Consider the following 230,686-nt stretch of genomic DNA (forward strand, 5'->3'; position numbering starts at 1 on the left):
AGATACCCACGCTAAAGGCAGTTTGGAAGCCGCCGCTGGCGCCAATATGAGCATCATTGGCGATTGGGTCGACACGTATAACGGTTCCAAGGCTGAAACGTCTATCCAAATGGTACATGCACGGGAAGCGCTTGAATATGAAGTAACCCAACTCCAAGCGGGTCAAAAAATATTCAACTTATCTGCCCAAGCCGCCATGGTTAAAGGAATTGAACATAGGCCCACATCCAATATCCAACTATCCGGTCCCTTGGAGAAAAGCACAGTTATCACCAAACTGACTCAACCACCGCCAAGGAAAGAGCGTATCCAAAAAATTTCGGATGCCAAAATTCAACTGAACAAAGCATACGAGTCGCTTAAGTCAATACATGATGCCAGTGTCGAAGCGCTTAAAATCAACACTGTCCTCAAAACAACAAAATCAAGCCACAGTGATGCTTACTATCGTTCGTTATTAGGACGGATAGACAAAATTGAACAGCAGCTGTCTGAGCGTTATTCATCAATGTATCAATTTATTAAGTTTTTCGGCTATGCCGAATTTACTCAGTTCCTTACGCCGACTGACAGTAGCGAGTGGCAGCGAAAGGACCTCTTTTTTATGTCGGACGCATACTACAGAGCTGTACGTTCCAGCGCTGAACAGTTGATACAACTCATTTCCCAGGCTCAGGAAAAAGTCAGCTTACGCTTGGAGGAATTATCCCCTAACGCAAACTCTGGTGTGTTGTTCAGAAAATGGGCTGAGTATCAGGAATTTGGTCGTGCCATGATATGGCAAAAAGCCAATATGGGCATACTCTCCGGGCTGCAGCTAGGGCAAATTCAAGCATTGAATGAAAAGTTTAATGAACTGATTCATCAAAAATCGAATTACTCAAAGCGAATTGAAAAAAGCCATTCGAAGCTGGACCAAGTAGAAAGAAAGCTTCTGCTGCTGCAAAGCACACACAATGGCTTTGGCCTGTCGCAACTGGCGGCAATTCTGAAAAGTAGAGCCGCGACAGATAAAGAAGCGGGAAGATTATACAGGCTGGCAGACTGTTTTTATCATCAGTTGAAGGGAGAGCATTCACTCGCGCTGGGCACGCTCCTCAAGTTAGATGAGTCACAGCTCACAGAGCGGGAATTCAAGGAAATGGCCTCCCTTGGCCTCAAGGTGCAAAAACCTGAAATCTCCTTGCTGGCGCTGGACAAATTGATTGAATACAGCGACGAGTATTATCCCCTCTACGCCAGTGTGCTTAAATTGACTGGTCAGTATCAACACGCCGCCGAAACCTATCTTGAGTACCTGAATAAGTACCCGGGTGATGTGGTGACCTGGATTAAGTTTGGCCAGTTTATGGTGGAAGCGGGTGAGCGGGACATGGCTATCAGCGCCTTCCATCAGGCAGAACAGGCGGATCCCGGTAATGCCGTTGCCAAGCAATATTTAAGCGAACTCTATCACCAATAAGGGACGCACCTTTGCCTGTGGGCGGCATCTGGCTATAATGCCGCCCAGCCGTACTGCTTTCCCACGCAGCTTTTCCACTCAACCAGGAGCCTCTTTTGCAAACCAGTCACATCCCCCTTGAGCAGTACCGTCGCAAGTGGATTTTCAACAACAAAGACCTGCCGGTAAGCGAAGATGACAAGGCCTGTATTTATCCTCTGGATGATAAAAGTGCCATGGCGGTGTGGAAACAATTGGTGAGTGATAAGGCCAGTGCGTCAGAGCATTTCTCCAAGGCCGATTGGGGCGGCCGCCCTAAAAGCTGGGTGAAAAGCGACATCTGGCAAGACGCCTGGGACAGTGAAGACCCTGCCCTGCCTGCCGTTGTGGCGGCTCATTTTGAGTGGCCAGACGATACCCGGGTGTTCTTTTGCTACGACAAATATCAGGCCATCGAAACCCGCTGGGATGTGTTTGTACGTAACTGGAAATGCTTTCTGTTTTTTGATGATGGCCCACTGCTGATGTCAGACAGCCAGCCTCAGGTTGCGCTCTTTACCCAGGATGGCAATGTGCAATTGGGCGTTCGCAGCTAATATCTACCCAGGTCGGTTTCCTCCCGCCCTGCCCCTCTTTTTTCCCGGAGCCGTTATGAAGTCACTCCTTTCCCTGCTGTTACTCTGCCTTTCTTTTCAGGGTGTTGCCAAAGAGGTTGCGGGTATAGCCCTGCCCGATAGCCTGTTGCAGGATAATCACGCCTATGTGCTCAATGGCGCCGGGGTACGCAGTAAATTTTTTATGGACCTATACGTCGGCAGCCTCTATCTAACCACCACAGCCGACACAGCCGATAAGGTGATGGCACAGGATAAAGCCATCATCCGGCTGGATATTCTGTCTGACCTTATCACCAGCGAGAAAATGCGTAACGCAATTAACGAAGGCTTTGAAGCCGCAACCGATGGCAAACAGGATGACGCCATGAAGGCCAGCATCGCCACCTTTATGACGCTGTTTGAAGCCGATATCAAACCAGGCGACAACTTCGTGCTGATTGCTGGCCGGGATGGCGTGGAAGCCATCAAAAATGATGTCCCCCTACCTAAAGTAGGTGATGCAACCTTTGCTGCGGCCCTTCTGAAAATCTGGCTCGGCGAGCATCCGGCCCAGAAAAGCCTTAAGCAGGAAATGCTCGGACGTTGATGCATCATCCCTAAGACCAAAAAGGACCCTGTGGGTCCTTTTTGGGTTTCTGCATTGTTCAGCGCTAACGGTTTTACCGCCGTGTATTCTGGAGCTGCAATGGATTAAAACTCGACTTTAAACGCCAGTGCCAAAGCCGCCTCGTTGGAGAGTTTTTCCCGCTCCCCGCTGCCCAACTCCATTTCACCGTTAAACATCATGCCAGCATAGGTATTGAGGCTTACTTTCTGGCCAATCTGCCAGCCAAGGCGTAAAAATCCAACCCATTCGTCAAATTCTACGGTTTGTCCGTTGTCATCCAGCAACACCCGCTGGCTTCGGCGTGAACTGCCAAGCCCCAATTGCCATGCTGGCGACATTTCATAGATAATTTCAAGCCCAGCAGGACCACTGAAACCCGCGTCAAAGGGGTTGGTCAGCACAAAAGCGTCCGACAAACGCCAGTTAACAGCCACAAACGGGAAGACTCGGCTTTTACCTATGTCATCCAGGTAAATAGCTCCGAGGCCCAGCAAATTACCATTCTCATACCTGTGCATGGCGGTGGCGACGAGGCCCCAGCTCTGAGCATCGGACGAAGACGCAGTATCGGCCCAGGTATACTGCAGCATTGGACTCAGACTATAAAACCAATTGTCATCTCGATAACCAACCGACATCGACAGGTTGTATCTATTGATGGAGCTCCAGGGCGTAACCCGGCCCGCAAAAAGTGCCTCATCGCCGGATTGCCAACGGTAGTCAAGCACGTCATAACCCAGTGACCATCCCAGCGACCAGTTCTTATTGAGTCCATGGTTGCCTTTCAAATCGAACATATAGAGATCGCGCCCCAGGGTCGCCTGCCCCACTTCGGCATCCTGGGTACTGGCATAGGCAGCCTGAAAAGACAACGAAGGTGGACGCCCCTGCGCCATGGCGTTGGGGGTAAAGCATCCCATCAACAAGGCAAAACTGCACAGAGTGGTCAACAAGGTTGGATTACCTTTAAGGGTGCTGTTAAACGCTTTGGGGCTTTTGCTGGCAACAACCGCTGATGTAACTGATGTGGTTGACGTGATTGATATTTGCAGCGACTGGTTCGGCATCTTCATGGGGATCATCCGTGGTAAAAATATTGGGTCCAATACGCAGCAGCCGCACCTGGGATCAGCTTTTTGCGGCAGCCAAAAACATTTTCACTGTGTCTGCAAGATAGCGGGCCCGTTCACCTTCTGTTTCCTGGAGTGGTAATCCCAACTCCAACATCAGACGCCTTTCTCCGTAAAGCATCAGGCATAAACGGATTGCCGCATGGCGCACATCACCGAACCGAAATGCACCTGTCGCTTCCACCCTGGAAAAGTAGTCGCTGAGCATAGTGAGGATCCGGCTTGGCCCGCCCGCAAAATACAAACGGGAGACTTCCGGATGCGTCTCAGACTGTGACACGCAAGCCCGGTAAACCGTCAAGGCTTCTTCGCTGACAATCATGTCGCCAAAGCGACTGGCAAACTGTAACAGCACCTGTTCGGGATGCGCCACATCCGCCAGCATCTCAGGTGCTATTTCATGCACGTCGCATTTGCACTCGATAGAGGCTACAAACAAATCGTCCTTATTACCAAAGTGGGCATACACCGTTTGCTTGGACACTCCGGCTTTTTTGGCCACCTCATCCATACTGGTATTGGGAAAACCCTGGGCACAAAAAAGTGCGATTGCCGCCTCCAAAATGGCGCTGCGCTTTTGTTCACTGCGACTGGGGCTGGAAGATTGCATGGATGTCATTCATAACACTCGGTCAGGTTAAGCAAAAAAATCAGTCTAAATTTAAGCATGAAATAGACTAGACAGTCCAGTTTTACCAAAATAGACTAGACAGTCCAGTTTAACCATTTTTTAACCGGCACCCTACCGGAGCGATACCAACAGGAAACACACATGAACGCGATGAATTGCCACAGGTGGATAAAACACCTGCCCCTGCTTCTGGGGCTGGGTGTATTGTCTGCCTGTCAGGAAAAGGATGCCGGGCCATTCAATGACAGCACTCCGCCCACCGTAATCACCCAGAGCCTGAGTCTGAGTGACGGCTATCAAAGGCCGCTGGAATTCAGTGGCACCATCCGCGCTGCCAACACCACTGGTGTGGGCTTTGAATTGGCAGGCAAGCTCAGTGGCCTCTATGCCGACAGTGGTGACAGGGTACGAAAAGGCCAGCAGCTTGCGGCACTTGATACCAGTTTACTTAAAGCCGAGCAGCAGGAGCTTCAGGCTGCATTGAGCCAAAACAGCGCCGATCTCAGTCTGGCCCAATCTACGCTGAAGCGAAGCCTGGAACTCAAAAAACAAGGATATGTGTCCAGCCAACAACTGGATGAACTCGAAGGGCGACTGGGTAGCCTAGAAGGAGCCCGGGAGCGCCTTAAAGCCAGTCTGTATGCCAATACCCTCAAACTGGAAAAATCCCGGCTATTGGCCCCGTTCGATGGCAGTATCGGTAGCCGCAGTTTCAACCTGGGCGAAGTCGTTCCCCTGGGGCAACCGGTGTTCGTATTGGTTGAAGACAAAGCCGCTCAGGCCCACGTCGGGGTACCGGCGGACATCGCCAAAAGCCTCACCCAGGGGCAACTGATGGACTTACGTGTTGGCCGTGAGCACTACCGCGCCGTGCTTGCGGGGATCAACCCCTCCATCGACCCTGTTACACGCACCGTTGGGCTAAGACTGTCACTCCCCTCCGATGCCGGCGTCCTTAACGGTGAGATTGCCTACCTTCATTATCAGCAGCAGGTAAATACGCCCGGCTACTGGGTGCCAGTCTCGGCACTCACCGATGGCCTTCGGGGCCTTTGGAACCTTTATGTGGTTGAACCCCGTGGAGAAAACGAATTTGTGGTCGAGCGCCGGGACGTGGAAATCCTCTTTACCGATAGAGACAGGGCCTACCTCATTGGCGCCCTGAATGCGGGGGATCAAATCGTCACTCAGGGATTGCATAAATTGGTGGTGGGCGAGCATGTCCAGCCCATGACAGCCCTTGCCACGAGGTAAACCATGATTAAAGCCTTTGTGGAAAACGGCCGGCTGGCGGCACTTTTTATTGCGCTCTTGCTGGTCGCCGGGCTTGGCGCCATGAGTGCCCTGCCCCGGCTCGAAGACCCTCATATCACCAACCGATATGCCTCGGTGATCACCCATTATCCGGGCGCATCGGCAGAGCGGGTCGAAGCTCTGGTCACTGAAGTGTTGGAAAATCAGTTAAGGCGACTGGAAGAATTAAAGCTTATCCAGTCCACTTCCAGACCCGGCATATCGGTTATCCAACTGGAGCTGAAAGACGATATTACCGAAACCGATCCTGTTTGGTCCCGGGCCAGGGACTTAATGGCTGACAGTCGGACCAAGCTGCCGGAGGGTGCGGCTAATCCCACACTGGACGATCAGATTGGCTACGCCAACACGGTTATCCTAGGCCTTGCGTGGCGCGGTGGTGGCGAGCCAAGAGTCGATATTCTGGGGCGTTACGCCAAAGAAATGCAGAGTCGCCTGCGGCTGCTCCCCGGAACTGACTTTGCCCACCTCTATGGAGCCCCCAGCGAAGAAATACTGGTGGAGCTCGATGGCAACAAGGTCAATCAGCTGGCATTGACCCCGGGTGCCATCGCGCAAATCCTGTCTGCTGCCGACAGTAAAATTGCTGCGGGTGAAATCCACAACAGCCATTTCCGCGCTCTGGTCGAGGTGTCGGGAGAACTGGACTCCCAAACCCGTATCCGTCAGGTTCCCCTGAAGGTAGATGCCTCTGGTCAGATAATACGCCTGGGTGACGTTGCCCGCGTCAGTCGCCAATATAAGACTCCGCCGGATACTCTGGCACTCTTGTCCGGTGAGCGCGGCATCATGGTCAGTGCCCGTATGCTCAATAACACCCGGGTAGACAAATGGCTGGCTCAGGTTCGCGGCGCTGTCGCCGAGCTCGAAGCCGGTATGCCGGCCAATATCGAGGTGCAGTGGCTGTTTGAACAGGAGAGCTACACGGTTACCCGTCTCGGTGAACTGGCAATGAACCTGCTGCAGGGCTTTATCATTATCCTGCTGGTGTTAATGCTTACCCTGGGGCTTCGCAATGCCTTTGTAGTGTCACTGTCCTTGCCCCTGACCGCACTCTTTACCCTGGCGTGCATGCGCGCAGTGGATTTGCCCATTCATCAGATGTCGGTCACAGGTTTGGTGGTTGCCCTTGGGATCATGGTGGATAATGCCATCGTGATAGTGGATGCCATTTCACAGCGGCGCCAGGAAGGACAGGGAAGACTGGAAGCTGTCAGCAACACCTTAAAACACCTGTGGCTGCCGCTCGCGGGCTCCACCATTACCACCATTCTCGCCTTCGCGCCCATAGTGCTGATGCCCGGTGCCGCAGGGGAGTTTGTGGGAGGCATTGCCATTTCAGTGATGTTTGCCCTTGCCGGCTCCTACCTTATCTCCCATACCCTGATTGCTGGATTAGCCGGACGTTTCAGCCCCGCAAGTGAAGGCCACGACTGGCGTGCCCACGGTATTCGGATGCCCAAACTGGCTGCCGCCTACGAAGGGCTGCTTGGCAAGGTATTAAAACGCCCGCTGGCCAGCGCACTTCTGATAGGTCTGTTGCCGCTGCTGGGCTTTATGGCCGCAGGCCGTATGACTGAACAATTCTTCCCCCCTTCCGATCGGGATATGTTTCAGATTGAGGTGTACCTCGCTCCCCAGGTCAGTCTTGAGCGCTGCCACATCACAGTGGCCGCGATGGACAAACTGCTGGAGCAAACCGATGGCATAGAGCGCATTGATTGGGTCGTGGGTGGCAACATTCCCTCGTTTTACTACAACATCACCCAGCGCCAGCAGGGCGCGGCCAACTATGCCCAGGCCATGGTTAAGGTACGGGATTTCGACACAGCCAATGCCCTGATCCCAACACTGCAACGTACCCTCGACAAAGAGTTCCCCGAGGCGCAGGTGCTGGTGCGTAAACTCGAACAAGGCCCGCCCTTCAATGCCCCTGTGGAGATGATGGTTTACGGTCCGTCGCTGGAAGAACTCAGACGCCTTGGGGATGAAATCCGCGCCATTCTCGCTTCACACGACAAGGTGATCCATACCCGTGCCACCCTGAGCCCGGGGGCGCCCAAGGTGCAGCTCGCTGTAGACGAAGATGCCTCTCTGATGAGCGGCCTGACGCTTACCGATATTGCCAATCAGGTACAGATGGCTACCACGGGCAGAAGCGGTGGCAGCATTCTGGAGCAAACCGAGTCCCTGCCGGTGCGGGTACGCCTCGATGACAGCATGCGCGAGCAGCAGGGACGGCTTGCCGCCATTGAGCTGGTGTCCCGCGCAGGCAGTGGTATCCCGCTGTCGGCCCTGTCTCACACGCAGATCACAGTGAGCCGCGGAGCCATTCCAAGGCGCAACGGTCAGCGGGTCAACACCCTTGAGGCTTATATTCAAACCGATGTGTTGCCGGCCCGGGTCCTCGGCGACGTCCGCGAGCGCATTGATGCCCTGCCTCTGCCGCCGGGATACCACATCGAAGTGGGCGGAGAGAGTGCCAAACGCAATGAAGCTGTGGGTAATCTGCTGTCGTCGGTGGCATTGGTCATCACCCTGTTGCTGGCCACTGTGGTACTCAGTTTCAACTCCTTCCGCCTAACCGGCATCATACTGCTCAGCGCCGCACAGTCGGCGGGACTTGGACTGCTGGCTGTGTATCTGTTTGATTATCCTTTTGGTTTTACGGTAATCATCGGCTTACTGGGGCTAATGGGGCTTGCTATTAATGCTGCCATTGTGATTTTGGCTGAGCTGGAGGATGTGGCTGATGCGAGACAAATGACTCTGCAAACACTGGTTAAAACTGTCGCCAGCTGCACCCGTCACATCACATCGACGACCATCACCACGGTTGGGGGATTTTTACCGCTGATTATTGCCGGGGGCGGGTTTTGGCCACCTTTTGCGGTGGCCATTGCCGGAGGAACCGTGCTGACAACCCTGTTGTCGTTGGTTTGGGTACCTGTGATGTATCGCCTGCTGATGCAAAGAAGCGCGCAGGCTCAACTCGCGACTCAGCCTGTGTGAGCCTTGAGGGTATGATAAATTTTATCTTTCAACTCGGCGCGCTCGAGCTTGAGGGCTGAGAAGTGTTCATCTGTGGTGGGCACTTTATTGACCTCCAGACCACGGATCTTATGGTCCAGCTCGTGATAGCGTCTGGCCTTGGCACTGAATTCGCTGTCACTGGACTTAAGACTTTGGATAAGCTCACTGTAATCGGGGAACTCATTGGAAAGAAGGTGGTTTTCTCCCAGCATGATGACCTCCATATGGGTGGATGAAAAGTGTGGTTCAATATGCTGTCCACTTGGTTTGGCCCTCCGGGCCCAAATGAGATAACAGCACAAAAATCGTACAGCCTATTCACCATAAGCCGCACCTCTGACTTGTGCAAATTTGAACCAGTAAAAAGGCGCCCCTATGGGCGCCTTTTATCTCTTTCAGATTCAGTTTAAAACGTGCAGCAAAATGCTGCTCAGTAGCTAAGCCCCCAAATACCCCAGAGATTCGTGTCGTACGTTCCATCGCAGGCGCATACCTGTTAGTCATCCGTCAGGTGCGCCCCACAGATTCATTCTTGTACCATGGCAAGCTGTCACTGAGAATGTGGGCTCAGCAATGTCGAAATCACAGAGGTCTCAGGTGTCTTTGACATAGCCCAACTGGCGTAAATACCTAAACCTCCCGATGCGCTGAGTCCTCAGTGGCAATGTCCCTTTGCCCAGCTCCACGCTTTTTTTCCCTCTATTACCTTTACCGTAGCCAAGGATACAAAGCACCACTCAGCATTGCGTGCATCATCCCAAATCCATTGCATGTGATTAAATTAACAAAAGGTAAATTCAGAGTTGGAGCTTGGTCAATTTTTCGTACGCCGTGCCGATGTACATTAGTCACACCCTGCGAGTCTGTAAGGAAAAACAATGAACTATAAAGAATGGCCACTGGCCAAACAGATAGGCATTTTAGCAACTCTGCTTACCCTGGTGGTGTTTGCCCTGATGGGATTGATAGCCTACAAGTCGGCATCCAATGCTTTGCAGCAAAAAGGCACCCACGCCATGTCATCCAAGGCTGAAGCCGTTACCGACATGCTGGCACTGCAGTACCGAAGCCTTGCCACCCTCGCCCACCGCAATGCCGATGTTCTCAGAGAAATGTATCCCGGCAGCTTTTATAAATCCGGCAACACAGTCAAAGTACTGGGGCAAGACACACCGGCGCTGATGCACGACAAAGAACAAATCAACTCGACCAAGAGCAAGGTTGACCGCTATGCCAACCTCACCGGCGGCACCGCCACCGTGTTTGTGAAAGACGGCGACGACTTTTTACGGATTTCTACCTCACTCAAAAAGGCCGATGGCAGCCGGGCACTGGGGACTTATCTCGGTAAAACCCACCCGGCATACAATGTTTTGATGCAGGGTGGACAATATGAGGGCTACGCCAAACTCTTCGGTCACGACTATATGACTGTGTATCGGGCGGTTAAAAACCCGTCCGGAGAAGTGGTAGCCGTACTCTATATCGGCTTTGACATCGGCGACTCACTGACCCAGCTGAAAGCCGCAGTAAGCCGCCTGAAGGTTGAAAAAACCGGCCACTTTATGTTGTTAAACCAAAAGGATGAGGTGGTATACGCCCAGGAGAGTCAGGCAGGCGAGCCCTTGAATGCCAGTATGCTCGAGGGTCTGTCGCCTTCAGACCTGCCAGTAGGTAGCGGTGAAATGCAGTTTACCGACAATCAGGAACTGGAGAGATATCTAATCACCCGCGACATTCCCGGTTGGCACTGGCGCCTGATAGCATCGGTCCCCATGGCTGAGCTCCATGAGGAGAGTGTGGCCCTGCTCAAGGTCAACACCCTGCTGTCGATAGGCGCCATTCTGTTTATCACCCTGAGCCTGTCATGGGTGTTGCTGCGGGCACTTAAGCCCTTAACTGACTTGAAAACCCAGCTTGAAGGTCTGGGTCGGGGTGAATTGGATCAACATTGGCAAACCAGCCCTGCCGATACCCACAACGAAGTGGACCATATTCGCAACAGTGTTGCGACCATGGCGGGCAATCTGAAAACCCTGATTGAATCGCTGAAATCATCTGTCACCACACTGGGCACCATGGCCGAAGATGCCCGGCAAATCGCCGCGCAAAATGGCGATGAAGCCACAGCGCTGATGGCCCAAACCGACCAAATCGCCACCGCCATCGAAGAAATGTCTACCTCTATACGCGATGTGGCTGAGCATTCCAGTGACGGGGCGCAGCAGAGCCAGAGCGTGGACAGTGCCGCCAAAGAAGGTCAGAAACGGCTCGATGGTATGGTAGCGGACCTTGGCCGCCTCAGTGAGGTTTTGGCGGCAAGCCACGATGCGGTTGAACAGGTTTCCAAAGAGAGTGAAGCTATCAGCCAGGTCACCGAAGTCATTAACAGCATTGCCGAACAGACCAATTTGCTGGCGCTGAATGCCGCTATCGAAGCGGCCCGAGCCGGTGAGCAGGGCCGCGGCTTTGCGGTGGTTGCCGATGAAGTCCGAACCCTCGCCAGCCGTACCCAAAGCTCTATTCAGGAAATCAGTAAAACCATTGGCAATCTTCAGGATAAGGTGCGCAGCACCGCAGCCCAGATGAAAAAAGCCCATGAGCTTGGACAAAGCTGCGCCGAGCAGGGCAGTATCACGGGCGAGGAACTGGATACCATTACCGGCCGTATCGGAGATTTGGCCACAGTTTCTGCCAGCATTGCCAGCGCCACCCAGCAGCAGAGCACTGTCGCCGAAGACATTACCCGCAATCTGCACCTGATAAGTGACCTTGCCCGGGAAGGAGAGTTCCGGGCTGGCGCCACGGTGGACAGCGCCAATCAGCTCAGGGATTTGGCGCGGGATCTGACCGCGCGGATTGGGGTGTTCAGAACCTGATCCTCACCCGCAATAAAAAAGCCGCCAAAAGGCGGCTTTTTTATTTCTCGCTGAATACCCGGTACATTGCCACGTGAGCTATCAGTCATGAGTTTCATTTACCGTGCTGGAATTCAGAGCTCAATTTCAGAGCTGGATTTCAGAGCTGGATGTCAGAGCTTTTGCCTGATATCAAGGCTTAATGCAGCGTCCCACATCAGCACCAGCTCCGCTTTTAGCTCCCGCCTGACATCCTGCCAATGGCGCCCTTCCAAGGCACCTTCGAGGGCGTAGAGCAGATTAAGACTTACCGGAATTCCTGCTTGCTTGAGGCGCAACATCACTTCAATACTGCCAAGGCAATGCAAATCTTCAAGGCTGGTTATCCCTATCTCATTGAGCCAAGCCGCCGACTTGGGGCCAAGGTTGGCGGCTTTTAGAATTGGGGTCATGGGGTACTCCGAAACAAGCGGTTTGCCCCATCATAGCATCAGGATTGGAACCTCCGGAAAAAACAAACCCCGCACAGGGCGGGGTTTATCGTGTCTCAGGCGCTTATTCGTCGTCTGACTTGCGATCCATGTTTTCGGTGTTTTCAAGCCACAGGGCGTTGATAATCCCGAAGGAACAGGCCAAGAGTACGCCCAGAATCCAGGTGAAATACCACATAGCGACTCCTTATCAGTACAGTGAATGCTTGTTGTTGTCGATGAACTGACGGCTCAGACGACCATACATCTTGTAGTAAGTCCAGATGGTGTACGAGAGCACAATCGGAACAAAGATAATGGCAGCCCAGGTCATCACGGTCAGGGTCATTTCACTGGCGGTGGCATCCCACATGGTCAGGCTCACGCCCGGCTCCAGTGAAGATGGCATCACGAACGGGAACATGGCCGCGCCGCAGGTCAGGATCACACCGGCAACCGCCAGCGAGCTGAACAGGAAGGCAAAACCACTGCGGTTAAAACGGCTTGCAAGAATCACCAGCACCGGCATCGCCAGACCCAGTACAGGGAAAGCCATGGTGATGGGGTACGTCTGATAGTTCGCCATCCAGGCACCACTTACCAACTCAACGGTTTTACCCACTGGATTAGAGGCAGCGTGGGTGTCGATAGCCGAGGTAATCACATAACCATCGATGCCATTGGCGACCCAGAAACCAGCCGCGGCAAACAGTACGACCAGCAGAAGTGCCAGCAGCTGAGCGGCATTGGTGGCACGCACCCGCAGCTCGCCTTCAGTCTTCATCTGCAGCCAGGTTGCGCCCTGCATCATAAACATGCTCACGCTAACCAAGCCGGCCAACAGACCGAAGGGGTTAAGCAGACCAAACAGGCCACCGTGGTATTTGGCACGCAGGAACTCATCAAAATTGAAGGGTACGCCCTGCAGCAGGTTACCAAAGGCAACACCGATAATCAGCGGCGGCACGAAGGAGCCCACAAACAGCGCCCAGTCCCAGGACTTACGCCATTTTGGTGCTTCAATCTTGGAGCGATAGTCAAAGCCCACCGGACGCAAAAACAGCGCCAGCAGCACAATCACCATGGCCACATAGAAGCCCGAGAAAGACACGGCATAGACCATGGGCCAGGCGGCAAAGAGCGCGCCACCGGCGGTGATAAGCCATACCTGGTTACCGTCCCAGTGGGGGGCAACGGTGTTGATCATGACTCTTCTGTCGGTGTCATCCTTGCCGATAACTGGCAGCAAGGCACCCACACCCATGTCGAAACCGTCGGTGACAGCGAAGCCGATAAAGAGCACGCCGACCAGGGCCCACCAGATAAAACGCAATACTTCGTAATCAAACATAGTCTTATCCTTCCCTTAGGCTTCCAGCTTCTCGAAATGGTAGCGGCCGGTCTTGAGGCTGCTTGGGCCAAGACGGGCATACTTGAACATCAGGAAGAGCTCAATCACCAACAGCACTGAGTAGAACAGTGTGATAGAGGCGATACTGAACCAGAGATCGCTTGGGTTCAGGCTGGAGGCCGACATAAAGGTTGGCAGCACTTCAGAGATGGTCCATGGCTGGCGACCATACTCGGCCACAAACCAACCACACTCGATAGCAATCCAGGGCAGCGGCAGGCTGTAGAGCGCGGCCTTGAGTACCCATTTCTTTTCTTCGATGCGGTGACGTGTGCTCTGCCAGAAGGCCGCGGCAAACACGAACAGCATGATAACGCCCAGGCCCACCATGACACGGAACGACCAGAACAGCGGTGCCACGCTTGGGATAGAATCCTTGGCAGCGGCCTTGATTTGCTCTTCGGTGGCATCAACCACCTTGTCGGTGTAACGCTTGAGCAGCAGACCATAGCCCAGGTCTATCTTGGCTTCTTCAAAAGCCGCCTTAAGCTCAGGGTCCTTGTTTCCGGCACGCAGCTCTTCGAGCATGGCGTAAGCCTTCATACCGTTACGGATACGTACTTCGTGCTCATCCACCAGATCGCGCAGACCTGTTACTTCCTCGTCCAATGAACGGGTAGCGATAATACCCATGGCATAAGGGATCTTGATGGCGCCGTCGGTGTGCATGGTTTCCTGATTTGGAAAACCCACTACGGTAAAGGAGGCAGGAGCTGGCTCTGTGTGCCATTCGGCTTCAACGGCAGCCAGTTTCACACGCTGTACCTCACCCACCTTATAACCGGACTCATCGCCGAGCACGATAACAGACAGGATAGAGGCCATACCAAAGCTTGCGGCAATGGCGAAAGAGCGACGGGCAAACGGCAGGTCACGCTTTTTCAGGATGTAGTAAGCACTGATAGCCAGCACGAACATGGCACCAGCCACATAGCCGGAGGCCACTGTGTGAACAAACTTCACCTGAGCAACCGGGTTAAAGACCACTTCGGCAAAGCTGGTCATTTCCATGCGCATGGTTTCGTAATTGAACACAGATCCCACAGGGTTCTGCATCCAGCCATTGGCTACCAGAATCCACAATGCCGACATATTGGTACCGAGCGCCATCAGCCAGGTTACCGTGAGGTGCTGACGCTTGGAGAATCTATCCCAACCAAAGAAGAACATGCCCACAAAGGTTGATTCGAGGAAGAAGGCCATTAAGCCTTCAATGGCAAGGGGCGCACCGAAGATGTCGCCAACATAGTGAGAATAGTATGACCAGTTGGTTCCAAACTGGAATTCCATGGCCAGGCCCGTGGTCACGCCCAGGGCAAAGTTAATCCCGAACAGCTTACCCCAGAACTTGGTCATGTCCTTGTAGATCTGCTTGTTGGTCATCACGTAAAGCGATTCCATGATAGCCAGCAGAAAGGCCATGCCCAGGGTCAGGGGTACAAACAGGAAGTGATACATGGCCGTCAGCGCAAACTGCAAGCGCGATAGCTCAACAACCTCTTCAACAATCATCAGCGACTCCTTACTTGGTGCGTCCTGCTACCCTTATCCGATCCCCATCGATAAGCGCAGCAACCTTTGTAGGATAGTAAAATTTGAGTTATTGATGCCCCGGCATTCTGAATCGGTCCAGGGGCAGACATTTTGACGTCCTGGTCCATCTTCCCTGCCTGCGTGTTTTCGCCCCGATAATCCAGACTCAACTCACACTTTTGCAGCAGTTTGTGATGACCACCCGGCGTCACCGGGTGTGAAACACCCAAAAATTATTGCAATCAGGCAATTACACCTGGTTTTAAGGAGTTTCAGCAGCAATTTTATACCACCCTGAATTGACGTAAATCAATCAATGCGGGGGCTTTAAGTGGAATTTGCAACCGAGCACACATTTTGTGAGGCGGCGTGATTGACACCCCATATCCAATGGAATAGGAAAGCACCCTCACCCCACAAAAGATGCGTATTTTCGCACCCTGATCGTATAAAACTGAATAAACCCACCACAAACCAAGGAGAAATGCGATAAAACATAAATATATCTACAACAAAATAACGAAAACAAATCATATGCCATTGTTTTTAATTTATTTATTTACAATTTAATACGCAACACCATTTTAGTTGATAAGTTTTTTTAATGAATAATTTCAATTTTTCTCGTTTGAGACTAACGAGATGACTGGCTAATATACGCACAAGTCGAGGAGATGCCCCCAATTGACGTGTTCCGGGGCTCACTCCGCAACCCCTGAAACTGACTGTGGAGATGTGCCATGAAAAACTTCTTTGACCGTGTGATTAAGGCTTATAAGCGCGTTTTCGTTGAACTTTACAACGCTCGTCCGCTGTAAGCAGTAACCGATTTCCCTTGAAGTGAATTGATGTTTTGTTAGCGCAAAACGGCCCCTCCCTGAAAAGGTGCGGGGCATTTTTTTATGGGCGTGATTTGGGATATGGCGACTTCAGGGACAAATTGACGTTGAAGTTGCAAAAGTCTCAACCCCGAAAAACTCGCAAAAAAGTTCGAGAAATAAATATTAAAATTCAGATTGTTAACCAAATAAAAAAAGGAGCGATTCTCATCGCTCCTTTTTGTCAGCTTTATTGGCTGAACATCAGTACCGATTAACCCAGTTTCACCCGGGCGTTACGGAACATGCGCATCCATGGGCTGTCCTCGCCCCAGTTGTCCGGGTGCCAGGAGTTGGCCACAGTGCGGAATACCCGCTCAGGGTGCGGCATCATGATGGTCACGCGGCCATCCAGGGTGGTGATACCGGTCAGGCCGTTTGGCGAGCCATTGGGGTTCTGCGGGTACTGGGTGGCGATTTCGCCATGACCGTTCACGTAACGCAGCGCCACTGTGCCTGTGGCTTCGGCGCGGGCCAACGCTTCGGCGTTGGCGAACTCGGCAAAACCTTCACCGTGAGATACGGCGATTGGCATGCGTGAGCCTTCCATACCAGAGAAGAACAGCGATGGACTCGACTGCACTTCTACCAGACTGAAGCGGGCTTCAAAGCGCTCAGAGCGGTTACGCACGAAACGTGGCCAGTGCTCGGCACCGGGGATGATGTCTTTAAGGTTCGACATCATCTGACAACCGTTACATACACCGAGGGCGAAGCTGCTGTCGCGCTCGAAGAAGCGGCTGAACTCATCGCGGGCACGCTGGTTAAAGAGGATGGACTTGGCCCAGCCTTCACCTGCGCCGAGCACGTCACCGTAAGAGAAGCCGCCACAGGCTACCAGACCCTGGAATTCTTCCAGGCTGATACGGCCAGAGAGGATGTCAGACATGTGCACGTCGCGGCTCTCAAAACCGGCTCTATCAAACGCGGCCGCCATCTCCACATGGGAGTTTACGCCCTGCTCGCGCAGAATCGCCATCTTGGGCGCGGCGCCCTTGAGGATATAAGGCGCTGCCACGTCTTCGCTTGGGTCGAAGCCAAGCTTCACGGTCAGACCCGGCTCGTCGGCCTTCTGCTTAAGTTCAAACTCCTGGCGGGCACACTCAGGGTTATCACGCAGGGCCTGCATGCGGTAGGTAGTCTCGGACCACACAGTGCGCAGTGCTACGCGGCTGTCTTCAAACACCAGACGCTCGCCATCGTGGATACGCACCTGACCATCAGTGTTCAACTTGGCAACGGCGTGTACGGCAAGACCGGCGGCTTCGAAGGCGCTGCGTACAGCAGCTTCATCGGCTTTACTTACCTGAATAACACCGCCGAGCTCTTCGTTGAAGAGACGCTCAAGATCCGAGCCTGCGATTCCAGCCAGGTTGATGTCCAGACCCGTGTTACCGGCAAAGGCCATTTCCACGAGCGTAGTGAACAGACCACCGTCACTCTTGTCGTGGTATGCCATCACCTGCTTGGCGGCAACGAGCTTCTGCATGGTCTCGAAGAAACCGCGCAGACTGGCGGCGTTATCCAGATCCGGGGCCACATCACCCAGCTCACCAAACACCTGCGCCAGGCACGAACCACCGAGGCGGTTTTGACCATTGGCAAGGTCGATAAAGAGGATGCTGGTATCACCCTTGTCACAGCGAAGCTCCGGGGTCACGGTATTGCGCACATCATTCACTGCGCCGAAGGCAGAGATAATAAGGCTCATAGGCGCGGTCACGGCTTTCTTCTCGCCGTTCACTTCCCAGGCGGTCTTCATGGACATGGAGTCCTTGCCCACAGGGATGGTGAGTTCAAGCTCAGGACACAGCTCTTCGCCCACGGCTTTTACCGCTTCATAGAGACCTGCGTCTTCACCCGGGTGACCGGCAGCGGCCATCCAGTTGGCAGAGAGCTTAATGCGCTTGAACGAGCCAATGTCGGCACCGGCGATGTTCATAATGGACTCGGCCACCGCCATGCGGGCAGATGCGCCAAAGTCCAGCAGTGCCAGCGGCGTGCGCTCGCCCATGGACATGGCTTCACCGGCATAGGTGTCGAAGGTGGCGGCGGTTACGGCGCAGTCAGCCACAGGCACCTGCCATGGGCCAACCAGCTGGTCGCGGGCCACAAGGCCTGTCACGGTGCGGTCACCGATGGTAATAAGGAAGGTCTTGTCGGCCACAGTTGGCAGTGACAGTACGCGCTTGACGGCTTCACCTACGGCAATCTTGCTCTGATCCAGTGCAGGACTTACCGCCTTTTTGCTTTCCACCTGGCGGCTCATCTTGGGCGGCTTGCCCAAAAGCACTTCCAGTGGCAAATCGATTGGGGTGTTACCGAAATGCTCGTCATTGAGGCTTAAGTGCGGCTCGGCAGTGGCTTCACCCACTACGGCAAATGGCGCACGCTCACGCTCACAGATGGCGGCGAAGGTGTCGAGATCTTCGGCAGCCACAGACAGCACATAACGCTCCTGGGACTCGTTACACCAGATTTCCAGCGGGCTCATGCCGCGTTCGTCGCACAGCACCTTGCGCAGCTCGAAACGGCCACCGCGGTCGCCATCGTTCACCAGCTCAGGCAGGGCGTTGGACAAACCACCAGCACCCACGTCGTGGATAAACTGGATAGGGTTCTTGTCACCCATCTGCCAGCAGCGGTCGATGACTTCCTGACAGCGACGCTCCATCTCTGGGTTGTCGCGCTGTACAGAAGCAAAATCGAGATCTTCGCTGGACTGGCCCGAGGCCATGGAAGAAGCGGCGCCGCCGCCAAGGCCAATGTTCATCGCAGGGCCACCCAGCACTATCAGCTTGGCGCCAACGGTGATTTCACCTTTCTGCACATGGTCTTCGCGGATGTTACCAATACCACCGGCGAGCATGATGGGCTTGTGGTAACCACGCACTTCTACGCCGTTGTGGCTCGATACTTCCTGCTCGTAGGTACGGAAGTAACCCAAAAGCGCCGGACGGCCAAACTCGTTGTTAAAGGCAGCACCGCCCAGAGGGCCTTCGGTCATGATATCCAGCGCTGTTACTATGCGGTCTGGCTTGCCATAGTTGCCTTCCCAAGGCTGCACAAAGCCCGGGATCTTCAGGTTGGATACGCTGAAACCGGTCAAACCCGCCTTTGGCTTGGCGCCGCGGCCGGTTGCACCTTCGTCACGGATTTCACCACCGGAGCCGGTGGCAGCACCCGGGTAGGGGCTGATAGCAGTTGGGTGGTTGTGGGTTTCCACCTTCATCAGGATATGAACCGGCTCCTGATGGTAGTTGTAAACACCGTCGGCGTCCGGGAAGAAGCGGCCAGCCTCGGTACCCACCATCACGGCGGCGTTATCCTTATAGGCAGACAGCACATTGTCCGGGGTGGTTTCGAAGGTGTTTTTGATCATTTTGAACAGCGACTTGGGCTGCTCTGCGCCGTCGATGGTCCAATCGGCGTTGAAAATCTTGTGACGACAGTGCTCAGAGTTTGCCTGGGCAAACATCATCAGCTCGATGTCGTTGGGGTTACGACCCAGGCGGGTGAAGTTTTCCACCAGATAGTCGATTTCATCTTCCGCCAGTGCCAGACCCATGTTGCGGTTGGCCACTTCCAGCGCGGCGCGGCCTTCGCCGAGGATGTTGACGCTGGTAAAAGGCTTGGGCTCGGTGTGGGCAAACAGCACAGCGGCATCGTCAAAGCTCGCCAGCACCACTTCTACCATGCGGTCGTGGATCAGGGCTTTGAGCTCCTTGGTCTGAGCATCGCTCAGGGCATCCGACTCAACATAGTAAGCAACACCACGCTCCAGACGCTTGATCTTGTCAAGGCCACAATTGTGAGCGATGTCGGTAGCTTTGGAGGACCAGGGAGAGATGGTGCCGGGGCGGGGAGTGACAAACAGGAGGGTTCCTGTGGGGGCATGGGGCTCAATGGCGGGACCGTAGGTCAGGATCTTGCCGAGTCTTTCTTGCTCGGTAGCATTGAGCGCCTCGTTCAAGTCCGCCAAATGGATATATTCGGCATAGATTTGGCGTACAGGAAGTGCTGCATTTTCACAGGCTTCCATCAGCTTTTGCACTCTAAACGCCGAGAGTGCAGGAGCTCCACGGATGATCTCCATCACGTCAATTCACCTTACTTTTTATAATTACAGGGTCAGAGGTGGCGCTATTATAGGGAAATGCGCCCCGTAAATCACCTGCCATGCTTACTCAAAACAGTGTTTCCTGTAATATTGGGTTCCGGTTCTGGCACGGATTGCCGGACTGTTCAGCAAGGGCTCAGGATGCATCGGGTAGAATTGCGCCGTTTTCGACCAGTCTTGACTGAATTTCCTGGGGTTAATTTATTGATTAGATTAAGACGAGTCCTTTTTCTGCTGACGAGTGTACTGGTGCTGACAGCCTGTCAGCCACCAGGCCTTGTTGTGGACGCACCACAACCCAAAGCAGAAGCCGAGACACTTCGCGTGGGCACCCTGTACGGTGCACAGATCTACATGAGTTCGGGCCAGGGCCTGTCCGGCTTTGATTATGAGCTGGCCCAGAAGTTTGCCGACTATTTGGGTAAACCTTTGGAAATGCAGCCATACAGCAACAGAAGCGAGCTTTATGATGCGTTGGCCAAAGGCGAAATTGACCTGATTGCCGCCGGTATCACCGAAAGCCCCAACCGCCGCAATCGTTTTCGTATGGGACCGCCCCTTTACCGGGTGGACCAGGTAGTGGTGTACCGTCAGGGTAACAGGGCGCCGGAATCCATAGAACAGCTCAGCGGCAATCTCACTGTGGTGGCCGATTCGGCGTTTGTGGAAACCCTCACGAGGCTGCAGCAAACCCATACAAATCTGAGCTGGGAGCAAACCAGCGAAAAAGACAACGACGAGCTCATTGCCATGATTGCCAGTGGCGAGCTCAATTACACCCTGGCGCAATCAACCAGTCTGGACATTAACCGCCGCTATATGCCGGAGCTCAGAAGCGGCCTGGTGCTGGAGGAAAAGGTACCTGTGGTCTGGCTGTTGCCTGCTCAAAATAGCGATGCCCTGATGAGCAAGCTGCTGGCCTTCTGGCACCAGGAAAAACGTGCCGGCACCCTGGCCCATCTCAATGAAAAATACTTCGGCCACGTGAAGCGTTTCGATTATGTCGACACCCGCGCTTTTATCCGCGCCATCGATGCCAAACTGCCCCGTTACCGGCCTTTGTTTGAAGAATATGCCGGTGATTTGGACTGGCGAAAGCTGGCCGCAGCCAGTTATCAGGAGTCACACTGGAACCCCAATGCCCGCTCTCCTACCGGGGTACGTGGCATGATGATGCTGACCAATGCCACCGCCAGCCAGTTGGGGGTGACCAATCGCCTCGACCCGCGCCAAAGCATCCGTGGTGGCGCCGATTATCTGCGGGACTTGATAAATCGCCTGCCGGAATCCATCCCCGAAAATCAGCGGATGTGGTTTGCGCTGGCCGCCTACAACATAGGTTTGGGTCATTTGGAGGATGCACGCAGGCTGGCTGAAGCGCAGGGGCTAAATCCCAGCGCCTGGCGGGATGTGAAACAGGTATTGCCATTGCTGCAAAAAAGGAAGTTTTACAGCCAAACCCGTTATGGTTATGCCAGAGGCGGTGAAGCTGTGCACTATGTGGACTCCATCCGCCGCTATTACGACACTCTGGTTTGGGTCGACAATCAAAAACCCAAAGATGAGCCACAGCTTCCGGATGAAATTCAGGTAGAAGAAACCGCCGCCAGCAGTGGCGCAGAGCCACCAACCGCGGCTCCCCGCGAATAACCCCTTTACTGATGAACAGAATTTCACCACCGCGACTGTGGCTGTGATCCCCTGCTCTTGCCAGTATCACAGACCACTGCTAATGTGCGGTATAGAAAAAGAATTGGCCGTTAAGGACCAATGAGTTACAAGGGGCCTTACATGAAAAGAAAAATCATCAATAACCGTACAGCAGCAAGACGCCGCACTCTGGTCAAGTTCCGCCACAGTCGTTTACTGCGCAGACAAAAACTCTTCTTCAGTCTTATTCAAACCGAAGACTAATCGCACAGGGCCTGCGCCCACTTTCCACCCTATTTTTATTCCGAAGCAGACTGCGTGTCACGGGCAGCCTGCTTAAGGGCTTTTTGCTCTTTACGGCGACGACGGAAGAAATCGCTGAGCATGCCAGAGCATTCCTCGGCCAACACACCTTCCTCCACCTGTATTTGATGGTTAAAGGCTGGGTGCCTGACCAAATCCACCACACTGCCGGCGGCGCCGGTTTTCTCGTCTTTTGCGCCAAACACCAGGCGTTCAATACGACTGTGCACCATCACACCGGCACACATGGCGCAGGGCTCAAGGGTGACATAAAGAGTGGTATCCAGCAGACGATAATTGCCCAGCATACGCCCGGCTTCCCGCAGGCACTGCATCTCTGCATGGGCGCTGGGATCGTTAAGACCAATATTGTGGTTATAGCCGGTCGCAATGACCAGCCCTTCTCTTACCAGGACGGCCCCAACGGGGACTTCCCCCCTTGCCTCGGCCTCTTTGGCAGCCTCAAGTGCAAGCGACATAAAATGCTTGTCCAGCTCTGTTTGTTGCAATGTCATTTCCACCCCAATTTTAATGGGCACAGTATAACTGCCGCCTCCCTTACCTGGCAAAATCTGCGGCTGTGGCTAGACTTTAGTCAGACATTTCAAAGGCCGCTGCTAATGCATTTTCATAAGCAATCCGGACACTTATACATTCAATATCTTACTCTGATCCTCGGACTCCTTTATGCAGCCTTGTATCTTAAGTGGACAGAGCATCAGCCTCAGCTAAAGCACCTTGAATTACTCCTCGAGAGTGTGCCTGTGCTCTTCTGGTTGGTGATTATGTTCAGCTGCCACTACATACGCCACCTCACCTACAGCTATGTCCTGCTCCTTAGCGGTGCAATCATCTCCTTCTTTGCCAGCCTGATGGACTGGTTGGATGAAATCACAGTGCCAACAGAATTTGCCTTTGTAGAAGACGTATTGCAGTCAATCGGGCTTCTCCTCTCAGCCACCGGCTTATTGCTGCTCTTTCATCATCAGTTAGTGCAGCAAAGTTTGCTTAAAAAAATTGCCGCCACCGATCCCCTTACCGGCGCCCTGAACCGCCGCGCCTTCAAAGCACCCAAAACGCACAGCGGCAGCACCGTGTTTGCTCTTGTGGATGTGGACCACTTCAAGCGCATCAATGATACCTATGGCCACGATGCCGGTGACTTTGTGCTGGTTGAGCTTGCCAAACTTATCAGCAACCATATACGTGAAGATGACCAGTTTTTCCGTTGGGGAGGCGAGGAGTTTTTACTGGAGTTCAGGCAAGCCGAGTTGGCACAGGCAAGCAAAAGAATGGAAGCCTTGCGCCAACTGGTTGAGTCCAGCCATTTCAATCTCAATGGTCAGGCCATCAATATCACCATCAGTGCGGGGCTTACCTGTGTATCACCCAATCATGGAGGCCTCGAAAAGGCGCTTAAGGCCGCAGATGAAGCGCTTTACCGTGCAAAAGACAGCGGCCGTAACCGAATTGAAGTGGCAGTATAAACGCAGCGTTATTCTGCGCCGCGATTGGGATAGCGATATCAATTCAGCGCCAATGGAAGTGGGGCAATAAACGGCGAACCATAGCCATGACTCACATGAACACCTCTCAACCCCAAAAGTATCGGAGCGAACGGTACAGAGCAGGTCCTGGCTGGTTAGTGTAGAGGTAATCTCGGTCTGCCGTCGGCTAAGGCACTGTGCTGCACCTTCTGACGTTTCACGCTTCCAAAGGTCGCAGCCCTTTATAAGAAAATGATTTCATGATTGTTGTTGGTCGAACACGGGCACTGAGGAGAAAGCAGTACACCCACAGAGGTTAATCAACCACAGCCATCCCCGGTGGGTAATAGGTGACTTCGAAGCGCACCCCGTCAGGGTCTTTCATAAACAGGGCGACGGCACCACCGAGATTTTGCACCTCAGGCACCTCAAACCCCGCCTCCGCCATGGCGGCGCGCACCCCATAAACCTGCTCAGGCAATGAGGCGCCAAAGCCCAGGTGATTCATGCCGGCGCCGTAACGCTCATAGGCTGAGGTACCCGTTTTTGCCTGCAGGAATTGAAAGAAAAAGCCCTCACCATCCGTCCAGATGTGGTTTTTCTTTTTTGAAAAACCGAGCAAGGGCAGTAATTGCTCGTAGTAAGGCATGCTTATTTCCAGCGATGACACCAAAAGGGTGATGTGGTCAATCTTCATAAGCGAACTGTTCCCTGTTTCTAAATCCAGACATGAAAGTGAGTCATTTATTCAACGACTGCGCCACTGGCTTTGCAAGCCCACTACCCGCGTTTAATTCGTTCTGCCAATACATGGGCAAATAGAGTCACTGCTCATTCATTTCTGACGTTTGCTTAATATGTCTTCACTCAAACCGCTGTTCACGATCCTCATCAATTTGCTGTTCTCGCAACTTCTCGTATTTAATCCGCTCAATCAGCTTTGCTGACACTGATTTAGCAGCCTCAGCGATCTCCGGGCTTTTGTGCTCAACCAACGTGACAATCGCATCCGCTCTGACTTGCATCGCATCTGCTAGGCTACCTGAGCAAGATGAAGGCGTGACACGCTCGGCGAATACCTCTAGGATAGATGCTGGCTCAGGAGCAGCTTCCAGCAGCCTAGTGGCTGAAACCGACATAGTAACAATCCCCAGCTCTCCATCATTTGACCAAAGGCTGATACCCGCAGCGACAGAAGCCCACACGCTGCTATCGTCTCTGGCACGGCACCACTCAAGCAATACTTCCACATTAATTTTTGCGAGAGGAGAGCCATGCAGGCCTTCATGGCTAATAAAAAACTGTCGTCGATGTTGTTGTTCTTCTGTGCCCTCAAAGACGCGATTAAGGAACGCTTCTGGCATCAATGCAGCGGTGGTCTCAATTGCATTTTCAAAGGCATAAACGTAACCATAGCGTTCATCTACAACCGCAAAAATAGTATTCATCCACTCCAACTTTTCGGTTTCATTGCCATCAAAGCGCAAAGCTGCTCCGACTACACACTCCATGTGATGGTCTATAGATCCGCCGGAATCTTGCCCACCTCTTAGGATCCTTTGTATTGCAGCCCTTAGGCCTATCTGCCGAAAGTCAGAACCAAGCGTATCCACAGTTTTATCTTTGCCATGTTCCCTCATGCTTAGGGCATCCAAAACAACATTATCGCCGTTCGGTTTACTTAGCAGTCGCTGAGCAAGATTGAGAACACGCTCTCTGGGCAAATTTGCATACGACCCCCTCCATAAGATTGGTCCATACATGTGAGGATGAATGTCAGGGTCATCCAGAATCGCGATGCAGCGATCCAAATCGGTTTCTGTGAACTCCCGTTGGGGATGCAAGTCGACCAATACGTGTCTAAGTTCAGGATGCAGTGCGCATTCGTCAAGTAGCTCTTGTGCTAATAAAGAATCGACAGAATCAATTTCGTCAATGAAGCCGCAAAACACTGCAAAATTTCTGTTGGCCCCTGGCTGATGTTTCAATTGTTCAACTAGCAGAAGCCAACCAACTCTCCTATCTAAAGCCCCTTTTGCCAGTCCTCTCCCGAATACGGCTCGATAGGGCATCCAATTATTGGAGAACAAATTGGGACCCAACTCGTCAAGCGTATGGTCTGATGCAGCAAAGTCCTCACCCAATTTAAGTGCCTTGGCATCTAGTCTTTTCGAAACTTCACCGTATTTAATAGTGCTTTCATGATCAAAATCGGGATCAAGGGCCCAATAGTCATGCCCCTGACCCAGGACAAATGTCAGAATTGATGAAATCAAGTCCTGAGGCTCCAACTCCTTCTCCAGTGCGACAAGGTTTTCCGGTAGCACCTCAAAACCATCCTTGTCTTTACGCTTGGTGTAGTCGATATAAATCGTGGAACGAACAGCTTTCCAACCCTCGTTCCAAGGATGATGGGAATGAAGCTGGCGAGCAGCATCGACAAGCTTGTCCCTCATCCCTTTTTGGCGCCACATTATTCTAAATTTGTCCGCCAGGATCTGTCGTGCAGGGACTTCAAAATCAAGATTGCCAGCGATTCCCAACCGCACTGCAACTTCGATAAAGGCGTTGCGCCACTCCACCAGCTCATAGTGATTAGGGTAAAAGCCATAGTCTCTTGGGCGAGCACCAAATTCGTTCATACCAGACCCTGACCACGGCGGCCCATCTAGGGCAGTCGAGAGCATCTCAAAACCCAACGACCTTCGTCCCGCAACGTCTGATGAAAGACATTCATTCATGATCGCAATGCGCTGTTCCAAAGACGCATGCGTGCCAGACAGATATGGTTGGAAAAATCGCGTGATTCTATTGCGAGCTGCGTCGTAGTTGTTGCTCTCTTCTTCAAAATCCGCCACACGAATTAAAAGTCTAACGCAACGCTCAAAGGCATTTGGTTCGTACGCCAGTGATTGTAAAAGATTGAGAATGGTTGTCCGCCGTGAATTATAACTCGGCTTCATACCTTTAAAATCAGAGGCGGTAAGCTCGGCTTCGATCCTGTCGAGCAGTGCTTCAGGCGCAACCGGGCCGATATAGGCCAGCATTCGTGCTGACATTTCGTTCAACTCTGTCATCCGCCCCAGCAGCCCATCTGGCTGAAGCCAAGCCTCAACGATCTCTTTCGCCACTGAGTGATCGTGTAACAGCCCCAACCTGTGTGCGAACGACAGTAGCAAACGTTGTCGGCCAGCGGCTTCAAAGGTCAACCTGAGTTGTTCAATCGGGATACTATTAAGTGCAGATGCAGCCAGTTTATTCGCAATGGCATGGGGCAGTATTGCCCTCCAATACCCCCTCTTCTGTACGACATGACGGTCCAATAACTTGCTGACAGTTCGAAACAATTGGGTCTGGGAATATCCCGATAGCGAACTCAGCACTTCCAACTCGCAGTGAGCGTCTTTAGGAATTGATACCGAGAACGAATATACCAGAGACAGTATTTCAGCTTGTTCCCGAAGATTTTCGTCTGGATGGTTGCGCTGTTCAAACAAGCGGTTAAACAACTGGGTGTCAGAAAGTTGGGCCAAGCTCTCGCCTTCCTCTACCCTCTCGGCGATTGCCAGGGCCACCCTTGCATTCCCATCTGCAAACACAGCTATTCGGCGGGCGTTAATCTGACCGATGCCAGGGAAGCGGCGATTTACAAGCTGTTCGGCCACCTCCGGCCCGACCGCCTCTATGTGTATTACTTCAGTCGTCTGCGGCTTATCGTCTCTGATGTCATACTCAACCGTGATGAGGCTTACCTTACCACTTGTGGCTGATACTTTGCTGGCCAGTGAAGAGTGTAGTTCTGATGGGCAATTATCGAGGACCATAATTGCTCGTCGCCCCTCGGCAATTAGTCTATCTAGCATCGCCGTTGCAGATGGTTCAGGCTCGGCACCGGTATCAACGTAGACAGCTATGGTTCGGTCGAGAGCGCCCGTGCCAATCGTTTCATCAAAGAGCGCCTGCACGATTCTGGTTTTTCCTACGCCAGACAACCCTGTGATACGAACAGCCTTGTTAGTCGACCTGATTAGATCCCGCATGGGATTGATAGCATCCTCAATACTGAGATTTTGGCCCATTCCTGACGGCAGTTTAATCGTCACTCCAGGGGCAGAAATAAGAGTATCTATGACACCTTGTGGTGGATTGCTCCAAGCCCCGTATGGCTGCCAACCTGAGTATCCCTGACCGAGCTTTCCCTTGACCCACAGCATGACAAGGATGCTGGCGCAACCATTGAATCAGTTTCGAGCGATCGTAGAAATCAAGGTGAATATTGCTACCGCAGGTGTCATCCTTCACGGCATTTCGCATCGCTGCGAGGTGGTCTTTCATCATGGTAGGAGAACAATCATCATTTAAGCTGACGATGATGTAGCTTCCCCCCTTTGAAGCCTGCTCTGAGATCGTCGCTGTTAGCACCCCGTTGGTGGTCATTTCCTTGGTGATGGCACCATTCGGCATCGAGTGTTTTTTTGCCTGCAGGATCGTATCGGCCCTTTCAAGAAATCCAGTGTTCAGCTGAGCAACAGGTATTTGAACGTGGATATCAATGCCACCATCGGGAGCATTGATTGAACCTGACCAACTAACCCATGCGGGACTATGACCATTCGCAGCCACTTCAGCCTCAGCGAGGCGAGCGAGCAACTCTTCAAGCTGAGTATCAGATAGCCTGAGTAAGTCGTCTTTCTCCATGTCAAATATTGTCACTATTTCACCTTTTTAGAACAACTTAGCATTAGGGAGCCATCTCATTTAATAGCAGTTAGACGCAGAGGTAAAGCGGCCATCCTTCGTTTCCATCAGCATCGTGCAAATTGCACAGGGTGTAGTGACCACTTCCCCGTTCCGATGCTGCCGAGGGCGTTGGGAGAAAATGGCAGCAATCGAGACATTGATGCCGAGGTAACAACAGTCGAGCAGGACGCGAGTCTGTTGTGGTGGCCATTTTCCCCAAAAGGCCGAGGGGCTGTCAGCATCGGTGGGGTGTCCTTGGGGATGCAAGGGGTATTGGACAAGCAATACCCCTTGCCCGGAGGCGGGCTGGAAGGCCGCGACTTTTACCAAACGCAGTTTGGCCAAGTTATTGTCCAAGTGGCCTACAAAATCATCAACAAAACCCAAAGTAGGAAGCTTGATTAGAGTTCAAATAAAAAAGGCGCCGAAGCGCCTTTTTAGAGGGTTAGCCCAGATAAGCCTCAGGCTTATTCCCACTCGATGGTGGCAGGTGGCTTGCCGGAGATGTCATACACCACGCGGGAGATGCCGTCGACTTCGTTGATGATGCGGTTGGAAACGCGGCCAAGGAAATCATATGGCAGGTGCGCCCAGTGTGCAGTCATAAAGTCGATGGTTTCGACGGCGCGCAGCGACACAACCCAGTCGTACTTACGGCCATCGCCCATCACGCCCACACTGCGAACCGGCAGGAACACGGTGAACGCCTGGCTGACCTTGTTGTACAGATCGGCGCGGTGCAGCTCTTCGATGAAGATGGCATCAGCGCGGCGCAAAAGGTCGCAGTACTCTTTCTTCACTTCGCCCAGTACACGCACCCCAAGGCCCGGGCCTGGGAATGGGTGGCGATAGAGCATGTCGTAAGGCAGGCCGAGTTCCAGACCAATCTTACGTACTTCGTCTTTGAAGAGTTCCCGCAGTGGCTCAACCAAGCCCAGCTCCATGTCATCCGGCAGACCGCCCACGTTGTGATGTGACTTGATCACATGGGCCTTGCCGGTGGCGCTGCCTGCAGATTCAATCACGTCAGGGTAAATGGTGCCCTGAGCCAGCCACTTGGCGTTAACACACTTGGAGGCTTCTTCGTCGAAGATTTCCACGAATACGCGGCCAATGATCTTACGCTTGGCTTCTGGGTCGTTTTCGCCCTTGAGCGCTTCGAGGAAGCGGTTTTCGGCATCCACGTGGACGATGTTGAGACCAAAGTGGTCACCGAACATTTCCAGTACCTGCTTGGCTTCATTGAGACGCAAAAGGCCGTTGTCAACGAACACACAGGTCAGGCGCTCGCCGATGGCACGGTGCAGCAGCATGGCAGTCACGGATGAATCCACACCGCCTGAGAGGCCGAGGATCACTTCATCGTCACCCACCTGGGCTTTGATGCGCTCAACGGCGTCTTCGATGATGGAGGCTGGCTGCCATTTGTTGTCACAGCCACAGATGTCCATCACAAAGTGTTCGAGCATGCGCTTGCCCTGACGGGTGTGGGTCACTTCAGGGTGGAACTGTACGCCGTAAAACTTCTTGTCTTCGTTGGCCATCACGGCAAACGGACAGGTTTCAGTCTTGGCAACGGCCACAAAGCCTTCAGGAATGGCAGACACCTTGTCGCCGTGGCTCATCCATACGTCCAGCACTGGCTTGCCGGCATCAGAGATACCGTCTTCGATATGACGCAGCAGTGCGCTGTCGGTGAGTACTTCCACCTGGGCATAACCGAACTCACGCTCGCCAACACCCTGAATAACCTTACCGCCCAGCTGCTCGCTCATGGTCTGCATGCCGTAGCAAATCCCCAGCACAGGCACACCGGCGTCGAACACGTACTCGGGAGCGCGGGGAGAGTTATCTTCGGTTACCGACTCGGGACCACCGGCCAGAACAATACCGTTAGGGGCAAATTCACGGATTTGCGCTTCGGTCACATCCCAGGCCCAGAGTTCGCAGTACACGCCGATTTCACGAATACGGCGGGCGATCAGCTGAGTGTACTGAGAGCCGAAATCCAGAATAAGTATCTTGTGCTCATGAATGTTGCTCATGGAAAACCTTTATCTCATTTGGCATTTATCTTATTCCGGTGCAGAAGAGCACCGGACATCAGGTACAGCAAGGGCGACACGCAGCCGCCCTTTTCAATCAGCCGCCGGTACGGTAGTTCGGGGCTTCTTTGGTGATGGTCACATCGTGCACGTGGGACTCGCCCATACCGGCAGAGGTCACCTTCACGAACTGGGCCTTCTCACCCAATTCTTTGATGGTGGCGCAGCCGGTGAGGCCCATACAGGAGCGCAGGCCGCCCATGTGCTGGTGAATGATTTCCTTGAGCTTGCCCTTGTATGGCACACGACCTTCGATACCCTCGGGCACCAGCTTGTCGGCGGCGTTATCGCTCTGGAAGTAACGGTCGGATGAACCCTGGCTCATGGCGCCAAGGGAACCCATGCCGCGGTAAGACTTGTAAGCGCGGCCCTGATACAGCTCGGTTTCACCCGGGGCTTCGTCGGTACCGGCAAACATGGAGCCGGCCATAATGCACGATGCACCGGCAGCCAGCGCCTTGGCAAGGTCACCGGAGAAGCGGATACCGCCGTCGGCAATCACGGGTACATTCAGGTGCTTAACGGCAGCTGCGGCATCGGACACGGCTGTGATTTGTGGTACGCCCACACCGGTAACGATACGGGTGGTACAGATAGAGCCGGGGCCGATACCCACTTTCACTGCGTTTACACCGGCTTCAACCAGCGCCAGTGCGCCTTCAGCTGTGGCCACGTTACCACCGATAATTTGCAAGTCTGGATACTTGGCGCGGGTGTCGCGGATACGCTGCAACACGCCTTCGGAGTGACCATGGGATGAGTCGATAAGCAGTACGTCCACACCGGCTTTCACCAGGGCATCAACACGCTCTTCGTTGCCAGCACCGGCACCTACAGCGGCGCCCACACGCAGGCGACCCAGCTCGTCTTTACAGGCGTTTGGCTTACGTTCAGCTTTTTCGAAGTCTTTAACAGTGATAAGACCTTTAAGGCAGAAGCTGTCGTCTACTACCAGTACCTTTTCGATACGGTTGGTGTGCATCAGCTTTTGCACGTCTTCCAGCTTAGTGCCTTCAGGAACCGTCACCAGACGTTCTTTCGGGGTCATCACTTCCTGCACGGTTTTGGACCAGTCGGTCACAAAGCGTACGTCACGGCCAGTGATGATGCCTACCAGCTCGTTGGCTTCGTTCACCACGGGGTAACCGGCAAAGCCGTTACGCTCGGTGAGCTTACGCAGCTCAGCCAAGGTGGTGCCCGGAGTTACAGTCACAGGGTCCTGTACCACACCGGCTTCGTAGATTTTAACCTTGCGGACTTCTTCAGCCTGGGCCTCGATGCTCATGTTTTTATGAATAAAGCCCAAACCACCTTCCTGAGCCATGGCAATTGCCAAACGGGCTTCAGTGACGGTATCCATGGCGGCAGACACCAGAGGAATGTTGAGCTCGATTTTTTGAGTCAGTCGAGTCTTGAGGATTGCGGTATTAGGGAGGACGGTTGAGTGCGCAGGGACCAGTAACACATCGTCAAAAGTCAGCGCTTCTTTGATTAAACGTAGCATTGCAACATCTCCCCTTGGGTAGGATAAGTAGAGGTGAAATATTGCGGCGGCATTATACCTTGCAAGTGAGGGTCGGTAAATGCAAAATTGTGAAAAATTACCATTTGCCCGGAATTTTCAATGCAAGTCCCTAAAAATGATGTTTATACCGTGTCCCGCCTCAACGGCGAAGTACGGCAACTTCTGGAGGGACAGTTGGGGCGGATTTGGCTGACCGGCGAGATCTCCAATTTCTCTTCTCCTTCATCCGGCCACTGGTACCTCACCCTCAAAGACAGCCATTCGCAGCTGCGCTGTGCCATGTTCAAGGGGCGTAACACCACAGTGGCATTCAAGCCCATCAACGGCCAGCAGGTGTTGGTGCGTGGCAGTATCAGCGTGTATGAACCCAGAGGCGACTATCAGCTGCTGATTGAAGCCATGTTCCCCGCTGGGGATGGCTTGCTGGCGGCCCAGTTTGAAGCCCTGAAGATGAAACTTGCCGCCGAAGGTTTGTTTGCCCAGGACACCAAGCGGCCGCTGCCCGAGTCAATTCAGCGCATTGGGGTTATCACCTCCCCAACAGGCGCGGCCATCCGCGATGTGCTCCATGTGCTGAAAAGACGTGACCCAAGCGTGGAGGTAGTAATTTACCCCACGGCAGTTCAGGGCACCGGCGCCGACAAAGACATCATTCGTGCCATCGAGCTTGCCAACCAGAGGCTTGAAGTGGATGTGCTCCTGCTCACCCGGGGAGGCGGGAGCCTCGAAGACCTCTGGTGCTTCAACAGCGAAGCCCTTGCTCACGCCATCTACAACAGCACCCTGACCATAGTGAGCGCGGTGGGCCATGAGGTAGATACCAGCATTGCCGACTTTGTCGCCGATGTCAGAGCACCGACGCCTTCTGCGGGCGCCGAGCTGCTGTCGGGAGACCAAAGCCACAAGCAGCAAAAACTCGCCGGTGCCCTTGCCAGACTGACCCAGGGCTGGCGCCATTACGCCCTTAAACGTCATTCCGGTCTGATTTCACTGCAATCCCGGCTCGACCGGCAAGATCCTAAACGCCAGTTACAGCAGCAGTCCCAGCGCCTCGATGAGTTGGAACTGCGGCTGACATCCAGTATTCAGAGACGCCTATCGTCCCACACGCTTACCACAGAGCGGTTAAAGGCAAGGCTCGAACGCCACTCACCGGCCCAGCGCTTGATGATGGAACAGCAGCGGCTCACTTACCTCGATGAAAGACTCAAGGGCGCCATGGAAGACAGGCTGGAAGATGCGCAAACACACCTTGGGGGGCTCAGCCACTCACTCGCCAGCGTGTCTCCACTGGCGACCTTAAGCCGCGGCTACTCCATCACCCGAGACGCTGGTGGCAGGGTACTGACTCAGGCGAGCAGCATGAAAACCGGCGATACCATAGAGACTCAACTGGAACAGGGTTCACTTTTGGCCCGCGTCATTGAGATCAAGCCGGAGTAACACAATCCAAAGCCGGGGAGTAAAGATTTTCATGCCCGCGAAGAGCATAAAAAAGCCAGGCATATGCCCGGCTTTTTTATTGACGCTTCAGTCCGACTGGTTGCCAACAGGCAACATCAGGCTTTCTTGCTCTTGATATGGCTCATCATCCGCTTACGGCGACGCTCCTGGCTCAGAGTCAGTTTTTCCTTACGGCCTTCGAACGGGTTATCACCCTCATGGAAGCGCAGCTGGATTGGGGTACCCACAACCTTAAGCGCGCGACGATAGTAGTTCATCATGTAACGCTTGTAAGAATCCGGCAGTCGGCTTACCTGGTTGCCGTGTACTACCACGATAGGCGGATTGTAGCCTCCCACGTGGGCGTATTTGAGCTTCACGCGGCGACCATTCACCATCGGCGGTTGGTGATCGTCCTGCGCCATCTGCATGATACGGGTCAGCATGGAAGTGCTCACACGGCGGGTCGCACTGTCGTAGGCCTCTTCGATAGACTCAAACAAGTGACCAACGCCTGTACCATGGAGCGCAGAAATAAAGTGGATACGGGCAAAGTCGATAAAGCCCAGACGACGGTCGAGCTCGGTTTTCACCCTGTCTTTGACGTCTTGATCCAAACCATCCCACTTGTTGACTGCAAGTACCAGAGCGCGGCCTGAGTTGAGCACAAAGCCCAGGAGTCCCAGATCCTGCTCGGCAATGCCTTCATGGGCATCGATAACCAGCAGCACGACGTTGGAGTCTTCCACGGCCTTGAGTGTCTTGATAACAGAGAACTTTTCAATCACTTCATGCACGCGGGCACGACGACGCACACCGGCAGTATCGATAAGCACATAGTTACGGCCGTCACGCTCCATGGGGATGTATACCGAGTCACGGGTCGTGCCGGGCTGGTCGTATACCACAACCCGCTCTTCACCCAAAATACGGTTGGTCAGGGTGGACTTGCCCACATTGGGCTTACCGATAATGGCCAACTTAATGGGCTGCTCCGCCAGACGTTGCTGTTCGGCTTCGGCTTCTTCTTCGGTGTAGTTGCGCTCATCTGTCACCACTTCGCCGTCGTCGTCACGGACCAGTCCCATGGCTTCGGCAAAAGGCGCCAGAGCATATTCCACCAAGCCAGTTACACCACGGCCCTGTGCGGCGGCCATCTGGTACACCTCGCCCAGACCCAGCTGCCAAAATTCGCCACAGGCAGAGTCGGCATCGATGCCATCCACCTTGTTGGCCACTACGAAAGTGATTTTATCGCGGCTGCGCAGGTGCTGGGCAATGGCCAGGTCAGCGGCAGTCAGACCGGCGCGGGCGTCGGTCATAAACAGCACCACATCGGCTTCTTCGATGGCCGCCAATGACTGCTCGGCCATCTTGGTCTCGATGCCTTCTTCGGTGCCGTCGATACCGCCGGTATCCACCACGATAAATTCATAGCCAGACAGATGAGCCCGGCCGTATTTGCGGTCACGGGTCAGCCCCGGATAATCCGCCACCAAGGCATCCCGGGTTCTCGTGAGTCGGTTAAACAGGGTCGATTTGCCCACGTTGGGGCGACCCACCAGGGCCACTACAGGGATCATGCTTTTGCCTCTATAACAATCTTTTCAATAAAAAGCCCCCGGAACACACTTCCAGGGGCTTGGCAAGGTTAAACCTTGACTTAAGGAAGTGCGATGCGGGCCACTTTGCCGCTGCGGCCCTGCACGTATATCTTACCATCGACGACCAGCGGCTGGCTGTAAAGGCCGTCGCTGTCGACTTCGATGCGGCCGACGATGCTGCCATCGTTACGGTCGATAAAGTGCAGATAACCTTCGAAATCACCCACTACCAGGTAGTTATCAAACACCACGGGTGAAGTCAGTTCACGGTTGGCCAGCTCGGAATTGCTCCACAGCTCCAGACCGTTGCGACGGTCAAGTGCATAAATACGGCTACTGTCTGCAACCAGATACAACTGCACACCGCTGGCGGCCAGCTCGTTGAAGCTGGAATACTTACGGGTCCAGAGAACACGACCGGAGCGCATTTCCATGGAGACCAGATTACCGTTGTAGCTCACAGCGTACAGGTTGTCACCCACAGGCAGTGGCGTCATGTCAACGTCGGCCATACGGCTGAACTCATTACCACCCTTGGGGGTGTAAATGGGCTGCTCCCACGCAGGTTGACCATTATCTTTCACCACCACGGCAACCTTGCCATCGGCGGTACCCACAAAGAAACCACCGGCCATAAAGGCTGCGGCACCGGTACCACGCAGGGTCAGGTTGGGCAGTGCGTTTTCGTAGCTCCAACGTTTTTCGCCGGTATCTACGTCAAAGGCATCCAATGAACCTGAGCTGGCGTTTACCACCACGGTGTTTTCACCCACGGTCGGTGCAGACAGCAATTCGCCCGATGCCTGAACGCTCCATACCACGGCGCCGGTTTCGGCATCCAGAGCAGCCAACAGACCACTCTCACCACCCACAAACACCTTGCCGCGAGCCGCTGTCATGCCAGAAGCAAGACGGGCGCCTTTGTTTTTGCCCAGCAATCTGTCTTTGAACAAATCACTGAAATCGACTTCCCACAGCTTTTCACCACTGGTTTCATCGAACGCAACGACCAAACCGTCACGGTCGGCGGCAAATATCTTGCCGTATTCCACTGCAGGTCGCAGACGTGAGTAATAATCGCCTACACCGCTACCCACACTGGCGCTCCAGTTGATTTCCGGGAAAACGGTCGCGTTAAGCTCCTTGAGTTCGCTGACGGGGTCTTCTTCCACGTCATTGGAGGAGCAGGCTGACAGCACGGCCAAACTCAGGCCAGCAGCCAGCAAATTCTTGCACCAAGACTTCATCGGCGACTTCCTTATGCCTGATTCAGGTTATCCAGCTTCATTTTAAGAAGTGGGCTGGCAGAGATGCCGCCCTTGTCCAGCGCAGCCTGATAGGCAGCCTTGGCTTTGTCGGTTTCACCCTGACTGGTCAGGATATCGCCCTTGATTTCGTCGCGCTGAGCGTCGAAAGCGCTGTCGGTGATAGAGTCCAGTGTGGTAAGCGCCACAGCGCCCTGACCTTGCTCGGCCTGGATACGGGCCAGACGCAAAGTAGCAACGCTACCCAGGCTACCCGCGTCTTTGGCGGCAATCACCTTTTTCAAAGACTCTTCTGCCTTGGCGTAGTCTTTGGCTTCGACGGCACTCTTGGCCACCATCATCTCAACCAGCAGGCTGTAGCCTTGCTGGTCGTGCTCGGCCTTGAAACCGTCAGCGGCCTTCAGTATGGCAGCTTCGTCGCTTGTGTTGGCACTGAGCTGCTGGTAAGCCACTGAGGCGGCTTCTGCCTTGGCAACTTTCATATCGGAATAGGTGTTCCAGCCATACAGGCCACCCAAACCAACCACTGCACCCACCAGGATGGAGGTACCGTATTCTTTCCAGAAGCTCTTGATGGCCTCTACCTGTTGTTCTTCTGTGCTATAGATTTCCACGCGCACTTCCCCTTGTAATCAATTCCGATGTGGGAATTAAATCAATGCTTTAATTGTTTCTGCCAGCGCCTCACGAGCCACCAGCTGTTGTTCGTTGTCATTGCGAAGCGGCTTGATGGCCACCTTACCCTCGGCCAGCTCATTATCACCAATGATAAGGGCCAGGGCTGCGCCGCTCTTGTCGGCGCGTTTGATTTGTTTCTTGAAGTTACCACCACCGCAGTGGGTCATGATGCGCACCCCGGGCAGCGCCACGCGAAGCTCGTTGGCAATGGCAAAGGCCGCCGGTACACAGCTGTCGCCCATGGCAGTAACATACACATCCACTGCGGCCGGTACATCCTTGGCAAGCTCCAGGGTTTCCAGCAAGAGCACAATGCGCTCAAGCCCCATGGCAAAGCCCACGGCAGGGGTATCTTTACCGCCCAACTGGCCCACAAGACCATCGTAACGACCACCGGCGAGCACTGTACCCTGGGCACCCAGGCTATCGGTGACCCATTCAAACACAGTCCGGTTGTAATAATCCAGCCCGCGAACCAAACGGGGATTAACCCGGTATTGGATGCCAACAGCGTCCAAGAGTTCACGCAGGGTAGAAAAATGTGACTTTGACTCCTCACCGAGGTAGTCCATCAAAGCCGGCGCATCAGCGAGAATGGCCTGGATTTCGGGATTTTTGGTATCCAATACCCGCAGCGGATTGCTGTACATACGACGCTGACTGTCTTCGTCGAGCTTGTCTTTGTGTACTTCCAGGAAGGCTATCAAAGCGTCGCGATAGGCTGCACGCTCGTCACTGTCACCCAGGGTGTTGATTTCCAGTACCACATGCTCGGTCAGCCCCAGCTTTTGCCACAGCATATTGGACAGCATCAGTACTTCGGCATCGATATCGGCACTGGCAATGCCATACACCTCAACACCAAACTGGTGGAACTGGCGATAGCGTCCCTTCTGAGGACGCTCGTGACGGAACATGGGGCCTGTGTACCACAGACGTTGCTCCTGGTTGTAGAGCAAACCGTGCTCGTTACCGGCACGCACGGTTGAAGCCGTGCCTTCGGGGCGCAGGGTCAGGCTGTCGCCGTTTCTGTCCTCGAAGGTATACATTTCTTTCTCAACGATGTCAGTGACTTCGCCGATGGAGCGCTTAAAGAGATCGGTACTTTCCACGATGGGGGTGCGGATTTCGCTGTAACCGAAGGCGGCAACGGCATCGCGCAGCACTGCTTCGAGCTTTTGCCACACGGGAGACTGGTTTGGCAGAATGTCGTTCATTCCGCGAATCGCTTGGATCTGTTTTGCCACTGTAATCGACTCGTTGGATAGCTAATATTTCAGAAATTCAATATGTTGACCTAATGCCAACCGAGATGCCCTTCCCGTTCGAGCCGGGCAAAGCGGTTAGCATTATAGGGGGTTGGGGGCCAAAGGTAAAACCAGCGCCTCCTAGTCGGCATCACCCTCTTGCACGGGTATCCGGTTTGCCATCAGGCTGGCCTTGGCGCGAATTTTGGCTTCCAGTGCATCCACCAGGTTATCGTTATCAAAACGTTCCTTCTGGCGGATACCATCGTCATAGTAACCACTCTTCTTGTGGCCACCCGCCAGCCCCAAATGAGACACCAAAGCTTCACCGGGGCCATTAACCACACAGCCGATGATGGACACGTCCATTGCCGTGGTCACGTCCTCGAGACGTCTCTCAAGCTCGTTAACGGTAGAGATAACATCAAATTCCTGACGCGAGCAGGAAGGACAGGCGATAAAATTGATACCGCGGGAGCGGATACGCAGTGATTTGAGGATATCAAAACCCACTTTCACTTCTTCAACCGGATCGGCCGCCAGGGAAATACGCAGGGTGTCGCCAATGCCCTCGGCGAGCAACATACCCAGACCAACAGCGGATTTCACCGCACCGGCGCGGGCGCCACCGGCCTCAGTGATGCCAAGATGCAGCGGCTGTTTGATTTGTTTGGCCAGCAGTCGGTAAGACTCCACCGCCAGGAAAACGTCTGACGCCTTCACGCTCACCTTGAACTGGTCAAAGTTGAGGCGGTCAAGAATGTCCACATGGCGCATAGCGGACTCGAGCAGCGCCTCAGGCGTTGGCTCCTTGTACTTGTCCATCAGATCTTTTTCGAGACTGCCGCCATTCACTCCGATACGGATGGGAATGTTTTTGTCACGGGCACAGTCAACCACGGCACGAATGCGCTCTTCGTTACCAATATTACCCGGGTTGATACGCAGACAATCCACACCGTACTCAGCCACTTTAAGGGCGATACGGTAGTCAAAGTGGATATCGGCCACCAGAGGCACTTTTACCTGCTGCTTAATCTGCCTGAAGGCTTCGGCTGCATCCATGGTAGGCACTGAGACACGTACTATGTCGGCGCCAACATTTTCCAGTGCCCGAATTTGCGCCACTGTTGCAGCCACATCTGTGGTGCGGGTGTTGGTCATGGACTGGACAGCAATAGGCGCGCCGTCACCAATAGGCACATTACCGACGTAAATGCGGGTAGAGGGGCGACGCTTGATGGGATTTTCGTTGAACATGGTCAAATACTTCTCACGCTGTTGCGCTTAACCGTTTTTGGGCAGACTGAATCTGGCCACCCGGCCCTTGGGGAACTCGTCGAGACTCGCGGCCTCACCATTGATACTGAGCTTAACAGCCTGGGGGGCGCCGAGAATAAAGCTGAAAGGCGCCTTGCCACTGAGGTTGATGGTCTGACCGGCCTTACGCAGATCACTGACAAGTACCTTACCTGTGGCATCCTTTACCTGAACCCAGCAGTCGGCACTGAAGGACATGACCAGAGCAGACTGTCCTGGTGTGGCCGGAATACTGGCAGTAACCTCTGGTGTAGCTTCTGCGTTGCTTGCTCTGGTGTCAATTTCTCTCATATCAGAGGCGGTGGTGTCGACGGCAGAATTGTTGTCCTGCTGCGCCGAAGGCTCTTCAGCGCTGCCCACTGTGACCTCTTGCGCGGCAACCGGCATATCATCACTATTTACAGACTGCTCATAAGCCGCCTCAGTGTCTGGCTGCGGGGAGGTACCTGCTTGCGTGTGGGTCTCATTGCCCAGTCGCTGCATCAGGTCATCCTGAATAGAGGTTTGTCCGGCGGCCGCTACTTCTTCGGCTGTGGGCTTGGAGAAATCGACGGCAGCGGTATTAAAAAACTTACTGGTTTGTAGCCACCAGAATACCAATAAGGCAACCAGGATGAGGATCACCAGATAGGTGAGCATCAGGTAGCGCTTATCTCTGGCCTGACGCACGGTTTTTCTGGAAAAGCTTTGCATGGCCGGTTGGCTGACACCGGGTACCTGGCTTGCCAGACAGGCCTCCACCTTCTGCTTATCGGCTTCAACAATGCGGGCAAAGTTTTTGATGTATCCGCGGATATAAGTGGCTGATGAGATATTGCTGAAGTCGTCGGCTTCGAGATCTTTTACAACGGAGGGCCGCAAATGCAACGCAGTCGCCACATCGGCGACCGACATCCCCTTGGCTTCGCGGGCGGCCTTGAGGATTTGCCCCAACGATTCTGTCGCTGGCGCTTCCTGCTCTTCGGAAGAAGGCGTTAATTCTTCATTCATTGATTCAAACTGGCCCGATATTCTTTGGCTTCTGGTGAAGCGGGAAATTTCGCCAACAGCATAATGCCATATCGGCTGCTGGCATCTCGATTATTCAGTTGGCGTTCGATTTCTACACCCAGGGCGAGACTGGAAGCCGACTCAGGGATAACCGAATGCAAACGCTCCAGCATTCTTTTGGCTCCCTGGAAATCCTTGCTATCCATGGCAATTTCGGTCATTTCCAGCAGTGAGGTGGCTCGCCGAGGGTCATACTTTAGCGCCATATCAAAGTAGTGTCGCGCTTTTTCTATCTGTCCCGCATCGCGGCTGCAAAGGCCCAGATTTTCATAGCTGGATGCAGTGCGAGTGTACTTGGGTTGGTTAATGGCCTTTAAAAACATTTCTTCGGCTTCGCCGTAGCGCTTTTGCTGGCACAGAAACACCCCAAAGTTATTCATAGAGTCACCGCTGGCGTCATTGGAACGCACAGCATTGCGGTAGGCCTCTTCAGTGCGGGGAACGTCTCCTACTGTCTGATAGAAATAGGCCATGGCCACATGCACTTCTTCAAGGTGCGGTGCGTAGGCCATGGCTTTATCGAGGTTGAATTTGGCTTGTTCTGTATTGCCACGTTGTAAATAGGTCAGCCCCAACTGGGTACGCTCTTTTGCCGCCGCCACCTTATCGAAGGTGCGCTCGGACACAGGAATATCTGTACCTGAGTAGGTTTGTTCGGTAACGCAGCCCGTCACCAGTCCGGACAGGATGGCGATCAGGGTTAAAGAAGGCAATCCTTGCTTCATGTTCAGACCTATTAATCTGTGCAAACAATGGGTTAATTCATTGTGACTGAAATCTGGCTTTCTTGCATGCGTTTTTTTGCCAGACGCTTGGTGCGATCACGGATATCCCCGGCGAGCTGACCACAGGCCGCATCGATATCATCACCGCGGGTTTTACGCACTATTACGGTCAAGTCGTATTCCATCAACACCTTGGCAAAACGGTCAATACGGGAGTTGGACGAGCGCCCGTAAGGGGAACCTGGATAGGGGTTGAAGGGGATCAGGTTGATTTTACAGGGAGTATCCTTCATCAACTTGGCCAATTCATGGGCCTGGTCGGTGCTGTCATTGATATGGTCCAGCATCACGTACTCGAGAGTCACGCGACCACGATTGGCGTTGGACTTCTCGAGGTAACGACGGATGGCAGCCAAAAACTCCTGCAGCGGATACTTTTTATTGATGGGCACCAGCACATCCCTAAGCTCGTCATTGGGTGCATGGATACTGACAGCCAACGCCACATCAATTACGTCGCCAAGTTTATCCAGCGCAGGCACCACACCGGAGGTAGACAAAGTCACACGGCGCTTGGACAAACCAAAACCGTAGTCGTCCAGCATAATATTCATGGCAGGGACCACATTGGCGAGGTTAAGCAAAGGCTCACCCATACCCATCATCACCACGTTGGAAATGGGGCGCTCGCCGGTTTCTTTCTGGAAGCCCAAAAAGTGCGATACCCGCCAAATCTGGCCAACAATTTCAGATACGGTCAGGTTACGGTTAAACCCCTGCTGTGCGGTGGAGCAAAAGGTACACTCAAGGGCACAACCCACCTGAGATGATACACACAGGGTGGCGCGGTCATCCTCGGGAATGTACACCGTCTCAACTTCCTGCCCCTGCCCTACGTTAATGGCAAACTTAATAGTGCCATCAGAAGATTTTTGGTAACTGGTGATTTCAGGCGCAACAATTTCACAACGTGCGGCAAGCTTGGCACGCATGGCCTTATTAATGTTGGTCATCTGTTCGAAGTCACTGACACCGAAATGATAGATCCATTGCATTATCTGCTGGGCACGAAAGGGTTTTTCGCCCATTTCAGTCAGCAGCGCTTTCAGTCCCGGCAAATCCAGGTCCAGCAAATTGATCTTCTTTTCACTCATCAGACAAACCTCAAACCAGTTATTCCCACCACGGGGGCCGCGAATTATACCGATCCATCACGAAATTCGCCAGCAGCCAAACCAAGTCTATGCTACCATGGCCGCCGGTCGATTTTGGCCTATGCTATGGAGCTATTTTAGCCTTTTATGGTTACCCTCATTATTATCATACTCGTTGCCGTGGGCGTTTCCTTTCTGTGCAGCGTGTTCGAAGCCGTGCTTCTGTCTGTGACTCCCAGTTATATCGCCTCACTGGACGAAAATAATCCTGCCGCAGCCAGCCGCCTGCGCGCTCAAAAAGACAATGTTGAAGCACCGCTGGTTGCCATCCTGACGCTAAATACCATTTCCCATACCGTAGGTGCGGCCGTGGCTGGTGCTCAGGCCGCCCATGTATTTGGTGACCACATGCTCGGAGTATTTTCGGCAGTGCTTACCTTTATTATTCTGTTCTTCTCCGAGATCATCCCCAAAACCCTGGGTGCCAACTACTGGCGCACCCTGGCACCGTCAGTCAGCCTCGCACTGCTGTGGATGGAACGCGCCACCAAGCCGCTTATCTGGATGTCGCAGCAGGTCACCAAACTCTTGGGTAAGGGCGAAGAAGGCCAATACATTCGCCAGGAAATGAGTGCCATGGCGCGCATGGGACACGAGTCCGGTGAATTGGATGCCCAGGAATCCCGCATTCTGACGCAAATTCTGTCGGTAAAAGAAATGCCGGTCACCAGCATCATGACACCCAGAACCGTGATGTTCTCCGTGCCCATGTCCATGACATTGGAAGACTTTGCCGGCAAGCATATGGCCAAGCCCTTCAGTCGTCTGCCGGTATTTGGCGAAGATAACGATGACATTCAGGGTTTTGTAAACCGTACAGATATTTTGCTCGGGGTACGTGATAATCCCCAAAACACCATGGCCAGCCTCAAGCGCAATCTGCTGGCGGTGCCCGAAACGGCCAAAATTCTGCCATTGCTTGAGCTGATGATTAAGCGCAATACCCAGATTGCTGTGGTGGTGGATGAATATGGCTCGGCGCAGGGCCTGGTAACCCAGGAAGACATTATCGAGTCCATGCTCGGACTGGAGATTGTTGACCTGAACGACCCGGCCATCGATATGCAGCGTCTTGCAAGGCAATTATGGAAGAGACGCATCAAGGAGAAAGGCATTCGACTGTCAGATGACCAGGACGGAGACCTTCACTCATTCTGATTTCTGCCCGGCTCTTGCCGGGCATTGTTAATAAGGCGTTTTGTGCAGACTTCAGCTTATTACCTGCAACTGGCACACATCAACGATTGCCACAGTAATTTCGATCCCGTCGCCCTGAGCCTGTCGGTTGACCATCACGGCTCACAGATTCGCGTAGCTTGCCACAGCGGCGGATATGGCCGCATCGCAACCATACTGGAGCAAGCCCGCGATAAGGCCAAGCGCGATAACCAGGCCTTTTTATTTCTCCATGGTGGCGATACCTTTCAAGGGACCCTCTATTTCAACGAGTTTAAGGGCCGCGCCAACGCCAAACTACTGAACATGCTCAGGCCCGATGCCATGGTACTGGGCAACCATGAAATCGACAGTGGCAATGCCCCGCTCCACCGCTTTGTCGAGGCCATTGATTTTCCTATGCTGGCCGGCAACATGGACTTGAGCGGCGAAGATCCCACCAAAGCATTTCCGCTGGCCCGGTTGCCCAATCTCTATTACCTCGATCCAAGTACCGGCTGTGCCAGAGTCATAAAACATCCCCTCGGTGACAGAGAGCTCGCCATTGTCGGCATCACGCTGGATCAGATGAGTGTGATTGCCAGGCCCGACCCGGATACCCATTTCGCCAATACGCTGGAAACCTGTAAACGCACGGTGAAGGCCCTCAAGGCTGAAGGCATAGATCATATTCTGGTGCTCAGCCATCTTGGTCTCGATGGTGACCGCAAACTGGCCGCTTCCGTGGATGGCATAAGCCTTATCGTTGGTGGCCACAGCCATACCCTGATGGGAGATTTTGCCGAGTTGGGATTACCGGCCGTCCCCTGGGGCGAATGCGTCAATGGCACTGCCATATTGCATGCGGGCAAGTATGCCGAAACACTCGGGCTTGCAGACATCGGCTTTAACGAAAAGGGACTAGTCACCGCCCTTAATGGCGGCAATTATCTGATGCTGGATGAACATCTGGTTATCGATGGCGGCGATGAGATGACACGCAATGCCATCATCGCCAGGCTGAAGGCCCATCCAAATATTCTCTGGCCAGCGCAGCATCCCGACGTCCAGCAGGTGATAGATACTGAGTTCCGACCCGCTATCCGTGCCCTGGATCATCAGGTACTTGCCATGGTTCCCCGAGAACTGGTGCACACCCGTTTGCCCAGTAAGGCCTTGCCCCATGGCAGCGAAGTCGCCCCCTGGGTTAGCCGTGCCATGTACGAAGAGTCCCGCATTCTGGATGGTGCAGTCCAATTTGCGCTGCATAACGCTGGCGGTGTCAGGCAGTCTCTCAGCCGTGGCCAAATTACCCTTGCCGATGTGCTTGGCCGCTTGTTGCCATTTGAACTGCCGCTGGTGAAATATGCCATCGAAGGTCAGTATCTGTTTGAGGCGCTTGAATCTGCCATCAACAGTGCAACCAATAACAGTGTTGTTGGCACAGGTGCGGGGAGCTTTCCTTATACCTTTGGTCTTAAGTATCACTATGATGGCCGTCGCCCCATGGGGGAGAGGGTGCTGTCATTAACGGTCGCGCAAAATAACATTTGGGTACCAGTAAAGCGCCAGCAGGTGTATGTGGGGGTTTCATCGGCGTACACCGCATCGGGTAAGGAAGGTTATGATGCCCTGGCTTGCTGCCATTGGCAGGAGTCTATCGATGGCCTAACACTGCCCGGCGCCTTTATCCGCTTTATCCAACGCCACGGCGAAATTGCCGATGAGTTGGCGCCGCAGTTATCCTACGTCAGTCATCTTGGCTGACGGCAGGGCTCATCCGCCTTCCGGGCGGCTGAGCCACTTTTCCATACTGAAATTCACCAGGATTTGCCCGTGTCTTGGGTGTTCATTCCGGCTAAGCTCAGTGAATCCCCTGCTTTGAAAAAATGGCCTGGCAAAATAAGATGCTTCGACGCTTAACCGCCGCACGCCGTCACGCCGGGCCTGCTGCTCAAGCACCCAATAGAGGCTGGTTGCCACGCCGCAGCGCGTCAATACAGGGGAAGTAAATAAACAGTCAATTTCCGCTTCGCCAATACTTTTTGGCAGCAAATTGATAAAACCCATAATCCCGGAATCCTTCCGGGCAACCCATACCTTTGAAGGCGCCAACTTCCCCTGCCAGGTTGCTTCATCCCGAAGCGCAGCTGACCAGGCGTGCCGCTCCGCCTCACTGTAATACTCAGATGCTCCCTGTACCGCCTCGTGAAACAACCTGGCAATAGAAGCCAGATCCGAGCCCTGCATCCGGTCTATGTAAAATGGCAGAGGCAGTGTCATGGCAAATCCGGGCAGCACCTGGCCCGACTTTTGCTGAAAATAACGGCCCACATTACTAAAGCCTTTGGCGGCAAAAAGTGGCTCAGAGTGTAAGGAGGCATCTGTGGTGAGCGAGCCAATGCCAAGTGCGGGCGCCTGACGGATAAGTGCATCCAGAAGTTTACCGCCTATACCTCTGCCCTGATGTGTCGGTGCAACATAAAGATGACCTATGTACCCCTTGTCAGGATGTTCAAGCTCGCAGTCAATAAACCCCACTACCTCATCAACATTCAGGGCCACCAACACCAAACTGCGGCCAAGTCTTGAACGCCAGTAGCGTCTATCCCTGACACCGCGGCTCCAGGCTTCGCATTGCGCCTGGGTGTAACCTTTACCGGCAGCGGCCCGTACCGCCTGATGAAATACTGAAGCGATGTGTGGGTAATGGCTTGAATGGAGGGGAACTATCTGCATCTGGGTTTCTGAGGTCAAAGAGTGGATGTTCTATGTTAATTATGGTTTTTGGCACAGCCCGGATAAGGATGTCGATACGAAAGAGCATCTTTCACACATCATCAAGCAGTGGCCGCAGCATGCCCTCAAGCCCGTTGAGTTTGACTTCATAAATAAGGGCCAATTCTTCCCCCAAACGCCCTTCTGGAAACCCGTTGGACTTAAACCACACCAGATAGGGTTCTGGCAACTCCAGCAGCCGCCGTCCGGCATATTTGCCAAAGGGCATTTTGCGATTTATAGCCACTTTCAAAGACTTGGTGTCCATTAACTTTCCATTACTACCTCTGTTGGGGTCAAAGAGTACTTCAGCTCCTCCAGTTTCACCCTGCAACAATAAGAACATTTGGGAATATTATTTTTAATTTTAATAACCATTATTAATAACTAGTTGAAAGACGTAAGCTAATCATACTGATATCAATCAAATGCATGAGTTAACCCTGCTGAAAAACTACAGTTAACAGCTTGTTTGTTAACAACATTATCCATATGTTACCAACCAATTCGGTGCGTGACATATTTTTGACTCATGACGTAAAAATGCCAAAGTCATGACGCGGCGCCAAAAATAAAAAAGCGTCAAAAATCAGGTAATTGACCATATACACCCCAGGCACTAGATTGAGCTTACCGTAGGTTGTGCGTTAGCAGGGACCTCACTGTAAATCACAGGCCCAAAAGCAAATACAGGGGTAAAAAGATGATTATTCTGGTCGGCGGTGAAAAAGGTGGCAGCGGCAAGAGCTGTCTGGCACAAAACATAGCCGTGTTTCTTACCAAGGAATGCGGTGGGTCAGTGATCATGGTTGACTGTGATCCCCAGCGTACCACGTCAGATTGGATCCAGGCCCGCAACAATAATCCCAAGCTTCCTGCAATCAATTGCGTGCAGCTGTATGGCAAAATTCGTAACGACTTGCTGAGCCTCGAACAGCACTACGATTACGTCATCGTGGATTGTGGTGGTCAGGATAACCTGGCGCTGCGTGCCACCATGTCTGTTGCCTCCCACATCCTGATGCCCCTTCGTCCCAAACGCCGCGATCTCAAGACCGTGAGCCACATGGACGACGTGGTTGCCACCTGTATGATGATAAACCCCAAGATGAAGGCATCGTTTGTGATAACCCAGTGCCCGACGCTGCCAAATCAGTCCAACCGGATCCTGGAAGCCAAGGAAGTATGCCGCACATACGACATCAATGTGCTCGACGCCATTACTTACTCACGCAATATCTATGACGACAGTGAAGAGTCGGGTCTGTCTGTGATAGAAATTGATCACGAAGGCAAAGCCGCCGATGAAATTCGCGCCATCGCCTGTGAAATGCTGGGCGCTGCCAATGCTCAGGAAGTGCGTAATCAGTTGCAGCAGACTCAAATCAGTAAAATGAGAGGTCAATATGGGACTGGCAGATCTCAAGAAAAACTCTACGCCGTCTAATAACCGGCTGGCGTTGGCCGCTTCCATTGAAGACTTTATCGAAGGGGCCAACCTGTATGCCATGGGGCTGCCACAGCAGCGCGGTGCGGTGATATCACTGGATAACCACCGACTGCGTCAAGGCGCTGTAAAACCCCAGGCGAAGAAACGCAGGCCCAACTTCAGAAAAGCGACCTTTACCCTAAGCGAGCCCGCCATCGCCCATCTGGCCGAAATGGCCAGTGACTGTGATGTTGCCAAGTCAAAGCTGGTGCGCTTTTTAATCGAACACCACTACCAATTAACAACAGAGGAACGTCAGCACATAGAGCGCGCCCTCGCAGTAGATTGAAAGATTCAGCATCAACCTCCCGCCCCTTTTGCTGGCAGCATACAAGGTTTTTAACATTGAGCTGCCAGATTTTTTCATTTGCTTAACAAGCCATCTGGCATTTGACCTGAGTTACGTACATAATCCCTCCAAACACTCTCCACAGCCAAATCCACAACAGAAGCTACTGCAATTAATAGAAAAAATGGCGCTTTTACCCAGACTCAGTAGCGTGGGATTATTGCTTTTCCTGACCTCTACCTCTTTATGGGCAGAATTCTCTTTAAGTGAAATCCCACCTCTTGACAATAAAACCCCCATCACTCTGGTGGCCGAAACCGGCTTCTGGACCGACTACCTACAGACAAAAATGCTACCGGCATTCACCAGGCAAACCGGCATTGAAGTGAAAGTGGTCAGTACACAACTGGACGACATGTTCAATTTGCAACAGGCCTCACTCAGGATGGCCAAAGGGGAATTCGATTTACTGTCAATGGAAGCTGGCTGGGCCAAAGAGTGGGCGGCCAATGGTTACACTGTGCCTCTGGAAGAGCTGGCAGGTCTATATGACCCAGGCGGCACCAAAGCCATGTCGCGCTATCTCGAGCCCTATTATCCTTCGCTGCTGAGCATTCTGTCTTATCGGGGAGAAGTTCACGCCATCCCCTACAACAATTACGTGATGGGCAATCATTTTCGGCGCGATCTTTTTGAAAATGCTGACGAACAAAAACATTTCCTTGAACGCTACGGCTATCCCCTCAAGGCGCCAGACACACTCGTGCAGCTTAAGGATATTGCAGAGTTTTTTACCCGAAAACCAGGCGACGTGCTCGCCGGTAAATTGCTGAAACAGCCTTTCTATGGTGTTGCGCTGATGTCCGGTAACAAGCCCCACATCAACGATGAATTTTCAGCGATTTTGTGGAGCATGGGTGACCGTTGGTTTACCCCGGTTTATGAAGACAACGGGCGACTGAATCACTTCGAAGTCAGTCGTAATCTGGATAAAAAGCTGCAGGTCGCCAATTACTATCAGTCCATTAAGCCCTTTGCCATTCCGGCCGACGACGCCTTTGCCTTTAACGAAGCCGCCGACGCCCTCGCCAATGGCCGGGTGGCCATGTGGCCCTTTGCTTATAACAACTTATGGCTTAAATCCGCCGTCGTTGAGAAAAAAGTGGAAGGGGCACGTCTCGATGTGGCTCAGGTAGCGGGAGGTAAACCCTATGTTGGTGCCTATGCCTTTGCAGTAAGTTACGACAGCCGTAACCCCGAAGCCGCGTACTGGCTACTGAAGTACATGGGTTCGTTTCAGGCACAATATGATTACGCCATGGGCGGTGGTAATCCCTGTCGTATTGATGTGGCAACCCACACAGATTTTCAGGCTCCTGGCCTGAAAGCCATCGGCGGCGCATTTATGGCAAGCCACCAAGCGAATCTGGCTTGGGCCGGTGATATCCGCACCATGGGACACTTTACCAGTTCAGTCATGGGGCAAATTTACCCGGAGCTTGCAAAAACCTGCTTTGCCGTGAGCCGCCAACCCAGTCATGCCGGTCAATACTTCACCGAGCTCAATCAAACTATCCTGAGACTGCAAAATAGCCAGGGAGAAACCGCGGCAATGGAAAAATAGTCCGAATGCGACCGTTACAAAGCCTGAAGCGCAAACTCACTATCCTGTTTTACCTGATTTCTTTAATGACTGTCGGGATAGGGATTATTGCCGTTTCTCTTTCACAGTCGCTCAAATTACAGGTGGATGCCATGGTGGCCAACGACCTGGCCGAGGTTCGTTTGGCCATGTCCCAGGTGAGGCTTGCCGAGCAATTACAAACGACCGTCGCCAAGCTTAAAAATGTCGTCGATGATACGGAGCGAAGCGACCTGTTAAGAGAGCTTTCGGCCCAGTGGCAGCAATTATTGAATGGCACTCAAAAGCTTGGCAGCTTTCACCACAGTGACGACCAAACATCGGCACTTGGCGAGCAGGCGATAATGCAACAGCAGATGCTGAGCACACTGGCTCGACTCGATGAGTTCAGTAGCCAGGCGCTGCTATCCCGATTACAGGTAGCCAACCTTATTCAGAATCTCAATGACATGCAGGCTGGATTTGTCAGGGAGTACAGAGACAACCTCGGAAACCTGGATGAACGTGCCCGGGATGCCATGACGCAGGGTAATATTCCGGCCCTTAATTCGCTGCTTTCAGACCATCACATCAATTCAGAGTTTTTGCATCTGGGTGAGCGCCTGTTTGCCACCTTGCTGCGAACTACAGAGCATTTACCACCAGTGGAAATCAATTCCCTGCAGCGCCAAAGTCTGAGGCTTTTACGGGAAATGGAGCCCTTGGTAAGTCAGCTCAATGACAGGGAGTCGGCGGACAATTGGCTGGCACAGCTGAAACATCAAATGGTCGGCAGTGACAATCTGTTTGAGCTCAGTCGAAACCAGCAAAAACGCCGTGCGGTGGCAGGTACGCATTTTGACGAGCATGCCAACATGGCCCGCCAGAGTGCCGACTTCTTCCAGGAAGAGTTCCGTCAAAGGGATGAAAACATCCGCAATGCCAGCCTGGACCTCAAACGGGATGCCATGGCATTTTTGGTATTGATTGTCGTGGCAGGTATCGTCTATTGCGGTCTGATTTGGCTCACCAACTGGCACTTTATTGCCAAGGGGATCATCAACCCCGTCATTGCCACGCGCAATGCCATGAATGACATAGTCAATGAGAAGCTCGATACCGTCCTGCCCAAGGCCGACAATTTGGAGCTTCAGCAAATGGTCAGCTCCCTCGAAACGCTCAAGAGCTACGCCGCTCAAGTGAAAGCCATCTCAGAAATCGACGGTCTGACCGGCATTCACAACCGCCGCTACTTTGACCTGAAGCTCGACGCCGCGCTTGCCCGTCACCAAAAGGAACACATCCACCTCGGGCTTATCATGTTTGATCTGGATTATTTTAAACAATTCAATGACACCTATGGCCATCTGGCCGGGGATCAATGTCTCAAGGATGTGGTGAACCGGATAAAACAGCTGTTGCCCAATGGCAATGAGACCTTTGCCCGCTATGGCGGCGAGGAATTCGTCTTATTAGTGCAAGGCTACGACTGGCGTGCTTTACGACAGATTGCCGAAGACATTCGTGAGAGTATTGTCACCCTGGCAATTCCCCATCGCCAGACCCCTCAAGGTATAGCGACTCTGAGTTTGGGCATCGCACACCTGCCACAGGATCAACGGGCCACGGCACAGGAGCTGATTGCAACCGGCGATACCGCACTGTACCGGGCAAAACGCCGTGGCAAAAACTGTTGTGAATTCATGGTTGTCAGTACAAGCTACGAGCCCAAACCGGGCGATCCCTTGATTTAATTGTTGCTAAACCCCATTGAGATAAAAAGGAAGTCAACTGGGAGTCACATGGCGGCACTCATCATCGTCAGTTTTCTGGGGATACTCGGTATTTATTGGATAGCCTCGGGCCCTTCCCGTCGCCACAAACGACACCAGACCCTTGCCCAAGGCGTATTTCCAGCCAGCTGGCGCGCCATACTCAAGAAACAGGTAGCCCACTACCCTTTACTGCCGGATCACCTGCAACAGGAGCTAAGGCGAAAAATCCTGATTTTTCTCGGTGAGAAGCAATTTATTGGCTGCAATGGGTTTCAAATTACCGACGAAGTCAGGGTGACCATTGCCGCTCAGGCATGCCTGCTACTGCTTAACCGTGACAGCGATTTCTATCCGGGCCTCAGGCAAATTCTGGTGTATCCCAACGCCTTCTATGTCAATCGCAGCGAGCGGGACGCCGCCGGCGTGGTGTGGGAGCGCCATGCGTTGCTTTCCGGTGAGTCCTGGAGCCAGGGGCAGGTGTTGCTTTCATGGCACGACATCATTGAAGACTGCCAGCACCCCTTCGATGGGTTTAACGTCATCATCCACGAGTTTGCACACCAACTGGATCAGGAAGATGGTCATGCCGACGGCGCGCCGCCGCTGCCCAGCAGTGAACGTTACCAAAGCTGGTCGAGCATCATGCAGCGGGAATACGACCTCCTGTGCCGGAAGGCAGACGCGGGTCTGCCAAGCCTGTTCGATTATTACGGCGCCACCGCACCTGCCGAGTTCTTTGCCGTCGTCAGCGAAACTTTTTTCACCCGTCCCGGTCCCTTTGCAGCCCACCACCCAGAGCTCTATGCAGAATTTACGCGTTTTTACCGGTTGGATCCTGCCCAGTGGCGATGATATGGTGGCAAAAACACCATAAAAACGAGATGAATCAATGATAAGAAAAGCGTTGGTACTGGCGGCTCTGCTTGTCAGCAGCCAGAGTATGGCAGGAGAGCATGAACAACAGCAGGCCAATCAGGTGCTCGACGCCCTGCATCAGCACGCCGCAAACGCTAATTGGGATGCGTATTTTTCGCTGTACACTCAGGATGCCGTGTTTCTTGGCACCGATGCCAGCGAGCGCTGGGGCATGGGAGAGTTTCGTCAATATGCCAGCCCCACCCAAGGCTGGCGCTATGAACCTCGTCGCCGCGACCTTGTGGAACACGGCGATACCATCATGTTTGATGAGCTGTTATATAACGAAAAATACGGCATTACCCGGGGCAGCGGCGCCCTGGTTAAAACCGCTGACGGTTGGCGGATTTTGCAATACCACCTGAGTTTTGCAGTTCCCAACGATGTATCCAAAGACATCGCACGGCAAATCATGGCGTTTGAGGCCAAATCAAAGGCTCAGTGACGCACGGCCACCGAGAAACACACATTGGCGAGTTGGGTAAAGTGCGTAAAACTGCCGAACTCATCATCGCCAAAATTGCGGCCCGATACGCCCCTGTCGGCATAAAACAGCCCTATAACCTTGCCGTCCATTTCCAGTGGCGCCAGTAAAAAACCACTCTTGGCCAAACGTTTGCGTAGAGGCTCATCCAGACTGAGCCGCCAGCGTGGGGAGTCGGGGGAATCAATGTTTAAGGGCTGCTTTAAATCAATCACATGGCGAAACAGATGATCGGGCTCAGTAATATCGATTACAAAATCACGCTTGATGTTGTCAGCATTGTCGCCCAGCACGATACGGGGCTGCAGCATCTTGCGGCTGGGCGACAACAGCAGCACGGCGCAGCTATCCACCCCAACACCGTTTAATATCCCTTCCAACGTGGTTTGCATCACCTGATTGATATCGGCTTTGGCCACCGCGAAGCCAGTGAGCTCACGGAGCTTTTTCAGTTGTACATTCACATCGCCTTCGCGCCAGCGTCCTTCATTAAGACTTTCCTGGTTTTCCATCAAGCGATTGGGGTTTGGTAAAAACTCCACCAATACCTTGGCGCCATAGGCATCGGCCAGCTTGTGAGTCGCATTGGCACATTGAATGGCCCTGGCCTTAAAATCATCGGGTTTCAACCCCATCATTTCGGCCCCCTGACGCACCCGTTTTTCAAGCTCGGCGTGGTCGGGATAGGTTTCTGCCAGCTCCTGCACCAACTTGTTGGCCACAAAAATGGCGCGGATTTCCGGCATCCGCTCATCGGGGTTGTTGAGTGATTTGATGAGCACTTCACCAAGCCCCCAACTACGGGCCAACCCCTGGGTCAGCTGGCTGAAACTGGTCCCCAGATGTTCACGAACCTGAGTGAGTACTGCGGCAGGGTCTTCGACACCATCAAGGGCTCTGTCCAGTTCATTGGCAAGTGGGCCACCCATGCTCCAAAAGGCACTTTCACCGAGGTGGTATAACAGCGCGGCAATAAAGGCTTCTTCCTGCATTTCTTCATCGTGTGCAGCAAGCATCATCCTGGCCAACATCGCTGCCTGAAACGAGCGTGCCATGAGTTTCAGCAGCCTTTGATACACGCCGGGAGTCAGATTTTTATTTTCCAACAAGCTGGAGAGCAGTTTGGCGGTAATACAAATATTGCGAATGGTATCAAAACCCAACACCACGGCGGCGCGGCTCACCGTTGTGACCTGGCTGATGCCTTTGTTATAGGTCGCACTGTTTGCCACGCGCAGGATTCGGGATGTGAGGGCATTGTCGTGCATCACGCTACGGCCCAGTATCGCCATAGAGGAGACATCATCCTTTGCCAACTTTTCCAGGGTTTTTACCGTTGAGCACAGGGCAGGCATTTCCTGCTCACTGATCCTCTTGGTCCAATAATCCACACCCTTGGGTTCGCCAACGTTGTTTTTCAATGGAGTTTCGCATGTAAAGAGAATGTTTTCCGATTATAGACAGGGATTTGCCGGTAAGGCGACTGCCCGGTGTCAACTTTTAACTGGCAGGTCAAATTTACGGCACCAAAAGTGGATTATCAAAAAAAAGCGGCCCAAGGAAGGCCGCAAAACACAAGCAACGTGGTTGAAAACAACAGCATGGGAAGTCTCACCCAAAGGGAGAGAAAAGCCCCGCACGGCACGTAGGAAACCGTGCAGGGTAAAAGGGAGCAACGACTATCAGTGGAACTGTTCTTCCTCAGTGGAACCGGTCAGTGCAGTCACAGAAGAGGCACCGCCCTGAATGATATTGGTCATCTTGTCGAAGTAGCCGGTGCCCACTTCCTGCTGGTGCGCCACAAAGGTATATCCCTTACTGGCGGCAGCAAACTCGGCTTCCTGCACCTTCTCTACATAGTGCTTCATGCCTTCACCGCGGGCGTAGTCGTACGCCAGGTCGAACATGTTGAACCACATATTGTGGATACCGGCCAGGGTGATGAACTGATACTTGTAGCCCATGTCAGACAAGGCCTGCTGGAACTTGGCGATAGTGGCGTCGTCCAGATTCTTCTTCCAGTTGAAAGAAGGTGAGCAGTTATAGGCCAGCAGCTGATCCGGGTACTTGGCATGGATGGCCTCGGCGAAGCGGCGGGCTTCTTCCAGGTCCGGCTTGGCAGTTTCACACCAGATGAGGTCGGCGTATGGAGCGTAAGCCAAACCACGGGCGATGGCCTGGTCCAGACCGGCACGGACACGGTAGAAACCTTCGCTGGTACGCTCACCTGTGATGAAGTCGCTGTCGTATGGGTCGCAATCCGAGGTCAGCAGATCGGCAGCATTGGCGTCGGTACGGGCAATAACCAGAGTCTCTACGCCAGATACGTCAGCCGCCAAACGGGCCGCAACCAGTTTTTGTACCGCTTCCTGAGTGGGCACCAACACTTTGCCGCCCATGTGACCGCATTTCTTTACCGATGCCAGCTGATCTTCAAAGTGCACACCGGCGGCACCGGCATCAATCATAGACTTCATCAACTCGTAAGCATTGAGTACACCACCAAAGCCGGCTTCGGCATCCGCCACGATTGGCAGGAAGTAATCAACGAACTTGTCATCTTCCGGACCTACGCCGTTGCTCCATTGGATCTGGTCGGCGCGGCGGAATGAGTTATTGATACGACCAACCACAGCAGGCACAGAGTTGGCGGGGTACAGAGATTGGTCTGGGTACATGGTACCGGCCAGGTTGGCATCGGCGGCTACCTGCCAGCCAGACAAATAGATAGCTTCAATGCCGGCCTTGGCCTGCTGTACCGCCTGACCACCGGTCAGGGCACCGAGGGAGTTTACATAACCTTTTTTGGCACCACCGTTGACCAGGTCCCACAGTTTGGCTGCGCCGCGCTGGGCCACTGTATTCTCCGGTACAAAAGAGCCGCGCAGCGAAACCACTTCTTCGGCAGTATAAGGACGGCGCACACCTTTCCAGCGTGGGTTTTCGGCCCAGTCCTTTTTCAGTGCGTCAATTTGTTCCTGGCGGCTGATGTACTTGCTCATGGTGACTCTCCTTTGGGGTGTTAGGGTCTGCCCGTCACGCATGTGACGGGTAAGATGTTCTATGTTTTCAGGGATTAATCAGTGTTCTTGTTTGGTCAGCAGCTCGTAGCCCGGCAGTGTCAGGAAGTCGACCAGCTCGTCGGCGGTCGTGATCTCCTCCAGCAGCACAGCCGCTTGGGTAAATCTGCCGTGGGTAAAGCGCTCGCTGCCCACTTCTTCTTTGACGTTGGCAAGCTCCTCCACCAGCATTTCCTTCAGCAGTGCCTTGGTCACAAGTTTGCCGTTGGATAGGTGCTTCTGATGATGGATCCATTGCCAGATGGAGGCGCGGGAGATTTCCGCCGTGGCGGCATCTTCCATCAGACCATAAATGGGCACACAACCATTGCCACTGATCCAGGCCTCGATGTACTGCAGCGCAATGCGAATATTCAGTCGCATACCGTGCTCGGTGCGCTCACCCTCGCAGGGCGCCAGCAGCTCGCTGGCCAAAATCGGCGCATCCACATCACGGGTGATGTGCAGCTGATTGCAGTGGTCATCACCGATAAACTGGTTAAACACGGCCATCGCCGTTTGTGCCAGACCGGGATGGGCGACCCAGGTGCCGTCATGGCCGTTACGGGCTTCCAGCTCCTTGTCTTTGCAAACCCGTTCAAGCACCAGGCGGTTGGCTTCGGCATCTTTGGCTGGAATGAAAGCCGCCATACCGCCCATCGCAAGGGCTCCCCGCTTGTGACAAGTTTTGATCAGCAGACGCGAATAGGCGCTGAGGAACGGCTTATCCATGGTGACTTGTTGCCTGTCAGGCAGTACGCGATCACTGTGGTGTTTCAAGGTTTTGATATAGCTGAAGATGTAATCCCATCGACCACAGTTGAGCGCAACGATATTGGAGCGCAGCTCATAGAGGATTTCGTCCATTTCAAACACGGCCGGCAGGGTTTCTATCAAACAGGTACACTTGATTGTGCCCGGCTCGAGGCAGAAACGCTCTTCGGTAAAGGCAAAGACCTTGGCCCACCAACGCGCCTCGAGATGGCTCTCGAGCTTGGGGATATAAAAGTACGGCCCACTGCCTTTACTCAGTAACTGACGGTAGTTGTGATAAAAGTAGAAACAGAAATCAAACAGGGCTCCCGGGATCGATTGGCCGTTAAATTCCACGTGTTTTTCTTTGAGGTGTAAGCCGCGCACCCTGGCAATCAGCACCGCTGGATTATCGTTCAAGCGGTACTCTTTACCTGTATCGGGCGCTTTATATTCAATGGTGCCACGCACCGCATCACGCAGGTTGATTTGCCCCTGAATCACCTTTTCCCAGCTGGGTGCCAATGAATCCTCAAAGTCAGCCATAAAGACTTTCACATCGGCATTCAGGGCATTGATGATCATCTTGCGGTCCACGGGACCAGTGATTTCCACCCGGCGATCCTGCAAGTCGGTTGGTATGCCACGAATGGTCCACTTACCATCACGTATGGCGCGTGTCTCCGGCAGGAAATCCGGCAACTCACCTTTATCAATGCGAACCTGGCGTTCTTTACGTTTAGCCAGTAAGGCATCCACGTCGCCTGCAAACCTGGCACACAGGGACTCAAGCAGCGACATTGCGCCTTCAGTAAAGACTTCTTCCTGCCCCTGGATATGATGACCCGCCAGCTTGAGCCCGGTCAGTGTCTGTGGCTGCTCCATCATTTGCTCTGTCATGGTGTTATCCCCGATTGTCGGTTTCCCCGCGGCTTGCGGATTGTATATTGCGTATTCCCACGCCATTACAAGCCAGCAAAAACCGTCAAATGTTCGTTTCAGACCAAAAACTAACGACAAACATTTGTAATTGCAACAGTCGAAAAGTCGTACAAACGTAGAAATTGCGAGCAAGATCTCACGAAAAAAATTGGTCAGACCAAACGCAAAAAGCAATACTATATGTTTGTTTTAATTGAACTTGTTAATAGTTTACCTATTATCATTCAAAACATGTGTGAAATTTGTCTTACCAACATACCAGTACTCAAGCAAAGTAATTTATTAGGTAATTTAATTACACACTGTAAGATTTTTAATACACTAAATTTCACATTTGACTTTGGTCGTAACATCCAGAATTGTTTCGCACTGCCCTCTACGTAAGCCGATTTAATATTTAATTTACAACAACTTAATTAAAATCAGCACAAAACCATAATTAAACGCACGTTTTAATCTTACCTTTACGTAAACGCAATTAAACACATAAGAAAAGTGTCGGGTTTTAAGACTTGCGTCACCAGATCAACAAGCCGGCAACAATTGGTTTAATCATGAAAAAATTCAAAATTTTTAAATTTTTTTGCAAAAAATCATCTGGTGGGTACCACAAATGCCGTTTTACGCCCCGTTGAGGAGCCGAGCAAAGCCCAAGGGCGGGTATCTAGATGACTGGATTGAATGGCTTGATATGCATTAAGCGCATCGAAACAGCAACCTTACCCCCAGCGCGGCCCCATCTCAGGCTCATGATGTCAATTGCGCGGTTTGATGGGAGGGAGACGACGCAAACCCCGCACCACCGGAGTCCAGGTTTTGCACTTTACTGATGTCACCAGCACTAAAGGATAACCGTGGGCAGCACAGCTCTTTACTGGTGCGATTGTGTCGTAACGAGCCCATTAGAAGTGCTGTCCAACAAACGCAGTGTTGCGCCAGCCCAAACGGGGGCATGATGTAAGAGACGCGTGATGCAAGAAAGCTTGATGCAAGAAGGCTTGATGTAAGAAGGCTGGAAGTCAAAAAAAGCGTTGAGCAGCCGCAGATCGTGGCAGCACTTCGGCCGGTGGATTAATCAGTATGGGGGGGCAGGGATTTAAAAGCATCTGTATGCTGGCCCGGCGCTCTTGTCAGACGAGTACATTCGCGGCTGCAAAGGCGAAAAATATCAATACATCAGCCACCAGCGCGCTACTTTAAAGCTAGGCTGTAGAGTGAATGTAAAGTGCGCCAGATACTCAATACCCAAGAGGAACCTTGCCAATGAGTAGATAGCTGTTTTCTTGCGGTCATCTTAGGGTGTTGCGACCTTATCAGGCGACTCAGCGAGGACCTGGGATTGCTCCGGGGATACCGCATAAGCAGCGCTCACTTTCGAAGACTCTTCTTCGATTTTACCCTCTGACGCCGCAGGCGATTGGGCAGTGCTGATTGATGATGGTGTTTGATTTCTGGTTTGCGCTGACGAGTTTTCCTGGGTATCGGCAAAAGACTGATTATTGCCTCCCTCAAGCTCCGCAAAGCCATAGCTGACGACCCGGTTACGCCCCAGATGTTTGGCCCGGTATAAGGCCAAATCGGCGCGCTTGATCATGGGGTCAAGGCTTAAATCACCATGCTGCCACTCGGTCACCCCAAAACTGGCGGTCAGTTTAAAGCTGTGACCCGAATAATGGGTATTGACCCCGGCAATGGCCTCTCGGCAACGCTCAGCCACTTCCACCGCCTGTGCGCCCGAAAGCCCGGGCAGGATCAACATAAACTCCTCACCGCCAAAGCGGCACAGAATATGGTCATCGGCCAACTGTGGCCGAATCACTTCCACGACCTTTTTCAGGGTCCAGTCGCCGGTAGCATGGCCGAACTCATCATTGATCCGCTTGAAATTATCCAAATCGAGCAAGACAGCCGCCGTCGGCTCACCTCGCGCCATACAGCCAATCAGCGCATTTTCACCTTTTTCCTGCCCCGTGGCACGATTGTAGGTTCCGGTCAGGCCGTCGCGCTGTGCCAGGCGCATGTACTTGTTACGTTGAGACAAACCGGTTGCCAGAAACACAGATAAAAATAAGGTAATACCCGCCAGCACAGTTGAAATCATCAAAGACCCGGAATGCTCCCGGGAGATAGTTTCCTGCCTGACCAGATAGCTGTCCCTTTCACTGTTCAATAAAGCGATTTCCCGCTGCTGCTCAACAAAATTAAACTTGGCCGCCTGGTAGGCCATTTCACGGGCCTTGGTTTCGTTCAGCAGTTCATTGGCATAATGATTTTCATGCTTTTGGGCTTCATAGGCAGTCACAAAGTCGTTACTTCTCGCCTTCAGTGTGGCCATCACATACCAGGCGTCTTTCAGGGCCTTATTGTCGGCACCTTTGCTGTCGATAGCTTCGACAGCGGCAGCCTCCGCCTTCTCCCAATCGCCAATGTCGAGATAGGCCTTTGCCAATGCGCTTTGGGTACTGGCAATCTCCAGCTGAAAACCAAGGGTGCGGTACTCTGCCAGCGCCTGCTCCATCAGGGTGATGGCATCCTCAATCAGGTTTGACTCATGGCTGATAAGTCCACGTGACTTAATGGTCATCACGGTAATGAGCCGCCAGCCATGCTCCTGACAATAATCGCCCGTTCGCTGGAACGCCTCTGCAGCACGGGGCAGTTCTCCCGACTCATGAATATAAGCGGCAATATAGAGGTTGGCGTAACAGATATCCTTGGTATTGGCATCATCAGCTAGCTGAAGCGCCCTCTGGGCATAAAGCCCCACCTCTTCATAAAAGCCGAGCTGGTAGAAGAGACTCGCCGCCCGAATGTACGCGTTGCGCTGTACGTCTTTGTCTGAAACTGTTTTTACCAGTTCAAGCCCAAGTTTTAGGTAACGAAGGGAGGATTCGTAATCACCCAGCAGCTGATAACCTGTGGCAAGGTAGCCATAAACCAAATGCAAATGTCGGGATGAAAACAATTGTGACTCGGCCACCTTCAGATCATTCACACCCGCTTGATAGGCCCCCTCATATAATTGCTCTCTGCCGAGGATCATTTTCAACTGACCGAGTTCTTCCGCATCGAGCGCCTTTTCGGCTGTCTTTAAGGTATTAATGAGATCTGTTTTTCTTTCAGAAGGACCGTGCTGCATGTTTATAAGCTCATTCAGCATTGCGCGATAGTCTCCATTTGCCATGGCAAGCCACGGCAAAAGAAGCCAAAGCGCACACACGAGTGCAGCACGGTAACAGGTCATTTACGCATCATTCCCGTTATAAATCACAACCAGAGACTGGTACTGCTCTTCTCCACCAAGGGCCTTGAGTTTGGCTTTATCACCACTCATGATGGCTTGAATTTCATCTTCGCTCAGGCCGTGCTGGCGCATTACGCCTTCGGGATCCTTTTTATATGCCTCCAGCAGGGCAGCATCTTCCCCAAGCTGCTTTAAAAAATCTGTCAGTTTTGACACCTGGTTCTCCTTATTTTCCGCTGTCGTGGATTTGTCGAACAATCACTTACCCTGTCAGGCAAGATCCTCAGGGCTCAGCCCAAGTCGGGCCAATACCTCAAGATTGTATTCAAGCCGCCTGGCAGGCGGCACCAGCAGGGTTGTCGCAGGGCCCATGGGAGCGCCGGGTAACTCGTGAAGCTTTACCCGGTGCACACTGGGTTCATGCACCGGCAAAAATGCAGCCTCATACAGCACAACCTCATGCTCCGGCGGATACCACTGCATTAAATGCTCCACCAACACCTGCAATCTGTCTGAACTGGTATGGAACTTGGTCAGCGTGTGTTCTCCGGCAAGGGCTATTTGCCAGAGCAATAAGTGGCAACATGGATTAGGCACATGTTGGTAAAACAAAAACTGGCTGGCTTCCATACTTTGGTGACCACTTTGCCCCGGGTCGATACCCAGATCGGCCCAGAGGCAATCTTCAGCCGAAATACCGGGCTCCATCCAGGCATCAAACCCCTCACTGCGGGCACGGCTTATGGCCATATGTGGCACACAGGCAAACACCCCAGGATGCCCATAAAACGCCCCTACCACTTTTTTACCCGTTCTCACCGCTGCCAACATTGACTCTGTCATTTGCTCGTAAGTCAATCGCCGGCTCTTTACCTCATCACCTTGAGCATAAAATTGCTGGAGGTTAACCACATTGGGATTAAGTTCTTCAAGATAATGCTGGGCAAAACCATCGGGCAGCAAACTGAATACCAGTTCAGCGTGGATGATGTGACTCTTGGCCCGGACGCTGATCTGTCCAGCCAACCCTATCCCTGTGCCCACACAGACCAAACTACCCAAGACCTACTCCGAGTTCCTGCTCAAAAATCACATTTTTATAACTTTCCGGGCGTATTGCAATACACAGAGCGCTCTTTTTCACCCTAAACCATCGAGCTAACCCTATTGATAATCAATCATTTTTTAAGAATGCACTTAATTAGACAGACTTATCAACCCTAAGTATGAGTGATAACAACACAGAAACCAGCGAACCTTCCGGCGCAACCATGGTCAAATTCCGGCAAATGATGGGTTTTCGGCAGCCACCCTTGTCAGTTTGACCCTGCCTTGGGTATGATGGCCCGCAGTTTTTAAGGAATAAGCACTCACGATGTTGAACAAGAAGCAAAGTCTTACCCTGCTGGGGGCCGCAGCCCTCTCACTGTCTCTCTCTGGCTGCAGTGTTTTCGATTGGCTGGTGTACAAGCCTGATATTCCTCAGGGTAACTACATGGAGCCACAGCAGGTTGAAAAGCTCAGAATCGAGATGACCAAGGAGCAGGCCGAATATGTGCTGGGCCGTCCTGTGCTCAGAGACAGCTTCGCTGACGATACCTGGTACTACGTGTACCATTTCAAAAGCGGTCGTGACGCCAGTGTCATTCACAAGGAATTAGTGCTGTATTTTGAAAATAATCAACTAGTTAAAGTAACAGGTGATTATGAACTCTCCAGCGAGTTCAATACCCCACTGGAACAGAGTAAGCTGCCAAGTGTGAATGCAGCCGAAGTCGTGCCTCAGGTGCCTGAACAACGCGGTGATGACAAGCCGTTGGTGGAAGAAGGCAAGGAAAACGATCCCAAGGCCATTCGCAAGTTCTGATACGAAGATTAGCCCAATAAAAAAGCGCCACGCGGCGCTTTTTTATTGGCTGTTGCTCAGTAGTGAGCCGGCCATGGTATTTGAATCCGTTTTGTCCATATATCGGATTCAACACTTCAGGATTGGATTTTGCCACCTGTTACCTTGCTTGCACGCCCCTCGTCCTTGGCTTTTTCCGCCCGCTGGCGTCTGACGTCTTTAGGGTCGGCAATCAAGGGGCGATAGATCTCAACCCGGTTTCCCGGTTGCAATTGGTCGTCATGCTTTACCAAGCGGCTAAAACTGCCAAGTTTCACTGAGTCGAGCTCAATCTCCGGGAAAAAGCTGCAGATATTACTTTGACGAACAGCCTCAATAAAGGTGGTGCCCGGTGACACCATCACATGAATCACTTTTTGCTTGTGGGGTAAGGCATACACCACATCTACCCCGAATTTTTCGATATCACTGGCCATATATTACCTTGGCCCTGTTGGTAAAGGCCGTCACCATAGAAGATGCCAATTCTTTGAATACCTTGCCAAATGCAAAATCCGCAAGGCCACTGGAAAATTCAAAATCCAGCTCAAAATCCACCTTGCATGCATCTTCGGCAAGCTCGGTGAACCGCCACTCGCCAATCAGATGCCGAAACGGGCCGTTCTCCAGCTTCAGGGATATTTGCCTGGCCGGGATCACCTGGTTTCGGGTGGTAAAGGTTTTGGCGATGCCTGCCTTGGCCACATCCACAGAGGCCACCATGGTTTGTCCGTCAAATGAAATTACCTTGCCGCCAACGCAGCCGGGTAAAAACTCCTTGTAAGACTCAACATCATTAACCAGATCGTACATCTGCCGGGCACTGAATCTGACCAGTGCGCTTCGGGTAACCTTAGGCATTCGCGTGTATTCAAACTCTTGAAATTGGATAGCCGCCGATTGTAACACGGCTTGCCTAAAACGCTGCAACCGCTAAAACGACTAAAAACTCACCAATAAAAACATTCGCTTGGCAAAACATGTAAATATTCGCAGGTGGTCAATTCCAAATTACACACCCCACGCTATAATAGCCCGCCTATGGTAAAGAAAAACTCCAAAAAGGCCGCCCAGCCGGCCACGATCGCCCGCAATAAGCGCGCGACCTTCGAATACAAATTCGATGAAAAATTCGAGGCAGGCCTATCCCTGATGGGATGGGAAGTGAAGTCTATCCGCGCCGGAAAAATCAACATCTCTGAAAGCTACGTGATGCTGAAAAACGGTGAAGCCTTCCTGCACCACTGCCATATCACCCCACTGCACGCCGCCTCCACTCACGTGGTGTGTGACCCTACCCGCCCACGCAAGCTGCTGCTTAACCGCCGCGAGCTCGACCGCTTGGCAGGTCTCGTTGAGCGCCAGGGCTATGCCATCGTGCCTATCTCCATGTACTGGCGCAAAGGTGCCTGGGTTAAGGTCGAGATTGGTCTGGGTAAAGGTAAAAAAGCCCACGACAAACGCGATGACATCAAGCAGCGTGACTGGGACATTGAAAAAGCCCGGGTGATGAAGAACAAATAAACTGTCTGTTTTCGAGCGGAAAACAGACAGTTGGTTGTCACTGCCAAATAATGCCTTGGAATTCGGGGCAGCATGGGAGTACAATCAAACCATCTTGGGGGCGATTCTGGATTCGACGGGATTCGCGAAACTCCGGGAGCATGCCGAGGGGCGGTTGGCCTCGTAAAAAGCCGCAAAGTTATAGTTGCAAACGACGATAACTACGCTCTGGCTGCTTAATTAGCGCCAGCCATCTACCACAGGTCTCGCACATGGGCAGTGGATTTGATGGTCACCTTACATCGTGCTAGCGAGGGAACCTTGTCTGGGGGTGAACCGCGAAACAGTTCCAGGCTCACCGTTAGAAATCCTGTCTTTCGGAGTTCGAGCGGTTAAATAAAAGAGAGACTAAGCATGTAGCGCCTTGAGCGTAGGTTTTTCGGACGCGGGTTCAAGTCCCGCCGCCTCCACCAAACCTAAAATAAAAAAGACGTCTTCGGACGTCTTTTTTATTGGTGTTTTTCGCAAAAGGGTCATCCGCAAAGATGGCCCTTTTTCTTTGTTTGCTCCCCCTGTGTCGTGGTGCTTCACTGTCAGTTTTAGCACCGGGAATCCCGATACTCACGGCGTTCCCACGTCATAGCGCCAATTTGGGCTGAATGAAATCGATGAAAACCGAGATACGTTTGGCCACCGAGGATGACTTGTAAAATACCGCATTCACTTGCTCTCTTGCGGTATTCATCATCGTTTCAGTTTCCAGCAACACCATCAACCGCCCTTCTTCAATATCCTTATTGACCATAAAACCCGACAAACAGGCTATCCCGTTGCCCGACAGTGCCAACTGCCTCACCGTTTCGCCATTACTCGAGGTAAGCGCCGGCTCCAAGCCCACAAAACCTTTCAAAGGCCACTCATTTAATGACCGTGGCGCAGAAAACCCTATGGTGTCGTGGTGTTCAAGATCGGCAGTCTTGCGTGGGATCCCCCGCTGTGCCAGATACTCCGGGGCGGCAACAATATAAAGACGACTTCGTCCCAAAGGCCTGGCGTGAAGAGTGGAGTCGCTCATGGGGCCTATGCGGATGGCCACATCGGTTCGCTTCTCCAACAAGTCGACAAAACCTTCGTTGGAGGTCAGTTCAATCCGGATATCCGGGTACATCTGGTTGAACGGTTTAATTAAGGGCACCAGTTGGTGAAATACAAAGGGGCTGGCGGCATCCACCCTGAGACGGCCCGCCGGGACTTCACCCCGGGTGATAATATCTTCTTCGGCGCGCTGAATTTGCAGTAGCCCGCCCCTCACAGACTCCACAAACTGCCTGCCTTCATCAGTCAGCTCTATTCGCCTGGTTGTACGATTAAGAATGGAAACTCCCAGTTGGTTCTCCACCTTACTCACGGCTCTGGACACCCTGGCAACCTGGATATCGAGCAGTTCGGCCGCTGCGGAAAAGCCACCACAATCAACAACCGTCAGCAAAATTTCCAAATCATCCGATCGCGTACGCATCCTCACCTCTCATCCACAGCTCAAGCAATTATTGCAAATATAACAAATATAATTTGCCATAATCCGCATTTTTCACAACTAAAGTCCAACGCATAATCCCGCCATCCAAACAGAACATGCACCCGTCTGGTTTGAGCCGGGTGCATGTTTTACCCAACCACCCAAAGTGAGTATCACTATGCCCTTAGCTCTATTTGCATTGGCACTCAGTGCCTTTGCCATCGGCACCACTGAATTTGTTATCGTTGGGCTTATCCCAACCATGGCCGCCGACCTCAATATTTCATTACCATCGGCCGGACTTCTGGTCAGCCTCTACGCTCTTGGCGTGGCTGTCGGTGCGCCGGTGCTTACCGCACTCACCGGCAGCTGGAATCGCAAGCGCGTCCTGCTTGCGGTTATGGCGCTGTTTGTTCTGGGCAATCTGCTGGCGTGGCAAGCCCCGGGCTATGCCACTCTGGTGGTTGCCCGCGTGCTCACTGGCCTGGCCCACGGGGTGTTTTTCTCCATTGGTTCTACCATTGCTACTGGCCTCGTTGCCAAAGAGAAAGCCGCCAGTGCCATCGCCATTATGTTCACCGGTTTAACGGTTGCCCTGGTCACGGGTGTTCCTCTTGGTACCTACATAGGGCAATCCTTTGGCTGGCAGGCCACCTTCTTAATCGTGGCGATGCTCGGATTACTTGCCCTGATTGGCAGCGCTTTTTTGGTACCAGGCAATCTTAAGCAGCCACCTGCCACCAAGCTCTCGGCGCAGCTTAAGGTATTGACTCAACCCCGCCTGCTGCTGGTGTACGGGATTACTGCGCTGGGATATGGCGGCACCTTTACCGCTTTTACTTTCCTTGCTCCCATCTTGCAGACCGAAGCTGGATTCAGCGCCGGTGCCATAGGTCTCATCATGCTGGTGTATGGTGTGTCCGTGGCGGTCGGCAACATCTGGGGCGGTAAAATGGCCGATAAGATGGGGCCGATAAAAGCCCTGACTGTAATTTTTTCAGGTTTGGCTGCCATCTTGCTGGTGTTTAACTTTACCGCTTATGACCCGGTACTGGCGGTGGCTACCATTCTGGTGTGGGGTGCCTTTGCCTTTGGCAATGTGCCCGGCTTGCAGGTTTACGTGGTGACACTGGCTGAAAAGTATGCCCCGGATGCCGTTGATGTAGCCTCTGGACTCAACATTGCAGCCTTTAACGTTGGTATTGCATTGGGTTCATGGGGCGGCGGCGAAATTGTGGCGCGCTCAGGTCTGATGCACACGCCATGGGTTGGTGCTGCGGTAGTACTGCTGGCGCTTGGACTAACCCGCTTGAGTGGCAAACTCGATAGTCGAGACGAGTCCCCCAAACACCACTGCACACAGGTAGCATGATATGAACAAAGCCGCAGTCACAGACTGAACAAATAGAAAGGGAGCTATGCTCCCTTTTTACATTGGGGCAGTAACCCCTTTGCTCAGACTATCTCAAAGGTTCCCCGAACCAGTGGCAGGCCATTGGCAACCATGGCTTTGCCAAGGCACCACACAAATTCAGGCTCGAACTGGTCATTCAGCAGCACCAAATCGGCGTCTTTCCCCTCAGCGATGGCCCCTTTGGTATCAAGCCCCAATATTCGGGCTGCGTTGGAGGAGGTCATGGCAAGGGCATCGGCCACGGCAATACCTTCGCTGATAAGGTCACGAAATGCCTTTGCCAGACTGCCGACCCGACCCACTTCGAGGCCGGTTAAGCGACCATCGGCATCGAATACCGGCAAACTGGCATTGCCATCGGAGCTTAAGGTAATTTGTGATACCGCCACGCCAGCCGCCAGGGCATGCTTTACCGCATCTATCGCACTGATTTCGTCACTGTTTAAGGTGGCGCTGTTTTCAGAGGCCGTGAAATCAATCACGCCACCGGCCAGGGCAAAGGCAACGCCCTGCTCGAGCAATGCACGGGAACGATTAATGTGGGTAGGATAGAATTGCGACAGCGGAATATCGGTGGTGCCGGCAACCTCAGACAGGATATCCAGCCCGCCTTTACCATCCCCCACATGTACAAACACTATGCCGCCCTTTCCGCTTAACATGCCTCCCACCCGTGCCTGGCTGGCAACGCGGGCCAGTTCAGCGGCAGAAAGCTGCGAGCCACGATGATCGGCAATGGCGATTTCACCTACGCCAATTACCTTGTCAATCAGCATCATGTCCCGGGTAATGTCCCCTGTGAGGGTTTTGACCGGATACTCGTAAGAGCCGGTGTAGATATAGGTGGTTAAGCCTTCATTCGCCAAACCGCGCGCCTTGGCAAGCAAGTCTTCCAGGCTGCGACTGACGGCATCTGTCCCCAGTGCCCCCACCAGGGTTGTGACTCCTGCCAGTGTGGCCTCAGTCAATTGCATCTCAGGGGTGCGGGTATGAAAGCCGCCTTCTCCGCCGCCGCCACTGATGTGTACCAACGGATCAACGAGCCCAGGTACCAGTGCACTGCCTTTGGCATCGACTTCATGGCATGGCAAGGAACCGACATGCAGCGAGCCCGGCTCTGCGATGGTGATAACGCCACCAGTGCCAAAAAGCACATCCTGTAAACCAACCGCTGAAGGCGTAAAAAGGTTGGCATTTCTGATCAAAGTTAACATCAGCTATATCCTGTATAAACGGCAATACCCACAGCAGCACTGGCCAGAGTCATCAGCAGCACCTGTAATCGCCAAATCAATTTAAGCCACTGTCCAAAGGAGATTTTGACTACACCCAAACAGCCCATCAGAGAGGCTGAGGTTGGAATAATCAGGTTGGTCAGTCCGTCACCCAACTGAAAACACAGCACAGCCAGCTGTCTGCTGAGCCCGGCAAGCTCCGCCAGCGGTGACATCAATGGCATGGTCAGCGCAGCCTGGCCGGAACCAGACGACACAAACACATTAAATACCGACTGAAACACCAGCATCATTTGTGCCGAGAGCCAGTCAGGCAAGTGTCCGATACTGCCACCCGCTGAGTACAGCAAGGTATTGAGCACCGAAGGCGCCGACGGATTGTCACCGCCAAGCAGAATAACCAGCCCCTTGGCAAAGCCCACTATCAGCGCCGCAGGCAACAGCTCGGCGGCGCCGCGCTGAAAGGCGCCGGAGACCTGATTCAAAGTCATGGTGCCACTGAGCCACAGCAGCAAGCCAATCGCCATCGCCATGGCAAAGAACTGGCTGGCAATCTGGGCAATATAGTACCCCCCTGCCACCACTCCCCAAATCACCCAAACCAATGTCAGCAGTAAAATCAGCAAAATGGCGACATTGACCTTGCTAAGGCTCGTCTGCTTTGGTTTTGGCTCTGCCATCAGGGACTGAGTAACACTTGCATCCGCTGTCGGAGCCGCTGCCAGAGCCAAAGTCTGGCGGCGCGTGTGTTTGGCAAAACGCAGCGTATACACCAGGGCGCAGAGGGTAAAAATCCCCCAGCACAGGGCCCGAAGCCACGCCCCCGACATCAATGGCAAGCCAGCTATTCCCTGGGCAATGGCCACACTGAAGGGATTCATCCAGGAGGTGGCAAAGCCGACCTGGGTGGCCACGTAGGTTACCAGCACCACCACGGCAGGATGATACCCCAGGGCACTGAAAAGCGGCATCAGCAGCAGGCAAAAGGCAATCGCCTCCTCGCTCATGCCGTACACGGCGCCGCTCAGCGAAAACACCACAAACAGCACCGGCAGCAACAGGGCTTCTCGCTCTTTAAGGCGCGCTATCAGCAGCATCAGCGCCTGATGCACCGCGCCACTTGCCAGCAGCACACCAAAAGCGCCGCCCACAATCAGAATAAAGGCCACCACACCAACGGCAGAGCTGTCGCGCCCGCCGGAGGTGAGCCCATCAAATGCTGAATTGAGCAGCCCAGGGGTTCCGTTTGCACTGAAAAGCGCGCTGCCAAGCCCCTCGTTTGCCTGAAGGCTGAAATTTTCAAGCCGGATCCCCTGCTCGGTCACCCACATAAACTGGCCTGCCGGCACGATAAAGGTCAGGCCCCATGCCAGCAGCATCATCAACATCAGGATGATGAAGGCATCCGGCATTTCCCGTTTGGATAAAGACATAGGTCCTCCCACAATGAAAAATGGCCGGGCAAGCCCGGCCAGGGAGAACATCAGAAGCGCAGGCTATAACGCAGGTTCCAGCGCTGACCGAGCCAGTCATGGGCCGAGCTGGCGTAACCATTGGTGGGCGACGACGCGTATGGCGGCTCCTCATCGGTAAGGTTACGAACCGACAACATCAGCGAGTGATTCTCCATCAGGGTCACACCCACACTGGCACTGAAGGTAAGCCAGCTGTCCACCGTCTCGTTATCAAACCTGAAGTCACCATCGCCCATGCTGGAGACGTAATGAGCGCTGAGGCTGGCACTCCAATCACCCAGGCTCCAGTCCGTACCGGCATCCAGCACCCGCTCAGGTCGGGCGATTTCGTTGGCACCGGACAAGCGGCCAAGGAGGTCCTCTACGTCGGCATCCGGAGTCACCTGACGCTCAAAGCTGAAGGTTTCGGTGCCGCTGACGTAGAAACTGAACTCACCTGCCGCGGCTGTCTCAAGACGATAGGTCATGCGATAGTCAAGACCATCTGTGGTTTGGCTGCCAACGTTAAAGTAGCCGGTACGCAGGAAGCTGATATCGCCGTTGCCATCAATTACACAACCAAACTCGCCCTTAAGCTCGCTCACTGAACCCACAACAGGCGCAGTGCCTTTTACGCAGGCATTGAGAGTGGTGGAAGCATCGATATCCACTATGTCTTCGTGATCGTAGCGCCAGTAATCCACGGTAAGCTGCCAGTTGTCGGTCAAATTCCACGACAGTCCAGCGTTGATGGCTTCCGAAGATTCGGCATCCAACCCCTTGTTACCTATGGTTTCCTGATCGAACTCCAGCTCACCATCGATGGCACCATTGGTGCCACACAGGGCATTGAAAGGCTCACCTGCGCCGCAGTTAATGTATTGACTGCCAAGGGAGGTGCCTGCACCGAGCTGTGAAAGCGACGGTGCCCGGAAACCCGTGCTCCAGGATGCTCTGAGCACCAGATCGTCGGTCGCCTTATAGCGCAGCGATACCTTGGGATTGATGTCGCCACCAAAATCACTGTAGTGGTCGTACCGCAGCGCGGTTATCAGGTCCAGTCCCTCAAACAGCGGCAGATTAATCTCGCCATACAGGGCATACTGGGTCCTGTCGGCGGCCGCATCACTGGCGCCAAGACCTATTACATCGTCGTTTACCGCTGATGCAGCCGGATTATCCACTATCTCTTCACTGCGAAGTTCGGCGCCAAATACGGCGCTCACCAAACCGGCATCCATCTCAAAGAGTTCACCACTGATGTTGGCATCCAGGGACATCACCTCAGACTCACCGCGGCGAATGGCACTGTCACGCAGCGCCGCAATCGCCTCCTCACTGTTGTCCATCCCCAGGTTAAAAGGGTTGAAACTGCCGCTCGCAATGGCATCGGCCAGGGCATCGCGATTCATATAGCCCGCCACATGGGTCACTTCGTTGGTGGACTTGCCATAGCTTGCTGCTGACTCCCAACCCCAGTCGCCCCACTCGCCGCGAAGACCGGCCAAAACTCTATAGCTTTCGGTATCGTATTCCTGAATTCTGCGCTCTGGCATACGGGTACGAACCCTGATGCTGTTGCTGTCATCGCCGTCTGCGGCGTTGATGTCACGCACATAGCCAGGCACGTAAGCCGCATCCCCCGGGACTGTCACCGTGTAACCTGCTGGCGCTTCATAGGCATGGCCGGTGTTTTGCTGATACATGGCCTCGGCAAAAAAGGTCATGTCATTGTCCAGCTGCCACTGATGATTCAAGGTGGCGCCAAGGTTCTCAAAATCCGGTTGAATGGCGCGCTGGATTACGTAGTCATAGTTACAGGCTTCACCACCCCAGCGGGTATCGTCACCACACCAGTCTTCGGCGTAATAATTGCCATCAATCACCATCTCGGTGTAGGAGGTGTAAGTTACCTTGATGGGGCGATCGCTGTTGAAAATCGCGTTGCGCTTGGCGTAATCCAGCACCACTGTGGTGTTGGTATTGTCGGTGGCAAAGCCGCCGGCATAGGTCAGCCCGGTGCGACTGGCGTCATGGTCACTGGTGTCATTACCGTACTGGGCCGTCAGTTCATGCCCGACAAAATCCTTACGCAGAATAAAGTTAATCACTCCAGCGATGGCGTCTGATCCATAAATGGACGAAGCGCCATCGGTCAGCACATCGATGCGCTCAATGGCTGCCATGGGAATGGCGTTAACGTTCACAAAGGAGTCAGAGCCATTGGAGAAGGAGTCCACCGCCACCCGGCGACCATTGACCAGCACCAGCGTTGAACTTGAACCCAGCCCACGCAAACTTACCCCGGCAGCCCCTGCCGGCGCGCCATCGGCGCCGCCCACGCCACCGGTTTCGGTAAAGGTGCCGGCACTTGCCGCCTGGGGCAGGTCCTTGAGGAATTCGGCAATGGTGTCATAGCCCCGCTTGACCAGTTCTTCCTGATCGAATGACTGCAGTGGATTGGCCCCTTCCATGTCCACCCCTTTCAGGCGTGAACCGGTGATCTGGATTTTTTCGAGTTTGGATTCGGCTGAAATAGCCTTGTCGTCATCGGCCGCGTGGGCCATGGCGATGGTCAGGGCTGACAGGGCAAAACCGGAAATGGCGCAGGCAAATACTGAAACTTTCATGAGAAGCTCCCAAAAATATGCGAATAATTTTTCAGGCGCGCACCAAAGCAACCGAACGTGGTCAATACGTGGCACAAAAAAGTTGTGCGTTCACGGTGCAGGTGTGCAGCTGAGCAAAAAATGAGGCGTGGGAGCCTTGGCGATGACGCAGGACAGCCCACTGAACCTGAAAGTTCAGTGGTTTATTCGTCCCACCATTCGGACAGATACCAGGTACGGTAATGGTATCTTTCGAGAGAAGTTGATGCCGGAAACATATCCACCAAATGTGAAATCAATGTTGTTGACCGGTTAACAAGCTAGCCGTTATAGTGTCGGCCAGTCAATACGTGGCATGCAAAATTTTTTAGAGCAGAGCCATGACCCCAAAATTCCTCTCGTTTATCGGTGCTGTCGCCCTGTGGGTGTCAATCGCGCACCCGATTGCGTCCGCTGCGGCCAAACCCTACAACCCTGACAAAGCACCGGAAACAGCCAGGGAACCCGTCCCAACACTGTCGCTGATGCTGGCCGGTGGCGCCCTGTCTGTGTGCAGCTCCATGAACCCAAAGTACTGCACCGCTGACATACATTTCCCGGACAAGGCCAAAACCCGGCATTTGTATGAGCTGAGTGAACAAAGTCTGTCCCGCTTTCAGGTCACTCCGGCCTGGGCACGACTTAACGTCGATACCCAAAGGGCATTGCTCGCCGCTCTTGGCTCTGCAGATAGAGCCCTTCTCGATATCGAGGCACTTCATGATCGGCTGGGCCCGCTTGGCAATACACTCAATGATGCCAGCTATTTTGCCCTGCTCGACACCCTGGAGTGGGTACAGCTCACCCAGGAAGGAGAGCCAAAGACAGAGCAGGTTCGGCTGGAACAGGGTAAAAATGCCCAGGGCGCCTCACACTTCGCCGCCTTTGTCAGCCGTGCGGCACGGCAAGTCGGCCACCAGCCACCGAAAATTGGCATAGTCACGGCATCTGCAAGGGATCCGTTTGAAGCAGCCAGCTTTTATCAACAAGCCTTTACTCAGGCGGGTGCAATAGCCCAGTGGCTACCGTTAGACAGCGCGTTGCAGCAAGCCTGGGGGTATGGCAATAGGGAAGCTGGATGCAAAGAGCTGGCAACCCTTGGTGAGAACTATCAGGGCTACCACGACAGGCAACGGGTGTACCCGACTCTGTGGGATAAATACAATCAGGTTTGTCTCAATCCAGAGGGGCTGCTGCGCACGCTGGCCGCCCTGGATGGCCTCTTTCTCTCCGGCGGCGATCAATCCCTCACTTTGTCGGCTTGGCTGGGCGCCGATGGGCAACCGAGCGCCGCGCTGAAGCTGATAAAAGAGCGATTCGCAAATGGAGAGCTTATCATCGGTGGCACCAGCGCCGGTACCGCCGTGATGGCATCGGGTGCCATGATCACCGGGGGCACCAGCCAGGGCGCATTGGACTTTGGCGTGGTCGCCGCGCCCCCCGTCAGTGAGCGATGCGAAGAACTGGGCTGCGAGGCGCTCAATCCTGCCGACACCCTCACCTACCGGCCCGGAGGCGGGCTGGGACTTTATCCGTTCGGGGTGACAGATACCCATTTCAGTGAAAGGGACAGACAAATCAGGCTGGTACTGCTGCAGGATATAAGCCAAACCGGCCTTGGGGTGGGCGTCGATGAAAATACCGCCCTGTGGCTATCCAAAGATGGCCAATATGGTGTGATCGAGGGCGAAGGCGGCGTCTGGTTCAGTGAGCCTGCAGCCAAAGGTCAAACCCCGGATCCCCAAAAAGCGCAAATACACCAGAGCACGGCTCACAGCCACATCATCCACTACCTTCCCCATGGTACCCGGCTGACGTTAACTCGCGATAACATCAGGGCGGAAGGCACGCAGGAAGAGTTACAAAAGGTCAGTTGCGACGGGTTTACAGCCGCTTGGCTGCCAAGCCAGGGATTCACCCTCCGCCACCTGGTTGACAGCCAATGTCATCCTCAGGGTTATTACCAGTCACTGGGGCTGGAGCACAGCACAGAGATGTCGTCAGATAAGGCGACTCACTAATCAGCGCTGTCCTGTCCCCTTCAGTCAGAGGCTGGCACTGTCTCCAGAACGGCAACGGCCTCTGGACACATTGGGTTGACGAACACCCCGACAGGCACTTCCATCAGGTGGGTGGAAGAAAACTGCAGATTTTCCCGCATCGCTTTTGGTAAGGTGAGTACACTTATTGCGTCACTGTCTCCAAACGCATAGTCAACACGCCCTTTATTGAGCATCCTTAATCCGGTCGCAACATCGCTGACAAACTCAATAGTGAGACCCGCATCAGTGAATTGTTGTAAAAAGCCTCCATCAACTCTTGAGCGAAGTAAGGCAATTTTTCCCCCTCCCAACTCAGATAAGTCCGTCCAGACAAAAGGCTCGGGCTGACGTCGGCGATAAATGCCAATAGAAACAATTTCATCGGACAACAGTAAAAAGCGGGACTGTTCCTTAACAATATCCGGAGGGGGATAAAATGATGCACACCAGTTACCCGCAATAATTTCGCTCTGTGCACGCGCTGAGGGCAGGAACAGGGGTTGGAGCTCAAATTCAAGTTGGTTTGAGAGCAAATACTTTTGCAACATTCTGAAACTGCTGCCTTTATCTGCCTGTGTTTCCGTCGTGAACGGTGGATATTCCAAGGCGATAACCGCCAGTGTTCTTGCTGTACCACCTGGTGCAACGTCAGATTGGGACGCAAACGCCAGCCCAAGCAAGAACACAGACGAAATGAGGCGCACACGGATTCCAGCGGTCTTCACAAGAATCGCTCCTTTGATAGCCAAGCCTCTATGAGTCTAGTGCCGTCTTTCCCATGTCGCGACTCAACCGCCGTCAAGCAACGGCAAATCGCTCCTGCTTTGAAGAGGAGGCAGACATAGATTCAGGCTATCCGCGCGTGGACATTTGCCCAAACAGAGCCAATGTTCCGGGGCAAGCCCGGATGTGAAAGACATCGCTGCAAGCGCACTGCTCGGCCGGTGGCTTGAAACAGGCGCTGCTGTGGGCATGCCTCAAAGGTCATAAGTCCTATACTTACTTTCAGTTATTCAGGGAAAGCTCGGCATACATGCCGGACCGGGCCGGGGTGTTGCTTATGCGGCCCTGTTGCCAGCTAACGGCAGTGATCCTTGCGCAGTACACAGACGTATTCCCCGGACTAGCGCCGTTTTAGCAACAACATTGAAGGATGTCATTCACATGACCAAAAAGCGACTCAGCGTCCTCATACTGTCTGTATGGCTGGTTTCGGTACTGGCGGCATTCTGGTGGTTGGAGCTTCGCCATATCAGCAAAATGGAGCCGTCGCTGCTCAACCAACACGGCGTAGAGCGCGAGGTAGCAGACTTAATCAAAGCCGCTGGCAGCGGTGCCACTGATAGCGGTCTCCCGGTAGTAGTGCATTTTATCGACCCGGGCTGCGACTGCAGTGATGACACCTACGCGCACCTGGAGCAGCTGACAACAGCGTCACTCAGCAAGGTGTCCGCAAAGCTGCCTGAACACACCAATCTGCTATATACCCCTGACAACGCCGGGCTTCCGGAAACGCTCAAACACATGAAACGGATTACACTCAATCAGGTGCCGGAAGTGACGCCTGTGGTGGGGGTTTGGAAGTCAGATGGCAGTCTGGTTTACCTTGGTGCCTACTCCACTGGCCCAAGTTGCGGTTCGGGTGCCGATTTACTGCGTGAAGCACTGCTCAATGCGGCGGGTGAATCTTTGCCACTGCTCGATTGGCCAATTCAGGTGTCCTGCCATTGCCGATGGCGCACCTGAATTCTGCCTCAATGGCAGCGCCTGTTTTCACAGCACGACTTACTTGCCCACTCAAATGGAGAGTCTCAACAAAAATGAATAACCTAAGCTCTGAGATGATGCGGGATCATTACATTAAATCAGACACTATCATGTTTTCGGTGCTGGTAATGATGTTCCTCTACGCCCTCGGTTTGGCGGGGGTTTTCGGTAACTGGACGGTGGCCATCATAGTCGGCTTACTGACCACAATAGCGGCGGGCGCAATCCGGGCCCTGAGCCCGGGAGAGCGTATTACCCGGGTGACCATGGGGCTGGCATTTATGGTGATGGTCACCCTGCATGTGCACCTGTCCCGCGGCATGATAGAGATGCATTTTGGGTATTTTGCCTGTCTCGCGATGCTGCTCTACTGCCGGGACTGGCTGCCCATCCTCGCTTCTGCGTTGCTTGCGGCGGTACTGCACGTGGGACTCTTCTGGTGGCAAACCACAGGTGGCAGTGTCTTTATGCTCGACAGTGCAGAACGCTCCTGGGGGATCATCTTCATCCACGCCGGTTATGTGGTCGTTGAAACACTGGTGTTGGTGGTTATGGCCAAAAATTTGCACCGTCAGGCAGAGGTTTCTTTTGACATCCAGGCGGTTGCGCATCATCTCACCGGTGAGCAAATCGACCTCACCCACAGAACCAACGCCAGCAATAACCCCCAAAGCCTTGCATTCAACGGTTTTCTGGATCATCTACAGGGCATGGTCGGCAGAATGGCATCTACGGGAGATAAGCTGACTCAGCTCAGTAACAGGTTGCACGATTCCATGTCTGGGGTGAATAACCGCATGAAACTGCAGCACAACCAAATCGATGTCATCGCCCACGCTGTGGGCAATGTCAGCGATGCAGTGAGACTGATTTCAGACAACGCCAACGATGCTTCGGCAGCCGTCAGCGATGCAGACGCAAAATCCCGGGATGGCTCTGCGTTAAGCCGCAAAACCCTTGATGAAGTCCTTACGCTGGCAAATGCCATTGAACGCGCCGCCGACGCCAGCGGTCGCCTGGCCGAAGACAGCAAAAGCATTGGCAAAGTGCTGGATGTGATAAAAAGTATTGCGGAACAAACCAATCTGTTGGCGCTTAACGCCGCCATCGAGGCCGCCCGGGCCGGAGAGCAGGGACGTGGCTTTGCGGTAGTGGCCGACGAAGTGCGAAGCCTCGCATCCAAAACACAGCAGTCAACCGAAGAAATTCACAACATGATCCAACGTCTGCAAGCCCGCAGCGATGATGCCGTTAACGCCATGTCAACCAGTCAAACGAGCGTGACCCAGTGCGTTGCCTTTACCCAACAAACCGATGAAAGACTTGGCCAGGTACGTCAATCCCTGCAGCAGATTGTAGAAATCAGCAGTCAAATCGCGAGCTCAACTACAGAACAAATGCAAGCAATCGGGGAAATAAGTCAGAACGCATTGAGCATCAGGCAGCTCAGTGATGACAACAATCATGAGCTTGATAGGGTTGTGGATGAAGTTGCAGAAGCAACCGGGCTCGCGGGCCTTATTCACTCCGATATGAAGCGTTTTCATACCGGCTTATAACTGATATAAAAAAGACAGGGTTCCCTGTCTTTTTTTAAACCAACCTTTGTCCGGAATACCGGGCAGTTTGGCCGTTACTTATAGAAAGCTTCCACTTCGCCCTTGATGGTCATCAGCAGTGGCTGACCACGGCGGTCGAGGGCCTTGCGGGAGGCGACCTTAATCCAGCCTTCGCTGATGCAGTATTCTTCAACGTCATTACGCTCTTTGCCGTTGATGCGAATACCCACGTCATGTTCAAACACTTCTGCCACATGGTGTGGGCTGCGTGGATCGATTGAGAGTCTGTCTGGCAGTGCCGGCGGTACTTTGGTATCGGTCATAATCATCGTCTTGGGTAAATAAACCTGCGCCATTGTAGGCAATCCCGTAGCCGGGCTCAATAGGGGCTGCTGGTTACTGCTGCCGGACTTGAGTTGGCAAACTGCGAGCTTAGGCGTCTTTGCCTGCATGCGGCTTCAAAGCCTGGGTCTAACGCTGCTGATGCAGCTTTGACAATACAAAAGCCAGCTCGGCCACATTGCTTGCGGCCATTTTTTCCAGCAGGTTGCGGCGGTGGATCTCAACCGTTCTTTGGGTGATAAATAATTCTGCGGCAATGGTTTTATTGAGTTTGCCCTCAAGCACCCTGTGCATCACGTCGGTTTCTCTTGGGGACAGGCTATCGAGCCGCTGCTGGATGTCGGCCGACTGCTGCAGGCTGACTGCACGCTCTGTGGCAACCCTGGCGGCCTGGCGCAGCAACGCCAGCAGTTTGTCACCATCCACCGGCTTTTCGATAAAATCCATGGCGCCCTGTTGTATTGCTTTCACGGCCATGGAGATATTGCCATGGCCGGTGAGCATTAACGGCACCAGCGGACTTGGCCGGGAGGACAGCACCTCCAGCAGGCTCATCCCGTCCATATCGGGCATCTGCACGTCCAGTACGGCAACAGCGGGACGGGCCAAGTCGACAGTGGACAGAAAGTCCTCTGCCGATGCAAAGGCCCGCGCTTTGATGCCAAGGCCTTCGAGCATCCATTTCAGTGACGCCAATACATCGGGGTCGTCATCCACCAGATACACATCAATCATGAGCGGCTCCCCGGGGCATCTCTATGCATATTTCCAGCCCACAGGGGCTGCTGTGAATGGGGGCATAGATTTGGCCCTCGATTGCGGAGTGATGAAAACGATTCTGGGCCGAAATTTTGCCCCCATGCTCTTCGACGATACGTTTGCAAATAACCATGCCCAAACCCAATCCATCGGCCTTGGCCGACTCAAATGGGAAAAACAGCCTGGAAAGCTGCGCCTCAGTTAACCCACAGCCATTGTCAGAGACCCGGATAAGGTAATCTGAGTCTTTGGCCTCAAGAGCAATACCAAGCCACGGCGTGGGCTGTCCGGCCATGGCATCCAGCGCATTGAGCAATACATTCACCAACACCTGAGTCATAAGCCCGGGGTCCAGCCTGGCCTCGACCTCAGTCAGCGCCAATGAGGGTTCAAGTTTCAACCGTTTAAGCTCCGGGGAGATCAGTGCCAGGGTCTCTTCAATCAGGGTATCCACCCGATAGGGCACACTGCGACTGGGCTGCTGACAGAAACTTCGCAGGCGGCTGATGGTTTCCTGAGCCCTATCGACCTGTGTCAGTACCCCGCCAAGGGCCGATGCTATCTCGGGTTCATTATCTTTAAGCCGATACAGGCAGCCCTGGGCCAGATAACGGATCCCCGCCAGCGGTTGCTTCAGCTCATGGGAGATCCCCGACGCCATCTCTCCGGTGAGCAGCACCCGCTGAGCGCGATAAAACTGACGCTGCTGCTCGTTAAAGGCCCGCTGGGTCTCGCGATGCTGCTCAATCTCCGTTTCCAGTGCCCGGGTACGTTTCACCACCAGCCGCTTTATCCGCAGGTGATGCAGATACCCAAGGAGCAAGCACAGAACTATGGCCCCAAACCAGGGCATGGCGGCAGAGGCGACGCGCTGCCAGTTGGTTTGAAACGGCCATTCTCTCAATGTGTGTTTGAGCGCAAACACCCGATTATCGTTAACCGGCACAGACCAGCCGCGATAGCCGCCACTGATGGCCGCCGCTGTATTGGCCTCCATCGACAGCAACGCCCTGGCCACCTCGGTTGCCAGGGCACTTTGGGTGTGGCCAAGCTTGGATAATGTGGTATAGGGATAGAGTTCACTCGAGACACCACAGGCAAATCCGGACGTTGCTTTGGCCAAAGCAATATCAAATGCCCCCTGCGGGTACTCGCCCCGGGCAATGGCCTGCTCCAATACGCAGGCGGGCAAAATGGCCATATCAGCCTCGTTCAGCCAGAGCTTTTGCAACAGCTTGGTCTGAGGAAACCCTGCAAAGCTGAGTCCAGGTAAATCCCTGACGGGGTCCAATCCGCGCCTCACCATCTCACCGGCAAAAATCAGAAAGCCACCAAAGGCCCGGGGATCAGTGGACACAATCTTGAGATCGGTAAGCTGCTGCCAACGGGTAACCGAAACACCTGCGCGCACCACCAGCGCCGAGCCCATGGCTCGGGCGGGATCCCGGCCGTCAGCGGGAATAAGGGTCAGTAATTGACTGGCGCCCCAGTCTTTTTTGTACCCCACAGCCACAAACTGGTTGGAGATAATAAAGTCCAGCGCCCGGGCCTTGACCTGCCTATCAAGCTCCGATGGTGTCAGCGGTTCGATGCGGATGGCATGTCCTGTCTGCCGGGCAAGATAATCTGCGGTGGCCTGCCAGGTATTCAGGGTGTCCGAGCGCTCGGCGAAGGTCAGAATGCCAATACGCACCTCCTGTTTGCCCTGAACGTGTTCGTCAGCTGCCCCCCCTGCAAAGGCCATCGCCACTGGCAGCAACGCCAACATTAATAAAAGCCGCCATGCCTTACTCATCATATTCCCCGATTAGATTACACCGGGATTATCGGCCCTAACCGAGCATCCCGCATCTTTAACTTCCCGGGAGTTGATCCGCTTCACAGCCTGATATGCGCTTCGGAAAACCACTATATAGCCGCTGCCCGCTTTTTGATTCCATGGCCCTGTCATCATGAAGTGAGGCCACTATGAACGAGAAAATCAAACAAAGCCGCCGCGCCTTCCTCAAGGGAGGTCTGGCACTGTCAGCCGTTGGGCTGGCCCCCGCCGTGCTGGCCAAGTCCAGCGAAGATAACGCCATTCAGTGGGATGAAACCTTTGACGTTGTCGTGGTAGGCAGCGGTTTGGCGGGCACCTGCGCCGCCATCCGGGCAAAGGAAAATGGCGCCAAAAACACCATTATTATTGAAAAAATGCCGGTACTGGGCGGAACGTCTGCCATCTCAGGTCTGAACTTCTCCGTGGTCAACAGTCACCTGCAACAGGCACAGGGGATTGAAGATTCTGCCGCACTTTTCGCCGAGGACATCTCCAGGGCGGGCGGCTATCAGAACCACAGAGCGCTGACCCTGAAAATGGCCGATACCACCACCCGGGTATTGCCCTGGGCAATCGAGCGGGGTTGCCGTTTCCATGACAAGTTAAAGAGCCTCGGCGGTCATTCGGTGCCACGGACACTTTATCCTGTCAATGGCGGTGGCAAAGGCATACTGCGCCCGCTGCGTCGCTTCTATACCCAGGACTTACAGGGCGACATCCGCCGCAGAGTCAAGTTTGACAAGCTGCATCTGAATGCCCGGGGCGAGGTCATGGGGATTCAGGTACGCGAACAGTACTTTTTTGACCCAAATCTGGGGAATGACGACCGGGAAAACACCACTGGCACCATCAAACATTATCGGGTGACCAAGGGTGTGGTCATGGCCGTGGGCGGCTACAGCCGCGATGTGGAGTTCCGTGCCATGGAGTTTCCCAATATTCGCGATTACATCCCAACCACCACTCACAGGGGCGCAACCGCCGGTGCACTCAAGTCTCTGGTTGCAGCCGGTGCACAGACAGTCCATCTGTCTTTGATGCGCTTTGCCTTTGATATCCCTACCGAAGATTTGCAGTGGGGTGCCTTGGTCGACCCCAAAACGGGTCAGCGCTTTATCAGCGAAAAGAACAACCGCCAGGTCGTGGCAGAAGCCATCTGCAACATCATGGACCGCAACGAGGGTCGCTTCCCGCTGAATATTTACGATCAGGATGGCATCGACAACTTCCACGACAAACAGCGCCTGCACCTCGCTTTGGAGGAAGGCATGATGGTGAAGTACGACTCCATCGAGGCCCTGGCCAACGGGGAAGGCATCGATCTTACCGGGCTTGCGGCCACACTCAAGCGCTATAACGAGGATGCCCTGTCAGGCAAAGACAGCCAGTTCGGTAAAGACATGGCCGCGTTGAAACAAGTGAGTGTCAAACGAGCGCCTTTCTATGCCATCAAGGCCCGTCCGAAATTCAACTACACCCAGGGCGGCGTATTAATCAATGAAAATGCCCAGGTCATCAACAGGGACACAGCCCAACCCATCAAAGGCCTTTATGCCTGCGGCGAAGCCACGGGCGGGCTGTTCGGCCGAATTCGATTAACTGCCTGCTCCTGCCCCGATGCGTTCGCATTTGGGGTGATTGCCGGTGAACAGGTGGCCAAGGCCTGAGGAGACACACATGAAAACCCTGATTTTATCCCTGCTGGCACTGAGTTTTGTCGCATCCCCCTTACACGCAGGGGAGCTCTACAAGGTAATGGGCAAGCGTGAAGGTCGCAGCAACCACAGCGTTATGTACGATGAAAAAGACTGCAAAACCTGCCACCTGGGCAGCCCCAAAGGGCCTGCCACTGAAGCGGCCTGTATTGACTGCCATGGCAGCTACGATGAGATGGCCGCATCCACCCGGGACCAGGCACCCAACCCCCACGATGCTCCGCACTGGGGCGCGGACGTGCCCTGCACCGTGTGCCACAGCGAGCATCAGCCAGCCAAGGTGCTCTGTAACGATTGCCACCAGTTTGCCTTTCCAAACTTTTCAAAATAATCCGGAGTAACCTATGAGTGTTTTTCGCCTCTCCCTGTTAAGCGCTTCACTGTTGGCAGGAGTCAGCCTGCACGCGCAGGCCACACCAGACTTTTATGGCCGGATAGATTATTCGGTCACCCATTCAGACACGGGCGCCGCAACCCACAAGGGGCTTGATGGTACAGTGCTTGAGAACAACTTTACCCGTTTGGGCGTTCGTGGAACTGAAGCCCTTACTGAGGGCCTGACCCTCTTCTATCAGGTTGAAATGGGTGTCGACTCTGCCAGCGAATCCGGCAACAGCAAACCCTTTACCGCCCGCCCTACCTTTATCGGTATTCGTCATGCCAATTGGGGCTCCCTGGCCGCGGGGCGCATGGAGCCGGTATTCAAAATGACCAAGGGTTTTGTGGATGTGTTTGACAACTACAGCATGAAACACGACCGCCTGATGGCCGGTGACAAACGCTGGGGCGATTCTTTCGAATACAAGACCCCTGTGTGGCACGGCTGGCAACTGGGCGCCAGCCTGCTGCTGGAGGATAACTATTATCAGGACAGCGACAAGCGCAAGGAGAATGGCAACTACCAACTGGCGCTGACCTATGGTGATAAGAAGTTAAAAAACAGCGACCTGTATTTTGCTGCGGCCTACTCAGATGGTGTTGAAGACATCAAGGCCTGGCGCGCTGTGGGTCACTGGAAACTGGCATCCCTTGGGCTTGAAAACCTGAAGCTTGGCACCCTGATTCAACAATCAGAACTGGCCAACCCGGCCAAACCTTACTGGCAGGACAGAGATGGCCTGGGTTTTATTGTCAGTGGCTCTTACAAGTGGGATAAGTGGCTGTTTAAAGCCCAGTATGGCAAAGACGAGTCCGGCACCGGCCTTATCGCCAACCGCGTCTATTCGGCGCTGGGTGAGGCCGCGACTCAGGTTCCACATGTCAGCCAGTGGGGCGTTGGCGCGGAGTACTTTTTCTCCAAGTCGACCCGGGTACATCTGGAGGTGGGACAGTTCGACACCAAACAATATGCTGAGTTTGATGACACCATAACCAGCATAGGCATTAGATACGACTTTTAAGCCTGCTGTGCTATCCAGGCTCAGGTCCGGTGGCTGAGTATCTTCGCGGCCGGATCTGACGATCTGGCTGATTATCTGCTGAGGTCGCCGCTGTAATGGGCGACTCAGCGCTTCGCCAAAGCCCGCTTCCGGGCTTTTTGTTTTTGTGCCGCTTTACTGAGGCTGTGGGGACGCTCATGACGGATGGACAAATCCGGTTCAAAGCCCGGATACCACTGCTGAGGCAAGCGCCGGTCGAGGTAGTGCTCAAGCGCCACCAGCAAAGGCTCGTCGGCAACATCCAGCAAACTGATGGCAAGCCCGGCGCTGCCAGCCCGGCCAGTGCGCCCGATGCGATGTACGTAATCTTCTTTTTTAAAGGGCAGTTCGACATTGATGATGCAGGGCAGCGCCTGTATATCCAACCCCCGAGCGGCCACGTCAGTTGCCACCAATACCCGCGCATCGGCCGCCTTGAAGTCGGCAAGGTTTTGCTCCCGCTGACGCTGGCTCAGGTCGGCGTGCATGGCAACGGCGCTGTGACCAGCCTCTACCAGTTTGGCCGTAAGCTTATCGGCCCCTTCTTTGGTACGGCTGAAAATAAGCACCTGAGACCAGCTGTTTTTACCCAGCAAGTGGCAGATAAATTCGAACTTGCGCTCGCTGTCGAGCTGATAAACCTGCTCTTCAATCAGTGGCTTGGCATCTTTCGCCGCGGCGATTTCCAGCAGCTTGGGCGAATCCATCAGGCTCTTGGCCAACTGCCAGACATTGTCCCCCAAGGTGGCTGAGAACAGCGCAGTTTGCCGGGTTTTGGCGAGCTTTTTCACCAGCGCGCGGATCTCATCCTCAAAGCCCATATCGAGCATACGGTCGGCCTCGTCAAACACCAACTGACTGACGGTATCGATTCTGAGGGTGCGTTTTTTCAGGTGGTCGAGCAAACGCCCCGGCGTTGCAACCATCAAGTCCACGCCGCCCTTGATGGCATTGAGCTGGCTTTCCAGGGGCACACCACCATAAACCTGGGCAATACGCACGGCGCTGCCTTTCGCCAGCGCTTTGGCGGCATCATAAACCTGTTGGCACAGCTCCCTGGTGGGCACCAGTACCAGGGCTCTGGGCGCAGGCAGGTTGCGGCTTGCCACCTCGTCAGCAAGCAGCCGGGCAAGTATCGGCAGCAAAAAAGCGGCGGTTTTACCCGTCCCGGTAGCCGCTTTCACCATCAGGTCATCCCCGGCCAACATCATGGGGATGGCACCGGCCTGTACCTCGGTGGGCTCGACAAAGCCCAGTTTAGCGAGATTGTTAGCCAAGGGAGACGGCAGAGTAAAAGCAGCAAAAGACACGGGAAACTCCGGAGCACAAACTAAAGGGCGCTATAGTAGCAAGGCTTAATCGCAGGATCACCCGCCTTGCAGCAGCTGCTTCAGCTCTGATGCCAATAATGGCCTGGCAAACAGATACCCCTGGGCCTCGGTGCAGCCCAAACGCAGCAAAAACTCAGCCTGCGTTTCGTTTTCAACCCCTTCGGCGATTACGCCCAGTTTCAGCGCCTCTCCCATGGCGATAATGGCCATGGCGATGGCGCCGCTGTCCTGATCGGTGGGGAGTTCCCTGACGAATGACTGATCTATTTTGAGCTTGTTAAGGGGCAGCTTGCGCAAATAACTCAGCGAGGAATACCCGGTGCCGAAATCATCCAGCGCCAGACTGACCCCCATACCACGAAGTTTGTCCATGGTGTCGATGGCACTGGCGGGATTATCCAGCACAACGGACTCGGTGATTTCCAGCTCAAGGGCGTCCGGGGAGAGCCCTGTTTGTGTGAGCACTCTGGCGACACTGTCGGCAAAGTTATCGCCGGTAAGCTGAGAACCCGACACATTTACCGCCATGCGACCGGGGTTAAGCCCCTGGTCACGCCAAATTCGCGCCTGGCGACAGGCCTCTTTCAATACCCACAGGCCTATCTCCGGCATCAAGCCAATGGACTCGGCAACCGGAATAAATTCTGCCGGAGACACAACCCCGAGCTCATGATCTGTCCACCGACACAGGGCCTCTACGCCAATGAGTTTACGGGTACGCAAATTGATTTTGGGTTGGTAAACCAACGATAGTGCGCTGTTTTTCACCGCGCCTCTGAGGGCAGTTTGCAGCCGCAATTGCTGCATGGAACTTTGCGTCATTTGCTCTGTATAAAACGCATGGCGATTACGGCCTTGCTGCTTGGCCCGATACATGGCGGCATCGGCGTTTTTCAGCAAGGTGTCCGGGTTATCGCCATCGTCGGGATACACAGCAATACCGATACTGGCACTGAGGCGAACCGACTCGCCCTCACTGGTATCGAAGCTGGTATCAAACGCTCTTTGAATGGCAGACAGGATCACAGGAATGTCGTCCCGGCGTCTCACCTGTGTCAGCAATACAAACTCATCGCCTCCAATTCGGGCCAGAGTATCTTCGGCGCCAAGCAGTGCGGCGAGACGCTCGGATAACGACAGCAACACTTTGTCGCCTGCGAGGTGCCCAAAACTGTCATTAATGTGTTTGAAGAGGTCCACGTCGATAAGCAGCAGCGCCAATCGGGTTTTTCGGTTGGCGGCGAGCTTGATTTGCTGCTGGCTGATGGTGGTGAGTTTGGAGCGATTGGGCAAGCGGGTGAGCGGGTCGTGCCAGGCAAGCTGAGCAACTTCGGCCTCGGTTTGTTTAAGCAGGGAGATATCGGAAAACACCGCCACAAAGCAGCGGACTTGCCCATCTTCACCGTACACGGCGCTGATGCTGGTTTGCTCGGCAAACAGGGTGCCATTTTTGCGGCGATTCCAAATCTCACCGTGCCAGTGCCCCTGGGTTTTCAATGCCCGCCAGAGATTTTCAAAAAAGTCCCGCTCATGGCGTCCAGAATTAAGCAGTTTGGGAGTTTTGCCAATCACTTCATCACGGCTGTAACCCGTGATGGTTTCAAAGGCGCCATTTATCTCGGTGATAATCCCATTGGAATCGGTGATCATCACCCCCTCAATGGCATTTTCAAACACCTTGGAGGTCAGAAACAATTGCTCTTCGGCAGCTTTGTACCTGGCAATGTCCCGGGTCGTACCTATCACCCCTAGTAGCCTGCCATCCATGTCGTACATGGGCGCTTTGATGGTTTCGAGCCAGATATTGCCCTTATCCAACGAACGGTCAATACATTCGGCGACGACAATGGGATGGCCTTCTTTGACCGCCTTGAGATCTGTGTCTGTGTACTCGGAAACACGATCGGGAAAGACCTCAGCATCTTTACGTGACAATATCTGCGCCGGGCTTAAATCCCACGACACCAAGGTACTCTGGTTAATAAATCGGTAACGCCCCTCAGCATCCTTTATCCAGATGTGTTCGTCAAAGGCATCCATAAAGCTTTGCAGCAGACCGGACTCTCCGCCGCCAAGTGCGGCAGCCACACCTTCCAGCAATGCTTTTGCCAGCAGTTGATGGCCGTCAGTGAGTACATCTCCATGTAAACAGAGCTTCAGCTCGCCCCCGATACCGCTGACTGTCAAAGTGGTCATGGGGTCGCCATCGGCGTTCTGTTGCCAAAGGCATTCATCTCGGCTGGTCCAAAGCCCAGCCCCCAATCGGGTGTGATCAACAAACCATTCAAGCATGGGAGATACGCTTTTTATGGCTGTCTGATGATTGCCATGTGCCCGACTGTTCAATACCCGCTCCACTTCCAAATAGCTACCTAATTAGTGTAGCTGCAAGTTTGGTGACCGAAAATGGAAACTTACGCCTGCCAATGACTTGCTAACGAACCGGGCTGTCGGCCACACAAAAAGCCCCAACATGCCTGCCTGAAATTTAGACAGTCGTTTTGCGGGGGTTTGCCTTAGTCTCCCGGCTATCTTATTGTCGGTTATAGAAATATTAAATTGGTACTCAAAGGGACCCTATGGCCATCACAACTCTTGCCACCGACAAGCTGTACCGGGTATCGACCCTGGCGGGACTGGCACCGGACTGCTTTTCCACGGCCACCTTGCCGCCACTGGATGACATTATTGGCCAAGAGCGTGCCCAGAGTGCGGTCGAGTTCGCCATGTCTATCCATGAGAAGGGCTACAACATCTACGCCATCGGCCAAAACGGTCTGGGCAAGCGCACCATGATGCTGAGGTACCTTAAACGTCATCATTTTGATGCCAATCAGCGCTTTGACTGGTGTTACGTAGCCAACTTCGATGACAACCGGGTGCCCCGGGTATTGCGTCTGCCTGCCGGTAAGGGCAACGGCTTTAAAAAAGACATCGAGAAGCTGTCACTTCGGCTGGTAAAGGCATTGCCGCTCGCCTTCGACAACGAGATGTATTATTCCCGCGCCGACAAGCTGAAAACAGAGCTGTCGCGGCAGCAGGAAGCGGCGCTGACGGCACTCACCGAAGAGGCGAAAAACAAGAGCATCAGCCTGTCGCTGTCGGTACAGGGCGATTACCAACTGATGGCCATGAACGGTGAAGAGCCCCACACCGAAGAAAGCTACAGCGCCCTGACGGACGAAGAACGTGAAGTCTTTGAAAACAGTATAAAAGGTCTGGAAAAGCGCCTCAGGGGCATCATACGTCAGCTCACCGAGTGGGAAGAAGAGTTCTCGCAAAAACAGCAGGAGCACGACGAGCAGGTCGCCAAGGAAGTGCTGGCTCACTTCTTTAAACCCCTGAAGGCCAAGTATCGCGAACTGGATGATATCAAAGCCTTTTTGGGTGAGATGCAAAGAGATATCCTCGACAATCTGGATATCTTTCTGGAAGAAAGTGAAGAGCAGCTGGGGCTGGCTTACGCGGCGCTGGATAAGAAAATGCCCCGCCGCTACCAAATCAATGTGTTGGTGTGCCAGGACGAACATAAGTTTCCTGTGGTGGTGGAAGAAAGCCCCAACTACCACAGCCTGTTTGGTTACATCGAAAATGCCACTTTCAAGGGTACTGTATTTACCGACTTTTCGCTGATCCGTCCCGGCTCACTGCACAAGGCAAACGGCGGCGTACTGCTGATGGATGCCATCAAAGTGCTGGAACGACCTTACGTATGGGATGGCCTGAAAAAAGCGCTGCGTTCCCGCAGTCTGGATTTGAACAGCCTGGAGCGGGAAGTCACCCTGTCGGGCACCATATCGCTGGCGCCCGAACCCATTCCGCTGGATGTGAAGATCATTCTTTTTGGCGACTACCAGACCTATCAACTGCTTCAGCAATACGACCCTGACTTCAATGAGCTGTTCAGGGTAACGGCCGACTTTGAGGACGTGATGCCAAGGCATGATGAGTCCGAAGCCCTCTATGCACGCTTTATCTCATCCATAGTGCACGATAACAACATGCTGCACTGCAATCGCTCGGCACTGGCCCGAATTATCGAGTATTCCAGCCGCCAGGCAGATGACCAGACCCGCCTTTCACTGCATTCGGCCAACATCGCCAACCTGCTGAGGGAAACCAACTACTGCGCCAACAATGTCGGCGCCAGCGAGATAGGTCGCGAGCATGTGGAGATGGCACTGAGAAATCAGGAACTCCGGGTGTGCCGTCTGAAAGACATGGTGATGCAGCAGTTTCACAGCGGCCAGACGCTCTTCAGTGCTGAGGGCGCCGTTACCGGCCAGGTGAATGCCCTGTCGGTGATTTCCACAACGGATCATGAGTTCGGCGCACCAAACCGTATCACCGCCACTACCGCCTACGGGAAAGGGGAAGTGCTGGATATTGAGCACAAGGTGCGACTTGGCGGCCGTATCCACAGCAAGGGCGTATGGATCCTCACCGCCTATCTGTCGTCTCTGCTGGGTAAGCAAAGGCCTATTCCACTCACCACCTTCCTGACATTTGAGCAATCCTACAGCGGTGTGGATGGCGACAGCGCGTCCATGGCGGAATGCTGCGCCATCGTATCGGCCATCAGCGGTGTGCCAATCCGTCAGGATCTGGCCATCACAGGTTCCATGAACCAGTTTGGTGAGTCCCAACCCATCGGCGGTGTGAACGAGAAAATAGAAGGCTTTTATGATGTTTGTGGCATCAAGGGCCGTACCGGCACCCAGGGCGTGATAATTCCATCGAGTAACGTGAAAAACCTGATGCTGAGAAGCGATATAGTCGATGCGGCGGGTCGCGGTGAGTTTCACATCTATGCCGTGGACCATGTGACCGAAGCCATGGCGCTGCTGACCGGGCTTGAAGTGGGTAACGTGGATGATGCCAGCTTCGATACCCTGCTCGGACGGGCTGTGTCGCGGCTCACTGTGCTGGGCAAACATAAACTCGACAACGATTGATGCGCCCCTGACAGAAAAAAGCCCCGCTGCTGCGGGGCTTTTTTATTGGTATCACCAAGCGGATCAGTAAAGCACTGGCAGCAGCTCATCACTGTAGGGCTTGAGCTCTGCGCCTTCACGTACCCGTGCAACATAATCGTGATTGGCAATAAAAGGTCTGCCAATCGCAATCACGTCGAACTTATTGGTGGCAATGGCAGCAGCGGCTGTTTCGGCATCGTAGCTACCCACTCCCACCAGGGTATGACGGCTGTGGCGACGCAGGTACTCACTGACCCGGCCGTCGAGGTAGTCATAATGAACGCTGTCGTCGAATATACCGCCGTGCAAATAGGCAAGTTCACGGGTATCCAATTCAGACAGCAAAAGATCAAACACCGCCCGGTCGCGGGGATCCGGCTCGATATTGAAGTAAGCCGCCGGTGAAATACGCAGTGCCGTGCGCGCAGCACCGATGCGTGAAGTAACGGCATCCACAACCTGCAGCGGGAAGCACACCATGTTTTCGGGGCTGCCACCAAACTCATCTTCGCGGCGATTGCTGTCGTAATGCAGGAATTCGTCAATCATATAACCGTTGGCACCGTGGATTTCGACGCCGTCGAACCCGGCTTCGATGGCATTTTCAGCCGCCTTGGCATAGTCCTCCACCAACTGGGCAATTTCCAGCGCTGTGGCTTCACGGGGAACCAAATAGGTGAGCTCACGCATTCTGGGCACTGTACCCTCTACCCCCACCGCCGACGGCGCAATCACTTCTGTGCCACCCCAAAAGTGAGGATGTGCCACCCGGCCTGTGTGCCACAGTTGGGCAAAAATTTTGCCGCCATTTTCATGTACGGCATCGGTGACCTTACGCCATCCGGCAATTTGCGCCTGGGTGAAAATACCCGGGGTGTTGGGATAACCCTGACCATCGGGGCGAATAATGGTGGCCTCACTGATAATCAGCCCTGCATCTGCCCGGCGGGCATAGTAGTCGACCATAGCCTGGGTAGGCACCAGCGCATCGTCTGCCATACAACGGGTCAGAGGCGCCATCAGGATGCGGTTTTTCAGCTCGATGCGCTCATTCAGCGCCACTGGAGTAAAGAGTATGTCAGTCATGAATGGGGGTTCCTATTTTGAACAGGCATTCAAAATAATCATTCTTGAACATACATTCAAGAACTTTTTTGAACATACATTCAAAAAAGTCTGTTACCCTATTCCTATCCCAACCACAGGAACCCAGAATGCGCAGCGCCGAATTTGATCGCGAGCAAGTGCTCCGCCAAGCCATGCAAGCCTTTATGCAAAAGGGCTACAGCAAAACCAGCATGCAGGATTTAACCCGCGCCACCGGGTTGCATCCGGGATCAATTTACTGTGCGTTCGAAAATAAACGAGGCTTGTTGTTGGCGGCTATTGGTCAGTATCAGGCCGATCGTACCGCACAGTTTCAGGCGTTCTTCCCCGAGTCAGGTTCTGTTGTTGCAGGGCTTGACGCCTATCTGAATAATCTGGTGGCCGAATGCCAGTGCGGCGCCGACAAGGGCTGTTTGCTGACCAAGTCCTTGAATGAACTGGCAGAGCAAGACAGTGAGATAAGTGCGCTCTTGTGCAAGAGCCTGGGAAGTTGCCAGCAAGGTTTGGCGGCCCAATTTCAGCGCGCCATGGACAGTGGTGAAATTCCTGCGACCCAAACGGCAATGGAGCGGGCTGAGTACCTGGTGATGGGGATCTACGGCCTGCGCACGTTGGCGCAAACACACCCTTCTGCCCAAACCCTTAAACGACTGGCGGTAAAGTTACGGATGGACAGCTGCGCCTGAGAATAGTGCGCGCGATTTGGCAGAGACAAAAGGGCTGACTGTCTCCCCCCTTCAAACCGCTGTATCACAGACACAAAAAATCCCGGACATACCGGGATTTTTTGTTGGAAGCAAACCCTTAGTCCACGTCGAGGCCAAGGCTTTTTTGGGCATACACCCGCTCACCGAGGGAGTTGAGTATTTTGCACTCCCCTTCCAATACAACGATGATGGATTTCCCGTTTCTGAAAGACTGAGGGATCATCACTCGCCCCGTTTCACTGACAGGCAACCCCGTCAGCACCGCGTTGTGCATGATGAGGCCAGCAGGTGCATCGTAATAGAGCACAGTGACAGTGACGCCCTTAGAGGCATCCAGGTCAAGCAAGTCGTTTGCCGTATCGGCAAGCTGTTGTTCTAATGTACCGCCTTGCATATAGAGTTACTTCCTTCATTCCTGAGTCACGCTTTCCAGCGCACTCAATAGGGCCGAGTATGGCATCAAAGCATCCCGTCTTTGATGGACGGCGGCCAAATTAGCCACCAGCTAAGTTAACATATCACTACAATTTTTAACCAAGCGCAATACTTGTACAGCAGACTGCTACATCAAATTCCGCATTCGTGATGCAACAAACGTTTAGCATCACCCACCTCGTTAGCTTAGCGGGTGCACAACTGTCAACAAAGCTGATAGAATCCGAAAAATTTTTTTGTGCGTTAACGAGAAAACAAGATGGGCAGAGCATATCAAAACCGCAAAGAATCCATGGCGAAAACCGCCACTCAGAAGACCAGGATTTATTCACGCTACGGGAAAGAAATCTACGTGTGCGCCAAGAGTGGCGGCGTTGACCCCGATGGCAACCTGTCACTGCGTCGTCTGATCGATCGCGCCAAGAAAGATCAGGTACCGGCTCACGTGATTGAGCGTGCCATCGACAAAGCCAAGGGTGGCGGTGGAGAAGACTATGATACTGCCCGCTATGAAGGTTTTGGCCCGGGTAACTGTATGGTGATTGTTGACTGCTTGACCGACAACGGTAAGCGCACCTTTACCGAAGTACGTCAGGCCTTTGTGAAAAACGATGCCAAGCTGGGCGGTCCGGGCACTGTGGCCCATATGTTTGACCACCAGGCCGTGTTTGTATTTGCCGGTGATAACGACGAAGAAATTCTCGAAATCCTGATGGCGGCCGATGTGGACGTGAGTGATGTGGAAAGCGAAGACGGCATGATAAGCGTCTATGCACCACACACCGAATTCTTCAAGGCCAAAAATGCCCTTACCGATGCCATGCCCGACGTCAACTTTGAAGTCGAAGAAATCAGCTTCGTACCTCAAACACAAACCGATGTCAGCGGTGAAGATGTAGCGACATTCGACAAGTTTATCGCTGCCCTGGAAGATTGTGACGACGTGCAGAACGTTTACCACAACGCCAATATCATCGAGTAAAATGCCGAATATCAAAAACGCAGCCATCTGGCTGCGTTTTTTGTTTTCTATGCCGCGTTAGGCGATATTCCTCATCCATTTACCGAGGTTCAGACCGCTGAGACTTGTGCTGCCTCACGGTAATGGTCCTGCATTCGATAATTTCTGGCGTACAGGGCAAACACGGCTGCGGCCACCAAAGCGAAGCCCGCAAAAAAGAACATTTGAAACGCCGTCACCGACAATCCTGTACCGGCAATCCAATCAGTCATGCCCTGCCCCTTCACACTGGCATTGGCAAGCAACACCCAGAGGTTACCCACGGTCACCGACAGGGTCCAGAAACTCATAATGGTGCCCTTCATGGTCTTTGGCGCCTGACTGTAGGCAAACTCAAGCCCGGTGGCCGACACCAACACCTCACCAAAGGTAAGCAACGCATAGGGCAAAACCTGCCACACAATCGAAACGGCGCTGCCGCCATCCATCATCAATTGAATGCTGCCTATTACCACCCAGGACAGGCCGGAAAAGGCGATGCCAGACGCCATTTTGCCCAGAGCCGTTAACCTGAATCCCCATCGCTCCAGCGTGGGGTACAGCACAAAGTTATTGAAGGGGATAAGGATCATTACCAGGAGTGGATTCAATGCCTGCATCATGGCCGGTTCAAACCACTCCGGTTTGGTCATCTCATTGGCCTGCAAAATCCAGGTGGATGCCTTTTGGTCGAACAGCGACCAGAAAGGCGTAACCAGGGCAAAGAGTACCAATATCCGCATCACCGCCCTGACGCCCTCCACAGCCTCATCACCATGGCGTGCCCTGGCTCTGTCCAGCTGCATGGAGGCGCCGCTGCCTACAAACCCCATCAGCAGTACCAACGCCAGACACAGTGAGGTCACCAGCCCGAGGGAGGGCATAAATCCAAGGGCAATCACGGCGAGCACTGTACCCATCAGCGCCAGCGCCAGACCAAAACGATTTGCACCCGGACTGAGTAACGCCGTTTTGATAACAGGCAAAAAACCGTTGGGATTTTTGGGCTCTGGGGGCATATGCACATAGCGGTGACGCCCCGCCCAGAAAAAGACGGTAGCGATAAACATCAGCACCCCGGGAATACCAAAGGCAACCGCAGCACCGAAATGTTTCAGCAGCAAGGGCATACTCAAAGAGGCGAAGAAAGAGCCAAAATTGATAGTGAAGTAAAACATGTCAAACGCTTTTTGGGCCAATGACTTGTTACTCTGATCAAATTGGTCGCCCATAAAAGAGGACACCAGGGGTTTTATCCCACCCGAGCCCAGCGCAATCAAAAACAGGCCGGTATAAAAGCCGGTTTTACTGTCCTCAAAAATGGCCAGAAAAGCATGGCCAACACAGTAAAGCAGCGACAACCACAAGATGGTGTTGTACTTACCAAAGAGCCTGTCCCCAATCCAGCCCCCCAACAGTGGAAAGAAGTACACACCAATCACAAAGGAGTGAAACACATCCTTGGCTTCGCCGGCCCTGAGATGTTCCGGCACTGACAGCAGCAGTGCCGTCATCAAAAACGGCGTGAGAATGTTGCGCATGCCATAAAAGCTGAACCGCTCACAGGCTTCAGAGGCAATAATGTAGGGGATTTGTTTTGGCCATTGCCCTGTTGTAGTTGTCATCTCTTCCCTTAAAATTGGTCACCAATTGCCCAATCCTACAGGGTTTGAAGATGGAATGCACTGGGCTGCCGGTCGGTGTGTGTTGCTTAAGAAAACCCTATTATTCAAGCACAAACCAAGCCTTATTGGGCTGCAGCGCCGCCACGGAAAACCCGAGTAAAAATCCACCTGCATAGCAGGTGGCTTTGACACGGCCCCCTAAAAGGGGGCTTAAAAACTAACCTTCTAGCCCCAATGCTATCTGCCGTTTCTCTTCTTCTTTGGCTGTCTTTTCTTGGTGCCGTACATATCTGCGGATTATCTCTTCATTCGCTCCTACCGAGTCAACAAAATAGCCTCTTTGCCAAAAGTGATTCCCCCAGAGCTTTTGCTTTCTCAAATACGGAAATTTCGCAAACATTCTGATTGCCGTTCTTCCTTTTACAAAACCCATTAAGTCCGACACGCTTAGACTCGGTGGAGTTCTGACTACTAGATGAACATGATCTTCCTGCACATTCAGTTCTACGACTCTGCATTTCTTCATGTTGCAGTAAACATAGATACTTCGATAAAGCTCTTTGCCAAGATTACCTTTTAGGATTTTGTACCTGTACTTCGGTGTCCAAACGAGGTGATACTGACAGCGATAGAACACGTGAGACGCGGATTCATATCTGCTCATGCTACTTACTCCTTGATTTGCTGGTAACAAACCGAGGGAGTATTTAGCATGGGCATTCTACGGGCAAAGCCCCACTAGAACGATCACCACCTCCATAGGAGGTGGTTTTAGAGTGACAATAAAAAACGCGTGGCCAAAGGGCCACGCGCAATGTGGAGAAGGAGTAGCCATGGTGCTGTTGCAACCCGCAGGGCAGACTGATGCAGCAAGATGGCTATCAGTTACATTGCTTGTTTTTCCCCTTGCAGCTGCCACCGGTGCCCGAGCCTCCGCCAGTTCCCTGGCCACCGGTGCACGGGTGGGCAATCAGGTAGTCATGTGCCGCCAAAGCGCGAACCAAACCATACCCGTATGCGTCATCCCGTCCTGTTGGCCCCAAGTCTTCTGCTGTAGCCCTTAACGCCGAGCGGATTTCTGTGTTGCTGCAATTGGTGTGCAGCCCCCAAACCAGCGCTGCGACACCGGCAACGTGAGGCGTTGCCATGGAGGTGCCACTGAACCTGGCATAGTTTCCCTGTGCCACATTGAGGGTGGCAACCTGACCCGTGGTCTGCTGCAAGGCAGCACCTGTGGTATCCGACACCCCAACAGAAGGAATTGTGGTGTTAACGCCTCCAAGGGTCCCATAGAGATCGCCTGCGACATTGTTATAGATGATGGCGCCAACACCACCGCCTGCGGCGCAGTTCTGTACCTTGTCGGCAAAGCTGATATTCCCGCGACTGATCAGGCAAAGCTGCCCTGATGCGTTGCAGATATTGTCGCCAAACCCGCAGTCGGCAAGCATGGCAGTCTCGCTTCCATAGGGGCTGCCCTCCATGGCGTTGGCTTCAAAATCGCTGGCACCGGCAGACACACTGGCCACTTCTGCCTGCCCCATGGGCAGGGTAGAAAGCACGCCTACGCCCGGCGCCGACAACTCCACCTGACTGGTACGCTGGGAAAAATCCGCAACCTGCTTGTTTTCATCGAGGGCCGCAACCGAAACCACGGCATTGTAGGAAGCCGGATAGGAATGCCGCGTGTTGCCGTCGTTTCCGGCAGCTGCCACGCTGAGTACTCCCAGGGTCTCGGCGTCTGCGAATGCCCTGTCTTCGGTGCGGCTTTTAAGGGGACCGCCCAAACTCATATTGATGACATTGGCACCGGCGTCGATGCACTTATCGAGTGCGGCCACCAAACTTGAAGAGTACGCCCAGCCATTGGCGTCAAAGACTTTAATGATATGCAGATTCAGGGCACTGCCTGAATGCACCCCTATCACCCCAAGGTCATTATTCACCGCGGCTATGGTGCCCGCCACATGGGTGCCGTGGTGATTTTCATCGCTGCCCCAATCACCGGTTCCAGCATCATAGGTGCCGGTGAGTCGATTGTTGGGGAGATCTTCATGCCCCATGTCGATGCCCGAGTCTATGATGCACACAGTGCGGTTGGCTGCACTATTAACCCCAGGCAACAACAAATTGGCCTGTACCATGGCAATGCCATAAGGCTCGGATTGTGACAGGGGGTAACGCAGCACATCGGCTTCGAGATACTCGATAAGAGGGTGATGCGACAGCCCTTGTACAGCGCTGGCAGGCAGTAAAAAAGCGGCGGCATCGTGGCGTGAGAGGTCCAACATCAAAGTGCCTCCCGCCGCACGGATACTGGCTTTGGCTTGGGGTCCCATCCCAGATTTAAACTTCACAATAACGCGGGACTCTTCATTCGACGCCGCAGCGGTTACGCCCAGACTTATGCCAGACAATACGCAAACCAGCAGTGAAGACAAAGACAACTTGGTTGAATGCATGCCCTGCTCCCGTGAATCTGTTGATGCCCTGCCCGTGTCATTCCCTTAACCACCCTCAACGTCCACACTTTCACACAGGCTATAACTTCACTTATAGGCAGAAGCCGTCAGAACGACAACTTTTGACTGACGAATAGAAATAATTCGTCTGAGCAGACAGAACCTGTTGCCGGAAATAATCCCGTCTGGAATAACAAGCGGAGCAGTTATTACCGCTAACGACGGTGCATACCTTGCCAAGCCCCCAATGTTTACTTTGCCAAAGCACCTGTGCCCGGAGCCTTTACCCCATGGCACAGGGTCGCGTATCTTTAAGGCGATCCGTGGCGGGGCACAGTGCCTCAGGCTGCAACAGCATCACTTGCTTATTGCCGCGCCACACGCCCAGTCGAATAAGGAGATTATCTTGAGTTTTCGTTTGCAAACCCGCTGGCAGGCCAGCGACACCCCCGAGGGCGAGTTCAGCCGCGATCACCACATCACCTTTGGCAGCGGCCAGACCATCGAGGCTTCCTCTGCACCGGAATACAAGGGGAATCCCGCCATGGTGAACCCGGAGGAAAGCCTGCTGGCTGCGCTGTCGTCATGCCATATGCTCACCTTCCTGGCAATTGCGCACCTTAAACGACTGCCAGTGAAAAGCTATGAGGACTGTGCATCGGCAGAACTTGGGAAACGCGACAGTGGCAAGCTGGCCGTGACCTATATGCAGCTCAATCCCACGGTGGAATTTATGGATGGGGTGGAGGTAAGCCGCGACACCCTGGAAAAGATGCACGAAAAAGCCCATGCCAACTGCTTTATCGCCAACAGTCTTGATTGTGAAGTGGAAATCCGCTTTTAAGCAGCCATAAAAAACGGGCCGTACCGACTGGGAACTACGTTGCCGGTACAGCCCTGAACCTGAGGGCGACAACTGTCGCCCTATTTTTTCCTTTAATTGGTTATCGCCTACTTGATATCGTCAGCCTCGCCCCTTTGCGGCATGGGCTTGGCTTTGAAGTCAGGCACAGGCTCGGCGGCAATCTTCGCCTTGAGCAAACTAATCCCCTTGGCGAGCTGCGCATCTTCACCTTTGAAGGTGGCTACCGGGAGGTTATCGACTTCAATATCCGGGCTCACACCACGGCCTTCCAACACCCAACGGCCATCGACGGCGTATTGAGGGTATTCGGCCACCCTCGCCATGCCCTTGTCTGACAGGCTATTTCGGCCAGAGAGCCACACACCAGCCCCCGCAGTTTGCTTGCCCACCAGGGGCGCCAGTCCCAGCGCCTTGATACCGGCAGAGAAGGTTTCACCGTCGGAATACGTCAGCTGATCGGTCAGCACCACCAAATGGCCACGGAAGGCCTGCTGCATGTTGCTGTTGGCATCCCCATGGGTTGGCTGCCAAAATGCCCAGGCTTTGCGCAGTAATTTTTCAATGACCCAGCTGTCGATATTGCCGCCACGGTTGCGGCGCACATCGATAATCAGGCCTTCTTTATCGAAGTTGGCATAAAACTCCCGGGCAAAGCTGGCGATGTCACCTGCACCCATGGCATAGAGGTGCAGGTAGCCAATCTTGCCACTGCTGGCATTGGCCACCTCGGCGGCATTGTGATTCACCCAGTCCTGATACCTGAGCCCCGCTTCATCCTGCGCGGATACCGGCAAGACCACGGTCTGATGTGTCTTACTGCCGCGTTTGAGCGTCAGCAGTACCTGCTTGCCCCCCTGATTTCGCAGCAAACTCGCCACATCCGCGACGGTTTCAACCTTGCGGCCGTTAATGGCGCTGATAAAGTCTCCTTCGCGGGCATCCACCCCCGGACGTGCCAAAGGCGCCGCCATGGAGGGCAGTTCCGGGTCGGTCTTCATGATGTGCTCAATCACCACACCGCTGTCACGCTGGGCAAAACGGGCACCGAGAGCAGCTGGCTGGGGACGGTTTGGATCCTTTGGCATATCGCCGCCACGCACCTGTGAGTGCAGCGCATCCAGCTCGCCCATCATTTGCATAAAGATGTCATTGAGTTCGTGACGGTCCGTCACCCGGTCGACCAGGGGCAGATAACGGGCACGCATGGCTTTCCAATCTACGCCGCGCATGTTTTTGTCAAAGAAAGAATCCCGGTGCATGAGCCAGGCATCATCAAATATCTGTTGCCATTCCGCCTTGGGATTGAGCTCCAGCTGCCAGTCCTGGGTACGTACCCTGGCGTTGGCAAGGTCGCCCGGCAGTTTGTCACCGGCATCAACAATCAGGAGTTCGTTGGGGTTGCTCTTTTTCGACAACAGCAACTTTTTGCCATCCGTCGACAAAACATAACTGCCGATATCGTCGCTGAAGGTATCGAGCTTGGGCGCCAGGCCGTCAAATTTAGCAACCTTGAGTGCCGATTGATTACCGGCAATATCACCATCAAGCAGGTACAGGCGGTCGGCGCCCAGGGTCAGATTGCTGAAGTTGCCCGTGCCCACAGGCACTTGCCACAAACGCCCTTCCAATCCCGGCCAATCAACCTTGAGGCTGACCGGCTTGTCGCCATCGGCCGCCTTGGGGCTTGCCGTCAGTTCGGTCGGACGCTCAAAGGCAAAACGGGCATCCTGTCGCAGTGCCAGGGCAAACACGCCGGTGCGCTTATCAAACACCGGCCCCATGTTGCGGTCGCCCCAAGGCGAGCCGGGGGTAGCGTTAAATTCGCGGTTGGACAGGAAATACAGCCATTCACCATCACGGCTGAAGGCTGGCGAGAAAGACTCGTATTTATCGCTGGTCAGGCTTGCCTGACGCTTCTCTTCCAGGCTGTAGAGCACTATCTGACCGCGGTTTTGCCCCATGACATTCATCCCAAGCGCCAAGAAGCGGCTATCGGGTGACCAAATAATGTCGCCGTAGGGTCCCAAGCCCTGATGTCCGGTCACAATGCGGCTGTTGGTGCCCTTTTTAATGTCGTACAGGTACAGATTGCCGTCGTAATCATCGTGAGCAAGATAACGGCCATCGGGGGACAAGACCAGACTCATTCGCATGGCACTCGCATCCTGAGTCAACTGCACACCGCCATCACTGCCATCGGCAGGGAAGCGCCACAGCTCTTGCTCACCACTGGCATCACTGATCCCAAATACGGACTGACCATCGTGGCTGAGCACGGCATTGCGTATACGGCTGTCGGCAGGCACGCCGACCTGCACCAGACGGCGCCCGTCGGTGGCGGCAATGGCGACTTTGCTGCGGGCAGTGATAACCGCCTTATCGCCGGAGGGAGCCAGGCGCACGTCCGACACATAATCCATGGGGTTATTGACCCAGCGAGCTCGGCGGGCGGTGAAGTCGGATGTCAGCGTCAGTGGCAAAACCTCGTCTTTACCGCTGGCAATATCCATGACCCGAATATCGGCGCCCATCTGAAATACCAGCTTGCCGTTATTGATGCGGGCGGCGCGGATTTGGAAGTCCTTGTACTGACTGTGCTGACGCAGGTCATCGCCACCGGGCGTCACCGAATAGAGGTTATCGTTGCCATCGGCGTCGCTGATGAAGTAAAGACGTCCCTCCCATGGCATGGGCTGGCGCAGCGAACCTGGGTGGCCTTCCAGCAAACGCTCGGCTTCTTTATTGCTGCCAAGCTCATAGCGCCACAGCTCCCCCCTGGCGCCACCGCGATACACCTTGGCATTATCGCCTGTTGCCTGCAGACCAAAACGGACGAAATACAGATACTGCCCCTTGTCGTCCATGGCGCCTTCAATGGCATCGGCCAGCGGCAAATCTTCTGTTTTGAGGGTCTTGGGATCGACCAGTCGCAGCACCCAGTAATTGGCAGGACCAAATGCGTTGTCGGTGGCATAGAGTACCCGTCCGTCCTGACTCCAGCCCTGTAACCTTACCCGACTGTTTTCAAAACTCACCCGCTTGGCTTCTCCGCCACCGATGGGCATCAGATACACCTCATCAGTGCCATCGTAGTTGGCGACAAAGGCGACCTGAGTTCCGTCCGGAGAAATGCGGGCCTGGGATTCCTCGGCACTTTGGCTGGTCAGACGGCTGGCCTGAGCCTGGCCGAGACGATTTAACCAAAGGTCTCCTTCGGCGGTAAATACCAGGGTATCGTTGTGCAGTTCGGGAAAGCGGTAATAACCGTCGCTGCCGTGGGCTGGCAGGCCTAAGGTTCCCAGGGCCAGCAAGCAGCCGGCAACGGAGAGGCGAAGTTTCATTGGGTGGTTATCCTGTCGTTTTTATTGGTGATGTTGAAAGGAGTCTGTACCGGACACAAATGCAAGCCCAGACACTATCAAAGCGAAGTGGCCCCGTCAGCTGAATTAGGCCACAGAAGTTTTAGCAAATGTGTCCTGTGCAACACTGTCCTGTTTTTGCAAACACCGGCGATGGCCTTGGGAATAAAAAAGCCGGCTTGCGCCGGCCTTTCATCAACTCTTTCTGAACTCGCCTTTTTTGTCGAACGGCCAGTCGATGCCCAGCCAGGCCTTGAAGAAGGCCTTTTGCTTGTCAGACACCTTCTCCAGCGGTTTGAGCGCCGCTTTACCCTCCGGCCGCTCGCCAAGTACCAATGTGGTCTGCTTGAGGCTGTCGTCAGCAAAGTAGGTCACAGTGATGCTGTCGCCTGCCTTGAAATCGGCCAGACGTTTATCAAAGCCCTCACCCGTGACCTTGAGACCATTGATGGCAACCAGCTCGTTACCGGCAACCAGGCCTGCTTCCCATGCCTTGCCACCCCTATCGAGAGTTTGCAGCTTGAGACTGCCTGATACCAGGCTAAAGCCCGGGTAGACTTTGGTTTTGCCATCGCCGTCGTCTTTGCCATAAACCAGTCTCAACCCGGCGCGGGACAACAGCTCATCAAAATCCAGCACCATGGGGGAATCGATATGACTCTGCCACCAGGGGCCATAGTCCTTGCCGGTCAGTTGGGTCAGAATGCCTTTAACATCGTCGACGCGGTAGCCCTTGGGCACAGCAAAATCACGGTATAAGGCCCGGTGGACGTCGCGATAGGAGTGCTTGAGTTTGGTATCAGAGAGAATCGCCATATCCAGGGCCAGCGACGCCATATACCCCTCAGAGTAAATGTTTACGCTGTGGTTATGGGCATAATCGCCGCCCTGAGCAACCCACTCCCCGAGACTGGCCTCGGCCACCGACTGGATTTCACGGCCGGGGGTTTGCTGATGACGGTCAATACGCCCGGCGATATCTTCCAGCAGCTCTTTGGCGGTGATCACGCCCGCCCGCGCCAGCAGCTGATGCTGAAAGTAACTGGTGGAGCCTTCGGCTATCCACAGCAAAGAGGTCAGTCCTTCCTGTTGATAGTCATAGGGCACCAAACCGGCTGGGCGATAGGCTTTCACGTTCCAGGTATGGATAAACTCGTGGGAGGCGGTGGAGATAAATCTCAGATAGTCCTTGCGCTCACGGAACATAAAACGCGGCAGCTGAATGACGGTGGAGTTGAGATGCTCGGTGGCCCCCCGGGCTCCACTGGTGGCGTGCACCATATAAACATAACGCTCGAAGGGGAAACCGTCCCATATGGCGCTGGCCTGGGTGCCAAGCTTGGTCAAGTCGGTGACCATTTTATCCAGGTCATAGTTCCCCTCTCCCCACACAACCAGCTCATAGTCACGCTTGGCGGATGAAAAACGACGGTGATGGCTTACACCGGTTTCGATGGGTGAGTCCACCAGCACATCGTAGTTGGGCGCCACAAAGCTGTGGGCACCGTCCCCCTTGCTCATCCCCGAATAGCTTTGCCAGCCTTCCGGAACCGTGAGACTGACACTGAGTTCCTGATCCCGAAACTTTGGACTGTACATAAACACGCTGCTGGCATCCAGATAAGCATGGGTGGCATCAATATGGCGGGTTCTGAGCCCAAGCTCGTCGGCATAGAGCTGATAGGACACTGTCACTTCCGACGCCACGGGCAGACTCAACACCCACTCGCCGCTGGCGCTGCGTCGCCACGGCACAGCATTGCCACTGGCATCTATGGCCTGAAAGGCGCGCACGCCGTCAGCCAGAGGCAACACCTGATATTTACCGGTTCGCCATACGGGTAAATTCACCGGAAAGTCTCCGGCCTCCACCTTGGGAAAACGTACTTCGACTTTGGCCAGATGATGGGTCGGAGAAGAAAGATCGATGTGATAATCCACACCGGCAAATGCACAAGTCGAAATAAACAGTGACAAGGGTAAAAAGGCAGTTAACTTTTGTTCCACTCTGTTGTCCTTATAGGTATGATGGAATCCAATAAAAGGGCTTGAGTATAACAAGACATTCATCTCCCCTCATCCTGATGTCACAAATGCTGACAATTTCCTGATTTTTGCAGGGGCAGACTTGAGCAACGGATAATTTATGCGACTCATTTTATTGGCTTTTTCGCTGTTATTTTTGTGCTTATCCCATTTTGCACTCGCCAGAGACCTCAAGTCGGAAGAAGTTGAACTTAGAGAGTCACCGCAGCAGATTTTTGACCGGGTCAATGCGTCGCTGCCGCTCCCCCCATCAGTGCTTGAAACCCGTGCAGCATTCAGTGCTTACGCAAAAGAACAAGGCTTATCGGTAGAAGAACTTGCAGAACTCCTCGCCCTGATTGCCCGAGCCAATTTGCAACCCAATGTTGAAAATGCCAACAAGGCCCATGACCTTGAGCTGATTGTCAGTTCACTGGAAAAGTCAGCAGCTACGCCCTACGAAAAAGCCATGGCACTGATGCTCAGAGGGCGGATGCTGGGCAGGCTTGAACTCAAGTTCGAAGAAGCGGCCGGTTATTTCATTCAGGCGCTTACTCAGGATCAGGAAAGCCAGAGTCTGGCCTCGCAGGTGCTGAGGCTCAACCTGCATGAGCAGCTCGGTGGTATGTATCTGATGATCAATCAGGACGTAACCGCTCTGGTGCATCTGCAGAAATTCCGCGATCAGGCCTATCAACTTCGCGATGACTATCTGATAGCCAACGCCGAAGCTGAGCTTGGCAAGTACTACAACAAAAAGCAGGAACTGACCAAGGCGTTGCAGCATTACAGCGAAGCCTTGCGGCTTTCGGATCAGGAACATCATCCTTTCCAGCGTGCGTTTCTGCAAATGCAGCTGGCCAAGGTGTACCGTGATTTAGGGCACCGCAGCGAAGCCTTGAGCCATGCCCACGATGCTGCCGAAACCTTTGGTCAGATAGGCAGCGAAAACTTCCTGTCGGCTACCCTGACGGTCATCGCCATGACCCATGCAGGTAATAACGAGTGGAACAAGGCCATCGACTATTACCTCAATGCCCTGCAGGTAGACAGACGCAGTGGCAATTATTCCGCCCTTGCCCGTAACTTCCACAACCTGGGAGAAGCCTATGGTGAGCTGGGTGAACTGGAACTGTCGCTGAATTATCTGCAGCAAGCCAATCAGATGTTTGCGGAGCGGAAAATGAAGCACTTTTTGGTGTATAACGAAGCTTTGATTGCCAAAACCTTCTGTAAGTTATCCCAGTGGCAGCTCTGCCGTGAGCATGCAGACATGGCCTACGACCTTGCCCGTCAGCAGTCTCTTAAAGATGTGCTGATCGAGTCCCTCAGCCAAAAAGTCATTGCCGCCAAAGCCCTTGCAGACTGGCAAGGTGCCCTGGATTTCCAACAACACATTATCAGTTTGCAACAAGAAGAAGCCGCCCCTCAGGTGGCTGCCAATCCAAGCACGTCGGCGCTGACAGAACAAAAACTCAAGCTGGATTTACATCAAAAGAATGAGCAGCTGCAAGAAAGCCATGCCCATCTCAGGGAGCGCACTATACTGCTGGCCGGCAGCCTGATGCTGGTGCTCACTCTGGCAACCATGGTGTGGCACTATCGTCGCTCGCGTTGGGAACTTAAGGCCAAAATTGCATCGTTAAAGCATAAACTGCCCCTGGACGGAGCCACGGCACACCCCGGTTTGCCTGCCCTTCGCAGTGCCATCAAAAAACCAAAAACCAAGGCTGTGGCACTGCTGCGAATAGCCAGCTTATGTGAGTCTGATATCCGACTTGGCCATAAACGCATGGTGGAAGCGGCGCAGGAAACAGTAAACGCCATTGAAAAACTGCCGGGTATCAAAACCTATGTAATACGCCCGGGTCTTATTGGCTTAAGTTTCGATGAACCTATCAAGGCTGCAGATGCGCTGCTCTTCAACCTCAGAAACCAAGTTCCTCATATCGAAGGCCGGCTGCAGCTCAGCTTTATTAACCTGCCCTTACTGCCAAATCCGGAACTTTTGATACCGGATAACAATCATATAGAAGTACTTGAATTGGCAATGGCTGGCGCCTTGTCACTGGATGAAGACAAAGACCTTTACGTCACCTTATGGGCGCTGGACTTTACGCCTTCAGCGGTCTTCGGTCACCCCCTGTATTTACACCTGGAAAAAAGCATCGGCCGCGGCCTTATTCGGGTGGAAACCAACGGCGACAAGGATAAAATTGTCTGGCCCCAATGGCAGACACCTGTGCCAGCGGATGATCCATTAATTAATTGATGATTTCAGTCAAATATTCTGCACCGGGATGCAGCTTACGTTTGCACTCTGGGTTGATTGCGATACCATTAATCCAGTGGACAAAATGCCGGTTCAGCATGAGAAAACACAGTCAGTTTATTCGGTCAGGAAAGCATTCTGCATGAAGGACGCCAACGAAGCGATTTCGCAAATCACGCTACTCAAACAGAAACTCCATTCTGCAAAGGTGGCGTTGGATGAGCTCAATGAAGATCGCAACGCCAAGTTGCAAACCCTGCTGCAGTTCATTTCCAATCTGAGCCTGGCCTGCAAAGGGCAAAATCTGGAGTTGGATAACCGGCTTGCCAAGTTACGCCACCAACTGACTACCTACGAAAAGCTCGACGATGCCCTGCCGGATATTGTCGAAGTGGAGCGCTTGCTCAAGGGCCAATACCACCATGTCATGGCACAGCTCGAAGACAGTCGAGCAGGCCTTGGACGGGTAGTACGCCAAATTCAACGTGTCGAGTCCGCACCCGACAAACTCAAAAAAGAAGTCGCCTACTTCAAACAGGATCTCTCCAAGCCTCTGCACACCGTGTGGGAATATATCCCCAAGGTCGAAAAGTTGATGGCGTTTTACGAAGAGATACTGTCGGCACAGTTTAATTCCGGCGAACCTTTGGCAGTGCTGCCCAAACACCGTCAACTGGCCCATGAGCTGGCCCAAATCATCTCCGAAATCGAGTTTCGCAAAGACCAGCGCGATCAGGTGCTGGTGATTAAAGAAATGTTGGCCGGTGAGATAGATGTTGAGGGGCTGATGGATGCCTATCAAACCATACTGTCCCTGCTGGTTGATAATATCGCCCGAGAGAAAAGCGCCTCTCAGGAATTCCTCTATGCCCTGAATGATGCCTTGTCTGCAGTGCGCGAAGTCGTCTCAGACTCCTATAACCATACTCAGCGCAGTCATCAGCTCAAGCATCAACTGAATCGTGAAATCAACTCCCGGGTTGATAACGTTGGCGAAGCCATAGTGGATATCGAAGATATCACTACGCTCAAGTTTCAAATTACCGAGCAGCTGTCCAGCCTGCGCTCGGCACTGTCCCGTAAAGAAGCCCTGGAGCAAAGAGAACAAGCCTTGCTGCGCAAGTCGATGGAGACCATGCGCAAAGAACTCAATGAACTTGCTGAAGAAGCCAGCAACTATAAAGAGCGCTTGTTTGAACAGCAAAAGCTGAATCTACTGGATACGCTCACCCAATTGCCCAATCGGGCTGCACTGGAAGAGCGCATGGAGCAGGAATTCCGAAGCTTCCAGCGCCATAAGCACCCCCTGTGGGTAGCAGTGGCCGACATAGACCACTTCAAGTCCATCAACGATAACTTTGGCCACAGCACCGGCGATAAGACTCTGCAGGTCATAGCCATGGCGCTGAAGAACTCGCTGCGGGATACTGAGTTCGTGGCCCGCTACGGTGGTGAAGAATTTGTGCTGCTCATCCCTGAAGTATCAGATACTGACATAGTGCAACTGCTGAACCGGGTGCGTGAGAAAGTAAAAAATATTCCATTTAAATTTAAAAATCAGAGAATTACAGTTACAGTATCCATAGGGGCCGCACGGGTAATGGATAATGAGCTCATTCACGAAACCTTCGAGCGAGCTGACGCGGCCCTCTACAAAGCCAAACATGAGAGCAGAGACAGGGTGATTATCGACTGCTAGCCCCGGTGGGGAGTAAGCAACTCCTGTCAACGCCCAAGGAGTTGCTATGATAGTGAAAGTCAGTCCCCGTGGTAGCATGGATCAGCTTTCCCAGCTGGAAGTCGATCGTCTCAAGCAAAGTGCCAAAAGTCCCCTCTATCAACTCTATCGGAACTGTTCACTGGCCGTATTGGCCTCAGGCCTGAAAAGCGACAGCTCATCCGAGCTGTTCGATAAATACAAAGATTTTGAAATCAATATCCTGCAGCGTGAGCGCGGGGTAAAGCTTGAACTTATCAACCCGCCTGAACAAGCGTTTGTGGATGGCCAAATCATCGCCGGCATTCAGGAGCATTTGTTCTCTGTGCTCAGAGACATTCTCTACATCGCCGACAAGTACGATAATCTCAAACACATCAACCTCACCAATGCCAGTCACATCACCAACGTGGTGTTTGATATCCTCAGAAACGCCCGGGCCTTGCCGACCAAGAACGATCCCAACGTGGTGGTGTGCTGGGGCGGCCACAGTATCAATGCCCTCGAGTACCAATACACCCGTGAGGTTGGTTATCAGTTGGGCTTGAGGAAGCTGGATATCTGCACCGGCTGTGGCCCCGGCGCCATGGAGGGCCCCATGAAGGGGGCTGCCATCGGTCACGCCAAACAGCGTATTTGTAACGCCAGATACATTGGCCTCACCGAGCCCAGTATTATCGCCGCCGAGCCCCCCAATCAAATCGTCAACGAGCTGGTGATATTGCCGGATATTGAAAAACGACTGGAGGCCTTTGTGCGCTTGGGTCACGGCATAGTGATTTTCCCCGGCGGGGCGGGCACGGCCGAAGAACTCCTGTATCTACTGGGTATACTGCTGAACAAGGCCAACGAGCACATACCCTTTCCACTGGTATTAACCGGTCCCAAAGAAAGCGCCGACTACTTCATTAAAATTGATGAATTTGTTGCTGCGACTCTGGGGGAGGAAGCACGCAGTAAATACCACATCATCATCGATAACCCCGATGAAGTGGCACGGGTGATGCGCGAAGGGATGGAGCAGGTGAAGGTGTTTCGCAAGACCAATGGCGACGCCTATCCCTATCAATGGTCACTGCGTATCGAGCCTGAGTTTCAACTGCCCTTTGTCCCCACACACGAAGTGATGGCCAACCTGCATCTGTATTTTCAACACAATAAGGCCGAGCTTGCGGCTAACCTGCGCCGGGCATTTTCAGGCATTGTTGCAGGCAACGTGAAAGGTGAAACCATTCGTCTCATCAAACGCCATGGTCCCTTTGAGTTGCGGGGCGATCCCAGATTGATGTCGTTAATGGACGACTTGCTGCAGGCCTTTGTCCGTCAGCAGCGGATGAAACTCCCCGGCAGCGCCTATGAACCCTGTTACAAGATAGTCAAATGAATCGTCTGCTCATCATAGATGGATTAAATCTGGTCCGCCGTATCCATGCCGCCCTGCCCGATGAGGGCGACATGGATACCCTGTATGACAGGGTCGCCCAGGCATGCCGTAAATTACTGCGGGGTCATCAGCCCACTCACTGCGCCATCGTCTGGGATGGCGATGCCATCTCATGGCGCAAACACCTGTACGAAGACTATAAAAAAGGTCGCAAACCCATGCCCGAAGCCCTCGCCAAGGGGTTGCCGGCACTAAAAACCAAACTGGAAACATTGGATGTACACTCGGTCAACGCCGATTCTGAGGCAGACGATATCATAGCTACCCTTGCCTGCAAGCTGGCGGCAACGGGCGGTGAAGCCATTATCGTGTCTACTGACAAGGGACTCTTGCAACTGATGTCACCCCATATCAGGCAATGGGATCATTTCGCCGGCCAGTTTTTTGATATTGAAGCATTCGAGGCCAAGTTAGGTATCGAGCGGCATCAGCTACTCGATTACATTGCCCTGTGCGGCGACAGCGGCAATAAAATTCCCGGTATCCCCGGCATAGGCCCCAAGTCTGCCAGTGAATTACTGCGCACCTATCGCAGCCTTGCCAATCTTTACCATTCCCTCGGTACCCTCGGCAGCAGGCAAGCCAACAAGTTACGAGAAGGCCGCGATATGGCACGCCTCAGCTACAAGTTGGCCAAACTGCAAACCGAACTGCCGCTGCACCTCAAGCTGAGCGATCTCAGAGTCAATCCTTCCTGATGATGCCATTCGATTTGGCAGGCCTTGTCCTGTCAGTCACCTCAGCGTTACAGGCAATTTTGTAACAAATAACACAACTTATTTACCGCCTTCACGCCTTGCAGTATCTTTATCCGCATCTTCGGCGCAAGCCGAAAGCTGTAACGAGGAAAAGGGATATGAAAAGCAAGGCTCCCGTGGTGATAGGCTCAGTATTTGCCGCCTACCTGGCGTTTGTGGCTGTGGTGGCAATAGGGTACGAGCCAACACCTGAGAATATGGATTGGGAAGACAGACAGGTATACAACAACAAGGCGCTGGCCGAACTGGTGATAGGACAGGACATTGGCTCTGTGCGCCAGCTGCTGGGCGCGCCGGACTTCAGCGAAGCCAAATCAATAAAAGACAGTGCGCTGCAGGTGCTCTTTTATCGCACCCACCATGAAAAATCAGATGGCGTGACCACCAAGGATGAGTGTACACCACTGTTATTCAAAGATAATCAGCTGATTGCATGGGGCTCAGATACTTACAAGCAATATCTGGATGAGGCCCCAACGGGTATCTGACACAGTCATCGTGCTTGTTAAAAAAGCCGCCTCGGGGCGGCTTTTTTTCATGCTGGACGTGTTTATTCAATCACGCCTGTCAGTCTTCTTTGGCGTACTCGCGATAGGGTTCGCCCTGCTCCAACCACGCGGGCGCCTTGGCACCTTTAAGGTAGTGGTCGAAGTATTCCTTCATACGAATGCTGTAGTCCAGCTTGTTACCGTATTGCTTAAGATGGTGAGGCTCACCCTCGTATTGCAGCAACACCACATCCTTACCGGCACGGCGCATGGCCAGATACAACTCAACCCCCTGCTCCCAGGGCACTGCATCGTCCTTGTCACCGAACATGATCATCATGGGTGTCTTGATACGGTCGGCATAAAATACCGGCGAGTTTTCCACGTATTTCAGCGGCGCCTGCATCAGACTCTCGCCGATACGGCTTTGGCCGGTTTCATACTGGAATTGACGCGCCAATCCGGTGCCATGACGAATACCACTGTAGGCACTGGTCATATTGCCTACGGGTGCTCCTGTTACGGCAGCGGCAAAGATGTGAGTCTGAGTCACGGCAAAGGCCGTTTGATAACCGCCCCAGGAGTGGCCCTGAATGCCCACGGCCGTGGGTTCGGCAATCCCCATTTCAATCAGCTTTTGAACGCCCGAGGTCAACGCCTGCACCGAGCTGTTACCCGGATAACCCACCTCAAAACGGATATCCGGCAGGAAGATGGCGTAACCCTGGTTGGCGTACCAGGCAAAATTCGGCCTGTGGTTGATGTTCATCGACGGGAAGGCATGCAGTCGGTCGCTCATAAAGCGATAGAAATACACCAGCACAGGGTAACGCTTGCCAGCCTCATAACCCGCAGGTTTGATAAGCACGCCATCGAGCGGCTTACCGTCGGTATTGGTCCAGTGCACCAGTTCAGCCTTACCCCAGCCAAATTTGCTGCGCTGAGCATCAAGCTCAGTCAAACGGCGGGCATCGTCAACCTCCAGCACATCGGCGCTGTAGAGGTCGGGGAAACGGTCGTAACGCTCACGGCTGAAAACCAGGGTGTCGGCATGCTTGGCGCGGCCCAGTACGCTGAGTTTTTCCTCTTTGGCATGCAGGGTTTTAAGGCCATCTTTCCCCAGGGTTACCCGGTAGAAACCATCGGCCTTGGTGCGCTCATTGTAGCCTTTCACAAGCAAACTCTGACTGGTGTTAACCGTGGCAGGCGCCTGGTTTTTGTCCTGATACAGACCCTCAACCCGATAACTGATGCCCTTGTCTCTTCCCGAGGTGAGTTTCAGAGCCTTGGCATCTGCCGCAGCAAATTGCCAGATATCGTATTTGTCGTAAACCAGCAGACCACTTTCATCAGCCAGCCAGGGACCAAAGCCATAACCCGGCGCATCGGAGGGGTAGTCATGGTCTTCATCGGCAAATGGCACGTCAAGATTGGCATTCAACACGCGCAGCTGCTTTGAAGCTACATTCAGGAGCTGTACCTGCCCTTCCCGGAAATACGCGGCATAGCGACCATAGGGCGAAATGTTGGGTTCACTGTTTGATGGCTGACGCAGCGCCACTGCGGTGCGCTCCCCACTCAGGGTATCGATAAGATAAAAATCGCTGTAAAACCCGGCCCAGGTGATTTCTTTCAGGTAAGGTTCACTGGAACTGCCCAGTACAAAGCGGCCGTACTCTATGGGTTTGGCTTCCGGCACTTCAGGGGTGGCAAGCTGTACCACCTGATTGCCTGCCAGGTGCCATACGGCCAGCAGGGTCTGCTTTTTCAACTTATCATAGGTCTTGATCTCATGGGGCTTAATCCGCGGGTCATCACCGTGCCATAGCTTAAGACCGCGGCTGTCGCGGATAGTCGCAGTGTCATACAGACTCGCCTCATCGCTGAATTTTTGCAGGCTCAGCACCTTGCTGACTTCGGGCACTGTGCCGAAATACAGCCTCTCACCGTCTTCGGAAAACGACAGCTGCGAGTATTGATTCAACACCCAGGCATCCGGATGCATGGCAAAGCGGACATCCCCCTTGTCGTTCACCAGTCCAAGACGGTACTGGCGCTCATCCACCTTGTCGGCGGCTACTCCGGCGCTGAAGGCAATATGGCTGCCATCGTGGTTGATAGCTAATGCCCCCAGTTGCTCAGATTCAGAGCTGTACTTTTGTTGCTGGCTCAGGTCACTCAGGGTAACCGACAACAGTTGATGCTTAGCCTGCGCAACATCATTTACCAACACCGCGGCTGATTTACCTTTCTTGTCAAAGGCATAGGCAGTGATATCTTGTAATTCAAGCTGTTTGCCACTATTGAGGGCTATCAGCGTCAGTGGCGAGCCCTTGTCGGCCTTATCCACCTTGGGCTTTTTAAGGTTGTCTTCCGCAGTTTGGGGCTTAGCTTCGGCCACCGAAGCATTATCGGGGGCCTTATCATCGGCCTTATCTTTTTTGTCTTCCTCGGCCTCAAACCAGACAGCAAGCACAGTACCGGCATCGTTGAAGGTAAACTCCTTCACCCGGGAAAAACGCTGCTCTTTACCAGTGGCAACTTCAACCAATACCATGCCGTCTTTCAATTTTTTACGGGCTTTGGCATCGCTGGTTTCTTTTTCAAGCAGCGATGGTTCCAGCACCATGGCCACATACCGGCCATCGGCACTGACGACAGGCTTTGAAGCACCGGCAACGCTCAATTGGCGTTTACCTGTGGTTGAATGCACCAACGTACGGCTATCCCCTCTGTCCGGCGCCACTTCCACCGCCACCAGTGAACCATTATCGGCAATCACAGGTTTTTTGAGAGATTCGAATTTCATGATGTCCTGAACTTGCATGTTGCCCGAAGGCGCTGCCAGGGCAGGCAAACTCAGACTGGCGGCGCTTGCCAGAGCGCAAAATAGAGCGGAAGGCTTCAAAGGTCGTCCTCTTTATAAGTTGTTATTCGACTAAAGTAGACTTTTTAAGGCTTAGGCTTTGAATCATCTTTCTTAGCCTTGATTTATGCATGTTAGCCTACAGAAAAAACCGAGTGTTTGCTCACCTTTTCCTGTGAAAAGTGTATAAAAGTGTTTAAACTAATCGAGACATAAATCACATAATTCCAGTCTTGTTTCCGCTTGCGGAAGCCGACAATTGCAGTAACCACCAACCGTGGAAGGAATATCCATGTCTAAAAGAACGATTACCGTAATCCCAGGTGATGGGATCGGCCCAAGCATCATCGACTCCGCTCTGAAAATCCTCGATAAGGCGGGTTGCGACTTCGAATATGAATTTGCCGATGCTGGCCTGACGGCTCTGGAAAAGCATGGTGAACTGCTGCCTCAGCGTACGCTGGATCTTATCGAAAAGAACCGTATTACCCTGAAGGGTCCACTGACTACTCCCGTTGGTGAAGGCTTTACCTCCATCAACGTTACCCTGCGTAAAAAGTTCAGCCTGTACGCCAACGTACGTCCAGTGAACTCTTTCAAGGGAACCCAGGCCAGATACGAAAATATCGACATCATCACTGTCCGTGAAAACACCGAAGGCATGTACTCCGGTTACGGCCAGAAAGTATCAGATGACGGCAGCACTGCCGAAGCCACCAGCATCATCACCCGTCAGGGTGCTGAGCAGATCACCACTTTTGCCTACGAGCTGGCCCGCAAGGAAGGCCGTAAGAAAGTGACCATAGTGCACAAGGCCAATATCATGAAGTCCACCTCAGGCCTGTTCCTGAAAGTGGCCCGTGAAGTGAGCCAGCGCTATCCCGACATCACCACCGAAGAAATGATTGTGGACGCCACCTGTATGAAGCTGGTGATGAACCCGGAAAACTTCGATGTGATTGTAACTACCAACCTGTTTGGTGACATTCTGTCTGACCTCTGTGCCGGTCTGGTGGGTGGTCTGGGCATGGCGCCCGGTGCCAACATCGGTGCCAGTGCGGCTATTTTTGAAGCCGTACACGGCAGTGCCCCGGATATCGCCGGTAAAAACCTGGCTAACCCCACTTCCGTGATCCTGGCCTCTGTACAGATGCTGGAATACTTGGGCATGGCTGACAAAGCAGCGGCTATCCGCAATGCCGTGGCGGCTGTGATTGAAGAAGGCGACCGTACTACCCGCGATCTCGGCGGCACCCACGGTACCACCGACTTCACTCAAGCCGTCCTCGACAGACTCGCCTGAGAGCCCAGCGTCATCTGACGCAGCAAACAGTGAAAAAGGATGAGCCAAGGCTCATCCTTTTTATTTTCCCACAATCGCCAATACCCAATGCCCATGCAAACTTCAGCATGAGTTCAATTGCCATCTCCCCTCAATGGCCTAAAGGCCCCCGGCAATATCAACGCTGCATGCTCCGCAAGGTATCATCACCAGTTAAAACCCACTAAAGTAACAACCACTTAACTCTACTATCCCATCAAAGCCTTACAGCAACAAACCAAAAACCACTGTATCTCTTTGTATCAATTAACTATTTAGCTATCAATCGCAATTGCCCACCCATCAATTTCTGGTCACAATGCCTGCCTGCCAAGTGTCCGGCAGACAGTTAAAAGCAGTCGCACCCTGAGGTGCTGTAAGGGATATAAGATGAAAAAAATCATAGGATTGTTAATCGGCATAAACCTGGTCGCCTGTGGTGGTGGCAGTGACGACGCTGCGCCGGAAGTACCGGATAACCCAGTCACCTTCAAGGTCGATGCCTGTTACCTGATGAGCACCAATCTCGGGGACATAACACTTGCCATCGACACGACCAATACCCCCATCACCGGCAATAACTTCAAACAATATGTCGACAAAGGCTTTTACGATGGCACCCTGTTCCACCGCGCAGTAAACAACTTCGTTATTCAGGGCGGCGGGTATACCAGCGGCCTAGAGCCAAAAGATACGGATGCGGCGATTAAAAACGAAGCCAGCGTGGGTTTCAGTAACGAGCGTGGCACCTTCGCCATGGCACGCACTGCAGCGCCGGATACAGCTACCTCGCAGTTTTTTATCAACGTGCTGGACAACCCCCAGCTTGATTATTCTGCCAGCAGCTACGGCTATGCGGTATTTGGCAAGGTACTTTCCGGAATGGAAGTCGTGGACCAAATCAGTATCGCCCCGGTACACAATGTAAACGGCTTCAGCGATGTGCCTGTGGATGAAGTCGTGATTGAGTCGGTAACCGAAATGAATTGTCCCGCTGGCTGACAAAGTCAGTTTGCAGCCAATTCCAAGCCACCTCCAGGGTGGCTTTTTTTGTTCCGTCTTGAACACACTGAACCCGGATTTAAACAGAGCATCTTGGGTAAACTGCGCCGCCCCTGCAAGGAAAAGTATTGTATATCCCTGCACGAAGTCATCTTGCAATGCTCACATGGGAGTCTTACTTTGACCGAACACAATGTGATGATATTGGAAAATATCGTATCTCAGTGAGGTTGATGTATGCGTCGCCATCATGGCAAGTGCTCGCAACAAGGCAATCTACGGGCTCGCAAGCTCCCGCGAATAACCGTTACTCGAAATGGCAAGCAAGACGGATAGGGCCTTACTATCCCTCATCCACTGCAAGTCGCTGACTTTATTATTCTGACCGTTGAGCGTACCAGTTGGAGTGCTAAAAGAATTGTACGCGGCGAAAGGACCGGGTACACGACAGCAAGCCAAGCAAATATTAATTGCTACCTCTTGGCGCAAACACAATAAGCTGCATGTATTCGCCGATAACCACCGAATACATATGTTACCAGCAGTTTTATGCTGCGAAGCCTTGTTGCTGTTTCAGAAAAGGCTATGATACGTCCACTCTGACAGGGTCCACCTTTTTGGTAAGTTGCACCTAAAGTAGCAATATCATCGAGTTAAATCTTATGTCCATATCCTATTTGAACAACTTGAATTGGTCAGATTGGACCAGAGAAGAGAGGTTTTTCTGCTCCTGTTTATACGAGCAAGTCAACTCTGATCCTGCAGCCTTGGTAAGGCTTATTAACAGCGAGACATCGCTCAACCTAAAAGAAAATGTGTATTGGGATATAGGCTACGAGGTTTGCTTATACCGGGACTACCAGTGGCATAGAGCTTCTTCACCGATTGGCGCATCGCAGTATTCTCAGAAGCGCACGTTCGATCTCTGTCTGTTTTCAGAAGATACAATCGTCATTATCGAAGCAAAGGCTTTCGGTCGATTTTCCGAAGAGGATGGCAACAAATTAGCCAGAGATAGAAAACAAATACCGGAGTTATTAGCCAAACCAAACCTTAAGGTTTGCACTGTTGCTTTAGCGTCATCCATCTATTTTGAGAACCATGGCAAATACGGTAAGCCGGATATCCTGGATGCATTTGATGCGAGGTTAACCTGGCACGCGCTTTTTAAAACCTATCACAATGCGCTGTTTGAACAAGCCGACAAGCTCTATAAGTCGTTACCGACTTTTGCATAGTGTTCAAATGGAGTACCCAGATAAAATAAAGGCGCCATTGGGCGCCTTTATTTGTGCTCGAGCAAGCCTTGATCCGACTATCAAATCCAAGGTGAACTTGGGCGGAGCCACAGGTGTACAGTCACTTCGTCACGATCGTGATAAAGGTGCTTACAGGCCAGATGAAACTCGTGAATGCCATTTTCCTTAAGGATGGCATGCATATTGGCGAGGATCTGCGACACCTCTTTGTAGCGGCTTTTCATCGGTAGTTTGAGGTTAAAAATCGCCTCTTTAAACCAGCCCTGAATCGCCCAGTATTCCATCAATTCAGCCACACGGGCAGGCTTTTCCACCATGTCACATACCAGCCAGTAGATATTACGGCGGGCTGGCTCAAATTTGAAACCGTCAGCGCGGTGGTGCGTCACCTGTCCGGTTTCCATCAGATCATGGTTCATGGGGCCATTATCGATGGCGTGCACCATCATGCCACGGCGCACCAATTGATAAGTCCAGCCACCGGGACAAGCGCCCAAATCCACCGCATTGAGTCCACTGCGAAGACGGGTTTCGTGCTCTTCACGGGGAATAAAATGGATAAAGGCTTCGTCCAATTTAAGGGTCGAACGACTCGGAGCGTCCGCCGGAAATTTTAGCCGCGGGATCCCCATAAAGTGTGGAGAGCTGTTGTTTGACAACGAATAACCGGTAAAAGCCTTGTTGGGCGCCACAAAGCACACATGCACTATGGGACGACGGCTGCTTTCTTTGTCCAGCAGCACACCACGCTTTTTCAATGCCTGACGCAGGGGCACTGTGAATTTACGGCAGAAGGCAGAAAGCTCTTTGGCTTCATTGGTATCTGGGGTTTCTACCCGCAGTTCCCCTGCCCGTTCAACTTCCGTCAGGCTCTCAGCAATAGGGGTAACCCTGTCTTCAGGTGAAAAGTCATCAAGCAAATCGCCACAGGCGAACATCTGCCGGGCAAAAATCAGCGAGTCCAGAGGCAATTCTTTGGCGAGGCGATCACCATCATCAGGGCTGAATCCCTGAAATACCACATAAGCATCGTCGCGGTTGGCTTTGACGAAACCACCAATGCCGAGCTCGGCGGCCCGCTGCTGAATTTCAGCCGCACAGTCTTTTTCATAACCGGCACGGCAATATAAGAACAGGTTTTTCATTGCGATTCTTCGTTGGCGCTAACATAAAGCGGCCCAAAGGCCGCAAAATCAGAAATTGGCGCCGAGTATATCACAGCGCGGCCATCTCTTGGCTATTTGCCGTCAACGACCCGGCTGCGCCATACCGCCGCCCCCAACAGCAGCCATCCCAGAAGCAAACAGGTACCGCCCAGCGGGGTAACAGGCCCCCACCATTTGGCCCCTGTCATAACCAGTGCGTACAAAGAGCCGGAGAAGAGCGCCATACCCACAATAAAAAATCCAGCCGCCCAGGTCAGTAAACGAGATGCGATAAAGGGCCAGGCAAGCGCGACAGCAAGCAGGGCAAAGGTGTGATAAAACTGGTATTCAACCGCCAATTTAAACACCGAGACCATCTCGGCACTCACCAGATTTTTAAGGCCATGGGCACCAAAAGCACCGAGGGCAACGGCGAGAAACCCGGTCACAGATGCGAATAAAAACAAACCTCTATTCATTCATTTCTCCCATAAATTCAAGGCAGGCCGAGGCAGCAGCTATCAGGTTATCCGCTTCGGTAAGTCCTGACGACTTGCGCGGAGTCAGGCTGTGATCACCATCGGCAATCCAGCAGAATTTCACGGCTGAAGGCACATTCCAGGCAGCAACCTGCGCCCTGGTGCCAAAGCTGTCGCGCTCACCCTGCACTATCAACAGTGGCAGTTGGCAATTAGCCAAAGGCTCAAGGCGAACTTCTTTCCCCTTGGGCGGTAAAAAGGGGTAACCCAAACAAAGGATCCCTGCAATTTGTGCCACATCAAACTCGGCGCCCAGAATGGCAGCCATACGCCCTCCCATGGACTTACCCATGAGAAACAGTTGCTTGGGTCTATAGTTTGCATCAACTATGGCAATGGCTTCGCGAAAGCACTCGAGCAGCGCAGGGGCTCGATTGGGAGGACGGCGCTTACCATCCAACTTGCGCTGTTCCATATAAGGAAAGTTAAAACGCACCACAGCCACACCCTGGCTGGCAAGCCTTGACGCCATGGCCGCCATAAAGTCAGAATCCATATCGGCACCCGCGCCGTGGGCAAAGAGCACCATCACATCCCCCGGCACGCCATCGAGTTTAAGCCAGGATGGCAGAGGGGTTTGTGGGTTGTTGTTCACTTCAGGCGGGCAAGAGTTCACTGCGTGACTCCTCGGCAAACATGTCCAGCATCCATTCGCGGAACGCCACAATTTTGCCAAGCTCGGCATGGTTTTGCTGGCACACCAGATAATAGGCATCTTTACTCACCAACACTTCCTGAAAAGGCACCACCAAACGACCCGCTTTGATATCCGGGCGCGCCAGCACGCTGTAGCCCAGCGCCACACCCTGACCATGGGCGGCGGCCTGCAATACCAATGAAGAGTGACTGAAAATCGGCCCCTGGTTCACGTTTACATCGGTTACGCCACACTGGCGAAACCAGGCTTGCCAATCGTGGCGACTCATGTCGTGCAGCAGGGTGTGATGCTTAAGATCTGCGGGTGTTTCAAGCGGCTTGTGGCCATTGAGGAGCATGGGGGAACACACTGGAATAAGCACTTCGTTGCGCAGTTTATCGGCCCGAAGACCTGGCCAACTGCCCTGTCCATAGTAAATGGCCACATCCACGTCATCAGTGAGAGAGCCTTCTTCGCTGTCCACCGCCTTGATACGCACATCGATGTCAGGATTTTTCTCACTGAATTTGGCAAGCCTTGGCACCAACCACTGAATCGCGAAACTGGGCGACATACTCACGGTCAACGAGCCAATGGCACTGCGGGCCAACAAACGATCGGTGGCGTCGGACAGTTGGGTAAAAATATCCTTGATGTCGAGAAAGTAGCTCTGTCCTTCTTCGGTGAGCAGCAAAGAACGGTTCTTTCGCCGAAATAATTTTAATCCAAGAAAGTCTTCCAGCGCCTTAATTTGATGGCTCACAGCAGCCTGGGTAACAAAGAGTTCTTCGGCAGCGCGGGTAAAACTCAGGTGCCGTGCAGCGGCCTCAAAGGCCTTTACGGCATTCAGCGGAGGAAGTCGTCTTGACATGGTGATCCCACTCTCATTTTTTAATTAGTTTTTCTAATCCGCATTGTTACATTTTATCGTTTGTTAATGAAAGGCTTTTTGCGTAAATTTTGCGCCAACAAACGAGATGGTCGGGCGGCTTTTAATCGGAGTAAGCATGCCTGACGAGTGACCCCGGATACGCTGACAGATGAAGCGAAGGGGTGACCCAACTGATACGCCCGGAGGCGCTTACTATGATGAACCTGAAATCCGCTTTTGCCCTGATGCTGTTTGCTGCTTTTTGTACAACCGCCAATGCCAACCAAGAAACCACGACGCTGAGCGCTGACGCCATCGTCTTTGATACGCAAGCCCTGCATGAGTCTATCACTACTGAGCTGACCCTGAGCATGGCCAAAATCCAGGACGAGCTGCGCGCCGACAACCAGGGCACTACCCTGCTACTGGCCAATCAGCAAGACGCCAAAAGCGACGCCACTGCGACCAAGGCCGAGTAACACATCGAATTGATTGCCGGTTAACACGAACAAACTGGTAAATAGAAAAAGCCGCAATAATGCGGCTTTTTTGTTGTCTGAATTTTGCCCCCAGACTGTAAAAGCCTGTCTCGCAGCTAACTATCAGATTGAGGCTGGCGGCATATTCTTCGGGACACGGCTTTTTATCAGTGCCCTTTGCCAGATGCCGCCTGAACGTTCAGCGTCTGCTCAGGGACGATATACCTTCACGTTATTGTAGCCCTGCTCTTGCAGATACAGGGCTTGCAGCTTACTCATAACGCCACGTTCGCAGTAAAGCAGATACGTTTTGTCTTTATCGAGCTCGGCAAAAGCAGTCGCCAGTTTGAAGAAGGGGATTACCTTCACTTCAACGCCGTCCACGTCCAGGGGTCTGGACTCTTCTTCTTCTGGCGCGCGAATGTCGATGATAACTTCGTTTCCGGCCGCACTGGAGACGGTCTCGGTTTCAGTCACTCGCTCACTGGTGGCAACAGCAATATCACGGATATCAATCACTTCTGCTTTCGCCAGCACGCGGTCGAGCAGGTCTTCAGAAAACTTCTGCTCTTCGGCTTCCACCTTGGAGAGTACCGCCTTCACGGTAGGGCGCTGGGAAATCACACCACAATACTCGGGCATGGAGGCCGCGAAATCTTCGGTACCTATGCGGCGCGCTTCGCGGATAATGTCCGGTTTATCCATGCTGATCAGCGGACGCAGGATCAAGAGGTCGGTGCTGCGGTCAATGACATTAAGGTTGGTCAGGGTCTGGCTCGACACCTGACCCAGGCTCTCACCAGTGACCAGAGCCTGAATACCCATGCGTTCGGCCACACGGGTGGCGGCGCGCATCATCATGCGCTTAAGCACCACACCCATCTGACCGTTTTCGATACGCTCGAGGATTTCTGTTACCACTTCTTCGAAGGGCACAGACACAAACTTCACTTTGTGCGACTCGCCGTAGGTCTTCCACAGGTGGTAGGCCACTTGTTTCACGCCGATTTCGTGCTGGGCGCCACCAAGATTGAAGAAACAATAATGGGTACGGGAACCCTTTTTAATAAACTGGAAGCTGGCCACGCCCGAGTCAAAGCCACCGGAAATCAAAGACAGCACGTCTTCCTGAGCGGCAATGGGGAAGCCCCCCAAACCCTCGATGCGCTGGCTGACCATATAGAGCTTGTCGCGATCGATTTCGAGCTGGATGGTCACATCCGGGTTCTTCAGCTGCACGCCCTTGGCTTCGGTAAACTGGTTTAAACCGCCGCCAACATAACGCTCAACCTCGATGGAGTTGAAATCGTGTTGACCGGCACGCTTTACCCGCACACAAAAGGTTTTGTCCTTGAGCATGTCGCGATACACAGGCAGCGCGAGCTGATAGATATCATCCACGGTTTCAAAGTCGTACTCGGCCACCTGCAGCACATGATGAATACCTGGAATATGAGCCAGACGCTCGGCAAAGAGCTCGGTAAGCTCAGGCTTGTCTTTGGGCACCTTCACCATGATCTTGTCCCATTGGCGCTGTACCTTGGCATCCTCATCGATTTTTTTCAGCACATTGCGGATATTGGACTCGAGCATCTTGGTAAAACGCATTCTTACCGGTTTGCTCTTAATCATGATTTCGGGATACAGCTTAACGATAAACTTCATGGGACTTCCAAAAAACAGGCTTGCGCCGAGGGTTAAAGTTCGAACTAAAAGATAATCGCGGGAGTATATCAAAAAGCAGCCCCGAGGGGCAGAGGCAGCGATTCCCCCTTCAGTTGCCCACTTGGAGAGCGTGACTATGGTGCCCGGCATCAACACCTGCCATTAAAAAGACACCTCAAAGCAAGACTGGGGCACAAATAGAAAGCCCGGCGCAGTGGCCGGGCTTTGAAGACAAAGGTTAATTACCGCTATCGGTACCAACCTGTATTTCATCGGATTCTTTGGGTTTGCCTTGCTCAATGGCAATCTCGACCCGGCGGTTTCTGGCCCTATTTTCGGCGGATTCATTGGGCACCAACGGATTATTGGAACCCATGCCCACCACCTTCATCCGGGATGAATCAAAGCCTTTCACCTTTACCAGCTCGTGGGCAACCGACACAGCGCGCTTGCTGGAGAGGTCCCAGTTTGAGCTGTAAAGCTCGTTGCTGATTTGCATGTCGTCCGTGTAGCCCGATACGGTAATGATGCCGGGGACATCCTTTAACAATTCACCCACGGCGCGAATAACGGGCCTGAACCTGGGTTGCAGGAACCCCGAACCTGAGCCAAATGCGCCTTTCTCGCGGATACGAATAATGATTTGCTGGCCAAGAGATTCAATTTCAATTGCGCCATCAACAATTTCCTCGTTGAGCTGCTCAGCCATTTTCTTCACCTGCTGATTGATAAGCTCCTGGGATGAAGAGGAATCACTCTGGGTGCTTTCAGCGGTTTCCTGTGCTGTTGATGAGGCTTCACCACCGCGTTGCGAGCCCTGTTGCTGCTGCACGCCGCCGGCACTCTCACTCTCCCCTTCCTGGAAATCGAGGATTGGCTCGGTCATCTCATTGGTTTGCTGGTTGATGATTTCAATGGGGGTAGGCTCGGGTTTGCCAGGACGAAACTCCAGAGCAATCACGGAGGTGCCCTTGGGAATATCTTTCACCTCAACCTTATTCTGTACCCCGAATGCATACTTCATAGAACCGGCTATCTGCTTGAATTTCATGACGTCCATTTCGGAAAACGCCAGCAGCAGCACGAAGAAGCACATCAGCAGCGACATCAGGTCGGCAAAGGTGGCAAGCCACAGAGGCGCCCCCGGAGGTGGACAATTGCACTTGGCCTTGGCCATAGCGCTATTCCCCGTCCGTGGTGTCTATCTTGCGGGATTTTTCCGCCAGATAGTTTTTCAGGAAACCTTCGATCACTCTGGGGTTTTGGCCATCCTGAATTGCCAGTACCGCATCCATGATAAGGTTACGGTTCAGCATTTCTTCACTCATACGCAGCGACAGCTTATCCGCAACCGGAATCGCCACCATGTTGGCCAACATAGCGCCATAGAGGGTCGTTAACAGGGCCACCGCCATGGCTGGACCGATGGATTTGGGGTCATCCATGTTGGAGAGCATGGCTACCAGACCAATCAAGGTACCAATCATCCCCATCGCCGGGGCAACGTCGCCAAAGGCCCGGAAGATACCTATGCCGGTTCTGTGACGCTCTTCAGTGAGGGCGATATCTTTTTCCAACGCTTCGCGCACCACATCGCCGTCATGACCATCGACCAGCATGTCGACGGCTTTTTGCATAAAGCTGTTGGAAATTTGTGCTTCTTCCAGCGCCAAAAAGCCCCCTTTACGGGCCGCATCGGCCATGGCAACTGACTGCTCAATCAACTCTTCCGGCTTGTCGATTTTGAACATAAACGCCTTGGCGGCAATCTTTACTGCCCCGAAAAATTGTTTGAGGTTGAATTTCATCATCACCACAAACAGCGAGCCACCAAATACGATAAAAACGGAAGGAATATCCACAAAAATGGCCAGACCGCCGCCGGTCACCATCGCCATCACCACAAAGGCAAAAGCGCCCAACAGACCAATGAGGGTTGCTAAATCCACAGATGCTCCTTAATTACGCAGTCATGAGAACCGAAGGCAAAGGAAACCAACGGCAAGCCAAAAATCCAGGGTCACTCTCAGGTATTAAGCCAAAACCTATAACAAAGGACGTAGGTGCAAGACCCTGTCGCTATTCTCAGTTATCGGACAGCGCTTCGGCAAGTTTAGCGCCAATTTATTTTTTCTAACAAAAATTCAGCAACAAAGCGTGCTCCAAGGCAAATATTCCCCCGCATAATTTGACCCTGTCAGCCTCCTGAGATACCTTGTGCACGCCGATACAGCAGGAAGAAATACCGTGGCCAAAAAACCGGAAAATTTGAGTTTTGAAGCGTCTTTGGCAGAGCTGGAACGCATAGTCACCGAATTGGAACAAGGTGAGGTCTCATTAGATGATGCCCTGAAACAATTCGAGCGGGGTATTGGACTGGTGCGAGCCAGTCAGGCCAAGCTGGAACAGGCCCAACAAAAAGTGGCCATCTTGCTGACTCAGGCCCCGGATGCCCCACTCGACGACTTTTTACCCGAGGGAGAATAATGCTCAAACTTGCCCTCGCCGACTGTCAGTCCCGGGTCGACGCTGTCCTTGCCGCACATATAGATGCATTGCCTCAAACCGCCCCCGCGTTGAAGGCCGCCATGCGCCATGGTGCCCTGATTGGCGGTAAACGTATACGCCCCTTCCTTGTATACGCCGTGGGTGAATTGCTCGGGGTAGATAAGGCCAAGCTGGACCGACTCGCCGCCGCCGTTGAATGTGTTCATGCCTATTCCCTTATCCATGATGATTTGCCCGCCATGGATGACGACAACCTGCGCCGTGGCAAGCCTACGGTACACATTGCCTTCGATGAAGCCACGGCAATACTCGCCGGTGATGCGTTGCAAACACTGGCCTTTGAAATCATCAGTGAATCCGATGCAGGCCTCGCCCCAAAAGCGCAGGTCGCCATGATTGCGGCCCTGGCAAGGGCATCGGGATATCTGGGTATGTGTGGCGGGCAGGCACTGGATCTTGCTGGTGAAGGCAAGAGCATCAGCCTCGATGAACTGACCCGGCTGCACAACCTGAAAACCGGCGCCCTTATTCGTGCTGCCGTGGAGCTTGCGCTGATTGCCGCCGATGCCTCCGATGCCGACACGGCGGCACTTCGTGCCTATGCCGATGCCATTGGTCTTGCGTTTCAGGTTCAGGACGACATCCTGGATATCACGGCTACCACCGAAGAAATCGGTAAGCCGCAGGGTTCTGATCTGGATGCCAACAAGAGCACGTATCCTAAGTTGTTGGGACTCGATGGCGCCCGGCAAACTGCCGATGCACTGGTAGCCGACGCACTATCAGCGCTGGCCAAAATGCCATACAATAGTCAGCTACTTGCAGACTTCGCCCGTTATATCGTCGCGCGACGAGTATAAGAAAGAAAAGAATCTCGCTATGAGTTTGGACATTTCGAATTATCCATTGCTTGCCCTGGCGAGCACCCCGGAAGAGCTGCGCCAGCTGCCTCAGTCGGCATTGAAACAGCTTTCAGATGAACTCAGGCAGTTTTTGCTGACCTCAGTGGGCATCTCCAGCGGCCATTTCGCCTCTGGCCTCGGCACGGTCGAACTGACCGTTGCGCTGCATTATGTGTACAACACCCCCTTTGACCGTCTGATTTGGGACGTGGGCCATCAGGCCTATCCCCATAAAATTCTCACCGGCCGCCGTGACAAGATGCACACCATTCGCCAAAAGAATGGCCTGCACCCTTTCCCCTGGCGCGAAGAGAGTCAATACGACACCTTCAGCGTGGGCCATTCCAGTACCTCGATTTCTGCCGCCCTTGGCATGGCAGTGACCGCCGAAAAGGAAGCCCTGGGCCGCAAAGTGGTTGCCGTGATAGGTGATGGTGCCATTACCGGTGGTATGGCCTTCGAGGCCCTCAACCATGCGGGTGACCTGCACAAAGACATGTTAGTGGTGCTCAATGACAATGAGATGTCTATCTCTGAAAACGTCGGTGCACTCAATAACCATCTGGCCAAACTCATGTCCGGCCGCCTCTACACCACCATTCGCGAAGGTGGCAAGAAGGTACTCAAGGGCATGCCTGTGATTAAGGAAATGGCCAAGCGTACCGAAGAGCACCTCAAGGGTATGGTAGTACCTGGCACCCTGTTCGAAGAGCTTGGCTTTAACTACATAGGCCCCATCGATGGCCATGATGTTAATGGGCTGGTGGAAACCCTGAGTAACATGCGTGATCTCAAGGGCCCGCAGTTCCTGCACATCATGACTAAAAAGGGCAAGGGGTACGAACCCGCCGAGAAAGATCCTATCGGTTGGCACGCTGTACCCAAGTTCGACCCAACCCAGTTCCGTAAACCGGCGACCAAGCCTGGTTTACCCACCTTCTCGCAAGTTTTCGGCAAGTGGCTGTGCGATATCGCCGCCAAAGACGAAAAAGTGCTCGCCATTACCCCGGCCATGCGCGAAGGCTCAGGCATGGTGGAATTCTCCCAGCGCTTTCCACAACAATACTTTGATGCGGCCATCGCAGAGCAGCATGCCGTGACATTGGGCGCCGGTTTCGCCTGTGAAGGCTACAAAGCCGTAGTGGCCATCTATTCCAGCTTCCTGCAGCGCGGCTACGACCAGCTTATCCACGATGTGGCGTTGCAACGACTGCCAGTGCTCTTTGCCATCGACCGCGGTGGTATTGTCGGTGCCGATGGTGCCACCCACCAGGGCGCATTCGACTTAAGCTACATGCGCTGCATTCCCAATATGGTGATTATGGCGCCAAGCGATGAAAACGAATGCCGCCAGATGTTCTACACCGGTTACTGCTACAACGAAGGCCCGAGCGCCGTGCGTTATCCAAGGGGCAGCGCCACAGGTGCCGAGCAGATTGAAGAGATGACTGCCCTGCCCATCGGCAAAGGGGTAATGCGTCGTCAGGGGCAGAAGATTGCCATTCTGAACTTTGGCACCACACTGGCCGCCGCCTTGACGGCAGCAGAGTCACTCAATGCCACAGTGGCCGATATGCGCTTCGTTAAGCCGCTGGATGAAGCCTTGCTGCTGGAGCTTGCTGCCAGCCACGATGTACTGGTGACTGTGGAAGAAAACGCCATTATGGGTGGCGCAGGCTCTGGTGTGCTTGAGTTCCTTGCAAGCAAGAACCGCCTGAAGCCCCTGCTGCAAATCGGCATACCCGATGAATTTATCAAGCACGGTGGCCCGGAAGAGATCCTGAGCGAGCTGGGTCTGGATGCGGCCGGTATTGAGGGGCAAATCCGCGCCTTTATTGAGCGCTGATATTAAGCCGCAATCAAAAAAGGACTGCACAGGCAGTCCTTTTTGCTATCTGACAGCTTATCAGGCCTGGGTGTCTACACCGCCGCCCTGGGATACCATCACCATGGCAGGACGCAACAAACGGCCATTGAGCTCATAGCCCTTTTGCAGAACCACCATCACATGATTGGCGGGCACCTCGGGATTTGGCTGCATGCCAATGGCCTGGTGCTGCTCTGGGTTAAAGGGCTGGCCCATAGGGTCCACCACTTTCACGCCAAACTTTTCCACGGCATTGACCAAGGTCTTCATGGTCAGAGACACGCCTTCGTACATGGCCTTGGTGGCTTCGTCTTCGGCGTTGGTGCCTGCCAGTGCGCGCTCCATGTTATCCAGGACCGGCAACAGCTCGTTGGCAAATTTTTCGAGGGCAAACTTGTTGGCCTTTTCCACATCCATGGCGGCGCGGCGACGGATGTTATCCACTTCAGCGGCGGCACGGACAACAGAGTCCTTTTGCTCTTCCACCTTGGCCTCGGCAGCGGCCAGAGCCTGCTCCAACTCCTCGATACGGAAGTTTGCCTGGGTCAGCTCATCTACCAGCGCCGCCTCATCAGTGACGACTTCGGTGTCCTGTACCTGTTCCAGGGGCTCTTGTTGGGGGTTGGTCGATTCGTTGCTCATCTCTACTCCAAGCTAAAAATGCTTTGTTTCTGCATACACAGGGCATATTATGGGGATCAATTCTGGCGTTTCAAGGCCTTGAAGGCGCAGTTTCCGCGATATGACATCCCAATTCCACACCATCGGCCTGATCGGCAAACCCCACCACAACGGTACCAACCTGACGCTCAAGCGTTTACATCACTGGCTCGGCAGTCAGGGATATGAGGTGCTTGTGGAAGAAAGGGTCGCCGGTGAGCTGGGTGCCAAGGTCGAAGCGGTCGATTTATTGGCCATAGGCAATCGCTGTGATTTGGCCATTGTGGTGGGTGGCGATGGCAATATGCTGGGCGCTGCCCGGGTGCTGGCCCGCTTCGATGTGGGCGTGATCGGGGTTAACCGCGGCAATCTGGGATTTCTGACCGACCTGCCACCCGATGGCTTTGAAGAAAGCCTGGCGGCCGTGCTCGATGGCGAGTTTATCACCGAGCACAGATTTCTGCTTGAAGCGGAAGTACACCGCCATGGCACCATGAAAGCCAGTAACACCGCCGTCAACGAGGCCGTACTGCACCCGGGCAAAATTGCCCACATGATTGAGTACGAAGTCTATATCGACAATCAGTTTATGTACTCTCAGCGTGCCGACGGCATGATAGTCTCTACCCCCACAGGCTCTACGGCCTACTCGCTGTCAGCGGGCGGCGCCATCTTGACTCCCAACCTTCAGGCGCTGATTTTGGTGCCCATGTTCCCCCATACCCTCTCCTGCCGCCCGATAGTGGTGGACGCTAATTCCACCATCAAACTGGTGGTCTCACCGGAAAATGGTGAGAACCTGGAAGTGAGCTGCGATGGTCACGTCACCCTGGCTGTCTTGCCCGGGGATGAAATTTTTATTCGCCAAAGCAGTGAACGCCTGCGCCTGATCCATCCCAAAAACTACAATTACTTCCACGTACTGAGAAACAAACTGGGTTGGGGCAGCAAACTTTTCTGATTATCCCCTGAAATAAAACCAGTTGAGTTTCAAAACCGAAACTCAACAAGACTTTTACCAGTACAGTCCAACCCTGTAGCTGTGGCAACGCTCAACCACGCGTCGAATTTGAAGCGAAAAAATAACAATCAATATCAGTAAATTAACATCACACTCCCGTTTAAAATCAATTGGTCTTACCAAATTTTGTGATGAAGCACTCATTAGCAACAGCTGATTGATGACGAGTTAAACTACAAGGCTGAAATAATAGGATCAGATTTTTCCGTTTATGCCATCATAGCGGGCTTTTTTGCACATAAATAAATAGAACCACAGGTTCTTATTACCTAATGCGATAAAGGATGCCAAAACAAAGCCGACAGAGATCACATTCCAGCCAAAAGGCGACTGGAGCGAACTCCCAATGCCTGATATTGCTCAGGGGTTTATTGTTACCAATGATCTGTATCAAGTTTTTGATCGGCCAAACAACGTTTATTTAGCCATGCAAATCGCCGCGCAAAACAATAATCAGGGCGATGGGTCGACAGCGATGTCGGCAAAAACACGCAACCAAAGAAGAGGCAATCATGACATTCGTTCAACTTCTCGCCAGCTTGTCGCCTGTGATCAGCGTTATGCTGTTCCTGGTGCTGCTCAGGCTCCCTGCATCCAAGGCCATGCCCATTTCGGCGGTGGTCACGGCGCTCGCCGCCATTCTGGTCTGGCAAATGGATACCCAAATGCTGGCCGCTTCCGTGGTGGAGGGCCTGCTGTCTGCCCTGACGCCACTGTCCATCATCTTCGGGGCAGTGTTCCTGCTGAACACCCTCAAGTATTCCGGTGCCATGGATACCATCCGCGCCGGTTTTACCAATATCAGTGCTGATGCACGGGTGCAGGTCATCATCATCTGCTGGCTGTTCGGCGCCTTTATTGAAGGTTCGGCTGGCTTTGGTACGCCGGCCGCCATTGGCGCGCCCTTGTTGGTACTGCTGGGCATTCCACCTGTGGCCGCAGCGGTGGTGGCACTCATTGCCGACTCCGCCAGTGTGTCTTTCGGTGCCATCGGCTTGCCAGTGCTCTTTGGTATGGAGCAAGGCCTGATTGAAGGCGGTACCAGCATGGCGGCAGCTCAGATAGCCGAACATGGTGGCCATTTCAGCGACTATGCCCGCTATATCGCCATGCACATGATTAGCATCGACCTTATTACAGGAACCCTGATCCCACTGGTCATGGTCACTGTCCTGACCGGTTTCTTCGGCCGTAAGAAGTCCTTTGCCGAAGGCCTCGCCATCTGGAAATTTGCCATCTTTGCCGGCCTTGCCTTTACTGTGCCTGCGTGGATCATCAACTTTATCGCCGGTCCCGAGTTTCCTTCGGTAATCGGTGCCCTGCTTGGTATGGCGATGGTCATCCCGGTTGCCCGCAAAGGCTGGCTGCTGCCCAAAACCTCCTGGCACGATTTCGAAGAATCCACCGAGAACGGTAACGATGTACCCCATACCGAGGTACGTTTCAGCCAGCTGGCTGCCTGGACACCTTACCTGGTGATGGCCGCTCTGCTGGTTGCCAGCCGCACCATAGCGCCCCTCAAAGCCTGGCTTGGCGGCTTTAACATCAGCTGGACTCACTTGTTGGGCACAGATCTGAAGGCCAGCTTTGCTACCCTTTATGCACCGGGCGCCTTCTTTGTGCTGGTGTGTCTGCTGGGTTTTGTGCTGTTCAAAATGCGCTCTGATGCCATGCGCAACTCCGTGACTGTGTCACTCAAGTCCATGATCCCAACAGTGATTTCTCTTGGTGCCTCTGTGCCCATGGTGAAAATCTTCCTGAACTCAGGCGCCAATGAGGCGGGACTCGCCTCCATGCCTGTAGCGCTGGCCGATATGCTCGCGGGCTCCATGGGCGCCGTATGGAACTGGATGGCGCCAGTGGTCGGTATCTTCGGAGCCTTCCTGTCCGGCAGCGCCACCTTCTCCAACATGATGTTCTCTGGCCTGCAGTACAGCGTGGCCGACAACATTGGCGCCAACCATGCGTTGACCCTGGCGCTGCAAGGCATAGGCGCCAACGCCGGTAACATGATGTGCGTCATGAACGTGGTCGCCGCCGCGACCGTGGTGGGCATGGCTGGACGTGAGTCAGAAATTATCCGCAAGACCATGCCGGTTGCGCTGGGGTATGCCCTACTTGCCGGAACCATAGCAACCCTTTGGGGCGGATTCTAATCCCGCCGAAGCCATAAAGGGCCAGCCTGGTTTGGCTGGCCCAAAGGATTGACGACTCCAACTTGAGTCACCTGTGTAGAGAGCAAACTATGTCTGTCGATTACAAAGCGGTTATCGAGGCGCTCAAAAGCCGTTTGGGCCCCCAAGCAGTCAGTGACGATCCCGTCAGGCGTTTCGCCTGGTCAACGGACGCCAGCTATTTTCGTATTGTTCCCGAAGTAGTCGTGCATGCCGACTCCCTCGATGAGGTACAGCAAACCCTGGCTATCGCCAGAGAGCATGGCGCTCCTGTCACCTTCCGCGCCGCCGGTACCAGTCTGTCTGGCCAGGCCATTGGCCCGGGTATCCTGTTGATGCTCGGCCATGATGGCTTTCGCCAACTGAAAGTCAGCAGCGATGGCACCAAGGTGAGCCTGGGCGCGGCCGTGATTGGCGCCGACGCCAACGCCGCACTGAAGGCACTGGACAAAAAAATCGGACCGGACCCGGCAACCCTGGCATCGGCCATGATAGGTGGCATCGTCAATAACAACGCCTCCGGCATGTGCTGCGGTACCGCACAAAACAGTTACCAGACAATTGACTCTCTGCGTATGGTGTTGGCAGATGGCACAGTGCTGGACACGGGCTCTGAAGCCTCCAGGCAGGCCTTTGAACAGAGCCACGGCGCCCTGTTGAATGACCTGAGCAACCTTGCCGCCATGGTCAAAGCCAACCACGGCCTGGCCGCGCGGATCCGTAAAAAGTACGCCATTAAAAACACCACAGGTTACAGCCTGAACGCCCTGGTGGATTTCAGCTGCCCCTTTGACATCATCAACCACCTGATGGTCGGCAGCGAAGGTACCCTGGGCTTTGTCGAGCAGGTCACCTATCACACTGTGGATGAGGCCCGCTTTAAAGCATCGGCCATGGCGGTGTTTTTCTCGATGGAAGAGGCTGCCAGTGCCATTCCCTTCCTGATTGGCAAGAGCGTGGCCGCTGCCGAGCTGCTGGACTGGGCATCCATTCGTGCCGTTACCGGTAAGAAGGGCATGCCGGACTGGCTCTCAAGCCTGCCCGAAGGCGCAGCCATTTTGCTGATTGAATCCCGCGCCGCCGATGCAGACACGCTTCAGGCCTACACCGAAGAAGTGATTGGCAAGATTGCCCATATCCCAACCGAACGCCCCATCGTGTTCAGTACCGATCCGGCCGTCTACAGCAAGTACTGGGCGATGCGTTCAGGGCTCTTTCCCATCATCGGTGGCGAGCGTCCAAAGGGCAGCTCCGTCATCATTGAAGATGTGGCCTTTGAGGTGCAGCATTTGGCGGCAGCGGCTAAAGACCTCACTGCACTGTTCCATGAGCACGGCTATCCAGAAGGCGTGATTTACGGCCACGCTCTGGCAGGTAACTTCCACTTTATCATTACCCCCACCTTTGCCAGTCAGGGCGACATCGACCGCTTCCACGGCTTTATGCAGGCCGTGGCGGAAATGGTGATCAACAAGTACGACGGCTCCATGAAGGCCGAGCACGGCACTGGCCGCGCGGTCGCCCCCTTTGTGGAAATGGAATGGGGCAGCGAAGCCTATACCCTGATGAAGAGCATCAAGTCGCTGTTTGACCCAAGCGGCCTGTTAAACCCCGGCGTAATCCTCAACGACGACGCCACTGTCCACGTGAAAAACATCAAGCCCTGCCCCGTGGTAGACGACCTGGTGGACAAGTGTATCGAGTGCGGATTCTGCGAAAAAACCTGCCCGACCTCAGCACTGAACCTGACCCCAAGACAGCGTATCGCTACCCTGCGGGAAATCAGCCGCCTCGAGGCGAGCGGTGATGAAGAAGCCGCCAGCCGCATGCGGGATGCCGCCAAGTACGATGTGGTTGACACCTGCGCCGCCTGTCAGCTTTGTACCATCGCCTGCCCGGTGGACAACAGCATGGGCCAACTGGTGCGTAAGCTCAGAACTCCCTATATCAGCACCACAGAGCAAAAAGTGTTGGACTTCCAGGCCAAACACTTTGGCGCTGTTAACCAGGTGATAAGCACAGGCTTTGATACTCTGGGCGTTATTCACAAGCTCACCGGCGACACAGTCACCTCGGCGCTGATGAAAGTAGGCCGCATGGTGTCCAAGGAAGTACCTTACTGGGATCCGAGCTTCCCCAAAGGTGGCGCCCTGCCCAAACTGCCACCACACAAGGTTGGCCAGGAAACCCTGGTGTACTTCCCGGCTTGTGGCGGACGCACCTTCGGCCCCACGCCGCTGGACAAAGACAAACGTCCACTGCCGGAGGTTGTGGTACAGGTGCTTGAGCGCGCCGGCTACAACGTGGTGATCCCCGAACACACCCGCAGTCTCTGCTGTGGCCAGATGTGGGAATCCAAGGGCGATTTCAAGAATGCCGATGGCAAGCGCCGGGAGCTGATTGAGGCGCTCAAGGCCAAGTCGGAAAACGGTAAACTCAAGGTGGTTGTGGATGCCCTGTCCTGTACCAAGCGTACTTTGGGTGGCGATCCGGATGTGGAAATCCTCGACCTGGTGGAGTTTCTGCACGATGACGTACTGTCGCGTCTGAGCATCCGCCAAAAGCCCCTGGTCACCTTGCACCTGGGTTGCAGCGCCCGCCATCTCAAGGTGGAAGCCAAGATGCAGGCCATCGCCGATACCTGCGCCAAAGAGGTGCACAAACCTGCAGGCATTGAGTGTTGCGGCTACGCAGGTGAAAAGGGCCTCTACAAGCCTGAAATCAATGCGTCGGCGCTGAGAAACATCAAAAAGCTGCTGCCTGCTGCAGCCACCGAAGGCTACTATGCCAACCGTATGTGCGAGGTGGGCCTGTCCAAACACAGTGGTATTTCGTACCGCCACCTGGTGTATCTGCTGGAAGAATGCAGCCGCGGATAATCAGCGGTAAACCGGAATAGCTCCAATACAAAAAGCCGTCTAAATGACGGCTTTTTTATTTAAATAACATAATGTTGCAATATTTGCATTTTTGCAAAAAAGCGCCATCGCATTTACTAAATTACCACTATTTTATTGGGGACTTTAGGCCTATAGTGAAATGCCATAACTGGTATGCCTTAACGGCATACTATTCTTTGCATGTCGGCACACATGGGACAATCAACGATGAAAATAGCCCTCTTCACGCCTTGCCTGGTAAACCAGATGATGCCCGAGGTGGCCATTGCCACCCTCTCGCTGCTGGAAAAACTTGGCCATCAGGTCATCTTCCCTCAGGGGCAAACCTGCTGTGGTCAGCCTATGACCAACTCTGGTTGCTTTAACGAAGCCAAAAACACCACCCTGAAACTGCTCAATGCCTTCAAGGGCGTGGAGTGTGATGCCATCGTCTGCCCGGCAGCGTCCTGCCTGGTGGCGGCCAAGGAAAACTTTCACGAGTTCGACAAGAGCCCCGAAGCCCAGGCGGTTATCGACAAGCTCTACGAGCTGACCGAGTTTTTACACGACGTAGCACCCGTGACGCAATTTAACCGTCCTGTGGCGAAAAAGCTCAGCCTGCAGCTGTCCTGCCACGGCATCCGTATGCTGGACCTGGCGGCACCGAGTGAATACATGGGCCCCCGCTACAACAAAATGGAAGCCCTACTGTCACGCATCGACGGCGTAGAGATTTGTTACCCCGAGCGCCTGGATGAATGTTGTGGCTTTGGCGGTACTTTCAGCGTCGATGAGGGCGCTGTATCGGCCAAAATGGGCAAAGACAAGGCCCAGGCCCACGCCAATACCGGAGCGGACTATGTGGTGGGTTTTGACCCCAGCTGCCTGATGCACCTGGACGGTACCATTCGCCGCAGACAATTGCCCATCGAGACCCGCCATCTGGCGCAAATTCTCAACGACGCTCTGTAACAGGGGAAACCGCATGCAAAAAGTCATTCAGACCCATGCCAAAGCCGCCGACATTTTTTGCCGCGACGAAAGCCGCGTAGATTGGCACTCCAAAGCCCTGTGGGTACTCAGGGAAAAACGCGACAGAGCCGCCTCCAGCCTGCCGGAATGGGAAACCTTGCGAGCACTGGGTTCCCAGATAAAACTCCATACCTTAAACCAGTTGCCAGGCTACCTCGAAGCCTTTGAGGCCAAGTGCCTCTCCCAGGGTGTAAAAGTGCACTGGGCCAAAGACGGCGCCGAGCACAATCGCATCGTGCACGATATTCTCTCCCGCCATGGGGTGAAAAAGCTGGTGAAGTCCAAGTCCATGCTCACCGAAGAGTGCCATCTCAATCCGTTCCTCGAGGGAAAAGGCATTGAGGTGATAGATACGGATTTGGGTGAGCGTATTATTCAGCTCAATCATCAGCCGCCTTCCCACATAGTGGTGCCCGCCATTCACATGAAAAAAGAAGAAGTGGGTGACCTCTTTCACGAAAAGCTCGGCACGCCAAAGGGTGAAAGCGACCCCACCCGACTGACCCGTGCTGCCCGTGCGCACCTGCGTGAGCAGTTCCTCAGCGCCGATGCAGCCATGACAGGGGTCAACATGGCTGTCGCCAGTGAAGGGGCGGTTATCGTGTGCACCAACGAAGGCAACGCCGACATGGGCGCCAACCTGCCCAAGCTGCAGCTGCACTCCATGGGCATAGATAAAATCGTGCCGGATCTCGACAGTGCCGCCGTGCTTTTGCGAATGCTGGCCCGCAATGCCACCGGCCAGCCCATCACCACCTATTCCAGCCTGTACCGTACACCCAAGCCCGGTGGCGAGATGCACGTCATCATCGTGGATAATGGCCGCAGCGCCATGATGCGCGACAAACTGCTGGGTGAAGCCCTCAAGTGTATCCGCTGCGGTGGTTGCCTCAATACCTGCCCCGTGTACCGTCGCAGTGGTGGCTACAGCTATGGCCATACCATCCCCGGCCCCATCGGCATTGCCGTGGGTGCCGATGAAGATGACACCCATTCCAGCCCCTGGGCCTGTACCCTGTGTGGCTCCTGCAGCTTTGTGTGCCCCACCAAGGTGCCGCTGGATAAAATCATCTTCCACCGCCGCAGACTCTACGCCGAACGCAAGAGCCTGCCCTATGGCAAGTCAGGCTATATGCCATTGGTGGGCCGCTTTATGGCCAGTCCCTTGCTGCTGGATACCGGCATGGCCGCGGCACGTATTGCACTGAAAATTCTGCCACACAGCCTGCTCAAACCCATGAGCGGTGCCTGGGGTAAATACCGCGAACTGCCTGCTGCGCCCGGCTCCAGTTTCGAAGGCTGGGTGAAAAAGAACAGACCCGAGCTGTTGGTGAAGTCTAAGGGGGAGAAATAAGATGTCCAAACAAGCGATTCTCGAGGCCCTGAAATCCTCCGCCATGGAAAAAGTGGCCATGCCAACCATAGACATAGCGCCGGTAACGACAGACCTTAAGGCATACCTGGCCCAGAGCCTGGCCACGGTTGCCGGACGTTTGGAAGACGGTGGTTTGGCCGCGCTGAATGCCCGTGTTCTTGAGCTGATGGCCGGTGGCAACAAGGTGCTGTCGACCCTGGCAGACGTACCGGGTAACCACAATGGCGCTGACGACCCACACGGCCTAGCCGATGTGGACTTTGCTGTCATAAAAGGCGAGTTCGCCGTGGCCGAAAACGGCGCCGTCTGGGTAGCAGAAACGGCGCTGAGTCAGCGTATCGCTCCCTTTATCTGCGAAAACCTGCTACTGGTGGTGGAAAAGGATGCCATAGTCGCCAATATGCATGAGGCCATGACCCGCCTTGGCAAATTGGATCCGTCCCTGGGGTTTGGGGTATTTATTGCTGGCCCCTCCAAAACCGCCGACATTGAGCAGGCTCTGGTAGTGGGTGCTCACGGCGCCTGCAGCCTGAGTTTATATCTGGTGTAGTGGACACTTCCTTTAGCAACAAAAAACGCCGCATTTATGCGGCGTTTTTTTATTGATGTTATCGCTCTACCCGAAAGTCCAGCCTGACTGAGCTTTCGGCTTTTACCGGCTTGCCATCTTCAAACTTGGGGGCATAGCGCCAGGCGCTGAGAGCCTCCATTGAGGCCTTTTCAAAACCCTTGCCACCTTCTGAGTCGAGCACTTTGGGGTCGCGAACCATACCCATTTCATCTACCGTAAAGCTGATTTCAGCCCAGCCACTCTTGCCTCGTCTGACAAGCTCCATTGGAAACTCAGGATTCTTACGGAACAGTGGCGTCTGCTCCTGATTATCATCCCAGGGCTTCATGCTGCCAATGGCAATACAGTGTTCGGTGGAAAGTTCAGATTTGCCCATACGCTCATACAGCTCAACAAGACGACTGTGGGCGCCCAGGGCATAGGGATGGGTGTAATCAAGCACCTTATACTGCTCTATCACCTCAAGATATAAGGGTTCTGCCTTTCTGTATTTAGCATTGCCCATATGAGCACCAGCCAACAGGTAAGTGGCCTCCAATCTGACAGCACTATTGGCGGGACGGTGTTGGGCAAAATACTCATGGGCATCGCGGATATAGCCATAAACCGCTGACGTGTAATACTCAGTTCTCGCCAACCGCTTAAAGGCATTCATACGGGTATAGGCCAGCAGATCCCCCTTACCCGAGTCTTTGGCAATGTTCAAAGCTCTTTGGTAGGCTTTCCTCGCGGTTTTACTGTCTTGGGTCACATCACCAAGCACCATCAGAGGATCAATCAGATCTGTGGCCTCTTCGCCAAATCGCGCTTCATAGCTCGCCAGGCTGAGTGTCGCAATCTCAGTGGCACGCTGACGATTGACCGCAAAATCACCCGAATTGTCGCTTCTGAGCGCCTTGGCAAGATTCAATCCTAGGTTGGCATAATCCACACTGTCTTTGCCAAATTTCGCCTCACCCAATGAATAGGCCTTCTCGGCAAAACCGCGTGCCTCAATGTTGTTGCCACTTTCCCAAGCCTGTTGGTAACTGCGATAAACATCAGAAAACTCATCGGCCAAGACCAGAGGAGATACGGTACTGAGGGCGAGAAGGAGCGGTGCAATTTTCCCTATTGTTTTCATCGTTATAATTTCCTTTTATCTGTTTCACCACAACACAATATTGGAAACTACCACAATCTCCGCCAGCGACCAACCACCACCAATTAACAACTACCGCGGTTTCACATGGACTGACTGTCTATCCTGACCAGGCTGTACACCATCCACAAGGTAAGAACGCTGCTGACACAGGCCAGCGACACCCAGACACCGGGGACACCAAACAGCCAGGCAAAGCTGTATATCACCGCCGCTATCAACAGCAATTTGGTGCCGGTCAGAATGGAGGCTTCTCTTGGCTTGTTGATGGCCTGGAAAAAGCTCGCGCCCACCAAAATCAGGCCCTCAAAGGGTAACCCCCAAAAATAGAGCCGCATTCCCTCAATGGCTACCGGGCTTAACACCGGATTATCGCCGGCAAAAATGTAGAGGGCCCACTCGGGTCTGCCGTAAATAAACAGCAAGCCAAGCCCCGCTGTCAGCAAGGTCACCGCCATCGCCAGATTACGGGTCTGGCGAACCCTGTCCATGCGGCCGGCACCGGCGTTAAAGCTGAGGACAGGTTGAGAGCCAAGGGCTATGCCCTCAAAAATCAGATAGAAAAACGCTTCGGTGTAACTCACCACCCCGTAAGCAGCCACGTGCAGCGGCGTTCCCACCCACAAGAGCGCAGTGTTGTGCAGCGTGAGCACGATAGAGAGATACAGGTTCATCAGCAGGCTTGGCAGCCCCACCCGGGAAATATTCAGGCAGTTGTCCAATTTAAGCCGCATCTGCTCAAAATCGATTCGCAGCGCTGTTTTGCCACTGAAGAAATGCTGCAAACACAAGAGGCCAGTGACAGCCTGAGACAGCATGGTCGCCACAGACGCACCGGCCAGGCCAAAGTCCCACACCACGATAAAGAGGTAATCCAGCAGGGTATTAATCACCCCACCGGCAATCAGCACCCAGGTCACAAAAGCGGGTTTGCCGTCATTGCGAAGCAGGGTTGAAAACGCCATGGAAATCAATGGGAAAATGCAAAGCGCAAAGTACCAGAACAGGTAGTCATGGGCACTTTCCAGCACCTCCCCTTCGGCGCCGAGCCAGATAAGGATATGCCTGGCACTGACTGAACCCACCAGGGTAAAAAACAGCGCCGACAAGAGCACAAGGCTGAACGCATTCCCAAGGAGCTCCCTTGCCTTGGCCGTTTTGCCTTCACCCAACTTGATGGATACCAAAGCGCCGGCCCCCATGCCAATCAGGGCACCGACGGCATACAGCAGGGCGCCCACCGGATAAGCCAGCATAATGCCCGCAAGGCCGGTTTCACCAAGAAAATGCCCGACGAACATGCCATCGATGGTGACATAAATACCGGTAACCAGCATGGACGCTATGGTTGGCAGGGTGTAGCGCCAAAAGAGCCTTGAAACAGGCGCTTCCAGCATCGCTTGGGTATGGTTCATGTTTTTTATTTTGAACTTTTTGATTTTTATTTTAAACACAGGAAGGCCGATTGTAGCCAGTTCTCCCCCGCCCGGCCAGTGCCCGTAACCCAGATTTGTGAGCCCATGCCCCATTAGCCTGCCTCGTCTGAACCAGTGCCCAGTCAGAACGTGGGTATAGACCGCGTGATGGACGCTAAGGATCTGTTGAATACAGGGTTTGACTCTGCGCCCCAACTATTGGCCAACTGGGCTGCCACTTGTCAGCAGCGCTTCTTCAATGGCATCCCAGTCGAGGGGCTCTGTGGCAATAAATTCGATGCGGGAGTCCATGGCATCATCCAGCTCCGCCAGATTCAATTCTGTCTCCAGCCGGTTAATGGCCAGAATGCCATCCGGGGTGATCATCACCGCCTTGAGTCTCAGACTGGGATTGGCCTGGACCACGGCCATCAGGGCATCAAAGTCAAAGCACCACTGGGCACTGAAACACCAGCCACAGGCAAAAATACCTTCGGCCTGATGGGGTTTGCGGATAAAGCCTTGTGAGTTTAATTGCAAAGTCTGTGCGCCATCGCCTTCATCAAAGAGGCCCATGGTGCCTGACGGTTTGCTGGCAAAGAGGCCCCGGGGAAGAGCTGCGGACATCAGCTGCGGCGCCCTGATCGATACTTGCATCATGGCCGTGAGCAGGGTATCGGAAACAGGCGTTTTAGCAGAAAAGGGCTGCACGGAGACGCCGGGGTTGATGTCTGTGACATAGGAGCCAAGGGTCGCGAGAAAGTCCGGAGCCTGCATATCGGCCTTGCAGGCCAGCACCAGATCGGCCACCGCCAGCTGCTGGTTGAAGATGTCGTTTTGGGTATAGCGCGCATCATCAAGATTTCGCGGGTCCACCAAACACAGGGTGCGCTGGATGGATAACACCCCCTGATACTCCGGAGCCATCAGGGTTTTGAGAATATTGGCAGGATGGCCAAGTCCCGTGGGTTCAATCAAAAGACGGCTGGGTTTGGCTTGCCTCAGCAGCTGAGCGACGGCCACCCTGGTGGGCACCCCGGCGGCGCAGCAAATACAGCCCCCGGGCACCTCACGGATGGCCAGCCCCTCGCGGCTTCCCAGCAAGGCGGCATCCAGGCCGACTTCGCCAAATTCGTTCACCAGAACGGCCCAGGTTTCTCCTTCGGGCTTTTGTGCCAGTAATTTTTTGATAAAACTGGTTTTACCTGCGCCCAAAAAACCTGTGATGACATTGACGGGGATATTCCCAAGCAACATGGCAAGACTCCTTCGGCCCAACTGGCCCTTTGCCTTTTTCGGTGTGCAGCCGCTCGCGGTGGAAACACAGCGGTAAACGGCAACGCGCTAAAATCCGGCCAGTGTACCTAAAAGCCCTGCAGCTGACATCCTCAGCCCCGGGCTTGCCGCTTTGGAGCGTTTCCTTGCCGGGCAGGTTTTCCTGATTGCCGCGGTGAGCCATTGCTGCTGCCAGTCCGTCCACCTGTACGACTGCCCGTGCGGCTACCTGTGCGAGTGCCTGGGCGCTGCCCTGCATTTCGCCCAGACCTATTGGCAGGCTTGCTTCCCGGCGTTGATAAAGCCCCGTCGCGATATCGCTGGGGCAATGGGTCTTTAGGGCTGTATCCCTCAGGGGTGATCACCTCTGGCAGTGCCGGGCAAAGCGCTTTCAGCAGCGGCAAATCGGCGCGCATCTCAGGTGACAAGACGATCACAGCCAGGCCTTCCCGGCCGGCTCGGGCACTGCGGCCAAGGCGATGTATCAGGTCTTCTTCACCGTGGGGCAACCCAAGACTTATTACCACGGGCAAGTCTTCGATATCCAGCCCCCTGGCTGCCACGTCGGTTGCCACCAGCAATCTGAGTTTGCCGGATTTGAACTCATCCAGACCGCGCCGTCTGGCACCCTGGGTTTTCTCACCATGAAATGCGGCCGCCTGCAGCCCATCGAGGGCCAGTTCTGCCACCAGGGTATTGGACTCCTCCCGGGAGGAGACAAACACCAGCGCCTGGCGCCAGTTGCGCTTTCCCACCAGCTCGGCGACAAACTCGGCCCATCTGGGCTTATCGAGCATAAAGACTTCGAGGGCAAGCTGCTGTGGAATACGGCCGGTGTCTTTGGCGGCAAGGCTGACTGCATTGGAGAGCCAGCGCTCAGCCAGTTCACGCTCCCGCTGGGCAAAGCTTGCTGAAAACATGGCACTTTGATGCGGCCCCAGCTGGCGGCGTATCTTTTCTATGTCGGGGGCAAACCCCATATCCAGCATGCGGTCGGCTTCATCCAGCACAAGGGTGCCGACACTCGCAAGAGACAGACCAAACTGACCGGTCAAATCCAACAGCCGCCCCGGTGTGGCCACCAGTATGTCCACCCCGGCGGCCAGCGCCTGGCGTTGGGGACGGATATTCACCCCACCGTAAACGGCGAGGGTCGTCAGCCCCAACCCGGCACTGTAGCGCGTAAAGGCATCGGCCACTTGCACAGCCAGCTCCCGGGTTGGCACCAACACCAGCGCCTGTATCCCGCCACGCAGCCCCTTGTCCGAGAGCTGCTTCAATATCGGCAACGCAAAGGCCGCCGTTTTCCCGCTGCCGGTTTGGGCTACCGCAATCAAATCCCGGCCACTGAGGAGCACAGGGATACTCTGGGCCTGAATTTCGGTTGGCGTACGATATCCGCACTGTATCAGCGTCTGCAGCAGAGGTGCTGCCAATCCCAGAGAATCGAAAGACATAAGTCTCCTGTGGTGGCAAGTTGCTCAGCACTGCCAGTTTGCAAAAAGAGCGCAGTATAACGGCGCGCCACTCAAGGTCAAACGGGTTTAATCAGCAAGCTATGGCATGGGCCAGGGCAACTCATGCATCCTGTGCCTTTTGGGGTGCCTTGGCCCTGGTCTTGGCCTTCCGGGTTTCAGGCTTATCGGGCTGCGGCGCCTGATTGGGATCCCCTTTCAGAAAACGTGTTTCGAATTCCTCCCGGGAGACAGGCGCAGAATAAAGGTAGCCCTGGGCATAGTCACAGCCCATAGCCTTGAGGATCTCTTGCTGTTTTGCGGTTTCAACCCCTTCGGCAATCACCTTCATCCCCAGCTTTTGGGCCATCACAATAATGGCCTCACACAGGGTTCTGTCACTGGCGTCGTTTTCCAGATTTCGGGTAAAGGACTGGTCAATTTTAAGGTAATCGATATCAAATTTTTTCAGGTACGCCAGCGACGAATAGCCGGTGCCGAAATCATCCAAAGACACCTGAATGCCAGCGTCGCGGTAGGTGAGCAGTTTTTCAGCCACCCCGGAGGAGGCATCCAATAACAAACCTTCGGTAATTTCGATGCAGATGCCACCGTGGGTTAATTCGAGCTCCTCCAGCAGGGCAACCCAGCGCTCAAAGTTTTCCCCTTCATCACGAAACTGCACCGGCGACTTGTTCACCGACAGTTGAATGGTTGTGCCAAATTCATGGTGCCAATCGCGGCATTGCCGCGCCGCATGCTCAAATACCCAGGAGCCTATTTCCATAATCAGCCCTGTGTCTTCAGCAACCGGAATAAATTCGGTCGGAGAGATATATCCCCGCTCAGGATGATGCCAGCGCAGCAGGGCTTCGGCCTTGTGCACCTTGCCGCTTTGCAGATGCACTATGGGCTGATACACCAGATTAAACTGCTGATGCTCAATGGCAATGCGTAAATCCTGGATAAGCCGCATCCGGTACTTGGCCTGCTCCTGCATGGATGGCGTGAAGTAATTGAAGCGATTACGCCCCTGCTCCTTGGCCGCATACATGGCCTGATCGGCATTTTTCAGCAGCGCCTCTCGGGTACTGGCATCCTCGGGGAACAGGGTAATGCCGATACTGACGCTGATGTAGGCCGAATCCGGCCCCAGCTGAAATGGCTCGGCGATGGCCTTGAGAATATTACTGGCCGCCCGCTCTACCCCACCCACATCGTGGATATCACGGATCAATACAGTAAATTCGTCACCACCAAGACGCGCCACCACATCCGAGTCGCGGATACAGGCTTTGATCCTGTCAGCGCATTCAATAAGCAGTTTGTCCCCCATATCATGGCCAAGGGTGTCGTTGACCTCTTTGAAAAAATCCAAATCCAAAAACAGCAGCGCAAAGCGCACATTCTGACGGGACGCCAGGGAAATCTCCCGGTCGAGGTAATCCAGCAACATGCGCCTGTTGGGCAACTTGGTGAGGGGGTCGTAGTTTGCCTGCTGCCAAATAAGCTGCTCCTGGGCTTTTTTCTCGGTGATATCAGAGAATAGTGCCACCCGGCGATGGGGCCTTTGATAGGCATCGTAAATGGTATTCACGGTGAGCCAAATGAGGTATTCCTTGCCGTTTTTGTGCTGTTGCCACATTTCCCCCTGCCAACGACCGGTTTCTTTGATGGCCTGGTTGACCTCATCATAAAAAGCCGGCTTGTTTCGGGGGCAATAAAATTGGCTGATATGATGCCCCAGCACCTCTTTGGGCGAATAACCGGTAATATCCGCAAACGCGGCGTTGACCGTGATGATGTTGCCTTTGTGGTCCATCACGCTCATGGCTTCACTGGAGTTGTTATAAACCGAGGCCGCAAGCTCCATCTGCTCCTGGTTGTGGCGAACCTGGGTAATATCCAGATGCACACCGCACATTCTGATGGCCTTGCCACTGCTGTCTTTTTGCATTACCCGCCCCGTGTCCCGAACCCAGAGCGTCTCGCCGTTTTTGCGAATAATGCGATATTCCACGTTATGACTGTCGGTGTGGCCCTGCAAATGCCTGTCAATGGACTTAAGCACCGCCATGCGATCGTCCGGATGAATGGAATCCATCCAAATCCTGTGGTTATGACGCATTTCGTCCACCGAGCATCCCAGCATGTCTGCACAACGTTCGTTGCGATCAATCACGTCATTGTTCAAATCCCAATCCCAGAATCCCAGTTCGGCAGAGGCAAGCACCAGGGATAACTGTTCCCGACTGGCGCGCACCGACATTTCAGATTGGGTTTGAGCTGAGATATCCATAAACCCGGCAATCACCAGCTGTACCTTGCCAGCGATGCGCTTACAGGCCACCGTCATGTGGGTATACACTATGCTGCCATCCTTGGCATAGAAGCGCTTATTGAGTTCGTACTGATCTATTGCCCCCGCCAGCATCTGATTGAAATGGGCAAGATCCACCGAGATATCCTCTTCGTGGGACATCTGCTCCCAGTTCATCGACAGCAGCTCTTTTTCGGAATACTTAAGCATCTGGCACAGCCTGGGGTTAACCTTAATCCAGCGTTTGTCGACCGAGGTGATGGCAATGCCGATGTTGCCGACATTGAATTGGGAGCGAAACAGGAAATCATCCTGCAGCTTTATTTTTTCGTCCCGTTCAATCTCCAGGCGCCGGGCCAATAACCTCGCGAGCAACAAGGTCGCCAAGGGGCATACCAGCATGACGGTTGTACCTATGGTGGACACCAGCTCCCAGGCGAGATCAAAGGGCATAATGAAGAAGCACAGCAAGCTGCCGATATTAACCAGCATGCCAAGCAGCAACAAAGACCCTGTGCTTACCTCTATCAGATTTTTCTGCCAGGGGATGCGCCACAGGATCCCCATGGCAGCAGCGAACGCAATACCGGCAATACCGGCCACCATGGCCGGACCGCCCATACCGTAGCGATAGATGGCCATCATGGCTGAGGCAATCAGGGTGGGAACTGCGCCGAAATAGAGACCGCTGACACTGAGCAGCACACCTCGGGTATCAAAGTAGATCCCCTCGGCAAATTCGTAGCGGGCAGACATGATGGTCATGCCGATGGCGCCAATCACCAATCCCAGCATGATGTGCCAAACCCACCGGATCCGCTGCTGTTTCAGCCAGGGGATGGCGTCATAAAGGTACACCAGCGCCAATAGCAGCGCGGCATTTTGGACCAGCGGAAAGAAAATACCCTGGGTCATTTTCTGCCTGTACTCTCCCGGGTTTGAATACCTGAGACTTTCTCCATCATGCCCTTGTTACACAAAGGATAAAAGCCCCAGTAATGAGAGAATTGTAGCAGAGGGTATCAGTATGTCCCGAGTAATGGCCGGTAGAGTTTATCCAGATAGGAAGCTGCGGCCTCTTCCCAGGTAAAACGCGTCTCCAATGCCGCTTTTGCAACCCGCTGCCAGTCTGGAGTGCCTGTGGTGTGCAGCAGGTAATCCAGCTTATTCAGCAGGGCCCTGGCCTGGGAGTCTGTGTCATCCCCATCGAAGCGCCAGCCATTTTCGCCGTCCTTCACCGTGTCCACCAATCCCCCAACACTGGAGACCAGACAGGGCTGGCCACTGCGCATGGCCAGCATCTGGCTGATGCCGCAGGGCTCAAAGCTGCTTGGCATCAAAAACAGATCCCCGCGCCGATAAAGCAGCTCCGACAGATTCACATCAAAATGATTGATAAAAATGAAATTATCGTACCTTGCCGCCAGTTGCTGGAACTCCCTGGCTATCCTGTCATCGCCATTGCCAAGCATAAAAAAGCGCGCCTGAGGGCTGAAGAGCCCGAGTCGCTGCAGTATCTGCTCCAGCACGCGCTTTCCATCCAGGCTGTGCCTGAGCAGCTCCACCTTTTGCGAGGTGAGCCGACCGACAAAGGTCAGTAAAAAAGCGTGTTCGTCCATGGGTTGCCACAATCGCTGCGCGGCGATAAAGTCCAGCGCCCTGACCGTATCGCGGTTGGCCTGGGCTGCCGTCAGGGTGCGGTGACACCCCAGCACCAGTTGCTGTACCGAGGGTCTTATTTCCTGCGGCTCATCGGGATAATCACAACCATTGAGGATCCCCACCAACTGCTGTTTTCCATCACAGTGCTTAAGGTCTTCTTCCAGCCCCTCCCCTCCCACAAACCCGGTGGCGGGGTCGGATGGCCTGAGCACCTCACGGCAATAGTGGGGAGATACCAGATGCACCCTGTCACTCAGGCAAATGGCCGCCCGCAAAGGGTTAACGCAATTGGGATAGCGGCGGTCCAGTATCTGTGCTGGATACTGCCCAAGCCACGGATACCAAGCGGCCAGGGACGATGCCTCCTGAGCCAGGGGGCGGGTACCCTGCAGCGCCAGATTATGGATACTGAGCACCGAGGGGATGGCCTTAAGCTCCCCGTAGCGAGGGTCGATACTGCGCAGCAGCGCAAAAAAGCCCTGATGCCAGTCATGCAGATGCAGGACGTGCGGCTTTGGAATTATCCCCTGCAAGAGCGCTTCGGCCACCGCCACACCCAAAAGCGCGAAGCGGTCGGCATCGTCGGCAAAGGGACGGCCATCACCACTGGCCACATAGAGCTGACCCGGCGCCGTGTGCCACGCCGGATTGTCGAGCAGATAAATGCTTAAGCCCTCATCCCTTGGGTCGGGGAGCTGCTGCAGACTTATCTGCACCATACCGTGGCGAAAAGGCACGCTGAAAAAGCGGCGCGGCGCCTCATCGACGCCATGGCCCTGACGTCCAAGAAAACCATAACCCGGCATGACCACACTGGCCTGTACGCCTTTGGCCTTAAGCGCCGGCGGCAAGCCCGCCAGCACATCGGCCATGCCGCCCACCTTGGCCCCCGCCAGAGCGCCGTGTTCGGCGCACAGCATCAGTACCTGCACTGGGTGTGCTGACGCTTCTGTGTTGATTGCATTTGAAATTTGCAACGCGGTTCCACCTTATTCAAAGCCCACGGGCAAGCCGAGCATCTCACGGGTGATCAGCACCACGCCCTTGTCTGTCACCCGAAAACCCCTGGCCCTGTCGTGGTCGTGATTGTGGCCTATTACCATGCCTTCCGGGATAACGCAGCCGCGGTCGATAATCACGTTCTTGAGGCGGCAATTACGCAGCACCACCACATCGGGCAAAATCACCGCCCCTTCCACCTCGGAATAGGAGCAAATCCGCACCTCATTGAAGAGTACGCTGCGTTTCACTTTGGCACCCGAGATGATACAGCCACCGGAGACAATGGAGTCGGTTGCCATGCCGCGTCTGTCTTCATCGTCAAACACAAACTTGGCCGGAGGCAACTGCTCCTGATAGGTCCAGATGGGCCATTTGGCGTCGTAGAGGTTCAGGTGCGGCTCAGGGGACAACAGCTCCATATTGGCCTGCCAGAATGTATCCAGGGTACCCACATCACGCCAGTAATCCTGCCCCGCGCCCAGACCGCTCTTGAAGGCATAGGCAAACACCTTGTGCTCGCGGATGATGGACGGAATGATGTCCTTGCCAAAGTCGCGTTCTGAGGACACGTTTTCCGCGTCTTTTCTCAGTTGGTCGAACAAAAACTCGGTGTTGAACACATAGTTGCCCATGGACGCCAGGCAACGTTCCGGGTCGTGTGGCAGACAGGAAGGATTGGCCGGTTTTTCCTCAAACCCCACCACACGCATATCCTCGGCCACTTCCATCACCCCAAAACTCCCGGCCGCTTCGGCAACAGGCACTTCCTGACAGCACACCGTCATATCGGCGCCTGACTGGGCATGGGCCGCGAGCATGCCCGCATAATCCATGCGGTACACATGGTCACCGGAGAGGATCATCACATACCTTGGCAGCTCGTGGCGGATAATATCAATGTTTTGAAACACGGCATCTGCGGTGCCCTGATACCAGCTCTCCGAATAACGCTGAGAGGCAGGCAGAATTTCCACCGACTCCCCAAGCTCACGCTTGAAGTGACCCCAGCCGCGCATGACATGGCGAATAAGCGAGTGGGACTGATACTGGGTCACCACCCCTATCCGGCGTATGCCCGAGTTCACGCAATTGGACAGGGGAAAGTCGATGACCCTGAACTTACCGCCGAAATAAAGCGCCGGTTTGGCGCGCCAGTCGGTCAGTTCAAACAGGCGCGAGCCACGACCTCCCGCGAGGATCAGGGCATAGGTTTCACGGGTCAGATTACTGATGAAGCGAGGGCTGTGATTGGGCATTAGAGGCTCCTTGGCTGCGTCAAATTCAGGCACCGGTCCAGATCTCATCCCGGTAGCGGGCTATGGTGGCGTCGGATGAAAAACGGCCACTGGCCGCGGTGTTACGAATACTGCAAAGGGTCCAGGCGTCCTTATTGGCATAAAGCGCCGCCGCCTGATGCTGGGCACTGAGGTAAGACTCAAAGTCGGCCGCGGTCATCCACTGGTCCCATGGGCTTTCGATGGCACTGACAATGGGGTCGAAGATGCCCGGCTCCTGCAAGCTGAAATGACCGCTGCGGATAAGTTCGATTACGCCTTCCAGTGCAACCGAATGGCGAATGTACTCATCGGGGCGATAGTGGGGTTTCAAGGCCGCCACCTCGTCGGCATTGAGGCCAAAGAGGAAGAAGTTATCCGGCCCAACGGCTTCAAGAATTTCAATATTGGCCCCATCCAGGGTGCCTATGGTGAGGGCACCGTTCATCATGAACTTCATATTGCCTGTGCCCGAAGCCTCCTTGCCTGCGGTGGAAATTTGCTCGGACAGGTCGGTGCCCGGTGCTATCACTTCCATGGCGCTGACGTTGTAGTTGGGCAAAAAGGCAAACCTCAGCCAGGGCGTCACATGGGGGTCACTGTTGACCATGTGGGCCACATTGCCCGCCAGCTTGATAATGAGTTTGGCCATGGCGTATCCGGGCGCCGCCTTGCCACCAATCAGCACGCAGCGGGGCACCATGCCGTGGGTGTCGCCGCTTAAAATACGCTGGTAGAGATGAATCACATGCAGAATGTTCAGCAGCTGGCGCTTGTATTCATGGATGCGCTTCACCTGCACATCGAACATCATGGCGGTGTCAAACTGCACATGACACTCACGCTCAACCAGGGCCGCCAGTGCCTCTTTGTTGACCGACTTCACCTCGCGCCAGGCATGGATAAAGTCAGAATCTGAGGTAAAGGCATTCAGGCTTTCCAGGCGACTTAAGTCTTCGCGCCAGGCGCTGCCAAGGCGCCGGTCAATCAGGGCCGACAAACGTGGGTTGGCATTCATCAGCCAACGCCTCGGGGTGACGCCATTGGTCTTGTTGTTGAACTTGTGTGGCCACAGCGCATGGAAGTCTTTAAAGAGTCCACGGCGCAAAAGCTCGGTGTGAAGCGCCGCTACCCCGTTTACCGAAAAGCTCGCCACTATGGCCAGATAGGCCATGCGTACCCGAGGCTCGGCGCCTTCCTCAATGATGGACATACGCGCCAGCATCTCGCCGTCTCCGGGCCAGTGGTGGGCCGCTTCATCCAGGTAACGGGCGTTGATTTCATAAATAATTTCCAGCACCCGCGGCAGCATGTGCCCCAGCATGCGCACGCTCCAGCACTCCAGGGCTTCCGGCAGCAGGGTGTGGTTGGTGTACGCCATGGTATGGCTGGTGATATGCCAGGCCTCGTCCCACTCCAGACAATACACATCGAGCAGGAGGCGCATCAGTTCGGGCACGGCAATGGCGGGATGGGTGTCATTCAGCTGAATCACATTGTGGCGATGGAAATCGGCAAAGTTGTCGCCGAAGCGGGCGCAGTGGCGGCGCAGCAAGTCCTGCAGGCTGGCGGATGACAAAAAGTACTGCTGACGCAGCCTCAGCTCCTTACCGTTTTCGCTGGCGTCGTTGGGATAGAGCACCATGGTGATCTGTTCGGCCAGATTTTTCCGGGCCACCGCCTCGGCATAGTCACCCTGATTGAATTCTTCCAAATCAAAATCATCGGTGGCCTCGGCCTTCCACAGCCTCAGGGTATTGATGCGGCCATTGCGATAACCAGGCACCGGCATATCGTGGGGCACGGCCACCACGTCCTGGGTACCGACCCACTGCATATGACGACGGCCGTCCCTGTCCACATAGGACTGGGTATGACCAAAGAAAGGCACCATCACCGCCTGTCCGTGCAAACGCACCTCCCAGGGGTTGCCTTCTTTGAGCCAGCGGTCCGGTCTTTCTATTTGATAGCCATCGACAATTTTTTGGGCAAACATGCCGTACTCGTAGCGGATGCCATATCCGGTGGCGGCAATGTCCATACTGGCGCAGGAATCGAGAAAACAGGCCGCAAGACGCCCAAGACCACCGTTACCCAGCCCGGCATCATGCTCCTCGGACTCGAGATCCTCCAGGGTCACGCTGTAGGGCAGCAACGCCTTGCGGGCATCATCGCTTATCCCCAGACTCAAAAGCGCATTCCCCAGGGTTCGACCCATCAGGAACTCCAGCGACAAATAAGCCACCTGACGTTGCTGACCAGCGGCATCCCGTTTGCGGGTTTCACGCCAGCTGTCCAGCAGCTGTTCCTTAACGCCATGGGCCAGTGCATGAAACAAATCCTGATGGCGGGACTCTTCCCGGCACAGGTTGTATCTCAGCTGCCGCTCGAGACAGGCCGGCAGTGCATCGCAGGGTTCACAGGGCTGGGGTCTGCCGGTATCCGTTTCGGGTCCGGCCGCTTTCAGTCGTTTGGTCGCCATGGTGTGGTCTCCGTTATTGAGTGCCGGGGTCGGCATCCCTGTGTCCGTGAAAAATCCAGATACTGACGCCGGGTAGCGTCAGGGTGTCGCCCGCCTCTATCCGCGCCGGCATATCGCTGTTACCGCACAGGCTGTGCAATTGCTCCCACACGGCAAACAGGGGCAGACTGATGTCCACCGCCGACTGACTGGGGTTTATCAAAATCAGTAACAGCTCCGAGCCCCGCAGAGGATGATGCTCACCCAGCGCAGCGATAAGCGGGCCGCAGCGATGCCAGTCGGTGCCCGCCATGGGCAGGCCGGACTCGTTGAACCAGGCCAGAAACGGACCCTTGCGGCCATCGTCCGGGTTATTGCCATGGATATAACGGGTGGCCGCGAGCAGCGGCAGCTTCCGCCGGATATGGATAAGCCCGGCCACAAAGTCGATGAGCTCAGTGTCGGCGCTTTCCCAATCAATCCAGGTGAGTGCATTGTCCTGACAGTAGGCATTGTTGTTGCCCTGCTGGGTTTGCCACAGCTCATCTCCGGCCCGCAGCATGGGTATCCCAAAGGAGAAAAACAGGGTAACGAGCATCGCCCTGGCCTTGTGTTTTCGGGCCGCCACCAGCTCGGTGGCCTCTCCTTCCACGCCGAAGTTGTGGCTCAGGTTTTCCTGATGGCCATCGCGATTGTCTTCACCGTTGGCAAGGTTGTGGCGCTGCTCGTAACTCAGCAGATCCCTCAGGGTGAAACCATCGTGACTGGCGATAAAATTGACACTGGCCCAGGGACCACGGAAGGAGGGCTCGAAGAGATCCGCCGAGCCATGAAAACGCCGGGCAAATTCACCCAGAATTTGCTCATCGCCACGCCAGAGTCTGCGCATGGCATCGCGATACTTATCATTCCACTCGGCAAAGGCGGCGGGGAAGTCGCCGAGGCGATAACCACCGGGGCCCACATCCCAGGGCTCGGCGATAAGCTTGAGGTGTTTAAGCACAGGGTCCTGCCCGAGCGCGGCAAAAAAGCCACTGTGGGTATCAAAGCCATGGGGCATACGGCCCAGACAGGCGGCCAAATCGAAGCGAAATCCGTCGACTCCGCCGACCAAAGCCCAGTACCTCAGTGAGTCCATCACCAGCTCAAGCACTCTGGGCTGCCCCAAATCCAGGGTGTTGCCGCAGCCGGTATCATTGATGTAATGGCCAGTATCGGTGAGGCGGTAATAGCAGGCATTGTCCAGCCCCTTGAAGCTGTATACCGGCCCCATGGCATTGCCTTCGGCGCTGTGGTTGTAGACCACATCCAGAATGACCTCGATACCGGCGCCATGGAGGGCATCCACCATGGCTCTGAACTCGCGGATGTCGCCATAGGCATTGTGGGGGGCGAAAAAGCCGATGCTGTTATAACCCCAATAATTGGACAGGCCTTTGGCATGTAAAAAGGGCTCATCGAAAAACTGCTGGCAGGGCATCAGCTCCAGAGCCGTGACCCCCAGCCGCTTCAGATATTGGATAACCTCAGGTGCTGCGAGGGCGGCAAAGCGGCCTCTGTGCTCTGGCTTCACCCCGGGAAAACCCATGGAAAATCCCTTCACATGAAGCTCGTAAATCACGCTCTCTTCCATGGCATAACCGGGTTTGGGATGCACAAAGGGCGGCAAGGCAGCCACATCCACCACCCTGCATCTTGGCATCAGGGTGGCATTGTCTGCCCCATCTGGAGTGGGCGCAAAATGCGGGTCCTGTGGACCGGCCGAGCCCTGAGCCGCCTGGGCAACCGCCAGCGTTGGCAAACCATCAATCGCCAGGGCATAGGGGTCCAGGAGCAATTTAGCCGGGTCAAACCTGTGACCAGCCGCCGGCGCCCAGGGACCATCGGCGCGGTAACCATAGGCCTGCCCCTCGCCAATGCCATCCAGAGTCAGTGACCAAAAATCACCACGGCGCTTCATGGGATAGGAAAACTCCCGCCCCTCTTCATCGAATAGGCACAGGAACACAGCGCTGGCATGGCGACTGAACACCCCGAAGTGCGCCTTGCTGACGCCATCTTCGTTAAAGAGCCAAACCCCGCATTGCCGGTGCAAATCGCTCATAGGCCGGGATCCTCAGCTTTGGTTTTTGCCGCGTTGGACGGTGCTTTGGCCACCGACTTGGCACTGGGCTTAGTGCTGGGCGTAGTGCTGGGCTTAGTGCTGGGCTTAGTGCTGGGCTTGGTGCCGGACTTAGCTTTGGCAGGCGCGTTATCAGTGGTAGAAGCCTTTGCCTTGGTTACTGGCTTGGTCTGGGTTACTGGCTTGGTCTTGGTTCCTGGCTTGGCCTTGATTAAGGCCGGGGCGGTTGAGGCCGGGGCTTTTTTTACGGGTAGCGCTTTGTCGGCTGAAGACTCAGACGAAATCGCGGGCGATTTATCCCGGCTGAGCCCCAGCACCAGGCAGCCCAGGGGAGGAATGGTGACAAGAGCACTTTGAGCCTTGCCGCCAGCGGGCTCAGGGGTGCATACAATCACGCCGCCGTTGCCCTGGTTGCAGCCGCCGTAGCAGCTGGCATCGCTGTTAAGCAGCTCGCGCCAGTCACCCTCGCAGGGCAATCCCAGGCGATATCCCTGGTGCAGCTGGGGCGTCATGTTCACCACAAATACCAGGGCATCATCGCCCTCACCCCGGACAAAGGCATAAATCCCCTGCTCGGCATTGTCGCAATCCAGCCAGCAGAAGCGGGACAGGTCGTGATCCGTTTGCCCAAGTACGGTGTGGCGCTGATAGAGACGATTGAGATCAGCCAGCCACAGGCTCAGCCCCTGATGGGGAGCGTACTGCAACAGGTGCCAGTCGAGGCTCTTGTCGTGGTTCCACTCGTCCCGCTGACCAAACTCGCCCCCCATAAACAGCAGCTTCTTGCCGGGGAAACCCCACATATACCCGTAATAGGCACGCAGGGTGGCAAATTTCTGCCAGTCATCGCCGGGGATTTTCGACAGCAGCGATGCCTTGCCGTGGACCACCTCATCATGGCTTAACGACAAGATAAACTGCTCGCTGTGGGCATACATGATGCCGAAGGTGAGTTGATGGTGATGCCAGCGGCGATGAATTGGATCTTTGCCAAGATAGGCCAGGGTGTCATTCATCCACCCCATGTTCCACTTAAAACCAAACCCCAATCCGCCCTCGCTGACAGGGCGACACACGCCATCCCAGGCGGTGGATTCCTCGGCAATCATCACGATACCGGGAAACTCGCCGTACAGACGGCTGTTTATCAGCTTGAGGCATTCAATGGCCTCATGGTTTTCCCGACCGCCATCGGCGTTGGGCAGCCACTCGCCTTCGCTGCGGCTGTAGTCGAGATACAACATGGAAGAGACCGCATCCAGGCGCAGCCCATCGATATGAAAATCCCGCAGCCAGACGGTGGCGGCCGATAACAGGAAACTCTGCACCTCGGCGCGGCCGTAGTTGAAAATCAGGGTATCCCAGTCAGGGTGACGGCCACGGCGGGGGTCCTGATGTTCATACAGGCAGGTGCCATCAAAGCGTGCCAGTCCATGGGCATCCGCCGGGAAGTGGGCAATAACCCAATCCATCAGGACACCGATACCGGCACGGTGACAGGCATCAATCAGGTATTTCAGGTCGTCGCTGCTGCCAAATCGCTGTGTGGGGGCAAACAGCCCCACCGGCTGATAGCCCCAGGAGCCATCGAAGGGGAATTCCGACAAGGGCATCAGCTCTATGTGCGTAAAGCCCAGTGACTTCACGTAGGGCACCAGTTCATCGGCAAGCTCACGGTAGGTGAGCCAGGTGTCACCAGCCTCACCTTTACGGCGCCACGAGCCAAGGTGCAGCTCGTAAATGGACATGGCCTGGCGATGCCAGTCTTTATTCCGTGCCTGCATCCAGTCCTGATCCTGCCAGACAAAGGATGACTGGGGAGCGACTCTGGATGCGTTATTGGGGGCCGCTTCCATGGTTTTGGCGAAGGGGTCTGACTTAATCAGCAGCTCACCATCGGCGGTCATTATTTCGAATTTGTAGTGGGCATGGGCATGCACGCCGGGAATAAAGATGTCCCACACACCGCTGGCAGGATGAAAGCGCATCACATGGACACGGCCATCCCAGTGGTTGAAATCCCCTACCACAGACACCCGGCTGGCGTTGGGCGCCCATACGCCAAAAAGCACCCCGGCCACACCCTCCACCTCTCTGGGATTGGCGCCCAAAAAGTCCTGGGCGTAAAGCTGACGCCCCTCACCAAACAGGTAGAGGTCGTAGTCGCTCAGCAGGCTGTCAAAGCCATAGGGGTCGTACACATCTTCCACATGGCTTGGGTAGGCTACCCGCAGCAGATACGCAAAGGGCTTGACCCTGCGCCCCATCACCCCGGCAAACATGCCCTCCCGGGCCTCAGCGCTGAGACTGGCGACCTTTTTACCGTCTTTGGCACTGAGCACCTCTACCGCCAGTGCCCCCGGCAGAAAACAGCGCACCACCAGCTGGTTATTGTCGGCGTGCATACCCAGCAAGGAGAAGACATCCACATACTGGCCACGGGCCAGTGCGCGGGCGGCATCTTCACTGATGAGGGTTGAGTCTTGGCTCTGGACGCTGGTCATGGGGTTCTCCAAGTCTGGTTTCATATCAAATCCGGTTATCAGGCTTCAGTTTTGGCGCTCTCTGTCATCGGCAGATGCCATGGCTTCGCCTATGACAGACGGGCCTGGGCGCCCACCTTGAGGCTGACTGCGCCCGGCGCGAATCGCTTCCAGTCGCGCTCTGAACTCGCGGCTTTGCCAAAGGCTCTCCAATGACTGACTCATGCGTGCACGCCAATTGGGGTACTCAAAACTGGTGCCGGGAATATTGATGGGCTGGGATTCAAGGGCCAGATCCCAAAGGCTGACAGAAAACAATTTGGCGCGGCTGCCGGGCAGCCAGTTGAGTAAGGCATCAAAAACCGCCGTCCCCTGACGAATACTGTCGGTGGCGTTACCTGCCGATGTAGTGCCTGCCGATATATTGCCCGCTGGCGCTGGCAGTAATGCATCACAGGGCTGCCAGGTCAGGGCCTCCCGGCGCAGCCATCCGGCTTCCACCAGGCTTTCGAGCAAACCCCGGCACTGTGCGACTCTGCTCAAGTGCGCCTCTTCCACAGACGGCAAAAGCCCAAGCTGATTGAGTAAGCCGAGATCAATGCCGCGCCACCAGGCCATGAATGGCGGCACATCCTGATTGCCAAGCTGCAACATGGCACCGGCTCTGTGCTCCCGAGGCGCGGAAAATCCGCTGCCATCCCGGCAAAAGTAAAATACGTCGTTCCCGAGAATGCCCCGCTCCCGCAGCAAGCCCTTGAGCAGCGGCGGCACTGTGCCGAGATCCTCCCCAATCAGGAGGCAGCGGTTTTTGTGGCTCTCAAGGCACAAGACCGCCAGCATCAGTTCCTGGGGATAGTAGAGGTAACAACCGTTGTCATCGCCTTCTGGCCAGCACCACAACCGGGTCAGGGCCATCACATGGTCGATTCTGAGCGCGCCACAGCTTTGCATGTTGCTTCGATAAAGGGATTTAAGATGGCTTAAGGCCGAGTCTTTCAACGCCACAGGGTCCATCGGCGGCATGCCCCAGTTTTGCCCCTGACGGGCGAAGGGGTCCGGTGGCGCCCCGATATCGGCATTAAGGCAAAATACGCCACTGCGGCTCACTTCACTGCCGATAGCCAGGGCGCCCACGGCCAAATCCCTCACCAAACCAAGAGACATGCCCACCTGACGGCAGCGAAGCTGACACAGCGACAACTGCTCATCGGCCACAAACTGCAGCCAGGCATGAAACTCGTCCCGTTGCAGCGCTTCTGCCAGCGCTGGGTCCCGATGCCATTCCCCCTCCAGGCTTAATGCCCTTTGGCTTACATCACGGCAAAAATCCTTCAGCGCCGTGCCGCCCTCGGCCACGAAACGTTCGAAGCGCACTCGCCGCCCGCTGAATTCATCCAGCTTTCCAAAAGCAGCGAACAACTTTGCCAGCGCCCGATACTTCAGCAGCGCAAGTTTGGGGTAATCAATCTGGCTTGCCTGGTTGAGAATAAGGCGTTCCCGGCGCCAGTCGCCGCCATTGAACTCCTGCGCCAATTGGCTGTATTCGGTCACCAAGTCGATGGCGATATAGAGTGGATTGAGAAAGCGCCTGTCCCAGGGGCTGTAGGGGCTTGCGAGTCCGGGGTTGGCAATGTCCGGGGCATGCAAGGGCGTCAGGGTGATAAAATCGCACCCGACTTCTGAGGAGAGTTCTATCAGGGTTTGCAGGTCGGCCAGGTCACCGATGCCCCACTGCCGCTGGCTTCTCAGGGTAAACAGGCTTATCCCCAGGCCCCAGGGACGCTTGCCAAGGCCCGGTGGGCCACCGTAGGCCTGCTCGGGGATAATCAGCAAGGCTCCCTTTCCCTGGCCGAGGACAGGGTGGGACAGCTGCAGCTGAAACTCCCCCATGGCCAGCGTTGGCAGGGAATAGCGACAGCGAAGGTATCTGCCATCGGGCCTTTGATAATCACCGGTCGTCTCGGCATCCCTTGCCAAAAGCGTCAGCGTTACACGCTCCCCCTGCTCTGAAATCAGGGTTAATTCCATGTCTTGCTTCAGGTTTTCAGGCAGCTGGCATTCAACTGACGGACGGGTTTCAAAACACCATTGCAGCGGCAGCAGCAACTTAGTCCAAGGGAGGCTGTCGAGGGTGTCCACCCTGGCGGCTATTTCGGCCCCGTCGGGGGACTGTTCGAGGCCCATCAGGGATTTGAGCATTGCCAACCGAGCGGATTCGGGTATGGCTTGTTCTCGGCCATCGCAGTCGATGAACCTGTCTCCCACACCTTGCAGATAAAAGAGCTTTTCCAATCCCATCTGCCACACTCCGTCCAGACCATAGAGGTTACTGAGCAGACAGCATGCCAGTCGATTGCTTCACTTTGGTTTCAGCAAAATGAACTTAAAAATGATTCACTTGGCGCAGATTTGAAACGCAGTGCGAGAGATTGCAGCCCATTGATGCACAACAAAAAGCACCAACAAGGTGCAGCTTGCACAAAAGTTGTTCAGTCAGGCTGCAGGTAAAAGCGCCCCGGAAACGACATTTTCGCAACAGACTGTTATCTGGTTACAACTTTTGAACTCATTTACCACTATCGGGGCGTGAAGGTGGGCTGAAATCACACTTCGCCCCCATTCTGACTGATATCGTTAATAGAAGAAGAAATTCAATTTCAGCTTAACGAGGTAGATATTATGGCTGCGAAATTTTTTATCCCTTCTGTTAACGTGCTCGGCCAGGGCGCCGTAGACGAGGCCATCGGTGACATAGTCACCCTGGGTTTTAAACAGGCCCTGATAGTCACAGATAAACCTTTGGTACAGATAGGTATTGCCGGTGAACTGGTGGAAAAACTCGGTGAGCGCGGTATTACCGCCGTCGTGTTCGATGGTGTACAACCCAACCCCACAACAGCCAACGTGGAGGCGGGCCTTGCACTGCTCAACGCCCATGGCTGTGACTTTGTGATTTCCCTCGGCGGCGGCTCGCCCCACGACTGCGCCAAGGGCATCGCCCTGGTCGCCACCAATGGCGGCAGCATCAAAGACTACGAAGGCGTCGATAAGTCCGCCAAGCCACAGTTGCCCCTGGTTGCCATCAATACTACCGCCGGCACCGCCAGTGAAATGACCCGCTTTTGCATCATCACCGACGAGGCTCGCCATATTAAAATGGCCATCGTCGACAAGCACACCACCCCCATTCTGTCGGTGAACGATCCTGAGTTGATGGTGAAAAAGCCAGCTGCCTTGACCGCGGCCACCGGGATGGATGCCCTGACCCACGCCGTTGAGGCTTATGTGTCTGTTGCCGCCAATCCCATCACAGATGCCTGCGCCATCAAGGCCATCGAGCTTATTCAGCAATACCTTGAGCGGGCGGTGAAACAGGGGCAGGACCTACAGGCCCGCGAGCAAATGGCCTATGCCCAGTTCCTCGCCGGTATGGCCTTTAACAACGCCAGCCTGGGTTATGTGCACGCTATGGCCCACCAGCTCGGTGGCTTCTACGACCTGCCCCACGGTGTCTGTAACGCCCTGTTGCTGCCATACGTGCAGGAATACAACGCGGCGGTGGCGGCGGCACGTTTGAAAGATGTCGCCAAAGCCATGGGTGTTGCCGTAGACGGGCTTGATGACCAAGAAGGTGCCAAGGCCGCCATTAGTGCCATCAAGGCGCTGTCCAAGGCGGTAAACATCCCGGAGAATCTGACTGTGCTTGGCGTAAAAGAAGAGGATATTCCGTTACTGGCCGACAACGCCCTCAAAGATGCCTGCGGATTTACCAACCCCAAACAGGCCACCCATGAGGAAATCTGTCAGATTTTCTGTAACGCACTTTAATCTTCCCTGACGAGAGTCAACACCAGGCCCCCGAGTTCTTCACCGGGGGCCTTTTTGTTGGTATGGCAGTATTCGAGCCCTGGAGGCGCTGTCTCGCATGGGCTTGCTCAATGATGGTGTCCTGACGTTTATTACGTTGTTGGAAGATGCATCCGTACCTTGATGTCCCCCGTTATCGCATGCATGCGCCAAAGCTTGGGATCTTGCTCGCAAAGCCAGACAAATCCCCTTATCAGAGACTGGCAGAGTACAATGTTTTAACAGCTTTCAGGTTACAGCCTGCTACAAATGTCTTACAATTCGCTTGTTCGCTTATTCCCTGCAAAGAACAGGCAAACACAGGCCCGGCACTATGTCGGGCCATTTTTTTATACCTTGTTTTTGCCTTCTGGTAGGCGATAAAAGCAGCAAGTGACCACAAACTGAGATCCCGCACCCTTTCTTAGCCGCTAATGCCGTGCTACAAAAAAGGAAAGTTACATTGTCGCTGCCGCTTCAAGTGCACCGACAGCAGTAACCCCTCTCCCAGCGCAAATAAGGCAGGAAAGCTATGACAGCCATTACTCACGTATACAACTACACGGTCCGCTGCCCCCACTATCAGGATCCCCAGCATGAAGTGAGCTGGAAGAATCATATCGAGCTGAACCACTCCAGTGAAATCGCCTTGAAACGCATCACCAAATGGCACAGTGAGTCCGGCGAGCTGGCATTTGAAGACCAAGGCTTTGTGGTGCGTAAAGCCAGCGACGAAATGGCGTATTTTTCAGTGCAAAGCTCCAGACTGAAAAACGATGGCCATGCGCTGGTCACCTTTAAGCTGTTTTTGGATGAATGCTGCGATGAGGCCGATCCGAAAGACATAGTCGAGCATTTGATAGGCGACTATCAGCAACGTCTGGACAAACTCTGACTCTGATGGGCGCCGAACGGGTTTCGGCGCCTCCTCCCTACATCCCTCGTTGACTCTTTTCTCTCGTTTACACCGCCATTCCCCGTCTTCATTACGCCCTTATCCCCCAGCAATATGGGCAGCATTACCGAATTCAAGACTGAAAAACCCCGCCAAAAACGTAATGGATTTGTTATCGACTTTTGTCATTGAAGTATGTCAGGATTGGCTTCAACCAGCTTGGTTCCGATATGAATTACGGAGTCAGGCAGGTCAAACACAAGCAAAAGTTAAGAAAAATAAAGCCCATCATGGGCATCCGGCCCACTGCCGGAAATAAGAATTATAAAGTTCAGGATGTAAAAATATGACCTCTCAGAAACAGCCCAGCCTGGTGGATGCGCTCATCCCCGTTGTGGCCTTGATTTCCATGCTCGCCGCCGCCGTCTACTTTTTCTCCTCAGACAGCTCCTATGGCGCAAACCAGATCGCACTGATAATTGCTGCCTGTCTCGCCATGGTGGTGGGCATTAAAAATGGCCATTGCTGGAAAGACATCGAAGCAGGCATGGTACACAGCATAGGTGTTGCCACACCGGCCTTGCTTATTCTGTTCAGCGTCGGCTCTCTCATCGGCGCCTGGATCCTCTCCGGTACTGTGCCCGCCATGATTTACTACGGTATGCAGGTGCTGAGTCCCGATTACTTTTATGCCGCCAGCTGTCTGCTGTGTGCCCTTGTAGCCCTGTCCATCGGCAGCTCCTGGACGGTGGCCGGCACCCTGGGTATTGCCCTTATCGGGATTGCCCAGGCCGTGGGCCTCAGCCTCGAAATCACAGCCGGCGCCATCATCAGCGGTGCTTACTTCGGTGACAAGATGTCCCCCATGTCGGACACAACCAATCTCGCACCGGCTGTCGCCGGTACAGATATTTTCAGCCACATTCGCCATATGACCTGGACCACGATCCCAAGTATTCTGCTGGCGCTGCTGATTTTTCTGGTGATTGGTTTGTCGGGCGACACTGCCGGTGCAGACACCAATCTCGATGCAACCCTGACGCTATTGTCGGATGAGTTCCATATCGGCCCACATTTGCTGCTGCCGTTGGCAGTGGTCATCTATCTTGCCTACCGCAAGATGCCCGCCTTTCCCACCGTGATTTTGGGTACCCTTGCCGGTGTGTTCTGCGCTGCGGTGTTCCAGTTCGATGGCGTGGTGAAGCTGGCAAATGACACCAGTCTGAGCAGTGCATTGGCATTGATCAAAGGCCTGTGGATTGCCATGTTTAATGGTTACAGCGCCAGCACCGGCAATGAAATGCTCGACGGCCTGTTAAGCCGTGGAGGCATGTCGGGCATGGTCAACACCGTTTGGCTAATTCTCGCAGCCATGGCTTTTGGCGGCGTAATGGAAGCAACCGGCTTATTGAACCGACTGCTGCAAAGTATGCTCAGAATGGTAAAAGGCTCATCCAGTTTGGTGATAACTACCCTGGGATGCGCCATCGGTGCCAACATCATCACCGGCGATCAGTTTATTGCCATCATTCTGCCCGGCCGTATGCTGAAGCTGGAGTACACCCGCCACAAGCTGGCGCCTGTTAATCTGTCGAGGGCGCTGGAAGACTCAGCCACGGTCACCAGTCCACTGGTTCCCTGGAACACCTGCGGCGCCTTTATGGCGAGCACTCTGGGTGTGGCGACCATCGCCTACCTGCCCTTCGCCTTCTTCAATCTCATCTGCCCCGTGGTAAGCGCGGGTTATGCCTACTTCCAGATAAAACTGTTACCTCTGGAGGAATCCGATATGTTGGAAAATAGCGACGAGCTTAAAGGCGCCGAAGCCTGATTATCGACAGGCTTATAAATCGACAGCAGCAAAAACGCCCTCTTAAGGGCGTTTTTTGTTTGTGCTTACCGGGAACAGGCTCTGCTGCGGGTCAGCTCCAAGCATCGATAAAGCGGCCGTAATGATAAAAGGCCCACTGCCCCACACGCCTGAGCGGCGCCAGGGGAAAAGCTGGCAATGGCGTGCCATAAAGCGGCAATGACGGCGCCGCCTTACCACTTAACATGCCCGCAAGCCGCCAGGCCGCCTGGCTGCTGAAAGATACACCTGCGCCGCAATATCCCAGGCTGTAGCCTTCGCCACCTCGGGTATACACATGGGGCATATCATCGAGGGATGCCGCCAGCCAGCCGTGCCAAGTGTGGCTTAAACCCACATCTGTCAGGGCCGGAAACGCCTTATTCATGGCCTCTTTCAAACGCGCCGGGTACACAGAATTGTCGGCGTCACGGCCCCATACGGCGCCTCGCCCACCAAAGAGCAACCGGTTTTCCGGTAACAAGCGGTAATAGTATTTAAGGATGCGGGTATCCATGGCCACCTGGCGGCTGTATAGCCCGGCCTCGGCCAGCACGGCTTCAGACAGGGGCTCAGTCACTATCACGTTGCTCAAAATGGGCAAAAAGCGCCCCGTGAGAGTCTCGGTCAAACCGGGCTGAGTATAGGCATTGCCAGCAAACACCATGGCATTGGCGTCAATGCGCCCCGCTTCAGTCTCCAGGCTGAAACCTTTGGCAGTGCGCACACTGGCAAGCACGGTACTTTGCTCAAAGATTTGTACGCCAGCTTCTCGGGCCAGACGGGCATAGCCCTGCAGCAATTTCAGCGGATTCAGGCCAAATCCATCGGCGAGACGCAGCGCGCCATAGGACTGATGGTGATTGAGATAATCAATTCTCAGTCTCGCCGGGCAGATAAATTCGGCGCCCTGCCCCATGTGGCGGGCAATAAAATCGGCCCCGGCCTGCAGTGTTTTCATGGCCTTGGGGCTATGGGCAATTTTAAGATACCCCTTTTCCTGCGGATTACAGTCTATCTTGCCATCCTGGATAAGCCCTTCCACCCGGGCAACCGCCTCGGAGAACTCCTGATAAATCCCCTTTGCCGTGTCCAAATCCCACCGCTTGGCCATTTGACCATACCCCAGGCGACCCGAGCCCTTAAGTACAAAGCCACCATTACGGGCGCTGGCCCCAAATCCAATTCGGTTGGCTTCGAGTAAGGTGACCTGCCTGCCATATTCGGTCGCCAGATAATAGGCGGTGAGCAGTCCTGTGAAACCGCCGCCAATCACTATCACATCGGTTTGGAGGTGTCCCTGTAGCCTTGGTGACTCAGGTAAGGGTTCAGTGGTGCCGGACCAAAAAGTGGACGGCAAGGCTTGCTGCGCCGCATTGGTGCTGATTAATGGGTCGTACAATTAAGACTCCTGAAAAACCAATAACATCTCGCACGCCGTGCAATGGCAATCGTTGCCACACAGGGTACACAGGTAATCCGGATTATCGTGGGATTGATTCCAGCGGTCGGGATGCGCCTTAATAAGCCTGCCCCCCGCCTTGGAGAAGTAACGCACCGCCGCGTTATGGGGGCTTTCCTGCCATAAATGAGCAATACCGCCAAGCGCCCCCTGGGCCTTCACAGCATCGACGGCATGTTGCAGCAAGATGCCGCCAAGCCCTTTACCTCTGGCCTCAGGGGCCAGGGTATTGGATTTGAAATAACAGACTTTGTCTGGGGTTATGCCCCAGAGTGATGGTGAGCACCAGCGGTCGGGTTGCCACTGTCCGGCTGCCAGGGTAAGGCGAAAACCGAGAAGGCCGTTTTGGTCCAGCGCCACAAAGCTTGCGTTGATGCCAGCCTTTATCCCTGCGTGCCACAGGGTTTGCAGGTGGGGTAAATCGAGATAGCCGTCGCCGTGAACGGCTTCGCCAAGGGCCAATACGGCGTCAAAGTCCTCTGGCTGCATCTGGCGGATAATCACTTGGGAGTGGGGCTTGGTCATGATTGGATGTCGTTGCCTGATGGCATCTTGTTATTGTTTTGTGAACAATAACACAGGCGTGCCCAATTAGGCACCGGTGACTTTTCAAGGAAAGCCGCCTGCTGCTATAGTGGGCGCCATCAACCAAGGAGCAACCATGAAAGCCTTACTCGTATTGACGGCAATTGCCCTGCTGGGTGGCTGCGCAGAACTGAAAGACGCTGGCCGGACCGTTGGCCACACCACCAAAGAAGTGACCCGCGAAATAGGTCACGCCACCCGTGATGCCACCAAGGCTGTTGGCCATGCCTCCCGCGATGCAGTCAACTCAGTGAAAGAAGAGTTGAAAGAAGAGAACTGATCAGGCCGCTGCCGCCCGCATCCCATGGGGTGCGGGCAATCCCTTCTCATTCACGTGCACAAACACCAGCTTTTCCACCGTCACCACAGGCAACTGGGAAACCTTGTTGCGCACCATCGCCCTTACCGCGATGGAACTGTGACCCACACTGATAAGCTCAAAGCCAAACTCCAACACATCACCGGCTCTGGCCGGAGTGATGAAATTGATTTCAGCGATAATTTTGGTCACGTGCCTGTCGCTCTTCATCTGACAGGCAGCAAAGATTGCCGCTTCTTCATCGAGCCAGCTGAGCAGTTGGCCGCCAAAGAGCGTATTGGCAGGATTCAGGTGATCGGGTTTAACCAAACGACGGCTTAGGAATTTCATGGGGCGTCCTCCGTGATAGTGGGCCCCATGACTAAAGCAACCTCTAAGCCAATATTTTAAATCTTATATTTCAATAAATTAAAAAAACCGGCTGTTCTAAAACGCTGATTTTTGCACCAGCAATGCGCGTCATGCACATTAAAAGCGCAATCAGAGTGCGCTTTTCAGCGCCGCCACGAAGGCCAGCACAGCATCGCGACTGATGTCATTGTGGGTGACCAGACGCAAATTTTTGGCAGGGCTGATAATAAAGCCCAGGCTCGCCAACTCGGCAGCAACATGCTTGATGTCGATATGCTCGGCAACCCTGGCAAACACCATATTGGTCTGGATTGAAGCCGTGTTGACCTCAAAACCATCAATCATGGACAATTCACGGCCAAGGAGCGCGGCATTGTCGTGATCTTCGGCCAACCTTTGCCACTGAGACTCCAGCGCAATGATGCCCGCAGCAGCCAGAATCCCCGCCTGGCGCATGCCGCCGCCCAGCATTTTGCGCCAGCGACGCGCCTTTTTAATCAGTCTGTCATCCCCCAGCAGCAAAGAGCCCACTGGCGCGCACAGGCCCTTGGACAGACACAGGGAAACAGAATCAAAGTGCCCGGCAATCTCGGCCATTGGCTTGTTCAGCGCCACCGCTGCGTTGGCAAGGCGGGCACCATCGAGGTGGATCTTAAGGCCACGGTTAAAGGCCAGCGCCTGAGCATTCGCCAGATACCCCATAGGCAACACCTTGCCACCAATGGTGTTTTCCAGGCTCAGCAAGCGGGTTCGGGCATAATGTACATCATCGGGTTTGATGGCGGCCTCTATGTCGCCAAGGGCGATGGTGCCATCGGCCTGATTGAGTAGCGGCTGGGGCTGAATGCTGCCAAGCACTGCGGCGCCGCCCCCCTCAAATCGGTAGTTGTGGGCATCCTGGCCACAGATATATTCATCTCCGCGCTCACAATGGCTCATCAGCGCCAGCAGATTGGCCTGGGTACCCGAACTGGTAAAAAGTGCGGCGTCAAACCCCAGCATCTCGGCCGCCATGGCTTCGAGACGATTGACCGTAGGATCGTCGCCATACACATCGTCCCCCACCTGGGCCTGTGACATGGCCTGGCGCATCGCTGCGGTTGGCTGAGTGACTGTATCGCTTCTGAAATCTGCCTTCATGCTAATCCCCCGGGGTAGTAATACAACTGACTGGCCGATTATCCAGACCTTACCACCTGAAGGCCAGCATCTTTGTGCCATCCTCTGCTGAGACGTGCTGAAACAAGTCATTCACACATAATAAAAACTAATACTTCCAGAAAGTTAATCTTGATTGAAAAGGCCAATAATTAAGGCAGAATGCCGTTTTTATCCAAGAGATACCTTAATTGGAACAAACAGAATTTATTATGCTGCTGTGGCTCATCGGTATACTGGCCGAAGCCATGACAGGCGCCCTCGCCGCCGGACGCAAACAGATGGATCTCTTTGGGGTGGTGATCATTGGGCTGGTGACCGCCATCGGCGGCGGCACCCTGAGGGATATGCTCCTTGGCAACTATCCGTTGATTTGGATTGCCAACTGGCACTATCTGATTGCCATTGCCGCAGCCTCGCTGCTAACGGTACTTATCGCCCCACTGATGCGCTATCTTGGCCGTTTATTCCTGGCCATTGATGCCCTTGGTCTGGCGGTGTTTTCCATTACCGGTGCCCAAAAAACCCTGATGCTGGGCTACAGCCCCGTGGTCGCTGTGGCCATGGGGGTGGTGACCGGCGTCTTTGGCGGTGTGCTCAGAGACATTTTGTGCAATGAGATCCCGCTGATTTTCAGACGGGAATTTTATGCGCTGGCATCCTTACTTACCGCCAGCCTTTATGTGCTGCTGGCCCTCAGTGGTTTTGGCGGCTGGCCAAGCCTGCTGGGCTGCTTGCTGCTGGGATTCGGGCTGCGTATGTGTGCCATCCGTTACCACTGGTCGATGCCAACCTTTAACTATCAGAGTGATGCTCACCACTGAGTCCAACATAAAAAACGCCGGCTTTGCCGGCGTTTTCGTTATTGCTGACTGATGTCTTTCAAGGCCGCCAGGGCCGCATCATAGTCCGGATGATGACTGACTTCACCAACCAATTCTTTGTATCTTAGGGTGCCCTCGGCATCCACGATAAAGATACTACGGGCAAGCAGACCTCTGTCTTCTATCAAGAGCCCGTACTCTTCGGCAAAGTTACGCCAAACTGAATCTGACAGAACCTGAATATTCTCAACACCTTCAGTCTTGCAAAAACGCTTTTGCGCGAATGGCAGGTCGGTGCTCAGGGTCAGCATCACCACGGACTTGCCATCAAACTTGCCCACTTCGTCATTGAAGCGCTTGGTTTGCAATGCACACACACCGGTATCCAGGCTTGGAACAGCGCTGATAAGAACCGTTTTGCCCTTAAAATCACTTAATGCCACGGGTTTGAAAGAAGCATCAACGACACGAAACCCAGGTGCGGTTTCACCCACCTGTGGCAGGGTTCCCGACAACATCACCTGCTTGCCCCCCATAGTGACACTGTCTCTGTCCTGTGCCATACCCTGGGCAGCAACCAGGGCCAAGCCGATGCATAACGCCTTTTTGAACATTGTTTTTCTCCCTGTCATTAACCGATAGCAGAGTGTTGCAAAGTGTGGCCAATACCGCCAGCCCTCGAATAAAAAAAGCCGGCGATTGCCGGCTTTTTACCTTGCTGCAGCTTACTTGGCCGCAGGTAATTCCTTCACATGGATATCCATCTGAGGGTATGGGATACCAATGTTGTTGGCATCGAGGGCATTTTTGATCTGCTCGGTCAGTTCAAACTTGGCTGCCCAGAAATCGGCACCCTTAACCCAGGGACGCACCACAAAGTTTATAGAAGAAGCACCCAGTTCGCTCAGAGCAACGGTATACGCAGGGTCTTTCAGCACATACTGATTGTTGTCCAGAATGTCGGTCAGGACTTTCTTGGTCAGCTTGATATCGGCGTCATAGGCAACACCAATCACCATGTCTACACGGCGCGTGTCCATGGCAGAGTAGTTGGTGATGGTGCCATTCATGATGGCAGAGTTGGGCGCAACGATAACCTTGTTATCGGGGGTACGCAGCTTGGTCGAGAAAATGGTGATTTCATCCACGGTACCGGCAATGCCGGCCGCTTCGATGTAGTCACCCACGCGGCATGGGCGGAACAGCACCATAAGTACACCGGCAGCAAAGTTCGACAAAGAGCCCTGCAGTGCCAAACCCACAGCCAGACCGGCGGCACCGATAACAGCAACCAGAGAGGCTGTCTGTACACCGATTTGCCCCAGGGTGGCGATAACGGTAAAAACAAACACCACTGCCCACGCCAGGTTGGCTACAAACGAGGTTACTGTTGGGTCAACCTTGCGGTTGTTCAGCATCTTGGTGGTTAACTTCTTCACCAAATTGGAGAAGTACTTACCGACCAGGAAAATGATAATGGCAAAAATGACTTTCAGACCGTAGGTCATGATCAGTTCTGGAGCCTGATCGATTAATCCTTGGATATTATCCATGAAATTACTCCCTTAACTTAAAAACACTGTGCTATTCAACAAGTATCAAAATATCGACACGGCGGTTTTGCTGTCGGCCTATCTCGGTGTTATTGGGGGCAACGGGCATTGACTCCCCAAAGGATGCTGTCGTTATTCTCGCTTTAGGGATAGCAAAATCCATGGCGAGACTAGCTGCAACATTGTCAGCGCGTTCGGCTGACAAGCGATAATTGGCCGCTTCAGTACCTATGTCGTCGGTGTGCCCCTGAAGCAGCAACGAGACATGGTCTGTCTCGATACTCTTTGCCAACCACGCCAGCTTGGCGGCAGCTTCAAAAGGCACGAAGGCCGATCCGAAATCAAAATAGATCGACAGGATTTCGCCTTGGTGACAACTGGATGGATATGGATTCATCTGTGACGTCATCAGACACACAGGAGCAGGCGCACTGACAGGAATACTACACCCGTTGGCCTCCACTGTGTTGCCCACCGGCGTACCGGGACAGGCATCCTTGAAATCAGGTACTCCATCTCCATCTTTGTCGCTTACCGCATGCAGAGGCGAACTCAAGAGTCCCGCCAGCACACCAACGCAAAGCCAAGGGTTCATAGTGAAATCCCGGGATGTGTTAATCGTCGCCAGACATTCCGGCAGTCGGGGTTATCAACCCCAATCAACAACGAGAGATATTTTACTGCTTAATTTGCAAAGAAAAAGGATTTTGTTCGACGTCAACCAAAAGCCTAGCAGCACTGCCCGGGAATTCAATCAATCGACTGAGATTCTGCGGCAGCGGATACCGGTATCGCCTGATTGTGCCACTGCTGCCAGAGAGCCAGACGGCAACGATCAGGATCCTCATCGGCAGCGAGGGCTCTCATACCGGCAAGCAGCCGCGCCAGCAGCGCCTTGTCTTCGTCGAGCCAGGAGTGATAGAGCGGGGTATAGAAACCATGGCGACTGCCAAGGTCGAGTTGGGTATCAAAGCCACGACGAATACCATTGAGGCACAGGGCTCTGGCTTTGAAGTGACGACGTTCCTGATAGGGTAAACCCAGCTTAGCCGGTACGGCCGAATAGAGGAGGATAAGAGCCAAAGTACCGGGAGGCGTTGCCTGCCAGTGTTCCAACGCCCCCAGATTTGCCTGCTCGAGCAACATGGCCCAATCGGCTTGATGATTCGCCATAGGTTCAGGGGATTCAAATGCACCAGAGCCGTGGGCATCCAGCGCCTGCTGTTCGGCTGTAAACCAAGAGCTCAGAAATGACTGCATATTCTTCTTATTCCCTATCGAAAAGCCACAGGCCAGCGAAAAGTTTGGCGAGAGCCAAAGCTTATCAGCCGCGCGCCTTGCGGGCTTCTCTACTTTGGTCGTACGGCCAGCTCATCCTCATTTCATCCTACTGCCGATAAAACACGGGCAAATAGAAAAGAAACACCATCAACAAGTCAGCTTCCAGCTGCAACAACTGCCACAGGCTATATCAACACAGATAAGACTCTGGTGATATTAAGGCGACTGACCGAGAAGCAGCCCGAGCTCAGCTTCAAGCGGCTTTCTGCTTCCAGCAGCGACTGTATTAAAAGGGTCTCACAGGGGCACGCCAGTGCCGCACCGGTATTCAGTGAAACCCTCTTCCCTGAGAGGGGATTTCGAATCCGTTGGCGGCGTGCATTTTTAGCCCGCTGTGGCAAGCCAGCACCCGCACGCAAAGTATGCACCTTTCCCATGTGGATGAACTTAAGCTGCAATGGCTATTGGTGATTGGTGATTGGCTCAGGGGCCATGGGGCATTCTCTCTTCAGGGCTCCCCACTCACCTGGTGTATGGTATGCCGATAATAACCACGTACGTTTGACTATGGTGCGGGAGGGAGTTGGCTGGGCACAGCTTCCTGTTCACCCGGTAAGAGAAGGTTTAGCGTCAGCTACCCCTGTGCCTTTGCCAGCGGACTTTGAGGTCCTTGACCGGCACGCCAATGTAGACATTATTCAGCATCAGAGTCTGTCGACGCAGTCCCTCGGGCAAGAGATCAGCGCTCTGATAAGGGGCCTGGGGTTCGGGGATTGCGATAAAAAATGCAGAAGAAAGAGGCAATAAAAAAGCGACCCGAGGTCGCTTTTTTATTACTCTTAGCCTTACTTGGTATCAGACTTTGGTGGATAATTCAGCATCACACCGGCCACGGCTTCACGCACCTTGGTTTCACGTTCCTGTGGCGTATTGCTGTCGCGTATGGTGTCGGCCACTGAGCCACGCCATACCAGCTTACCTGATTTATTATCAATTAGATCAATGATAAGTGTACCAACCTCATACTCGCGCACCGTGGTTTGGGTCTGCACGTTACCACCCCAGCCCCAACCCGGTCCCCAATACGGGTTATAGCCATAGCTGGTGTTGAAGGTATCAACATTGATTTTCTTATCAACCTTGGTGAGGTAGTTCACCAAGAGATCGGCACCGGCCGCCTCTGACTTACTGAATCCCTTCTGGGCAAGTTCAGTCTCGATGGCGTCACGCACCCTTTGATCCATCAGGCCATCGAGGTGATAACCCGCGTCATCGTCCTTCTTTTCTACCCAGGCATAGGTTTTGTATTGGTTAAAAGTCACTCCGGGATCGAAGTCCCAGCTGGTTTTCATACTGGAACAGGCACTGAGAGCCAGCAAGGCGGCCACAACTATAATCTTTTTCATAAAGGGTCTCTCCGAAGCAAAGTCTTCTGCCCTTTCAGACAGATAAGAGGCAATTTGGTTCAGCTTAACTGTGCTTTTTGTGACTAACAACTGAAATTACCACAAATTCAAAATCCAATCTTGACCCATTGCCAGCACCTATTGATAATAATTATCAATTAGATTTAATTCCATTCAGGCAGGGAGTCTTTATGTATTGGTTTATCGCAGCCGCCGTGATTGCATCAGCTATCGTGTTGTTTGGTCCCCGCTCCGAACCCGCAACCGGCCCTGTGAAGGCTGATTCCACACAGACCGCCATTTCAGGCAGCCACTACTGCCTGTTACTCCTGGCTGTACTGGTGTCTCTTTGGCTGCTCTTTACTCAATCTTCAGTGGATAAAATGCTGCCTATTGCCCTGACGCTGGGATTAACCGCAACCTGCGCTACCTTACTGGTGACTAAATTGCAGTCGTTTCTACTTCCCTGCGCCCTCGTTACCACCATTCTGCTTATCCTGAATTTTCTGAGTATGTTTTAATCCCGAGGCCTGAAAAAACACCACCTTAAGGGTGGTGTTTTGTTTTTTAACGCCACAACATATATTTGCCGACTCTGGTAAACTGACAAAAAGAGACTGCGGCAGAGTGAACTATGAGAATCGATCCGAACGTATTACTGGTGTACAGCACAGATAAGGGCAGAATCGATGAGCCCACACCGGAAGTTGAGGTACCCAAAGGCGACGGCGTGGTTCGCATCCACAGAGACAGTAAAGGCCGCAAGGGAAAGGGTGTCAGCGTGATAAGCGGCCTGGGACTCGACCAGGGAGCACTCAAGGAGCTGGCTCAAAAGCTAAAGAAGCAGTGTGGCTGTGGTGGAACAGTAAAGGACTTCGACATTGAAGTCCAAACCGATAACCGGGAACTGCTAAAGGGCCTGCTTGAAAAACAAGGATTTACCGTAAAGCTTGCGGGAGGGTAATCATGTCGATGGACAGCCTTAAAAATCATTTTCTGATTGCCATGCCAAGCCTTAATGACGGCTTCTTTGACAAGACGGTTGTTTACCTCTGTGAACATGATGCCAAAGGCGCCATGGGCCTGATTATTAACCGCCCCGTGGGCATGAGCGTGCGTGACCTCTTGTCACAACTGGATTTAATGCCTGACGAAGGCATTTTGCTTGGAGAAAGTGCCGATCAGGTTCTGGTGGGCGGCCCGGTCAATCCGGAGCGTGGTTTTGTGCTGCACACCACCCAGGAAGGTTGGGCAAATTCCAGCAGACTGACGGATGAGCTGATGCTCACCACCTCCCGTGACATCCTCTCGGCCATAGGCACCAGCAAAGCGCCCAGTCACTTTATGGTGGCATTGGGCTATGCAGGCTGGAGTGCCGGGCAGCTTGAGGAAGAGCTGGCACAAAACAGCTGGCTGACTATTCCTGCCAGCGATGAAATCCTGTTTGCCATTCCCCACGAAGACCGCTGGAATCAGGCCAGTAAAGCCCTTGGCTTTGAGCTTTGGCAAGTGTCCAATCAGGCGGGGCACGCCTGATGAGCACAGTGATGGGATTTGATTTTGGTACCAAGAGTATCGGTATTGCCGTTGGCCAGTCGATTACCGGCAGCGCCAACCCGCTCACCTCAATTAAGGCGGTGGATGGTATTCCCAACTGGGAAGATATAGGTAAGTTAATCAATGAGTGGAAACCGGACCTGCTGGTAATAGGTCTGCCGCTGAACATGGACGGCACAGAGCAGGAGATGACCCAGCGGGCCCGCAAGTTTGCCAACCGCTTGAATGGCCGTTTCGGAGTCAAGATTGCCACCCAGGATGAGAGGCTGACCACTGCCGATGCCAAGGCAAGATTATTCGAACTTGGCGGTTTTAAGGCTCTCACCAAGGGCCAGGTGGATGCGGTATCGGCAGTATTGATTGTCGAAAGTTACTTTGAAAATCAATATGGTGCCTGATGTTGCCAAAATAAAAAACGCCGCTGAATGCGGCGTTTTTTATTTCGTCTCCCCTTGCCTGAAACACTCAGAGTGCTTTGGGCAAGGCAGCCTCGATAGCGGCTTTAAGCTCAAGGCTGTCAGGCTTTACACGGGAGTTGAAAGCCGTCACTTCTTTGCCATCGGCAGACACCAGATACTTGTAGAAATTCCACTTGGGTGAACCGGCTTTTTCGCCCAAATACTCAAACACAGGATTGGCATCACCTCCACGCACCGCCGATGTGGCCAGCATGGTAAAGGTCACACCATAGTTGAGGTAGCATACCTTGGCGGTATCCTTTTCATCGTTTTCTTCCTGAAAGAAGTCATCGGATGGAAAACCCACCAGCACCAGTCCCTTGGGGCCATATTCCTTGTTGAGCAGCTCAAGCGCCTTGAACTGTGGCGTAAAGCCGCAGTTGCTGGCGGTATTGATAAAGAGCACTGGTTTGCCGGCGGCAATATCGCAAAGGTTCACCGACTCACTTGAGTGCAGCTTACGAAACTCGTGATTGAGATACGCAGGACAAGCGACTTGCGTGCCCGCAGTGTGCTCCGCGGCGTTTTGAGTCTCAACAGTTTCTGCCATTGCCGGATGAACACCTGAAACCAGCAGTAATGAAAACAATAAGCTACGCATTCTGACTCCTGAATACCTATCTCTTCAATGACCTTCCCGACCGAAAATAGCCATTTTCGGAAAGCACTCTTACTCATCAGATTACGCCACAAGTTGCCGTAACGATCAAAAAACCAGGCATACGCCTGGTTTTTCTTCATGACTGAGCGTCAATCCATGTCCAGGGTCACGCCTTCCAGGAAGCCTGAACCTGTACTTTCGGAGCCCGCCAGTTTGATCATCAAACGCAGATCGTTCGGCGAGTCAGCATGGTGCAAGGCATCGGCGTAGGTGATTTCACCTTCCTGATAAAGCTTGAACAGCGCCTGGTCAAAGGTCTGCATCCCCTGCTCATTGGACTTGGCCATGGTGTCTTTAAGCAAATGCAGCTCGTTTTTCTGAATAATGCTCGACACACGGGGGGTGTTAATCAGAATTTCAATGGCCGCACGACGCCCCGTGCCATCGGCTTTGGGTACCAATTGCTGTGCCACAATACCGCGCAGGTTGAGTGACAGGTCAAACAACAGCTGCTGGTGCTTACTTTCGGGCACCAGGTGCATGATACGGTCCAGCGCCTGGTTGGCGTTGTTGGCGTGCAGGGTAGCCATACACAGGTGACCTGTCTCAGCAAATGACAGCGCAAATTCCATGGTTTCCTGGCTGCGGATCTCACCGATAAGGATCACGTCCGGGGCCTGACGCAGCGAGCTTTTCAGCGCCGCATCGAAGGACTCGGTATCGATCCCCACTTCCCGCTGGGTGATGATGCTCTTGCGGTGATCGTGCACAAATTCCACAGGGTCTTCGATGGTCAGGATATGACCACGTTCATGGCCATTGCGATACCCAACCATGGCGGCCAGCGACGTCGATTTACCCGTACCTGTACCACCCACCATAATGATAAGACCGCGTTTACTCATCACCAGATCTTTAAGCACCGGTGGCAGTTTCAAGTCTTCCATCTCAGGAATTTTGGTCTCGATACGACGCATTACGCAACCGGGAGACTCACGCTGCCAGAAAGCACTGACCCGGAAACGTCCCAGGTCCTTGGCGGCAAAGGCGAAGTTACACTCACGGCTCTCGTGGAACTCTTTCTTTTGCGCATCTGACATCAGGGACTCAACAAAGTCCAGTGATTGGGCAGGGCTGAAGGCATTTTCCGCCAGTGGCCGCAGCTCACCGTCGATTTTGGCGCTGGGAGGAAAACCCGCGGTGATGAACAAATCCGAGGCTTTGCGCTCGACCATCACCTTCAGAAAGGGACGTACATCCATCATCAATCCTTAAAAGTTTGCCTGTTTGTTGGAGCTCTTGGCCATGGCGTCCTCACGAGTGATGAGGCCACGGTTCACCAGATTCTGCAGACACTGCTCGAGGGTTTGCATGCCGTGGGCCATACCGGTTTGAATGGCAGAGTACATCTGCGCCACCTTGTCCTCACGGATAAGGTTACGAATCGCAGGGGTACCCATCATAATTTCGTGGGCCGCAACCCGGCCGCCGCCAATCTTTTTAATCAGCGTCTGGGAAATTACTGCCTGCAAAGATTCAGACAGCATGGTACGCACCATGTCCTTTTCACCGGCGGGGAACACGTCGACCACACGGTCGATGGTCTTGGCTGCCGAGGTGGTGTGCAGGGTGCCGAAAACCAGGTGGCCGGTTTCTGCCGCGGTCATCGCCAGTCGGATAGTTTCAAGGTCACGCATCTCACCCACCAGAATAACGTCGGGGTCTTCACGCAGCGCGCTGCGAAGGGCAGCGTTAAAGCTGTGGGTATGACGATGCACTTCCCGCTGGTTAATAAGACATTGCTTATTCTGGTGCACGAATTCAATAGGGTCTTCAATGGTCAGAATATGGTCGTGGCGGTTTTCATTCACATAGTCAATCATGGCCGCCAGGGTGGTACTTTTACCTGAGCCGGTTGGGCCGGTCACCAGCACCAGACCACGGGGAAAACTGGCGATTTTTTTGAAGATGTCCGGGGCGCCCAGTTGCTCCAGCGACAGAATTTCGCTGGGAATGGTACGAAACACCGCAGCAGCGCCGCGGGACTGGTTAAAGGCGTTTACACGAAAACGGGCAAGATTGGGCACTTCAAAGGAAAAGTCGATTTCCAGGTGCTCTTCATAGTCTTTGCGCTGCTTGTCATTCATAATGTCGTACACCAAGGAGTGTACGCCGGCATGATCGAGTGCAGGCAGATTGATTTTACGCACTTCACCGTCCACCCGGATCATGGGGGGAACACCGGCAGACAGGTGTAGATCCGAGGCCTTGTGCTTTACACTAAACGCCAGTAACTCTGTGATTTCCATGGTATGGGATATCCATTCAACCGATTGATTACATGATGACAACAATAGCAGACAGACTCTCGCTCGCCCAGCAGCGAATCGTCCAAGCGGCGCAAATTTCTTCAAGAAACCCATCTGAAATCAAATTACTTGCGGTCAGCAAAACCAAGCCTGCCAGCGACATTCAGGCGGCCTACGATGCGGGTCAGCGTTTGTTTGGTGAAAACTACGTTCAGGAGGGGGTGCAAAAAATCACTGACCTCACCTCCCCTTGCCCCAATATCGAGTGGCATTTTATCGGCCCTTTGCAGTCCAACAAGAGCCGTCCCGTTGCAGAGCATTTTGACTGGCTGCACACCCTCGACCGGGAAAAGCTCGCCATCAGACTCAATGAGCAGCGCCCTGCCGAACTTGCGCCACTGAATGTGCTGATACAGGTCAATATCAGTGACGAAGAGAGTAAATCCGGTGTAAAACCCGAGGATATTACAGCCCTGGCCGATGCCGTGTGCCGCCTGCCCAGGCTGCGTCTTCGGGGACTGATGGCCATTCCCGCGCCAACCGATGACAAGGAAAGAGCCCAAACCGAGCTGGCCAACATGCAACGACTCTTTAAAAGCCTGCAACAGAGCCACGGAACGCTCGGGCAAATAGATACGCTGTCCATGGGTATGAGCGGCGATTTGGAGCTTGCCATAGACAACGGCAGCACCCTGGTGCGGGTTGGCAGCGCTATTTTTGGCGAGCGGGATTACAGCCGCTAAGGGCAATGCGCTGTGGCAATCATTGTATTTACGCGGCTTCGCCCCCATATTCTCGGTATCGCCAAGCCTTTAAATTCAAACAGGAATAAAGATGCAAAATAAAAAAATCTGTTTCATCGGTGCCGGAAACATGAGCCGCGCCATCATTGGCGGCCTCATCAAGAGCGGCTACAGTGCCAGCCTCATCACGGCAACCAATCCAAGCTTGCCAAAACTCGACGCCCTGGCAGCCGACTATGGCATCAATACTTCCCAGGACAATGTACCAAGCGCCTCGGCTGCCGATGTGATAGTGCTTTCAGTTAAGCCTCAGCTTATGCAGGCAGTATGTGAGTCACTTGCCGGTGTCGTCGATGATAAATTGCTGATTACCATAGCCGCCGGTATCCCAGAAAACCGCTACCATGATTACTTCGGCAAACAGGTCAAGCTTATCCGCACTATGCCCAACACCCCCATGCAGTTGGGCCTTGGGATGACAGGTCTTTATGCCCCTGCCGGCATGCCTGATGAAGACAAGGCCTTTGCTGAGTCGCTGATGCGCGCCTGTGGTGATATTGTCTGGGTGAACGAAGAGTCGGGTATAGATAAGGTTATTGCACTGGCAGGCAGTTCACCGGCCTACTTTTTCCTCTTTATCGAGGCCATGATTGAAGCAGGTGTCGAAATGGGGCTGCCAGAGGCCGACGCCCGTACCCTGGCGCAGCAAGCGGCCGTGGGTGCCGCTGCCATGGTAAAACAAAACCCGGGGCTGACCCCAGCCGAGCTCAGGGCCAATGTCACATCCAAAGGGGGCACCACGGCCGAAGCCATCGCCACTTTTGAAGCAGGCGGGCTGCGCACACTGGTAAAAGATGCCATGGGCAATTGTATTAAGCGGGCTGAAGAAATGGCCCGGAATTTTTAAGCCACAAAGTGGCAATACTTCGTTGATAATCTAAGGGCAAACCTCATGAATGCGATGGTTTTTTTAGTAAACACCCTGTTTGATCTCTATCTGATGGTGGTGATTTTACGGATTTGGCTGCAACTGGTCAGAGCCGATTTTTATAACCCTTTCAGCCAGTTTATCGTTAAAGCGACTCACCCTATTGTAGCGCCACTGCGCCGCGTTTTGCCCCCCATCGGCAAGCTGGACAGCGCCTCGCTGGTACTGGCGTTTGCCGTGGTGGTAGTGAAAATGTTGGTACTGACACTGATAGCCGGTGCCACCATAAACCTGCCCACCATACTTGCTTACTCAGTGGTGGCCGTAATTAAAAATGCCGGTGTGCTCTTCTTCTGGATGCTGCTTATCCGCGCCATCCTGAGCTGGTTCAATCAGGGTTATAATCCCTTTATCATGGTGATATCCCAGCTCACAGAGCCTGTGCTGGCGCCGGTTCGCCGTGTTATCCCACCCATTGGTGGCCTTGACCTCTCTGTACTGGTGGTCTTTATTGGCCTTAATTTCATCAACATGTTACTCGCCCAATACGTGCCTTTCTGGGCGTTTATCTGATGAGCGCCATCACTCGCCAGGACGAGGACTTACTGCTGGCGTTGTATGTACAGCCCAAGGCCAGCCGGGACGAGCTGGTTGGTCTTCACGGCGAAGAACTAAAACTTGCCATCACAGCACCGCCTGTCGATGGCAAGGCCAACGCCCATATCTGCAAGCTGCTGGCAAAGGCCTTCAAGGTGCCCAAAGGCAAGGTGTCTATCGAGCGGGGCGAGCTTGGACGGCATAAATTGGTACGTATTCAGGCGCCGGAAATAATCCCTGACGATTTCGCACAATTTCTCTAGTCCCACGGCAGTCTTGATAAAATGCTGAATACGGCCATGGGGTTTATACTTATAACCGAGTTCCCTTGAGGAGGATAAGGACATGTTTCGTCAACTCTTTGCTGCGCTGCTGCTAACTGCTAGCCTGTGCGGCATCGCCAGCGCTGAGCAAAAAGAACAGGTAGGTCAGTTCGATATCCACTATATGGCGCTGCCAAGTACCTTTCTGACACCCGCGATTGCCAAGAACTATGGCATAGAGCGCTCCAACTACACTGGCATAGTCAATATTGCCGTGCTGGACACTGCTGAAGAGGGTAATCCGGCTGTCGCAGTAGAAATTTCGGGCATCGCCAATAACCTGCTTGATGCCAAAGTGGAGCTGAAGTTCCGTGAAATCCGTGAAGGTGCCGCCATCTACTACATTGCCGAGGTGCCTTACCGCAGCGATGAAGAGATAAACTTCCAAATCGCCTTAAGAAGCGGAAACAAGCTAAATACCACATTGAAATTCAAGCAAAAATTCTACGTCGACTAATTTGTACACCTTCACTGAAGCCTGCATCTGCGGGCTTTGTTTTTTCTGTCTTTCCAAGGCTTCCTTGGGTATCATGACGCCGATTTTGAAAGGGCGCAGTGCGCCAACAGCACAGTGGTCAGGGGGTAATGATGAAGAAAGTGGTTCTCGCCAGTGGTAACAAGGGTAAACTGAAAGAATTCAATGAGATGTTTTCTGAGTATTCACTCTCGGTAGTAGCCCAGAGCGAGTTTCAGGTGCCAGACGTTGAAGAAACCGGCACTACCTTCGTCGAAAACGCCATCATTAAAGCCCGCCATGCTGCAGCTATTACCGGCTTACCCGCCATTGCCGACGACTCGGGGTTGGAAGTAGACGCCCTCGAAGGTGCCCCTGGTATTTACTCTGCCCGCTACGCAGGCGTTGGCGCTAAAGATACAGACAATTGGCAAAAGCTGCTGGGTGCCCTCGAAGGCAAAACCGAGCGCAGTGCCCGCTTCCAGTGTGTACTCGTGTATATGCGCCATGCCAAAGACCCAACCCCCATTATCTGCCAGGCTGCCTGGGAAGGACGTATCGGTCTCGAAGCCAGGGGCGATAATGGCCATGGTTACGACCCTGTGTTTATCGCCGAAGGCGGCGAGCTGACCGCAGCCCAGATGTCATCGGATGCGAAAAATGCTGTGAGCCACCGCGGCAAGGCCCTTGAAGCGCTGCTGGCTGAGTTCAGAAACAAAGGCATCATCTGAGGAAAGACCGTGAAGCTTGAACTGCCTCCTCTGAGCCTTTATGTCCACATCCCCTGGTGTGTGCAAAAATGCCCCTATTGCGACTTTAACTCCCACGGAAAACAAGGCGATTTACCCCAGGAAGCCTACGTCGATGCGCTGCTGGCAGACCTTGATGCCGATTTGAATTATGTCCAGGGACGTACGCTTTACAGCATTTTCATCGGCGGCGGCACCCCGTCGCTGTTTGATGCCAGCGCCATCGGCCGCCTCCTCGACGGTATTAAGGCCCGCATCCCCTTTTGTGATGACATAGAAATCACCATGGAAGCCAATCCGGGCACTCTGGAGCACGATGATTTCAGCGCTTACCGCGGGGCAGGCGTCACCCGCCTCTCAGTGGGCGTACAGAGCTTCAGCAAGGACAAGCTTAACCTCCTTGGCCGCATTCACGGGCGCGATGAGGCAACCCGGGCGGCAGAGCTTGCCACTGCCGCTGGCTATCAGAGCTTTAACCTGGATTTGATGCATGGTCTGCCCAATCAATCATTTGATGAGGCCATGGCCGATATAGACACGGCGGCCAGCCTAAATCCTCCCCATCTGTCCTGGTATCAGCTCACCATCGAGCCAAATACTCTGTTTCACTCGCGGCCTCCGCAGTTGCCGGACGACGAAGCGCTTTGGCATATCTACGAACAAGGCCAGAAAAAGCTCGCGGCCCTGGGATATGAGCAGTATGAGATTTCAGCCTACGCCAAACCGGGCTTTCAATGCCGTCATAATCTCAATTACTGGCAGTTTGGTGACTACCTCGGTATTGGCTGCGGAGCCCACGGCAAGGTGACGATCCCCACCGAAAACTGCATTATTCGAACGGTAAAAATAAAACATCCCAAGGGATACCTGGCAGCCAGCGATTATCTGTCTGAACTGACACAAGTGCAGGAAGAAGACCGCCCACTTGAATTTTTGATGAACCGCTTGAGGCTGATGACCCCCATCGCCAAACGTGAATTTGAATCCCGCACCGGCCTGAATGCCAGCCTGCTTGATGAAGGGATGGCACAGGCGAGCGAAAAAGGCCTTATCGTACTTGGCGACGAGAGTTGGACCCTGACCCCAAAGGGCCACATGTTCGTTAACGACTTACTGTCCCATTTTCTCTGACCCACACAATCATCTGGATTGCCCCAGAGGCAGGCCTATAAATGCCTGCCTCTGGGAACCGGGAAACATTTACTAACACTAAACTCTGAAATTTACCCATGGCTTCTTTAGGATGTTCCCATTAACACGAGGAAGCCAAGTCATGCCAAATACGTATAACAAAAAAAATAAAATCTCTCTCATCGCCGCCAGTCTGTTGCTTGCGCTGGGCTCAGCCTCCAGTTTTACCGCACAGGCCGAGACACAGGGCACAGCTCAGCAAGGCACAGCGCAGCAAGTGACCAGCGAATCTGCCAAAGCCAATGCCCTGTTCGAGACCCAGTTTATGGAAAACGTCATGGCAAGCCCTATCAGTCAAACCCTGATGGGCATCAAGGGCGAAGACTATGGCAAGTGGGATGAAATCAGTGAAGCGGCAGATGCCCGCGAATTGGAGAGAGCCAAACGCCATCTGGCTGAGCTCAGAGCTATCGATGCCAATGCCCTGGATTCTCAAACGGCACTCAGCTTGGCGTTGGCGCTGCAAAGCCTGGAAAATGAGATTGCCGACTACAAATGGCGACTGCACAACTACCCGGTCAATCAAATGTATGGCGTCCACTCGCTCACAGCCTCCATTCTTATCAACCAGCACACGGTTGATAACCTGGATGACGCCAAGGCCTATATCAGCCGTCTCAATGCCGTACCCAAGCGTTTCAGTGAGCTTAAAGACGCTCTGGAATTGAGAGCAGCCAAAGGCATCATTGCGCCCAGGTTTGTGTTCCCCCTCGTGATTAACGACAGCCGTAATATCATCAAAGGCGAGCCCTTTGAAGAAGGTGAAGACAGCACCCTGTGGGCTGACTTCAAACGGAAAGTCGACGCTCTGAATTTGGATGCCACCACCAAGGAGAACCTCTTCAGCGAAGCTAAACTGGCCCTGAACAATGCGGTAAAACCAGCTTACGATGACCTGATTGTTTACCTGAACACTCTGGAACAAAAAGCCGATACCCGAGATGGAGTTTGGAAACTGCCAGATGGTAACGACTTCTACAACAATGCCCTTAAGCGCACCACCACCACCGATATGGATGCCATCGCCATCCATGAGCTCGGCTTGAAGGAAGTGGCCCGCATTCATAACGAAATGCGCGACATCATGAAAGAAGTGGGCTTCAAAGGCAGCCTGAATGACTTCTTTATCTTTATGCGTAACGACGAGCAGTTTTACTACCCCGATACTGACGATGGGAAAGCTGCCTATATCAACGATGCCAAGGCATTGATTGACAATATGTCTGCCCGCCTTGATGAGGTCTTTGCCATCAAACCCAAAGCTGGCCTGATAGTAAAACCCGTTGAATCATTCCGGGAAAAAAGTGCCGGAAAGGCATTCTACGACCAGCCAGCCCCGGATGGCAGTCGCCCGGGCACATACTACGCCAACCTGTACAGCATGAAGGCCATGCCCAAGTACCAGATGGAAGCACTGGCATACCATGAAGGATTACCCGGTCACCATATGCAAATCGCCATCGCCCAGGAGCTGGAAGGCATTCCCAAATTCCGTCGCTTTGGCAGATATACTGCCTATGTTGAGGGTTGGGGCCTATACACAGAGTTCTTCCCTCGGGAAATGGGCCTGTACCAAGACCCTTACTCCAACTTCGGCCGCCTGGCCATGGAGCTCTGGCGCGCCTGCCGTTTGGTGGTGGACACAGGTATTCACGCCAAGAAATGGACCCGCGAACAGGGCATTGCCTATTACAAAGAAAACACACCCAACGCCGAGTCAGATGCCGTCAAAATGGTTGAACGTCATATCGTGATGCCTTCGCAGGCAACGGCCTACAAGGTGGGTATGAATCGAATTTTAGATCTGCGTGCCTATGCCCAGAAGTCTCTGGGAGACGCGTTTGATATCCGCGAATTCCATACTCTACTGCTGAAAAATGGCCCACTACCATTGGATGTACTCGAGACCAAGGTGCAGGAATGGGTAAAAGACAGCAAACAGCAAGCCGCCAAGCTGTAATGCACTGAAAAATAAAGGAACGAAAAAAAGCCACAACCTCAGGGTTGTGGCTTTTTTTCTTGGGGCTTTCCCCAATTGGCTGCCTATACACCGCACTTGTTAATTTAATGGCGGTTTATGTAGGGTACAGGGCATCCGAAATTTTGTTTCATCCAAAAAAATCACCCCGGTACTGAGTCCGGGGTAAACCAAAAAACTAGGATGATGGTTTCAAGGCCGGACCGGTTTTAATAATAAACTCTGCCGGCATTGTCTTGAGACTTGCTCTTCGCGGACCTGCGCATCAACAGCGGAAGGGGTCATTTCCCCCGTCAACACGGACTCAGATCATCTCAATCCAATTGATGACCATTGTATGAATTTAAGAACAGACTTCAAGCAAGCTTAGAAAAAGTGCTTAAGCGAATACTAAAAAACCGGCTCTGAAAGCCGGCTTTAGGGAATACTCAAATTATTGATTATTAACCAAATAATTCACAATAAAATACCGAGGTCACACTATTATCTATTATTGCGAACAATGAATTTTAAAATTATCGCCGTTCGTCATACAGTGACTGATAAGGCGCATCCCAGTATGGCGGTGTACCTATGTGATTTTTTATGAAGTCGATGAATGAACTTACCTTGGGTGCCAGATGTTTACGGCGGGGATAAACTGCCTGCAATGGCAGGTGATGGGTCAGCTGCCAATCACGCAGCAGAGGCACCAGGGTGCCCTTGTTGATTTCATCTTCCATCAGATAACTGGCGAGATACACAACGCCGAGCCCGCTGACAGCTGCCGACTTGAGCGCCGGTGCATTGTCTACCCGGAAATTACCCGAAACGCCTATTTCACAGTAATCATCGCCACGTTTGAATTGCCATACACTGTGTTCATGCCACTCACCGTGATACACGAGACAATTATGATCAACCAACTGCTCGGGGCGGCTTGGCTCACCATGGCGGGCAATGTACTCGGGAGAGGCCACCAGCAGGAACTGACACTTCATTAAAGGTCTGGCAACCATACCAAGAGGCAATTGCTCAGACATGGTCAGCAACAGATCCAGGCCTTCGCTAACCACATCCACTTTGTGGTCCAGCAGACTCACCTGCAGCTCAAGCTCTGGGTGTCTTGCCATAAACTCAGGCAAGGCCGGAATAATGTGCATGGTACCGAAGGATTGGGAGATACCGACTTTCAAGACCCCACGGGTAGCATCATTGAGGTTATGAACGCTGGCGACTGCCTGATCGGCATCGCGCAGCAACTCTTCACCCTGTACATACAGCAGATGTCCGGCCTCGGTCAGGCTCAAACTGCGGGTAGTACGCTGAATAAGCTGAACCCCCAGTTTATGTTCCAAATCGGCCACCTGGGTACTCACCTTGGATTTGGAAATCCCGAGTTTTCTTGCCGCGGCGCTGAAACTGCCGGCTCTGGCTACATGGGTAAAAATAGCAATGGGTTCTAACAGTTCTAACATGAAGGTGGCCTTAAGCTAAGTTCAGCCTGTCCTCGCCAAGGGAGGAAAACGGGACAAACCAATGATAATCAATCAGATATACCAAAAAAGCACGTTAGGGTAGAGTCAGGAAGCCAGTTTGAGTCTGGTTTTTTGTTATTTTTTAGCAGTATAACAAAAATCGCCGCCGAGTCTCCAGTTTCGGCTTAATGTGGCTGGTCATTAAACGGCAAAAAAAGGGCCCCAGGGATGGGGCCAAACGTTCAAGGAAGAACCAAAGGGATGTCAAATTGGGTATCGCATGGGTTACCTTGAGAGAGTCAAGGGCAAGCCCGGGTGTAACTTACTCGCGAAGCTGAGCTTCTTTACGGTCAGAAATCTCAAGTTCTGACAGTGCAGGCACCTTGGTGCGAAGTTCAGACTCCAGTGCCAGTAAGGTTTCAAACTGGTCACATACTTTGGTGGCGCGCGCTTCAAGGGTCTTTGACTGACTTTCCATTTCACGCTCAATCTGTTCGCCCATGGCTTCCATTTTCTTGCCAAAGGCATCCATCTTGGCTTCAAAGCTATCACCTTCGGACGACAGGATTTCGGTACCGAGTTTAATCATCAGAGTGCCAACAGAGTCCTGCACCAGATTTTCAATTTCACGCTCGAACTCCTTGTCGAACACTTCATCGATAGAGCCGTCGGTCACGCCCACGTAGTAGCTGTCGCCATCTTTGTGCATGACTTCACCGAGTCGCTCATTCACATTGTCCATCAGCTCTGCCACGCGGGCGCTGGTCTCATCGCCCAGCAGCGGAGTGAGGGCTGTATTTACTGCTGTGCTGGCGAGGGTGATGGCATCGGTTACCAAGGCTACAAATTCAGGCACCTGGTTTGCCAGTGAGTCGGCATAGTTGTCCACAAGGGCACGCTGCTCGGCATTGAGCTTGACTTCCTTTCCGTCCACAAAGAGTTTGCCCGGCTCGAAGCGATAAAACTCATCACCCTTCTGGCTCAGCACCAGCTTTTTCGGCTCGACAGAAATGTCGTAGTTGAGGTTAACGTCACAGTTGTCGGTACTGATCCCCTGCGCTTTCGCAGGAACAGCTACAGTCACGCCAATCAGAGTGGCCAGGGCTACACCGGTGATAAGGTTTTTGGTTTTCATCGCATCTATCCTTGCGTCTTGATTTATATTTTTTGATATAGCGAAGGATGTGCCAACTTTATTAAGTCATTAATTTAAAACAACATAACATCCATTACTGGATATGGTGGGCGCTTTATCTGGAGAACACCAGGCAGGAAAGTGAGAGATATCACCAAAAAGTGAAGCTTTTCACCAATTGATGTTAGCCAAGATTGAAAATGCGGCAGATAAGTTGCCGAAATAAGGAAATGGCCTTCCTCAAATCAGAAAGGCCACGGGGGTAGAGCAAATTAAAAAGACAGCACGATCAGAAGATTGAACGGCCAAGTTCCTGTGCCAACAGCTCAAGCAGACGGGTACCCGCCAAGCTGTTACCACTGGCATCGAGGGCCGGCGACCACACACATACCGACATGTCGCCGGGGATCACCGCAATAATTCCGCCACCCACACCGCTTTTACCCGGCATACCCACGCGGTAGGCAAACTCCCCTGCCCCATCATAGAGCCCTGATGTGGCAAGCAGCGCATTCAGGCGCCGGGTTTGGGTGGGCGATACCACCTCATTGCCATCCAGGCTAACGCCCTGGTTGGCCAGATACACCATGGCGCGGGAGAGATCGGCACAGCTCATGGAGAGTGAGCAGTAATGGAAATAGCTTCGGAGCACCTTGTCCACATCGTTATGGAAGTTGCCGAAAGACTTCATCAAAAAGGCGATGGCAGCATTACGGGCGCTGTGCTGGTATTCAGAGTCGGCCACCACCTTGTCATAACAGACTTTGTGGTTCTGGCTCAGCATACGCACTATTTCCAGCATCCGCTGTTTGGGCGCACCCAAGCGGCTTTGCAACAAATCGGCTATCACCAGAGCGCCGGCGTTGATAAAGGGATTACGTGGAATGCCCCGCTCAAGTTCAACCTGAACCAGCGAGTTAAAAGAGTGACCTGACGGCTCTTTACCTACCCGCGACCAAATCTCACGCTCTTCATAGAGCATCATTGCGCCGGTAAGGCTGAATACTTTGGAAATACTTTGAATGGAAAAGGCTTCTTGCCAATCGCCCGCCCCCAGGGTGGTACCATCAATGGTGGTTACCGCAATGCCCAACTTATAGGGGGAGACCCGGGCAAGGGCCGGAATGTAATCCGCCACCTTGCCCTGCCCAAGCAAGGGTCTAACTTTGGCGACCAGGTCGTCAAGCAGAGCCTGCTCAAGCATGGATTAATCCCACCACAGATCGTACAGGTCGGATACTTCCACTTTGGCCACTTTCTGGCCTTCAAGGAATGCCTTCACAGCGGCGCGGTCTTCATCGGTGCACTTGCCCAGTGACTGGGTGGCAATGATACCTTCCCAATCCTTGTGACCACCACCGTGGAAGCCCAGTTTGCGAGGCTCAATCACTTCGTCGATAAACTTATCCACCAGGGCATCAATTTCAGCCTCAGCAACACTGTCATCAAACACCCAGCGTACATCGAAACCCAGTTCCTGAAACTCGTCCACACGCAGCTTTTTACGAAGACGACGGCTACGGTTTTTGGCCATGGTTATTTCCTCTTTCATGGATGGATAAAATTATTCAACACGCTCAAACATCAGGTCCCACACACCGTGACCGAGGCGCTGACCACGGTTTTCAAACTTGGTCAGTGGACGATGGTCCGGGCGTGGCACATAAGTTTGAGTATCAGACTGATTCTGGTAACCCGGAGCAGCGCTCATCACCTCAAGCATATGCTCGGCGTAGTTTTCCCAGTCGGTGGCCATATGGAACACACCACCAATCTTAAGTTTGCGGCGTAAAAGCTCAACAAACTCAGGCTGCACGATGCGGCGCTTGTGGTGGCGCTTCTTGTGCCATGGGTCAGGGAAAAACAGCTGCACCCGCGCCAATGAGCTATCGGGAATGGCGTTTTCCAGCACTTCCACCGCATCATGGTGGTAAACCCGCAGATTGGAGATCCCGGCGTTACCGGCCTCCCCCAAACAGGCGCCCACACCTGGCTTGTGCACCTCAACACCAATAAAGTTGAGTTCAGGAGCATTGGCAGCCATTTCAACCAGAGAGGCACCCATACCAAAGCCGATTTCAAGCACTGTATCAGCTTCGCGGCCAAATACTTCAGTAAAATTAATCGCCTGTGGACTGTAGTCGAGACCCATGGTTGGCCAGAAGCTTTCCAGCGCCTTGGCCTGCCCGGTAGTAAGACGTCCTTCACGCAGAACAAAGCTGCGTACCTTGCGAAGATAAACGCCATCCTCGTTAAATTCTGCGGTGGTTACTTCACTCATTCTCGCCTCGCATGGCCCGCCACTGTGCTGCGCGCAGGCGCAAAAAGCAGGCTTCTAAAAACAGACAAATCAAAAAGAAGGGGCATTATCCAAAGTTATTCTTTGAGCGCAAGCCCCGAAGCTGAAAAAGTATACCAGTCGTGGCCCAAGCTGCCAGCGTCATGGCGCAACTTGGCACCAACCCTTGTGACCGCCATCACTCACGGCTACACTGCCGAGCCATCAGTGTCAGATTGGTTCACTCTCTCAATGTCCGAGCAAACAGCCCGCATTCCTTTTGGAAAGCGTATCGTCCTGTGGTACGACAAACACGGCCGCAAGAGCCTGCCATGGCAGCAAAACAAGACGCCTTATAAGGTATGGGTGTCGGAAATCATGCTGCAGCAAACCCAGGTGGCTACCGTTATCCCCTACTTCGAGCGCTTTATGGCAAGCTTCCCCACGGTGAACGACCTTGCCAACGCCCATGAAGATGAAGTGCTGCACCACTGGACCGGCCTTGGCTACTATGCCCGTGCCCGCAACCTGCACAAGGCCGCACAGCTCATCCGCGACGAGCACGGCGGCGAGTTCCCAACCGAGTTCGATGCCGTGCTGGCACTGCCCGGCATTGGCCGCTCCACGGCAGGTGCCGTGTTGTCATTATCTTTAGGGCAGCATCATCCTATTCTCGATGGCAATGTAAAAAGAGTGCTGGCGCGACACGGCGCCATCGAAGGCTGGCCCGGCGAGAAACGGGTCGATACCGCCCTGTGGCAACTCACCGAAGCGCTAACCCCCAAAGAAGACATACAAAAGTACAATCAGGCCATGATGGATATGGGTGCCAATATCTGCACCCGCAGCCGCCCCAAGTGTGGTGAGTGCCCCGTTGCCATCGACTGCAAGGCGCAGCTTGCCGGCCGTCAGGGTGAGTTCCCCGGTAAAAAGCCCAAAAAGACCATTCCCGCCCGGGAAGGCTGGATGCTGATTCTGCAGCAAGCAAACACCGTCAAGCTTATCAAGCGGCCACCCAGTGGCATCTGGGGCGGCCTCTGGTGCTTCCCCCAATTTGATAGCAAGCAAGCGCTCCATGCCTTTGTCGAAGCCAATGGCTTAGATGCAGAAAATCTCACCCTGCTGGATGGCTTTCGTCACACATTCAGCCACTTCCATCTGGATATTCAGCCGGTCAAACTGCGCCTTGGCAGCACACAGACAGAGGCGCTTATCATGGAAGATAACCTGAGTCTCTGGTATAACCTCCTCCAAGGCGAAAATCTTGGGCTTGCCGCCGCCACCGAGCGAATTCTGGCAAGCCTTGTAAGCGAACTTAAGCAAGAATCCGGCGGCAGCGCTGCCGCCCACAAGGAGTAAAACATGGCCCGTACCGTTCAGTGTGTGTATTTGGGTAAAGAAGCCGAAGGTCTGGATTTCCAGCTCTATCCCGGCGAGCTCGGCAAGCGCATTTTCGACACCATCAGCAAAGAAGCCTGGGGCGAGTGGCAGAAAAAGCAGACCATGCTTATCAATGAGAAAAAATTGAACATGATGAACATGGACCATCGCAAACTGCTCGAAGAGCAAATGCAGCTATTCCTGTTCGAAGGCAAGGATGTGCAGATTGAAGGTTACGTTCCACCGAAACCTGAATGATGCAAGGATAAATCGCTAACATCCTTCATGATGCCATCACCGCTATGGTGTCACTCGAATAAGGCCCCTCGCGGGCCTTTTAGTTATCTGCGATAGCGAGCTGAACGTTATTTTGATTTTGTGCTTTGCCAAAAACGAACCAAAGACAATATCGACCGTGTAAGTTAAGACCGCTTGATTAGAGGCTTAGTAGGGAGAACGCAGAGCGGAAAAAGGTTTGGTGAGATAGAAACGGTCGAAAACAAAGCTGTCCAGCCGTCGGCTTAACGGCCCCATACAACGGGGCTCGCCTGTTTGATTGCTACTCCGTATAGCCTTTACGCACCAAAGAGAAACCAACCACACACTTGGTAAATTCTCCCTGGCCAGGCTGATACCTGAATGCCACTTTCACATTCGGGTTATCCAAGGCTCTTTGCAGCACAGCAACCTGCTCGTCATTCAACACCCGACTGCCGCAGGAAGCACCGCCCCAGCGGTACTCCTCGTAAACACCCGAGGATATCTTGGTGAGAGCCTTACCATGGTACTGCAAATACTTATCTGCACTGGTGGTGTTTATCTCAAGAAATACCAAAGGAAAGTCCTCGGTATCAAAATCTTCGGCCAGCACAGCGGTGGTGGACAATCCGAAAATCATCGCCGCCGATACGCCAATTATTTTTGCCATTTTCATTTTGACCTCCATTTATATCAGCTCCTGTTAAAGCAGATTAAAGTTAGGCCTGAAGTAGTAGATTCGCCAGTTTGCTGGCGAATCTGTACCGGTTAGAAAGCAAAGGCCCCGGGCTGTTTTTGCGGATAAACAGCCTGACCCGACGACTCTTTTCACAGCAGTGCAACGACATTGCTGAAAGGAATTGATTACGCAGGATATAAGTGAATTGCCAGTCAGTGCGAAAACGCACACGGCTTGTTGAGAGCATTCTTAATCCACGGGCGTATCAAGCTTGATTCGAACCCTGTCATTAAGCCGATACAGGTCAAAAGCCTCTGCATAATGCTTCCGGATAAGCCTCTCAATTAAACCCGTATCCCGGGCCAAGGTTAACGCTTCAGTCACAGGGGCCAGCAGAGCAGATTGCGGGCTTAAGTAAAACACAAAATCGCGATCATAAATCAACACAAGCTGCCGTTCGACCTGCAACTCAGGGTGGTTAGGCGCTTCAGTCACAATTTCAATGACTCCCCTTCTGAAATAGTCAACTCCACGGTTGCCTTTCGCCACCTGTTTGTAGAGTACCCGCCAGTCACCGTTGCGATCAGTCACTGGTAACTGATTATGGCGCCACACCGAAGCGTCAAACCACCCTAATCCAAAGCCGCGACTTTATTCAGTGCACGGAAATCCTCAAGGTTTTTCACCCTGTCATAAACCCACTGCTGCCCCGGGGGAATAAACAAAATTCGATTGCCAATCAATCCATTGGTCAAGCCAATTGGAACCTGGTTAAGACGGAGGTCTCCTCGCCTCGCTCGGCAAAAACCAATGCATATCCAGCTTGCCTGACTCCAACATCAGATTGATTCGGGTCTGGGGCACATCGACAGCACTGATAATCTGCAGTTCATCGCCCCGCAGCCTAAAGGACTCGGTCAGCAGTTCATAAAAAAACGCATGGGACTTGTCTGAAAAGCTCGCCATGCGTGCAGTGATTGGCGCAGAAGAAACCTGGCAGGCAAAGCTCCATATGGCCAGGATCATCATCCATCTGTTCAACCTGTGAACCGCCATGGGGAACCTTTGCATTTAATAGACTCTGTATCCTTGTCGCCTGCCTCAAAGCTAATCGATAGGTATACCCGGGTCAAAAACTGGCAAGCCAAAACCTTCCATAGATCACTTTCTTTACCAAGAATCCCGATTCGCTCTTACTCTTCCTTGTAACCTGTGATCATGGCCCCGACCAGATCTTCCCTGTGCACGCGGGAGGATACGATCACACCGGCTATGTGCAGCAGTACCAGCAAGACGGTAAAGTTGGCAAAAAACTCATGAATTTCTTCCCAGAATTCTTCATCCGGGTTTTCTTTTTGATGCTTGTCACCATGCTCTTTGTCATGGTCGCCATCTTTGTCGAAGCCAGTCTCCACCGCCGAGGCTGACAGAGAACCAGCCTGAGTCTGACTAACCACGGCAAGCGGCCCCTTGCCTTCAAAACCGTAGGTTTTAAGCCCGGAAAATCCTGTCATGGCAATGCTTAATAAAAGTGCTATCACCATCAGTCCACCAGCGGGATTATGGCCACGGTAATGGGTTATCTTTCCGGCAGCCAATCCCTTAAGGTACGCAATGGCAGCAGCCGGTGAGCGCACAAAGTCGCTGAATCTGGCATGCTTGCTGCCGATAAATCCCCACAGAATACGCACCAGCAGCAGCGTCACTATCAGGTAGCCGCTGTACACATGCAGGCTTTCCCATTCATCCCCACTGAGGTAACTGGTAAGAAAGGCGGCAACCAAGAGCCAGTGAAAACCCCGGACCACCCAGTCCCAAACATATACTTTGCCATTCATCTCTTTCATCCCCATCGATTGGCCTTACGCCGGTTTAGGCCTATTATGGGGCGTGCAAGGCTATGAAGAAGTGGGCAAACGCCTGAAACACATGGTGTTAGGACATATGCCCCATAGCCGTTTTTCTGATTAAATCCGGAGGCCCCTTGAACCGGGACACTATTACCCTAGTCGTGCTGTTACTCGTAATTATTGCCAGCGGCAGCGATATTTATATGGACCTGCGCCAGGGAGCATCCATGATGCACCTGATTGAGGAAGCCATTGTTTTAGGCCTCGCGACCCTGCTGCTAAGCTGGTTTTCACTGAACTACAAACGCCAGAAGCGCCAGATACAGGAATTGACCCAGGAATTACTGGACGCCCGTAATCAGGCTCTGCCCGCGGATGCGGCGCTGCTCGAAGCCCGTCATCGTCTCGCTGATGTCATGGCCGTTCAGTTTGAAGCCTGGGAGCTGTCGCCCAGCGAAAAAGAAGTGGGCATGCTGCTGCTTAAAGGATTGTCGTTAAAAGAGATTGCCCTGCTGAGGGGCACCGCTGAAAAAACCATTCGCCAACAGGCATCTTCCATCTATAAAAAAGCTGGCGTTGTCGGCAGACACGGATTTGCAGCCTGGTTTATTGAAGACTTCCTCTGACCCTGAAGCCTGTGCGCTGTGCGGTTCACCAAGGCAGCGCCTTCGTTTTACCAAGGTATTGTTGCGCCGTCATAAGCGAGGAAACTGCCACTGTCACAAACTTCTGCCCTGGCAATAATATCCATTAAATCCGCTGCTACCCGCTCAGGTAAAAACAGCTTGTCCCCAGGCACATTGGCCTGAAACGGCTCAGATAAGCGGGTCTTGGTAGTGCCGGGATGGAGGGCCAACACCACGCCCCCTTTCAGGCTGCGTTGCCACTCCACAGCCAGGGTTTTAATCAGCATATTGAGTGCCGCTTTGGATGCACGGTAGCTGTACCAGCCACCCAGGCGGTTATCACTGATACTGCCAACCCGGGCAGAAAGCACCGCCAGTCGCGGCGAGACGCTGGATTTCAACCTGGCGCTGAAGTGTTTGGCGAGCAGCAAGGTGGGCAAGGTATTCAAGGTCATATTGTGCAGGAAAAACTCCCCATCAAACTGCGAAAGGGATTTTTCCGGCCCCTTGCTGCCGGAGTGCAACATGCCCACGCAGTTAATAAGCCAGTCCAGACTCTCAAAGCTTTCGCTTAATGCCTTAATCCCGGCCTCATCGGTAACATCGAGCCTGTGCCATTTAACACCGGAAAAGTGGCTACAGCCGGTGTGGGTACTATCGGTACAAAAAGTGGCGTGAACCTCCGCATCCTGAAACCTTGCCAACGCGTCTTTGACCATGGCGCTGCCAATGCCGCCGCTGCCACCCACAATCAGAATCTTCATCACAGCCGCTCCAAATCGACAATATACTGCTCGGCAGTAGCGAGAATCGCTGTGCGCTGCGACTCTGGCATTTTGTACCAACTTGAGAAAATCATCCCCAGCCGATGATTGGCCCCAAGGCGCTCGGCATGTTTATTTATAAAGCGCCAATACAGGCTGTTAAAGGGGCACGAAAGCGCGCCGCTTTTCGCCTTGATGTCGTAATGGCAGCCCTCGCAGTAGTCACTCATCTTGTTGATATAGGCGCCGCTGGCGGCATAGGGCTTGGTGCCCACAATGCCACCATCGGCAAACAGCGCCATGCCCCGGGTGTTGGGCATTTCGACCCACTCGATAGCATCCACATAGATGCCAAGGTACCAGTCATCTACTTGCTTCGGGTCGATGTCGGTGAGCAGGCAAAAATTGCCGGTGATCATAAGCCTTTGAATATGATGGGCATAGGCATAATCCAGCGACTGCCCTATGGCGTGGCGCATACAGTTCATGCGGGTATCGCCACTCCAGAAATAGTGCGGCAGCCGGTTTTCAGCGCCCAGGGCGTTAAGCATTCCATAGTCCGGCATATTGGCCCAATAGACGCCGCGCACATATTCCCGCCAGCCAAGAATTTGCCGTACAAAGCCTTCGACCTGCGCCATATCAACATCACCGTTTGCTCCATCGATGCAACTGGCCTCATAGGCGCTGATGGCCGCCTTTATCACCTCGCCCGGGTGCAGCAATTTGCTGTTTATCGAAAAGGACAAGCGGCTGTGGTATAGGCTCCAGGCAGACGCGTGGTTTGCCGTCATCGCATCCTGAAAGCGGCCAAAAAGCGGCAGGCAGTGACGGCAAAAATGGGCCAGCAGCGCCAGACTCTGCTCTCGATTGATGGGCCAAAGCAGGTTGTTCATTGGCGTTTTCGAAACATGTTCGAGGTCAGGCATAGCATCAAAAAGGTCACCACTGACGTATGACGCCTTGCATCCCTTGGTGATGGCCTGGGTCGCTTGCGGCTCAAGATTACCGATGGTGACGATGCCATGGCGCTGCAGGCGCAGAACTATCTCACTGATATCATTTGCAAACAGCAAAGGTTCCGGCAAGTTTTTGATATCGGCCGCTTTTAACTTATTGCGATTACTGCCATCGAAGTTCCACTGGCCACCCATTGGCCTGGCGCCATCCATCAGAATGTCAAAACGCTTTCGCATCCGCCGATAAAAGCTTTCCATCAGGATATGTTTGCCTTTGGGAAAGAGCATACTTATCTCATCAAAGGGCAGTAAAAAGTGCTCGCTGTCCACCATCTCAACTTGCACCCCGGGCACAGCAAAGGTGCCAAGTTGCAAAAGCAGCCGATACTCGTCCGGACGCTGATATTCAAAGCGCCTGGCGCCAGTTATTTGTAGAACATGGCAAAGCAAAGCTGGCAGATTGGCAAATTCGGCGGTGTCGTCCAGAGTAAGGTGCAGCACCCGATGGCCCGAGGCCGTAAGGCTTTTGGCAAAATCCGCCATGGCAGCGAAAAAGGCGCACACCTTTTGAACATGGTGGGTAACGTAGCGGCTTTCCTGCTTCAGCTCGGCGATAAGATAGAGCACACCATCATCGTGCTGACTGAACCAGGAGTGGTTGCTGCCGAGCTGATCGCCAAGGAGTAATCGAAGTGTATGGAACTGAAAATCGCCCTCGGGACTTTGGAGTGACATCTGGTTCTGGCTCATTGCAGTTGGGTGGAAAAAGCCACGGTTACAATCGCTTTGAATGCGTTGCTGCCAGCTCAGGTTGCAATGCAGGGTTACAAGCAGCGGTTGCCGTGGCGGTAGCCTTAGATTACGAAACTGCGGCGCAAAACGATCACAAAGCGTAATAGGGCTGGGGTAAATCTGAAGCTATAAATCTGCAACAGTTCAGCCATGACACATCCCGAATGGCCAACTGGGGCCAAAGGCGACGTGATTGCCGGCCCAGGTATACAAAAATGAACGCCGGGAAGTACCCGGCGTTTAGCAGCAATGCAGCGCTATGGCTACTTGGCTTTTTCAGCCAAAAGCTCGCTTTCTGGCGTTTTGCGGTAATGTGCTGGACTTAATCCCAAAAGCTCAGGCAATACAGTTCCCACGGATACTGATGAGAAGGTGCCAGTAACTATCCCAACAAACATGGCCACCGCAAAGCCCTCCAGCGGTGCGCCGCCAAGGAGCCATAAAGCACCGACTGTGATAAGCGTGGTGCCCGATGTCACCATGGTGCGGGAGAAGGTTTGCACTATGGCCGCATCGTTAACCTCAGTGAGCCTGGACTTGGGCCTGGCCAGCAAAAGCTCGCGTATCCGGTCAGCAATGATGATGGAATCGTTGAGGGAGTATCCCAGCACTGCCAGGACTGCGGCCAGTACCGTAAGATTGAATTCCATCCCCGTCAGGGCAAATACCCCAAGCACCAGCACCACATCATGCACCAGTGCGACAAGCGCACCTGCCGCGAGGCGCCACTCAAAGCGCAGCGACAAATAGCCAAGGATACACAGCATGGCGATGAGCAGCGCAAGGCCACCCTGCTCAAACAGCTCCTGTCCTACCTGCGGCGAGACAGAGTCCCTGTCCAGCACCTGCATGGTGGGGTCAAGCTGCAGCAAAGATTGATTGAAGTCGGCAAGGGTGTGGGCATCCAGGGTGCCCCCCATGCGAATCAAAAAGCGCCCGGGCTCAGTAGCAACCACTGAGATACTGCCATCACCAAGATGCGCCAGGGCGGTTTCGACCTCATCAATCCGGGTATCGGTTGCCATGGCAACCTCAGCAAAGGCGCCGCCGGTAAAATCCAGCCCGAGGTTAAAGCCCCGGGTGCTTATCGCCAGCACCGACAGCAGCAAGGCAACGACGGAAATCAGGGTCATCAGGTGTCTGAAGCGAGTAAAGTTCAATGTTTTCATGGTTAAATCCTCACAGCCTTACGCTCATCACGGCCATAAACCCAATTAATGATGAGCCGTGACATAAAAATCCCTGTGATCATTGAGGTGACAAGCCCAAGCCCCAGCGTCAGAGCAAATCCCTGAATGGGCCCGTTACCGATGGCGTACAGCACCAGAGCTGTGATCATGGTGGTAAGGTTGGCATCCACTATGGTGCCAAAGGCACTGGCAAAGCCCTTGTCTATGGCAAGAGCAAGGCTTCTGCCCTCCTTCATTTTGTCGCGGATACGCTCAAAAATCAGGACGTTGGTATCCACCGCCATGCCGACGGTAAGCACCAAACCCGCAATGCCCGGCAAGGTGAGCACTGCGCCGGGAATAAGCGCCAGCAGGCCAAGCAGCATCACCAGATTGGCCAGCAGCGCCACGTTGGCCACCCAGCCAAGGCGGCGATACCAGAGCGCCATAAACAGCAGAGTTGCCCCCATACCCAACGCCAATGCAGCAAAGCCGTTGTGAATATTCTCGGCCCCAAGGCTTGGGCCTATGGTGCGCTCCTTTTGAATGGTGACCGGGGCCGTCATCGAACCTGCCCGCAACAGCATCGCGAGCTCCTGCGCCTCCTCATGGCTGCCAAGCCCGGTAATGGAGAAACGATTACCCAGTTGGCTATTAATGGTAGCGACTGAAATTACCCGACTGTCTTTGACCGTGCCCTCGGCGCTGGCGCGGTACTCGCTGTAACGGGTCGCCATGGGCTCACCGATATGGCCGCGGGAAAAGTCAGACATGCGTTTGCCACCCTCGGTATCCAGCACAATATTCACCGCAGGGCGCCCCATTTCATCACTGCCAGACCGGGCGTCAACTATGTGCTCACCGCCGAGAACCGGCGCAGGATTAAGCCCCACTCGACCGTCGCCAAAGGGCGTTTGCAGCGCAGTGCCCCCCTCTTTGAGCTCATGAAACGATAAGCTTGCCGTAGCACCTATGACCCGTTTGGCTGCAACCGGGTCCTGCACGCCGGGCAACTCCACCAGAATCCGGCTTTCTCCGTGGCGCTGCACGATAGCCTCAGTGATCCCAAGCTCCTGAATACGACCACGCATGATGCTGATATTTTCTTTAAGGGTTTGCGACACCAGAGCCACACGCTCTGTATCCTTCAGGCGTAACAGTATCGCGCCGTCGGCAGACTCGCTCTGCCACTGTGGGTAATTCAGTAACAGCCAGCCTCTGAGTTCAGCAAGACTTTGGGTGGCGCCGGATAACTTGAGGGCGTCGGGATTTTCAGTCAGTCTGCTTTCATCTTTCAGCACGGCAACTGACCTCAGTCCCTTGTCTCTTATTACCTGGCGAATCGCCCCTTTCAGGGCTTCGCCCTGTGCCTTGAATACAGGCGCCGTGTCGACCTGCATTAAAAATTGCACCCCACCGCGCAGGTCCAGCCCCAGCTTGATGGGAGACAGGCCCAATCGATTAAGCCAAGGGGGCGCCGCCGGTACCATGGACAGCGTAATAGCGGCAGGGTTCTGGGCTGCTTCTGCCAATAACTGGCGCGCCGCCATCTGCTGATTTTCATCGCTGAGGATGATCTGAATGCCCTTGTCCCGGGCGCTGATGGCGGCTACGCCGATATGGGCTTCGGTTAGGATTTGCCCAGCCTGCTCTGGTGCAATCCAGGCATCCTTACCCAGAGTCAGAGCCGCCCTTTCTCCAAAAAAGCTCGGCAGTGCCGACAGCGCCAGCAGTATCAGCGCCACCGAAAAGGTCAGCGCCAGCCAGGGGGAAGTACGGTTTAGGGTTTTGGAGGCGTTGCCACGCCGTCCGCGGTGAAGCAGTTGATCGGTCAACATAATATTCTCTTCCGGAAAAGCTCAGGTAAGGTCCGCCCCTGTTGGGCGAACCACTGATGGCGCTCAGGCCATATCGGGAAGAGAAAGGTCGCGGCTTTGGAGAAAACGAAAACGTAGATTGGACTCTTTCCAGCCACCGGGACGCAGGCTTGCGCCGCGATGATAGGTCAAAGGCCAATCCAGTTGAGGCGGGAAATCTATATCGGTTCTGGGTAAGAGAGCGGGCACCTCGGGCAGGGGAAGCTCAAGCGCCAGCACATATTCGGGGGTAAAGTCTCTCTGCCACTGAGCCGAGAGTAGCTGCCATCGGTATCCACGGGGAATATTGACAACATGATTATCCAGCGGCGATGGCTGTAAGCCCGATGATAGAGCCCCTGACATCGGCTCGCCGCTGTCGGCATCAGCCAGTGACCAGGCGTGCTTATTGATGCTCATGGGCAGCTTCATGGAAGCCCCCATCTGTGATTGACTATCGGCAGACATGTCGCCAGTGGACGTACAGTCACCAGTCGACAGTGGCTGAGTCAGGGTAATGGTCAAGTGCGCGTCAATCACACCCGCTGACTCCTGCGGCGCGTGCGTAAATGATGCCCAGCCTCCCAGCGACAGAAGCAGGCATAAAAACATCCATTTAAACACAGCGTGAACAGCACTCATGACTTAGATATGGGGGCGAGGTAGGATTAATCAAGCCCACACCTGAATAGGTTCTGATGCAGACGTCCCCAACTCAATGGCTAGAGTAGCCCCTGCTCCAGCGCGGTAAAAAAGAGATCTTCATCATCGGCAAGGCGCGCCTTAAGAGGCTCGCGCAATTCCCTCACCGCAGCGGTTTCCTCATCGGCTCCCTGGCAAAGCACTTGAAAACGTTTCAAGTTACCAAGGGTCATGGGCTGCTCAAGCAGATGCTTGGCTTCGGCAAGTTTACTCAGACTCATGGCGATTCCTCTTCTTGGGTATCCCAATCAGTGGGACCCGCTAATAGGGGCCGACGCTCCTCCAGAAACTGCTTTGGTCCAAGCAAAACCTGCGGCCAGTGACTAATCAATATGATGTGATTAACAGTGTTTTGATAGCACGCCAAATTCAGTACGCCAATAACAAAAGCCCCGATACCGCAAAGGCCAGACCAGCCATGCAATGTCGGGGCTTGGGAAGTCAGAGCTTGAATCGACCGACTATACCACTGAGTTTACTGGATATTTCGCTGATCCCATTGGCCGAATTTTGTACCTGTTCACTGCCTGCGGCATTCATCCGAGCCAGTCCACTTATTTCTTCCACACTCACATTAATGGTACCCACTACGGTTGCCTGCTCTTCTGCTGCCACTGCAATCTGATGGTTCATATCGCGAATTGCCATGACTGAATCGGCAATCGCCCCGAGGGCAGCAATAGCCTTATTGGCCTTTTCTGACGTTTGAGTGGCTTCCGTTACATTGACCCGCATGGATTCAACCGAACGGCGGGACTCGGCCTGCAAGCGGCCAATCAGGGCCTGAATTTCTTCGGTGCTGTTTTGGGTTCGACTGGCAAGATTCCGCACCTCATCGGCCACCACCGCAAAGCCGCGTCCCTGTTCGCCAGCGCGGGCCGCCTCAATGGCTGCATTGAGCGCCAACAGGTTGGTTTGCTCGGCAATACCCCGGATAACATCCAGTATAGAACCGACGTTTTCGGTTTCTTTCTCCAGGTTCTCGATAATGCCGCTGACATCGGTGATATTGTCCACCAGCACCATGATGCTGCGGCGGGTATCTTCCACCACGCCCATGCCTTCCTGGGCATGATGATCGGCCTCAGATGCCATTTCAGACGCGCGCTGGGCGTTTCTGGCAATGTCATCTACAGTATGGGTCATCTCCTGCATGGCCGAAGCCGTGTGCGCCAACTGATCGGCTTGGGATTCAGAGTTCTTCCGGCTCTCTTCGGTTACCCCAAGCATGCCACTGGAGGAATCACCCAGGGTACGGGACGCATCGTTAAGCTCGCTGACGATACGCCGCAGATTATCATTCATCTCCGCCATAGCCGCATAAATACCTGTACTTCCCTCACGTAGGAAATTCTGCCCCAGGTTTCCACCGGCTATCTCACGGGCAATGGATGCTATTTCTCTGGGTTCGCCACCCACAGGCCGACGAATAGCACGCACCACAGTAATGGCCAGCCAAATAGCCATCAGCATCGCTGCTATGGCGACCACCACAACCGTATCGATGGCATTTTCACTTTTCTGCTGGGCGTAGAGCCCAAGTTCACCCTGCTGCTGCTCAATCGCTTTATTGTATTCCTGGAGTACAGCTGCCACTTTGGGACCTATAACATTCAGCCCCTCATCGATGCGCCCGTTCTGATTTTGAATAATGCCGTAAACCGCTTTGAGCGCATCACGATATTGAGTCCGTCCTGTATCAATACCTTCCACCTTGTCAGCAATGACAGTCGCACTTTCAACACTTTTCAGGCCATTAATGGTGCCGTCGAGGGCAGAGAGTTCCTGCAACGCCCGCTTATAGTCCTCTTCTCTGTTGGAGATCAGAAAGTTGGAAGCAAAAAGCCGGGCAAGCATCAGTTTTTCCTGGCTCCTTGCTGCAACAAACAAGCCGTCAGCGTCCCCTTCCTGATACATGGCGGTAATCACATCGGTTACGTTTTCGCGCATGCTCAGCCCGGCTGGGTCCAGCAAATCCCGCACCACCTGGTTGCGAGCCGCAAAATCACCTGTTATGGCCTCAAAGGTGGATGCATAGTTTTTTACCAACCCATCAGCCTGCGCCAGAAGACTATCTCGACCGGCATCGAGCTCCAATTCCTTGGCATGGCTAATATCCTGATTAAGCTCAGCAATATTTTTCTGAAATGACTGGTAAGTCGTGTTATCGGGCGTGTTAAGGTATCTGAACACGTCAACTTGAGCTCGGAGCAAGGTGGCTTCAGCTTCGCTGGCTGCATTTGAGCTACTGGCCAGCAGCCGATATTCAGTAAAGTTTTTGAAACCCTCAGTCAATCCCCGATATCCGGCCACTGTGACAACCAATAAGAGAACAATCACAACACCAAAGGAATAATAGAGCTGCTGAGATAGCCGGAGGCTGGAAAACATATGGGATCTCCATTTTTTGAGTTATAAAAATCCGCACATCTTTCCCTGACAGCCGGACTGGTTAAGCACTGAACAACAAAGAGAATTTACCATCCAAGCCCGCCGCAGCACCGCAACATCCCGTCAATCCTCATTTCAATATAGTTTACCAAATGTAAAATAAAATCAACATCATGAAATACGTAAACACTCATGCCCGGTCATTCACGCTCGGATATTCCTCTGCGGCAACACCACTTAGCTGCCTGGCATCACTCTTCTGTGTGACAAAAGCTGTGGGGAGATATGTGGTCAGCGCGTCACCGCAGGTGTAAAACAGACACTCTGACCTTACTTGAGAAGTACGGCATTGAGGCCCTAAATAAAGCTCAGACCACTGAATAGAAAAAAGCCACCCTGAGGTGGCTTTTTAATGGATTGTCACAGCTTGGCTATCAGCCCTGAGACTGCTTCACGCGCTCGTGCAGCTCTTGCACCGAAGCAACCTTGTTACGGTCATCGGCGTTGTGAGCCATACAGTTGGCGAAGGCGGCGTTCAATGTGGTGGTGTAGTTCACCTTGTAACGCAGCGCGGCGCGGCGCAACTGGCGTGAATCTTCGATGGCCTGACGGCCTTCGGTGGTGTTCACTATGTAGGCATACTCACCGTTCTTGATGCGGTCAAGAATGTGTGGACGGCCTTCATGCACCTTGTTCACCAGGCGTGGGTTGATACCGGCTTCACCGAGGATAACCGCGGTGCCGTGGGTAGCATCCAGCTCGTAACCCAGTTCCAGGAGCTTGGCGGCAAGGTCAGCCACCTTGTTCTTGTCGCTGTTACGCACAGACAACAGGGCGCGGCCAGAACGTGGCACGTCCTTGATAGAGCCCAGTTCAGACTTGGCATAGGCTTCAGCGAAGGTGTCGCCCACCCCCATTACCTCACCGGTAGAGCGCATTTCAGGTCCGAGCAGCGGGTCAACGCCGGGGAACTTGTTGAACGGCAGCACCACTTCTTTCACAGAGTAGAAAGGAGGGATCACTTCCTTGGTAAAGTTCTGCTGCTTCAGGCTCTGACCTGCCATCACACGGGCGGCAATCTTGGCCAGAGGCACACCGGTTGCCTTGGACACGAAAGGCACGGTACGGGCAGCGCGTGGGTTAACTTCAATCATGTAGATTTCGTTATCCTTCACCGCAAACTGCACGTTCATCAGGCCCACTACGCCAAGCTCAAACGCCAGCTTGCTGACCTGCTCGCGCATCTGGTCCTGAATCGCCTTGGACAGGGTGTATGGAGGCAGAGAACAGGCGGAGTCACCAGAGTGAACACCGGCTTGTTCGATGTGCTCCATGATGGCGCCGATAACCACGGTTTCACCGTCACACACGGCATCGATATCCACCTCGGTGGCATCATCCAGGAAGCGGTCCAGCAGTACTGGCGAAGCGTTGGATACGCTTACCGCTTCGTTGAAGTAACGGCGCAGATCCTGCTCGTCATACACGATTTCCATGGCGCGGCCACCCAGTACGTAGGATGGACGAACCACCAGTGGGTAACCGATACGCTCGGCGGCAATCACAGCGCCTTCCACTGTGGTCACGGTATCGTTTTCCGGCTGCTTCATGTTCAGGCGTTTGATAGCCTGCTGGAAACGCTCACGGTCTTCGGCGCGGTCAATGGCATCCGGGCTGGTACCGATAATAGGTACACCGGCGGCTTCCAGGGCGCGGGCCAGTTTCAGTGGCGTCTGACCACCGTAATGCACGATAACGCCCTTTGGCTTCTCGATGCGCACGATTTCCAGTACGTCTTCCAGAGTCACTGGTTCGAAGTACAGACGGTCTGAGGTGTCGTAGTCGGTAGAAACGGTTTCAGGGTTGCAGTTCACCATGATGGTTTCATAACCGTCTTCACGCAGCGCCAGCGCGGCGTGCACACAGCAGTAGTCGAACTCGATACCCTGACCGATACGGTTTGGACCACCGCCCAGTACCATGATCTTGTCTTTGTCTGACGGATTGGCTTCGCACTCTTCCTCGTAGGTGGAGTACATGTAAGCGGTGTCGGTGGCAAATTCGGCGGCGCAGGTATCCACGCGCTTGTACACCGGGAACACGTTGAAGCGTTCACGCAGCTTGCGGATTTCACCTTCGCTGATGCCAAGCAGTGCACTCATACGCGCATCGGAGAAACCCTTACGCTTGAGTTTGCGCAGGAAATCTTCATCGATACCGGTCACGCCCAGCTCTTTCACCTTGGCTTCAAGCTGGATGATTTCTTCAATCTGCACCAGGAACCAGCGGTCGATGTTGGTCAGGGCGAAGATATCTTCCACAGACAGGCCGGCACGGAAAGCATCGCCTATGTACCAGATACGGTCTGCGCCCGGCTCTTTCAGCTCGTGACGGATTTTTTGCAGCGCGTCGGCATCGCTCAGATCTACGATGGGGTCAAAACCGTTGCGGCTCACTTCGAGGCCACGCAGGGCCTTTTGCACCGACTCCTGGAAGGTACGGCCGATGGCCATGACTTCGCCCACAGACTTCATCTGAGTGGTCAGACGGTCGTTGGCACCGGCAAATTTTTCGAAATTAAAGCGTGGCACCTTGGTCACCACGTAGTCGATGGATGGCTCGAAAGACGCAGGGGTGCGACCGCCGGTGATGTCGTTCATCAGCTCATCGAGGGTGAAGCCCACGGCCAGCTTGGCAGCAACCTTGGCAATCGGGAAACCGGTTGCTTTAGAGGCCAGCGCTGAAGAGCGGGATACACGGGGGTTCATCTCGATAACCACCATACGGCCGGTTGTCGGGCTGATACCAAACTGTACGTTGGAACCGCCGGTTTCCACACCGATTTCACGCAGTACCGCCATGGAGGCGTTACGCATGATTTGGTATTCCTTGTCGGTGAGGGTCTGGGCAGGAGCCACAGTGATGGAGTCACCTGTATGCACGCCCATGGCGTCAAAGTTTTCGATGGAACAGACGATGATGCAGTTGTCGTTGCGGTCACGGACCACTTCCATCTCGTACTCTTTCCAACCGATGAGCGACTCGTCAATCAGCAGCTCGTTGGTAGGCGACAGTTCGAGACCCTGAGAACAGATTTCTTCGAACTCTTCTTTGTTGTAAGCGATACCGCCGCCCGAGCCACCCATGGTGAAGGAGGGACGGATAATACAGGGGAAGCCAACCTGGTCGAGTACCGCGTAGGCCTCTTCCATGCTGTGGGCGATACCGGCGCGTGGACATTCCAGACCAATCTTCTTCATGGCCTTGTCGAAACGGGCGCGGTCTTCAGCCTTGTCGATGGCATCGGCGGTGGCGCCAATCATCTCAACGTTGAATTCCTTCAGAACGCCTTTGGCTTCCAGCTCCAGAGCACAGTTCAGTGCGGTCTGACCACCCATGGTGGGCAGAATGGCATCCGGACGCTCTTTAGCGATGATGTTGCGCACCACTTCCCAGTGGATAGGCTCGATGTATGTGGCATCGGCCATTTCTGGGTCAGTCATGATGGTGGCCGGGTTGGAGTTCACCAGGATGACACGGTAGCCTTCTTCGCGCAGGGCCTTACAGGCCTGGGCGCCAGAGTAGTCGAATTCACAGGCCTGGCCGATAACGATGGGGCCAGCACCCAGGATCAGAATACTTTTTATGTCGGTACGTTTTGGCATTGTTTCTATCTTCTCCAGCTCGGCTTACTTGGCGTTCTTGCGATACTCTTCAATCAGTTCGATGAAATGGTCGAACAGCGGGGCACAGTCGTGTGGACCTGGGCTGGCTTCAGGGTGACCCTGGAAGCTGAACGCAGGCTTGTCGGTGCGGTGAATGCCCTGCAAAGAACCATCGAACAGTGACTTGTGAGTCACCTTGAGGTTGGCAGGCAGTGTAGCCTCATCAACCGCAAAACCGTGGTTCTGGCTGGTGATCATCACAGTACCCTTTTCAACATCACCCACTGGGTGGTTGGCACCATGGTGGCCAAACTTCATTTTCAGGGTCTTGGCACCGCTGGCGAGACCGAGCAGCTGATGGCCCAAACAGATACCGAATACCGGGATGTCTGTGGTGAGAATTTCCTGAATCGCGGCAATGGCATAGTCACATGGCTCTGGGTCACCAGGGCCGTTGGACAGAAACACACCGTCAGGATTCATGGCCAGCACTTCGCTGGCTGGAGTTTTGGCAGGCACCACGGTCACGTCACAACCACGGTCTACCAGCATACGCAGAATGTTGGTTTTAACGCCGTAATCGTAGGCAACCACTTTGAACTTGAGTTCAGATTCTGGGGTATCTGAAGGCAGACCGCCTTCCAGACGCCAGCTGCCACTGCGCCACTGGTAGCGCTCGGCGGTGGTCACTTCTTTCGCCAAATCCATGCCTTTCAAACCAGGGAAGGCTTTGGCGGCAGCCAGTGCCTTATCGCTGTCCAGGTCACCCACCAGAATACAACCGGCCTGAGCGCCCTTTTCACGCAGAATACGGGTCAGCTTACGGGTGTCGATATCGGCGATACCTACCACGTTGTTGGCTTTGAGGTAATCACTTAAGGATTGGGTGGAACGGAAACTGCTGGCGATTAAAGGAAGATCGCGAATGATGAGACCACAGGCATGAACAGCACTGGATTCAGTGTCTTCATCGTTGGTACCTGTATTACCGATGTGCGGATAAGTCAGTGTGACTATCTGGCGGGAATAAGAAGGATCCGTCAATATCTCTTGATAGCCTGTCATGGAAGTGTTAAAAACGACTTCTCCGACAGCAATTCCATCAGCACCGATTGCAGTGCCTGAGAACAGGGTTCCATCTTCGAGTACGAGTAAGGCAGACTTTGTCAACGCGACCTCCGAAAGAGCCAAGTTATTGTTATGTGTGGATTTTTTTAGATTAAATTACCAAGTTTCCGTTAAAACACGAAATTTTGACAAATTCCGATGATTTTATAGGAAAACCTGCATTTCGTCTATACATTCGGGGCAACCAACCTAAAAAAAACCGCCTAACGGCGGTTTTTTCGATCAATTAAGTCCCAACACCTGTTGCATGTCGTAAAGACCAGGTTTTTGTTCAGCAAGCCATTTGGCGGCACGCATGGCGCCGTTGGCAAAGGTCATACGGCTGGATGCTTTATGGGTGATTTCCAGTCGTTCACCGATATCGGCAAACATGGCGGTGTGCTCACCCACCAGATCGCCGGCACGTATGGTGGCGAAACCAATGGTCTCGCGATCGCGTTCACCTGTGATGCCTTCGCGGCCATAGACGGCCACTTTTTCCAGATCGCGCCCCAGAGCCTGGGCAATCACTTCACCCATCTTGAGTGCGGTACCGGACGGCGCATCCTTCTTGTGTCTGTGGTGCCCTTCGATGATTTCGATATCGGTGTAATCACCCATGACTTTGGCCGCCAGTTCCAGCAGCTTCCACATCAGGTTTACACCCACAGACATGTTGGGCGCCATGACAACGGGCGTTTCTTCGGCAAAAGCCACTACCTGCTCTTTTTGCGCATGGTTAAAGCCGGTGGTACCGATGACTATCGCCTTACCCTGCCGGGCACACCATTCAAGATTGGCCAAAGTGCCTTCCGGTGAAGTGAAGTCGATAAGAACATCAAACTTATCGGCAACCGCATCCAGATTATCGACCAACGCCAGACCAAGGTGACCAATACCAGCCATTTCACCGGCGTCGACGCCAACCAGGGTCGAACCGGCACGCTCAATGGCGGCGCCAAGGACGATGCCGTCATGATTGTCACAAGCTTCAAGCAGTGCACGGCCCATACGACCGCTGGCGCCAATCACGGCTACCCTTACTTGTCCTGTCATTTCTTGCTCCCTGATTGCAAAAAAACGCCCGAGCATTGCTCAGGCGTTTCAGATCAAACGATATCCAGCAGCTCAACCTCAAAGATCAGGGTTGAGTAAGGCGGGATAGAGGCACCGGCACCACGCTCGCCATAGGCCAGGTGGAAAGGCACGTACAGCTTGTACTTGGCACCAACGTTCATCAGTTGCAGTGCTTCGGTCCAACCTGCGATAACGCCGGAAACCGGGAACTCGGCAGGCTGACCGCGCAGAACTGAGCTGTCGAACACATCACCGCTGATGAAAGAGCCATGGTAGTGAGTGCGTACAGTAGACTCGTAGGTTGGCTTGTCGCCATTGCCTTCAGTCAGAATTTCGTACTGCAGACCTGATTCGGTCACAAACACGCCGTCACGCTTGGCGTTATCAGCCAGGAACTGCTCGCCTTCGGCGATGGAAGCTTCGGCAGCTTCTTCCTGTGCCGCTTGCAGGCGACGGCTGATTTCAGTGAAAGCGATTTGCAGATCCTGCATGGAAACGGCGCTTTCTTTACCATCGAATGCATCGGCCAAACCGGCCTGTACGGCTGGAATATCCAGACCTTCAAAGGAGTTGGCAGCCAGCTGCTCGCCCAGCTGACGGCCTACGCCGTAGCTCGCTTGCAGCTCAACAGTGCTGAATTTATCAGACATAATTCGGTTTCTCTTGAACGTACATGAAATTATCGGCGTGCATTCTATCACAAAATGCGCCCACGCGGCGAAAAAGGTCTGGCTTATTTAGTAATTTGACAGTTCTTCACACCGGAGGCCCTGGCGGCCTCGTACAGTGGCATTACTTTTTGTTCCAGACGGGCCAATTCCGCAATACGGGTGCCGTGGGATGGGTGAGTAGACAAGAGCTCTGGCCCCTGGTCACCACCGGCTTTGGCCATGTTTTGCCACAGCAGAGTGCCAGCACGCGGGTCAAATCCGGCGCGAGCCATCAGCTCAAGCCCCATGACATCGGCTTCAGATTCCTGAGCCCTGCCGTAGGGCAGAATGTAGCCCACCTGAGTGCCAAGGCCGAGCGCGGCCATATAGAGATTACGATTGGACACGCCTCCGGCGCCCAGTGCCACATCCGCCAGTTGCAAGCCGGTGTTGGTTAGTTGAGTGCGGGACACCTGCTCGTTGCTGTGCTGTGCCAGTACGTGGGCCACTTCATGACCCAGCACCACCGCCAGTTGGTCCTGGTTTTCGGCGACTTTCAAGAGGCCCGAATACACCCCAATGTGCCCGCCCGGCAAAGCAAAGGCATTCACCTGCGGCGAGTCAAACACCACCACTTCCCATCCTTGAGTCTGGTCGGGCAGCGCCGCTGTTACCCGCATGGCAACGCAGGAAACATAGGCGTTGAGTTTAGTGTCTTTGCTGATTTTTTGCTGCTTCTTCATTTCTTCAAAGGAGGCAGCGCCCAGCTGGTTCATTTCTGCGGCCGAAAACAATAATGTTTGGCTACGCCCCGTGGGAGATTGGGTGGTGACACAGCCGCTCACAAGGCCGAGCAACACCAGGGGAGTAAGTAGTTTTTTCATGTTTATTAATCCTTTAAAGCCGAGAAGAACGCTGTTTGTTCCTCATTTTACCCCCGGCTCTTCGCCAAGCCAACCGCACCGGTTCACCCGCTGGCACTGGCAGGGCCAAAGCGGCGCCGGTATTGCTCCATGGTTACGCCGGTTTGGCGCTTGAACAATCGCCTGAAGGAACTGGCATCCTCGTAACCCACCGACCAGATCACCTCTGTACTGGCACGACTGGAGTGTTCCAGCTGGCGTTTGGCGGCATCGACACGCAGCCGCTGCAGGTATTCGATTGGGGTAACCCCTGTGGCCGCTTTAAAACGCCGCTTGAAATTACGGGCGCCCATGGAAATGGCGTCGGCGGCCGAATCGACACTGATTTGCTGATCAAAATGGTGTTTAAGCCACTGCTCGGCTTTGCGAATTGCCTCATCTTCATGGGATCTGCCACTTGATTGCATAAACGGTTGTTGCAGCTCGCGATTGGGTTCCAGCAGCATCAAGCGGGCACACATCAACGCCAGCTCCCGTCCGCCATAACGCTCGAGCAACTTGAGCAGTATGTCGGTAAAAGCAAAAAACGCACCGCCGCAAATCACATTGCCATACTCCAACAGCATCCGCTCGCCGTGATAGCGAACCCGGGGGTAACGACGGCGGAATACAGCCTCCAGTAACCAATGGGTGGTCGCCTCGCGGCCATCCATTATCCCGGCCTCAGCGAGAAGAAAGGTACCGCTGCAGGCACTGGCCACCAGCGCACCCGCATCTGACATGCCTTTCAGCCAGGCAGCGGCCTCTTGCTGCGCCGTAAGGTAATTGTCGACCTCGGAGTGCGAAGCGGACGCCGCAAACAGACTGGTGACCAGGACAATATCTGCGATCTTCGCGTCAGCCATGGCCAGCTCCGGCTGTATTAATTGACCGGATGCTGACTCCACCGCCTTGCCATCGGGAGAAACTACCTGAGCAGTGAAATGCGCATTATCGATAAGCGCACTGCCATCGCGTTTTTCCAGGCAGCGATTGGCCACATAAAACATATCCAGTGCAACCTGCACTGACGACGCCATACAGCCGGGCATGGCAAGCAGCAATATTTTTGGCATTTGTCACTTCTCGCATTTATTTGGGCAAATATGACCATTAATCGCTGCCAGCGCAAGCTCTACACTGGACGAAACCATCAACAAGGAGTTTGTATGATTACCCTCTATGGCACCCCCAATACCCGCTCAGTGCGCGTACTCTGGGCATTGGAAGAAACAGGCATCGCCTATGATTACCGCAAGATGGATCTTAAAGGGGGCGAGTGCCGGCAAGCTGAGTATCTTGCCATCAACCCCAATGGCAAGGTGCCCGCGCTGGTTGATGGGGATCTGACCCTGCTGGAGACCAATGCCATTTGCCATTACATCGCCGAACTGGGCACTGATTTGCTGCCAAACGATATAAAGGCCAGGGCTAAAGTCCGCCAGTGGAATGATTTTGCCCTGTCAGAGCTGGAAGTTGCCCCCTGGATGCTGCTGAAAAACCAGCTTATCTATCCTTCAGATGAACGACTGGCCCCAGAGGCGCTTCGAAGCACCATGGTGTGGGAAAGCCAGCGCGCCCAGGGAATTCTGATCTTGGCACTTGAACATCAGGACTATCTGCTGCCAACGGGTTTCAGTCTCGCCGATATCCATATCTGTGTTGGGCTGCTCATGCATTTTAAAACCGATTTACCGCTGAGACCTGAGCTTTTGCCTTATCTCAAGCGCTGTATGTCACGTCCGGCGATAGCCAGATTGCAGGCCATGGGCGAATTGCCCCCCTTGCCTCTTTAGGCAGTCGTTTGAAAGTGCGATGCACACAGACAATAAAAAGCCCGGCATTGGCCGGGCTTTTCAGTGTCAGGGATGAGATCAGTTATTCAGATCCTGAAAGAACTTTTTCACGCCGTCGAAAAAGCCTTCAGCCTTGGGGCTGTGTTTTTTCGACTCGCCGGTGAGGCTGGCTTCAAACTCGCGCAGCAGTTCCTTTTGACGCTCGGAAAGGTTAACCGGCGTTTCCATCACCACCTTACACAGGAGGTCGCCAACGGCATGGCTGCGAACCGACTTCACGCCCTTGCCGCGCAGACGGAACATGCGACCAGTCTGAGTCTCGGCCGGGATTTTCAGGCTCACCTTGCCATCCAGGGTCGGTACTTCAATTTCACCGCCAAGGGCGGCCTTGGCGAAGGAAATCGGCACTTCACAATAAAGGTTATTGCCGTCGCGGACAAAAATCGGGTGCTCGCGCACGGTAACCTGCACATACAGATCTCCGGGTGGTGCACCAAATTCACCTGCTTCGCCTTCACCGGCCAAACGGATACGGTCGCCGGTATCGACACCGGCCGGAATTTTCACGGACAGGGTCTTGGTCTTCTCGACACGGCCATTGCCATGACATTTACTGCAAGGATCTTTAATAATCTTGCCGCGGCCGTGACAGGTTGGACAGGTCTGCTGCACGGCAAAGAAGCCCTGGCGCATCTGTACCTGGCCCATACCATGACAGGTTCCACAGGTAGTGGCAGACGAGCCTTTCTTGGCGCCAGAACCATCACAGCTATCACAGCCCACCAGGGTCGGCACCTTCAGCTCTTTGGTCAGACCGCGTACGGCCTCTTCCAGCGACAGCTCCAGGTTGTAACGCAGGTCGGAGCCACGGGCTGCCTGACGCTGACCGCCACGGCGACCACCGCCGAAGATATCCCCGAACACATCACCGAAGATATCGCCGAAATCACCGCCACCGCCGAATCCACCGCCACCGCGGTTGGGATCAACACCGGCGTGGCCAAACTGATCGTAAGCGGCCTTTTTGTCGGTGTCGGTGAGGATTTCATAGGCTTCCTTCACCTCTTTAAAGCTGGCTTCGGCCTCTTTATCACCGGGGTTACGGTCGGGGTGATACTTCATCGCCAGGCGCTTGTAGGCCTTCTTGATTTCCCGCTCGCTGGCATCACGGCCAACGCCGAGCACCTCGTAATAATCTCGCTTTGACATAGGTTCACGCTATCTGGGATTCGTTAGGACAAACGGGCGTTAGGGTTTCCCCTTAACGCCCGCCACTTAAGTTAATAGGCCGGGCCTATTACTTCTTGTCGTCTTTCACTTCTTCAAACTCGGCGTCAACCACATCGTCTGCGGTCTTCTCGGCAGAGCTACCCTGAGCGCTGCTCTGGGCGCCCTGCGCCTTGGCCTGAGCAATTTCTACCAGCTTGGCAGAAGCTTCAATCAGTGACTGAGTGGCAGTGTCGATGGCTTCTTTGTCGTTACCCTTCACTGCTTTTTCAACTTCGGCAATGGCCGCTTCAATCTTGGCCTTGTCGTCGCTGCCCAGCGCGTCACCGGCTTCTTCCACCTGCTTCTTGGTCGCGTGTACCAGACCGTCAGCCTGGTTACGGGCCTGAGCCAGCTCTTCGAATTTCTTGTCTTCGTCAGCGTGGGCTTCGGCGTCGCGTACCATTTGGGCGACTTCTTCATCAGACAGACCAGAAGAAGCCTTGATGGTGATCTTCTGCTCTTTGCCGGTCTTCTTGTCTTTGGCAGAAACGTGCAGAATACCGTCGGCGTCGATGTCGAAGGTGACTTCAATCTGTGGCATGCCACGTGGAGCGGGCTCGATACCTTCCAGGTTGAACTGACCCAATGACTTGTTGGCGCTGGCCTGCTTACGCTCACCCTGCAGTACGTGAATGGTCACGGCACTCTGGTTATCGTCGGCAGTGGAGAACACCTGACTTGCCTTGGTAGGAATGGTGGTGTTCTTTTCAATGAGCTTGGTCATCACGCTGCCCATGGTCTCGATACCCAGAGACAGTGGGGTTACGTCCAGCAGCAGTACGTCTTTCACGTCACCGGCCAGTACGCCCGCCTGCACGGCAGCACCCACGGCCACGGCTTCGTCAGGGTTTACGTCCTTACGAGGCTCTTTGCCGAAGAAGTTGGTAACCGCTTCCTGCACCTTTGGCATTCGGGTTTGACCGCCCACCAGAATCACTTCGTTGATGTCAGACACAGACAGGTCAGCATCGGCCAGAGCCACTTTCAAAGGCTCCAGAGAGCGCTGGATCAGGTCTTCAACCAGAGACTCCAACTTGGCACGGGTCACTTTCACAACGAGGTGTTTTGGACCTGTGGCATCGGCAGTGATGTACGGCAGGTTCACTTCGGTCTGGTTGGTGCTGGACAGCTCAATCTTGGCTTTTTCAGCGGCTTCTTTCAGACGCTGCATGGCCAGAGGATCGTTACGCAGATCCAGACCCTGCTCCTTCTTGAACTCGTCGGCCAGATAGTTGATCAGACGGTTGTCGAAGTCTTCACCACCGAGGTGAGTGTCACCGTTGGTGGCCAGAACTTCGAAGGTCTGGTCGCCATCGTTGTTGTCAATTTCGATGATGGAGATATCGAACGTACCACCACCGAGGTCATACACGGCAACAATGTTGTCGCCCTGCTTCTTGTCGATACCATAGGCCAGTGCCGCAGCAGTTGGTTCGTTGATGATACGCTTCACATCCAGACCTGCGATACGGCCGGCATCTTTGGTAGCCTGACGCTGCGCATCGTTGAAGTAAGCAGGTACTGTGATAACGGCTTCTGTGACTTCTTCACCGAGGAAGTCTTCTGCAGTTTTCTTCATCTTTTTCAGCACTTCGGCAGACACCTGAGGAGGTGCCATCTTCTTGCCACGGCTTTCCACCCAGGCATCACCGTTGTCAGCCTGAATGATTTTGAATGGCATGATGTTCACATCACGCTGCACTTCGTCATCTTTGAAACGACGACCAATCAAACGCTTGATAGCGAAGAAGGTGTTGGTTGGGTTGGTCACAGCCTGGCGTTTTGCAGGCTGGCCTACCAGCGTTTCATCTTCAGTAAACGCGATGATGGAGGGCGTAGTGCGATCGCCTTCAGCGTTTTCAATCACTCGCGCCTTGCCGCCATCGAGCACAGCTACACAAGAGTTGGTTGTGCCGAGGTCGATACCGATAATCTTACCCATGGAGTCCTCCAAAAAATTCTGTCACGCAATAATTCGTTACCTGATGTCGATATGGGGATGGGATTTTGGGTTTTCAAGTCCCATGTTCATCACTCGCCATATCATCCTTAACGCCTATATTGGGTCAGTCATTTCGATTACAAGGGCTGAATAAAAATTTTTGATCCTTTTTACATAATCAGGGCTGCAAACACGTATAATGCATGCAATCGAAGCGTTGACCCGTTCGGGTTGACCGGTTTGTCTCGAGTTACAGGAATCTGTTAGTTGAAAACCTCAAATTTGGCCTATCTCTACGGGATGGCCGCGGTGCTTTTGTGGTCTACCGTTGCAACCGCCTTTAAGCTGGCGCTGGCGGAGTATTCGCCTTTGCAATTGCTGTTCATCGCGGTGATTACTTCAATTCTGGCCCTGAGTGTCATTCTCGGGTTTCAGGGTAAACTGAGGCAGGTCGCCCGTCAGTGGCAGGAAAGACCCCTGTTCTATCTGCAAACGGGGCTACTCAACCCATTCCTCTATTATCTGGTGCTCTTTAAAGCATACGATCTTCTGCCAGCGCAGCAGGCGCTGTCACTGAACTATACCTGGGCGATTCTATTGCCGTTGCTGGCCGTGCCTCTGCTTGGTCAACAGCTGCGTAAAACCGATTTGCTGGCGGCCCTGATAGCCTACGGTGGCGTATTTGTGATTGCGACCGGCGGCAGTTTGGCCGGGTTTTCCCTGTCTGAACCAACTGGCATTGTCATGGCACTCACCAGCACCCTGCTTTGGTGCCTTTATTGGATAGTGAACACCAAAGATAAGGGCGACCCAGTGGTGAGCCTGATGCTCAGCTTTTTGGTTGGCTTACCCTTTGTAACCGTGGCTATGCTGGTGACCCAAGGCCTGCCCACCTTTTCAGGCCAGGGCCTTGCCGCCGCTGTGTACGTGGGTTTATTTGAGATGGGTGTAACCTTCGTGCTCTGGCTGATGGCGCTCAAAAGCAGCGAGCGCACCGCCAATATCAGCACCCTGGTATTTCTCTCCCCCGTGCTGTCGATTGGCTTTATTGCATTGGTACTGGGTGAAGACATCAGGCTTTCCACCTTTATCGGTCTTGGTCTTATCCTCAGTGCATTGGCCCTGCAACAGTGGCTGCCGCGCTGGTTTGGTAATCAGACCGAAACCGTGAATTCATAAAAAAAGGCCCTGAACAGGGCCTTTTTTCTGCCTTGGCTTTAAAAGCGGCTCAAAGCTGCTCGATACCCACTTCGCCAACGCCGACTTCAACCTTCAGCTTGCCGCTTCCGCCACTTTGAGATTGAAAACTCTGGCTCACCAGCGTCTGGCTGACCTGTTGCTGTTGACCGTTGCGAATAAAGTTAACCTCACCAACCCCGGAGTGCAGTGAAATGCTGCCATAGTCATGGCTGTGGTTTATCTGTACCTCGCCCACACCCAAATCAATTTCCAGGCTATTGTCCAAGCCGGAAGTGGCGATACGCCCAACCCCCATGTCCACGGAGACGGCGGCCTTGGCAGGCAACTTGATACGCCATTGTTCCTTCAGGTCGTCATTATCATTGAGTGACAACACCATACGCTTGCCCTCGGTGATCTTGGGACTGATTTCAACATCACCGAAATCCGTATTGCTGCCAAAGATCCAGCCGGCATTCGACGGCGTCAACACCACTTCCACGGCAACCTCATCGCCATCAACAGCTTCTATCTCGACTTCTCCCACTCCCACGTCCAGATAAAGGGTCTCTCCCTGATACGCGAAGGTTTGTGACAGGGTTCTCTCCTCGGCAAGGGCAGGCATGGCCATCAGTATGGTCGCGAGGGTCACAGCAGTCAGAACAGGTTTCATGTGCATTCTCCATTCAGTACACAAGTGCAGATTGATTTCTGTACTCAGCAAAGAGGATGCCAACTATTTATAATCATAAACTTCAATGACTTAATAAATTATCTCACTCGAGTATCCATCAAGTACTCAACCAATTGGTGAATTTCACCACTCAGGCATCAAATTCAGCACCACAAGGTTGAAAACATTGATTAACAGGTTTATAACCTTAAGACTCAAGTGCAAAGGAGCGCGCAAGAGCATGAGCCTGGTCATCAACGGCACCCCAATACTCAACCTCTCACCCACAGCTGAAAAACGCCTTCGTTTCAGTGCATTAACCGTGTGCATTACCATGATTGTTGTCGACCATTACTACGGCAACATTTTTACCACCACCGCATTGCTGCTGTACGCCATGTTTGTGTTTCCAGCGATTTACTTAAACCGCAATGTACGACTCAAATACTTTTCTCACGCTCAGGAGCCCATTATTGCTTTTCGCATTATGAGCTTGCTGATTTGCACCGCTCTGGTGGTGGTGTGGGCGGTAGCTATTGTTGACCATGTTGTGAATCCCCCTGTTTTTCCAAAAGAAGAGCGACTCAAAGAGTTAATGGGGGAACATTATGAGCCGCCACAAACCACGAATCAGGCGCACGTTCGCCTAAGCGATGCAGCATAGTTGCAAATGAAGCGCAGCCGGGATTAGCTATTAAAAAAGCCGCTTAATGCGGCTTTTTTAATGCTTGATATTCAGTACTTACAATTTATCGACAGCTGTAATCCCCAACTCCCAGCCACTTATAGGTGGTCAAAGCCTCAAGTCCCATGGGCCCCCTTGCGTGAAGTTTTTGAGTGCTGACCGCCACCTCTGCGCCAAAGCCAAACTGACCACCATCGGTAAAACGGGTGGATGCATTGAGGTACACGGCGGCCGAGTTAACTTCATTCATAAAGTGGGTCGCTGCAGCGAGATTGTCAGTCAGAATCGCCTCCGAATGCCCGGAGGAGTAGTGACGAATATGGGCAATGGCCTCATCGATATCCGCAACCACCTTCACCCCCAGAGTGAGTGAGAGCCACTCGGTGCCAAAACTCTCATCGCTGGCTGCTTCTGCCTCGATACCCGCAGCGGCGAGAGCACCCAGGCTTTGCTCGCAGGCCACCAGCTTCACGCCTTGTTGCTGAAGCGCTCTGGCGAGTGTAGGCAACCAGTCGAGTTTATCCCGGTGAATAAGTAAGGTGTCCAGCGCATTGCATACTGTAGGACGCTGCACCTTCGCATTGATAATCACATTGGCAGCGCGACTGATATCGGCATCCCTATCCAGGTACAGATGGCAGATGCCAATGCCCCCCAAAATCACTGGAATGGTGGCCTGCTCAGCACAAAGCCGCTGTAACCCCTGACCACCTCTGGGCACTATCATGTCGACGAATTTATCCAGCTTCAACAGGCCAGTGACCAGGGCGCGGTCGGGATTATCTATCAGCTGCACACAATCTTCCGGCAAACCTTCACCGGCCAATGCACGGCGAATGGCGGCGGCAAGGGCCAGGTTTGACTCAAGGGTTTCTTTACCACCACGAAGAATGACGGCGTTACCGGTTTTCAGCGCCAGCACCGCAATCTCCACGGTGACGTTGGGACGGGCCTCGTAAATAACACCAATCACACCCAGAGGTACACGGCGACGACACAGGCGCATACCGTTATCCAACAGTCGACTGTCAAACTCTTCACCTATGGGGTCGGCAAGGGAAATCACATTATCGATATCGGCGATAATGCCCTTAAGCCTATCGTCATTGAGCAGCAGCCGGTCGACCATGGCATCGCCCAAACCCGAAGCTCGGGCAGCCGCCACATCTTTGGCATTGGCAGCCAAAATCTCATCGAATGCCGACTTAAGTTCGGCGGCGACCCGGCCCAGCAAGCGATTTTTGGCCATTACGCCAAGGTTTGCCAGTGCAAAACCTGAGCTCTTGGCGGCCTGACCCAACTGCAATAAATAAGCCTGAGCGTCCATCACTTGGCCTCCCCAATCATTTCCAACACCACCATATCGTTGCGATGCACCACGGCATCGCCATAGTCATAACCAAGCAGTGGCTCAATCTCATCAGAGTGTTTACCGGCAATCAGATTCAATGCCTGAGACTGGTAGCGTGCCATGCCCCTTGCCACCACCCGACCATCGGGACTCACCAGCTCCAGGGTATCTCCACGCTCGAACTGGCCTTCGACCCCGGTAATTCCTTTCGATAACAGGCTGCGGCCCCGGCAAGTCACTGCGGCAACCGCACCTATGTCCAGCAACAGGCGCCCTTTCGCCTTGGGACCGGCCAAAATCCATTGTTTGCGACTCTCCAGTGGACTCTCAATGGCCAGAAAACGGGTACCCACGGCCTCGCGGTGAACCGCCTTTTTAATCACTTCCGGGTGATGACCCGAGGCAATGATGACTTCCACGCCGGCGCGGCGGGCAATATCCGCTGCCTGCAACTTGGTGGCCATACCACCGGTGCCAAGGCCTGAGACAGAGCCGCCAGCAAGCAGACGCAGGCTGTCGTCGATGTGCTCCACCTCGGGGATCAAGCGTGCATTGGGCTCTTTGCGGGGATCAGCATCGAATAATCCTTTCTGATCAGTGAGCAACATCAGGAGATCGGCGTCGCAAAGGAGTGCCGCGCGGGCAGACAGGTTGTCGTTGTCCCCTACTTTAATTTCAGTGGTCGCCACCGCGTCGTTTTCGTTGATGATGGGCACAATCCCTTGCGCCAGCAGCGCATTGAGGGTGTCGCGGGCATTGAGATAACGCTCGCGGTCGTGCAGATCAGCGCGGGTCAGCAGCAACTGACCCACATGCAGGCCGTAGATACTGAAGAGTTGTGACCAGGCGAGAATGAGCTGACTTTGCCCGACAGCGGCCAGGAGTTGCTTGTTGGCCATGGTGTCGGGCAATACCGGGTAACCCAGGTGTTCGCGTCCGGCGGCAATGGCACCCGAGGTCACCAATACCACTTCCACACCTGACTTCATCAGTCCTGCCATTTGTCTGGCAAGCTCCACCATATGTGCCTTATCCAACGACTTGCTGCCGGATGTCAGCACACTGGTCCCCAGTTTCACCACTACCCGTCGGTAGCCCTGCACACTCGAGTTCATCTTGATCCATGTAAAAAAGCCGAACTCACCTTATACCCAAAGCAACCGCCCTTGCACAACGGCGCCGATGGATATTTGCCACAAAAAGCACTCATGTTGAAAAAATGCACAAAAAAAGGGCCATACATTGTATGACCCTTAATCTGTTAAGCAGCCCGGGGGCTATCAGGCAAAGGCAAACTTCGCGACAAACAGCAGTGCCAGCACCACAATACCCACGTTGAGGTCGCGGAAACGGCCACTCAGTGCCTTGATGGCGGCGTAAGAAATAAAACCAAAGGCGATACCCGAAGCAATGGAGAAGGTCAGCGGCATCAAGAGACACACTACCACCACAGGGGCAGCTTCAGTGATGTCTTCCCACTCTACGTGCACCAGACCTGACATCATCAGAATCGCCACATAGAACAGGGTGCCTGCGGTAGCGTAGGCCGGCACCATGCCCGCCAGCGGTGAAATAAAGAGTGACGCCAAAAACAGCAGCCCTACCACCACGGCAGTCAGACCGGTACGGCCACCGGCACTCACACCGGCTGTACTCTCGATATAACTGGTTGTGGTTGAGGTACCCAGGCTGGCACCGGCAATGGTGGCCACACTGTCGGCGGTCAGAGCACGGTTCAGGCGTGGCAGACGGCCTTTGTCATCGAGGAATCCACCGCGCTGGGCTACGGCGACCAGGGTGCCTGATGTGTCGAAGAGATCCACAAACAGGAAGGCGAATACCACAGACAGCATGCTCACTTCCAGTACGGCCGAGAGGTCCATCTTCATAAAGGTAGGGGCAATGGAGGGGGGCGCCGACACCAGACCGTGGTACTGCACATCACCAAAGAGCAGCCCCAGGCCTGTGATGGCCAGAATGCTTAAGATTACCGCTGACTTCATGCCGCGATTTACCATGGCAATAATCAGGAAAAAGCCCAGAACCGCCATCACAGCAGGGAAGGCCTTGATATCGCCCATGGTTACGAGGGTCGCAGGGCTTGCCACCACGATACCCGCGCTCTTAAGACCAATCAGCGCCAGGAACAGACCAATACCGGCAGCAATGCCAAGACGCAGCGACATGGGAATGGAGTTCACAATCCACTCGCGAATACGCACCAGCGACAATATCAGGAAGCAGACACCGGACATAAATACGGCGCCGAGCGCAGTTTCCCAGCTGTAACCCATTTCACCCACCACTGTGTAGGTGAAGAAGGCGTTAAGCCCCATACCGGGTGCCAGAGCGATGGGATAGTTGGCCATCAGGCCCATGATCAAACAACCTACGGCCGCCGCAAGACAGGTCGCCACAAACACGGCGCCATGATCCATACCGGCGTCGGCCAGCATCATGGGATTGACGAAAATAATGTACGCCATGGTCAGGAAGGTTGTTAACCCCGCAACCACTTCCTGCTTTAAGGTCGTTTGGTTTTCTTTGAGTTTAAAGAGTTTTTCTAACATGGAACTGGGTTCCTTGATCTTGTTTTAGTATTGGGTACGAGAGGGTGAATGTAAAAATGCGTTAACATTCTCGATTCGGCGCAGATTATAGGGGCTTTCCCCTGGTCAGGCCAGAACAAATGCCCAAGGCGAGCGCTGGCGCAGAATGCAATCGATTGCGATGGTTAGAAAGGAAGCTTTCGATGGATAAAAAAAAGCCTGCTCAATGAGCAGGCAAAGACATGTTTCAAGCGTCCCGGATGGGAAAAGAATTACCGCGCTAGCGGAAACACCTTGGTATGTTGAATGATGCGAATCAACATACTACTTGAGTCAAAAAAGTACCCAAAGGGGTAACACAAAGGTTGATGGATGATGGAAACTACTTCGAGAAGGGGTAGTTAAGCCCTTGAATCGCCATAGAGGGGACGATTAGCCCTTGAAAGTCATGGTGTACAGACCACCACGCAGCAAAGTCACGTTAAACCAGGTGTTTTGCCAAACGTAGTTGTTTTTACCAGTGTAAGACATAGTCATAAGCTCCAAATTAACAAGTCAGTAAGTACTCTAGCAAAGCTTGGCTCGGTTCCCTGGAGCTAGAGATTCTCATTTCCGTGGAGACAACTTGTCACTCGGTTCCCTGGAGAGGTATCCATCCTGGATTGACTAGAGGTGACGGGCATCTTGCCCTGTCAACGAGAGCCAGTATACCCAACTGTAGTTTTATTACAAGCATTATTTGAATATTTTTTGTTTTTGGTGCTTTTGTGTAATTTTATTACACATTGAAACTGGGGTTATTTGTGATTGGCATCTAATAAAAGAGCGGAACCAAAAAATGATTCCGCTCTTTTTCAACAAGTTATAAATCTTGTAATTATTTTGTAATGTAATGACACATTACTGCCAGAGGTGAGGCTGTTGGTTTACCATACAAAGGGTCCCCTTCTGTGGCACTGCCGGCGATGTCCAGATGCACGTAGGGCAGTGGTGTACTGCTGCCAATACCATGTGCTTCAAGCCCTGATGCACGGATAAGAAACGCAGCCGGATATTGATGGCCACGGGCCGTGACAGACGAAGGCGCATTGTTGGATGACAGAATATCCGACGCGCCTGATACGTCTTTGATCTTGTCGAAATCCTCCCGGCGCAGTCTTGACACCTCAAATGGCTCGCCAACACTGTCCCCCAGCGAAGCTATCAGAGCAGCAACACCGCGCTGATGTGCCACCGAATTGGCTACTGCAGCAGGATAGCCACCGTAGGCACGAACCACATGGCCGGTCAGGGTCGCTACCGAAAAAAGCTCAGGATTCACAGCTGCAACCGCCTTTTGGCGTAAATGGCTCAACAAGTCGGCCAGTACCAAGCGACCTTCTGCATCTGTGTTGCCAATCCTCACCCGCACACCGGCATGGCTTGGGATGATTTCATCGGTGACAAACGCCTCTGAGCCGATGCTGTTACGCACCAGTCCCAGCTCAGCAATTACGCGAATACCTTTGGGTTTCAGCAGCGACAGCGTTTTCATCAGGCCAGCTACCGCAGCGGCGCCACCTTTATCACGGCTCATGCCTGCCATGGCGCCGCCAATTTTCAAATCGGCGCCACCGGTGTCGTACACCACGCCTTTACCGGCAAACAGGAATGTGCGCTCAATCTCGCCCTCGCCCACGTATTCCAGTTTCACGACTCTGGGCTGATGACGCGCAACCGCAAAAGAAGCGCGGCCCACGGCGCTCAAAAGCGGATAATCGCGCTCCAGTTCGTCACGACCTTCAATCACCCGGGTGTGAATATCGGTGCCAGCAAAGGCTTTAACACAATAATCGGCAAATGCGGGGGCCGACATACGCTCAGGCTCAGTGCCACACAGGTCACGGGCAAGATTGCGGCCGGTTTCAAGGGCGCTTGCCAGTGTGGCGAGGGATTCATCGGCACCGTAAAGGCCAATGGTTTCGATACTGCAAGGGGCAGCGCCCTGCTCGCGGGCTTCAAGGCTGATCCATAATTCCTGCCCACAGCCAAGGGCGGCGGCGAGTATAGCTTCAACCTTATCGTCACGGCCAAACACCGCCAGCAGTGGCCGGGTGGCTCCTGCGTCTCTTGCCATGGCAATGGCGCTTCGAGCGGCCTGGGTGACAGAGCGCACATCGTCATAATCGCCATAGCTGCTACCGATGGGGGCGTATATCAAGCGGCCGCCGGCGAGGCCCGGTGCCAGCAGTAAGGTAGTGGTCTTTCCCACCCGCTTGTCGATACTGGCGGCGTGGCCTGCCAGCAGACGTACTTCATCGAGGGAAACTGCATCCAATGAGGGGCTCAGCACCAACAGGGCATCAAAGCCCTCACCGGCGAAGATGCCATTTTCATCCTGTTCAACAACAAATTGTGCCTGAAACATGACCCGTCCTATTGTTTTGATTGTGTATTGCAAGGCTCGGCTGATTATTCCTGCAATCAACATCATTTGCCACCCGTGGCAAGGCCTTTCGCTGGAAACTTTGGCTTCCACAACAGGGATGTTTGCCCATCCACCCGGGACGCACACTGTGGTAAACTCGGCGCAATCAGGGGCGCACAGCGCCCAGTCATGACAAAAAAGCCGGGAGTATTCCGTGACTGCTATTAATCAGCTCTACCCTCAGCCTCTGTGGCAGTGGTTCGAACAAATCTGTGCCATTCCCCATCCTTCAAAACACGAAGCGGCCCTGAGCCAGCACATTCAGGCATGGGCCCGCGATAAAGGCCTGCCAGTGGTTGAAGATAAAGTCGGCAACCTGATCATCCGTAAAGCCGCCACTCCCGGCATGGAAAACCGCAAGACTGTGGTTATTCAGGCGCACATCGACATGGTGCCGCAGAAGAACAACGACAAGGTACACGACTTTACCAAAGACCCCATTGAAGCCTATGTGGATGGTGAGTGGGTAAAAGCCCGTGGCACTACCCTTGGCTCAGACAACGGCATTGGTATGGCGTCGGCCCTGGCAATCCTCGGCAGCGATGACATTCCCCACGGCCCACTGGAAGTGCTGCTGACCATCGATGAAGAAGCCGGTATGACCGGCGCCTTCGGCCTGGAAGCCGGTTATCTGGATGCCGAAATTCTGATCAACACAGATTCTGAGCAGGAAGGCGAGATTTACATGGGCTGCGCCGGTGGCGTAGACGCTGAAATCACCCTGCCCATGGTATGGGAAGCCCCGGCCGAAGGTTACAAGAGCTTCGCGCTGAACCTGTCTGGTCTCAAGGGTGGTCACTCAGGGGTGAACATTCACCTTGGCCGTGGCAATGCCAACAAGCTGCTGGCCCGTTTCCTGTTTGAAAACGTCGAAGCCCTGCAACTGGAGCTGGCCGATTTCAACGGCGGCTCACTGCGTAACGCCATTCCCCGAGAAGCTGGCCTGACCCTGATGGTACCGGCCGAGCACGAGCAAGGCTTGAAAGACGCCGTCAGTGCCTTCGAAGCTTTGGTGCGTGAAGAGCTGGCCATTGCCGATCCCGGCGCCGTACTGACCCTGACCGAAGTGGCCGAGCCCAAGCGGGTGATGAGCGAGCATAGCCAAAACACCTTTATCGACCTGCTGAACGCCTGCCCCAACGGCGTTATGCGCATGAGCGATGAAGTGGCCGGCGTTACCGAGACTTCGCTCAACGTGGGCGTTATTACCACCAGCGAGCAGGATGTGAAAATCCTCTGCCTGATCCGCTCACTGATTGACTCAGGCCGCACCCAGGTTGAAGGCATGCTGATTGCGCTGTCTAACCTCGCTGGCGCAGAAATCGAGCTCTCCGGCGCTTACCCGGGCTGGAAGCCAGACAACAGCTCGCCTGTGATGGCCATCGTGCGTGAAACCTATCAGGACATCTACAACAAGGAGCCGGTGATCATGGTTATCCACGCTGGTCTCGAATGTGGCCTGTTCAAGAAGCCCTATCCCGAGATGGACATGGTTTCCATTGGCCCCACCATCCGCTTCCCACACAGCCCCGATGAGATGGTGAACATCGAAACCGTGGGTCAGTACTGGCAGCTGCTGCTGGCAGTGCTTGAGCGTATTCCTGAAAAAGCTTGAGCGCATTCCTGAAAAAGCTTGAGCGCATTCCTGAAAAGGCCTGAGCCGTAAATAAATCCAGTTAAAAGGGCGACACTTCAGTCGCCCTTTTCTTTATCTATCTGCAAAGCGTTGGGGCTATATGGCCTAGCCACTCACCAACTCTTTCATCAAACTGCGAAGCCAAATCAGCGCCGGATGCCCACCAAGCGCCGGGTGCCAGACGCAGTTCAGGTGATAACCGGGCACATCCTCAGGTAGTTGAAGCCGCTTCAGCGGCCAGTGTTCGGCCAGCAAATCTGCCACCTTTTTGGGCAGCACCAATACATAGTCGCTTCGACACACAATGGCCGCCGCCGACATATAGCTTTGGCTGTTCACCGAAATACGCCGCGACAAGCCCTGGCTTTCAAGCCAGTTATCGAGCCGCGCCTCTGAAGTGCCAAGGGGTGAATGAAACACATGGGCCATGCCGATAAGTTCGCTAAGCGCCATCCGCTCACCAACCCCGGGTAAGTCCTTTCGCACCAAACCTGCCAGCGGCTCGGTAAGCCAGGTTTCTTTGCCAAGATAGGCCGGTACCTGCATGTACTCATCAAAGCCCAGCACCAAATCGATTTCGCCGGAGGCCAGCTCCGCCTCCGGCAGCCTATCTCTGAGAATACGGATCTCAATGCTGACCCCGGGGGCGAGTTCATTGAGGCGCTGCACCAAAGGCGGCATCAGCACGCACTCCACATAGTCGGTGGTACACAGCACAAAGCGGCGCCGCGAGTTTTCGGGCTCGAAGGCTTCTTCTTCGCTGAGCTGCTGCTCCAAAAGCCGCAGCGCCTGACGCACACCACTGTGCAGATGCTGGGCCCGGGGCGTGGGCACCATCCCCTGCGGAGTGCGCACCAACAGCTGATCGCCAAAGGCGGTGCGCAGTCTGCCCAGAGCATGACTCATTGCCGGCTGGCTGATAAACAGCGACTCGGCCGCGCGGGTCACGCTGCCCTGGGTCATCAGGGCGTCAAAGGCAAGCAGCAGATTCAGGTCGAGTTGATGCAGTTTCATGACCACTATTCGCGATATTTATGGGCACATACATCTTATTCATTTGTTGTATGGATGCGCAACTTCTTACACTGTCTCTACTCAATCATCGCCAAAAAGGCTGGCGCTTTTTTGGGATGTTCGAGGCTAAGATTAAAACCATTACACTGCTTAACCATTCAGTGGTGTAACCTGACGGCTTAAACCCGTTTTCTCCATGATCGGCCCTGTGGTGCAACATGCCAGCACGGGGATATAAGGACTTTGCGATGAGCATCAACACCCTAAATTCGACCCCCGCCGCCGATGGCTTCACCATGCCAGCCGAATGGGCACACCAGCAGGCTGTTTGGATGATCTGGCCCTACCGCCCTGACAACTGGCGCGAAGCCGGTCGTTTTGCACAGGCGACCTTTGCCAAGGTTGCCGATGCCATTGGCGGCGCCACGCCTGTGTTTATGGGGGTTCCGGCCGAGTTTATGGATAAGGCCCGCGCCATCATGCCTGCCCACGTAACTCTGGTTGAGATGAACAGCGACGACTGCTGGGCCCGCGATACAGGCCCCACGGTAGTGACCAATGGAGCCGGCGAGTGCCGTGGCATTGACTGGGGCTTTAACGCTTGGGGCGGCCACAAGGGCGGTCTCTATTTCCCCTGGGATCAGGATGAAAAAGTGGCAGCCCAAATGCTGGCCCAGCACGGCATGGACAGATACGCCGCGCCGCTTATCCTGGAAGGCGGCTCAATACACGTGGACGGCGAAGGCACCTGTATGACCACCGCCGAGTGCCTTTTGAATGAAAACCGCAACCCGCATCTCACCAAAGAGCAAATCGAAGCTCATCTTCGCGATTATCTTGGTGTAACCAGCTTTATCTGGCTGGGTGACGGCGTGTATATGGACGAGACCGACGGTCATATCGACAACATCTGCTGTTTTGTCCGCCCCGGCGAAGTGGCCCTGCACTGGACCGACGATGTGAACGACCCACAATACGAGCGCTCTGTGGCTGCGCTCAAGCTGCTTGAAGCCGCCGTGGATGCCAAAGGCCGCAAACTGAAGGTGTGGAAGCTGCCTCAGCCAGGCCCGCTGTACTGCACCGAAGAAGAGTCGGCCGGCGTTGAGAGCGGCACCGGTGTGCCCCGTGAGGCCGAAGGTCGTCTGGCGGGTTCCTATGTGAACTTCCTTATCACCAACGACCGTATCGTCTACCCGCTTTTGGACGAAGCCACCGACGGTGAAGCGCAGCGCATTCTGGAAGACATCTTCCCTGAGTATCAGGTTATCGGCGTGCCTGCCCGTGAGATCCTGCTTGGCGGTGGCAACATCCACTGCATTACCCAGCAAATCCCATCCGGCAAATAATCGGCCTGTTCATTCACCTTTTCGGAGTTACCCGTATGTTCGAAGTAACCGAAGTATCCATTGCCGAGCTGCGCGGCGCGCTCGAATCCGGCCGCACCACGGCGGTCGAACTGGTTAAAGCGTATCTTGCCCGTATCGAAGCCTATGATGGCGCCGATACCGACACCAAACTCAATGCGGTGGTGGTACACAACCCCGATGCACTGAAAGAAGCCGAGGCCTCCGATGCGCGCCGCGCCCGCGGCGAAACGTTGGGGCCACTCGATGGCATCCCCTACACCGCCAAAGACAGCTATCTGGTGAAGGGCCTGACCGCCGCTTCCGGCAGCCCGGCCTTTAAAGACTTGGTTGCCCAGCGTGATGCCTTCACCGTGGAGCGCCTGCGCGCCAATGGCGCAATCTGCCTTGGCAAAACCAATATGCCGCCCATGGCCAATGGCGGCATGCAGCGTGGTGTGTATGGCCGCGCCGAAAGCCCCTATAACGCAGCTTATCTCACTGCGCCCTTCGCCTCCGGCTCATCCAATGGCGCCGGTACTGCCACCGCCGCCAGCTTTTGCGCCTTTGGTCTGGCCGAAGAAACCTGGTCCAGCGGCCGTGGCCCGGCGTCCAACAATGGTTTGTGTGCTTACACCCCGTCCCGCGGCGTGATTTCGGTACGCGGCAACTGGCCTCTGACCCCCACCATGGACGTGGTAGTGCCCTACGCCCGCACCATGGCTGACCTGTTGGAAGTCTTGGACGTAGTAGTCGCCGACGATAGTGAAACCCGCGGCGACCTGTGGCGTATGCAGCCCTGGGTTCAAATCCCCAAGGCTTCCGAAGTGCGCCCCGAGTCGTATATCGCCCTCGCCTGTGGCGCAGATAGCCTTAAAGGCAAACGCTTTGGTGTGCCCAAGATGTTTATCAATAAAGATGAACTCGCCGGCACCAGTGAAAACCCAGGTATTGGCGGCCCGACCGGTCAGCGCATTCATACCCGTGACTCTGTGATTGCCCTGTGGGAGCAGGCGCGAGCGGCGCTGGAAGCCGCTGGCGCCGAGGTGATTGAAGTGGACTTCCCGCTGGTGTCCAACTGCGAAGGCGACAGACCCGGCGCACCAACCGTATTCAACCGCGGCATAGTCACTCCTGAGTTTTTGCACGACGAGCTGTGGGAGCTCTCCGGCTGGGCCTTCGATGACTTCCTGCGTGCCAATGGTGACCCCAAGCTCAATAAGCTGGAGGACGTAGATGGGCCGAAGATTTTCCCCCACGACCCGGGCACACTGCCGAACCGCGAGGGCGATCTGGCCGCCGGTATGGATGAGTACGTCAACATGGCCAAGCGCGGCATCACGCCGTGGAATGAAATTGCCACAGTCCCCGATGGCCTGCGCGGTCTGGAAAAGACCCGCAAGCTTGACCTCGAAGACTGGATGGATGCGCTTAAGCTGGATGCTGTGCTCTTCCCCACCGTGGCCGACGTGGGCCCTGCCGATGCCGACGTGAACCCAGCTTCTGCCGATATCGCCTGGAGCAACGGCGTTTGGGTTGCCAATGGCAACCTCGCCATCCGTCACCTGGGCGTACCCACTGTGACTGTGCCCATGGGCATCATGGCCGATATCGGCATGCCTGTGGGTCTGACGTTTGCTGGCCGTGCCTACGATGACAACGCGCTCTTAAGCCTGGCTTCGGCCTTTGAGTCCACCGGTAATAAGCGCCACATACCACCACGCACACCTAAGCTATCCTGACGACTTCAATTAACTCGCTGATAGTGAATTGAAAGCCACCCTCTGGGTGGCTTTTTGCTGTATCCGATTCAAGGAACATGACCGACTGGGGCTTCTTTGCTATAACCATGGAACCATCAGTGACAGACTCAGTCATAAATCTATCGACAAAAGAATCAAGGAAGACTCATGCGTTTACTCCCTGTGACACTTGCCACAGCCCTTACCCTGCTGCTAACCGCCTGCAGCGCCAATCAGGTGACCCAATCTGGATGCGCCTTTGTGACTGGCGTTTATGAAAACGACAACCAAAATCGCAGCACCCCGGATAACAGAGAAAGCACGGCCAAAGAAAATGCTGCGGTCGGCATGATAAATGCCCTATTTGCCGGAATAGCAGGCCTTTTCAAAGACGAGGATAAAGAGGAAAACTGCCTCTAACACACGGAATCACAGACAAGGAGAGCAACAGATGAATTCCATTCTTCTCGGTGGCAATGGCAACACCCAGGTTACTCTCAATGCAGCCATGGCAAACCGCCATGGCCTTATCACCGGAGCAACCGGAACCGGCAAAACCATCAGCCTGCAATTGCTGGCGGAATCTTTTTCCGAACTTGGCGTGCCTTGCTTTGTGGCCGATGTTAAAGGCGATCTCAGTGGCCTCGCGGCAGCAGGTAAAGACAATCCAAAAATTTCAGAACGCTGCAATCACATTGGCATTGCGGTACCCAACTTTTCTGCCAAGCCAACGCTTTTTTGGGACATCTACGGCCAGCGCGGGCTTCAGGCCCGGAGCACCATCAGTGAAATGGGGCCACTGCTGCTTTCGAGTCTGCTGGAGCTGAACGATACCCAAACCGGCGTGCTCTACAGCTGCTTCGCCTTTGCAGACGATGAAGGCATGTTGCTACTCGACCTCAAGGATTTGCGGGCGCTGCTCGGGTTTATGGCCAACAAAGGCAATAGCCTGTCGGGCAATTACGGCAATATCAGCAGTGCCAGCATTGGAGCCATTCAAAGAAAACTGCTGGTATTGGAAGAACAGGGAGCCGATGCGTTTTTTACCGAGCCTGCACTGGATCTCGGCGACTTGATGCAAAACGATTTTTCCGGCAAGGGGGTTATCAGCCTGCTCGATGTGACACGGCTTGTCCATCAGGCCCCCAAACTCTATGCCACCTTCCTGTTCTGGCTGCTTTCTGAGCTGTTTGAAAACCTGCCCGAGGTTGGCGATGCCGACAAACCCAAACTGGTGCTTTTTTTCGATGAGGCGCACCTGCTGTTTAACGATGTACCCAGGGTGCTGGTCGACAAGATTGAACAGGTGGTCAGGCTAATTCGCTCCAAAGGGGTGGGTGTGTTCTTTATCAGCCAAAGTCCCATGGATATTCCTGAAGCAATCCTTGGCCAATTGGGCTGCCGTATCCAACATGCCCTCAGGGCCTTTACCCCTAAAGATCAAAAAAGCATTCGGGCCGTTGCCGAGAACTTCAGACCTAACCCGAATTTTTCCACCGCCGAAGTGATAACGACACTGGGTGTTGGCGAAGCCCTGGTGTCTGTGCTGGATAACAAAGGTGCGCCCACACAGGTGGAAAAGGTACTTATCTGCCCTCCCGCTTCCCGCATCGGCCCCTTATCCGATGAAGAGCGTCAGTCACTGCTTGCTCGCTCGCCACTTAAAAACAAATATCAGGACACGGTGGACAGGGAGTCCGCCTTCGAAATTCTGGCACAGCGCGTCAATGCAACCCAAGCGTCATCCAAACCGAACGCGGCGAAAAAGCCATCCTCAAGGCAAAGCGATAACGCGGCCGAAGCCTTTTTCAAGAGTCTCGTCCGGGCCGTGGGATCCAAGCTTGGGCAGAGTCTGGTGCGGGGAATTTTGGGCTCACTCAAACGCTGAGGCTTCAGCCGCTTTTAAGCCAGAAGCCCTAAGCTGCTGTGCTTTGGCATAGGACTTTGAATATTGAGTATTTCCGATGTTTATTGGCTATCTGGTGATTGCC

At 53.8% G+C, this 230,686-nt stretch carries 189 protein-coding genes and 1 other RNA gene (2 of these 190 cut by a window edge); 79 read left to right on the top strand and 111 right to left on the bottom strand.

Features of this window, described 5'->3' with window-relative positions; genetic code table 11:
• The 3 genes from SAMA_RS12230 to SAMA_RS12240 all read left to right on the top strand — a co-directional run.
• Positions 1 to 1,462, top strand: the 3' portion of a protein-coding gene (locus SAMA_RS12230; protein WP_011760450.1) for a motility associated factor glycosyltransferase family protein. Its footprint begins 1,019 nt before the window's first position; 1,462 of the gene's 2,481 nt are visible here — the last part of the coding sequence; its start codon lies beyond the left edge, outside the window; it ends in the stop codon at positions 1,460 to 1,462.
• Positions 1,463 to 1,557: 95 nt separating this feature from the next.
• Positions 1,558 to 2,037 carry a DUF2947 domain-containing protein gene (locus tag SAMA_RS12235; protein ID WP_011760451.1) on the top strand — a complete coding sequence of 160 codons (480 nt, stop codon included), beginning with the start codon at positions 1,558 to 1,560 and terminating at the stop codon, positions 2,035 to 2,037.
• A 55-nt stretch (positions 2,038 to 2,092) separates the two neighbouring features.
• The gene (locus tag SAMA_RS12240; RefSeq protein ID WP_011760452.1) at positions 2,093 to 2,644 is read left to right on the top strand and encodes a chalcone isomerase family protein; all 552 of its coding nucleotides are present in this window, start codon (positions 2,093 to 2,095) and stop codon (positions 2,642 to 2,644) included.
• 104 nt (positions 2,645 to 2,748) lie between these two features.
• On the opposite strand, the gene SAMA_RS12245 is transcribed toward SAMA_RS12240, so the two are convergent.
• Positions 2,749 to 3,738 carry a DUF6268 family outer membrane beta-barrel protein gene (locus tag SAMA_RS12245; RefSeq protein WP_049757909.1) on the bottom strand — a complete coding sequence of 330 codons (990 nt, stop codon included), beginning with the start codon at positions 3,736 to 3,738 and terminating at the stop codon, positions 2,749 to 2,751.
• Between the two features lie 55 nt (positions 3,739 to 3,793).
• Positions 3,794 to 4,414, bottom strand: a complete 621-nt coding sequence (locus tag SAMA_RS12250; RefSeq protein ID WP_011760454.1) for a TetR/AcrR family transcriptional regulator — start codon at positions 4,412 to 4,414, stop codon at positions 3,794 to 3,796.
• Positions 4,415 to 4,567: 153 nt separating this feature from the next.
• On the opposite strand from SAMA_RS12250, the gene SAMA_RS12255 reads away from it, so the two are divergent.
• Both SAMA_RS12255 and SAMA_RS12260 read left to right on the top strand, forming a co-directional pair.
• Complete coding sequence (locus SAMA_RS12255; protein WP_011760455.1) at positions 4,568 to 5,680, top strand: efflux RND transporter periplasmic adaptor subunit; 1,113 nt, start codon at positions 4,568 to 4,570, stop codon at positions 5,678 to 5,680.
• Between the two features lie 3 nt (positions 5,681 to 5,683).
• Complete coding sequence (locus SAMA_RS12260) at positions 5,684 to 8,752, top strand: efflux RND transporter permease subunit (protein WP_011760456.1); 3,069 nt, start codon at positions 5,684 to 5,686, stop codon at positions 8,750 to 8,752.
• On the opposite strand, the gene SAMA_RS12265 is transcribed toward SAMA_RS12260, so the two are convergent.
• Positions 8,740 to 8,985 carry a YdcH family protein gene (locus tag SAMA_RS12265; protein ID WP_011760457.1) on the bottom strand — a complete coding sequence of 82 codons (246 nt, stop codon included), beginning with the start codon at positions 8,983 to 8,985 and terminating at the stop codon, positions 8,740 to 8,742. The two genes, SAMA_RS12260 and SAMA_RS12265, sit on opposite strands and share 13 nt — an antisense overlap.
• A 666-nt stretch (positions 8,986 to 9,651) precedes the next feature.
• Between SAMA_RS12265 and SAMA_RS12270 the strand changes: the two genes are divergently transcribed.
• Positions 9,652 to 11,652 carry a methyl-accepting chemotaxis protein gene (locus SAMA_RS12270; protein WP_011760458.1) on the top strand — a complete coding sequence of 667 codons (2,001 nt, stop codon included), beginning with the start codon at positions 9,652 to 9,654 and terminating at the stop codon, positions 11,650 to 11,652.
• A gap of 152 nt (positions 11,653 to 11,804) precedes the next feature.
• Here the strand turns inward: SAMA_RS12270 and SAMA_RS12275 are convergent, their stop codons facing one another.
• The 5 genes from SAMA_RS12275 to purL form a co-directional block, all read right to left on the bottom strand.
• A complete protein-coding gene (locus SAMA_RS12275) occupies positions 11,805 to 12,083 on the bottom strand; it encodes a TfoX/Sxy family protein (protein WP_011760459.1) in 279 nt (92 codons plus the stop codon).
• 103 nt (positions 12,084 to 12,186) lie between these two features.
• The gene (cydX, locus tag SAMA_RS19400; RefSeq protein WP_011760460.1) at positions 12,187 to 12,300 is read right to left on the bottom strand and encodes a cytochrome bd-I oxidase subunit CydX; all 114 of its coding nucleotides are present in this window, start codon (positions 12,298 to 12,300) and stop codon (positions 12,187 to 12,189) included.
• A gap of 12 nt (positions 12,301 to 12,312) precedes the next feature.
• On the bottom strand, positions 12,313 to 13,452 hold the full coding sequence (gene cydB, locus SAMA_RS12285) for a cytochrome d ubiquinol oxidase subunit II (protein ID WP_011760461.1): 1,140 nt from the start codon (positions 13,450 to 13,452) through the stop codon (positions 12,313 to 12,315).
• A 15-nt stretch (positions 13,453 to 13,467) separates the two neighbouring features.
• Complete coding sequence (locus SAMA_RS12290) at positions 13,468 to 15,024, bottom strand: cytochrome ubiquinol oxidase subunit I (RefSeq protein WP_011760462.1); 1,557 nt, start codon at positions 15,022 to 15,024, stop codon at positions 13,468 to 13,470.
• A 1,113-nt stretch (positions 15,025 to 16,137) separates the two neighbouring features.
• Entirely contained in the window at positions 16,138 to 20,019 is a 3,882-nt protein-coding gene (gene purL / locus SAMA_RS12300) for a phosphoribosylformylglycinamidine synthase (RefSeq protein ID WP_011760463.1), read from the bottom strand.
• 165 nt (positions 20,020 to 20,184) lie between these two features.
• On the opposite strand from purL, the gene mltF reads away from it, so the two are divergent.
• Both mltF and SAMA_RS19845 read left to right on the top strand, forming a co-directional pair.
• Positions 20,185 to 21,693 carry a membrane-bound lytic murein transglycosylase MltF gene (mltF, locus tag SAMA_RS12305; RefSeq protein WP_011760464.1) on the top strand — a complete coding sequence of 503 codons (1,509 nt, stop codon included), beginning with the start codon at positions 20,185 to 20,187 and terminating at the stop codon, positions 21,691 to 21,693.
• Positions 21,694 to 21,834: 141 nt separating this feature from the next.
• Positions 21,835 to 21,957, top strand: a complete 123-nt coding sequence (locus SAMA_RS19845; RefSeq protein ID WP_269571879.1) for a hypothetical protein — start codon at positions 21,835 to 21,837, stop codon at positions 21,955 to 21,957.
• A gap of 35 nt (positions 21,958 to 21,992) precedes the next feature.
• Here SAMA_RS19845 and tadA read toward each other — a convergent pair whose 3' ends face one another.
• Complete coding sequence (gene tadA, locus SAMA_RS12310) at positions 21,993 to 22,511, bottom strand: tRNA adenosine(34) deaminase TadA (RefSeq protein ID WP_049758010.1); 519 nt, start codon at positions 22,509 to 22,511, stop codon at positions 21,993 to 21,995.
• A 105-nt stretch (positions 22,512 to 22,616) separates the two neighbouring features.
• On the opposite strand from tadA, the gene SAMA_RS19170 reads away from it, so the two are divergent.
• The gene (locus tag SAMA_RS19170; RefSeq protein ID WP_011760466.1) at positions 22,617 to 23,483 is read left to right on the top strand and encodes a GGDEF domain-containing protein; all 867 of its coding nucleotides are present in this window, start codon (positions 22,617 to 22,619) and stop codon (positions 23,481 to 23,483) included.
• 316 nt (positions 23,484 to 23,799) lie between these two features.
• Here the strand turns inward: SAMA_RS19170 and SAMA_RS12320 are convergent, their stop codons facing one another.
• From SAMA_RS12320 to guaB, 5 genes are all read right to left on the bottom strand, one after another.
• The gene (locus tag SAMA_RS12320; protein WP_011760467.1) at positions 23,800 to 24,180 is read right to left on the bottom strand and encodes a VOC family protein; all 381 of its coding nucleotides are present in this window, start codon (positions 24,178 to 24,180) and stop codon (positions 23,800 to 23,802) included.
• A gap of 166 nt (positions 24,181 to 24,346) precedes the next feature.
• Positions 24,347 to 27,448 (bottom strand): hypothetical protein, encoded by a 3,102-nt coding sequence (locus tag SAMA_RS12325; RefSeq protein WP_232280486.1) that lies wholly within the window; start codon positions 27,446 to 27,448, stop codon positions 24,347 to 24,349.
• 127 nt (positions 27,449 to 27,575) lie between these two features.
• A complete protein-coding gene (locus SAMA_RS19765) occupies positions 27,576 to 28,196 on the bottom strand; it encodes a hypothetical protein (RefSeq protein ID WP_232280487.1) in 621 nt (206 codons plus the stop codon).
• A gap of 494 nt (positions 28,197 to 28,690) precedes the next feature.
• Positions 28,691 to 30,268 (bottom strand): glutamine-hydrolyzing GMP synthase, encoded by a 1,578-nt coding sequence (guaA, locus tag SAMA_RS12335; RefSeq protein WP_011760470.1) that lies wholly within the window; start codon positions 30,266 to 30,268, stop codon positions 28,691 to 28,693.
• A gap of 97 nt (positions 30,269 to 30,365) precedes the next feature.
• Complete coding sequence (gene guaB, locus SAMA_RS12340) at positions 30,366 to 31,832, bottom strand: IMP dehydrogenase (protein ID WP_011760471.1); 1,467 nt, start codon at positions 31,830 to 31,832, stop codon at positions 30,366 to 30,368.
• 120 nt (positions 31,833 to 31,952) lie between these two features.
• Between guaB and xseA the strand changes: the two genes are divergently transcribed.
• Positions 31,953 to 33,296 carry an exodeoxyribonuclease VII large subunit gene (gene xseA / locus SAMA_RS12345; RefSeq protein ID WP_011760472.1) on the top strand — a complete coding sequence of 448 codons (1,344 nt, stop codon included), beginning with the start codon at positions 31,953 to 31,955 and terminating at the stop codon, positions 33,294 to 33,296.
• A 116-nt stretch (positions 33,297 to 33,412) separates the two neighbouring features.
• Here the strand turns inward: xseA and der are convergent, their stop codons facing one another.
• From der to SAMA_RS12385, 8 genes are all read right to left on the bottom strand, one after another.
• Positions 33,413 to 34,879: a ribosome biogenesis GTPase Der gene (der, locus tag SAMA_RS12350; RefSeq protein WP_011760473.1), complete on the bottom strand. Its 1,467-nt coding sequence runs from the start codon at positions 34,877 to 34,879 to the stop codon at positions 33,413 to 33,415.
• 80 nt (positions 34,880 to 34,959) lie between these two features.
• On the bottom strand, positions 34,960 to 36,147 hold the full coding sequence (gene bamB, locus SAMA_RS12355; RefSeq protein WP_011760474.1) for an outer membrane protein assembly factor BamB: 1,188 nt from the start codon (positions 36,145 to 36,147) through the stop codon (positions 34,960 to 34,962).
• An 11-nt stretch (positions 36,148 to 36,158) separates the two neighbouring features.
• The gene (locus SAMA_RS12360; protein WP_011760475.1) at positions 36,159 to 36,779 is read right to left on the bottom strand and encodes a tetratricopeptide repeat protein; all 621 of its coding nucleotides are present in this window, start codon (positions 36,777 to 36,779) and stop codon (positions 36,159 to 36,161) included.
• Positions 36,780 to 36,815: 36 nt separating this feature from the next.
• The gene (hisS, locus tag SAMA_RS12365; RefSeq protein ID WP_011760476.1) at positions 36,816 to 38,090 is read right to left on the bottom strand and encodes a histidine--tRNA ligase; all 1,275 of its coding nucleotides are present in this window, start codon (positions 38,088 to 38,090) and stop codon (positions 36,816 to 36,818) included.
• Positions 38,091 to 38,231: 141 nt separating this feature from the next.
• Positions 38,232 to 39,350 (bottom strand): flavodoxin-dependent (E)-4-hydroxy-3-methylbut-2-enyl-diphosphate synthase, encoded by a 1,119-nt coding sequence (gene ispG, locus SAMA_RS12370; RefSeq protein ID WP_011760477.1) that lies wholly within the window; start codon positions 39,348 to 39,350, stop codon positions 38,232 to 38,234.
• A gap of 27 nt (positions 39,351 to 39,377) precedes the next feature.
• A complete protein-coding gene (locus tag SAMA_RS12375; RefSeq protein ID WP_011760478.1) occupies positions 39,378 to 40,400 on the bottom strand; it encodes a RodZ domain-containing protein in 1,023 nt (340 codons plus the stop codon).
• Positions 40,397 to 41,185, bottom strand: a complete 789-nt coding sequence (pilW, locus tag SAMA_RS12380) for a type IV pilus biogenesis/stability protein PilW (RefSeq protein WP_011760479.1) — start codon at positions 41,183 to 41,185, stop codon at positions 40,397 to 40,399. Before pilW ends, SAMA_RS12375 begins: the two co-directional genes overlap by 4 nt.
• A gap of 32 nt (positions 41,186 to 41,217) precedes the next feature.
• Positions 41,218 to 42,339: a bifunctional tRNA (adenosine(37)-C2)-methyltransferase TrmG/ribosomal RNA large subunit methyltransferase RlmN gene (locus SAMA_RS12385; protein ID WP_011760480.1), complete on the bottom strand. Its 1,122-nt coding sequence runs from the start codon at positions 42,337 to 42,339 to the stop codon at positions 41,218 to 41,220.
• Positions 42,340 to 42,486: 147 nt separating this feature from the next.
• Here SAMA_RS12385 and SAMA_RS12390 point away from each other — a divergent pair, with 147 nt between their 5' ends.
• Positions 42,487 to 43,557 carry a CNNM domain-containing protein gene (locus SAMA_RS12390; RefSeq protein WP_011760481.1) on the top strand — a complete coding sequence of 357 codons (1,071 nt, stop codon included), beginning with the start codon at positions 42,487 to 42,489 and terminating at the stop codon, positions 43,555 to 43,557.
• 42 nt (positions 43,558 to 43,599) lie between these two features.
• On the top strand, positions 43,600 to 45,321 hold the full coding sequence (locus tag SAMA_RS12395) for a bifunctional metallophosphatase/5'-nucleotidase (protein ID WP_011760482.1): 1,722 nt from the start codon (positions 43,600 to 43,602) through the stop codon (positions 45,319 to 45,321).
• Between the two features lie 9 nt (positions 45,322 to 45,330).
• On the opposite strand, the gene SAMA_RS19175 is transcribed toward SAMA_RS12395, so the two are convergent.
• Positions 45,331 to 46,293 carry a GNAT family N-acetyltransferase gene (locus SAMA_RS19175; protein WP_011760483.1) on the bottom strand — a complete coding sequence of 321 codons (963 nt, stop codon included), beginning with the start codon at positions 46,291 to 46,293 and terminating at the stop codon, positions 45,331 to 45,333.
• A gap of 91 nt (positions 46,294 to 46,384) precedes the next feature.
• Complete coding sequence (locus tag SAMA_RS12405; protein WP_041409845.1) at positions 46,385 to 46,600, bottom strand: DUF3820 family protein; 216 nt, start codon at positions 46,598 to 46,600, stop codon at positions 46,385 to 46,387.
• 435 nt (positions 46,601 to 47,035) lie between these two features.
• Here SAMA_RS12405 and SAMA_RS12410 point away from each other — a divergent pair, with 435 nt between their 5' ends.
• From SAMA_RS12410 to SAMA_RS12435, 6 genes are all read left to right on the top strand, one after another.
• Entirely contained in the window at positions 47,036 to 47,779 is a 744-nt protein-coding gene (locus tag SAMA_RS12410) for an AAA family ATPase (protein WP_011760485.1), read from the top strand.
• Positions 47,739 to 48,110, top strand: a complete 372-nt coding sequence (locus SAMA_RS12415) for a CopG family transcriptional regulator (RefSeq protein WP_011760486.1) — start codon at positions 47,739 to 47,741, stop codon at positions 48,108 to 48,110. The genes SAMA_RS12410 and SAMA_RS12415 overlap by 41 nt, the downstream gene beginning before the upstream one ends.
• Before the next feature lie 184 nt (positions 48,111 to 48,294).
• Positions 48,295 to 49,734, top strand: coding sequence for an extracellular solute-binding protein (locus SAMA_RS12420; RefSeq protein ID WP_011760487.1), 1,440 nt, complete (start codon positions 48,295 to 48,297; stop codon positions 49,732 to 49,734).
• Between the two features lie 5 nt (positions 49,735 to 49,739).
• Complete coding sequence (locus tag SAMA_RS12425) at positions 49,740 to 51,485, top strand: GGDEF domain-containing protein (protein WP_011760488.1); 1,746 nt, start codon at positions 49,740 to 49,742, stop codon at positions 51,483 to 51,485.
• Positions 51,486 to 51,533: 48 nt separating this feature from the next.
• Positions 51,534 to 52,358, top strand: a complete 825-nt coding sequence (locus tag SAMA_RS12430) for a M90 family metallopeptidase (protein WP_011760489.1) — start codon at positions 51,534 to 51,536, stop codon at positions 52,356 to 52,358.
• 37 nt (positions 52,359 to 52,395) lie between these two features.
• The gene (locus SAMA_RS12435; protein ID WP_011760490.1) at positions 52,396 to 52,866 is read left to right on the top strand and encodes a nuclear transport factor 2 family protein; all 471 of its coding nucleotides are present in this window, start codon (positions 52,396 to 52,398) and stop codon (positions 52,864 to 52,866) included.
• On the opposite strand, the gene SAMA_RS12440 is transcribed toward SAMA_RS12435, so the two are convergent.
• The 6 genes from SAMA_RS12440 to SAMA_RS12465 form a co-directional block, all read right to left on the bottom strand.
• Complete coding sequence (locus tag SAMA_RS12440; protein WP_011760491.1) at positions 52,860 to 54,326, bottom strand: HDOD domain-containing protein; 1,467 nt, start codon at positions 54,324 to 54,326, stop codon at positions 52,860 to 52,862. The genes SAMA_RS12435 and SAMA_RS12440 overlap by 7 nt on opposite strands.
• A gap of 261 nt (positions 54,327 to 54,587) precedes the next feature.
• Positions 54,588 to 55,907 carry an isocitrate lyase gene (gene aceA / locus SAMA_RS12445; RefSeq protein WP_011760492.1) on the bottom strand — a complete coding sequence of 440 codons (1,320 nt, stop codon included), beginning with the start codon at positions 55,905 to 55,907 and terminating at the stop codon, positions 54,588 to 54,590.
• Between the two features lie 78 nt (positions 55,908 to 55,985).
• On the bottom strand, positions 55,986 to 57,617 hold the full coding sequence (aceB, locus tag SAMA_RS12450; RefSeq protein WP_011760493.1) for a malate synthase A: 1,632 nt from the start codon (positions 57,615 to 57,617) through the stop codon (positions 55,986 to 55,988).
• 1,336 nt (positions 57,618 to 58,953) lie between these two features.
• Positions 58,954 to 60,819, bottom strand: a complete 1,866-nt coding sequence (locus SAMA_RS12455; RefSeq protein WP_198134281.1) for a GGDEF domain-containing protein — start codon at positions 60,817 to 60,819, stop codon at positions 58,954 to 58,956.
• An 84-nt stretch (positions 60,820 to 60,903) separates the two neighbouring features.
• Entirely contained in the window at positions 60,904 to 61,119 is a 216-nt protein-coding gene (locus tag SAMA_RS12460) for a hypothetical protein (protein ID WP_011760495.1), read from the bottom strand.
• Between the two features lie 54 nt (positions 61,120 to 61,173).
• Positions 61,174 to 61,965, bottom strand: coding sequence for an SAM-dependent methyltransferase (locus tag SAMA_RS12465; RefSeq protein ID WP_011760496.1), 792 nt, complete (start codon positions 61,963 to 61,965; stop codon positions 61,174 to 61,176).
• A gap of 313 nt (positions 61,966 to 62,278) precedes the next feature.
• On the opposite strand from SAMA_RS12465, the gene SAMA_RS12470 reads away from it, so the two are divergent.
• Positions 62,279 to 62,770: an outer membrane protein assembly factor BamE gene (locus tag SAMA_RS12470; protein ID WP_011760497.1), complete on the top strand. Its 492-nt coding sequence runs from the start codon at positions 62,279 to 62,281 to the stop codon at positions 62,768 to 62,770.
• Between the two features lie 116 nt (positions 62,771 to 62,886).
• Here the strand turns inward: SAMA_RS12470 and SAMA_RS12475 are convergent, their stop codons facing one another.
• Together SAMA_RS12475 and SAMA_RS12480 are read right to left on the bottom strand one after the other, a co-directional pair.
• A complete protein-coding gene (locus SAMA_RS12475) occupies positions 62,887 to 63,225 on the bottom strand; it encodes an RnfH family protein (protein ID WP_011760498.1) in 339 nt (112 codons plus the stop codon).
• On the bottom strand, positions 63,215 to 63,649 hold the full coding sequence (locus SAMA_RS12480; protein ID WP_011760499.1) for an SRPBCC family protein: 435 nt from the start codon (positions 63,647 to 63,649) through the stop codon (positions 63,215 to 63,217). Before SAMA_RS12480 ends, SAMA_RS12475 begins: the two co-directional genes overlap by 11 nt.
• Before the next feature lie 180 nt (positions 63,650 to 63,829).
• On the opposite strand from SAMA_RS12480, the gene smpB reads away from it, so the two are divergent.
• Together smpB and ssrA are read left to right on the top strand one after the other, a co-directional pair.
• Entirely contained in the window at positions 63,830 to 64,312 is a 483-nt protein-coding gene (smpB, locus tag SAMA_RS12485; RefSeq protein WP_011760500.1) for an SsrA-binding protein SmpB, read from the top strand.
• A 96-nt stretch (positions 64,313 to 64,408) separates the two neighbouring features.
• Positions 64,409 to 64,764, top strand: a transfer-messenger RNA (tmRNA) gene (gene ssrA / locus SAMA_RS19405).
• A gap of 164 nt (positions 64,765 to 64,928) precedes the next feature.
• Here the strand turns inward: ssrA and SAMA_RS12490 are convergent.
• Complete coding sequence (locus SAMA_RS12490) at positions 64,929 to 65,810, bottom strand: LysR family transcriptional regulator (protein ID WP_011760501.1); 882 nt, start codon at positions 65,808 to 65,810, stop codon at positions 64,929 to 64,931.
• 178 nt (positions 65,811 to 65,988) lie between these two features.
• Between SAMA_RS12490 and SAMA_RS12495 the strand changes: the two genes are divergently transcribed.
• Complete coding sequence (locus SAMA_RS12495) at positions 65,989 to 67,182, top strand: MFS transporter (protein ID WP_011760502.1); 1,194 nt, start codon at positions 65,989 to 65,991, stop codon at positions 67,180 to 67,182.
• Positions 67,183 to 67,265: 83 nt separating this feature from the next.
• Here the strand turns inward: SAMA_RS12495 and iadA are convergent, their stop codons facing one another.
• The 3 genes from iadA to SAMA_RS12510 are packed head-to-tail and all read right to left on the bottom strand — an operon-like array spanning position 67,266 to position 72,480.
• The gene (gene iadA, locus SAMA_RS12500) at positions 67,266 to 68,438 is read right to left on the bottom strand and encodes a beta-aspartyl-peptidase (RefSeq protein ID WP_011760503.1); all 1,173 of its coding nucleotides are present in this window, start codon (positions 68,436 to 68,438) and stop codon (positions 67,266 to 67,268) included.
• Positions 68,438 to 69,892: a putative basic amino acid antiporter YfcC gene (gene yfcC / locus SAMA_RS12505; RefSeq protein ID WP_011760504.1), complete on the bottom strand. Its 1,455-nt coding sequence runs from the start codon at positions 69,890 to 69,892 to the stop codon at positions 68,438 to 68,440. Before yfcC ends, iadA begins: the two co-directional genes overlap by 1 nt.
• A 50-nt stretch (positions 69,893 to 69,942) precedes the next feature.
• Positions 69,943 to 72,480: a TonB-dependent receptor gene (locus SAMA_RS12510; protein ID WP_408640224.1), complete on the bottom strand. Its 2,538-nt coding sequence runs from the start codon at positions 72,478 to 72,480 to the stop codon at positions 69,943 to 69,945.
• A gap of 422 nt (positions 72,481 to 72,902) precedes the next feature.
• Between SAMA_RS12510 and SAMA_RS12515 the strand changes: the two genes are divergently transcribed.
• Positions 72,903 to 74,582, top strand: coding sequence for a cyanophycinase (locus tag SAMA_RS12515; RefSeq protein ID WP_011760506.1), 1,680 nt, complete (start codon positions 72,903 to 72,905; stop codon positions 74,580 to 74,582).
• A 20-nt stretch (positions 74,583 to 74,602) separates the two neighbouring features.
• On the opposite strand, the gene SAMA_RS12520 is transcribed toward SAMA_RS12515, so the two are convergent.
• The gene (locus tag SAMA_RS12520; protein ID WP_011760507.1) at positions 74,603 to 75,328 is read right to left on the bottom strand and encodes a hypothetical protein; all 726 of its coding nucleotides are present in this window, start codon (positions 75,326 to 75,328) and stop codon (positions 74,603 to 74,605) included.
• Between the two features lie 439 nt (positions 75,329 to 75,767).
• Here SAMA_RS12520 and SAMA_RS12525 point away from each other — a divergent pair, with 439 nt between their 5' ends.
• Both SAMA_RS12525 and SAMA_RS12530 read left to right on the top strand, forming a co-directional pair.
• A complete protein-coding gene (locus SAMA_RS12525) occupies positions 75,768 to 76,349 on the top strand; it encodes a DUF6436 domain-containing protein (RefSeq protein ID WP_011760508.1) in 582 nt (193 codons plus the stop codon).
• A 74-nt stretch (positions 76,350 to 76,423) separates the two neighbouring features.
• On the top strand, positions 76,424 to 77,929 hold the full coding sequence (locus tag SAMA_RS12530; protein ID WP_198134282.1) for a methyl-accepting chemotaxis protein: 1,506 nt from the start codon (positions 76,424 to 76,426) through the stop codon (positions 77,927 to 77,929).
• Positions 77,930 to 78,003: 74 nt separating this feature from the next.
• On the opposite strand, the gene SAMA_RS12535 is transcribed toward SAMA_RS12530, so the two are convergent.
• The 3 genes from SAMA_RS12535 to SAMA_RS12545 form a co-directional block, all read right to left on the bottom strand.
• Positions 78,004 to 78,252 (bottom strand): DUF3297 family protein, encoded by a 249-nt coding sequence (locus SAMA_RS12535; RefSeq protein ID WP_041410407.1) that lies wholly within the window; start codon positions 78,250 to 78,252, stop codon positions 78,004 to 78,006.
• 148 nt (positions 78,253 to 78,400) lie between these two features.
• Positions 78,401 to 79,006 carry a response regulator transcription factor gene (locus SAMA_RS12540; protein ID WP_011760511.1) on the bottom strand — a complete coding sequence of 202 codons (606 nt, stop codon included), beginning with the start codon at positions 79,004 to 79,006 and terminating at the stop codon, positions 78,401 to 78,403.
• On the bottom strand, positions 78,999 to 80,798 hold the full coding sequence (locus SAMA_RS12545) for a sensor histidine kinase (RefSeq protein WP_232280488.1): 1,800 nt from the start codon (positions 80,796 to 80,798) through the stop codon (positions 78,999 to 79,001). The genes SAMA_RS12540 and SAMA_RS12545 overlap by 8 nt, the downstream gene beginning before the upstream one ends.
• 200 nt (positions 80,799 to 80,998) lie before the next feature.
• Between SAMA_RS12545 and SAMA_RS12550 the strand changes: the two genes are divergently transcribed.
• From SAMA_RS12550 to SAMA_RS12560, 3 genes are read left to right on the top strand one after another with little or no spacing between them, the layout of a single operon-like run.
• Positions 80,999 to 82,516, top strand: coding sequence for a flavocytochrome c (locus SAMA_RS12550; RefSeq protein ID WP_011760513.1), 1,518 nt, complete (start codon positions 80,999 to 81,001; stop codon positions 82,514 to 82,516).
• Between the two features lie 10 nt (positions 82,517 to 82,526).
• Entirely contained in the window at positions 82,527 to 82,895 is a 369-nt protein-coding gene (locus tag SAMA_RS12555) for a cytochrome c3 family protein (protein ID WP_011760514.1), read from the top strand.
• 13 nt (positions 82,896 to 82,908) lie between these two features.
• Positions 82,909 to 83,964, top strand: a complete 1,056-nt coding sequence (locus SAMA_RS12560) for a porin (RefSeq protein ID WP_011760515.1) — start codon at positions 82,909 to 82,911, stop codon at positions 83,962 to 83,964.
• A gap of 104 nt (positions 83,965 to 84,068) precedes the next feature.
• Here SAMA_RS12560 and SAMA_RS12565 read toward each other — a convergent pair whose 3' ends face one another.
• Positions 84,069 to 85,292, bottom strand: a complete 1,224-nt coding sequence (locus tag SAMA_RS12565; RefSeq protein WP_011760516.1) for a DEAD/DEAH box helicase — start codon at positions 85,290 to 85,292, stop codon at positions 84,069 to 84,071.
• Positions 85,293 to 85,349: 57 nt separating this feature from the next.
• The gene (locus SAMA_RS12570) at positions 85,350 to 87,509 is read right to left on the bottom strand and encodes a bifunctional diguanylate cyclase/phosphodiesterase (RefSeq protein ID WP_198134283.1); all 2,160 of its coding nucleotides are present in this window, start codon (positions 87,507 to 87,509) and stop codon (positions 85,350 to 85,352) included.
• A gap of 383 nt (positions 87,510 to 87,892) precedes the next feature.
• Here SAMA_RS12570 and SAMA_RS12575 point away from each other — a divergent pair, with 383 nt between their 5' ends.
• A complete protein-coding gene (locus SAMA_RS12575) occupies positions 87,893 to 90,268 on the top strand; it encodes a Lon protease family protein (RefSeq protein ID WP_011760518.1) in 2,376 nt (791 codons plus the stop codon).
• Between the two features lie 63 nt (positions 90,269 to 90,331).
• Here SAMA_RS12575 and SAMA_RS12580 read toward each other — a convergent pair whose 3' ends face one another.
• Entirely contained in the window at positions 90,332 to 91,375 is a 1,044-nt protein-coding gene (locus SAMA_RS12580) for an alkene reductase (RefSeq protein WP_011760519.1), read from the bottom strand.
• Between the two features lie 128 nt (positions 91,376 to 91,503).
• Between SAMA_RS12580 and SAMA_RS12585 the strand changes: the two genes are divergently transcribed.
• Positions 91,504 to 92,082 (top strand): TetR/AcrR family transcriptional regulator, encoded by a 579-nt coding sequence (locus tag SAMA_RS12585; RefSeq protein WP_011760520.1) that lies wholly within the window; start codon positions 91,504 to 91,506, stop codon positions 92,080 to 92,082.
• A gap of 118 nt (positions 92,083 to 92,200) precedes the next feature.
• Here the strand turns inward: SAMA_RS12585 and SAMA_RS12590 are convergent, their stop codons facing one another.
• Positions 92,201 to 92,440 (bottom strand): TIGR02922 family protein, encoded by a 240-nt coding sequence (locus SAMA_RS12590; RefSeq protein WP_041410409.1) that lies wholly within the window; start codon positions 92,438 to 92,440, stop codon positions 92,201 to 92,203.
• Between the two features lie 357 nt (positions 92,441 to 92,797).
• Here SAMA_RS12590 and SAMA_RS12595 point away from each other — a divergent pair, with 357 nt between their 5' ends.
• A complete protein-coding gene (locus tag SAMA_RS12595) occupies positions 92,798 to 93,520 on the top strand; it encodes a YebC/PmpR family DNA-binding transcriptional regulator (protein WP_011760522.1) in 723 nt (240 codons plus the stop codon).
• 89 nt (positions 93,521 to 93,609) lie between these two features.
• On the opposite strand, the gene SAMA_RS12600 is transcribed toward SAMA_RS12595, so the two are convergent.
• The 3 genes from SAMA_RS12600 to SAMA_RS12610 all read right to left on the bottom strand — a co-directional run bounded on the left by SAMA_RS12600 (position 93,610) and on the right by SAMA_RS12610 (position 97,625).
• Positions 93,610 to 95,163 carry a POT-type proton-dependent oligopeptide transporter gene (locus SAMA_RS12600; protein WP_011760523.1) on the bottom strand — a complete coding sequence of 518 codons (1,554 nt, stop codon included), beginning with the start codon at positions 95,161 to 95,163 and terminating at the stop codon, positions 93,610 to 93,612.
• Positions 95,164 to 95,380: 217 nt separating this feature from the next.
• Entirely contained in the window at positions 95,381 to 95,827 is a 447-nt protein-coding gene (tnpA, locus tag SAMA_RS12605; RefSeq protein WP_011758714.1) for an IS200/IS605-like element ISSham1 family transposase, read from the bottom strand.
• 217 nt (positions 95,828 to 96,044) lie between these two features.
• Complete coding sequence (locus SAMA_RS12610) at positions 96,045 to 97,625, bottom strand: S8 family serine peptidase (RefSeq protein ID WP_011760524.1); 1,581 nt, start codon at positions 97,623 to 97,625, stop codon at positions 96,045 to 96,047.
• 406 nt (positions 97,626 to 98,031) lie between these two features.
• Between SAMA_RS12610 and SAMA_RS12615 the strand changes: the two genes are divergently transcribed.
• Positions 98,032 to 98,469 (top strand): OsmC family protein, encoded by a 438-nt coding sequence (locus SAMA_RS12615; RefSeq protein ID WP_011760525.1) that lies wholly within the window; start codon positions 98,032 to 98,034, stop codon positions 98,467 to 98,469.
• 107 nt (positions 98,470 to 98,576) lie between these two features.
• Here SAMA_RS12615 and SAMA_RS12620 read toward each other — a convergent pair whose 3' ends face one another.
• Both SAMA_RS12620 and SAMA_RS12625 read right to left on the bottom strand, forming a co-directional pair.
• A complete protein-coding gene (locus SAMA_RS12620) occupies positions 98,577 to 101,831 on the bottom strand; it encodes a S41 family peptidase (RefSeq protein ID WP_011760526.1) in 3,255 nt (1,084 codons plus the stop codon).
• A 213-nt stretch (positions 101,832 to 102,044) separates the two neighbouring features.
• Entirely contained in the window at positions 102,045 to 103,856 is a 1,812-nt protein-coding gene (locus SAMA_RS12625) for a M61 family metallopeptidase (protein WP_049758011.1), read from the bottom strand.
• Between the two features lie 139 nt (positions 103,857 to 103,995).
• Here SAMA_RS12625 and SAMA_RS12630 point away from each other — a divergent pair, with 139 nt between their 5' ends.
• The 5 genes from SAMA_RS12630 to SAMA_RS12650 all read left to right on the top strand — a co-directional run bounded on the left by SAMA_RS12630 (position 103,996) and on the right by SAMA_RS12650 (position 110,553).
• Positions 103,996 to 106,146: a tetratricopeptide repeat protein gene (locus SAMA_RS12630; protein ID WP_011760528.1), complete on the top strand. Its 2,151-nt coding sequence runs from the start codon at positions 103,996 to 103,998 to the stop codon at positions 106,144 to 106,146.
• A gap of 142 nt (positions 106,147 to 106,288) precedes the next feature.
• Positions 106,289 to 107,845, top strand: coding sequence for a GGDEF domain-containing protein (locus SAMA_RS12635; protein WP_011760529.1), 1,557 nt, complete (start codon positions 106,289 to 106,291; stop codon positions 107,843 to 107,845).
• 46 nt (positions 107,846 to 107,891) lie between these two features.
• A complete protein-coding gene (ppnN, locus tag SAMA_RS12640; protein ID WP_011760530.1) occupies positions 107,892 to 109,247 on the top strand; it encodes a nucleotide 5'-monophosphate nucleosidase PpnN in 1,356 nt (451 codons plus the stop codon).
• A complete protein-coding gene (gene xni / locus SAMA_RS12645) occupies positions 109,244 to 110,005 on the top strand; it encodes a flap endonuclease Xni (protein WP_011760531.1) in 762 nt (253 codons plus the stop codon). Before ppnN ends, xni begins: the two co-directional genes overlap by 4 nt.
• A gap of 158 nt (positions 110,006 to 110,163) precedes the next feature.
• A complete protein-coding gene (locus tag SAMA_RS12650; protein WP_011760532.1) occupies positions 110,164 to 110,553 on the top strand; it encodes a DUF3192 domain-containing protein in 390 nt (129 codons plus the stop codon).
• Between the two features lie 79 nt (positions 110,554 to 110,632).
• Here the strand turns inward: SAMA_RS12650 and SAMA_RS12655 are convergent, their stop codons facing one another.
• Positions 110,633 to 113,380: an alpha/beta hydrolase family protein gene (locus tag SAMA_RS12655; protein WP_083766449.1), complete on the bottom strand. Its 2,748-nt coding sequence runs from the start codon at positions 113,378 to 113,380 to the stop codon at positions 110,633 to 110,635.
• A gap of 331 nt (positions 113,381 to 113,711) precedes the next feature.
• On the opposite strand from SAMA_RS12655, the gene SAMA_RS12660 reads away from it, so the two are divergent.
• From SAMA_RS12660 to SAMA_RS12670, 3 genes are all read left to right on the top strand, one after another.
• Positions 113,712 to 114,722: an isocitrate dehydrogenase gene (locus SAMA_RS12660; protein WP_011760534.1), complete on the top strand. Its 1,011-nt coding sequence runs from the start codon at positions 113,712 to 113,714 to the stop codon at positions 114,720 to 114,722.
• 408 nt (positions 114,723 to 115,130) lie between these two features.
• A complete protein-coding gene (locus tag SAMA_RS12665; protein WP_011760535.1) occupies positions 115,131 to 115,742 on the top strand; it encodes a peptidylprolyl isomerase in 612 nt (203 codons plus the stop codon).
• Between the two features lie 662 nt (positions 115,743 to 116,404).
• A complete protein-coding gene (locus tag SAMA_RS12670) occupies positions 116,405 to 116,980 on the top strand; it encodes a hypothetical protein (protein ID WP_011760536.1) in 576 nt (191 codons plus the stop codon).
• 80 nt (positions 116,981 to 117,060) lie between these two features.
• Here the strand turns inward: SAMA_RS12670 and rlmM are convergent, their stop codons facing one another.
• The 4 genes from rlmM to SAMA_RS12690 form a co-directional block, all read right to left on the bottom strand.
• On the bottom strand, positions 117,061 to 118,146 hold the full coding sequence (rlmM, locus tag SAMA_RS12675) for a 23S rRNA (cytidine(2498)-2'-O)-methyltransferase RlmM (protein ID WP_011760537.1): 1,086 nt from the start codon (positions 118,144 to 118,146) through the stop codon (positions 117,061 to 117,063).
• Positions 118,147 to 118,238: 92 nt separating this feature from the next.
• On the bottom strand, positions 118,239 to 118,625 hold the full coding sequence (locus tag SAMA_RS12680; protein ID WP_011760538.1) for a DUF423 domain-containing protein: 387 nt from the start codon (positions 118,623 to 118,625) through the stop codon (positions 118,239 to 118,241).
• Positions 118,618 to 119,301 carry an alpha/beta fold hydrolase gene (locus tag SAMA_RS12685; protein WP_011760539.1) on the bottom strand — a complete coding sequence of 228 codons (684 nt, stop codon included), beginning with the start codon at positions 119,299 to 119,301 and terminating at the stop codon, positions 118,618 to 118,620. The genes SAMA_RS12680 and SAMA_RS12685 overlap by 8 nt, the downstream gene beginning before the upstream one ends.
• The gene (locus tag SAMA_RS12690; RefSeq protein WP_011760540.1) at positions 119,282 to 120,193 is read right to left on the bottom strand and encodes a transcriptional regulator GcvA; all 912 of its coding nucleotides are present in this window, start codon (positions 120,191 to 120,193) and stop codon (positions 119,282 to 119,284) included. Before SAMA_RS12690 ends, SAMA_RS12685 begins: the two co-directional genes overlap by 20 nt.
• Before the next feature lie 215 nt (positions 120,194 to 120,408).
• Here SAMA_RS12690 and SAMA_RS12695 point away from each other — a divergent pair, with 215 nt between their 5' ends.
• Complete coding sequence (locus SAMA_RS12695; protein WP_011760541.1) at positions 120,409 to 120,672, top strand: hypothetical protein; 264 nt, start codon at positions 120,409 to 120,411, stop codon at positions 120,670 to 120,672.
• Between the two features lie 210 nt (positions 120,673 to 120,882).
• Here SAMA_RS12695 and thiI read toward each other — a convergent pair whose 3' ends face one another.
• From thiI to pomA, 3 genes are all read right to left on the bottom strand, one after another.
• On the bottom strand, positions 120,883 to 122,337 hold the full coding sequence (gene thiI, locus SAMA_RS12700; protein ID WP_011760542.1) for a tRNA uracil 4-sulfurtransferase ThiI: 1,455 nt from the start codon (positions 122,335 to 122,337) through the stop codon (positions 120,883 to 120,885).
• 238 nt (positions 122,338 to 122,575) lie between these two features.
• Positions 122,576 to 123,514, bottom strand: a complete 939-nt coding sequence (locus SAMA_RS12705) for a flagellar motor protein MotB (protein ID WP_011760543.1) — start codon at positions 123,512 to 123,514, stop codon at positions 122,576 to 122,578.
• A 4-nt stretch (positions 123,515 to 123,518) separates the two neighbouring features.
• Positions 123,519 to 124,286 (bottom strand): flagellar motor protein PomA, encoded by a 768-nt coding sequence (gene pomA / locus SAMA_RS12710; RefSeq protein ID WP_011760544.1) that lies wholly within the window; start codon positions 124,284 to 124,286, stop codon positions 123,519 to 123,521.
• A 298-nt stretch (positions 124,287 to 124,584) separates the two neighbouring features.
• Between pomA and xseB the strand changes: the two genes are divergently transcribed.
• From xseB to dxs, 3 genes are read left to right on the top strand one after another with little or no spacing between them, the layout of a single operon-like run.
• Complete coding sequence (gene xseB / locus SAMA_RS12715; RefSeq protein WP_011760545.1) at positions 124,585 to 124,824, top strand: exodeoxyribonuclease VII small subunit; 240 nt, start codon at positions 124,585 to 124,587, stop codon at positions 124,822 to 124,824.
• A complete protein-coding gene (gene ispA / locus SAMA_RS12720) occupies positions 124,824 to 125,705 on the top strand; it encodes a (2E,6E)-farnesyl diphosphate synthase (protein WP_011760546.1) in 882 nt (293 codons plus the stop codon). Before xseB ends, ispA begins: the two co-directional genes overlap by 1 nt.
• Before the next feature lie 19 nt (positions 125,706 to 125,724).
• Positions 125,725 to 127,593, top strand: coding sequence for a 1-deoxy-D-xylulose-5-phosphate synthase (dxs, locus tag SAMA_RS12725; RefSeq protein WP_011760547.1), 1,869 nt, complete (start codon positions 125,725 to 125,727; stop codon positions 127,591 to 127,593).
• Positions 127,594 to 127,653: 60 nt separating this feature from the next.
• On the opposite strand, the gene grpE is transcribed toward dxs, so the two are convergent.
• Positions 127,654 to 128,256 carry a nucleotide exchange factor GrpE gene (grpE, locus tag SAMA_RS12730; RefSeq protein ID WP_011760548.1) on the bottom strand — a complete coding sequence of 201 codons (603 nt, stop codon included), beginning with the start codon at positions 128,254 to 128,256 and terminating at the stop codon, positions 127,654 to 127,656.
• A gap of 100 nt (positions 128,257 to 128,356) precedes the next feature.
• Between grpE and nadK the strand changes: the two genes are divergently transcribed.
• From nadK to SAMA_RS12760, 6 genes are all read left to right on the top strand, one after another.
• Complete coding sequence (gene nadK / locus SAMA_RS12735) at positions 128,357 to 129,235, top strand: NAD(+) kinase (protein WP_011760549.1); 879 nt, start codon at positions 128,357 to 128,359, stop codon at positions 129,233 to 129,235.
• 572 nt (positions 129,236 to 129,807) lie between these two features.
• Entirely contained in the window at positions 129,808 to 131,451 is a 1,644-nt protein-coding gene (locus SAMA_RS12740) for an L-lactate permease (protein ID WP_011760550.1), read from the top strand.
• A gap of 89 nt (positions 131,452 to 131,540) precedes the next feature.
• Positions 131,541 to 134,348 carry an FAD-binding and (Fe-S)-binding domain-containing protein gene (locus SAMA_RS12745; RefSeq protein WP_011760551.1) on the top strand — a complete coding sequence of 936 codons (2,808 nt, stop codon included), beginning with the start codon at positions 131,541 to 131,543 and terminating at the stop codon, positions 134,346 to 134,348.
• A 228-nt stretch (positions 134,349 to 134,576) separates the two neighbouring features.
• Entirely contained in the window at positions 134,577 to 135,320 is a 744-nt protein-coding gene (locus SAMA_RS12750) for a (Fe-S)-binding protein (RefSeq protein WP_011760552.1), read from the top strand.
• A gap of 13 nt (positions 135,321 to 135,333) precedes the next feature.
• Entirely contained in the window at positions 135,334 to 136,734 is a 1,401-nt protein-coding gene (locus SAMA_RS12755) for a lactate utilization protein B (RefSeq protein WP_011760553.1), read from the top strand.
• Position 136,735: 1 nt separating this feature from the next.
• Positions 136,736 to 137,305, top strand: a complete 570-nt coding sequence (locus SAMA_RS12760; protein ID WP_011760554.1) for a LutC/YkgG family protein — start codon at positions 136,736 to 136,738, stop codon at positions 137,303 to 137,305.
• Positions 137,306 to 137,363: 58 nt separating this feature from the next.
• On the opposite strand, the gene SAMA_RS12765 is transcribed toward SAMA_RS12760, so the two are convergent.
• The 11 genes from SAMA_RS12765 to malQ form a co-directional block, all read right to left on the bottom strand.
• Positions 137,364 to 138,449, bottom strand: a complete 1,086-nt coding sequence (locus SAMA_RS12765) for an energy transducer TonB (protein WP_011760555.1) — start codon at positions 138,447 to 138,449, stop codon at positions 137,364 to 137,366.
• 101 nt (positions 138,450 to 138,550) lie between these two features.
• The gene (locus tag SAMA_RS12770) at positions 138,551 to 139,882 is read right to left on the bottom strand and encodes an MATE family efflux transporter (protein ID WP_011760556.1); all 1,332 of its coding nucleotides are present in this window, start codon (positions 139,880 to 139,882) and stop codon (positions 138,551 to 138,553) included.
• A 216-nt stretch (positions 139,883 to 140,098) separates the two neighbouring features.
• The gene (locus tag SAMA_RS12775) at positions 140,099 to 141,139 is read right to left on the bottom strand and encodes a CobW family GTP-binding protein (protein ID WP_011760557.1); all 1,041 of its coding nucleotides are present in this window, start codon (positions 141,137 to 141,139) and stop codon (positions 140,099 to 140,101) included.
• A gap of 131 nt (positions 141,140 to 141,270) precedes the next feature.
• The gene (locus tag SAMA_RS12780; RefSeq protein ID WP_011760558.1) at positions 141,271 to 142,614 is read right to left on the bottom strand and encodes a DEAD/DEAH box helicase; all 1,344 of its coding nucleotides are present in this window, start codon (positions 142,612 to 142,614) and stop codon (positions 141,271 to 141,273) included.
• A gap of 121 nt (positions 142,615 to 142,735) precedes the next feature.
• Positions 142,736 to 145,846 (bottom strand): EAL domain-containing protein, encoded by a 3,111-nt coding sequence (locus tag SAMA_RS12785; protein WP_011760559.1) that lies wholly within the window; start codon positions 145,844 to 145,846, stop codon positions 142,736 to 142,738.
• 107 nt (positions 145,847 to 145,953) lie between these two features.
• A complete protein-coding gene (locus SAMA_RS12790; protein WP_011760560.1) occupies positions 145,954 to 147,570 on the bottom strand; it encodes a glycogen synthase in 1,617 nt (538 codons plus the stop codon).
• A gap of 12 nt (positions 147,571 to 147,582) precedes the next feature.
• Positions 147,583 to 148,851: a glucose-1-phosphate adenylyltransferase gene (glgC, locus tag SAMA_RS12795; RefSeq protein WP_011760561.1), complete on the bottom strand. Its 1,269-nt coding sequence runs from the start codon at positions 148,849 to 148,851 to the stop codon at positions 147,583 to 147,585.
• 25 nt (positions 148,852 to 148,876) lie between these two features.
• Positions 148,877 to 151,351, bottom strand: a complete 2,475-nt coding sequence (locus SAMA_RS12800) for a glycogen/starch/alpha-glucan phosphorylase (RefSeq protein ID WP_011760562.1) — start codon at positions 151,349 to 151,351, stop codon at positions 148,877 to 148,879.
• A gap of 13 nt (positions 151,352 to 151,364) precedes the next feature.
• Positions 151,365 to 153,434, bottom strand: coding sequence for a glycogen debranching protein GlgX (glgX, locus tag SAMA_RS12805; RefSeq protein ID WP_011760563.1), 2,070 nt, complete (start codon positions 153,432 to 153,434; stop codon positions 151,365 to 151,367).
• Entirely contained in the window at positions 153,431 to 155,956 is a 2,526-nt protein-coding gene (gene glgB / locus SAMA_RS12810; RefSeq protein WP_011760564.1) for a 1,4-alpha-glucan branching protein GlgB, read from the bottom strand. Before glgB ends, glgX begins: the two co-directional genes overlap by 4 nt.
• A gap of 45 nt (positions 155,957 to 156,001) precedes the next feature.
• On the bottom strand, positions 156,002 to 158,233 hold the full coding sequence (gene malQ, locus SAMA_RS12815) for a 4-alpha-glucanotransferase (protein WP_011760565.1): 2,232 nt from the start codon (positions 158,231 to 158,233) through the stop codon (positions 156,002 to 156,004).
• A 381-nt stretch (positions 158,234 to 158,614) separates the two neighbouring features.
• On the opposite strand from malQ, the gene yiaY reads away from it, so the two are divergent.
• From yiaY to nhaC, 3 genes are all read left to right on the top strand, one after another.
• A complete protein-coding gene (gene yiaY, locus SAMA_RS12820; protein ID WP_011760566.1) occupies positions 158,615 to 159,763 on the top strand; it encodes an L-threonine dehydrogenase in 1,149 nt (382 codons plus the stop codon).
• A gap of 550 nt (positions 159,764 to 160,313) precedes the next feature.
• A complete protein-coding gene (locus SAMA_RS12825; protein ID WP_011760567.1) occupies positions 160,314 to 160,676 on the top strand; it encodes a hypothetical protein in 363 nt (120 codons plus the stop codon).
• A gap of 346 nt (positions 160,677 to 161,022) precedes the next feature.
• Positions 161,023 to 162,507 carry a Na+/H+ antiporter NhaC gene (nhaC, locus tag SAMA_RS12830; RefSeq protein WP_011760568.1) on the top strand — a complete coding sequence of 495 codons (1,485 nt, stop codon included), beginning with the start codon at positions 161,023 to 161,025 and terminating at the stop codon, positions 162,505 to 162,507.
• Between the two features lie 91 nt (positions 162,508 to 162,598).
• On the opposite strand, the gene SAMA_RS12835 is transcribed toward nhaC, so the two are convergent.
• Together SAMA_RS12835 and SAMA_RS12840 are read right to left on the bottom strand one after the other, a co-directional pair.
• Positions 162,599 to 163,927, bottom strand: a complete 1,329-nt coding sequence (locus tag SAMA_RS12835) for an NAD(P)/FAD-dependent oxidoreductase (RefSeq protein WP_011760569.1) — start codon at positions 163,925 to 163,927, stop codon at positions 162,599 to 162,601.
• On the bottom strand, positions 163,928 to 164,512 hold the full coding sequence (locus SAMA_RS12840; RefSeq protein ID WP_011760570.1) for a GNAT family N-acetyltransferase: 585 nt from the start codon (positions 164,510 to 164,512) through the stop codon (positions 163,928 to 163,930).
• Between the two features lie 136 nt (positions 164,513 to 164,648).
• Between SAMA_RS12840 and SAMA_RS12845 the strand changes: the two genes are divergently transcribed.
• The gene (locus tag SAMA_RS12845; RefSeq protein ID WP_011760571.1) at positions 164,649 to 164,852 is read left to right on the top strand and encodes a hypothetical protein; all 204 of its coding nucleotides are present in this window, start codon (positions 164,649 to 164,651) and stop codon (positions 164,850 to 164,852) included.
• Here SAMA_RS12845 and SAMA_RS12850 read toward each other — a convergent pair whose 3' ends face one another.
• Positions 164,853 to 165,221 (bottom strand): acyl-CoA thioesterase, encoded by a 369-nt coding sequence (locus SAMA_RS12850; protein WP_011760572.1) that lies wholly within the window; start codon positions 165,219 to 165,221, stop codon positions 164,853 to 164,855.
• Between the two features lie 150 nt (positions 165,222 to 165,371).
• Positions 165,372 to 166,382 (bottom strand): low-specificity L-threonine aldolase, encoded by a 1,011-nt coding sequence (gene ltaE, locus SAMA_RS12855; RefSeq protein WP_011760573.1) that lies wholly within the window; start codon positions 166,380 to 166,382, stop codon positions 165,372 to 165,374.
• Positions 166,383 to 166,612: 230 nt separating this feature from the next.
• On the opposite strand from ltaE, the gene SAMA_RS12860 reads away from it, so the two are divergent.
• Positions 166,613 to 167,224, top strand: a complete 612-nt coding sequence (locus SAMA_RS12860; protein WP_011760574.1) for a trimeric intracellular cation channel family protein — start codon at positions 166,613 to 166,615, stop codon at positions 167,222 to 167,224.
• A 38-nt stretch (positions 167,225 to 167,262) separates the two neighbouring features.
• Here SAMA_RS12860 and tpx read toward each other — a convergent pair whose 3' ends face one another.
• The 5 genes from tpx to SAMA_RS12890 form a co-directional block, all read right to left on the bottom strand.
• A complete protein-coding gene (tpx, locus tag SAMA_RS12865) occupies positions 167,263 to 167,838 on the bottom strand; it encodes a thiol peroxidase (RefSeq protein WP_011760575.1) in 576 nt (191 codons plus the stop codon).
• 111 nt (positions 167,839 to 167,949) lie between these two features.
• Positions 167,950 to 168,777: a mechanosensitive ion channel family protein gene (locus tag SAMA_RS12870; RefSeq protein ID WP_011760576.1), complete on the bottom strand. Its 828-nt coding sequence runs from the start codon at positions 168,775 to 168,777 to the stop codon at positions 167,950 to 167,952.
• 31 nt (positions 168,778 to 168,808) lie between these two features.
• Positions 168,809 to 169,372: an OmpA family protein gene (locus SAMA_RS12875; RefSeq protein WP_011760577.1), complete on the bottom strand. Its 564-nt coding sequence runs from the start codon at positions 169,370 to 169,372 to the stop codon at positions 168,809 to 168,811.
• 155 nt (positions 169,373 to 169,527) lie between these two features.
• Positions 169,528 to 170,037, bottom strand: coding sequence for a DUF924 family protein (locus tag SAMA_RS12880; RefSeq protein ID WP_011760578.1), 510 nt, complete (start codon positions 170,035 to 170,037; stop codon positions 169,528 to 169,530).
• An 866-nt stretch (positions 170,038 to 170,903) separates the two neighbouring features.
• Entirely contained in the window at positions 170,904 to 171,464 is a 561-nt protein-coding gene (locus tag SAMA_RS12890) for a DUF4136 domain-containing protein (RefSeq protein WP_011760579.1), read from the bottom strand.
• A gap of 191 nt (positions 171,465 to 171,655) precedes the next feature.
• Between SAMA_RS12890 and SAMA_RS12895 the strand changes: the two genes are divergently transcribed.
• The 4 genes from SAMA_RS12895 to ruvX all read left to right on the top strand — a co-directional run bounded on the left by SAMA_RS12895 (position 171,656) and on the right by ruvX (position 173,419).
• Positions 171,656 to 171,985, top strand: coding sequence for a hypothetical protein (locus tag SAMA_RS12895; RefSeq protein WP_011760580.1), 330 nt, complete (start codon positions 171,656 to 171,658; stop codon positions 171,983 to 171,985).
• A gap of 113 nt (positions 171,986 to 172,098) precedes the next feature.
• Entirely contained in the window at positions 172,099 to 172,428 is a 330-nt protein-coding gene (gene yciH / locus SAMA_RS12900) for a stress response translation initiation inhibitor YciH (RefSeq protein ID WP_011760581.1), read from the top strand.
• Between the two features lie 8 nt (positions 172,429 to 172,436).
• Positions 172,437 to 173,000 carry a YqgE/AlgH family protein gene (locus SAMA_RS12905; RefSeq protein WP_041410422.1) on the top strand — a complete coding sequence of 188 codons (564 nt, stop codon included), beginning with the start codon at positions 172,437 to 172,439 and terminating at the stop codon, positions 172,998 to 173,000.
• Positions 173,000 to 173,419, top strand: coding sequence for a Holliday junction resolvase RuvX (ruvX, locus tag SAMA_RS12910; protein WP_011760583.1), 420 nt, complete (start codon positions 173,000 to 173,002; stop codon positions 173,417 to 173,419). The genes SAMA_RS12905 and ruvX overlap by 1 nt, the downstream gene beginning before the upstream one ends.
• 67 nt (positions 173,420 to 173,486) lie before the next feature.
• Here the strand turns inward: ruvX and SAMA_RS12915 are convergent, their stop codons facing one another.
• From SAMA_RS12915 to SAMA_RS12925, 3 genes are all read right to left on the bottom strand, one after another.
• Positions 173,487 to 174,029 (bottom strand): glutathione peroxidase, encoded by a 543-nt coding sequence (locus tag SAMA_RS12915; RefSeq protein WP_011760584.1) that lies wholly within the window; start codon positions 174,027 to 174,029, stop codon positions 173,487 to 173,489.
• A 200-nt stretch (positions 174,030 to 174,229) separates the two neighbouring features.
• A complete protein-coding gene (locus tag SAMA_RS12920) occupies positions 174,230 to 175,342 on the bottom strand; it encodes a PilT/PilU family type 4a pilus ATPase (protein WP_011760585.1) in 1,113 nt (370 codons plus the stop codon).
• Positions 175,343 to 175,351: 9 nt separating this feature from the next.
• Positions 175,352 to 176,389: a type IV pilus twitching motility protein PilT gene (locus SAMA_RS12925; protein WP_011760586.1), complete on the bottom strand. Its 1,038-nt coding sequence runs from the start codon at positions 176,387 to 176,389 to the stop codon at positions 175,352 to 175,354.
• 35 nt (positions 176,390 to 176,424) lie between these two features.
• Between SAMA_RS12925 and SAMA_RS12930 the strand changes: the two genes are divergently transcribed.
• The 8 genes from SAMA_RS12930 to SAMA_RS12965 all read left to right on the top strand — a co-directional run bounded on the left by SAMA_RS12930 (position 176,425) and on the right by SAMA_RS12965 (position 183,334).
• Positions 176,425 to 177,132: a YggS family pyridoxal phosphate-dependent enzyme gene (locus SAMA_RS12930; protein ID WP_011760587.1), complete on the top strand. Its 708-nt coding sequence runs from the start codon at positions 176,425 to 176,427 to the stop codon at positions 177,130 to 177,132.
• 91 nt (positions 177,133 to 177,223) lie between these two features.
• Entirely contained in the window at positions 177,224 to 178,039 is an 816-nt protein-coding gene (proC, locus tag SAMA_RS12935) for a pyrroline-5-carboxylate reductase (protein ID WP_011760588.1), read from the top strand.
• Between the two features lie 45 nt (positions 178,040 to 178,084).
• On the top strand, positions 178,085 to 178,633 hold the full coding sequence (locus SAMA_RS12940) for a YggT family protein (protein ID WP_011760589.1): 549 nt from the start codon (positions 178,085 to 178,087) through the stop codon (positions 178,631 to 178,633).
• On the top strand, positions 178,633 to 178,920 hold the full coding sequence (gene yggU, locus SAMA_RS12945) for a DUF167 family protein YggU (RefSeq protein WP_011760590.1): 288 nt from the start codon (positions 178,633 to 178,635) through the stop codon (positions 178,918 to 178,920). Before SAMA_RS12940 ends, yggU begins: the two co-directional genes overlap by 1 nt.
• A gap of 82 nt (positions 178,921 to 179,002) precedes the next feature.
• A complete protein-coding gene (locus SAMA_RS12950; RefSeq protein WP_011760591.1) occupies positions 179,003 to 179,437 on the top strand; it encodes a DUF4426 domain-containing protein in 435 nt (144 codons plus the stop codon).
• A 131-nt stretch (positions 179,438 to 179,568) separates the two neighbouring features.
• Positions 179,569 to 180,165: an RdgB/HAM1 family non-canonical purine NTP pyrophosphatase gene (gene rdgB, locus SAMA_RS12955; RefSeq protein ID WP_011760592.1), complete on the top strand. Its 597-nt coding sequence runs from the start codon at positions 179,569 to 179,571 to the stop codon at positions 180,163 to 180,165.
• A 9-nt stretch (positions 180,166 to 180,174) separates the two neighbouring features.
• Positions 180,175 to 181,314, top strand: coding sequence for a radical SAM family heme chaperone HemW (gene hemW / locus SAMA_RS12960; RefSeq protein WP_011760593.1), 1,140 nt, complete (start codon positions 180,175 to 180,177; stop codon positions 181,312 to 181,314).
• Positions 181,315 to 181,456: 142 nt separating this feature from the next.
• The gene (locus SAMA_RS12965; RefSeq protein ID WP_011760594.1) at positions 181,457 to 183,334 is read left to right on the top strand and encodes a DUF885 domain-containing protein; all 1,878 of its coding nucleotides are present in this window, start codon (positions 181,457 to 181,459) and stop codon (positions 183,332 to 183,334) included.
• Positions 183,335 to 183,867: 533 nt separating this feature from the next.
• Here the strand turns inward: SAMA_RS12965 and SAMA_RS12970 are convergent.
• From SAMA_RS12970 to trmB, 5 genes are all read right to left on the bottom strand, one after another.
• Positions 183,868 to 184,809 (bottom strand): LysR family transcriptional regulator, encoded by a 942-nt coding sequence (locus tag SAMA_RS12970; RefSeq protein WP_011760595.1) that lies wholly within the window; start codon positions 184,807 to 184,809, stop codon positions 183,868 to 183,870.
• 322 nt (positions 184,810 to 185,131) lie between these two features.
• On the bottom strand, positions 185,132 to 185,944 hold the full coding sequence (locus tag SAMA_RS12975) for a YggN family protein (RefSeq protein WP_011760596.1): 813 nt from the start codon (positions 185,942 to 185,944) through the stop codon (positions 185,132 to 185,134).
• A 289-nt stretch (positions 185,945 to 186,233) separates the two neighbouring features.
• The gene (gene glsB / locus SAMA_RS12980; protein ID WP_011760597.1) at positions 186,234 to 187,148 is read right to left on the bottom strand and encodes a glutaminase B; all 915 of its coding nucleotides are present in this window, start codon (positions 187,146 to 187,148) and stop codon (positions 186,234 to 186,236) included.
• Positions 187,149 to 187,151: 3 nt separating this feature from the next.
• Complete coding sequence (locus tag SAMA_RS12985) at positions 187,152 to 187,478, bottom strand: YggL family protein (protein WP_011760598.1); 327 nt, start codon at positions 187,476 to 187,478, stop codon at positions 187,152 to 187,154.
• A 30-nt stretch (positions 187,479 to 187,508) separates the two neighbouring features.
• Entirely contained in the window at positions 187,509 to 188,225 is a 717-nt protein-coding gene (trmB, locus tag SAMA_RS12990; protein WP_011760599.1) for a tRNA (guanosine(46)-N7)-methyltransferase TrmB, read from the bottom strand.
• A 249-nt stretch (positions 188,226 to 188,474) separates the two neighbouring features.
• Between trmB and mutY the strand changes: the two genes are divergently transcribed.
• Together mutY and SAMA_RS13000 are read left to right on the top strand one after the other, a co-directional pair.
• The gene (mutY, locus tag SAMA_RS12995) at positions 188,475 to 189,581 is read left to right on the top strand and encodes an A/G-specific adenine glycosylase (RefSeq protein ID WP_011760600.1); all 1,107 of its coding nucleotides are present in this window, start codon (positions 188,475 to 188,477) and stop codon (positions 189,579 to 189,581) included.
• 3 nt (positions 189,582 to 189,584) lie between these two features.
• On the top strand, positions 189,585 to 189,860 hold the full coding sequence (locus tag SAMA_RS13000) for an oxidative damage protection protein (protein ID WP_011760601.1): 276 nt from the start codon (positions 189,585 to 189,587) through the stop codon (positions 189,858 to 189,860).
• Positions 189,861 to 190,161: 301 nt separating this feature from the next.
• On the opposite strand, the gene SAMA_RS13005 is transcribed toward SAMA_RS13000, so the two are convergent.
• The 4 genes from SAMA_RS13005 to SAMA_RS13020 all read right to left on the bottom strand — a co-directional run bounded on the left by SAMA_RS13005 (position 190,162) and on the right by SAMA_RS13020 (position 192,377).
• Entirely contained in the window at positions 190,162 to 190,536 is a 375-nt protein-coding gene (locus tag SAMA_RS13005) for a hypothetical protein (RefSeq protein ID WP_011760602.1), read from the bottom strand.
• Between the two features lie 252 nt (positions 190,537 to 190,788).
• Positions 190,789 to 191,034, bottom strand: a complete 246-nt coding sequence (locus tag SAMA_RS13010; protein WP_157608331.1) for a hypothetical protein — start codon at positions 191,032 to 191,034, stop codon at positions 190,789 to 190,791.
• 276 nt (positions 191,035 to 191,310) lie between these two features.
• Positions 191,311 to 191,610 carry a hypothetical protein gene (locus SAMA_RS13015; protein ID WP_157608332.1) on the bottom strand — a complete coding sequence of 100 codons (300 nt, stop codon included), beginning with the start codon at positions 191,608 to 191,610 and terminating at the stop codon, positions 191,311 to 191,313.
• A 122-nt stretch (positions 191,611 to 191,732) separates the two neighbouring features.
• The gene (locus SAMA_RS13020; protein ID WP_011760603.1) at positions 191,733 to 192,377 is read right to left on the bottom strand and encodes a cytochrome b/b6 domain-containing protein; all 645 of its coding nucleotides are present in this window, start codon (positions 192,375 to 192,377) and stop codon (positions 191,733 to 191,735) included.
• 146 nt (positions 192,378 to 192,523) lie between these two features.
• On the opposite strand from SAMA_RS13020, the gene SAMA_RS13025 reads away from it, so the two are divergent.
• Positions 192,524 to 193,015 carry a helix-turn-helix transcriptional regulator gene (locus SAMA_RS13025; protein WP_011760604.1) on the top strand — a complete coding sequence of 164 codons (492 nt, stop codon included), beginning with the start codon at positions 192,524 to 192,526 and terminating at the stop codon, positions 193,013 to 193,015.
• Between the two features lie 47 nt (positions 193,016 to 193,062).
• On the opposite strand, the gene SAMA_RS13030 is transcribed toward SAMA_RS13025, so the two are convergent.
• The 13 genes from SAMA_RS13030 to SAMA_RS13090 all read right to left on the bottom strand — a co-directional run bounded on the left by SAMA_RS13030 (position 193,063) and on the right by SAMA_RS13090 (position 210,125).
• Positions 193,063 to 193,779, bottom strand: coding sequence for an SDR family oxidoreductase (locus SAMA_RS13030; protein ID WP_011760605.1), 717 nt, complete (start codon positions 193,777 to 193,779; stop codon positions 193,063 to 193,065).
• A complete protein-coding gene (locus SAMA_RS19770) occupies positions 193,779 to 195,473 on the bottom strand; it encodes a cryptochrome/photolyase family protein (RefSeq protein ID WP_041410425.1) in 1,695 nt (564 codons plus the stop codon). Before SAMA_RS19770 ends, SAMA_RS13030 begins: the two co-directional genes overlap by 1 nt.
• Positions 195,474 to 195,793: 320 nt before the next feature.
• Positions 195,794 to 196,699 (bottom strand): protein translocase subunit SecF, encoded by a 906-nt coding sequence (gene secF / locus SAMA_RS13040; RefSeq protein WP_011760607.1) that lies wholly within the window; start codon positions 196,697 to 196,699, stop codon positions 195,794 to 195,796.
• A gap of 2 nt (positions 196,700 to 196,701) precedes the next feature.
• Positions 196,702 to 198,537: a protein translocase subunit SecD gene (gene secD / locus SAMA_RS13045; protein WP_011760608.1), complete on the bottom strand. Its 1,836-nt coding sequence runs from the start codon at positions 198,535 to 198,537 to the stop codon at positions 196,702 to 196,704.
• Between the two features lie 63 nt (positions 198,538 to 198,600).
• Positions 198,601 to 199,095: a hypothetical protein gene (locus tag SAMA_RS19185; RefSeq protein ID WP_157608333.1), complete on the bottom strand. Its 495-nt coding sequence runs from the start codon at positions 199,093 to 199,095 to the stop codon at positions 198,601 to 198,603.
• Positions 199,096 to 199,277: 182 nt separating this feature from the next.
• Entirely contained in the window at positions 199,278 to 199,478 is a 201-nt protein-coding gene (locus SAMA_RS13055) for a hypothetical protein (protein WP_011760610.1), read from the bottom strand.
• A gap of 220 nt (positions 199,479 to 199,698) precedes the next feature.
• Positions 199,699 to 201,648, bottom strand: a complete 1,950-nt coding sequence (locus tag SAMA_RS13060; protein WP_011760611.1) for a methyl-accepting chemotaxis protein — start codon at positions 201,646 to 201,648, stop codon at positions 199,699 to 199,701.
• 434 nt (positions 201,649 to 202,082) lie between these two features.
• Positions 202,083 to 205,313, bottom strand: a complete 3,231-nt coding sequence (carB, locus tag SAMA_RS13065; RefSeq protein ID WP_011760612.1) for a carbamoyl-phosphate synthase large subunit — start codon at positions 205,311 to 205,313, stop codon at positions 202,083 to 202,085.
• A 24-nt stretch (positions 205,314 to 205,337) separates the two neighbouring features.
• Complete coding sequence (gene carA / locus SAMA_RS13070; protein WP_011760613.1) at positions 205,338 to 206,483, bottom strand: glutamine-hydrolyzing carbamoyl-phosphate synthase small subunit; 1,146 nt, start codon at positions 206,481 to 206,483, stop codon at positions 205,338 to 205,340.
• A gap of 180 nt (positions 206,484 to 206,663) precedes the next feature.
• Entirely contained in the window at positions 206,664 to 207,476 is an 813-nt protein-coding gene (gene dapB, locus SAMA_RS13075; protein ID WP_011760614.1) for a 4-hydroxy-tetrahydrodipicolinate reductase, read from the bottom strand.
• A gap of 53 nt (positions 207,477 to 207,529) precedes the next feature.
• Positions 207,530 to 208,147 carry an FKBP-type peptidyl-prolyl cis-trans isomerase gene (locus SAMA_RS13080; protein WP_011760615.1) on the bottom strand — a complete coding sequence of 206 codons (618 nt, stop codon included), beginning with the start codon at positions 208,145 to 208,147 and terminating at the stop codon, positions 207,530 to 207,532.
• Between the two features lie 83 nt (positions 208,148 to 208,230).
• Positions 208,231 to 209,031 carry a M48 family metallopeptidase gene (locus SAMA_RS13085; RefSeq protein ID WP_011760616.1) on the bottom strand — a complete coding sequence of 267 codons (801 nt, stop codon included), beginning with the start codon at positions 209,029 to 209,031 and terminating at the stop codon, positions 208,231 to 208,233.
• A gap of 83 nt (positions 209,032 to 209,114) precedes the next feature.
• Positions 209,115 to 210,125 carry a GlxA family transcriptional regulator gene (locus tag SAMA_RS13090; RefSeq protein WP_011760617.1) on the bottom strand — a complete coding sequence of 337 codons (1,011 nt, stop codon included), beginning with the start codon at positions 210,123 to 210,125 and terminating at the stop codon, positions 209,115 to 209,117.
• 93 nt (positions 210,126 to 210,218) lie between these two features.
• Here SAMA_RS13090 and SAMA_RS13095 point away from each other — a divergent pair, with 93 nt between their 5' ends.
• Positions 210,219 to 210,845: a glutathione S-transferase family protein gene (locus tag SAMA_RS13095; RefSeq protein WP_011760618.1), complete on the top strand. Its 627-nt coding sequence runs from the start codon at positions 210,219 to 210,221 to the stop codon at positions 210,843 to 210,845.
• Between the two features lie 78 nt (positions 210,846 to 210,923).
• Here the strand turns inward: SAMA_RS13095 and dnaJ are convergent, their stop codons facing one another.
• Entirely contained in the window at positions 210,924 to 212,054 is a 1,131-nt protein-coding gene (dnaJ, locus tag SAMA_RS13100; protein WP_011760619.1) for a molecular chaperone DnaJ, read from the bottom strand.
• Positions 212,055 to 212,142: 88 nt separating this feature from the next.
• The gene (dnaK, locus tag SAMA_RS13105) at positions 212,143 to 214,056 is read right to left on the bottom strand and encodes a molecular chaperone DnaK (protein WP_011760620.1); all 1,914 of its coding nucleotides are present in this window, start codon (positions 214,054 to 214,056) and stop codon (positions 212,143 to 212,145) included.
• Positions 214,057 to 214,323: 267 nt separating this feature from the next.
• On the opposite strand from dnaK, the gene SAMA_RS13110 reads away from it, so the two are divergent.
• Positions 214,324 to 215,235, top strand: a complete 912-nt coding sequence (locus SAMA_RS13110; RefSeq protein ID WP_011760621.1) for a DMT family transporter — start codon at positions 214,324 to 214,326, stop codon at positions 215,233 to 215,235.
• 49 nt (positions 215,236 to 215,284) lie between these two features.
• Here the strand turns inward: SAMA_RS13110 and SAMA_RS13115 are convergent, their stop codons facing one another.
• Positions 215,285 to 215,908: a hypothetical protein gene (locus SAMA_RS13115; protein WP_011760622.1), complete on the bottom strand. Its 624-nt coding sequence runs from the start codon at positions 215,906 to 215,908 to the stop codon at positions 215,285 to 215,287.
• 241 nt (positions 215,909 to 216,149) lie between these two features.
• Here SAMA_RS13115 and SAMA_RS13120 point away from each other — a divergent pair, with 241 nt between their 5' ends.
• On the top strand, positions 216,150 to 216,572 hold the full coding sequence (locus SAMA_RS13120; RefSeq protein WP_011760623.1) for a hypothetical protein: 423 nt from the start codon (positions 216,150 to 216,152) through the stop codon (positions 216,570 to 216,572).
• Between the two features lie 85 nt (positions 216,573 to 216,657).
• On the opposite strand, the gene SAMA_RS13125 is transcribed toward SAMA_RS13120, so the two are convergent.
• The 4 genes from SAMA_RS13125 to SAMA_RS13140 form a co-directional block, all read right to left on the bottom strand.
• On the bottom strand, positions 216,658 to 217,920 hold the full coding sequence (locus SAMA_RS13125) for a glutamate-5-semialdehyde dehydrogenase (protein WP_011760624.1): 1,263 nt from the start codon (positions 217,918 to 217,920) through the stop codon (positions 216,658 to 216,660).
• Positions 217,920 to 219,059 carry a glutamate 5-kinase gene (gene proB, locus SAMA_RS13130; RefSeq protein WP_011760625.1) on the bottom strand — a complete coding sequence of 380 codons (1,140 nt, stop codon included), beginning with the start codon at positions 219,057 to 219,059 and terminating at the stop codon, positions 217,920 to 217,922. Before proB ends, SAMA_RS13125 begins: the two co-directional genes overlap by 1 nt.
• 165 nt (positions 219,060 to 219,224) lie before the next feature.
• A complete protein-coding gene (locus tag SAMA_RS13135) occupies positions 219,225 to 220,514 on the bottom strand; it encodes an NCS2 family permease (protein WP_011760626.1) in 1,290 nt (429 codons plus the stop codon).
• Between the two features lie 856 nt (positions 220,515 to 221,370).
• Positions 221,371 to 222,900 (bottom strand): M17 family metallopeptidase, encoded by a 1,530-nt coding sequence (locus tag SAMA_RS13140; protein ID WP_041409856.1) that lies wholly within the window; start codon positions 222,898 to 222,900, stop codon positions 221,371 to 221,373.
• A 214-nt stretch (positions 222,901 to 223,114) separates the two neighbouring features.
• On the opposite strand from SAMA_RS13140, the gene SAMA_RS13145 reads away from it, so the two are divergent.
• Entirely contained in the window at positions 223,115 to 224,575 is a 1,461-nt protein-coding gene (locus SAMA_RS13145) for an aminoacyl-histidine dipeptidase (RefSeq protein WP_011760628.1), read from the top strand.
• Positions 224,576 to 224,701: 126 nt separating this feature from the next.
• Here the strand turns inward: SAMA_RS13145 and SAMA_RS13150 are convergent, their stop codons facing one another.
• Positions 224,702 to 225,610 carry a LysR family transcriptional regulator gene (locus SAMA_RS13150; protein ID WP_011760629.1) on the bottom strand — a complete coding sequence of 303 codons (909 nt, stop codon included), beginning with the start codon at positions 225,608 to 225,610 and terminating at the stop codon, positions 224,702 to 224,704.
• A gap of 248 nt (positions 225,611 to 225,858) precedes the next feature.
• On the opposite strand from SAMA_RS13150, the gene aguA reads away from it, so the two are divergent.
• From aguA to SAMA_RS13175, 5 genes are all read left to right on the top strand, one after another.
• The gene (aguA, locus tag SAMA_RS13155; RefSeq protein WP_041409857.1) at positions 225,859 to 226,956 is read left to right on the top strand and encodes an agmatine deiminase; all 1,098 of its coding nucleotides are present in this window, start codon (positions 225,859 to 225,861) and stop codon (positions 226,954 to 226,956) included.
• 35 nt (positions 226,957 to 226,991) lie between these two features.
• Positions 226,992 to 228,695, top strand: coding sequence for an amidase (locus tag SAMA_RS13160; protein ID WP_011760631.1), 1,704 nt, complete (start codon positions 226,992 to 226,994; stop codon positions 228,693 to 228,695).
• A gap of 168 nt (positions 228,696 to 228,863) precedes the next feature.
• On the top strand, positions 228,864 to 229,115 hold the full coding sequence (locus SAMA_RS13165) for a hypothetical protein (protein WP_011760632.1): 252 nt from the start codon (positions 228,864 to 228,866) through the stop codon (positions 229,113 to 229,115).
• A 31-nt stretch (positions 229,116 to 229,146) separates the two neighbouring features.
• The gene (locus SAMA_RS13170) at positions 229,147 to 230,583 is read left to right on the top strand and encodes a helicase HerA-like domain-containing protein (protein ID WP_011760633.1); all 1,437 of its coding nucleotides are present in this window, start codon (positions 229,147 to 229,149) and stop codon (positions 230,581 to 230,583) included.
• Positions 230,584 to 230,659: 76 nt separating this feature from the next.
• Positions 230,660 to 230,686 carry the beginning of a hypothetical protein gene (locus SAMA_RS13175; protein WP_011760634.1) on the top strand. 390 nt of this gene lie beyond the right edge of the window, so the window shows 27 of its 417 coding nt (coding positions 1–27); it begins with the start codon at positions 230,660 to 230,662; the stop codon falls past the right edge of the window.

The sequence above is a fragment of the Shewanella amazonensis SB2B genome (assembly GCF_000015245.1).
Lineage (GTDB): Bacteria > Pseudomonadota > Gammaproteobacteria > Enterobacterales > Shewanellaceae > Shewanella > Shewanella amazonensis.

Bases quoted from the DNA above. Each gene is read 5' to 3' on its own strand.
- SAMA_RS12240 (WP_011760452.1), top strand. From the start codon at position 2,093: ATGAAGTCACTCCTTTCCCTGCTGTTACTCTGCCTTTCTTTTCAGGGT.
- SAMA_RS12245 (WP_049757909.1), bottom strand. From the start codon at position 3,738: ATGAAGATGCCGAACCAGTCGCTGCAAATATCAATCACGTCAACCACA.
- SAMA_RS12250 (WP_011760454.1), bottom strand. From the start codon at position 4,414: ATGACATCCATGCAATCTTCCAGCCCCAGTCGCAGTGAACAAAAGCGC.
- SAMA_RS12255 (WP_011760455.1), top strand. From the start codon at position 4,568: ATGAACGCGATGAATTGCCACAGGTGGATAAAACACCTGCCCCTGCTT.
- SAMA_RS12260 (WP_011760456.1), top strand. From the start codon at position 5,684: ATGATTAAAGCCTTTGTGGAAAACGGCCGGCTGGCGGCACTTTTTATT.
- SAMA_RS12265 (WP_011760457.1), bottom strand. From the start codon at position 8,985: ATGCTGGGAGAAAACCACCTTCTTTCCAATGAGTTCCCCGATTACAGT.
- SAMA_RS12270 (WP_011760458.1), top strand. From the start codon at position 9,652: ATGAACTATAAAGAATGGCCACTGGCCAAACAGATAGGCATTTTAGCA.
- SAMA_RS12275 (WP_011760459.1), bottom strand. From the start codon at position 12,083: ATGACCCCAATTCTAAAAGCCGCCAACCTTGGCCCCAAGTCGGCGGCT.
- cydX (WP_011760460.1), bottom strand. From the start codon at position 12,300: ATGTGGTATTTCACCTGGATTCTGGGCGTACTCTTGGCCTGTTCCTTC.
- cydB (WP_011760461.1), bottom strand. From the start codon at position 13,452: ATGTTTGATTACGAAGTATTGCGTTTTATCTGGTGGGCCCTGGTCGGC.
- SAMA_RS12290 (WP_011760462.1), bottom strand. From the start codon at position 15,024: ATGATTGTTGAAGAGGTTGTTGAGCTATCGCGCTTGCAGTTTGCGCTG.
- purL (WP_011760463.1), bottom strand. From the start codon at position 20,019: ATGGAGATCATCCGTGGAGCTCCTGCACTCTCGGCGTTTAGAGTGCAA.
- mltF (WP_011760464.1), top strand. From the start codon at position 20,185: ATGCATCGGGTAGAATTGCGCCGTTTTCGACCAGTCTTGACTGAATTT.
- SAMA_RS19845 (WP_269571879.1), top strand. From the start codon at position 21,835: ATGAAAAGAAAAATCATCAATAACCGTACAGCAGCAAGACGCCGCACT.
- tadA (WP_049758010.1), bottom strand. From the start codon at position 22,511: ATGACATTGCAACAAACAGAGCTGGACAAGCATTTTATGTCGCTTGCA.
- SAMA_RS19170 (WP_011760466.1), top strand. From the start codon at position 22,617: ATGCATTTTCATAAGCAATCCGGACACTTATACATTCAATATCTTACT.
- SAMA_RS12320 (WP_011760467.1), bottom strand. From the start codon at position 24,180: ATGAAGATTGACCACATCACCCTTTTGGTGTCATCGCTGGAAATAAGC.
- guaA (WP_011760470.1), bottom strand. From the start codon at position 30,268: ATGAGCAACATTCATGAGCACAAGATACTTATTCTGGATTTCGGCTCT.
- guaB (WP_011760471.1), bottom strand. From the start codon at position 31,832: ATGCTACGTTTAATCAAAGAAGCGCTGACTTTTGACGATGTGTTACTG.
- xseA (WP_011760472.1), top strand. From the start codon at position 31,953: ATGCAAGTCCCTAAAAATGATGTTTATACCGTGTCCCGCCTCAACGGC.
- der (WP_011760473.1), bottom strand. From the start codon at position 34,879: ATGATCCCTGTAGTGGCCCTGGTGGGTCGCCCCAACGTGGGCAAATCG.
- bamB (WP_011760474.1), bottom strand. From the start codon at position 36,147: ATGAAGTCTTGGTGCAAGAATTTGCTGGCTGCTGGCCTGAGTTTGGCC.
- ispG (WP_011760477.1), bottom strand. From the start codon at position 39,350: ATGTTCAACGAAAATCCCATCAAGCGTCGCCCCTCTACCCGCATTTAC.
- SAMA_RS12375 (WP_011760478.1), bottom strand. From the start codon at position 40,400: ATGAATGAAGAATTAACGCCTTCTTCCGAAGAGCAGGAAGCGCCAGCG.
- pilW (WP_011760479.1), bottom strand. From the start codon at position 41,185: ATGAAGCAAGGATTGCCTTCTTTAACCCTGATCGCCATCCTGTCCGGA.
- SAMA_RS12385 (WP_011760480.1), bottom strand. From the start codon at position 42,339: ATGAGTGAAAAGAAGATCAATTTGCTGGACCTGGATTTGCCGGGACTG.
- SAMA_RS12390 (WP_011760481.1), top strand. From the start codon at position 42,487: ATGGTTACCCTCATTATTATCATACTCGTTGCCGTGGGCGTTTCCTTT.
- SAMA_RS19175 (WP_011760483.1), bottom strand. From the start codon at position 46,293: ATGCAGATAGTTCCCCTCCATTCAAGCCATTACCCACACATCGCTTCA.
- SAMA_RS12405 (WP_041409845.1), bottom strand. From the start codon at position 46,600: ATGGACACCAAGTCTTTGAAAGTGGCTATAAATCGCAAAATGCCCTTT.
- SAMA_RS12410 (WP_011760485.1), top strand. From the start codon at position 47,036: ATGATTATTCTGGTCGGCGGTGAAAAAGGTGGCAGCGGCAAGAGCTGT.
- SAMA_RS12415 (WP_011760486.1), top strand. From the start codon at position 47,739: ATGGGACTGGCAGATCTCAAGAAAAACTCTACGCCGTCTAATAACCGG.
- SAMA_RS12420 (WP_011760487.1), top strand. From the start codon at position 48,295: ATGGCGCTTTTACCCAGACTCAGTAGCGTGGGATTATTGCTTTTCCTG.
- SAMA_RS12425 (WP_011760488.1), top strand. From the start codon at position 49,740: ATGCGACCGTTACAAAGCCTGAAGCGCAAACTCACTATCCTGTTTTAC.
- SAMA_RS12430 (WP_011760489.1), top strand. From the start codon at position 51,534: ATGGCGGCACTCATCATCGTCAGTTTTCTGGGGATACTCGGTATTTAT.
- SAMA_RS12435 (WP_011760490.1), top strand. From the start codon at position 52,396: ATGATAAGAAAAGCGTTGGTACTGGCGGCTCTGCTTGTCAGCAGCCAG.
- aceA (WP_011760492.1), bottom strand. From the start codon at position 55,907: ATGAGCAAGTACATCAGCCGCCAGGAACAAATTGACGCACTGAAAAAG.
- aceB (WP_011760493.1), bottom strand. From the start codon at position 57,617: ATGACAGAGCAAATGATGGAGCAGCCACAGACACTGACCGGGCTCAAG.
- SAMA_RS12455 (WP_198134281.1), bottom strand. From the start codon at position 60,819: ATGCTGAATGAGCTTATAAACATGCAGCACGGTCCTTCTGAAAGAAAA.
- SAMA_RS12470 (WP_011760497.1), top strand. From the start codon at position 62,279: ATGTTGAACAAGAAGCAAAGTCTTACCCTGCTGGGGGCCGCAGCCCTC.
- SAMA_RS12475 (WP_011760498.1), bottom strand. From the start codon at position 63,225: ATGGCCAGTGATATCGAAAAATTCGGGGTAGATGTGGTGTATGCCTTA.
- SAMA_RS12480 (WP_011760499.1), bottom strand. From the start codon at position 63,649: ATGCCTAAGGTTACCCGAAGCGCACTGGTCAGATTCAGTGCCCGGCAG.
- smpB (WP_011760500.1), top strand. From the start codon at position 63,830: ATGGTAAAGAAAAACTCCAAAAAGGCCGCCCAGCCGGCCACGATCGCC.
- SAMA_RS12490 (WP_011760501.1), bottom strand. From the start codon at position 65,810: ATGCGTACGCGATCGGATGATTTGGAAATTTTGCTGACGGTTGTTGAT.
- SAMA_RS12495 (WP_011760502.1), top strand. From the start codon at position 65,989: ATGCCCTTAGCTCTATTTGCATTGGCACTCAGTGCCTTTGCCATCGGC.
- iadA (WP_011760503.1), bottom strand. From the start codon at position 68,438: ATGTTAACTTTGATCAGAAATGCCAACCTTTTTACGCCTTCAGCGGTT.
- yfcC (WP_011760504.1), bottom strand. From the start codon at position 69,892: ATGTCTTTATCCAAACGGGAAATGCCGGATGCCTTCATCATCCTGATG.
- SAMA_RS12510 (WP_408640224.1), bottom strand. From the start codon at position 72,480: ATGGCCCACGCGGCCGATGACGACAAGGCTATTTCAGCCGAATCCAAA.
- SAMA_RS12515 (WP_011760506.1), top strand. From the start codon at position 72,903: ATGACCCCAAAATTCCTCTCGTTTATCGGTGCTGTCGCCCTGTGGGTG.
- SAMA_RS12525 (WP_011760508.1), top strand. From the start codon at position 75,768: ATGACCAAAAAGCGACTCAGCGTCCTCATACTGTCTGTATGGCTGGTT.
- SAMA_RS12530 (WP_198134282.1), top strand. From the start codon at position 76,424: ATGAATAACCTAAGCTCTGAGATGATGCGGGATCATTACATTAAATCA.
- SAMA_RS12535 (WP_041410407.1), bottom strand. From the start codon at position 78,252: ATGACCGATACCAAAGTACCGCCGGCACTGCCAGACAGACTCTCAATC.
- SAMA_RS12540 (WP_011760511.1), bottom strand. From the start codon at position 79,006: ATGATTGATGTGTATCTGGTGGATGACGACCCCGATGTATTGGCGTCA.
- SAMA_RS12545 (WP_232280488.1), bottom strand. From the start codon at position 80,798: ATGTTGGCGTTGCTGCCAGTGGCGATGGCCTTTGCAGGGGGGGCAGCT.
- SAMA_RS12550 (WP_011760513.1), top strand. From the start codon at position 80,999: ATGAACGAGAAAATCAAACAAAGCCGCCGCGCCTTCCTCAAGGGAGGT.
- SAMA_RS12555 (WP_011760514.1), top strand. From the start codon at position 82,527: ATGAAAACCCTGATTTTATCCCTGCTGGCACTGAGTTTTGTCGCATCC.
- SAMA_RS12560 (WP_011760515.1), top strand. From the start codon at position 82,909: ATGAGTGTTTTTCGCCTCTCCCTGTTAAGCGCTTCACTGTTGGCAGGA.
- SAMA_RS12570 (WP_198134283.1), bottom strand. From the start codon at position 87,509: ATGACCACTTTGACAGTCAGCGGTATCGGGGGCGAGCTGAAGCTCTGT.
- SAMA_RS12575 (WP_011760518.1), top strand. From the start codon at position 87,893: ATGGCCATCACAACTCTTGCCACCGACAAGCTGTACCGGGTATCGACC.
- SAMA_RS12580 (WP_011760519.1), bottom strand. From the start codon at position 91,375: ATGACTGACATACTCTTTACTCCAGTGGCGCTGAATGAGCGCATCGAG.
- SAMA_RS12585 (WP_011760520.1), top strand. From the start codon at position 91,504: ATGCGCAGCGCCGAATTTGATCGCGAGCAAGTGCTCCGCCAAGCCATG.
- SAMA_RS12595 (WP_011760522.1), top strand. From the start codon at position 92,798: ATGGGCAGAGCATATCAAAACCGCAAAGAATCCATGGCGAAAACCGCC.
- SAMA_RS12600 (WP_011760523.1), bottom strand. From the start codon at position 95,163: ATGACAACTACAACAGGGCAATGGCCAAAACAAATCCCCTACATTATT.
- tnpA (WP_011758714.1), bottom strand. From the start codon at position 95,827: ATGAGCAGATATGAATCCGCGTCTCACGTGTTCTATCGCTGTCAGTAT.
- SAMA_RS12610 (WP_011760524.1), bottom strand. From the start codon at position 97,625: ATGCATTCAACCAAGTTGTCTTTGTCTTCACTGCTGGTTTGCGTATTG.
- SAMA_RS12620 (WP_011760526.1), bottom strand. From the start codon at position 101,831: ATGAAACTTCGCCTCTCCGTTGCCGGCTGCTTGCTGGCCCTGGGAACC.
- SAMA_RS12630 (WP_011760528.1), top strand. From the start codon at position 103,996: ATGCGACTCATTTTATTGGCTTTTTCGCTGTTATTTTTGTGCTTATCC.
- SAMA_RS12635 (WP_011760529.1), top strand. From the start codon at position 106,289: ATGAAGGACGCCAACGAAGCGATTTCGCAAATCACGCTACTCAAACAG.
- ppnN (WP_011760530.1), top strand. From the start codon at position 107,892: ATGATAGTGAAAGTCAGTCCCCGTGGTAGCATGGATCAGCTTTCCCAG.
- xni (WP_011760531.1), top strand. From the start codon at position 109,244: ATGAATCGTCTGCTCATCATAGATGGATTAAATCTGGTCCGCCGTATC.
- SAMA_RS12650 (WP_011760532.1), top strand. From the start codon at position 110,164: ATGAAAAGCAAGGCTCCCGTGGTGATAGGCTCAGTATTTGCCGCCTAC.
- SAMA_RS12655 (WP_083766449.1), bottom strand. From the start codon at position 113,380: ATGCAAGTTCAGGACATCATGAAATTCGAATCTCTCAAAAAACCTGTG.
- SAMA_RS12660 (WP_011760534.1), top strand. From the start codon at position 113,712: ATGTCTAAAAGAACGATTACCGTAATCCCAGGTGATGGGATCGGCCCA.
- SAMA_RS12665 (WP_011760535.1), top strand. From the start codon at position 115,131: ATGAAAAAAATCATAGGATTGTTAATCGGCATAAACCTGGTCGCCTGT.
- SAMA_RS12670 (WP_011760536.1), top strand. From the start codon at position 116,405: ATGTCCATATCCTATTTGAACAACTTGAATTGGTCAGATTGGACCAGA.
- rlmM (WP_011760537.1), bottom strand. From the start codon at position 118,146: ATGAAAAACCTGTTCTTATATTGCCGTGCCGGTTATGAAAAAGACTGT.
- SAMA_RS12680 (WP_011760538.1), bottom strand. From the start codon at position 118,625: ATGAATAGAGGTTTGTTTTTATTCGCATCTGTGACCGGGTTTCTCGCC.
- SAMA_RS12690 (WP_011760540.1), bottom strand. From the start codon at position 120,193: ATGTCAAGACGACTTCCTCCGCTGAATGCCGTAAAGGCCTTTGAGGCC.
- SAMA_RS12695 (WP_011760541.1), top strand. From the start codon at position 120,409: ATGATGAACCTGAAATCCGCTTTTGCCCTGATGCTGTTTGCTGCTTTT.
- thiI (WP_011760542.1), bottom strand. From the start codon at position 122,337: ATGAAGTTTATCGTTAAGCTGTATCCCGAAATCATGATTAAGAGCAAA.
- SAMA_RS12705 (WP_011760543.1), bottom strand. From the start codon at position 123,514: ATGGCCAAGGCCAAGTGCAATTGTCCACCTCCGGGGGCGCCTCTGTGG.
- ispA (WP_011760546.1), top strand. From the start codon at position 124,824: ATGCTCAAACTTGCCCTCGCCGACTGTCAGTCCCGGGTCGACGCTGTC.
- dxs (WP_011760547.1), top strand. From the start codon at position 125,725: ATGAGTTTGGACATTTCGAATTATCCATTGCTTGCCCTGGCGAGCACC.
- grpE (WP_011760548.1), bottom strand. From the start codon at position 128,256: ATGAGCAACGAATCGACCAACCCCCAACAAGAGCCCCTGGAACAGGTA.
- nadK (WP_011760549.1), top strand. From the start codon at position 128,357: ATGACATCCCAATTCCACACCATCGGCCTGATCGGCAAACCCCACCAC.
- SAMA_RS12740 (WP_011760550.1), top strand. From the start codon at position 129,808: ATGACATTCGTTCAACTTCTCGCCAGCTTGTCGCCTGTGATCAGCGTT.
- SAMA_RS12745 (WP_011760551.1), top strand. From the start codon at position 131,541: ATGTCTGTCGATTACAAAGCGGTTATCGAGGCGCTCAAAAGCCGTTTG.
- SAMA_RS12750 (WP_011760552.1), top strand. From the start codon at position 134,577: ATGAAAATAGCCCTCTTCACGCCTTGCCTGGTAAACCAGATGATGCCC.
- SAMA_RS12755 (WP_011760553.1), top strand. From the start codon at position 135,334: ATGCAAAAAGTCATTCAGACCCATGCCAAAGCCGCCGACATTTTTTGC.
- SAMA_RS12760 (WP_011760554.1), top strand. From the start codon at position 136,736: ATGTCCAAACAAGCGATTCTCGAGGCCCTGAAATCCTCCGCCATGGAA.
- SAMA_RS12765 (WP_011760555.1), bottom strand. From the start codon at position 138,449: ATGAAAACAATAGGGAAAATTGCACCGCTCCTTCTCGCCCTCAGTACC.
- SAMA_RS12770 (WP_011760556.1), bottom strand. From the start codon at position 139,882: ATGAACCATACCCAAGCGATGCTGGAAGCGCCTGTTTCAAGGCTCTTT.
- SAMA_RS12775 (WP_011760557.1), bottom strand. From the start codon at position 141,139: ATGTTGCTTGGGAATATCCCCGTCAATGTCATCACAGGTTTTTTGGGC.
- SAMA_RS12780 (WP_011760558.1), bottom strand. From the start codon at position 142,614: ATGTCTTTCGATTCTCTGGGATTGGCAGCACCTCTGCTGCAGACGCTG.
- SAMA_RS12785 (WP_011760559.1), bottom strand. From the start codon at position 145,846: ATGACCCAGGGTATTTTCTTTCCGCTGGTCCAAAATGCCGCGCTGCTA.
- glgC (WP_011760561.1), bottom strand. From the start codon at position 148,851: ATGCCCAATCACAGCCCTCGCTTCATCAGTAATCTGACCCGTGAAACC.
- SAMA_RS12800 (WP_011760562.1), bottom strand. From the start codon at position 151,351: ATGGCGACCAAACGACTGAAAGCGGCCGGACCCGAAACGGATACCGGC.
- glgX (WP_011760563.1), bottom strand. From the start codon at position 153,434: ATGAGCGATTTGCACCGGCAATGCGGGGTTTGGCTCTTTAACGAAGAT.
- glgB (WP_011760564.1), bottom strand. From the start codon at position 155,956: ATGACCAGCGTCCAGAGCCAAGACTCAACCCTCATCAGTGAAGATGCC.
- malQ (WP_011760565.1), bottom strand. From the start codon at position 158,233: ATGGGATTGGAAAAGCTCTTTTATCTGCAAGGTGTGGGAGACAGGTTC.
- yiaY (WP_011760566.1), top strand. From the start codon at position 158,615: ATGGCTGCGAAATTTTTTATCCCTTCTGTTAACGTGCTCGGCCAGGGC.
- SAMA_RS12825 (WP_011760567.1), top strand. From the start codon at position 160,314: ATGACAGCCATTACTCACGTATACAACTACACGGTCCGCTGCCCCCAC.
- nhaC (WP_011760568.1), top strand. From the start codon at position 161,023: ATGACCTCTCAGAAACAGCCCAGCCTGGTGGATGCGCTCATCCCCGTT.
- SAMA_RS12840 (WP_011760570.1), bottom strand. From the start codon at position 164,512: ATGACCAAGCCCCACTCCCAAGTGATTATCCGCCAGATGCAGCCAGAG.
- SAMA_RS12845 (WP_011760571.1), top strand. From the start codon at position 164,649: ATGAAAGCCTTACTCGTATTGACGGCAATTGCCCTGCTGGGTGGCTGC.
- SAMA_RS12850 (WP_011760572.1), bottom strand. From the start codon at position 165,221: ATGAAATTCCTAAGCCGTCGTTTGGTTAAACCCGATCACCTGAATCCT.
- ltaE (WP_011760573.1), bottom strand. From the start codon at position 166,382: ATGAAGGCAGATTTCAGAAGCGATACAGTCACTCAGCCAACCGCAGCG.
- SAMA_RS12860 (WP_011760574.1), top strand. From the start codon at position 166,613: ATGCTGCTGTGGCTCATCGGTATACTGGCCGAAGCCATGACAGGCGCC.
- tpx (WP_011760575.1), bottom strand. From the start codon at position 167,838: ATGTTCAAAAAGGCGTTATGCATCGGCTTGGCCCTGGTTGCTGCCCAG.
- SAMA_RS12870 (WP_011760576.1), bottom strand. From the start codon at position 168,777: ATGGATAATATCCAAGGATTAATCGATCAGGCTCCAGAACTGATCATG.
- SAMA_RS12875 (WP_011760577.1), bottom strand. From the start codon at position 169,372: ATGAACCCTTGGCTTTGCGTTGGTGTGCTGGCGGGACTCTTGAGTTCG.
- SAMA_RS12880 (WP_011760578.1), bottom strand. From the start codon at position 170,037: ATGCAGTCATTTCTGAGCTCTTGGTTTACAGCCGAACAGCAGGCGCTG.
- SAMA_RS12890 (WP_011760579.1), bottom strand. From the start codon at position 171,464: ATGAAAAAGATTATAGTTGTGGCCGCCTTGCTGGCTCTCAGTGCCTGT.
- SAMA_RS12895 (WP_011760580.1), top strand. From the start codon at position 171,656: ATGTATTGGTTTATCGCAGCCGCCGTGATTGCATCAGCTATCGTGTTG.
- yciH (WP_011760581.1), top strand. From the start codon at position 172,099: ATGAGAATCGATCCGAACGTATTACTGGTGTACAGCACAGATAAGGGC.
- SAMA_RS12905 (WP_041410422.1), top strand. From the start codon at position 172,437: ATGGACAGCCTTAAAAATCATTTTCTGATTGCCATGCCAAGCCTTAAT.
- ruvX (WP_011760583.1), top strand. From the start codon at position 173,000: ATGAGCACAGTGATGGGATTTGATTTTGGTACCAAGAGTATCGGTATT.
- SAMA_RS12915 (WP_011760584.1), bottom strand. From the start codon at position 174,029: ATGGCAGAAACTGTTGAGACTCAAAACGCCGCGGAGCACACTGCGGGC.
- SAMA_RS12920 (WP_011760585.1), bottom strand. From the start codon at position 175,342: ATGGATGTACGTCCCTTTCTGAAGGTGATGGTCGAGCGCAAAGCCTCG.
- SAMA_RS12925 (WP_011760586.1), bottom strand. From the start codon at position 176,389: ATGGAAATCACAGAGTTACTGGCGTTTAGTGTAAAGCACAAGGCCTCG.
- SAMA_RS12930 (WP_011760587.1), top strand. From the start codon at position 176,425: ATGACAACAATAGCAGACAGACTCTCGCTCGCCCAGCAGCGAATCGTC.
- proC (WP_011760588.1), top strand. From the start codon at position 177,224: ATGCAAAATAAAAAAATCTGTTTCATCGGTGCCGGAAACATGAGCCGC.
- SAMA_RS12940 (WP_011760589.1), top strand. From the start codon at position 178,085: ATGAATGCGATGGTTTTTTTAGTAAACACCCTGTTTGATCTCTATCTG.
- yggU (WP_011760590.1), top strand. From the start codon at position 178,633: ATGAGCGCCATCACTCGCCAGGACGAGGACTTACTGCTGGCGTTGTAT.
- SAMA_RS12950 (WP_011760591.1), top strand. From the start codon at position 179,003: ATGTTTCGTCAACTCTTTGCTGCGCTGCTGCTAACTGCTAGCCTGTGC.
- rdgB (WP_011760592.1), top strand. From the start codon at position 179,569: ATGAAGAAAGTGGTTCTCGCCAGTGGTAACAAGGGTAAACTGAAAGAA.
- SAMA_RS12965 (WP_011760594.1), top strand. From the start codon at position 181,457: ATGCCAAATACGTATAACAAAAAAAATAAAATCTCTCTCATCGCCGCC.
- SAMA_RS12970 (WP_011760595.1), bottom strand. From the start codon at position 184,809: ATGTTAGAACTGTTAGAACCCATTGCTATTTTTACCCATGTAGCCAGA.
- SAMA_RS12975 (WP_011760596.1), bottom strand. From the start codon at position 185,944: ATGAAAACCAAAAACCTTATCACCGGTGTAGCCCTGGCCACTCTGATT.
- glsB (WP_011760597.1), bottom strand. From the start codon at position 187,148: ATGCTTGAGCAGGCTCTGCTTGACGACCTGGTCGCCAAAGTTAGACCC.
- SAMA_RS12985 (WP_011760598.1), bottom strand. From the start codon at position 187,478: ATGGCCAAAAACCGTAGCCGTCGTCTTCGTAAAAAGCTGCGTGTGGAC.
- trmB (WP_011760599.1), bottom strand. From the start codon at position 188,225: ATGAGTGAAGTAACCACCGCAGAATTTAACGAGGATGGCGTTTATCTT.
- mutY (WP_011760600.1), top strand. From the start codon at position 188,475: ATGTCCGAGCAAACAGCCCGCATTCCTTTTGGAAAGCGTATCGTCCTG.
- SAMA_RS13000 (WP_011760601.1), top strand. From the start codon at position 189,585: ATGGCCCGTACCGTTCAGTGTGTGTATTTGGGTAAAGAAGCCGAAGGT.
- SAMA_RS13005 (WP_011760602.1), bottom strand. From the start codon at position 190,536: ATGAAAATGGCAAAAATAATTGGCGTATCGGCGGCGATGATTTTCGGA.
- SAMA_RS13015 (WP_157608332.1), bottom strand. From the start codon at position 191,610: ATGCAAAGGTTCCCCATGGCGGTTCACAGGTTGAACAGATGGATGATG.
- SAMA_RS13020 (WP_011760603.1), bottom strand. From the start codon at position 192,377: ATGAATGGCAAAGTATATGTTTGGGACTGGGTGGTCCGGGGTTTTCAC.
- SAMA_RS13030 (WP_011760605.1), bottom strand. From the start codon at position 193,779: ATGAAGATTCTGATTGTGGGTGGCAGCGGCGGCATTGGCAGCGCCATG.
- SAMA_RS19770 (WP_041410425.1), bottom strand. From the start codon at position 195,473: ATGTCACTCCAAAGTCCCGAGGGCGATTTTCAGTTCCATACACTTCGA.
- secF (WP_011760607.1), bottom strand. From the start codon at position 196,699: ATGAAAACATTGAACTTTACTCGCTTCAGACACCTGATGACCCTGATT.
- secD (WP_011760608.1), bottom strand. From the start codon at position 198,537: ATGTTGACCGATCAACTGCTTCACCGCGGACGGCGTGGCAACGCCTCC.
- SAMA_RS13055 (WP_011760610.1), bottom strand. From the start codon at position 199,478: ATGAGTCTGAGTAAACTTGCCGAAGCCAAGCATCTGCTTGAGCAGCCC.
- SAMA_RS13060 (WP_011760611.1), bottom strand. From the start codon at position 201,648: ATGTTTTCCAGCCTCCGGCTATCTCAGCAGCTCTATTATTCCTTTGGT.
- carB (WP_011760612.1), bottom strand. From the start codon at position 205,313: ATGCCAAAACGTACCGACATAAAAAGTATTCTGATCCTGGGTGCTGGC.
- dapB (WP_011760614.1), bottom strand. From the start codon at position 207,476: ATGACAGGACAAGTAAGGGTAGCCGTGATTGGCGCCAGCGGTCGTATG.
- SAMA_RS13080 (WP_011760615.1), bottom strand. From the start codon at position 208,147: ATGTCTGATAAATTCAGCACTGTTGAGCTGCAAGCGAGCTACGGCGTA.
- SAMA_RS13085 (WP_011760616.1), bottom strand. From the start codon at position 209,031: ATGAAAAAACTACTTACTCCCCTGGTGTTGCTCGGCCTTGTGAGCGGC.
- SAMA_RS13090 (WP_011760617.1), bottom strand. From the start codon at position 210,125: ATGCCAAAAATATTGCTGCTTGCCATGCCCGGCTGTATGGCGTCGTCA.
- SAMA_RS13095 (WP_011760618.1), top strand. From the start codon at position 210,219: ATGATTACCCTCTATGGCACCCCCAATACCCGCTCAGTGCGCGTACTC.
- dnaJ (WP_011760619.1), bottom strand. From the start codon at position 212,054: ATGTCAAAGCGAGATTATTACGAGGTGCTCGGCGTTGGCCGTGATGCC.
- dnaK (WP_011760620.1), bottom strand. From the start codon at position 214,056: ATGGGTAAGATTATCGGTATCGACCTCGGCACAACCAACTCTTGTGTA.
- SAMA_RS13115 (WP_011760622.1), bottom strand. From the start codon at position 215,908: ATGAAACCTGTTCTGACTGCTGTGACCCTCGCGACCATACTGATGGCC.
- SAMA_RS13120 (WP_011760623.1), top strand. From the start codon at position 216,150: ATGAGCCTGGTCATCAACGGCACCCCAATACTCAACCTCTCACCCACA.
- SAMA_RS13125 (WP_011760624.1), bottom strand. From the start codon at position 217,920: ATGGACGCTCAGGCTTATTTATTGCAGTTGGGTCAGGCCGCCAAGAGC.
- proB (WP_011760625.1), bottom strand. From the start codon at position 219,059: ATGAACTCGAGTGTGCAGGGCTACCGACGGGTAGTGGTGAAACTGGGG.
- SAMA_RS13135 (WP_011760626.1), bottom strand. From the start codon at position 220,514: ATGTTAGAAAAACTCTTTAAACTCAAAGAAAACCAAACGACCTTAAAG.
- SAMA_RS13140 (WP_041409856.1), bottom strand. From the start codon at position 222,900: ATGTTTCAGGCACAATTTGTTGTTGAACAGGATGAAAATGGCATCTTC.
- SAMA_RS13150 (WP_011760629.1), bottom strand. From the start codon at position 225,610: ATGAAACTGCATCAACTCGACCTGAATCTGCTGCTTGCCTTTGACGCC.
- aguA (WP_041409857.1), top strand. From the start codon at position 225,859: ATGAGCATCAACACCCTAAATTCGACCCCCGCCGCCGATGGCTTCACC.
- SAMA_RS13160 (WP_011760631.1), top strand. From the start codon at position 226,992: ATGTTCGAAGTAACCGAAGTATCCATTGCCGAGCTGCGCGGCGCGCTC.
- SAMA_RS13165 (WP_011760632.1), top strand. From the start codon at position 228,864: ATGCGTTTACTCCCTGTGACACTTGCCACAGCCCTTACCCTGCTGCTA.
- SAMA_RS13170 (WP_011760633.1), top strand. From the start codon at position 229,147: ATGAATTCCATTCTTCTCGGTGGCAATGGCAACACCCAGGTTACTCTC.